The sequence below is a fragment of the Neomoorella sulfitireducens genome, from assembly GCF_024733845.1.
In the GTDB taxonomy this organism is placed as follows: domain Bacteria; phylum Bacillota; class DSM-521; order Neomoorellales; family Neomoorellaceae; genus Neomoorella; species Neomoorella sulfitireducens.
Window position 1 is genome coordinate 1 of sequence record NZ_JANRHG010000001.1, and the last position, 230,686, is coordinate 230,686.

Genomic DNA, 230,686 nt, shown 5'->3' on the forward strand with positions numbered 1-230,686 from the left:
ATGGGCGTAAGGGCTACGCAGTATTTTTCCCACCAGCATGTCCCTGGTAAAAAAGTCGCCGGTATACCTGGCTTTCCCGGTAACTTTGGCCACGGCATCCACCCGGCTTATGCTCTTTCCCACTGCCGAAGAAGCCATTTTACTCCTCCCTTTCCTGTGGAGACAATAGCACCGCCCAAACCGTCCGGGACAGGACGCCTCACCCCGGTTCCCCACCTACAGAAAACATTACCCTTGCTCCTTGTCAGCCTCCGTTCCCATGACAGCAGCAGCCTTTTCCACGGCGGTTATAATTTTGGCATACCCGGTGCAGCGGCATAAGTTGCCCGACAGGGCGACTTTAATTTCCTCCCGGGTAGGGTAGGGGTTCTGGTCCAGCAGGGCCTTGGCGCTCATGATCATACCCGGTGTGCAGAAGCCGCACTGGACGGCCCCTTCGCTGATGAAGGATTCCTGCAAGGGGTGGAGCCTGCCATCGGGCGAGGCCAGACCTTCGATAGTAAGGATCTCGGCCCCGTCGGCCTTGGCCGCCGGTATCAGGCAGGAGTCCACGGCCAGGCCATCCATGATCACTGTACAGGCGCCGCATTCCCCCTTGCCGCACCCTTCCTTGGTGCCGGTGAGGCCCAAATAATCACGCAGGAGTTCCAGCAGAGTCGTATCTGCCGAGACATCCACCTGATAAACGCGGCCGTTGATGGTAAGTTTCAACCCGGGCATTGCGCCTACCTCCCTGATATAAAAGAAACCAGCTGACGGCCTGCCTCGTAGTCGGGTGATTCCGGTCACCTGGTAGAGACCCCCGGCCCCATCGCCGGGGTTATACGAGTTTACTAAAGTTATATTCGGCAAAGATAACTTAAATCCTGCTAAAAACTTTATTTTTACGCCGGGGCATAAGTTTTGTTTTATGTTGTATCCCTGTGTTTATCATATTAGAAGGGCATATTTTCTGCCAATTACCACATTTACAGGCTCCTGTAAACGCAGGAAAAGGAAGGCCGAATGCCTTCCCCTTCCTGTTTAAAAAACTTTTTCCTGCAGAGGCAGGAGCAGCCACTTTAAGCTACCATTTCCAAGAATGCCTCAATCCGCGTTTGCAGCTGGGCCGCGTCTTTTTCGTTAAAATCACTTTCCAGGCATAATACCGGTATCCCCGCATCCCGGAGGGCTTTTTCTACCTGCCGGGCTTCCAGGGCATAAGTCTGGCAGAACTGGAGGGAATAATAAATCACCCCGTCGGCCTTTCCTTCCCTGGCCAGGCGCAGGATGTCTTCAACCCGGGACGTATTGGGAGTAAAGCAGGCACAGTTGATGTCCAGCAACCGCCGGGCCAGATCTTTTACCTGCCGTTCCAGGTTTTCGCCGTCTTCAGGTACCATCCCCGCGAAGTAACGGGTGCCGGTACATGTTTCTTCCCCGATTATCACCGCCCCTGCCGTCTCTACCAGGTGGTGCAGCTTCCAGTAAGGTAAGGGCATGGGCGTCCCGGCCACCAGGATGCGCGGCGCCCTTCTCCGGGCGACCCCTTCGCCCCAGGCAATCCTATCCTCCAGCTCATCGCAAAGGGCGTTGACTTGCGCCGTGAAACGTTCGGGATCATCAAAGAAAGCCAGCTGGGAAATTAAGAGGGCGTCTTTCCCGCTAATGGGTGCCGGGTCGGCCCGGCGGGCTTGATACAGGCGCTGCAGGGCGGCACGGCGGGCATTGGTCTTTTTGATGGCGACCTTTAGCTTACCGGCGCTGATTTTTTGCCCCGACCGATTTTCGATTTCTTCTTTTAACCGGTAAATTTCACCTTCCCAGAGGGCCAGGTCGGCGGCTTCCTTACGCTGGGGCAACTCCATTACATAAGTAGGAACATAATCATTGAGAATTTCCCAGGTCTTCTTCTTACCATCACAAGTGGTCTCACCAATAAGAAAATCGACAAGCTGAAAATAAGGGCAAATCCGTTCCAGTTTAAAGCCTACCAGGGACTTAATCAAGGGACACAGGTTACGCGGTAAAACTTGTTCCCCGGCGGGGACGGTAAACTGGGTCCCCGCGCAGAGCCCCACGCTAACACCATCAACGGCGAGGATAAGTTCTTCCGGCACAAAAACACAAAAGGTACCGGCCACCACGCGTCCGGCTTTTTTCTGCTCTAAAACTTCCTGGACCCTCCTGCCGTGGGCCTCGCCTAAAAGATTATCAAAATAGGCCATGCCCTCCGGGCGGTTCTCCTGCAGTAAAAAAACCTCGCTAAAGGCACCGGGCAACGCCCCTAAAAAAACGTCATGCCTTTCCAGGTCCAGCCCTAAAACCCGCCACATCTCCCGGTAAGCATCACTCAAAGGGATCAACTCCTCCAGGTAATTTTATACCTGGTTATTTTCGCCTTTTATCTTGATTATCCTTTATATTTTATATTCCATTTTGTTATATTGCCCAACCTTTGTCATAATAGCACTCTACAATTATTTCCCCTCTTTTTCAAGCTGCCTTTCCATCTTCTCAATATATACACTCCGGCTGGGGAAGGCTACGGAAACTCCTTCCTGCTCTAAAATCTGCATTATCCGGAAGTTTACGTCTTCCCGTATGCTTAAATATTCCTGCCAGTCGGTCGTATTGGTAAAAAAATAGAGGAGTATATCCAGGCTGCTCTCATTAAACCTCTCGAAATAAACCAATATCTTTTCTTTATTAACCCCGGGGTGCCCTTCCAGCATGGTCCTTATAGCTTGAATGCACCTCTCCAGTTTGGACCGGCTGGTGTCGTAAGTAACCCCCAGGTGAAACGTTATGCGACGTTTTCCCATCCGCGACCAGTTGGTTATAGGCTCGTTGGCCAGGGTCGCATTGGGGAGCGTGACCTGGGCATGGGCAAAGGTGCGTATTCTCGTACTGCGAAAAGTTATATCTTCCACCGTTCCTTCTACGCTGGGGGTGCTTATCCAATCTCCAATGGTAAAGGGTTTATCCAGGAAAATAACCATGCCCCCGAACATATTGGCCAGTGTATCCTTGGCGGCCAGGGAAATGGCCAGCCCACCCAGGCCCAGGCCTGTTACAAGCCCGCTGATGTTATAATTCCATTCCACAGCGATAACCATAAGGGCTATAGCGAAAACGACAAACCTTATGGCTTTGGACAAGAAGGGTACTAAAATATTGTTGATATCAAAATTCCGCCTTAGCTCCCGGCAAAACGCCGAATCAGGGCCCGCCAGGATATAGAGAGCCCAGGCAACGAGAATAACAAGGTAAGAACGAAACATTTTAAGGAACCAGAGGTGCTGGATCTGGTTAAAGGGCAGTATAGTCAAGGCCAGGTAAATCCCTAGGACGGCAATGAAGTTCTGCAACGGCCTTTCCAGGGACTTCACCATTTGATCATCCAGGTCAGCGGTCGTCCGCCTGGTTATTCTAAAGATCATGCTACACAGCTGTCTTGCAAGGACATTTCTTAAGCCAAGAAACAGCAGAAGTATGATAATTGCTGCTGCAGTGTTCCAGAAGAAGCCCTGGGGCTTAGAATATATTAGGTTTAAAAAATCGGGAATCCGCACCTTGCTCCATAACGACAGGATTTTTTCCACGCTGAAGTTTACCCCCCTGCTCTGAACGCGCGAGCTATTATCATAATAGTATTTGAATAGTATACGCCTTTCAAGTACTTTCCTTTCACGTACCGGGACGTGTCTACTCGCTAAATACTCTTCTGTCGATCGCTTTAGCTGCCGTTTATACTCCCATTCTTCTCGCTCTGGCCGTCAACGCCGGTTATGAAGATATTATGAAGAAAATATGAAGAAAGTCTGAAAGATCGCATACTCGTCTTGACACATACCCATATAGGGTAATATGCTGGGACTAGATTTATGTCTTATTCACTTCTAAGAGGAGAGATGAGGATGAATCACAGAAAGCACGGCCTACTAATGCTCCTGGGTTGTAGCCTGATGATGGTGGCCGTATTTTTCTTACTGGCTCGCGGTGCAGCTGCAAGTGGCAGCACTGCAGGTGGTAGTTGGGCATGGCTGTTATTCTTACTTTGTCCCCTGATGCACCTTTTCATGATGCGCGGTCATAATCATGGTGAATGTCAGCATGGGGAGCAAAAGGCTACCAGCAAAAATGATCAGCCCCAAGCAGGAAAAACCCAGATAGAATAAGCTAGAATAAAATAATGAACAAGAGCGGCTATGTTAAAAGCCGCTCCTGTCATTATAAGAGGCAATTTTGTGTGCACAGATATTTAGTATCTTGCATTATAGGTGCAGTCACCTCTCTTCCTCACGTCCAGGTAATCACCGGCGGCAGCGATAAGCAAGCAGCGCATATATTATCGCCCCGGCAAAAAGGACCATTCGGAAGCCGGCGGTAATGGCAACCATCATGGCGATAATCGACCCGATTACAGAAAACCAACCATTTATGCCCCAGGCTAACGGTACAAAATCCTCCCTTCCCTCCTCCCTTAAGGAACGCAGGCCGGTCGGGAATGGTAAACCCAGGGTTACGCTTAAAGGAAAAAGGGTGAAGATGGTGAGGATTGTTTTACTGGTCGCTAGAGCTGCGCCTGTCGAAAAAATCCAGGGTCCAGCAACACCGGTCAGTATAGCCAGCACGGCCACAAGAAAAGCCGGCAGCCACCTTCGCCTCATTAAAACTCTTTGAACAGCGGCCACCTGGCCGAGCAAACTACCCAGACCACCGCCGATGAGGAGGGTAGCAGCAACTACTGTAAAGGCAAGGGTTGGATGACCAAGGATCAAAACGAATTTCTGCACCAGGGCGATCTCAAGCAGCATGAAACCCACACCTAGGGCACCAAAATACAGCAGTAATGATTTTTTATTCTTCACGGTGCCGCCTGTGGCATGCTTCAGCCAGCGCCAACCCAGGTGCAAGACCAGGGCCAGGAGAATATACAGTTCGAAGGGTATGGTATTATCGACATTATAGAAAAAGGGTCGGTCATCGGTGACGACGGTTGCCGCAGTCTTGCCAATTTCCCCATAGTGCAATAATTGCTCCAACTGCAATTGCGCCTCACTAAGCCGGGCGGTGATGGCCGCCAGCTCATCCGGGGCAAATGGTGCCTTTTTAACCAGGAGAAGCGGGTAGCTAACTTCCTGGTCATGATGTTCCCCGGGTGTGCCGGCAATCAAGACTTGCCTGGCTATTTCTTCATCTGCCACACCGCTTTCCTTTAAAACAGCTATGACCGTTGCCAGCGCCTTGCTCAAATCATCAGGGCCGTGCAGGACGAACGCCAGCCGGCCGTCAGGTGTTAAATGATTTAAATATGAACGTATAGCCTCGCGGGTGTAGATATAGTTTTCGGAAAGGGCGTATCCCGTACCTTCCGCGGCCTGGGTCATGACCTTCGAGAGATAGATAACATCAAACTGTTCGCTGGTAGTATCTATAAAGGTTCTGCCATTCTGGATAAAGGTGCGTATTCCCGGCAAATCATAAATATTCCCGTTGTAATCGCTGAACTTACGTACAGCCGCTACACTGCCTGGATTAATCTCCACGGCAGTGATATCTTCACTGCCCCCCAGGCGGGCAAGGAGAATGTCAATGCCTCCTCCACTGCCAATTACTAACACGCGCCGCGGCTTTTCGGGTACAAAAGCGAGGTAGCCGGCTTCTTTTTTCAGTTGCTGGACCCCTGCCAGGTTGCCATCAAAGCGTACCATGGGAGCCGCAGCACCGCCGTCAATGAGTACCAATTTTTCGTTCGGGTCTTTAGTGGCGACTACGTCTGTTCTGGCAAAAGCATCCCACGAAGAATATTCAACAACCGGCTGCTCGCCGTTGAGTTTGAGAAGGCCGATCATCTTCGGTATGCCCCTGTAGGCGGAAAAATCCCTCGCCAGTACTTCAGGTAGGGGGGATACGGCCAGGACGGCAAGGAGGGCAACCCCGCCGAGAGCAGCCAAAACCTTTCGCCGGGAGCGCTTTTTAATAATAGCAAGGTTTAACAACAGGGAAATCAATAAGATAGCTTCGCCAAGGTAAACTGTCAACCTGATGAGGTTAACAGTGTTCAACAGCGTAACCACGCCAAAGGCAGCCAGCCCGGCGCCAACGAGATCGCCAAAATACAGCAGGTAAGAGTACTTGCTGAGTACACTGAACGAGCAAGACAAAAACCTACCGCCCAGTACGAAGGGAAGTACGGCTAAAGCAATGTAAACAAATAAATTTAGGGGTTGAAAGGGCAATTTGTAAAAAAATAACGTGAGCAGCGGCAGCGTAAACCCCAAGAAAACTACGGAACGAATTCCTATGTCCCATATTTGTTGCCCATCCGTTTGCGGAAATTCCTTCACTTTTTTATAAATATCCATGGCCCCCAGACCCAGACCGAGAATGGCCACCGAAGCAACGATGAAGACAAAATGGTAGGTCATTATCGCCGAGAATATCCGGGTTAGGATAACCTCGTACATAAAGAGAGCCCCTGAGACCACGAACACTGCCGATAAAGAAATTCCCAACCTCATAAACTTGTGCATCTTTTCTCTCCCGCTAAATTCAAGTTAAAACAGTTGAAAGCCAAGGGAGTTATCCTGGCTTCCAAATTAGGTGCAATTTCTTTTCTTAATAAATTCTTTATTATTTGAGTGAACGCCTGTTACTACAGTTTCCCTTTAAACTGGCTTCTATTCTATTCTAGCCCCCAACTGTGAAGACATCATGAAGAAAAAAAGGAGAAATTTTGAAGGGTAAAGTCCCTGGTCTTGGTATTGTAAGAGCGGCTTTACAAAAAGCCGCTCCTGCCGGGTGGGAAGGCACAACCTTAAGTAAAACTCGGTTAGAAATCAGCCAGGGCCTTGATGGCCAGCCAGGAAAGCAGGGCGCTGCCAATGGGCAGGCAATCTTCCTGGATATTAAAGCGGGGATGATGCCAGGGATAAGGAGCCTCTCCCGGGATGGCTGCCCCGAGGTTAAAATATACTGCCGGGACCTTTTCCGCATAGCGGGCAAAATCCTCGGCACCCATGGAGGGGGCCGCCAGTTCGAAAACCTTTTCCGGCCCCAGGATTTCCCCGGCTGCCCGGCGAAAAAGCTCCGTGAGCCTGGCATCGTTTATTAGCGGCGGGTAACCCCGCAGGTAATCCAGTTCAATCTCCGTCCCGCTGGCGGCCGCCACCCCGGCCAAAATCTCCCGCATAGCTTTTTCCAGCTGCTGCCTGGTAACCTGGTTTAAGGCCCGGGTAGTGCCCGTCATGGTTACCTCACCAGCAACAATATTTTCTTTCTCACCACCATTAATAGTACCGATGGTCAGCACGGCCGGCTGCACCGGATCAATGCGGCGGGCGACAATAGATTGTAAAGCCAGGATCGCCTGGGCGGCAGCGACGATGGCATCCGCGCCCAGGTGGGGTGCAGCACCGTGGCTGGTACGCCCCTTGATCCTAATAGTAAAGTTATCGGCCGACGCCATAGCAGCTCCCGGTCGGATGCCCACCGTACCTGCCGGCAGGGCTGAAGTTACATGGAGGCCAAAGATGGCCTTGACCGGTGGGTTGGCCAGGGCTCCGGCTTCAATCAGTAGACGAGCCCCGCCAGGGGGTAATTCCTCCCCCGGTTGAAAAAGGAAAACCACCGGGCCGGGGAGTTCCCGGCGGTGGGTTGCTAGCAGCTTCGCCGCCCCTAAAACGATGGCCATATGGGCATCATGGCCGCAGGCATGCATCCGGCCCGGGCAGCGGGAAGCATATTCCACCCCCGTAGCCTCCTGGAGGGGCAAGGCATCCATATCCGCCCTTAAGGCCACGGCAGGGCCTTCTTTAGCCCCGTCCAGGATACCGATAATCCCGGTACCGCCGATACCGGTCCTAACCTTCAAACCAAGTTGCTCTAACACCTCTGCCACCAGGGCGGCCGTTTCTTTTTCCTCAAAACTCAGTTCCGGGTACTGGTGCAACTGCCGCCGCCAGGCGACCAGCTGCGGTTTGAGTTTTTGCGCTTCTGCCAGGTAGTAATCCCTTTCTACCAACAGGGAGTCACCTTGATTCCTTGATTGATTTGCCTTGCCGGGTCAAATAAATGTAAAACCTGGCAGGGCATTTATATTTTTCATTATACTCCCCCGCCCATATTTAAGACAAGTTCTACTTTATCACCTTCCTGCAGGGGATAATTATACTCCTCTTTTAGCAGCAGGCGCCCGTTTACCTCAACAGCAACAGTAACAGGATCAAAATTTAGCTGTTCTACTAATTCCTTTACGTTAATACCTTTATGTACTTCTTTTTCCTGCCGGTTGAAAATAATCTTCATTGTTCCTCTCCCCTTGCAACGATTAATGAATAAATATTGGCGCCGATTTTCTTTACCTGGAGAATTTTATGGCCTTCTGCCTTCAGGCTCCGGGACACATTACTTAACGGTTCTCCTTCGGTTAATAAAACCTCCAGGATTTCCCCTGGCTGCATCTCCTCCAGGGCCAGCTTGGTTTTAACGAAGGTTATAGGGCAGCAGTCCCCGGTAATATCCAGCCGTTTAGTCGCTTTAATTTCCGCCACCGGCAGCGACCTCCTCCCGGCCGGAATAAGGGATTAATTCCCGGAACACTTCAGGTCCCAGGCGCCTGATAACATCTGCCAGGCGTTCTTGCCCCTTCCTTTTCTCTTCGTAAACTACGATTATAGAATTAATCAGGGGAACGACATCATTTTCTGGTACAAACTCAAACATTTTATACCCCAGCTGGGGATTGCGGCCCATTTTACCACCGACGTAAACTACAAAACCTGTGGTTGCCGTTACCCACGCATTGTTCGGGCAGGAAGCTATGCAGGCACCGTCGCCGTGACATTTTTTCCTATCCATACTCACCCTGTCATTCATTATTTTAATGGCACCACCGGGACAGATGGACTGGCATAACCCGCAAAGGCTGCAGCGCCCGGCCACCAGTTCCGGGTAAACAACACCCTGTAAACCGACATCATTTTCCATGGGTTTGGTACACGCGTTATAACACCCGGCTACGGCCATTTTAAATTTCACCGGGATATCACGGCCGAAGAAGGCCCGGTCCAGTTCGCCGGCAATAGCCCGGGTATCAATGACACCGTTAGGACAAATTTCCTTGCCCGGGCAAGCGACAATGGAGCGTACCCGCGGGCCGCAGGCCCCCGGAAGCAGGTTCAAGGCCTTGACCTCGGCAATCAATTCCTGGTATTGTTCCAGCCTGACCCCAGGTATTTCCACCCCCTGGCGGGTGGTTAAATGGACCTCCCCCCGGCCATATTTAGCCGCAATCCTGGCGATATTCTCCAGATCCCTAGATGTTAAATGACCGCCAATGGCCCGCAGGCGCATCAGGAAAAGATCGCGGCCTTGTTGTTTGATAAAGCCGCCCTTTTTGAGTTCATGAAAATCCAGGGCCATGATGATTTCACCTTTCGCATTTTGTCGCACAGACAAAGGTATACTCTTCCAGTTCGCGAATGCGCGGGTTGTCGCCGCAGATAGGGCAACTACCATTGCGTTCGGCCTTAACTTCCCGGAAGCGCATCTCCAGGGCATTGTAAATCAGGAGCCGGCCGGTCAGGGTATCCCCAATCCCAAGTAAAATCTTGATTACTTCCGTGGCCTGGATTGCCCCGATAAGCCCCGGCACTGTACCGATAACCCCTGCTTCCTGGCAGCTAGGTATGGCTCCCGGCGGGGGTGGGTCGGGAAAAATACAGCGGTAACAGGGCCCCTGTCCGGGTTTGATGGTCATTACGAGGCCGTCCCATTGCAGCACCCCGCCCTCGACCAGGGTCTTGCCGGTCATGACACAGGCATCGTTTAGTAAATAGCGGGTGGGAAAGTTGTCAACGCCGTCGACAATCACGTCATAATCACGGATAATGTCTAAAATATTATCTTTACCCAAACGCAAAGGGTAAGTATTAATTGTCAGGGCAGGATTTAAGGCCAGCAATGTCTCGCGGGCCGATTCTACTTTAGGCCGCCCCAGGCGTTCAGTACTGTGGAGGATCTGGCGCTGTAAATTCGATATGTCTACTACGTCACTGTCAACTATACCGATTGTACCTACACCGGCAGCCGCCAGGTAGTAAGCTGCGGGGGAACCTAGGCCGCCGGCACCAACAATCAATACCTTACCCTGTTTAAGCCTTTCCTGACCCCGGCCGCCAACGTTGCGTAAAATAATCTGCCGGCTGTAACGTTCTATTTCTTCGTTGGTTAAGGCCATTCTTAGCCCTCCAATCTGCACTTAATTTATCGGTTTTCTTTAGATTATATCAGGGAGCATCAGGGTGGTCAAGACAATTTTCTCTCTTCTCCTCGTCATCCTGTTACATACCTCCATCCCGGAACAGATGCCGGCAGGGTACAACCCTACCGAAACTAGCCTGCTGGTACGGCTTTCTTTCATTGGCTACCCTGCCGGTTAACATTGTCGCCCTTTTAAGCCGGCGTTAACCCCGAAATCGGGAAAAGTTTCTCTAAGCTTCTCCTCTTGACGCTTTAGATATAGAGGATATAATAAATATAACTAAGCCGATAAAAAAACTCAAAAAACAAATACCCCGGAAACTCTTATCGAGAGCTGGCGGAGGGACTGGCCCAATGAAGCCCGGCAACCGGCCTGTCAGAACCCAGGTACGGTGCCAATTCCTGCAGGATTTCTCCTGGCAGATGAGAGTTAAAAAAAGCTCTTCTTCTGCGAAGGGCTTTTATTTTGTCATGAGGGGAGTTTGATAAAATGCACCTGGCTACAGAGCTGGTCCAGCTGGGAGTAGGATATGATAGTAAAACAGGAGCTATCAGCACGCCTATCTACCAGTCTGCTACCTTCCGTCACCCGGCCCTTGGTCAGAGTACCGGTTTTGAGTACAGCCGGACGGGTAACCCTACCCGCCAGGTCCTGGAAGAAGGCCTGGCCGGGCTGGAGGGAGGCTGTCGCGCCCTGGCCCTTGCCTCCGGCATGGCCGCCATTACCGCCGTTCTCTGCCTTTTCCGGCCCGGCGACCACCTGTTAGTCTCTGAAGATCTATACGGCGGTACTTACAGGCTGCTCAACCAGGTAGCGGTTCCCTGGGGGCTGGAATTTTCCCTTGTAGATACTACTGACCTGGCTGCCCTGGCTGCATCAATAAGGAACAATACGAAAGGCATCTTCCTGGAGACACCTACCAACCCCTTAATGAAAATTACCGACATTGCCGCCGTGGTGGCCCTGGCCCGCCAGCGGGGCCTGCTGACTATTATGGATAATACTTTTATGACCCCTTACCTGCAGCGCCCCCTGGAATTGGGAGCGGACCTGGTGGTCCACAGCGCCACCAAATATTTAGGTGGCCACAATGATGTAGTTATGGGGATAGCGATAGCCGCCCGGGAGGATCTCGGCGAAAAACTTGCCTTTATCCAGAATACCATCGGCGCGATTCCGGGTCCCCAGGATTGCTGGCTGGTAATCCGGGGCTTGAAAACCCTGGCCGTACGCCTGGAGCGGGCCCAGGCCAGCACTTTAGAGCTGGCCCGGTGGCTAGCCGAACACCCCCTAGTGACCAGGGTTTATTATCCGGGCCTACCCGATCATCCCGGTCACGAAATATGTAAGAAACAGGCCAGCGGGTTTGGGGCCATGCTTTCCTTTGAAGTCAAGCATGCCGAACTGGTGGAGCAGATTTTACACCGCTTAAAAATTATTTCCTTTGCGGAAAGCCTGGGTGGGGTAGAAAGCCTGATCACTTTTCCGGAACGCCAGACCCATGCCGAAATCCCTGCTGAAATGCGTCTTAAACTGGGCATCAATGATCGTTTGTTACGTTTATCAGTTGGACTGGAAGATTTTAACGATCTCAAGGCCGACCTGGAACAGGCCCTGGCCTGTTAATCTGCCGGCCAGGACGAAAAAAGAAGTCCTTTTTACCCTGGGCGGCGGTTTGAAATCAACGCCAGGCAAGCAAGGACTTTAAAGAAGAGGGGTAAACAAAGTATGCAGAGAGGAACGCGACTGGTCCATCACCGCTTATCTATGGATTCTGCCACCGGGGGGGTGAGTATCCCCATCCACCAGAGCGTGGTATTTGCCCAGGAGAGTCTTGAGCAACCGGGCGAATACGAATACACCCGTTCAGGCAATCCTACCCGGCGGGCCCTGGAAGAAGCTATCGCCGATCTCGAAGGAGGTAATTACGGCTTTGCTTTCGCTTCCGGCATGGCGGCCATCACGGCAGCCTTGAGCCTCTTTTCCGCCGGCGACCACCTCCTCGTCTCCCAGGATATCTACGGCGGCACCTACCGGGCCCTGACCAGCGTCTTCAAACGCTTTGGCCTGGATATTACCTTTGTCGATACTACCGACTTGGAAACAGTAGCTGCCCAGATTCATCCCACCACGAAAGGGCTTTACCTCGAAACCCCTTCCAACCCGCTGATGAAAATTACCGACCTGGCCCGCGCCGCCGCCCTGGCCAGGGAGCACGGGCTCATAACCATAGCTGACAACACCTTTATGACGCCCTACCTGCAAAGGCCCCTGGAACTGGGAATTGACGTGGTGGTCCACAGCGCTACCAAATACCTGGGGGGCCACAGCGACTGCCTGGCCGGCCTGGCTGTCACCCGGGATGCCGGGCTGGGCCGTGAGCTGGCTTTGCTCCAGAACACCCTGGGAGCAGTGCTGGCACCCCACGAGTGCTGGCTAATCCTGCGCGGTATTAAGACCTTAAAAGTACGTCTAGCCCAGCAAGAGCAAACCGCCACGGCCCTGGCAACATGGCTGGCCGGTCACCCGCAAGTAAAGGCCGTTTATTATCCTGGCCTGGAAGGCCATCCTGGCCGGGAGGTACATTTCCGGCAGGCCCGCGGCGCCGGAGGTGTATTGTCTTTCCGCCTGGCCACACCAGAACTAGCCCGCCAGGTAATCAATAAGGTGCGCCTGCCGGTCATCGGCTCCAGCCTGGGCGCAGTAGAGAGTATTATCACCCTGCCTGCTACTATGTCCCATGGTAGCCTGCCGGAAGAATTTAAACATCGCCTGGGGATTACTCCTGATCTGGTACGCCTTTCAGTAGGGCTGGAGGATGCCGGGGATCTTAAAGCCGACCTGGAGCAGGCGTTGAAATCCCCTTGATTTAAAGCATATTAAAGTGATAAAATTGCTTTGCCATTAAATCCGTGTATTTTGATTGGAAAATTGATATTTATCCAAGGAGATGATTTTTTAATGGGGCGCATTTATGAGAGCGTCGTCGACCTCATTGGAGGAACGCCGCTAGTCAGGCTCAACCGCATTAACCGGACGACGGCGGAAGTGCTGGTGAAACTGGAACTGTTTAACCCCGGCGGCAGCGTCAAAGACCGGATTGCCCTGGCCATGATCGAAGACGCCGAAGCCAGGGGACTCCTGGATAAGGAGACGGTGATTATTGAACCGACCAGCGGCAATACGGGGATTGGTTTGGCCATGGTAGCCGCTGCCAAGGGGTATAAGCTGATCCTGACCATGCCGGAAACAATGAGCCTGGAACGCCGCAAGCTTCTTAAAGGATACGGCGCCGAACTGGTACTTACTCCGGGAGCAGAGGGGATGAAAGGTGCCATCCGCCGGGCGGAAGAACTGGCGGCCGAATATCCCAAGGCCTTTATCCCCCAGCAGTTTGAAAACCCGGCCAACCCGGCTGTCCACCGCCGCACCACGGCAGAGGAGATTTACGCCGATACCGACGGGCGGCTGGACGTCCTGGTCTGCGGTGTCGGGACCGGCGGTACCATTACCGGTGCCGGCGAGGTGTTAAAGGAGCGCATTCCTGGTATGGCCAACCTGGTGCGGGCACTGGTGGCCGGCATGGCGGCTCGCGGCCGGCACGCCCATGAAGTTATCCTGGCGGTGATGGCGGCGGCGGAGGGTAAGGCCCACCTTCCCCTCAAAGGGGAAGAACGGGTGTGGGACGTGGCCCGGCGGCTGGGGCTTCAAACAAAAGGGCGAAAGCTGGAGGAAGTAGCCCGGGAGGTGGCCCAGGTGCTGCTGGACGACCTGGGCCGGATGACCATGGGCCCCTTGCGCACCCTGGAAGCCTACGCCCCGGCGGAAAGGCTGGAGACCTGGCGAACCCTCGGCGTGCTGCCGCGTTCGGCCGCCTATGAGATCATGGAAACCCTGCACATGACCACCCTGGGCGGTACCAGTGATTGGATGTCACTGGCGGAACAGGAACTCCGCTCCGCCCTGGCATACTGCTACAGCACCCTGTTCGGCAGCTCTCTGGCCACCGAGATGCTGTTCGGCATCCCCCGGCCCAAACTGGCCACGGTGAATTACGGCATCCTGCGGGAAGACCACGTTAACATCCTGGTGCACGGCCACTCCCCCGTGATGGTGGAAAAAATCTTGGAGAAAATAGCCACCCCGGAAATCCAGGATTTGGCTAAGAGCCTGGGGGCCAAAGGCATCGTGATTGGCGGCATGTGCTGCACCGGCGACGAATTGCTGGCACGCTACGGCATCCCCACCGTAACCAATATTATGGGCCAGGAACTGGCCCTGGGCACCGGGGCGGTGGATGCGGTGGTGGTGGACATGCAATGCGTTATTCCCGGCATGAAGATCATCGCCGACTGCTTCGGCACCCAGGTGATCACCACCTGCAACTCCAACCGCATCCCCGGGGCGGTACATATTCCCTTTGACCCAAAGCGGCCGGAAACCCTGGAGGAAGATGCCCTTAAAGTCGCACGGCTGGCGGTAGAGGCTTTTGCCCGCCGGGACCGCAGTAAAGCTATCAGGGGGCATGCAGCAGCGGGTAGCCCTCGCTCGAGCATTGGCGGTGGACCCCGATGTCATCTTTATGGATGAACCGTTAGGCGCGCTGGATGCCATCACCCGCATCCAAATGCAAGAGGAACTGGTGCGTATCTGGCAGGAAAAACAAAAGACCATCGTCTTCGTCACCCACGATATTGACGAGGCGGTCTTCCTGGCGGACCGGGTCGTACTTTTTACCGCCCACCCGGGCCGGATTAAAAGCATAATCCCTGTTGATATCAGCCGGCCCCGGGATCGCAGCCGCTCAGATTTTGCTGACATCCGAGACCAGATCTTTACTACCTTCCAGATGAAACACAAGGAAGAATTGGAATACTATATCTGAACACCAGTAATGTGGTATACCGGTGCACTTAAGATTAAAGGCTCCGTCCCTGGTGGCAGAGCCTTTAACTCTTACTTTTTCATGGTAATAGTATGTCGGGGGACAAAAGTTCCACATGCCGTATCGTCGGATACAGTAATCATGTGATCCATAGCTGTCGGGCGAACCTGGATACTGGATGCCTTGCACTCGCTTCCTTCCTGGTAAAGGCAATCGTCTACCGAGCACTTGATACGGGGCACTCCTATCACCTCCTCCGCTAGAATGCCCTCTAAAGGTTAATTTATGCACAAAAATACCTGTCAGCTCTGGGAGAAAGCCGCTAAGCCAGGAAGCCTGCCGTAGTGACGGCTAATAATATACTTTCCGAAATATAAGTTAGCTCATATTTGCCGGCCCCCAGCATCTTGACATTGGCTCCGTAGTGGGGGCCATCGCTGGCGTTCATGGACATGAAGGTCCCCTCTATAACCTGCCCGTTATCCAATTTTTTCAGCTTGTATTTCACGTTCAGGTAGGAAACCCACTCGCCGACGCCAAAGCCGGTTTTGTTATCAGGGGTAGCCTTAATATCAGCCTCCAGATGGATGTCGGCTTTATCCGGCGCAAGACCTGCTACGGCTGGTTCCAAGGTTACCGGCTGGAAGTAGACAGCAGCAATTTTTAGTCCATCCACATCTTTTTCATCACCTATGGGATATTCCTGGACGCCCCTAACGTGGTCTGGATTTGCTTTACCTGCTTCAGCGCGGCTCTCGGTTTTATTCTCGCTATTCTGGACGGTGCCGGGTGTTGCTTGTTTACTACCGCATCCGGCCACAATCAGGGCCGCCACTACCAGTAGAACCATCAATAGGATGATAGGCATTTTCTTGCTTTTCATTTTGCTCCTCCCTTTGGCAGGGAGAAATTTTCCTCCCAGCCTCGTATATACCCCGCCGGCAGTGAAGTTTCACGCCACTCACGTTAAACACATAGCCATCTTGTTATTCCCTTGCCGAGAAGCTTCTGTCATTCCGCCGTTGATACATAACCCCGCCTATTGCCATCGCCAGGAGAATTATTTGTGGAAAAAGGGTCTGCCAGGTGGGGTAAATCCCCAGGAGGTCTATTGCTGGAACGCCCGGTACAGGCGTTACGCCTACAACTCCGGCTTCCTGCAGTTGTTTAACGCCATCGCCGGCAAAAACAAAAGCCAGGTAGTAAAGCAGGAGGCTGGTGCCCAGGAAGAAAGGCTTTAGAGGTATCCTTAAACTCCCGTAACGGATCAGCAGGAAGACGGCGGCCAGGGCCACGCAACCCAGGGCAAAGCCCAGCCAAATCATACCTGTGGCGCCGCCGGTGTTACTTAATAAGGCCTGGTAGAAGAGTACCGTTTCCACCCCTTCACGGTAGACGGCCAGGAAAGCAGCGGCCCCCAGGGCCAGGGTGCTGCCACTGCTCAACGAACCATGAACTTTGTCTTCAATATAACTTTGCCAGGCCCTGGCTTCGACCTTCCCTACCATCCAGTGGCTGACGGAGAAGAGGACTACTGTTGCCAGCAGCATGGTTATGCCTTCCAGGATTTCCTGGCTGGCACCGCTGACGCGGAAGACTATTTCAAAAGCTATGGCCGTCAGGAGACTGGCTAGCACAGCCAGGACGGAGCTGGAGTAGATGGTACCTACTTTGTGGCCGTTACCGGATTTGATCAGGTAGGCGGCTATGGCACCGATGATCAGGATAGCTTCAAAGCCTTCGCGGATTAAAATAAGAGAGGATGAAAGGAATATCTCAAAGGGGTTTTGTTCCGTACCGTCCAGCCGGGCAGCATCTTCCCGCAGCATCACAACCAGTTCCCCTAGGGCCCGTTCAACCTGGGCAACAGGCATCTGGTTAGTCATCATCTTTTTAATGTTGCTAAACTCATATTCCAGCACGGCAGCCCGGCGACCTGAAATGTTGGACAATATCGCCCTTTCCATGCCTTCCTTTTCAAATAAGTCAAAGTAAGCATCGTTAACCAGGCCCTTGGCCTTCTCTACATCTCCCTGCCGGTAGGCATTCAGGGATTGCTGTAAGACATCATCTATGTCCCGGGCAACTTTTTTCCATGACATTGCCGCCAGGCCCGTGCTTTGCCAGGCCAGGATAAGTATCAGTACCAGCATGGTTAGCATCAATCGGCGCATTATCCCTACCCACTTTCTGTCAAAATTCTCTACTATTGCCCCGTAGAGCCCTTAAGCCAGCCCAAAACTCCTTTTGCCGGTGCAAAGGCGGCGCCTTGGCCGTTGACAGTTATAACAGGAAAAACAATGCCGCCAGCAAAAAGAAAACGCCGGGCCATGGATTTTCAACTCGGTTGATATTGGATCTCATTCTCATTGAAAAAATATAAAGCCTGTAATAATCTATGTTAATATGGCTTCATAAAAACCTCAACCTCAAGCGCGCCCCCCTCTCATTGATAATGATTTTCATTATTTACGTTATTAATTATATTGACCACTCCTGCCAATGTCAAGCTATCCGGTAAAAACAATTTTATTTAAAGAGGCGACTTGTCGGGAGCAGGTATGATAATGGGTTACCTGAAAAGTAAATTTCTGGGCGGGAGCCGAGTATCCAGACCGGGATTAAACAAAAAACAGGCGTAAGCAGTTGCCAATACGCCTGCTAATTGGCCTGCAATATTGCTGACTTTCCTTTAAACGGGGGTGTGTATTTTCGTCCGGACTAAAAGGGCAACTGGCCCTATAATTCCCACTTAAACTCGCGTACTGGTACACCACCTAGGTTATTGATACTTAAGGTTAACTCTCTTACAGGTTCGTTGGCAGGAACTTTGAAACGGATCATGCCTTCCGGATGATGGGAATCCTGGTTAACAAATTCCCAGGTACCCTGCCCGGCATCGCGACCGTTGACCTTTAAAGACGTGTTTCCGCTAAAGTTAAATTCCATCAGGTTGCCGGCGTGAGCTGTCAAGGCTATATTAAAAACAAAGTTGGTAGCCAGGTCCTTCTCCTCCTCTGGAGTCAATTTTTGTCCACGGGCTTGCAAATATTCAGGTGTTAACCAGATAACTTCAACCCCAATACCGCCCTGGGAATCCTGGCGTTCATAAAACCTGGTATCAGAGGGCCTGCGGGGTAGCTGCGATCGGTTGCCTGGCGGCTTTTGACTCTTATCCTGGTTATTTTGTTCGGGGTTAGTTTCCGGCTGGCTTTTGGTGGCCGCTGGCTTTTCTTCTCCAGCCTCACCTGTCTGGGAATTTTCCGGGGCAGTTGTTCCACCAGTATTTGCCTGCTGCTGGGAAACCTGGGGTACATCTTTAACTTCTTTTTGGCTCTGTCCGCAGCCGGATAGGAAGACAGCTATCACGATGACGGTACTGGCAATAATTGTAAAAAACAGCCTTCTGTGCTTTTTCATTGCTTGCTCCACCTTCCTCTACCTGGCAACCGGGGGTACCGTAATTTTGGCCGCCACCCGTGATGGCCAGAGGTTATTTTTGGCGATGAGCCGTATCATGAGATAAATACCTAGCAAATTGATACTGATACCCAGCCACATAAGCGGATACCTGTACTGTTCAAAAAAGATTGCCGCCCCAGAAGCGCCAATAACAGGCAACAAATCCCCGGCGTGATGCAGGCAGCAAGCCAGCATGGAAACTGTCGAGGTACCGGTGCCCGAAGCAGCCACTGCGCCTGCACCGTCTACCCGCACCAGTTTTTGTAGTTGCCGGATATAACTAAAAATGCCTACCTGAATCCCAAACCCGGCCGCAATGGCCCCAACATAAAAGCGATCCTGGCTCAGGAGTTCAAGGCTATGTTGCCATGAACGGGAGCTGATACCAACCAGCAAGAAATAGAAAGCCACCAGGGCGAAAGCCGCTATGATCCCGGTTATTACCGCTGATTTTAGGCCCAGGTTTTTAGCTGCACTCATTCAACCGCCTCCTGTCGTGATTTTGTTGTCTCTATTGTAGCTGCTAATTGTGATATGTTTTTGATGCAAAATAGTAGATAGTATAAAAACTCCTTGCAACGGCAAAAGGAATTAACCCTGCCTTTCAAGTTAAACCCGGCCGGCGGGACCGATATGATGTGCTAAGATTTTGTAGTTTTTGTGAAGTTCCTTGACACCTGATAGCCTGATAAATATAATCGGGATAGGATACCGGTAGTGGGTAGTCAATAGCGACGAGGAGGCATCCAAAGTGGAACCAGCTAAAGCCAGGGAAGTCCTAGAACAAATTACCTCCCAACGGATTTATATTGAAGCTGGTGAACTGGATGAACTTTTGCTGAACGGGCCCTGTGCAAATATGGTCATCTTGGATATCCGTAATGCCGATGCCTTCCAAGCAGTAAGAATAAGATATTCCTGGAATCTACCCTGGGATCAGATTAGCGTCGCCATGAAATCCATTCCTCAAGACAAGACTTTGCTACTTGTCTGTAATACCGGACAGAGAGCCTCGCTGGTAGGGGCTCTGCTAACCCTGTTAGGATATAGAATTGCTATTCTTCATGGTGGTATTAGCGAGTATATCGACCTGAATGGAGCGTTTCTGGAGAGATCGCCTGTTAAAAAACTGGCTTAGGACAAAGTTGCCCCAGGGATCGCACCAGAAAGTGGGCCGGTAACCAGGTAACGGGGAGAAATATTTGGATGCCGGCAGGAAGAGGCTAAAGGAAGATGCTAAAGTTAGAGGGGTAGCGAATGCGACGGGTTCTTTTTTCTTTAGGTCCCTTGCCAATAAACACTTTCGGTTTTATGATCGCTCTGGGCGTCCTGGCAGCCGTCTTTATCATTTTACGGGAGGCCAGGCGGAAAGGTTTAAACGAAGATAAGGTCCTTGATTTTACTTTATTGGCCCTTATTTTAGGTATTATCGGCGCCCGGGTCGGCTACGTAGTTATTGCCGACCCTGTCTATTACTGGCAAAATCCATGGCAATTCTTTCACCTCCAGGCTGGCGGTCTTTCCATCCAGGGAGCGCTGATCGGAGGTATTTTAGCGGGCCTAATCTTTTGCCGGCGCCAGCGCATGCCCTTCTGGCGGTTGGCCGATATTGTAGCACCGGGACTGGCCCTGGGAATTGCTATTGGCAGGGTAGGTTGTGACGTTTTCGGCCGCCCAATGGGCAGAGCCTGGCCCTGGGGGGTTATGGTGAACGGGCAACTGCTCCATCCGGCCCAGGTTTATGAGTTTATCCTGGACTACCTCCTTTTCTTCTACCTGTGGCGGCGAAGGAAAAAGATTACCTATGAAGGCCAGCTCTTTATCCACTTTATTATCCTCTATGCTGCCATCAGGGGACTAGTAGAGTTTGTACGTTACAACCCGCTGGTGTTAGGCCCCCTGTCCGTAGCCCATGTGACCAGCCTGGTGTTTATTGCTACTGCCGCCCTGGCCGGTATGATCTTGAAGAAACGTACGGGGACGCCGGAAAACTCCGGCGCTCCCGTGGTGACTGCAACAGCCGAACTCCGGGGCCTGGTAGCAGCTATCGAAGACCGGCTTGCGGTGCAACTTTTAGTCCTGGTTTTATTGATTGGCCTGTCCCTCGCAGTCTTTTATAGCCTGGGACCATAAGATCTCCGTGCCGCAAACTATAGACAGGATAAACCAGGTTCTAGTACAATTTTATATAGCCTAACACCACGAGGGGGGATCAAAATTGACCAGGAAGCGCTGGATGCTGAGGGCAGTTGCCCATTGCAAAGAAGGTTGCTGAATTTAGTCCCGGGCATGACGTTAAACTGCCCAGTTGAAACCAAGGAGCCGGCCTTCCCCTTCCCTAAAAGAAAGGGGAAGGCTTTTATAATGTACCGGACAGGACGGCTAATCACCCCAAAAGGAAGGTGTTATTTGCAATAGATTTCAATAGACTTAATCGCCCGGGAAGTTGTAACGCCGGTCGGGAAAAACGACCAAGAAAAATTTTGTAGTTTTTGTGAAGTTCATTGACAGTATGTGGCTATCAAAATATAATCGAGGTAGAGATACCGGTGGGGGGTAGATTAAATGTTGGCCCGGCCGGCAAGACTCATTTTATCCGATATTTTATATAATCACTTACCCGGTGGTGAAAGATAATGTCTAGTGAAAAGATTGGCCCTGTCAAGGTAAGTTTCGCCATCCATGGGATGAGCTGTGCGGCCTGCGTGGCCAAAGTGGAAAAGGCTCTGAAAAATATGGCGGGTGTAGTGGACGCCCGTGTCAACCTGGTTGCCGGTAAGGCTACCGTGGAATATTTCCCGGACCAGGTCGGCGTGCCCCAGATGGCCAAGACCATCCAGGCCCTCGGCTATGAGGTACCGGAAGAGGAAGTTTTCCTGACAGTAAGGGGAATGAGTTGTGCCGCCTGCGTAGCCAAGGTGGAAAAAGCCGTTAAAGCCCTGCCCGGCGTAACTTCGGTAGTAGTGAACCTGCCCGCAGAATCGGCCAGAGTCCGGTTCTACCCCGGGGCCGTGGACAAAGGTCGCATTAAAAAGGAAATCAACGCCCTGGGGTATGAAGCTACGGAGAAACTCTCCGGCCAGGCCGCCCTGGACCAGGAGAAAGAGGCCCGGGAGAGGGAGATCCGGTTCCAGCGCCGCAATATGTGGATTGCCTGGCCCCTGGCAACCCTGGTGATGCTCGGTATGTTCCGCGATGTGTGGATTTTCCCCTACTTTGTACCAGAATGGCTGGGGAACGTGTATGTGCTGTGGGCTTTAACCACACCTGTCACCTTTATCCCCGGCTGGCAGTTTTTCGTCCACAGTTGGAACGGCCTTAAACGCGGAACTACGGATATGAACCTCCTCTATGCGACGGGTATTGGCGCAGCTTATATCATCGCCACCATCAATACCCTCTGGCCTGAGGCCGGTTTCGGGGGGCGCGGGGCCACTTTCTTCGAGTCTGCCGCCCTTTTATCCGCCTTCATCGTCCTGGGCCGTTACCTGGAAGCTATTACCCGCGGCCGTACTTCCGAAGCCATCCGCAAGCTCATGAGCCTGCAGGCCAAAACCGCCCGGGTTATCCGGGACGGCCGGGAAATGGAGATTGCTGCCGATGAAGTCGAAGTAGGGGATATTGTCGTGGTCCGTCCCGGCGAAAGCATCCCGGTGGACGGAGAAGTCATCGAAGGTTATTCGGCCGTGGACGAATCTATGATTACCGGCGAAAGTATTCCGGTAGAAAAACGTCCTGGTTCCCAGGTCGTGGGGGCGACTATCAATAAGACCGGTTCCTTCAAGTTCCGGGCTACCCGGGTCGGGAGCGAAACGGCCCTGGCCCAGATTATCAAAATGGTGGAGGAAGCCCAGGCTTCCAAAGCTCCCATTCAAAAACTGGCCGACTTTGTGGCCGGCCACTTTATCGCCGGTGTCCACGTACTGGCCCTGATCGTGTTCCTGTTCTGGTTCTTTATTGGCTATAACGCCTTTTTCTTGCCCGATAGCCGCTTTATCCTCTCGCCCTATAGCCTGGCTGAAATCGGCATCTTCGGTTTCGCCCTTCTGCTGTCGGTAACCACTTTGGTCATTTCCTGCCCCTGTGCCTTAGGTCTCGCCACCCCCAGTGCGATTATGGCCGGTACAGGTAAGGGGGCTGAAAACGGCATCCTCTTTAAGGGAGCCGATGCGGTGGAGGCGTGCAGCAAGCTGAATGCCATCGTCTTTGATAAAACGGGGACCTTGACTAAAGGCGAGCCTTCGGTCACCGATGTAATCGCCGCCCCGGGTTTTGAGAAACGCGAGGTCCTGCGGCTGGCCGCCATGGCCGAAAAACCCTCCGAGCATCCCCTGGGCGAAGCCATTGTCCGCGGCGCCAGGGAGGAAGGCTTAGGATTGGAGGAAGTACAGGACTTTGAAGCCATTCCAGGCCATGGTGTCAGAGCCACTTACCAGGGTCAGGAAATCCTTCTAGGCAACCGCCGTTTGATGCAGCAGCATAACATCTATGTGGGCGACCTGACCGCGCAGATGGAAAAACTCGAAGAACAGGGCAAAACAGCTATGCTGATGGCCGTAAACGGTAAAGCCGCCGGGATTATTGCCGTAGCCGACACCCTGAAGGAAAACGCGAAAGTCGCTATTGAACGGTTGCACAGGATGGGCATTAAGGTGGCCATGATTACCGGTGATAACCGGCGTACGGCCCAGGCTATTGCCCGTGAGCTCGGTATCAAGACCGTCCTGGCCGAGGTCCTGCCCAGGGATAAAGCCGAGGAAGTGAAAAAACTCCAGGCCCAGGGTCTTAAAGTGGCCATGGTGGGTGACGGCATTAACGACGCCCCGGCCCTGGCCCAGGCTGACGTCGGGATTGCCATCGGCTCCGGAACCGATGTGGCCAAGGAAACAGGTGACATCATCCTCATCAAAGACGATATTCGCGATGTGGTGGGAGCCCTCGAAATCGGCCGTGCCACCATGCGCAAGATCAAGCAGAACCTGGTATGGGCTTTTATCTACAATATATCGGGTATTCCCATTGCAGCCGGCCTGCTGTACCCCTTTACCGGGCTGATTGTCAGCCCCGAACTGGCGGCGTTCTTCATGGCCATTAGTTCAGTTTCGGTTACACTAAATACACTCCTTTTAAAGCGCTTCCAGCCCTCCCTCCGGAAAGATGCCGATCAGGTAGGACATCATGGGCAGCTGGCCCACCAAATGGGTTAATGAGGAGGTAAAACCGTATGCAAGATCTGGAAGCAAAAGCCGCACGGCAGGCGGCTATAATTTATACAGTGATCTCGCTGGTGCTGGCCCTGCTTTTCCTGATAATTACCTTCCTAGACGGGAAGCCATATACGGTCGTAGCCCGTATAGGTGGCATGATCTGGGTTTTCATCCTGGCTATGATTATTACCATGCCTATCATTATTCCTTACGTTAAGAAGAAAGTGCTGGGATAAAAGGTCGGCAGGATTAATTATTGCGTATTATAGCGAGGACAGGTATTCACCTGTCCTCGGATTTTAAATGGAGACTGGATTTGCTGCACACTCCCAGAACCAGGTGAATACTCCGGGACAACATTTATGAGTTAGGTTATGGCAATATTATTTTAGGGGAAAATAAGGGAAAGACAAAGCACATAACATGGGAGCAAGGGATTATGAGCTTACTGGAAACCTCTTGCAGGGCGCAGGCTATAATGAGCCGCTATTTCTGGCGCTATCTTTTTTTGAGCCTGCGTCCCAAACAGTGGACGAAAAACGCCTTTGTCTTTGCTGCCATCCTATTTTCCCGCCACCTGCTGGATGTTCCCCTCCTGGTACGCACCATCCAGGTGTTTGTTATTTATTGCCTCCTGTCCGGGGGCACTTACATAGTTAATGACCTGGTCGACCGGGAAAGGGACCGCCACCATCCCCGCAAGAAACACCGCCCCATTGCCGCCGGCCTGCTGGCCCCCCTGCCGGCGGCTGCGGCAGCCGGCATCATCCTGTTCGGCAGCCTCGCCTGGGCCTTCTATCTGAGCTGGCAGGTGGGCCTGGTAAGCCTCGCCTACACCCTCCAGACCCTGGCCTATTCCTTTTATTTAAAGCAAAAGGTTCTCATTGATGTGTTCATCGTCGCCCTGGGTTTTGTCCTACGGGTGGCGGCCGGGGCGGCGGCCATCATGGTTCCAGTCTCGGCCTGGTTGTTCATTACCGTTATCCTCCTGGCCCTTTTCCTGTCCTTATGTAAACGGCGCCATGAACTGCTCCTCCTGGACAACGCGACCGACCACCGGGGCATATTGGCTGAATATTCCATGGGACTCCTGGACCAGCTTATCGCCACCGTCACCTCGGCTACCGTTGTCGTCTATGCCATTTATACCTTTATCGGCGCCGCCCGGCCCCAGCTCATGTATACCGTACCCCTGGTCCTCTTCGGCATCTGCCGTTACCTGTACCTGACCTACCGCCGCCAGGACGGCGGCGAGCCGGAAAGCCTGGTCCTCAAAGATAAACCCCTGGCGGCCACCGTCCTCCTGTGGGTGGCCGGCTGTTTTGCCATCCTCTACTGGTAAGCAAATTTGTACGGCACCCATTATCATGCGGCGACCGGAGGTTGGGATTTTGAACTGGCCGGCTTTCCTCTGCGGCAATTTAATAGTTCTACTCACTGCTATTTTTTTGGTTCACCGCCGCGGTCTTTCCCTCGTTGAAACCATCCTTGCCGTTTTTACCCTGGCTGCGGGGCAGATCGTTTTTACCATGCTCCTGGCTGGCACCCTGATGCGCCTGACAACTGCCACTCTGTTGGTGTTCAATTTAATCCTTCTTGGTGCTGCCGTCCTGCTTAAGCGCCATTTTCCCGGTTCCAGCCGCCTTCAGCGACCGCGCCTGCAACCTGATTGGGGAAGTAACTTTTCTGCCAGGCTTTTGCTTTTTTTGGTCTTTCTGGAAACAATCTGGCTTACATTCCTGGGATACCTCTTTCCCCCTTACGCCTGGGATAGCCTTTATTATCACCTGACGGCAGTGGCTACCTGGTTCCAGGCCGGCCGGATTGTTTTAAGCCCCTATATCCTGTGGGCCAACGTTTATCCCATGAATACCGAGCTTATCTTTGCCTGGAACATACTCCTGGCCGGCAGTGACCTTCTCGTCGACCTGACCCAGCTACCCTTTGCCCTGGCCGGGAGCGGGGCCGTTTATGCCCTGGGGCGGGCCGCCGGTTTACGGCAGACCGGCAGCGCCGTAGCCGCCAGCCTATTTTTTCTAACGCCTATTGTCCTGGTCCAGAGCAAGACCTGCTATGTTGACGTCGCCTTTGCCGGCATGTTCCTGGTGGCCTTTTACTTTGCCTACCGCTATTACCAGCACCCGCGGCGCACTTATTTGCTCCTGGCCGCCCTGGCCGGCGGTCTGACTCTGGGGATAAAAGCTTCCGCCTTTCCCTATGTGGCGGTCATTTTCCTCTTCATCATCGCGGGCAACCGGGCGGCCAGTCAGGCAGGCAACCAGCCCGGCAGGCTAAGCCTGATCCTTTCCATTACTATCTTTACCGGAGCCCTGTTCGTGTGGGGCGGCTTCTGGTACCTGCGCAATTGGCTGGCCTACGGCAATCCCTTTTTCCCTTTTACGTTTAAAGTGCTTGGGTATACCCTCTGGCCTGGCCAGGGCAGCGTGAGCGACCTGGTTATGGCAAAAAACACACCTCCGGAACTGGCCGGCCTGCCCGGTTGGCAGCAGTTATTGCTGTCCTGGCAGGAAACCTACGGCCCCTACACCTTCGACCAGCGCCTGGGAGGCTTCGGCCCCCAGTGGCTCTACCTGGAAGTGCCGGCATTGTTTGTGACCATTACCCTGGCGCTGGTCCGGAGGGAGGTGCGCCTCCTGCTCCTCCTCCTGCCCTTAATCTTTCTTTTCTGGCTCCAGCCCTCCCGCTGGTGGACGCGCTATACCGTCTTTATTGTCGCCACCGGGGCTTTAAGCCTGGCTTACCTGGAGGAGAGGCTGCCCCGCTTCTGGGCAAAGCCCTTACAGGCCGCAACCCTGAGCCTGGTGCTCATCTCCCTGGCCGGCAGCTTAACCCACGGTTATTTCACCCCCGGGGTAATAGCCCGCTTCCTGGCCCTGCCGCCGGAGCAGCGTTCTTTTTTCCAGCTCACCCCCTGGGGTGATGAACTGGCCTGGGTTGACCAGGTACCTTCCGGCTCGCGCATCGCTTTTACGGAAACGGCCTTCCCCTACCTGCTTTTTGGCCCCCGCCTGGAAAACCGGCTCTACCACGTCATTGCAGTTTCAGAGGCGGACATGCTGGCCCGGCTGCAGACCTGGGACGCCCAGTATTTCTTCACAACCTCCTCCTCCCTCTATTACCGCTGGGCGCAAAATAACCCGCAGTATTTCCAACCATTTTTTGCCTGCGGCGACTATGTAACTTATAAGGTGCTTAAATAGACATAGCGGCTTCACGTATAGAAAAAATAAAACCGCCTCGCCTCCGGATTGAAGCAAGGCGGCCTCGTTACCCCGGACAAAGCCGGGATTTACCCTTTATCTCATTGTTGCCGCCAGGAGGGCCTTGATGGTGTGCAGGCGGTTTTCGGCTTCGTCGTAGATTACCGATTGAGGGCCGTCCATAACTTCTTCTGTAACTTCAACGCCCCGGTCGGCCGGCATGCAATGCATGTAAATTGCATCCTTGTTACCGAGCTTCATGCGGCGGCCGTCCATAACCCAGGTATTATATTTTTCGATGAGATCCAGGCCTTCTTCCCTGCTGCCGGTATAGGCAATGGGGCCCCAGCTCTTGGCATAAATAACATGGGCATCTTTACAGGCTTCGTCCATGTCATGGACAATATTAAATTTGACGCCGTTTTCTTCCGCGTTTTTCTTCGCCTGTTCCACAATTTCCGGTAGTAAATGGAACTCGGGCGGGTGGGCCAGGGTGACGTTCATGCCGAAACGACTCATTAAAAGGATTAAAGATTGGGGCATGGACAGGGGCCGGATATAATTGGGGGCGTAAGTCCAGCTAATGGTGAAATTGAGGCCCCGGGTGTTTTTGCCGAACTTCTCCTGGATGGTCATGATATCCGCCAGGGCCTGGGTGGGATGGTATAAATCGCACTGCATGTTGATAACGGGGATGCGGGAATGCCTGGCCAGTTCCCGGATATAGGCGTTTCCCTGTTTGTAGGTGCAGTAACGCACACCCAGGCCGTCACCAAAGCGGCTCAAAACCTCTACCGTATCCTTGGCCGTCTCACCATGGCCGATCTGGGTGGCCGAGGGCGTCAGGAAAATGGCGTGCCCGCCCAGCTGGGTCATCCCCGTTTCAAAGGCGTTGCGGGTGCGGGTGGAGTTTTCAAAAAAGAGCATATAAAAGGTTTTATCCTCGAGAAGGCGGTGTTTTTCTCCTAAAGCTTTACGCCGTTTTAGATCATAGGCAATATCCAGCACCGTATCAATTTCTTCTCTGGTCCATTCCTGCAGGGTAATCAGGTGTTTGCCGCGCAAATCGGTCTGCATATTTTTCCCCCCGTTGAATTTTTCCTTGATTATTAAATCACGCTTAATTCAATTCCACTTTTTTTAATAAAATCCTGCCGGACAGGAAAAAATTTTAAACACGGCCGGGAATAAACTGCCCCTGGCCGGCCCGGCCCAGGAAACGCCCTTGATCGTAAATAAGCCGACCCCGCAGGTAGGTTGCCTCCGGGTAACCCTGCAGGCGAAACCCCTCAAAGATAGTATAACCGGCTGCCGAATGAAGATGTGCCGCCGTAAGGACAACCTCCTTACGGGGATCGAATACTACTATGTCAGCATCGCTACCGGGCCCGAGGCTGCCCTTGCGCGGGTAAAGGCCGAAGAGGCGGGCCGGGCTGGCGGCCAGCACCCTTACCAGCTGGGGCAGGGTCAGCCGGCCGCTGCGAACGCCGAAGGAATAAAGCAGGGGTAATAGGGTTTCCGTTCCGGGTACCCCTGAGGGGGTGTTATAAAAGGCCGTACCGGCATCCTTCTGCTCCCGGCTGTAGCTGCAGTGATCGGTGGCCACCACCTGGAGGGAACCGGCGGCCAAGTACCGCCACAGCTCCTCGTTGTCGCCCGCCGTCCTCAAAGGCGGGCACATGAGGTACAGGCGGCCGTCCGGCCCGGCATACTTCTCCGCGGTCAGAAGCAGGTAATGGGGGCAAGTTTCACCGTAGACCGGCCGGCCTTCCCCGCGGGCGGCGGCAATGGCCGCCGCGCCGCCGCCGGTGGAGACGTGGACGATATATACGGGGGCCCCCGCTTCCCCGGCCAGGGCGATGACGTCCCGGATGGCCTTGACCTCCGCTGTTTCCGGGCGGCTTAAAGCATGGTAGGCCGGGTCTGTCCGGCCGGAAGCGATCAACTCTTCCTTCCTGGCGGTAACCGAATCATGATCCTCGCAGTGGACCGTTACCAGGGCCCCGAGACGGCGCGCCATTTTCAGCAGGCGACCGATGGCGTCTAGACTCAGACGCTGGTTGTAGGTGGTAAAGACCTTGAAGCTGGGAACACCCCTGGCAACGACGGCCGCCAGCTCCCCTTCGTCTTCTTCCTGGCCGGGCAGGACTACCTGATGCAGGCCGTAGTCGACGCAGGCCTGCTCCCCGGCTTCCTCCAGGCGCCTCTCCAGGGAGGCGGTAAGGGTTTCCGCCGGGCTTGCTGGTTCGGCGTAGTCGATGACGGTAGTGACGCCACCGCAGGCGGCCAGCCGCGTGCCGGTGAACCAGTCGTCGGCCGTCATGAGGTCGCCGATGGCCATCAGGTAATGGACGTGGGCGTCGATGGCTCCGGGCAGGAGATATTTGCCGGTCACGTCCCTGACCTCCGCGCCTTCCGCAGGCAGATCCGGACCAACGGCGGCAATCTTTTCGCCTTTAACGGCCACATCGGCCTGCTCCACCCGGTCGGCGGTGACGACCCACCCGCCCTTTAGCACGAGGTCCACTTTAACCCCTCCCCCAAAAGTAGAGTTAATTGGGCAATTTTAAATCTTTTAGTGCTTTATGCAGGGCTTCCAAGGAGGGCTCCACCCGGACAGGTTCGCCGGCGGCCTTGATGGCGTTGGCCACATCCTTGAGGCCGTTGCCGGTCACCAGGGCGACCACTTTTTCGCCTGGCTTAACGATCCCTTCCCGGACGGCCTTGATGAGGCCGGCCGTACCGGCCACCCCGGCAGGTTCACCGAAAACGCCGCAGGTGCGGCCCAGGACCCCCATGGCCGCCAGGATTTCTTCATCGCTGACGTTGATCATGGTCCCGCGAGAGTCCCGCACCGCCCGCAGGGCCTTTTCCGGATTACGGGGCACGCCGACGGCAATGCTGTCGGCCAGGGTATTCTCGGCCATGGGCCGTATCTTGGTTCCCTCCCGGAAGGCGCGGGTAATGGGACAGCAGCCTTCCGCCTGGACCCCCAGCATCCGCGGCAGCTTATCAATCCAGCCGGCCTTTTTCAGGTCCACCCAGGCCTTCCAGGCCCCGGCCATGGTACAACCGTCACCCACCGCCAGGACCACCCAGTCGGGCACCTCCCATTGGAGCTGTTCGGCCACCTCGAGGCAGACGGTCTTCTTGCCTTCCACCAGGTAGGGATTGATGGCGGCATTGCGGTTGTACCAGCCGTGTTCTGCAATGGCCGCCGCCGACAGGCGGAAGGCGTCTTCATAGGAACCCTGGACGCTGATAACCGTAGCCCCGAAAATCAGGAGCTGGGCCACCTTGCCCTGGGGCGCCCGGCCGGGGACGAAGATCACGGCCTTGAGTCCTACAGAAGCCGCCGCCCCTGCGAGGGAAGAAGCAGCATTGCCGGTGGAGGAGCAGGCCACCACCCTGGCCCCTTCGGCCAGGGCCCGGGCCACGGCAACGGCCGAGGGACGATCCTTTAGGGAAGCGGTAGGATTGATCCCGTCATCTTTAATATATAGCTCCCTTAAACCCAGCTCGGCCGCCAGGCGCCCGGCACGGTAGAGGGGGCTCCATCCTACCCGTAAGGGCGGCAGGGGGCCTTCCTGGTCCACCGGCAGGAAAGGACGGTAGCGCCACATGGAAGGTTCCTTGCCGGCCGCCAGGCTATCTTTGGAAATAACTTTGTTGATATAATCGTAATCGTATTCCACGTCCAGGATACCGTCAACCGGCCCGCAGGCGGGACAGGTATAAAGGCCGGGCCGGGGCTGGTAAGTCCGGCCGCAATTGATACAGCGCAACTGGCTAACGTTGCTCACGCTGGTCAGCTCCTTACAGGCTTCTCCTCGCACCCCGGTCACGGCATCGCCACGCCCGCACCGGGGGGCGTCTTATTTCCTCATATACGGTGTATCCTCCAGGGGGAGGGAAAGACGCAGTTTGCCGTCGCGGCGGTAGTAGGCGCCGGCAACGGCCGCCGCCGTGGGTATGGTCGCCAGCTCGCCGATACCCTTGGCGCCGTAGGCGTACGGGGTACCTCCCTTTTCGATCAGATGCACTTCCATCTGCGGTATCTGGTGACTGCGCAGCAGACCCAGCCTGCCCAGGGTCTGGCGGACGGGTATGCCGTCCCGTACCGGGAAGTCTTCCGTCAGGGCGTAACCCAGGCCCATGACGATGCCCCCTTCGATCTGGCCTTCCAGGTTTAAGGGATTGACGGCCCGGCCTACGTCATAGGCGGCCACCACTTTCGCCACCCGTCCCTCCTCATCCAGGATGACTACCTGGGTGGCGTAGCTGTAGCCGACGTGGGTCACGGGATGCTCCTTGTCGGAGTCAAGGGGATCGGTAACGCCGGAAAATTCCCCGGGGAAAACCCGCCCTTCCAGATCGGCCAGGGTCCGGCCTTTCAGGGCCGCCGCCAGGCCGGCCGCCGCCCGGCGGGCTGCTTCCCCCGTAAAGAGGCTCTGGCGGGAGGCTGTGGTGCAGCCGGCGTCGGGAGTAAGGGCCGTATCCGAAAGGACACAATCGATGCAGTCGGCCGGCAGGCCGGTGGTCTCGGCAACAATCTGGATAAGGACCGCCTCCAGTCCCTGGCCCATGCAGGCGGCGCCTGAATATATCTTCACCCGGCCGTCCCTTACTTCCAGCCGGGCCCGCCCCACGTCCCTGGTGCCCACCCCGAGGCCAACATTCTTAAAACCGCAGGCGATACCGGCATGGGAGCTGCTCTCAAAGGCTTCCCTGACGGCCAGCAGGGTGTCTTTCAAGCCGATATCGGGATCGACCACCTGCCTGGTGTCCAGGGTGTCGCCCGGTTCCAGGGCGTTCTGCCAGCGGATCTGCCAGGGGGAAAGGCCGACGGCATCTGCCAGGAGATTCAACTGGCTCTCTATAGCGAAGTTGGACTGGGGCACCCCGAAGCCGCGGAAAGCCCCGGCCGGGGGATTATTGGTATAAACGGCCCGGCCGCGAATGAATACATTGGGTATGCGGTAAGGACCGGTGGCGTGGGTGCAGGCCCGCTGTAACACCTGGGCTCCCAGGGAGGCATAGGCGCCGGTGTCGGCCACCAGGTCGGCCACCAGGGCCACCAGGTTGCCTTTTTCGTCACACCCGGTCTTCATGGTTATGGTCATGGCGTGGCGTTTGGGGTGACAGAGGATGCTTTCCCGCCGGGTCCAGGTCAATTTCACTGGTCGCCGGGTTGCCCAGGCCAGCAGGGCGGCGTGATGCTGGACGCTCAGGTCCTCCTTACCGCCAAAACCGCCGCCGACAAACTTGTTGACCACCCGGACTTTGTCCGGCGGCAGGTTCAGGAGGGAAACCAGTTGGGTATAGATTTCGTAAACCCCCTGGGTGCCCGTGTAAACCGTAAGGCCGCCGTTTTCCGGCACCGCCAGGGCGCTCTCCGGCTCCAGGAAGGCGTGTTCCGTAAAGGGCGTGGTATAGGTATGGGTCACCACGTGGGCGCAGGACTTTAAAGCTGCTTCGGGATCGCCTTTCTTGACCACGGTTTCGCTCAAGACATTGCCGCGCGGGTGCAGGGCCGGGGCTCCCGGCGCCATGGCCTCTTCGGGCGAAGTCAGGGGAGGCAACTCCTCATAATCCACTTTGATGCAGTTCAACGCCGTCCTTGCTTCCTGCAGGGTGCGGGCGGCTACCAGGGCCAGGGCATCACCCGCATAGCGAGTTTCCTCGCCCACGGCCACCAGGGCCGGCCAGTCGTTAAAGATGTGCCCCTGGTAGCGTTCTCCCGGTATATCCTCTGCCGTGAGGACGGCCACCACCCCGGGCTGTTCTTTAGCTGCCGTAACGTCAATGGCCTTTACCTTTGCCCGGGCGCAGGGCAGGCGGTAAACGGCGCCGTAAAGTATTCCCGGAACCTGCATATCGTCGACAAAGACGGCTTCGCCCAGGACCTTGGCCCTGACGTCGGGCCGGAAAAAGGCTTTGCCCATCCCGGCGGGCTCTCCTGCCCAGGGCTTAATTTCACCCCTGAAAACGCGGCCGGCCAGGCGCACGGCATCTATTATCTTCTGGTAACCGGTGCAGCGGCAGAGGTGGGCCTTGAAGGCCTGGCGGATTTCCCCTTCGTCCGGGTCCGGCTGCCGGTCGAGGAGGGCCTTGGCTTCCATGACCATCCCCGGCGTGCAGAAGCCGCACTGCACCGCCCCGGCCGCCGTAAAGGCAAAGGCGTAAACTTCCTTTTCCCGCGGGCTCAGGCCCTCGATGGTAATGATCTCCTGGCCGGCGGCCCTAACGGCCGGCGTCCGGCAGGCCCGGACGGCCTTGCCCCCCATGATTACGGTGCAGGAGCCGCAGGTGCCTTCACCGCAGCCGTTTTTGGCCCCCGTCAACCGCAAGTCCTCCCGTAATACTTCCAGCAAGGTGGCTTCCGGGTGAATATCAACTACCCGCACCTGGCCATTAACCTGCAATTCCAACTGCATGCCGTGTCCCCCCGTTCGTCCTGGTTTCCGGTAAAATTTCAATTGCAACCCGGGCTAGTTGCTGTTATCTACTGCAGGTGCAGGTTATTTCAACGCATTTCTTTTATTTTCGCGTTGTAATATTCAATTTTTGCGTACTCGTCATCCCAGAAGGATAGGCTCTTCATGGCTTCCAGGTATTCCCTGGTGTAGCCGAAGGGCAGCCAATCTATTTCCTTTTGCCGGTAGAGCCGTTCCTTGGCTTCCGAGCGGCGGGTATCCATAATATGATGGGTATGGGCCTTGAGGAAGATATCTTTAAACCAGCGTTCCAGGACAAAATCCTCAATTTCCAGGGTCCGCCGGGCCAGGTTCTCCAGCACCGAGGGATAGCGGTCAAAACCGTCGGTGGCAACAGTCACCACGTTATCGCCGGGGCCTAACCGCAGGTATTTGGCCATCTTGATGGCGCCCAGGACGTTGCAGATGCCGGAAGGACCGAAGTTATCGCGCAATGCCAGGGCATCGGCTTCTTTGACGCCGTTCTTCACCAGTACTTCCGTACCATCCTGGAAGACCTTCAAGCCGCGAACGGTATCTTCGTCGTGGATGAGGACAATGAAGTCCGTATTGAGGACGTTGTGGATAAGGGTGCACATCTTGTCACCGATGCCCTCGATGCGGTGCTGGCCGCGGCCCCCGTCAAACAGGGTCGAACACTCATAGGGCTCCAGGGCCGCCACTTTACATTCCGGGAAGGCCTTCTTTATCTGGTCGCCGGCAGCCAGGGTCCCCGCCGAACCGGGAGCCGAAGTAAAGCAGGCGATACGCCCGTTGCCGATACCCCGGACGGCCTCGATAGCGGCATTGCCGGTGACGTGGCGGTGGAAACGATAGTTGGGCAGCAGTTCAAACTGGGCCAGGGCATAATTTTGCGGTTCTTTTTTCAGTTCATAGGTGCGCTGCAGGGTTAAAATGACGTCAGACTCCGTACCGGGAGTGAGGTCCAGCTCGCCGCCGTACCTGCGGATGCGCTCATAACGTTCCTTGCTCATGTTGTCGGGCATGATGACCACCGCCCGGAAGCCCAGGAGCCTGCAGATATAGGCCACGCCGATGCCGAAATTGCCCGTCGAGGGCCCCAGGATGGTATGTTCACCCGGCTTGATGACGCCGTCGACGCAGCCTTCAATCAGGGTGGCGTAGGCCGGGCCTACCTTGTGGGAGCCGGAAGGGAAGCCCCGTCCCAGGAGGACGACGATATTGGCGTCCACCCCCGTCACCTCCGGGGGCAATACCATTTTCCGCACCTGGTTGTTTTCGTCTTTCCAGTTAATGTTGAACAGGTTGATGGGGTCCAGCTCGTCTTCCTTGAGGGCTTTCAGGGCCCGCTGCCTTATTGCCGGGTCAATCTGCGCCGGGTCACACATTTCCGTAAAGGTAGGGCCAAAGGGGATTTTACCCGCCATACGAATCCCTCCAGTTAAATATAATATTAATGCGCGCTAAAAATTTCACTTGCATTTATGTTAATAGTTCGACGTGGAAAAAATAAACCCTCCTTCTAAGGTAAAAAGGAGGGTTATTTTTTACCGGTTTTTCTGCTCACTGATTACAGTTGCCCGTCCCGGTCGCGGTGGGCGAGGCGAGAGGACGCGGCGGCGGCGATGGCGGCCACCAGGTCGTCGAGAAAGGTATTGACCTTTTCGTTCTTCTTGCCGTTGACCACGCCGATGATGCCCGGCTTGACCTTGTCAAGGTAACCGAAGTTGGTAAAACCTATGGAACCGTAAATGTTGACGATGCTCAGGGCCATGACTTCATCAATGCCGTAGAGGCCGTCATCAATCTTCAACATGGTAGCCAGGGGTTCGGCCAGTTGCCCCTTTTCGGCCAGTTCGTCAATGGCTATGCCGGTAAAGACGGCGTTCTGGACCTCCCGCTTTTCAAGCACCCGCTCGACGCTCTCGCGGCAGGCGGCCAGGGTAAGTTGAGGAATATATTTTTGCTGGACTTCATATACCAGTTGAGCAATATCTTCTAATGTTACCCCCCGTCGCTCCAGCCAGGCTATAACCAGTTGTTTAAGCAAGAGGGAGCTGGTATACTGATTCTCCTTGGGTTGCGCCACACTCACTGCTCCGGTCCCCTTTGCTAAGAAGTAACCTTATTCTAACACAATTTTATTTTCCGTGGAACACATCTGAAAAAATCCTTTTTTTACCTGTGTAAAATCAGGGCTCCTCTTTCTTTCATAAGGAAGAAACTCTTCAAGTTGAGTTAAATTTTTATTAAAAAGCCGCCTTATGGAAAACAACTATGCTCTCCCGCGACGGCTGCCGCCCGTATTTACCCATTTGTTGGGCACTGTTACCCCGGTAGCGGACAACGATAATCTTACTGCAAGTCAGGCCGGCCTGTTCCCCCAGGATAGCTGTCAATTCATCAACAGGGACAGCTATGCCGTAATAACGGGCATTACCAACTACGAGAGCTATCCTCCCCCCGGGGCGGCATACCCGCTTCATTTCCTGCAGGCAAAGGTAAATATCCCAGAAATAACCGCGGATCATGCGGGGAATACGCCGGTCCGTACTAATGTTTTCCAATTTAGTGACTATATTCGTAAGCTGAGGAGGCTCTTCATAATTTCTAGCCGGGCGTTCCGGTCGCGCTTCCGGATGGGAATGAAGGCTCTGGTATCGGATCTGGCGCGTATCCTCATAACTTAAAAAGTCAAACATCAATTCTATGCCATAAACCCTGGTGTAATCATGCCTGTTGGGATAAGGAGGTGAAGTGATAACGGCGGAATAAGTATCACCCGCATCGGGTAGCTGGCGCGCATCGGCCTGGTCTGCCAGCCATAAATCCTGGCGCGGCATTTTCGACTGGTGCAGGTCATCAAGCATGGCCTCCACCCGGGCAGCAAAAGCCTCCGGCAGGGAGGTAATATCCTTATCCCGGTGGACCCATTGTAACCAGCCACCGGTAGCCAGGGCCTGGCTGTATTCTGGTATAAGCGCCAGTAAAGCCAGGCGGAAAAAATCTTTCGCTTCTCTGGAACAGGTTAGACTGGCAATCTGCCCTTTAATTTTATCAAAGGCGGCCAGCATTTTTCCCGGCAGGGCTTTCTGCACCAGTTCGGGATATGATGGCAAGGGTTTTTCTGTCACTGGAAAGCGTAGTCGTTCCTGCAAGATCTGCCACTGCCGGCTTAAACTCTGCCAGTCATAACCGGCCGACTTTACATTGGTTACCATTACCGCCAGGGGCATGATATCATATCCCCGGGCGGGAACCCCCCTTTCCCGGGCCGCTAATACAGTCGTTCCCGCACCGACAAAGGGGTCTAGGATGTAATCCGATTGGTCCAGGTGCCAATCATCAATCAAGGCCTGCACAAGCTCGCTGGTAAAGCTATGGGGGAAGACAAACCAGCGGTGCACCGGCTTATTATATAAACCTCTGGGGGTTACCCACCATTTCCAATCCGTCTTATCTTCCAGGTTAAAACCAGGCATTGCTTATCTTACCCCAAATGCTCATGGCCAATGGCCTGGTAGGCCGGTATAGGAAATTCAATTTTCACCGGTTGCCGGTAGATAGGATGACTCAGTAAAAGCTCTCCCTTATCCAGGCGGGTTAAATGGGCTTTAATATCCTGGGGAATAAAACGATAAGCAGGATCGCTCAATTCAGAAGCGTCGCTGCGGCCGATAACCCTGGTGGCACAGTTGCCAATAACCTGGGGGTGAACCTCACTCATAAATTGTTCCGCGGAAATAAGAACAACTCCCAGGGACCTACCACGGGCGGCAATGTCGAGGACATATTCAATTACCGACGATTCCCCTTCACTGCGCCGGGCTGGGGCATATTTGTTTAACTCATCGACGAAAATTATAACCTTTCTAGGCAATTCGTGTCGCTCATCAATTGTAGCCTCGGCATACATACCGTAGACCTCCTTGATGATATGCCCGAAGACCAGGGATCGTTCTTCATCGGTCAGATTGGCTATATCGACCACCACGGTCTGGCCACCCTGGATCTGGCGGATTTCCTCCCCCAGATTGGCGGCGCGACGCGGCGACCTTTGTTCTACAAACAGGCCTGACTGGTGGTTGACCACCACCCGCCTTAAGATGCGGATAAAGCGCCCTACCGAAGAAGCTGCAACCTGATTGTGTTTTTGCGGGATGCCCTTATCCATCAATGGGGGGCCATTGAGCAGGTTATTCCATGTCCGGACATTTTGCCAGGCTTTCTCCCCGTTCATTATCCCTTGCTGGATCTCGCCTACCAGGGCCCCCAGGGTATCCCAGGGGTCCGGGACCCTGATCAGGAGCCCCAGGCCGGGACCGGGGTGGGACCGGTTACCGACGACGTCCTCCAGGGAATAAGCATAAATATGAAACTGATCCGGTGGTTCACCAAAGCAATTCGGCATCCCAGTAGTCTGGGTTTGCTTGCCCCAGGGAAGCAAGTAACGCACATTGGTAAAGGGTTGGGGTTGCAGGCCCAGGTAATCCCACATCTCGAGCTGTTCCGGTTTTATATCCCGGCGCGGCCTGTCGATTACCAGCAGGTCGTTTTGTTTCACGTTTAGGAGAATTACGGCGATATCTTTTGCCCCAACCGACTGCAGAATAGACTGGATCAGGAACATGGCATAGGAGGTTTTGGTAGCCAGACCAGATATGCCGGCAATATTGATGTGGGCACCTTCGGGCCCGAGGACGTAGCGCTTATCCAGGAAGACCCTGGCCCTGGTGCCGTTGGACATCTGGATAAGACCGGCGGGAATGGTGACCCTTTCCCGGTGTTCCTTTTCATATTCAAACATCTTATCGATACCCAGGGCAATATGAATGCCGGCTTCAACGGCAAAGGAAACAGGTGCCCCGTTTTGGACCGGCATATAAATCCCAGCCGGGTAACGTTTGGGTTCAACCGGATCATAGTTGGCCAGGACATTTACTTCTGCAACATTGACACCCTGGCGGGGTGTCTGGGGGGTTATTGCTGGATTGCCAAAATCGCTGGAAATATAGTTGGCGAGGTGAGAGGGAGCATCGGTGACCTGTTTGATATTGGTGACTAGGCCGAAGGTTCTCGTACCCGCCATTTGCTCCGCTTCCACAATATCAAAGGGATTTAAGATCTCATCGGTGGCCAGCCACAGGCAAAATTTTTCTGAAGAATTGGGCTCCCTCTCGGTAGCCGAGGCCTGGCCTATCACTTTGCTCTTCCCTTGCTCCGCCACGCCGTCAATTTTTGAATCTGGCATTGACAATCCCTCCCCTGTATAACTAACCGCCTCATAAGCCCTGGACATCCAGGGGCCATTTCAAGCCTGCTTTTAGCACTTCGATAGAAATAAAGCTATTCTTTATCGCTTGTTCGGCAAGGTATATGGCGTACAGGTGGGCATGCCAGCGGCTATCTTTACCGTAGGGGGCCACCTGGCGTTCGGCGATAAGAGCTCCTGATATTTCGTTAATTAACTCTGAGGGAACAGCTTCCATACCGAAATTGGGATACTCAACTTTTAATACCCCCATCAGCGGGTAATCAAGGTGCTTTTGTTCTCTAATGCGCACATACCATACCGCCATTTTCCCCGCGCGGGCGGCAAAGGCACACGTCCGGGCAGAAAAAGGCAGGTCTGCCAGCAGGTCGTAGAGGTTAACTACACGGCCGCCCCGGGCACCCGGCAGTTTGAAACGCGGCTGGCGGTTAAAAGATTTAGCAACCCCCAAAAACTGTGGCACTGTATGCCAGCGAAACAGGTCTTTACTTAAACTACCGTCAAGGACCAGCCATTGCCCTCCGGGGCGTGCCAGCGACCGTCCCAGCTCATCTTCAAGCACGGCCATAAGATGATGCGCCTTGTGGGCGGCACGGGAACGAGGTTCTTTGCCCGGTGAGGAAATCTCCGTCTCACCATCATCTTCCATCGTATCATGAAAAGCGAAAAGCGGCCCGGCGTTGTTGACAAGTTCTTCCACGCGCTCGCCAAAGGATACCGCCTGTTTATCCATCATTAGAACGATTTTATGCCGTATACCCGCCACCTTGATACGGCCGTTGTCCGTGCGGTAGACTGCCGCCGCTCCGATTTGCGCCACGTGAACGGGGCTGCGGCGGTTGCCCTCAATCACATCACCCAGGAAATAGGTGCGTGCCGAACCGTCTAAAAAGTAGCGCAGTAAATGGCGTTCCGTCCGGTATACCGGTTGCAGGCTGACGTATGGTTGCCGGTTCGGCGCTTCCAGCAGGACATCGAATATTTGCTCATCCCCGGTACGGAGACGGTCGATTACTTCTTCATGATCGGGGCGGGTAAGGTCCTCCATGGCCTGGCCAGTCGCCGGGAGTACCCGGCCTTCCTCCAGGATCACCTTTAAAGCCGGCATCAAGCCGCTAAAGGGATTGGGCATTATCAGGCCTCCTCCAGGCACCTCTGAATCTCGGCCAGTTCTTCATCTGATAGTTGCCAGATCCGGGCGGCGGCGCGATCAATCTCTGCTTCCAGGCGGCGCACTTCGGCTTCGCTACCGGCCGCGGCTGCCTGGTGGGCAGCACAGGACAGTTTGGCCAGGTTCCGGTGCAAGTCGTTGCGGGGGGAATACCTGGGAATTTTTATGTGGCGAAGAATATGAGTATCCATTTGAATCTCTACTGCATATGAAGTCACCGTCAAAAGAGTTGGGGAAGAGTTTAACATGGCACATAAGTAATAAGCTTCATCATTGGAATGCGTTTCTACCATCATGAGCTTGTGGTCAGGAATAACAGGACGTCCTGCCACTGGACCTATTACTGCAGCAGTAAATTCGGATGCCTGTTCCCGCCAGACAACTTTCCAGGGGGCGAAGGTAAACGGGCTGATATTGAACATCGACCAGTAGGGATCATTTGCTCCAAAGTAACGCCGAAAAGTGGCTCTATTCCGGAGGATGGTTTCAAATCGGGCCAGGTAAGCATGAGTCCGGGGATACTTTGAGGCCATTTCCTCCAGTGCTATACCCCGCCGCGTTGCGGGGTCCTGGGCCATGATGATATAAAGCGATGGGTTCGCCTGCCAGCGTCTCACATCCCGCCCGCGTAGCAGGGGAAAGAGTAAATCCTGTTCCACAGCCGCCTGGATACGAGGCACGTCGCGTTTAATCCCTTCAGTCACATTGGTGATCAGCACCAGTCCCCCAGGACGCTTGCCGGTAACCTCTACCCAGTAAACCCCGTTGGCTCCTCCGGTATAACTTCCCGCATGGGCGGTGTAGGAAGAACCCCCCATCACCCGGCGGAGAGCTTTAAGCGCTTTTAAACGCGCCGTAATCCACGCCGAGGTCGTATCATCTTCCTGTACCGGTTCCGCATACCACTGGTGGAAAGTGGCTTTAGCGCTGGTCACTTCCTCATAAGGGGTATCAAAACCTATACTGCTCCCCCGGCCGCTCTGCTTCTTTTTCCAGTTACTATAAGCAACGGGATATTTAACTTCCCGGCCTTTAGAAAAGATAGCTACCGCCGTCCTGTTGGTAGCACCCTCGAAGGGATTTAAATCAACCATATCCTCCACCAGTAAAGGTCCAAAGGGCGTGCCGTCGGGAAGGCGGAAGCGCCGGAAACCCTGGCCGGCGCCCGAAGTTTTAAACAGGCTTTGGGTCAGAATAAAACCAAGTTTGCCACCGCGGCGTAGGTATTTATCTACGGCAACATAGGTCATAAGCATAGCGATATCTTTTTTGCCCTTACCCAGGATCGTATCCATACCGCCATGGGGGAAGAGGCCATAGTACTCAAAAAGGGAACGTATTTCCTGGCGGTACTCGTCAGGCAGGTTTTCCCAATTAACCCAGGGGGGATTGCCAATCACGTAATCACATTGCTCCAAGAAAAGGGGAGTGAAGGCGTTTTTGATAATACGCGCCCACACACCATCCAATCCCTGCACGTGGAGAGTATAAAGCTGGCGATAAAGGGATACCAGGTCCTCCCGGGTGGCCTCCAATTCCTCCGGATCCAGCCTGGCGGCATCCGCAAACCGGGCCAGAAAAGCCTTTACACCGGTGCCTGCGGCAACAGTTTCATCTAGGACATCGGCCAAGATGTCCATCCTCTGACGCCCGGCAAGGATAGCTGGTATACGAAATACGCCCACTGAAGTCTTTAACGGATAAACATCACCATCAAATAGACCTGTCCCCCGACCGGGGGTGAGGATTGAATCCGCCTGGTAAACAGGAATAGAAATATCCCCGCGGCGAAAAGACAATAAATCACCCAACGCCAACAGGTAGTTTGTCCTGGCGGCGATTACAGCCAGTGGATTGAGATCAAAACCCACGACGTTATTAAGTATCGCTTCCAGAGTTAAGACCGGATCTTTATGGTTGCGTTCGGCCCGCTTTCGGATGTGTTTGATGAGCAGGACCAGGAAAGTACCGGAACCACAGGAAGGATCGAGGATGCGCTTATCGGAATGGCCCAGGTCAGCAGTTCCCAGGGTCATCCGGATCAGCCTTTCCGCCAGCCAGTCCGGTGTATAATATTCACCCAGGGTATGCCTGATTTCCCGGGGCAGGAGGGTATGATAAAGTTTTTTCAACAGGTCGCGCGCATTTTCCGGTGCCAGTTCCAAGGCACCAGGATCATAATCGGCTAAGCGCTGCAATAAATGGCTTACCACGCCGGCAATATTTTCATTCCAGGCTGCCAGGTACCAGCCAAAAAAATCACCTTCCAAAAAGTTGCGGATGCCGTATTCCCGGAAAAGACCACCGCGCTCCATCTCCGTCAGGGCCTGTTTCAGTTCATCTCCTGTCAGGGATGCCAGCCGGGCTAGCATATCATTTGTACCGCCGGCAAACCGCGACGCTGCCATGGTAGCGATTAACTTGATTAACAGGGCGTAGTATGTATGTATAGCAAAAATAACCTTCGCCGGGTCGACCTGATCGGGCTTCAGCCCCATGCCATTGACAAAACGGCGGAATTCACCCTTCTTTTCCAGGCCAGCCTTCCATTCCCGGTATTCAGTAACTTCACCATAAAAGAGATGCCACTGTTCATAAAGCCTGGCTACCAGAGGATGCCCTGGGTTATGGATGGCTTGGTAAAAGGCCTGGACGGCGCGTTGAGCCCGCAGGGTAAGGGGGCCAAAATCAGCCAGCAGGTTTTCCGGGACCAGGGCCGCTCCGGTAGCCAGGGAAAAGAGCAACCTCAAGAAGCGGGTGGTTGAAGCCGGGTTTACTGGGACCGGATCATCTACTGACCAGCCTTCACCGACTCGCCGGACAAAGATAAAATAATGCCCATCTAGAGCTACGCCAGCCAGGCGTTGTACATCCCGCCGTTCCCTAGCGGCAACATCGTTAATATAATCTTTAACCTGTTGGATGATGTCATTATTCCTGCGTCCCTGATTGCTGGGTTTAATCACGCCTGGCTTTTTGTACTCCAGGATCAGGCGGTTATATACAGAATCTACCCGGCCGCGGGCTACAGCAAATTCATCGCGCGGGATGATCGTCAGCCCGGCTGCAACCCCGGCTTCTTCCAGGATGCGGGTCGCCTCGCGGCGGAAATCCGACTCTGTTCTCCCCCAACTGGCTGCTGTTAGCAGTTCCCGGGCTACTACAGGCCCTAATTGAGCGGCCATTTGCTCCAGGTCCGTCACCATAGGAAATCCTCTCACCGGTTACCCGGAGATAAAGTTCCGGGTCATTCTCCTACCCAGTCTTTTTCGCTATTAAAGGCTAAATTTCCTGCTCTTAGCCGGTAATTTTATCCTTCCCTAACCGCCCCTGCAGGTGCAGGATCGCCTCCAGCACACCCCCGGCGACGGCCCGGGCTTTTTCGGAAATGGTGAAGCAGTAGTCCCGCTCACCGCGGGGATCGATATCGCCGGCCTTCATACCCGGGGTAACCTCCAGGCCGTCGTGGAGGATACCCCGCAGCACGCCGCTGATCCGCGCCGGCAGGGGCACTTCACCGACCATAGCTACTATTTCGCCGGCGGCTACCGGGTCGCCGATAACCTTGCATCCCTTGAAAATACCATCTGCCGGCGCCCTTAAAACCCTTGCCTCGGTATAGCCCATGACTTCCCCCGGGATGCCGGTATTGGGCAGGGCTTCGCCTTCCCAGATGACACGACCCAGATAATGGCCGCGTTTGGTCTCTACAACTGCATGGGCGTCCCGGCCGGCCGTGAATCCCGGTCCCAGGGCAATAACAATTGGCGCCTGGTCGATACTTGTCCCCAGGTTGGTCTTGGTCAGGATGGCATCCACGATAATTTCCGGCCTGAGGGCGGCAATAACCCGCGCCTCAGGATCCACCATCACGGCAATTTCTCCCCGCATGGTTTGCGCCAGGGCCTCCTCCGGCCCGGTAACCAGGCGGGCCGTAACTCCCTCTACAGTAGTGGCGCCGGAATAAACCGCTTCCGCAAAGGCCACGGCCCGGCGGATCACCGTAGGCCGGGGAATCTCCGTCATGATTACCAGAAAACCTGCTTGATGGAGACGGTGGGCCACACCGCTGGCCAGGTCCCCCGCCCCTTTGATGACTACCAGATGCTGCACTTTCCTGCCCCCTGAAACAAAATATGAGGCGTTACCACCATGAGCAGCGCCCACGTATACCCTATTTTCTCTCTACCCAGGCCTGGTACTGAGCAGGTGTATCTATATCCTGCACTACCCCTGGGCAGTCCACTTCTACCGCCAGCACTTCCTCCGGGTGAGCCCGGATGATCTCCCTGGCTCCCACGTCTCCCTGGCTGGCCATTATTTCCGGCCAGAAAGCGCGGTCGATAAGAACCGGGTTGCCCCGCCGTCCCCTGTAAACAGGGACAACAATCTTTTTCCTCTCCTGCAGGTAAGCGCCACACAGCCGGGTAATGACTCCCGGGGTGACTCCCGGCTGGTCGGCCAGGACAAAAAGGGCGGCCTGGCATTCCGGCCCGAGGGCGGCCAGCCCGGCCTGCAGGGAGGTACTGAGGCCGTGACGGTAGGCAGGGTTAAACGCAATATTTACCGCCAACCCCTCCAGGGCGACAGCTACCCTGTCAGCTTCATTTCCCAGGACGACTACGACATCTCCCGGCATGGCTGCCCGGGCAACAGCCGCCACCCGGAGCACCATGGGTTGGCCGTCAATAGGTACTAATTGCTTTACACTACCAAAGCGCTCCCCGGCCCCGGCAGCCAGGACAACTACCCCTACCGGTGCTGTCCTTTGTGTCGCCTGCCGCATTATAACCTGGCGCACCGGCGCCGTGGTAGCTACCGCACCCAGGATAACCCTATCAATGGAGGCGGGAAGTTGGAAGTTGGAAGTTGGGGCCCCGAAGGAACTGGCTACGCCAGTTCCTGATTTAAAGCTACCCTGGCTCCCATTGCCATCCATAGCCGGCATCTCATTAGTTACATGAACGTCTGTCCTGTTACCTCCGGCAGACGAAATGGCCGTTACATCCGTGATAAAATCGTCATTCCCGGCAGTCAGGATCGACCCGGCTATCTCCCGGCCGGCCTGCAGAGCGATATAACTTTCCGCCTGGTTTAGCAAAACCACCCACCTAGCCCCCGGCGGCACCCCTTTACGCCCCCCGCAGGGATGGACAAGGAGCCGGCCTACATCATCCGTCGTCACCGGGGAACCCCCTTCTTTTCCCAGTAACCAGGCCGCCAGTGCGGGGCGGTGGACGAAGGGGGTAGCCAGGGGGCGCTCCAGCACCGGCAGGCCGGCTACCGTAACTACCAGGGTTGTCACCGGCGGGATGACCGGCTCGTGATCTGCCGGGACCTTGAGGAGAGCACCGGCCGCTCCATCGCCCTCGAGGAGAAGGTAATCAATATCCAGGCTGGCCAGCGCGGTTACGCCTGCGGCGTCCAGACCCGTAACCTTACCCTGATCATTAACCGCCCCCCCGCAGGTTACCAAATGCTCCCTGTTGAGGCGTTCTGCTACAACGGCTACCATATGAGCCGTGTCGCCGGTAATGACCGGTTCCACCAGTTGCCGGAGCTGGCTTAAAAGCATTTTTGTGGTCGGGGCAACAACCACCCGCCGCCCCAGGGCGGCCAGTTCCCGTGCCAGGCAGATGATGGTCGAGGTTTTACCTCCTGCCCCTACGACGGTAATAATTTCTCTGTCCTGCAAGCCAAGGGCCCGGTATAAACGCATGGAAAAATCCTCGTTTTTTGCATATTGCAGCGCCAGGGGTGCCGGGTCTCCGTCATGGATACTAAAACTGGGGTGGGGTAATGGCCGAAATAAAAACCAGATCTACGTTACCGGCACTCCACAGCTTGTGGGGAATGGAGGCGTAATAGTAGATGCTGTCCCCGGCTTCCAGCCGGTAGACTTCCCCGCCGATGTCGATTTCCATAATCCCCTCGAGGACGACGATGCACTCTTCACCTGGATGGGCCAGCGGCTCATCACAGCTGGCCGCTCCCGGCTCCAGGCGGCCCATCATTACTTCCATCTTGCGGTTTAAATCCGGCGAGAGGAGTTCGTATGTCAGGTGGGACCGGGGAAAACGCAGGACTTTGCGCTGATCTCTCCGCACTACCGGGCTGTGGTCTTCATGGTTTAACAAGAAATAAAAAATTGGGATTTCCAGAGCCTCGGCAATCTTGCGTAAAGAAGTAATCGAGGGATCGGCCAGGTCCCGTTCCACCTGGCTTAAAAAACTGGAAGTAAGGCCCGTCTTTTCCGCTACATCCTTGAGGCTCATACCCCGCTCGCGGCGCAAGTTACGTATCTTCTCTCCAAGCACTCTTTACCCTCCCAGCGGCTCGAGAAATACTTCCATAATCCCGCCGCAGACCATTCCCTCGTCGGCGGCCGTGTCAGCCGTCAGATCCAGGTGATATATCTCCGGCTCACCCTTTTCCAGGACCAGGAGAGCCCGCTGGCGAATAGAAGCTTCGGCACAGCCACCGCCGATGGTGCCCAGGGTTTGCCCCCCGGCAGTAATCAACATCTGGGTCCCGGCTTCCCGGGGCGCCGAACCCTTCACCTGGATAATGGTGGCCAGGACACACGGCTCTCCCCGCTCCATTAATTTAACCGCTTCTTCAATAAGCTCACTGTTCATAGTGCCAGGCTCCCCCGCTTAAGGCAACTGAACTCAATAAGTAGTTAATTAAACATACTTAACTCTTTTTCCTTCTTTTTTAGAGAATCTTTATCCTCTTCCGTAGTTAAAAAATAACCGCCGGCTCTCAGAGAGGGCGGTAGATTCAAGCGCCGCACCGGTATACCCGGATTATTTCCGCCATGATGCTGACGGCTATTTCTGTCGGTGTTTCGGCACCGATATCCAGGCCGATGGGTGCATGGATGCGTTCCAGGAGGTCTTCACCGACACCTTCTTCCACCAGGCGCTCTTTAACTCCCCGGACGCGCCTCCGGCTGCCGATCATGCCTATGTAAGCCGCCGGGGAGGCGATTACAGCCCGCAGGCATTCGTAATCATAGCGGTGGCCCCGGGTAACGATAACAATAAAGGTGGCAGGCGTAATCTTTATATCCTGCAGGGCTGCCGTAAAGTTTTTGCAAATAATCCTGTCGGCCGTCGGGAAAAGGGCTCGATTAGCAAAGTCCGGGCGGTCGTCGATGACCGTTACCCGGTAACCGGCTAGCTTGGCCACCGCAGCAACTTGCTGGCCAACATGGCCGCCCCCCAGGACTATAATTTCCGGTCCGGGGAGGGCCGGTTCCAGGAACAGGGTCACGCTACCCCCTTCCAAGTCTATGGTTTCCAGGAGAGGCCGGCGCCCGGCCAGGACCTCCGGGGTCCTTTCAGCCACGGCGGCCTCCAGTCCTGCCGGGCCAAGGCTACCGTAACATCTACCAGTGCTCCACAGGTAACGGTCGCCGGGCGCCACCCCCGGCACGTCTCCTTCAATTTTTACTACCGTGGCTGCCACTCCCGCTTCCTGACCTTCCAGGGCCGCCAGCAAATGCCGGAAAAAACTGAGTTTATCCATAGTCGCCCTCCTTCCTCCAGAGCACCCAAACTACCGTATGACCTCTGAACGCCGCCCGGCAAAATATTTAGCTGCGCTCGTTTTAGACCTTCTTCAACTGCCAGGAGAGAAACAGACGACAGTTTTTAAGCGTCTAAATTGCCATCAAGGCAAAAGTTTACAAACTCCGCCATGGTATTGACCACGGCATGGGGCCGGGCGGCCAGGAGGCGTTCCAGGGGGATCTTGCTCCAGGTGGCGGCGACGCTGGTAACCCCCGCCGCCCTGGCCGCCAGGATGTCGTGGGGGCTGTCGCCGATCATGGCTACCCGGTCCGGGGCAAGGCGTAATAATTCCACGCCGCGCCGGACTGGCTCCGGGTCGGGCTTGTGGCTGCGCACGTCTTCCATGGTAACAACTACCGAGAAAAAATCTTCGAGGTTAAAGAGGCGCAGGCCGTAAAGGGTCGTTGCCCGCACGCGGGAAGTGACGATGCCGAGCTTCAGTCCTGCGGCCTTTAACTGCTCCAGGCCTTCTCGAACCCCCGGGCAGGGCCGCACCAGATCGTCGAAATGTTCCTCACTGAAGCGGCGGTAAATGATAATCATATCTTCAACCAGTTCGGGTTGACCGGGTACAAAGGCTCTTAATCCGTCCCGCAGGGGTATGCCAAAAAAAGGGTAAACTTCTTCCGGATTTACAATCCGGCCCAGGTATGGCTTCAGGGTATGCTGGAAGGACTTGATCACCAGTTCAGTGGTATCTACTAATGTACCGTCAAAATCAAAGAGTACGCCGGGAAACAAAGCTCCATCCTCCTTTTTTCCATACCCCGAATAGCAATACCCGCCTTCGCTTCCAACCGGCTAAATAAGGTACTACAACCGTTCTTTCAACAGCCGGTTCACCAGGCCGGGGTTAGCCTTGCCTTTCGTTGCCTTCATCACCTGGCCCACCAGGAAGCCCAGGGCCTTGTCTTTGCCGTTGCGGTAGTCCTCAACAACGCCGGGGTTGGCGGCCAGAACTTCCTCCACAATCCGGGTCAGGGCGGCCTCGTCGCTGATCTGGACCAGGCCTTTCTCTTCGACTACCTGGCGTGCTCCTTTACCAGTAGCAAACATTTCTTCCAGGACCTGCTTGGCTATTTTGCCGCTGATGGTCCCTTCCTTTTGCAGTTGCAGGAGATCGGCCAGTTCTTCCGGGGGCACGGGAGATTGCTGCGGTTCCAGGTTGCCGGCATTTAAAAGGCGCAGGAAGTCCCCCATAATCCAGTTGCTTACCGTCTTGGCGTCGGGATATAGGGCCACCACCCGGTCAAAATAGTCGGCGAGATCTCGCGAGCTGGTAATCACTCCGGCGTCGTAGGCCGGCAGGCCGTAATCTTCAATTAAACGCAGGCAGCGGGCGTCGGGCAGCTCCGGTAGTTCCCGGCGCACCCGCTCGATCCAGGCGGCGTCAATCTCTAAGGGTACCAGGTCGGGGTCGGGGAAATAGCGGTAATCCTGGGCCTCTTCCTTGGTGCGCATGACATACGTCACGCCGCGGTTTTCATCCCAGGCCATGGTAGCCTGCTCGACCCGGCCGCCGCTTTCAAGGATGGCCACCTGGCGCTCGATCTCGTACTCCAGGGCTCGCTGCAGGGAACGAAAAGAGTTCAGATTCTTTACTTCCGTCTTGGTGCCGAAGGTCCGGCTCCCCCGGGGCCGCACCGACACGTTGGCGTCGCAGCGTAACGAACCCTCCTCCATCTTGCAGTCGGATACGTCCAGGTACTGGAGGATGGTCCGCAGCTTTTCCATATAGGCCCGGGCCTCGGCCGGTGAGCGCAGGTCCGGCTCGGAAACGATCTCTAAAAGGGGTACCCCCGTCCGGTTGTAGTCCACCAGGGAGTAGCCGCCGTCGGGGCCGTCGACGTGAATCAGCTTGCCGGCGTCTTCTTCCATATGTACCCTGGTGATACCGATGACCCGTTCTATCCCGTCAACCGTTATCGTCAAATGCCCTCCCCTGGCGAGGGGCAGGTCGTACTGGGAAATCTGGTAGTTTTTCGGTAGATCCGGGTAATAATAATTCTTGCGATCAAATTTGCAGAAGGTTGCCACCTGGCAGTTCAGCGCCAGGGCCGTTTTGAGGCCGAACTCCACCACCCGGCGGTTAATAACCGGCAACACCCCGGGCAGTCCCAGGCAGACGGGGCAGACATGGGTGTTGGGTTCGCCGCCGAAGGCCGTGGTGCAGCTGCAGAAGGCCTTGGCATTGGTCTTTAGCTCAACATGAACTTCCAGGCCAATAACTGCTTCGTATTCCACTTTTAAGCCACTCCCAGCTCCGGCCGCCGCCGGTGATATTCGGTTGCTTGTTCAAAGGCGTATGCTACCCGCAAAAGGGTCGCCTCATCAAAGGCTTTACCGATCAACTGCAGGCCTACGGGGAGGCCCTGGCTGTAGCCGCAGGGTAAGGAGATAGCCGGCAGCCCGGCCATATTGACGGGGATGGTGCAAAGGTCGGACAGGTACATGGCCAGGGGATCCCCGGCCTTTTCTCCCAGGCGGAAGGCCACCGTCGGCGTAGCCGGCGTTGCCAGGATATCGTATCTAGCAAAGGCGGCTTCAAAGTCCCGGCGGATCAGTGTCCTGACCTTCAGGGCTTTCAGGTAATAAGCGTCGTAGTAGCCCGAGCTCAAGGCGTAAGTGCCCAGCATGATGCGCCGCTTGACCTCCGGACCGAAACCCTGGCTCCTGGTGTTCATATACATTTCAATAATATCCCTGCCCGGCACCCGCAGGCCAAAGCCCACGCCGTCATAACGAGCCAGGTTGGAGGAAGCCTCCGCCGGGGCTACCAGGTAGTAGGCCGGCAGGGCGTATTCCGTATGGGGCAGGGAGGTTTCTTCGCAGACGGCCCCCAATTCTTCCAGTTTGGCAATGGCCCGGCGGACGACGTTTTCCACCTCGGGTTCTATGCCGGTGCCGAAATACTCCCGCGGTATGCCTATTTTTAAACCCTTTATATCCGGCCGCAGGGCGGCGCGGTAGTCAGGTACCGGCAGGTCGGCCGAAGTGGAATCCATGGGGTCGTGGCCGGCAATGATCCCCAGGACCAGGGCGCAGTCGGTCACATCCCGGGTGATGGGTCCGATTTGATCCAGGGATGAGGCGAAGGCCACCAGGCCGTAGCGTGACACCCGGCCATAGGTCGGCTTCATACCGACTACACCGCAGAAGGCAGCCGGCTGGCGGATGGAACCCCCGGTGTCAGATCCAAGGGTGTAACAGGCCTCCCCGGCGGCCACGGCCGCTACCGAACCGCCGCTGGATCCCCCCGGTACCCTTTCCAGGTCCCAGGGATTACGGGTCGGAAAAAAGCCGGAGTTTTCCGTGGATGAACCCATGGCAAATTCGTCCATATTCAGCTTGCCCAGCATTACCGCACCGGCCTCTTTCAGGCGCCTGACCACTGTAGCGTCATAGGGCGGCACCCATCCGGCCAGCATCCGGGAAGCACAGGTTGTCCGTACTCCTTCCGTACAGAGGTTGTCCTTCAGGGCCATGGGCACGCCGGCCAGGGGCCCCGGGTCTTCCCCCCGGGCGCGGGCCGCGTCAACGGCTTTGGCCTGCTCCAAAGCTTCTGCAGCCGTGCGGGTTAGATAAGCCTGCACCCGGCCGTCTACGGCCTCAATGCGGTCGATAATGGCTTCGGTCAACTCTACCGCACTGACCTCCCGGTGCTGTAAAAGCTCGCCCAGCTCGTGGGCGGTCAAATAGTGTAAATCCATACCTAAACCTCCCGGTCTAAACTACCCGCGGTACTTTAAACTGGCCTTCACTGGCTGCCGGTGCCCCGGCCAGGGCCTTCTCCCGGGGTAGCCCGGGCCGCGCCACGTCATCGCGGAAAACATTGCGTAAAGGTAGCACGTGAGCAGTGGGCTCCACGTCCGTGGTGTCCAGGGCGTTCAATTTATCCATATATTCCAGGATGGCATTGAGCTGCCCGGTGTAGGCCGCCTTTTCCTCAGGCGAAAGTTTCAGGCGGGCCAGCAGGGCTACATGATCTACCTCAGCAGTGCTAATGGGCATACTTTAACCACCTTTCCGGTGTGCTTCTGCCTAATTATAGCAAAAGGGCCGGCTGACGGCAATGTTGAGCCGTCAGCATTGCTAAATTAATGGACATTTAGATCAAGGATGCCAAGATAAAATCCTCATCAAACGGATTAACAAAAGAAACGCCTTCCAAAGTAGAACCCGGATTAAAGTCTTCACTCAAAACAATGTTAATTTGGTTCAAGCGGGCTGTTGCCCAAATTTGGGCATCCCAATAAGATAACTGATATTCGCGAACACCCCGGGCCGCTTCAATAATAATTAAGCCTGTCAAATCAAGAACCGTCCAGGAAGCAAGGTAATTTTGGACCCGTTGATAGGCCAGTTCTACTGTTAGTGGTTGCTGTATTTTGCGGGTGACGGTCACAAAAAATTCGGCTAGTACCTGGGCACTAATGACGCCAATTCTTCTCTTTGCTAAAAACTCAAGTACCTGTAAGGCTTTTTCTTGTTTTTTGGGTTCGGAACGATCATAGGCATAGACCATTACATTTGTATCAACAAATATTTTAGCGCTCATACAGGTCTTCCCGCTTCCATGTACGCCTGCCATTAACTGGCCCTTGTTTAATCCATTGTTGGATAAACTCTCTTTCCTTATCCCAAGCTTTACTGTCTTTCTTTTGCCACTTAAAAGTATCGATATGCCTATCAATAGCCCAGCGGACTAATTCCGCTTCAGTTATCCCCATTTCCCTGGCAGTCTCTTTGAGAATTAAGTTTTGATCAGCACTTAGATATAGTTGTTTACGGATCATCCTTTTCATGCCTATCGCCCCCTTCGTAATATACATTATATTATACATTGTCATGTGGCATCAACCCGGCTTGTTGCCAACGTAGTTCCTCATTAAGGGTATTACCCGATCTTTTAAATACCATTTTGCTGCATCTCCCCGCCCCTTAACCTAACGTCCGGTAAAATGGACGCCGCCAAAAAGGAGGCCTGCGAGGAGCAACAAACGCAGGGCCTGCCAGAAGGTAATCTTCCTAAAATTGAACACTTCAGGCATGGTAATGTTCCAGAGCCACTGGAATAAGCCGGTTATAGCGAAAAACAGGAGAACTAAGAAAGGAAAAATGGCTAAAGTCCTTACCGGTACCATTTTCCGAAACCTCCAATCGTTACAGTTTAATTTTATCAACCCAACAGTCGCCTTAACCCGTCCATGTCGATTACCGGCACCCCCAGTTCCCGGGCGCGGTCGTACTTGGAACCCGGTTTTTCACCGGCCACCAGGTAATCGGTCTTTTTACTCACACTGCTTGCCATCTTGCCCCCGGCGCGGGTTATTAGCTCCTCAGCCTCCTTGCGTGTCATTCCCGGCAGGGTGCCGGTTATGACGAAGGTCCTGCCAGCCAGGGGCCCGGCCGGAGCCGCCGTCCTTGCGGCTTCCATGCGCACCCCGGCTTTTTTCAACTTCTCCAGGACGGCCAGATTCCTGGGCTCGGCAAAAAACTCCCGGATGCTCGCGGCAATGCGGGGACCTATATCGGGCAGGGAGGTCAGTTCCTCCTCTGAGGCCGCCCTCAGCTTCTCCAGGGAGCCGAAGTGGCCGGCCAGGACCCGCGCCGCCCGCTCGCCCACATGGCGAATCCCGAGGCCAAAGAGCAGGCGTTCCAGGGGCTGATCCTTGCTGGCGGCAATGGCCGCAATGAGGTTACCAGCCGACTGCTCGCCAAAGCGCTCCAGTTTTAGCAGGTCTTCCTTTTGCAGGTAATAGAGATCGGCAGCATCCCGGATGAGGCCCGCCTCCAGGAGCTGGGTAACGATGGCCGGGCCCAGGCCCTGGATGTCCATGGCTCCACGAGAGGCAAAGTGGATGATCCCTTCCTGGACCTGGGCCGGGCAGGCTAAACCCCCGGTACAGCGGTGGGCTGCTTCTCCAGGGGGGCGGGTGACTGCCGCGCCGCAGGCCGGGCACTTCTCCGGCATGGTAAAAACCTCTTCCGTCCCGGTCCGGTGTCCGGGCAGGACCTCCACCACTTCCGGAATGATGTCGCCAGCCTTCTGGATGACCACCGTATCGCCGATGCGGATGTCCTTATCCCGGATGTAGTCTTCATTATGCAGCGTAGCCCTGCTGACGGTCGTCCCCGCCAGGCGTACCGGCGTTAAGACGGCCGTCGGGGTCAGGACACCCGTCCGCCCCACCCGGAGGATAATCCCCTCCACCCGGGTCGTCGCCTGCTCGGCCGGGAATTTATAGGCCACGGCCCAGCGCGGCGCTTTGGCCGTAGCACCTAAAACGGGGTACAGGGCCAGGTCGTTAACCTTGATCACCAGGCCGTCGATTTCATAGGGCAGGGCCGCGCGGCGCTCCGGCGTCCAGGCCTTTACTTCCGCCAGCAAGGCCTGGATGTCCCGGGCCAGGAAGCGGTAAGGGTTGACGGGTAAACCAAGTTGGGCCAGGAAGTCCAGGGCTTCGGCCTGGGTAGCAACTTCGGCCCCGGCAACGCTGATCACCTGGTAGACAAAAAGGCTTAAGCTACGGCCGGCCGTTACTTTGGGGTCAAGCTGGCGCAGGGAGCCGGCCGCGGCATTGCGGGGGTTGGCAAAGAGGGGCTCGCCAGCCTCCTCCCGCCGGGCGTTCAGGCGAGCGAAGGCCCCCTTGGGCATGTAGACCTCACCCCGCACCACCAGGTGAGGCAGGGGCCGCCGCAGGCGCAAGGGAAGGACGGGGATGGTCCGCAGGTTCGCCGTTACTTCTTCTCCCACCCGGCCGTCGCCCCGGGTGGCCCCCAGGCTGAAAACCCCGTCAATATAGGTGAGGGCCACCGTCAGGCCGTCTATTTTCGGCTCGATAAGGTAGGAAACCTCACCGCCGGTTATTTCCCGCACCCGGCGGTCGAAATCCAGCAAATCGCCCTCATGGAAGGCGTCATTTAAACTTAATAAAACTTCGGGATGCCGGACGGGATTGAAGTCCTCCCGGGGCGCGCCGCCTACCCGCTGGCTGGGGGAATCCGGCGTTAGGAGTTCCGGGTAGGCCTCTTCCAGGGCTATTAATTCCTGCATCAGGGCGTCGTATTCCCGGTCGCTGATTACCGGCTGGTCGAGGACATAGTAGCGGTAGTTGTGTTCTTCGATCAGGCGCCGCAGTTCTTCAACCCTCTGCCGGGCCGCAGCCAGATCCATACTATCTCCCCTTTATACGAAAATCGCCAGGCTGATATTCATGCCCCCTGGCAACAGGAGACCCCCAGGGTTCTACACCTTCCTAACCGGAGCGTACCGGACCATAAGTTGCTTGATCCCTCTTTCGGGGAAGGCCACGCTGATAACAGTATCCTCACCTTCGCCACTGATTTTTACAACAACCCCGAGACCAAAACTATTATGCTGGACTTTATCCCCCAGTTGCCAGTCAAACTGGACCCCGCGAGCTATCCCGGTCCCGGGCCGGCCCTGCTGGCGGCCGGTGATACCGCCCCCGGAAGCTGGGAGGCCGGCCTGTCCATCCCGGTCGATTAAATCAGGCGGTATTTCCGCCAGGAAACGGGAAGGAGGGTTGCTCATGGTATTGCCGTAAAGGTTGCGGGTCCAGGCATGGGTAAGGTAGAGGACTTCCTTCGCCCTGGTCATGCCCACATAGCAGAGGCGGCGTTCTTCTTCCATCTCCTCCGGGTCCTCCAGGGAGCGAAAATGGGGGAAGACCCCTTCTTCCAGGCCCGCCAGGAAGACCACCGGGAACTCCAGGCCCTTGGCCGTATGCATGGTCATAAAGACCACTGCGTTACCGCTGCTGTAGGTGTCGCTTTCGGCCACCAGGGCCACCTGGGCCAGGAAATCGGCCAGTTCGGGCTTTTCAGTGCCCTGATCGTATCCCCTGGTAACCGTCAGGAACTCTTTCAGGTTTTCCAGCCGCGCCTGGGCTTCCGGTGTTTTTTCCCCTTCTAACTCGGCCTGATAACCGGTTTCTTGCAAAACCGCGGTAACCATGGCCGTTATTGTTAAGTTTTCCTGCTGCTGGCGCAGGTTATCCAGGAGAATGATCAATTCCCGGAGAGCCTGCCGGCCTTTAGCCGGAATACCGGGGATGGCATCTACCTGTTGCAAAGCTCTGTAAAGGCTGGCCCCATTACTCGCGGCGAAGACCTGCAAGCGGGCCAGGGAGGTTTCGCCGATGCCCCGCCGCGGGACATTGATAATCCTCAAAAGGCTGGTGGTGTCATCGGGGTTGGCTATCACGCGCAAATAGGCCAGGATGTCCTTGATCTCTTTCCGCTGGTAGAATTTCAGGCCGCCGACGATTTCATAGGGAATGCCCGCCTGGAGAAAGGCCTCTTCTAAAGCCCGCGACTGGGCATGGGTACGGTAGAGGACGGCAAAATCGCTGAAGGGCCGGCTTTCCTGGCTGTGGCGGCGGTAAATTTCAGCAGCAATATAATTACCTTCGTCGCGTTCATCGCCGGCGCTGTAGAGGTGCAGCAGTTCCCCTTCCCGCCGCCGCGTCCAGAGGCGCTTTTCCTTGCGGCCCACATTGTGCTGGATAACGGCATTGGCCGCCTTGAGGATGGGCTGGGTGGAACGGTAATTCTCTTCCAGGAGGATTACCCGGGCATTGGGAAAATCCTCTTCAAAGGCCAGGATATTGCCGATGTCGGCCCCGCGCCAGCCGTAAATGCCCTGGTCCGGGTCGCCGACGACGCAGAGGTTTTCACCATTGCCGGCCAGCAGGCGCACCAGGACATACTGGGCATGGTTGGTATCCTGGTACTCGTCCACCAGGATATGCTGCCAGCGCTGCTGGTAGTAACGCAAAATCAAGGGGTTATTCTGCCAGAGGGCTACCACCTGCATGATGAGGTCATCAAAATCCATGGCATTAGCAGCTTTAAGCCTCTCCTGGTAGCGGCGGTAGATAGTGCCCTGCTGCTGTTCTTTTATAGTTGCGCTCCAGCCGAGGTATTGTTCGGGTGTCTGCAAGGAGTTTTTAGCATTGCTGATAACATGGGCTACCGAGCGGGGCGGGAACTTTTTCTCATCCAGGTTTAATTCCTTTAAAACCTCGCGAATGACAACCTGCTGGTCGTCGGTGTCGTAAATGGTGAAATTGGGCCGGTAACCCAGCAGGTGGGCATCGCGCCTTAAAATGCGAACACAGGCCGAGTGGAAGGTACTGACCCAGAGGCCCCGGGCCGCGTTGCCTACCAGTCCCTCCAGGCGTTCCTTCATTTCCTGGGCCGCTTTATTGGTAAAGGTTACCGCCAGGATATTTTCCGGAGCCACCCCTTCCTGGATCAGCGAGGCCACCCGGTAAGTCAAAACCCTGGTTTTGCCGCTCCCGGCACCGGCCAGCACCAGGAGGGGCGCGCCGCGATGGCTGACGGCTTCTTGCTGGGGCTTGTTAAGTAAAGCCATAAAGTCTGCCAAGTTCTTCACACTCCCAAACATTACTTATATTCGCCCCGATAAGATAAAAACCTGCTTATAGCGGGGGTGTAAAGCCCGAATAACTAGCCGCCCGTTTATGATTACAGGCCGATCGATTACATTTCAGCATAGCCCTCTACCTTGAAGAAGTAGCCGGGTACCAGCAAACGTTGCCGTTAAGAGCAAGAGGGGACGGTCATTCCCAACCGTGAGGAGGCTGCATATAATGCAGGAGATACAAAATTGTGAGGTGAACAAGGTGCTTTACAAGGATCCCCCAAAATTAGCTACCCGCCTGCATCCTACCCGGGAAGATCCAATTACCATCGCCCTGGACGGACTGGCAGGAGAACAAGCGCATGACGATGGGGCGACAGTCTCTCCGCCCCTGCCGGAAACCGGGGCTGTTCCCGGCATCCTCGCTACCGGCCGGCCTTACGGCAGCAACGATATTGCCAATCCCGGCGCGCCGGAGGGGAGTAACCCAGATTCTGCCACCGCAGCCGAGCCATCCCGGCAGCACTCCCCGCCCCAAAGCCAGCCCCTGACCCTGGCCGCCCACAGCCAGGCCCTCTTCCGGGAAGCTATTTTAAACGGCAGTGTTAACCAGGTCCTGGCCGAGCTGCGGGTCTGGATCGAGAAAATCAGGGCTTTTTTGATGTATGCCGATACCGGTATCGAGACGGCCGGAAACATTGTGAACATCGCCAAAGGTACCCTGGAAAAGGAACTGGGCCTGGCTCCAGCTGCCGGTACCGCCGGCACCATTTCTATGCAGCTACCGGCTTCATCCTTAGAATTAGTGTGGAACCTCATTCGCACCCCCGAATTCCAGCAGTTTACCGGCCGGATGCTGGCCCAGGTCCTGAAAATAGGTCTCAACCCGCCCCCGCAAGGAGAAAGCTCTGGCTAGAGCCAGAGCTTTTTCCTTAATCCCTTGTATTCAACTTGAGCCAACACGCTGTCTATATCCCCCAGCCAACTCTTTGCCGCCCTGCCCTTACTGCCATCCTACCAGTCGAGCAGGCGCTTTTCTCCTTCCAGGGCGCGGATGTCCGTCACGTCCTGGGTAACCTCCACCACGCCCCGGTACCGGCCCTCAGCGTCGCGCACGGCGAAATAGCGAATATGAATGAAGCGGCCGTTCATTGTCAGCCAGAATTCAGCCTCATTCTTGGTACCGTCCCGGAATTCGGCCAGAATCTTCTCCACCACATGAACGCTGGCCGGGGGGTGGCAGTTCTGCACTTTACGGCCGATGATAGCCGGGCTGCGGGTAAAAATGCGATGCTTACCGGCGGAATAATAGCGGACCTTGTCATTCTCGTCAACAAAGGTGATATCTACAGGCAAATGGGTAAGGAGCAGGTTGACCTGTTCCGGGGTCAACCTGCCGGTAGCTAACTCGATTGCCCCTGCCGGGCCTTCTTTTTCCTGCGCATCCGGGGCGGTCCCGGCCGCCGGGCGCGGCCGCCATTCGTTCCCGGGAGCAACCAGGGCGTAGCCTATTTCCTCTTCACCCCGGCGTACCTCCACCCAGTCGGAGGGTGTAAGCTTTTCCAGGGCCATGGGAAAGAGGATGCTTTCTTCCTTATTAATCATTTCCACTATAGCTGTGAGAAGTTCGTTTCCCTGGTTGATAACAGTAGCCAGATCATCTTCATCCACGGCACGGGTTACCTTTTTCAACATAGCCCGGATGTCGTCGTGGAACTGCCACATGACCTTGGGCGGGCCGTATACTCCCCGCCGTTCCAGCAGCGGAAACAGCTGGTGCTCCTTGCGGAGGTAATGCTTGTCGATTTCCGCCAGGCGGGCCAGCTCTTTTTTAATTTCTTCCTTCCGCCGCCGGAAAACTTCCCGGCCTTCCTTATCTGCCGCCTTAATTTGCCCCAGGAGCTTCTTCAGGGCCTCCACCACGCCGCGGATGGCCTCGTTCTCCAGGCGGAAGGTGTGGACGGGGTGGCCGGGCGGGGTGGGTTCAACCTGCTGTTCGGCCAGGGATTCTTTAAACAGGGCGACGTGAACATCGCATAAGCGCTTGATCTCCTCTTCCGGCATGCCCTCGGCAATAAGCCGGCTTTCCAGGGCCGCAATTTCACCCGGGCTGACGTTACGGATCAGCCGGGCAAAGCGTTGTTTCAGCTCTTCCAGGTCCTTACCGGCATGTAAATCCCGGATAATCCCCTTTAAAATTTCCTGGCGCTCTTCCCGGGCATCCAGCAGTTCACTCACGACCATTTCTCCTTTTCGCTTATTTACTAAAATGTTTCCCTGGCCAAAGTCCGGGTTATACATCTTTGCGCTCAAAAAACCCTCTTTACTTGCACGCCAGTGCCGGCGCCGGGCACTGTTCGCATTATTTTGTTATTTTATTCCTTCCTTCGAATACGTTATTTCCGGTTTATATCTTGACTATAATTACCATCTGCACTAGGGCAAGCGGGAATTATATGAAACAATAAGGGAGGCTTCATCCCTTGTTCAATGAGGAACTAATAGCCGCAAGGCTGGGTATTATTCATAGCGCCATAAGAAGGTTGCAGCTCCTGGCGCGCATGCCACGGGAACAATTCCTGCAAGACGAAGATGCTGTGGATATTGCCGAGAACAGGTTGCGCCGGGCCCTGGAAGCATTGTTTGACCTGGGCCGCCACCTGGTGGTAAAATCAGGCCTGGGCGTCCCCCAGGACTACCGGGCGATAATCGAAAAGATGAAGAACGGGCAGATATTACCCGCAGAATTTGCCCGCCAGATTATGGGCATGGCCGGTTACCGCAATCGTCTTGTCCGTGAATACAATAAGGTGACACCGGAAGAACTTTATGAAATCCTGCAAAACCGCCTGGGGGACTTCACGCTGTTCTGTCAACATATTGTGAATTACCTGGAGAGGCGCTAACAAACCCGAACCTCCGCTTTTGTGCTTATTTTTACATTTAAATACAATTTAATCTCCTTTCCCTAATAAATGGCCCTCGCGAGCCTTTGTCAGGCAGCTTGGTGCTGTGGGTTACCCCTACGCACCTCCCTCAAACCTCGCGGGGAACGAGAAATTGCCGCGGTGGGCACCTCGCAGCCCACTAGCATGGTACGAGTTTGGCTCGGAGCTCCTTAATTTTGACATCACCCCTTAAAAATCAAGGAGGTCCATAGGGACAATTGTCACTACACCCCCTTTCTGGGGCTCTTAGTGGCTACCTGAAGGTTAAATTTTAGGTGAAAGTGGAAGGCCCAAAACTTTTTACAATTCACTCTGGTTTTGTTCGGGCTGGGTGATACTATAAATCCGCTTATCAAGAAACTGCTGGTTAACAGCCTTTATCTCTTCTAATAATTCCAGGATACGGCGGCCTCTTTTATGGGTACCCCGGGTCTGTTAATGTAAAAATAGCCTTAGGGCTGGCGGTCGCAGTCACCCGCCTTTACAAAACAAGGAGTGATTTTCTTGCGTAACAAACTTTTTCTCCTCGTGATGGTTGCCTTCGTGGTTGTCTTGCTCCTCTCCAACACGGTAGCTGTCAAGGTAGCAAAATTCGGGCCCTTCGTAATAGCGACCCGGAATTAAACCAGGTCGCTTTTTATTTAACTTATCATTGAAGGTAGCAGGTAGCATACTTAAAGAAGGGACTACCGGGCCTTTCCCGGCCTCCACATTAAAGCGGTTCCCGGCCTCCAGGAAGGATGCATTCACCAACCCGGATCCCTGTTCTTCGGGTGTTAAACCCGGAAGCCTGGTGGCCGTGCTGGTGATAGTCTTTACTACTTGCCTGCCGGGAATGTGCCTCTCCCAGGAGAGCACCAGGGCCGCCACGCCAGCAACATGGGGACAGGCCATGGAGGTACCGCTCATGGCCCTATATTTACCTCCCGGGAAGGTGGAAAGGATATCAACTCCCGGAGCAGTTACCGTGACTTCCGGACCCCGGCTGCTGAAGCGGGCCAGGTTATCTTTGTCGTTAACAGCCGAAACGGCGATAACACCGGGGTAACGGGCCGGGTACATGACGCTGTTTTCTTTCCCCTCATTGCCGGCGGCCGCCACCAGGACCATGCCGGCCTGGACACATCGACGGACGGCTTCTTCCAGGGCCTGGCTCGGCCGGGTGGTGCCGAAACTCATGTTGACGACCTGCATTTTGTTTTGCAGCGCCCAGTCCAGGCCGGCTATAATCTCGGATATATAACCGTTGCCCCGGCGGTTGAAAATCTTGACGGCATAAATCTCCGCCCGGGGGGCTACTCCTACTACCCCAAAATTATTATTGAGCGCTGCAATTATCCCGGCCACATGAGTGCCGTGGCCATTGCCATCCCCGGCCTCCCAGCCGGGAAATTTAATATTCTTGGTACCACGGATGTTAGCCTTAAGGTCGGGATGGCTGGCATCAATGCCCGTATCCAGGATGGCTACCTTCACCTTTTCTCCCGCCGCTTCCGGCCAGGCCTTCGGCGCGCCAATCCGCATCACGCCCCAGGGAATAGTCTGCCCCCGCTGCCGTAACCTCACTGCCGGCAGGGCTACTGTCTGGACCAGGAAATCGTCTTCAATCAAAAGGACATCCGGGTCTAAACCCAGCTCTGCAAAGGCCTGCCCCTTTTCCGGTATCCTTACTGCCAGGGCATGTACGAGGGGCAATTCGCGTACTACCCGCCCGCCCTTTTTCAGGATTGTTTCGTGACAATTGCTCAAGGGCCGGTGCTTGCGGAACATGATAATTTTCCGGCTGCCGTCATCATCTCTGCCCAAGGGGGTAAGGGAAACGCCGGTCATTACTGCTACACCGGCATAATAAACCAGCAAAACAGGCCACATGGTTAACCCCTCCTTTGCTCCATTCTATGTAGCGCTTCCGGAGGGGGTTCAATAAATACAAACCGGCCGGCAAAAAATTTTCCCTTTTTTATTAACCTCCAGACCCGGAATTGCATATGCTAGGTCTAGATAAGGTCCCTGCTAAGGGAAAAAGGAGGTTACTTTTATGACACAAGAATTGCTGTGGTGGTTTATCATCATCATCCCGGTCATCATTATCATCCCCATCATCTTCCTGTTCTTCTTGTTCCCGCTAAATGCCAAGTAGGAGGAATATCCAGTGAGTGGTCAAGGTTTTAACCTCTGGTGGTTGTTTATTCCTCTTATCGTGATTATTATCATTCCCATATTCCTTGTCTTCTTCATCCCTCTCAGTGCAGCCAATGCATGAGCGGGAAAACCCCGGCCCCGCCGGGGTTTTAATATAAAGGCCCCGGGGTTTTACCCCGGGGCTCTTCTTACTGGTAGGGCCGTTACCGCTCTGGGAATGCCTTCAACTTTTTTGCCAGCTGTTGAGAAACTCCTGGATATCCGGCGGCAGGGGTCGGCCGTTATTAATCTCCCCCGCCATCCCTTCAATTAGCCGGGCAAGTTGCTTCTTCATCTCCGGGCTTAAATCTTTGGTTATGTTATTTACAAAACCGGCCATATCTACCTGGCCATGCGGGAACATGGCCGCAGGGTCGATACCCGCCTGAGCCATTATTTCTTGGACGACAGCAGGGTTATCGGGCGTTATGCCCATCTCTTTAAAAACCTGTCCCAGGGATTTCCCGCTGGTAGCTGCTTCAATGACGCGCTGGCGCAGGGCATCCAGATCCGCACTCATGGGCCTCACCTCGCATAAAATTTACCCTTGATCATTATATGCCCTGCCCCCGCTTTTGGTGCCCGCCAGCCGTTATTTTCCCGCCGGTGCTATATTGGCCGCCAGGACGCCGGTGATGCGGCCGTCACCGGCGCGTACAGGAACCGCGACGGTGATGGCCACCCGGTTAGAACTCTGAGTCACATAGGGCTCGCTGGCATAGCGTTCACCCCTTACGGCCGCCTGGAACCATGGCCGGAAGGACCAGTTGCTTACTCCCGCATCCGGCCGGTTATAAATAGTTGCCCCGTCCGGTAGGGTAGCAATTAAGGTCTGGATAACAGCCGTTTCGTTGAAGGCGGCGTCAAGGAGCGGTGTCAGGGTGGCCGCTTCCATTTTCTTAACAGCAGGATCGGCGGCCAGCTTTTCCAGCACCGCATAACCCTGGTTAACAAGTTCCCGGCGCAGTTCCTGGTCCCACCCGTCCCGGGTAAAAGCGGCAGCCATGGTAAAGAAATTCTCCGCCATGGCGCTAAACCGGCGCGTATTCTCTTCCACCACCGCCATAGTGGCCTTTTGTTCCTGCGTTGCAGCCGATACCTCTTCAATGCTGGCGGCCGTTTCCTGGGCCACGGCCGCCATACGGTTGGCTGCCTCGCTTACCTCCCGCACCCTGGCCAGCTGGTTCTGGGTATGGTGGCTGATGTTGGTCATGACTTCGGCGGCCTTATTGATCGCCTGGCTTACAGCTATAAAATTCTCTTTTACCTGGGTCCCTCGTTGGAGGTTGCTCCGGACCAGTTCGACGTTTTTATCTACCTGGGCCGCCGTCTGGCGCGCCTCTTCGCTGATGGCTGCCGCCAGGGAGGTTATGTTCTGGGCGGCCGCCGCCGATTGTTCGGCCAGTTTGCGCACCTCTTCGGCTACCACGGCAAAACCGCGGCCTTGCTCACCGGCACGGGCGGCTTCAATGGCGGCATTTAAAGCCAGCAGGTTGGTCTGATCGGCAATGGCCGTAACCGCCTGGACCAGGGTATTGATTTGTTCCATTTTAGTTTCCAGCTGACGCATGCGGCCGGCCGCCTCCTGGATAGACGCGGCCCCGGCCTTGATTTCCTGGAGCAACTGCTCCAGCAACCGGCGCCCTTCCTCTTCCTTGCTCCTGACTTCCATTCCTAACTCTGTTCCCAGCCCGGCCCGGTCGCTGATATCTTCCGCCAGGCTATGTAACGTTTTGATATTTTCCGCCACCTTTTGGGCAGATCCCGCCTGCTCGTCGGCACCGCCGGCAATCTCCTGGATGGCTGAAGTCACCTCTTCCAGGTTGCGATAACTGGTTCCGGTGCTTTCCCGAAGATTTTGGGAAAAGTGAGAGAGTTCATCGGCGGTAAGCTGCATACGACCAACCAGGCGATAAAAACTATCCAGGACGGCGATTACCGGTCCCTGGAAACTCTCCCCTAACTGCGCCCCGGTCAAAGATTGTTCTGCGCGTACCGGGTCGCCTTCGCCAAGCAAATTAAGGAACTGCATTACCCGTTGCAAGGGGCGCATCCATTTTATGTAGAGATTAACCAGGATAACCAGGCTTAAAATTAAACCCAGGGCCCCCGCCACAATGGCTGGCAAAAGGAGAATCTGCCAGCTTATACCCTGCACGGCGACAAGGGCGGTACCCGCCGTTCCCGGGCCCAGTGCCAGAAATAGCAAGAGGATAAAGTAAAAAAGTTTGGTACGGAAATTGATTGCCAAATTCCTCCACCTCCCGGCATTATTCTCTATATTACCACATTTTTTTGTAATTGACTAGATAAAACCGGCCGGGCATATGAAGATCAGGCCGCCATGCAGTTGTCGCTTGCACGGCATACGCATGATGTGAATAAACTCAAGCCTCAAGCGCTGGAAACATCGCCGGGATGGTTGTTGGATGTTTTTGACGCCGGCAGGCGGCCCGCCAGCTCGGCGGCCAGTTGCTCCGGGGTCAGGTCATGATAGGCCAGTAAAACTAAAGTGTGATAATAGAGGTCGGCCATCTCGTATAAAATTTCTCCCCGGCTGTCGTTCTTTGAGGCAATGATAGTTTCCGACGCCTCTTCGCCGAGCTTTTTCAGGATCTTATCCTGCCCGTGTTCAAAAAGGTAGGAGGTGTAAGACCCTTCCGGCCGGGTAGCCTGGCGTTCTTTAATTACGCGGAAAACTTCGGCCATTATAGTCCCCAGATTCGCGGTTAGGGTTCCAGCACGCTTGCCGGCAGCCGTAAGGTTTCCTGCAGGCGACCGGGTGCCAACTTGCTTCTCGCCGGGGATATTTTGGTTATCCGGGCCGGCATCGCGGTTCGTCGGTATTTTTTCTCCTGTAGCCCCGGGTGTTCTTACCTGTAATGCTAAAGGGTGATGAAAGCAGGAAAACTCCCCTTCGTGGCAGGCCACTCCCACCTGGCGGACCAGGAAGAGCAGGGTGTCGGCGTCGCAGTCGTAGCTGGCCTTGACAATATACTGGCGGTGGCCCGAGGTGGCCCCTTTGTGCCAGAGTTCCCGGCGGCTGCGGCTGTAAAACCATGTCTCGCCGGTGGCCAGGGTGCGGGCCAGGGCCTCCCGGTTCATATAGGCCAGCATCAAAACTTGACCGCTTTCTACATCCTGGATAACGGCTGGGATTAAACCGTCTTCATTAAATCGTAATTCCCCGGGTATTGTCACTCCCATGGTCTATTCCTCCAAACGCACGGGAACGCCCCGCGCTGCCAGATAGCCCTTGACTTCAGCAATAGTATAGGTGCCGAAGTGAAAAATCGAGGCCGCCAGGACGGCGTCGGCCCTGCCGGCCGTCAAACCTTCATAGAGGTGCTCCAGGTTTCCTACGCCCCCCGAGGCGATTACCGGAATATTGACGGCGGTGCTGACGGCCGCCGTCAGTTCCAGGTCGTAGCCCGCCAGAGTGCCGTCGCAGTCCATACTGGTAAGGAGGATCTCCCCCGCTCCCAGTTCCTCCACCTGGCGGGCCCACTCCAGGGCGTCTTTTCCAGCCGGCCGGCGGCCGCCGTGGGTATAGACCTCCCAGCCACCGGCCCCGGTACGGCGGGCATCGATGGCCACCACCACGCACTGGCTGCCGAAACGCCGGGCTGCCTTTGCCACGAGTTCGGGATCCTCTACAGCGGCCGTATTCAGGGATACTTTATCGGCCCCGGCGGCCAGCATGCGGCGAATATCCTCCAGGGTGCGCAGGCCGCCTCCCACGGTAAAGGGAATAAAGACTTCCGCCGCCGTCCGCCGCACCACGTCGACCATAATCTCCCGGCCTTCGGCCGAAGCCGAGATATCCAGGAACACCAGTTCATCGGCGCCGGCACGGTCATAGGCCGCCGCCAGTTCCACCGGATCTCCGGCATCCCTTAAGTTAACAAAATTGGTACCTTTAACTACCCGCCCGTGATCCACATCCAGGCAGGGAATAATCCGCCTGGTGAGCATCTTAATCCTCCTCCCCGGCCACGACCAGGGCTTCTTCCAGGGTAAAATTGCCGTTGTAAAGGGCCCGTCCCAGGATGGCCCCTTCCACACCGTCCTTCTCCAGGTCCCGCAGGGCGCGAATGTCGTCCAGGCTGGCAATACCGCCGGAGGCGATAACCTTCAGGCCGCTCATCCTGGCCATATTCCTGGTAGCGGCCAGGTTGGGACCCCGGAGGGTACCGTCGCGGCTGATATCGGTAAAGACGGCCCGCTCTACCCCCAGGGCGGCCATGCGGCCGGCAAAGTCCAGGGCTTCTTCTTCGACCGTTGCTGCCCAGCCTTCTACGGCCACCCTTCCCTCGCGGCTGTCAATACCTACGGCTACCCGGTCGCCGTAACGTGCTACTGCCTCAGCAACTATTTCCGGATTGGTGATGGCTACCGTCCCCAGGACGACCCGGGCCGCCCCAGCAGCAAAGAGCGCTTCAAGGCTTTCCATGGTGCGGATGCCGCCCCCGACCTGGACCGGGATGCGCACCCCTTTGATTATGGCAGCGATAACCTCCATATTCCGCGGCCGACCGGCAAAGGCCCCATCCAGGTCCACCACATGGAGCCAGCGGGCCCCCCTTGCTTCCCAGCCCCGGGCAACGGCCACGGGTTCGGTAGAGTAGATAGTCTCGGCTTCCGGTCGCCCCTGGTAAAGGCGCACGCAACGTCCTTCCCTCAGGTCAATGGCAGGCAGGATCAGCACGGCTTACCAGCTCCCCAAAGTTTTTTAATACCACAAGGCCCCAGCGACTGCTCTTTTCCGGGTGGAACTGGACCCCGAAGAGATTATCCCGCTGGATACTGACGGCAAAGGTTAACCCATAATCAGTAGTACCGGTAATGATGGTTTTATCGGCCGGGTCAATATAATAAGAGTGGACAAAGTAAAAGTTCGTGGCCGTGGGAACTCCCTGAAAAAGCTCTCCAGCCTTGAGCAGTTGTACCTGGTTCCACCCCATGTGGGGAACTTTGAGCCCCGGGGGCAGGCGTTTGACTTCGCCTGATAAAAGATTTAGTCCTTCCACGGGACCACCTTCTTCACTGGTGCTGAAAAGGATCTGCAGCCCCAGGCAGATGCCCAGGAAGGGCACGCCCTTCCGCACCGCTTCCCGGATAGCTGCCACCAGGCCCCGCTCCCGCAAGTTGTTCATGGCATCGGCAAAGGCCCCTACTCCCGGGAGGATGACGCCGGGAGCAGCCAGCACCACCTCCGGATCCAGGGTTATCTCCGCCGGATAACCCAGCTTCTCCAGGGCCTTTTTAACGCTCAAAAGATTGCCCATCCCATAATCGATAATGGCTAGCGGCCGCATCCTGCTTCCTCCACAAATAACATTTCATGAGGCCAAACTTTCCTATCCCGTTCTGTATAGGATCAGTCCAGGCTACCCTTGGTAGAAGGAATCCCCTCCACCCGGGGATCACGACCGGCGGCATCCCTCATGGCCCGGCCCAGGGCTTTGAAGAGGGCCTCGGCGATATGATGGCCGTTACGACCGGCCAGCTTCCGTACGTGCAGGGTAAGGCAGCCTTGATTGACAAAGGCCCGCAGGAATTCTTCAATAAGTTCCGTTTCCAGGCTGCCAATCCGGCCCGGATCCAGGTCGAGGTTGCAGGCAAGATAGGGCCTGCCGCTAAAATCCAGCACTACCTGGACCAGAGCCTCATCCATGGGAATCAAGGCATGGCCGTAACGATTAATGCCGGCTTTATCCCCCAGGGCCTCTTTAACGGCCTGTCCCAGGCAGATCCCAATATCTTCTATGGTGTGATGATTGTCAACTTCCAGATCCCCTGCGGCCTGGATTTCCAGGTCCAGGAGCCCGTGGCGGGCCAGCTGGGCCAGTAAATGATCAAAGAAGGGGATACCGCTGCTTCCCTGCCATTTGCCACCGCCGTCCAGGTCAAGTTTAACGCGAATACTGGTTTCTGCTGTCCGGCGCTCAATCAAGGCTTTACGGCTCATCTTTAACCCCCTCCTCCAGCCGGATGCCAATGGCCCGGGCATGGGCTTCCAATCCTTCAGTCCGGGCTAAAGCCTGGATAAACCTGCCCGCCGCCTGCAGGGAAGCCGGCCCGGCAGCGATAAGACTGCTTTTCTTTATAAAAGTGGCCACGCTTAAAGGTGAATAAAACCTGGCCGTCCCTCCCGTTGGCAAAACATGGCTGGGCCCGGCCCAGTAGTCGCCCAGGGGCTCGGAGCTGTATGGCCCCAGGAAAATCGCCCCGGCATTTTCCACCCGGCCCAGCCAGGCCCAGGGATCGGTCACGTATAATTCCAGGTGCTCCGGAGCCAGGGCATTGGCCAGGTCCAGGGCGGCCTCCAGGTCGGGTACTACCACGACCGCCCCGAAGCTTACCAGGGAGCGGGCGGCTATCTCCCGCCGGGACAGGGTTTCCAGCTGGCGGGCGACTTCCTCTACCACCGCCCGGGCCAGTTTTTCTTCCGGGGTAATCAGGACCGCGCCGGCCAGGGCATCGTGTTCCGCCTGGGAAAGGAGATCGGCGGCCACCCAGTCCGGCCGGGCGCAAGTATCGGCTATGACCACGATTTCGCTGGGGCCCGCCAGCATGTCAATATCGACAACGCCGTAAACTTCTTTTTTCGCCAGGGTAACATAAATATTGCCCGGGCCAGCAATCTTATCCACAGGAGGGACTGCTTCCGTCCCGTAGGCCAGGGCGGCTACGGCCTGGGCCCCGCCCATTTTATAGATTTCCGTCACCCCTGCCTCGGCAGCCGCCACCAGGAGCAGGGGCGGCAGGGTCCCGTCCCGCCGCGGTGGCGTCGCCAGGGCAATTTCACCAACCCCGGCGACCTGCGCCGGCACGGCGGTCATTAAAACCGAAGAGGGGTAAGCCGCCGTACCCCCGGGAACGTAAAGGCCCACCCGTTTTAAGGGGCGGCAGATCTGGCCCAGGATGGTCCCGTCGCCACCCGCCTCCATCCAGGAACCCCGCAGCTCGCGGCGGTGGTAGGTGGCAATATTGTCCCGGGCCTGCCGCACGGCCTCCAGGAGTTCCGGGGTTACGGCCTCATAAGCCGCCTCAATCTCCCGGTCCGTGACCCGGAAACCGGCCTTTTTTAATTCCACTCCATCCAGCACGCGGGTGTAATGCTCTACAGCAGCCTGGCCTTCATCCCTGACCGCGGCGACGATCGCGCGTACCCGCGCAGCCACATCGGCCTGGGCCAGGAGCCGGCCGGCCCAGCGGCGCCGCACCTCTTCACCCTCAAGAACAGGTAGCAATACCGGCACCTCCTTGTGCGGCCGCCTTTAAGGCTTCTATTACCGGCCGCAAACGCTGGTAATTGATCCGGTAACTGACGCGGTTGGCAATCAAGCGGGCGGTGGAGGGAAAGATACCGGTTACTTCCACCAAATCATTTTCCTTTAACGTCCGGCCGGTGGATACGATATCCACAATCAGGTCGGCCAGTCCTACCAGGGGCGCCAGCTCAATATTGCCGTGGAGCTTGATTATTTCTACCGGTAAACCCCGTTCCCGGAAAAAAGCTGCTGCCACCCGGGGAAACTTGGTGGCCACCCGGCGGCTGCCGGTCAGCAAGGTCTCCAGGGAGTGGCCGGCTTCCTCCCAACGGCGCCGGGGCGCCGCTACTACAAAACGGCAGTAGCCGAACCCCAGGTCTACCAGTTCAAAGACATCGGCTCCGGCCTCCGCCAGGGTGTCCTTGCCGACAATCCCCAGGTCGGCGGCCCCGTGTTCTACATAGGTAGGCACGTCCGTAGGCCGGCAGATTATATAGCGCACCCCTTCGGCCGGGAAAGAAAAAACGAGCTGCCTTGTTTCAGTGGCTATGCCTTTTACGGGAAACCCGGCCTTAGCCAATAACTGAATAGCATCATCACCGAGCTTGCCTTTGGGCAGGGCCAGGGTCAGCATGGCGGTGCCCATTTAAACATCATCCTTCCCTTGCGGTTCACCGGTCCCCGTAAGCGGCTCCACCCAAACCAGGGCCAACCCCCGGGCGGCGGCCCGGTCTGCTGCTTGCCGGCGATTTTCGCTCTGTCCATCAATAATTACCGTGGTCCCCTCCCGGTGCAGTTCCCGCGCCCGCCGCAGAACCGCCGCCAGGTCCCGGCCGGCCACCAGGTAACCCTCGTCCTGCCCCGTTCCCTTTACCTCGCTCCGGGCCATGAGGATCCGTTCCAGTCCCAGAGCAAAGCCGGTGGCCGGGCAGGGATAACCAAACCGGCCCAGCAGGTCGTCATAGCGGCCACCGCCGCAGACGGGGACTCCCAGGCCCGGTACATAACCTTCAAAAACAATACCCGTATAGTAATCAAAATCCCGCAGTATACCCAAATCGATGAAGAGCCACTTTTCCAGGCCGCAGGCTGCCAGGGCCTTCCACACCCGTTCCAGTCCCGCCAGGGCGGCTATTGCCCCGCCCCGGTTAAAATTGGTCCGGGCTTCCTCAAGGGCTTCTTTACCCCCGTGTAAAGTGGCGAGGAGTTCTAAGTGCCGCTTCTTCCTTCCCTTGAGATTGTACCCGTCGATAAGACCCTCCAGGCCCACCAGATCCTTGCCGGCCAGGGCTGCTTTAATTTGGGCCACTGCTTCCCGGGGCAATTCCAGGTCCTGGAGTACCCCCTTGGTTACAGCCACCTGGCCGATGCCGATACGAAATTCCTGCAACCCGGCCTTTAACAAGGTTTCTACCGCCAGGGCAATAATCTCGGCGTCGGCCGCTTCGCCCCCGGCACCAATGAGCTCCACCCCGGCCTGGTGAAATTCCCGCAGGCGCCCGGCCCGTGGTTCCTCATAACGAAAAACACCGGCGCGGTAACACAGGCGGAGGGGCACATCCTCCCGCCTTAAAGAGGTGGCCACCAGGCGGGCTATAGGGGCCGTCATCTCCGGCCGCAGGGCGAGAACCCGCCCATCGCGGTCGATAAATTTATAGAGGCTCCCTTCCTCCCCGGCGGGAGAGCCGGCCTGGAAGGTTTCCACAAATTCAAAAGTCGGGGTCAACACTTCCCGGTAACCCCAACTCTGAAAGAAAGCCACCAGTTCTTGCTCCAGTTCCCTGAGGGCAGTTGCCTCCGGCGGCAGCAAATCCCGCACCCCCGCCGGTACCTGGAAATTCAAGTAGCCCGCCACTAACCTTCACTCCGTTACTTTACCATGTTAACATATTAACGTAATAATAACACCGGATCTCCATCCTGACAAAAACCGCCTGCCGCCGCCAGGAGCCGCCAGGTTTGATTAACCGGGTTTATAACAGCCCGGTTATCCCGGGCTTCAAATTACTCCTTTTTATCAAGGCGATCCAGGATGAGGTTGTACCCGTCGGCGCCGTAGTTTAAAAAGCGCTTGACCCGGCTGATGGTGGCTGTACTGGCGCCGGTGGCGGCGGCTATGGCCGAATAGGTAACCCCCTGGCGCAAGTAGCGGGCTACGGCCAGCCGCTGGGCCATGGCCTTTATTTCAGCGGTGGTGCACAGGTCTTCAAAAAAACGGTAGCATTCATCCAGGTTCTCAAGGGCTAAAATGGCGCGGAAGAGTTCATCAACCATGGGATCCTGCAATTTGTCCCGGCTCATCCCGTACCCTCCCCCTTAGCTCACGTGAGAGGTTGGAAGTTAGAAGTGAGCAGTCAACAGGTTCTTCTATCTATGTGATAATTAACAACTTCGTCATGTACCTGGTTTTTCCTCCACATGTAATATGTTCTTTTTTCAACCAATCAGCCTGGTCAGCCATTCTGTCACCGGCCCGAAGACCCTGGCTAAAAGTTTGCCCGGGCTGGGTACGGGTAAATTTAAAGCCAGGGCCAGGCTTAGGACCAGGCCCGTGAGCCAGACGATGCCCATAACGGCCAGTTCCCGCCAGTACTTTTTCTGCCAGATTTCCGGGGCATCCAGGTAAGCTATGACCAGGTAAGCGATGATAATTAAAACAAGCATGCCATCACACCCCTACCTGGTACTTCCCTGGGAGGCACCCTTGCCGCCTGCTTCCCGGCTTTTACCCGACGTCCTGTTGGTCATGCCCAGCCGGGTCAACTGCAGGTTAATTTTAACCTGTATTTGGGCCCGGCTGAATTCTTCATTCCAATGCTCCTGGACCTGGTGCCAGTAGCGGGGTTTGCTGCGATGCAGGACCTCGCCCAAACCGAAAATGTCCGCCTGGAGTTCCTGCTGGGCCTTGCGGACGGCAGCCAGGACGCGCTCTTCCACGGCCCTGTTGACGGCTTCCTGGATGGCCAGCAGATCTTCAGGCCGGTCGGGATCCAGGTTCATTAAGGCCTCCGCCAGCTCGCATTTACCTCCAATTTCTACATTAAAAATTAACCGGTTACCTTCAATCATGGGTTTAACCTGCGTACCCGCCCGGTGAAAAATAACTGATGCCTGGCCGTCATCCTTATCACCACCCCGGGCCGGCAGTTCTACTGTAATTACCCCTTCCTCTACTTCACCCCGTAACCAAATGAGACCCTTTGCCTCTTCTTCATCAAGCCAGCCGGCCAAGCGGTCGTCGCGGAAAGCCCCGGCGCCCCTAATGGCTACTGCCTCGGGCGGTTTCTTTTCTTCTCCTCCCTTTTGACTGCCTTCTTGGCCCCCGGTATCGCCGCCGCTTTTTACTTCCTTGCTCTCCAGTTCCGGTGTCGGCGTCATAACTACCTGGGGCAGTACGGGATTGTCCCCCGGTGCCTCCCACATGACCAGGAGATCTTTCAATTCTATCTTGAAGGTGGTCCGGTTACGCAGGATTCCGGTTAAAATCGTCCCGGTAGTTAATTCCACTCCCGGCGGCAGTTCCAGCACTTTCCGGCCTTCGCCCCGGGTAATCAATACCGGCGTCGTCAGGCGCATCTGGCGCCCCCTCGTAAAGAAATCAAGGTAAGATAACCCGCGCCCGGCCAACTCTTCCCCCAAAATCAACACCCGGTTCTGGGACCAGAGCAGGCGCCGCGGTACCATTTCCTCAAGCCGCCGGGCCGCCTGAATGAAATCACTACCTGTCGTGGAGATCACTTCCCCGGCCCTGGCCGGCTCGCCACCGCCACCTCCACCCATGGACGGGCCGCCGGCTACGGCCCGGGGAATAATGACATAAACGCTCAACCGCACCCGATCCCCGGGGGCGGCATCCAGGGCTACCGCGGATATTATTGCCAGATCTTCAATCTCGTGACGGCTCCAGCAACCGGCCAGGAAAAACGTCCCCAAGAAAAGGAAAAAGAAGGGGAGTGCCCGGCGAAACCAAGAAATCATATCCCCGTCCTCCTTTTACCCCGTAACCAGGCCACGATTAGCAATAACAGCGGTAAAAGGAGCTGCCAGACCAGGGTCCAGCCCGGTTCTACCATGAGCAGGTCATGACGGATTTCGGCTACATTCTGGTAAAGAAGATGCGAGACGGCCACACTTAACGCTCCCAGGGAAGTCACCAGGGCCCGGTATTCTTTAAGGCCGGTGACGGTGGCCAGGCCCAGGGCTACGACATATAGGTAAAGGGTTATCTTAATAAATACACCTCCTACCCATATGGCCAGAAACAGGGCTTCAATGCGTTCAAAAAACTGCCCCAGGGATACTACCCGCGCCAGGGCATAAGCGGCAAAGGTCTGGCGGGCGGACTCACAGCAACCGAATACAAAAATGGTGCCCATGGTAACCAGGGTAAGGAAAAAGGCTATCCCCAGCAACCCGCTGGTAAGGCTCGCCTTCAGGGCCCGGGGGGGATTAACGAAGGCACCATAGGTGGCAAGGATGACTACCTGGCCAAGGAAACTCCAGGCCACCAGGGTTCCCCCCAGGACCGGCCGGAAGCCGTTTTCCAGGATGGGAAGGAGGTTCCGGGGCGACATTTCAGGCGTGGCAAAGAGCAGGACGATGGCAATAAAGATCACCATCAGGGGCAGGATAAAATCCGTACACCGGGCAAGGACTTCCAGGCCGTTGCGGGCGGCATAAACGGCCACGGCCACGATAGTAATACTAAAAAACAAACCCGGTGTTTCCGGCATAACCGCCGTGACCATGAACTCGCTGAACTCGCGGATGACCACCGCATCCAGGAGAAAAAAGGCCAGGACAAAAACCATGGCCGCCATTTTTCCCGCCACAGGTCCCAAAATCAACTCGCAGTATTGGAAAAGGGTATAATGAGGAAAACGCATAGCCAGCAGATAGACAATGAGGGCCACGACTCCGGCCGCCAGGGTGGCTCCTATGACGGCCAGCCAGGCATCATTGTGTGCCCTAAGGGCCAGCAAAGACGGCAGGAAAAGGATGGCCGTAGGGAGGACGGCAAACCAGAGCAGGACCGCCGCCTGGCGAGGGCTAATATATCCTTCTTCCCGCATTTCTAAGATTTACCCTCCCCCGGCCGTGGATTGGAGCTGGCCGGCGGGGTGGGTTTCAAGCCGGCTCCCTGGCGCACCGGATCGCGATAACCAATCTGGCTGGGCCGGGAGTTCATGGCCCAGCGTGGTGTACGGACCAAAACGTCCTTAAAATCACTGAAATTCCAGGGGGTGACAGGCGCGAGGTAAGGCACCCCGAAGGAGCGCAGGGTGTTAAGGTGCACCAGGATGACCAGCAACCCCAGCATAATGCCGTAAAAGCCCAGGGTGCCGGCCAGGATGAGTATAATAAAACGCAGGAGGCGCAGGGTGATTGCCATGGCGAAGGAAGGAAGGGCAAAAGAACTGATCCCCGTCAGGGCCACGACAATAACCATGGCCGGGGAAACTAAGCCGGCGCTTACCGCCGCTTCCCCAATTACCAGAGCGCCGACGATGCTTACCGCCTGGCCGACCTGCCGTGGCAGGCGCACTCCGGCTTCCCGCAGGAGTTCGAAACTAAGTTCCATGATCAAGGCTTCTATTACAGCCGGGAAAGGTATACCTTCCCGCTGGGAAGCCAGCCTTATCAGGAGGTTGGTGGGCAACATTTCCTGGTGAAAGGTGCTGACGGCAACATAGGCCGCCGGAAGGAGCAGGGCGATGTTCAGGGCGGCAAACCGGGCCAGCCTTAAGAAACTGGAGAGATAATAGCGCTCATAGTAGTCTTCGCAGGACTGGATAAACTGGATGAAAAGGGTCGGTACGATAAGGGCAAAGGGAGTATTATCCACAAGTATCCCCACCCGGCCCTCCAGCAGGGCGGCCACCACCTTGTCCGGCCGTTCCGTATGATCGATCTGGGGAAAGGGGGAAGAGGGATTGTCTTCGATAAGTTCTTCAATGTAGGCGCTTTCCAGGATACCGTCAATTTGAATCCGCTCCAGCCGCCGGCGTACCTCCCGCAATACCATAGGATCAACCAGATCTTCAAGGTAAGTAATGACCACATTGGTCATGGTATAGCGGCCCAAACAGATAGTCTCCATTTTAAGGGAAGGGGTCTTCAGGCGCCGGCGGATCAGAGCCGTATTGGCACGCAGGCTCTCAATGAAGCTTTCCCGCGGCCCCCGCACCACGCTCTCGGCCACAGGTTCTTCTATAGCACGATGTTCCCAGGACCGGGTACTTAAGGCCAGGGCCTTGTTATAGCCTTCCAGGAGCAGGACGGTATCCCCCTCCAGGAGATGTTTAACCAGGGAGGCCATGTTGTCAACCACAGCTACATCGGTCATAGGCATGATCTTTTCCATGACCGTGGTCACATCACGGCTCCTGTCCGCCAGTTCCCGGGCCAGTTGGGGCGACCCCTGTTGCAGGGTCCTTACCAGGGTATCTTCAACAAGCTTTTTGTCGGCCAGGCCGTCAATATATATAATACCTACTTTCAGTACCTGGCCGAGATAAAAATCGCGGTGCACGACGTCGCAGCACTTAGCAAAAATTACATGCAGTTGCTCCAGATTGAGTTTGAGTTCAGCTGTGAGGCGGTATTCTTCCAGAGTCGGATAAAGCATTTTTTGCGCTTTACCCCCGCCGGACCGGCCTTTCCTATCCTGCTGTCCTGAAGGCTGCTGGCGGCGAAAAAAAGCCGCCCTTAAGGGTTTGCGGTAAGGACCGGGCAAAGTTCCTCCCTCCTTTATTCGGAAAGCCGTTCAATATCATTACTGGTTAGCTTTTACAAGGGGAGGAAACATTATACGTAAGTCTCCCCATCTCGTTTGGGCGGCAATAGTATAGATCCGGGTTTAATGAGTAAAAGGGCGAGTTTTAGCTCACCCTAACCGCAAGGACAATATTCCTGAGGGAGTTGATACTATTGGCCCCTGAGACAAAGATTTTAGTAGTTTTTTACAGCCTCTATGGTAATACGGCCAAACTTGCCCGGGCAATAGGAACCGGGGTTACGGAGGTACCCGGGTGTACTGCAATATTAAGGCGGGTCCCGGAGACGATGCCGCAGGAAACCTTAAAGCAGCTTGAGCAGTCGGCGGCTTATCAAAAAGCCCGGGAAGAGATGAAGGATATTCCCATAGCCACCCTGGATGACCTCGAAGATGTGGATGGGATAATTTTCGGCAGTCCCAGCCACTTCGGCAACGCCGCTGCCCAGTTAAAACAATTGCAAGCCTCCCTCCTCATGCTCTTTTCACCTCACAAAGACCCTCCTTGTAAGGCGGATACCCAGAAATCGGATCAAAGTTACGGGGCACAAGCATATTCACATCGGCCTGGGGCCAGCCGTGAAACACGTCGACTACCCCCGGCATGACAATATTGGTTACGCTGGCCTTAAGTTTAATTTCGCCGTGGGGTGAAGAAAGGATAACGTCGTCGCCGTCCTTGATGCCCCTAGCGGCGGCGTCCCTGGGGTTTAGGCGCACCACCGGCTCCGGCATAAATTGATTTAACCACGGCAACTCCCGCAACTTGCTGTGGGTATATATAGGTACGCGAGAACCAGTATTGAGAATCAAAGGGAATTTTTTTGCCAGCTCTGGTGTGCTTAAAGGGCTCTCCAGTGGCTCGCGGTAAACCGGCAAAGGGTCAAATTTATACTGGGCAAGAATCTGGGAGGCGACTTCCACTTTACCGCTTGGTGTCGGAAAGCCAGGCTGGCCGTCCTGGCGTAAAAGCCCCAGTTCGTACTTCCGGAATTTATTTGGTCCCTTAGGAGGGATTTCCAAGCCTTCGGGGTTCTTACGCAAGTCATCTACAGTAAGGTTTAAAGGTTTTAGCAATTCATTAAGAGCGGCTTCCTCATTACCATTCCAAAATTCTTCAGGATAGCCCAGGCGGGTTCCCAGTTCAAAAGCTATCCGCCAGTCCGGCCTGGCCTCCCCCAGGGGTTTTATAACCGGCTCGCGCAGGTATATCTTGCGCCCAAAGATGGCTAGCGGGGCCATCCGCTCGTAAGTCATGGCTGCAGGGAGGACCATATCCATAAAGTTATGGGTCCAGGGGCGGAGGTAATAGTCGACTGCCACAGAAAATTCTATCCTGGCAATGGCTTGCTGGTACTGTTTTGTCTGGGGCCACATCATGGCGTTACCGCCGAACATGACCATGGCCTTGAGCAGGCCCCTTTCGATATACTCGGGTAGTTTGTTCATCTGGATTTCATTGATGAAATGGGCCCAGACGGGAAAGTATTCCTTATCAACCCGTTTATCCCTGATCTGCGGGAAAAGATCGGTTTCCCTATTAAACGCCGGGTTGCCGGCAAAAAGATCAAAGGGAAGGGGTTCCGTAGGGATGGTTACACCGCCTTCAACATCAAAATTACCGGTAATAGCGACCAGGGTAAGTATCGCCCGGTGATTCTGGATGGCATTGGAACTGTGAACGGTCGGAGAAGCGCTGCCAATCCAGGTGGCGGGTTTGCTGGTGGCAAAGAGCCTCGCCGCTGCTTCAATTTTTTCCCTGGGAACCCAGGTAATTTTTTCAACCTTTTCCGGAGTAAACTCCTGGACATAAGCTTTTAATTCCGGAAATCCAAGGACCCACCTGTCGACAAACTCCCTGTCATAAAGCTCCTCACGGATTATAACATTCAATAAACCTAGGGCCAGGGCGCCATCGGTACCAGGCCTGAGCTGCAGGTGAATATCTGCCAGGCCGCTTACCGTTGGCGTAACCCTGGGATCAACAACGATAAATTTGGTGCCTTTCTCCTTGGCTTCATGCAATTTCCAGTGCCCGTACGGACCGGACCAGGCCGGGTTTTTACTCCAGATGAGACAGGCCTTAGTCTTGAGCGTTGGATCACTTCCCAGGGTCGCCAGGCCAAAGGTCAAAATAGAAGCCAGGGCCGTTGCCCGGAAGCAAGTCGAGCTTTCATTGCCGTAGTTGGGAGATCCAAAAGTGTACGCCAGGCGCTGTACCGCCGAGCGAGGCTCTTTCGGATCGCCCACATAAAACAAAACCTTTTCCGGACCTTCCCGCTGTTTAATTTCATTTAATTTCTTAACAATGGTGTCATAGGCCTCATCCCATGATATCCGCTGCCAACCGGGGTCCGAATCACCTTTGGGGCGGGTACGCTTAACCGGGTAAAGCAATCGCCCGGGGTCATAAAGCTCCTGCAGGCTGGCAATTCCCTTAGCGCACAGCGGCGCGTTGGGGTACTTCTCCCGGGATTCCACCCTTATTATTTTCCCCTTTTTAAGTATCGCTTTGATACCGCATTTGGGCGTTTGGTTGCACATATCGCAATAGGTGTAAGCAAAACTCTCTTGTTCGTCGCCCGCAGCAAAAGCCTCATTAGTTTGAAGTAAATTTCCGCCCTTTGTCGCCAGGGTCATCCCCGTTACGGCAGCAGTTCCTTTGATAAAAGAACGTCGCGTTAACTTAATCATTGCCTATCCCTCCCTTTCTCTTTACAAGCAAACATTCATGCTGACGGGGGGCGCTTGTCGTTTAATATTCTTTTTACCCATAATGAATGGTGAACACGAGCATACTCCAGAGAAATGCTGCCCTTGAGCATCCCTTTTAAACTTTCACGGGAATGTGGGTGTAAGATCGCTAAATAAGCATGGCCGATTAAAACGGCACCCAGCACCGTTGCTCCCAGGGAATGAACCGGCCGCGCCCAGGCAACCAATCCAGGGGAAAAACTGGCGGGAAAGAGCATCGGCCATCCTGTGGCAATCATCACCAGAAAACCGATAATGGTTAAAATTGAATTCAATTTTTGGCCGGCATTATATTTGCCCTGTTCTGGCAATACCGTCTTAAACCCGAAAAAACTGGCGGGATAAGCACGAATAAACGACCAGTCGGATTTCGTCCAGGTAAAGCACTCTTTAAGCCATTGCACCGTCGCTTTCGGCGCACCGACGGCGAGAATCAGCAAAGTCAAGAAAGTAAAGGGATAAGCCATAAAATGGTGTATTTGTTGGAAAAACTTTAACCCCTCACTCCCCAGGGCAGCCCCGAATCCCCGGAAAACAAGGGCCAGGCCTGTTAACAACAGGGCAATAAAAGAAATTGCATGGCTCCAATGCCCTAACCGCTCCGCTAGGCTAAAGCGTTCCAGACTATCAGGAAGCTTCTCGTTAACCATTTTTTCACTCTCCTTTCCTGGCCGAATTGATAACCAGGCTGCCGGCAACAGCGACAGCAGCAATACCTAATATGGTCTTGCCCACAGGGTGGACCACATCCTGCCACCAGCTGACAAAAGCGGGTTCCCGTAATTCCGGCGGCAGTTGCGCCAGATCCAATCCTTCAGGGGGTACGTAGTATATACCAGTGCCTTTAACGTTTAGTGCCTGATGTTCCTCGATGTACTTTTTGATGGCGCTGTCAGGGGCCTCAAGATCGCCAAAGATACGGGCTTTACCGGGACAATTGACTACACAAGCCGGCAGCTTCCCTTTAGTAACCCGCTGGATACAAAAAGTACATTTTTCTACTACATTAAGCCTGTGGACCCGGTATCCTTCCTCTTCGTAAGGAGTAATTTTACCATCAAAATTCGTTATATCACGCTCATTAATAATCCGCGCCCCGTACGGGCAGGCAGACAGGCAGTAGCGGCACCCGATACACTTGTCGTAATCTACCGTCACAATACCATCGTCCCTTTTGCTACTCGCCCCCGTAGGGCATACTTTAACGCAGGGGGGATTGTCGCAGTGCATACACTGGGTAGGTATGAACGTTTGGCGGGCGCCGGGATATTCGCCCCATTCAACTGTGCGTACCTGGTTCCAGTTTACTCCTGGCCGGGTTCCATTCTCCATCTTGCAACTAACTACACAGGCGTAGCAGCCGGCACACTTCTTTAAATCTAAAACCATCGCCAATCGTGCCAATTCCTTACCCTCCTCCAAAAAAGAAAATTGTCCTAACCATAATATTAAGGTTTTGTGAAAGTATACACAATAAACCATCTGGGGGAAAAATATTGCCGGGCAGTCTAGCCCGGCAGGTATCGCAGTCTATTTTTGTGGTTTATATAACTAGTCATTTTGGTCTATTGAGGCCAGCGTTAACTGGCGACGGTGGGAAACACCCAGTTTCCGGTAAATATTAATTAAATGATTATGGACAGTATGGGTTGAAATATTTAACCGCGTGGCGATTTCCTTGTTCTTTAACCCCCGGCGAACCAGGCAAAAGATCTCCCTTTCCCTTTTAGTTAGCGTATGGCTCTTCTGTAGCTGTTTTTCATCTCCAGCAGCCTTTTCTAAATCACGACTGGTAATAAGGCTGTTTATAAGCTTAATTACCATCTTGGTAACACGGGGATCGAGATAGGCTTTATTCTGGTATACGCATCTGATAGCCGTGGCTATCTCAACCCGGCCTGCCTCTTTAATTACAAATCCCTGGATGCCTGCCCTGATAGCAGAAAGTAGTATGTCTTTATCTGCAAAAGCAGTAAGGATAATTACCTGCATCTGTGGCCCAATCTCATGTAAAAGGTCCAAAAAATGCAAACTGTTTTCTTCACCCAACATTACATCTAGTAATAAAACATCCGGGTTTAGCTGTTCCACCAAAGTTAGTAATTGCGAAAAATCGCCGGCTTCGCCTACAACATTAAAATCAGGTTCGGATTCCAAAGCTGTACGTAAACCCGCGCGATAAATCGGGTGATCATCAGCCAGGGCTATTCTTATTGGGACCACAATAAACCACTTCCCATGATTCCCACAGGAGGGATTTTAACTTCTACTACGGTACCTTCACCAGGTTTACTGGTTAAGACAAAATCACCACCCAGCATCTGTGCCCTCTCTTTAATCGAAATCAGTCCTAAATGATAGCTGCCTACCTTTGTTTTGTTTATCAATTCATTAATATCAAATCCCCGTCCATTATCAGCCACATAAATCAAGAGACAGTTCCCCTCAAAAACCACTTTAACGGTTGCTTTACTGGCAGCCGCATGTTTGTTGATATTTGTTACCGCTTCCTGGACTATACGAAAAATTTCCACCTGTACTATTTCATTGATACCAGTAAAATCTGGCGCCAGTTCAATATTAAACTTAGTTCCTGATCGGGCAGCAACCTGTTCGAGGTAATTTCGTAAGGACTCTGCAAGCCCCCCTTCCATATAAGGAGCACGCAGCTCAAAAAGCATTTCTCGTAAGGAATCATAAAGATTCTGCAGGTTATTCTTTATTTTATTTAACGACTGTATTTTATCCCGTTCTTTATCCCCAGCCTTATTGGCAATAAGGGTATCAAATTCTAAAATTATACTTCCCAAGGATTGAGCTATACAATCATGTAATTCCATTGCCCAGCGTTTGGATTCTCGCTCCTGGGCCTGATGGACGTTTATCCTCAACCTGCGGCCAGGGCAAGGACAATCCTCTGCCTTTACCGGGCAGACTTTCTTTTTATTAATGCTTGGACATTTTTGTAAAAAACTGCCACCAGCCTTACCCAAGACAACCCCCCCTGTAACCAGAAATGTTGTAGGATTATGGCAAGCGGAACTATCAAGTTTAAATATATTCGTTAAGTTGTGCCTTTTTCCCTTCCATGGAGGGGGGACGGAATTAAAATACACCTGGGCCGGCCGTCCTATTATTCATTAGGGGCGCTCAACAACCGGCGCCCCTGTCGTTTCCTCTAACCCTATCATTAAAATCTTCTTTATACTTTCCCAGCCAGCTCTATGGCCACAAAATACGGATGAGCCAAACGTCCTATCTTCTGCGTAACGACGCGCCTTCCTTTCTGCATCATGGGCTCTCCTTCCGTGTCGTAACCCAGCCGGGCTTTTATTTGCTGGCGATTTGCAGGGCCCGGTAGCCGATATCGCGGCGGTAGTGCATGCCCGCAAAATTAATTGCCTTTATACCGGCATAAACGCGCTCCAGGGCGGCCCGTAAATCTTCACCCTTGGCGGTGACACATAATACCCGGCCCCCGGCCGTTACTACCTGCCCGTCCACCAGAGCGGTACCGGCGTGGAAAACCTCCACTCCTGGTGGCACTGCCTCCAGTCCCGCAATGGGGGTACCTTTAGCGTACGGGCCTGGATAACCTCCTGCCGCCAGGACCACCCCGGCTGCCGCCCCCGGGTACCAGTCAATCTTTCCGGCCAGCTCACCGTTTATGGTAGCCAGCATCAGTTCCACCAGGTCGCTTTGTAAAAGCAGCATCAACGGCTGGGTTTCCGGGTCGCCAAAGCGACAGTTAAATTCCAGGACTTTAGGCCCCTCGCGGGTGAGCATCAGCCCGGCGTAGAGGACGCCGCGGTAGGGGCAGCCGGCCGCGGCCATAGCCCGGACTGTAGGCCGGAGAATCTTTTCTTCTACCTCCCCGGCTATTTCCGGGGTATAAAAGGGGACAGGGGCGTAGGCGCCCATGCCACCGGTATTGGGGCCGGTATCGCCTTCCCCCACCCGCTTGTGGTCCTGGGATGGCAAGAGGGGTATCACCCTTTCCCCGTCGCTGATTGCCAGGACGCTGACTTCTTCCCCTTCCAGGAGTTCTTCGATGACTACTTGTTTCCCGGCCGGACCGAAGCGGCCGCCAAACATAGCCGTTACAGCTTCCCGCGCTACAGTTGTGTCCGGGGCCACCACCACCCCCTTGCCAGCCGCCAGGCCGTCGGCCTTGACGACAACCGGGCCGGGATGTTCTTCCAGGTAGGCCAGGGCCGCCGCCTGTTCCGTAAAAGCGGCATAACGGGCTGTAGGAATGCCCGCCGCTTCCATCAACTCCTTGGCAAATACCTTGCTGCCCTCCAGCCGGGCCGCTGCCCGGGAAGGCCCAAATATGGGTAGTCCTGCGGCCTGAAAGGCATCGACGATGCCGGCCACCAGGGGCGCTTCCGGGCCTACGACGGTAAGGTCAATGCCTGCCTGGCGGGCAAAGGCCAGCAGCCCCTCGATGTCTTCGGCAGCAACGGGCACACAGGTCGCCAGCCGGGCTATACCGGCGTTGCCCGGTGCGCAGTAGATTTCAGATATATGGGGGCTCTGGGCAATCTTCCACACCAGGGCGTGCTCCCGGCCGCCGCCACCGACTACCAGGACGCGCATTTAGCAGCACCTCCTTTAATGCCGGAAATGGCGGATGCCGGTAAAGACCATGGCCATACCGGCGGCATCGGCCGCTTTAATCGATTCTTCATCGCGGATGGAGCCGCCCGGCTCGATGATGGCGGTAATACCCGCCTCTGCCGCCAGGGCGACGGTATCGCTAAAGGGGAAGAAGGCATCGGAGGCGAGGACGGCCCCGCGCGCCCGGGCCCCGGCCTGCTCCAGGGCGATACGCGCCGCCCCGACCCTATTCATCTGGCCGGCCCCGACGCCTAAGGTAACGCCGTCCTTAACCACGACAATAGCGTTGGACTTGACGTGCTTCACTACCTGCCAGGCAAAGAGTAAATCTTCCATTTCCCCGTCCTCAGGTTTACGGGCGGTTACCACCTTGAGGTGTTCCGGATCGAGGATGTGGTAATCCGGTTCCTGGACCAGGAAGCCGCCGCTGACGGGCCTTACCTGGTATTCCCTAATGCGGTTGGCGGGCCTTTCTCCTGCGGCCAGCAAACGCAGATTGGGTTTCCCTTTAAGGATCTCCAGGGCCTCCGGGGTAAAATCCGGGGCGATGACGGCTTCCAGGAATATATCCGCCATTTCTCCGGCCGTAGCGGCGTCCACCGGCCGGTTGAGGGCGACTATGCCGCCGAAGGCGGAAACCGGGTCGGCCTCATAGGCTCGGCGATAGGCCTCGGGGATATTCTTCCCCCGGGCCACACCGCAGGGATTGGTGTGCTTGATGATGGCCGCCACCGGCTCCGCAAAGTCACCGACCAGGTTCCAGGCGGCATCGAGGTCCATGAGGTTGTTATAGGAGAGCTCCTTGCCCTGCAGCTGCCGGGCTCCGGCCAGGCTACCGGGGGGTACGGAGGCCAGCCGGTAGAAAGCCGCCTGCTGGTGGGGGTTTTCTCCATAACGGAGGTCCTGGACCTTCTCGCCGCTGAGGATAAAGTGAACAGGAAAAGGCTCTTCATTGCGGATAAGGCGCTGGAAATAGGCCGCCACGGCCCCATCGTAGGCAGCCGTGTGGGCGAAGGCCGCTGCCGCCAGGCGCCGCCGGGTGGCCGGGCTTAAATCTCCCTTCTCCCGCAGTTCGGCCAGCACCTCGCTGTAGCCGGCCGGGTCAACGACTACCGCCACCCGCTCGTGGTTTTTGGCCGCCGCCCGCACCATGGCCGGACCGCCGATGTCGATGTTCTCGATGGCCTCTTCCGGCGTTACCCCGGGCCGGGCAATGGTTTCCCGGAAGGGGTAGAGGTTGACCACCACCAGGTCAATGGACTTGATTCCTTGTTCCTGAAGATGGGCCATATGTTCCGGTGTCGGCCGGGCCAGAATGCCGCCGTGGATTTTGGGATGGAGGGTTTTCACGCGGCCGTCCAGGATCTCGGGAAACCCGGTGACATCCGCCACTTCGGTGACTGGCAGACCGGCTTCCCTTAGGGTACGGGCGGTGCCGCCGGTGGAAATGAGTTCCCACCCCAGCTCTACCAGCCCCCGGGCCAGTTCCACCAGGCCGGTCTTATCGGACACACTGAGAAGCGCCCTTTTCGGCATAAGTATAGCTCGCCTCCTTCAAATTTTTACTTTCACCCGTCGGCCTTGCATGGTAACCCTGCCCTCGGCCAGCCATTTTATGACTTCGGGATAAAGGCGGTGTTCTTCCACCAGGATGCGGGCCGCCAGGGTTTCCGGGGTGTCGTCGTCCTTTACCGGTACCACCGCCTGGGCGATGATGGGACCCGTATCGGTGCCGGCGTCAACAAAGTGAACGGTGCAGCCGGAAAACTTGACGCCGTATTCCCAGGCCTTGCGCTGGGCGTTGAGGCCGGGAAAGGCCGGCAGCAAAGCCGGATGGATGTTGATCACCCCATCCGGGAACTGGTCGAGAAAATCCTGGCTGAGGAGCCGCATAAAACCGGCCAGGACCACCAGCTCTACGCCCTCTTTTTTCAAGGTCGCCGCCAGGGCCTGGTCATAGGCCTGCCGCGATGGGTAATCCCGGGGCTCGAGGCAACAAGCCTTGAGCCCCCGCCGGCGGGCCAATTCCAGGGCGCGGGCTTCCGGGCGGTCGCTGATGACCACCTGGATGCGGGCGGGAACGCTGCCGCAGGCTACGGCATCGGCAATGGCCTCCATATTGCTGCCGCGGCCGGAAACCAGGATGCCGATTGGTAACGGTCTGGCCACCATTCTCTCCTCCATAGCGTTTTATTTCAGTTCCGGGACGAACTCCACTTCTCCCCGGCCAGGTATTATTTCGCCAACCACAAAAACCTTTTCACCGGCAGCCTCCAGGCTGCCCTTTACCCGGTCGGCGTCCCCGGCCTCTACCACCGCCAGCATGCCCAGGCCCATATTGAAGGTGCGGTACATCTCCGCTTCCGGCACCCTGCCGTTCTCCTGGATGAGGCGGAAAACGGGCGGTACCGGCCAGCTGCGCCAGTCCAGGCGCATGTTTAAACCTTCCGGCAGGATCCGGGGCGGGTTTTCCACCAGGCCGCCGCCGGTGATGTGAGCCAGGCCCTGGATTAAACCTTCTTTTATTAAAGGCAGTAATGATCCAACATAGATACGGGTCGGTTCCAGCAATTCTTCGCCCAGAGGCCGGCCCAGTTCCGGCACCTGCCAATCCAGGGTGTAGCCTGCGTCCGCCAGCAAAACCCGGCGGGCAAGGGAAAAGCCGTTGGAGTGCAGGCCGCTAGAGGCCAGGCCCAGGACCACCTGGCCGGGCCGGAGGCGGCTGCCGTCCAGGAGCTCCTCCCGTTCCACGATGCCGACGGCAAAGCCGGCCAGGTCGTATTCGTCCTCAGGATAAAAGCCGGGCATCTCGGCCGTCTCGCCCCCGATCAGGGCGCAGCCGGCCTGGCGGCAGCCTGCGGCCACCCCGGCGACGATTTGGGCCACCTTTTCCGGCACCATTTTTCCTACCGCCAGGTAGTCCAGGAAAAAAAGGGGTTCGGCCCCCTGGACCAGGATATCGTTGACGCACATGGCCACCGCATCGATGCCGACGGTATCGTGGCGGTCCATCAGGAAGGCTATCTTCAGCTTCGTTCCCACCCCGTCGGTACCCGCCACCAGCACCGGCTGCCGGTAACGGCCCGGTTCCAGGGCGAAGAGGCCGCCGAAGCCGCCCATATCCCCCAGGACTCCGGGGCGAAAGGTGCAGCGGACATGCTCTCGCATCAACTCTACGGCGCGGTTGCCGGCGGCTATATCCACCCCGGCGGCGGCATAGGTCAGGCCTTTACCAGCTACCATTATATATCTTCCTCCGTAAATAGGGTTTTAGCAAATGATTATTGCCGATTTGAACTGCTCACAATTTCATGGTGCACCGGTATGGCTGTCAGCCCTCCTGATGCCCCTCCAGGCTGTACTTGGTCGCCTCCTCCGGGGAAGGTACGGGGATGGGGTAGCGACCGTTGAAGCAGGCGGCGCAGAAGTTTTCAGATCCGCCGGTTACCGAGCGGAACAGTCCCTCCAGGCTTAAGTAGTAAAGGCTGTCGGCGCCAATGTACCGCCTGACGTCTTCCAGGGAATACCGGGCGGCAATAAGCTCGCCCCTGGCGCTGGTGTCGATGCCGTAATAGCAGGGGTATAAGACCGGCGGCGAGGCCGCCAGCAGGTGAACCTCCCGCACCCCGGCCTGGCGCACCATCGCTACAATACGGCGGCTGGTAGTCCCCCGGACAATGGAATCGTCAATGATTATAACCCGTTTGTCCTTAAGAATGGATTTAATAGGGTTAAGTTTGAGGCGTACGCCTAGGTCCCGCATCTCCTGGGTGGGCTGGATGAAGGTGCGACCCACGTAGCGGTTTTTCATCAGCCCTTCAATAAAGGGTAAACCCGCCGTCTCGGCGTAACCGGCGGCGGCGGCGATGCCGGAATCCGGTACCGGGATCACTACATCGGCGGCCACCCGGTACTCCCGGGCTAGATTCCGTCCCAGTTCCCGCCGTACCAGGTTGACGGCCTCGCCGTCCAGAACGCTGTCGGGCCGGGCAAAATAGACGTATTCAAAGATGCAGTGGGCGCTGTGGGACGCGCGGCGTCCCCGGACGGAGCGCACCCCCTGGCTATCTATGATGATGATTTCCCCCGGCTCAATGTCGCGGCAGAATTCGGCCCCTACGGTATCCAGGGCGCAGGATTCTGAAGCCAGCACCCAGGCCTCCCCAATTTTTCCCAGGCACAGGGGCCGGACACCAAAGGGATCGCGGACGCCGATCAGCTTTTCCTCCGTCATCACCACCAGGGAATAGGCGCCCTCCAGCTCTTCCTGGCACCGCCGCAATGCCGCCTCAATCGGCTCCTGGTTGTAACGGGCAATAAGATTGACGATGACTTCACTGTCGGTAGAAGATTGGAAAATAGAACCACCGGCACCGAGTTGTTGCCTCAGCCTGCCAGCATTCGTCAGGTTGCCGTTATGGGCAATGGCCACCATCCCCCGCAGGTAGCGGAAGACCAGGGGCTGGGCATTGACCAGGGAACTCGCCCCTGTGGTCGAATAGCGCACATGGCCGATGGCCAGGTCGCCTTTTAACGTCCGGAGGTTGTCCTGGTTAAAAACCTCCGCCACCAACCCCATACCCTTGTGGACGGCAATGTGGCTACCGTCGGCCACGGCAATCCCAGCGCTCTCCTGGCCCCGGTGCTGCAGGGCGAAGAGGCCGTAGTAGGTCAGGCGGGCCACATCCTTGCCCGGGGCGTAGACGCCGAAGATGCCGCACTCTTCATGCCAGGGCGACCGCTCCCGGGACAACCCTCTTTCCCCTACCTGGCCATCAAAGCCGGTATGCTCTCCCGCCATTGCTTCTCCATCTCCCCCAGGCCGAGATTAAATAACGTTCTGCCGTTTACCCTGACCGCCAGTTCCCGGCCGCCGGTCCGGCCGATTACTGCTGCCGGCACGCCCCTCTCCCGGGCCAGGGCCAGTACCCTGTCCCGGGCCGCCGGCGGGACCGCCAGCACAACCCGCGACTGGCTTTCGCTGAAAAGGAGGTAGTCTGGCCGGAGACTGCCGTCAAATTCGATTACGGCACCTGTCCCGCCGGCCAGGGCGCTTTCGGCCAGGGCGACGGCCAGTCCTCCTTCGGAACAATCATGGGCGGCACTGGCCAGGCCGGCGGCGATGCTCTGCCGCACCAATTCCTGGACGGCGGCTTCCCGTTCCAGGTTGAGGGCCGGCGGCCTGCCGGCGACCAGACCGTGGATCACGGCCAGGTATTCGCTGCCGCCTATCTCCGGGAAGGTTTCACCCAGAAGGATCAGGACATCACCTTCCTGGAGCCAGCCGTTAGAACAACGCTTTTCAATATCGGCGATGAGGCCCACCATCCCCACCACCGGCGTAGGATAGACGGCTTCGCCCTCGGTTTCGTTGTAAAAACTGACGTTGCCCCCCGTAACCGGCGTCTGCAGGGCTTCACAGGCCCGACTCATGCCGGCTACGGCCTGGTAGAACTGCCAGGCGACTTCCGGCTTCTCGGGGTTGCCGAAGTTCAGGCAATCGGTAAGGCCCAGGGGGCGGGCGCCTACACAGGAGAGGTTCCGCGCCGCCTCGGCCACGGCAATGGCCCCGCCCGTTTCCGGATCCAGGTAGCAATAGCGGCCGTTGCCGTCCACCGTCAGGGCCAGCCCTTTGCCGGTTCCTTTAACCCTTAAAACCGCGGCATCGCCCCCGGGCCCGGCCACCGTGTCCGTGCGGACCATGTAGTCGTACTGGCAATAAACCCATTCTTTACTGGCTATATTGGGGGACGCCAGGAGTTTCATGAGCGTTTCCCCGTAATCCGCCGGCTCCGGCAGGCGGCTCAGATCCATGTTTTGCAGTTCATCCAGGTAAGCCGGCCGGCGCCGTTCCACCTGGTAGACCGGGCACTGATCTGTTAAAGCTCGGGCCGGTACCTCCGCCACCACCCGGCTACCTTCTTTAATGCGCATGATACCGTCGCCCGTCACCCGGCCGATGACCACCGCCTCCAGGCCCCAGCGCCGGCAGATGGCCCGGACCCTTTCTTCAGCTCCCTTTTTGGGCACCAGGAGCATGCGTTCCTGGGACTCCGACAGCATGACTTCATAGGGGGTCATGCCTTCTTCCCGGCGGGGCACCAGGTCGACGTCGATTTCCATACCAGTCCCGGCCCGGGACGCCATTTCACAGGAAGAGCTGGTAATCCCGGCCGCACCCATATCCTGCATGCCGATGATTAAATCTTCTTTAATTATGTCCAGGCAGGCTTCGATGAGGAGTTTCTCCCGGAAGGGGTCGCCTACCTGGACCGATGGCCGGCGTTCCTCGGAAGCCTGGTTTAATTCCTCAGAAGCAAAGGTAGCGCCGTGGATGCCGTCGCGGCCGGTACGGGCGCCCACCAGCATGACGGCATTGCCCACCCCGGCGGCGCGGCCGCGGCGGATGTCTTTTTGCTCGATAAGGCCTACGGCCATGGCGTTGACCAGGGGATTACCGCTGTAGGAAGGCTCGAAATAGACTTCCCCGGCGACCGTGGGCAGGCCCAGGCAGTTGCCGTAAAAGGCGATCCCGGCCACCACGCCGTTCATGAGGTAACGGTTACGCGGTTCGTCCAGGGGGCCGAAACGCAGGGAGTCCAGGACGGCGATGGGCCGGGCGCCCATGGCAAAGATGTCGCGGACGATCCCCCCCACCCCGGTGGCCGCTCCCTGGAAAGGTTCAATGGCCGAAGGGTGGTTATGGCTTTCAATCTTGAACACCACCGCCTGGCCGTCGCCGATGTCGATGATGCCGGCGTTTTCCCCCGGCCCCTGGAGGACCCAGGGGGCTCTGGTGGGAAAGAGCTTTAACACCGGGCGGGAGTGTTTGTAACCGCAGTGCTCCGACCACATGACGGCAAACATGCCTACTTCCAAATAATTCGGTTCCCGGCCCAGGATCTCTTTTATCCGTTCAAATTCCTCGTCCGTAAGTCCCATCTGCCGGTAAACTTCAGGCTCCAAGGCGCTCCCTCCCCTGCCACCAGTCAATTATAGAAGCAAAAAGCTCCCTTCCGTCGGTACCGCCCAGGATACTTTCGACGCATCGTTCCGGGTGGGGCATCATGCCCAGGACGTTGCCTTCGCGGTTGATGATACCGGCGATGTTGCCCACCGAACCGTTAGGATTGGTTGCGGGCGTCACTTCTCCATTCTCATTACAGTAGCGAAAAACAACCTGCCGGTTGGTCTCAAGTTCTCTAAGGGTGGCGGCGTCGGCATAATAATTGCCTTCACCATGGGCAATGGGGATGCGGACGACCTGGCCCTCGCGAAAGCGGTTGGTAAAGGGGGTAGCGCCGTTCTCTACCTTTAAATACGTCCACTGGCAGCGGAACTGGAGGCAGTCGTTGCGCCGCATGGCCCCCGGTAGGAGGCCGGCCTCCAGGAGGATCTGGAAGCCGTTACAGATGCCCAGCACCAGGCCGCCGGACCGGGCAAAGTCAATGACGGCCGGCATAATGGGGGCAAAGCGGGCGATGGCCCCGGCCCGGAGGTAATCGCCGTAGGAAAAGCCGCCGGGCAGCACCAGGCAGTCGTAGCCGGTAACATCAGTATCGCCGTGCCAGAGGTAGTCCACCGGCTGGCCCAGGACGGACCCCAGGGCGTGGTAGACGTCCTGGTCGCAGTTGGAGCCGGGAAAGACGATAACGCCGAACTTCATGGTTGTTCCTCCGAAAATAGGATTCTACCATAAATGATGCCTTCTGGTGGGGATATATCCCCACCCTGACGCCCAGGCAAATTTTAATCGTTCCCCGGCGTGGGCGTCACCCCCTGGGCGACTCCTCCGTGGATAGGCCGGCAGGTTCTTCCAGCGTATAGCGGTACTGTTCAATCACCGGGTTGGCCAGGAGCCGCCGGCACATCTCCTCTACCTGCTGCCCGGCCTTTTCCCGGTCGTCCAGGTCCAGCTGCACTTCCAGGTATTTACCGACGCGCACCGCAGTTATCCCCTCATACCCCATGGCTTTGAGGCCGCCCATCACAGCCTCACCCTGGGGGTCGAGGACGCCGGGCTTTAAGGTAACGTAAATTTTAGCCAGGAGCATAACTATCGTCCCTCCAAATTTATTGCAACAACCTTTCCACCCGGCTTAACACTTCTTCATAGGCGTCTTCGACGCCGCCCAGGTCGCGGCGGAAACGGTCCTTGTCCAGTTTTTCCCCGCTGGTGCCGTCCCAGAAGCGGCAGGTGTCGGGGGATATTTCATCGGCCAGGAGAACAGAGCCGTGGTGCAGGCCAAACTCCAGCTTGAAGTCCACCAGGACCAGGTTGGCTGGTTGCAAGAATTCCGTCAGCAGCTCATTAACCTTCCAGGCGTAGCTTTCCATTTCTTTAATCTGGGCGTCGGTGGCCAGCTCCAGGGCGGCAATGTGGTAGTTATTAATCATGGGGTCATGGAGTTCATCGGATTTATAATAAAACTCCAGCACCGGGCGCTTGAGGGTTGTCCCTTCCTCCAGGCCCAGGCGTTTGGCCAGGCTCCCGGCGGCAATGTTCCGGGCCACCACTTCCACCGGGATGATTTCTACCGCCCGCACCAGGAGTTCCCGGGGGCCTGTTTGTTCAATAAAATGGGTGGGGATGCCCCGGCTGGAAAGCACCTGGAAAAACAGGGCTGACAGCCGGGCATTGATCTCGCCCTTGCGGGCAATGGTGCCTTTTTTCAGGCCGTCAAAGGCCGTGGCGTCGTCCTTGAATTCTACCAGGTACTGGTCGGGGTCACCCGTACGGTAGACCCGTTTGGCTTTACCTTCATAGAGCAGCTCTCCTTTAGCAGGCATGGATATTCCTCCTTATTCCAATCCCGCGCGGCGGAAGATGTAATCCACATGGCGCAGGTGGTAGTCGTAGTCAAACAGGGCCTCAATCTCTTTTGCGTCCAGGTAGCTTGTAATGTCCCTATCCTGCAAAACCAGCTCTTTAAAGGGCCGGCGGGTCTGCCAGGCCTCCATGGCGTTGCGTTGCACCCAGGTATAGGCCGTCTCCCGCAGGACGCCCTTGTTCACCAGGGCCAGGAGCAGCCGCTGGGAAAAGACCAGCCCGTGGGTGGCTTCGAGGTTACGGCGCATATTCTCCGGGTAGACGTTAAGGCCGGCTATGATTTCGGTGAATTTGACCAGCATGTATTCCAGGAGGATGGTGCTGTCGGGTATAATCACCCGCTCGACGGAGGAATGGGTGAGGTCCCGTTCATGCCAGAGGGCGACATTTTCCATGGCCGCCAGGGCATTGCCTCGTAAAACCCGGGCCAGGCCCGCCACCCGCTCGCACATGATGGGGTTGCGCTTGTGGGGCATGGCCGAGGAGCCCTTCTGTCCCCGGGCAAAGGGCTCTTCCACTTCCAGAATATCAGTCCGCTGCAGGTTGCGGATTTCCGTGGCCATTTTCTCCAGGGAACTGCCGATGATGGCCAGGGTGGCCAGGAACTGGGCGTGGCGGTCGCGCTGGATGATCTGGGTGGATACGCCGGCCGGCTGCAGGCCCAGGCGCCGGCAGACGTGTTCCTCCACCCGGGGGTTAACATTGGCAAAGGTGCCCACGGCGCCGGAAACCTTGCCAACGGAGATCATCTCCTTGGCCTGCTCAAGCCTGGTAATGTGCCGGTCTACTTCCATGACCCAGAGGGCCATTTTCAGGCCGAAGGTAGTGGGCTCGGCGTGGACGCCGTGGGTGCGGCCGATCATAATGGTGTATTTATGTTCCCGGGCCTTTTTGACCAGTTCGGCCCGCAGTTCCTGCAAATGCTTCAGGAGCAAGTCGGCGGCGTCCCGCATCTGCACCGCCAGGGCCGTATCCAGGACGTCCGAGGAGGTCATGCCCAGGTGAATATACTTGGAGGCATCGCCCACCTTTTCCGCTACGGCCGTTAGAAAGGCCAGGACATCGTGGCGGGTGGTGGCTTCAATTTCATTGATCCGCTTAATATCGAAATCGGCCTTGGCCTTGATTTCTTCCAGGGCGGCCGGCGGGATCTGGCCCAGCTCGGCCCAGGCCTCGCAGGCGTAGATCTCGATGGCCAGCCAGGTGCGGAATTTATGCTCTGGCTCCCAGATTTTACCCATTTCCGGCAGGGTATAGCGTTCAATCATTTTTTCCCCTCCCGTAGATAACCTTCGATACCTACTTGCGCCAGTTTAGCGTCCCGTACCGCCACTTCCCGGGCCAGCTCTGTTTTATAGGCCGCCAGGCGCTCCTGGAGCTGAGAATCGTGAAGGGCCAGGATCTGGGCTGCAAGGATGGCGGCATTGGCCGCCCCGTCTATGGCAACGGTGGCCACCGGGATGCCTTTAGGCATCTGTACCATGGCGTAGAGGGAGTCTACCCCACCCAGGGTCGCCGTCCTGATGGGCACGCCAATTACCGGCAGAACGGTAACGGCGGCCAGGACCCCGGCCAGGTGGGCTGCCCCGCCGGCGCCGGCGATGATGACTTTGAGCCCCCGGCCGGCGGCGTTGCGGGCGTATTCCAAGGCGGCATCCGGCGAACGATGGGCAGATAGGATTCTTACTTCGTAGGGGATCTGGAAACGCTCCAAGAAGCTTGCGGCCTGGGCCATTACCGGCAGATCGGAGTCGCTGCCCATGACAATACCCACAGTGGTCCCTGGCATTAAAGCACCACTCCTTCCTTTAATTTTAGCATTTATTTTATCAGCCTCCTTTATCCTTTTACTGCTTCTTTATTCACCATACGAAGTTAAACTAAAGAACCCAGGCAGGGGTAGGTCACGCAACACTGAAACCTACCCGCCTGGGTTTTTGTCCCTCCGGTGTAGCACCATAGGTGCCTGTACCACTCGGACCTGGCCGCGAAACTTTTTCGCACGGAACCCTGAGGTACACTTTCAGGCTGTAGCCAGGGCAATTTACGGTTGCCCGGTAGAAACTTGGGAGCCCTATTCCCCCAATTATACAGGCCTACCATATTTACCTTTCGCCCCCATAATAACAAATGGGGTAATAACTGTCAATAAGCTCTCATCAATATTATTTCCATTTTCTTTGACGTTCTCAAGTTACCTGGTAGCTGGTATTGACCTTTTAACCAGCATCCCGTAAAACTTTCCTCGGGCGGTAAAAATTACGCCGTCCAAACTTATACTTTCTTAATATTTCTCCACCACTTTTATGTTTTAATATAAAGGGGGACAAACTCCGTAATATTCTCAGGAGGTGCTTTGATGTTCCGTCGTCACAAGACAAAATTTTTACTTCTTGTCTTAGCCCTTGTCGCGATGATTGTTTTTCCCCTGGCAGCCCGGGCTATGACCTACCAGGTGCAGCCCGGCGATAGCCTGTGGCAGATTGCCCGGCGTTTTGGTACCAGCATCGCTTCTCTAAAAAGCAGCAATAATTTAAGCAGCGATATTATTTATCCGGGCCAGAACCTGTATATCCCTGATGGGGCGGCAGCAAATACCCCCGATTACTCTCCCCTGAAAAAGCAAATTGAGGACTACCTGGCCGGCCAGCAGGGAACTTACGGCGTCTACTTTAAAGACATTATTTCCGGCCAGTCCTTCGGCATCAATGCCGATACCCCGTTGCCTGCAGCCAGCACGGTCAAGCTGCCGGCCGTCCTCTTTATCAATCACCTGGTCGCCCAGGGCAAGCTGGACTGGCAGCAAAAGCTGATCTACAACAGTGCCACCGACTACCAGGGGGGTAGCGGCATCCTGCAGTTCAGCGTCAAAGACGGGGACAGGCTCACTTTAAGGACCTTAACAACCCAGGCCATTACCACCAGTGACAATATTGCCTATAATATGCTGCGCAACTTTGTCGGTAAAGGCAGTATCGCCGGTTTCATGCAGGGCCTGGGGGGACAAACCGTTTTCCCTAACGGCCAAAACTTGAGCACGGCCCGGGATATGGCCACCTACGTCCAGGCCGCCCTGGACTTCGCTAAAGTCAATCCCGACGGCCGCCGGCTCCTGGACGATATGGCCAACGGCATTTATAACGAAGGTATCCCCTTGCAAATCCCCGACGACGTTACCGTAGCCCACAAGGAAGGCTTCATCTGGGGAAGCCCGGGTGACGTAGGCGTGGTCTTTGGCTCCCGGCCCTTCATCGTCACCGTCCTATCCCAGGGTGTCGAAGATCCCGACCAGGGCTTTGCCAATATAGCGACCATCACGAAAATGATGTATGACTACCAGGAAAAACTGACCCGTAATCAGTAAAGGGTAATGATAAAAAGCCCCCGGTTGCGCTTTAAAGCGCAACCGGGGACTTTGGCTTGCTGCGCAGCCCTATATGTTCCGCGCCACCTCGTAGGCGTCCCATATAGCCCCCATAATGTTCCGGGGTTCCCGGGAGTCGCCGATAAGATAAAGGCCAGGCATCTTGCCCATCAGGGCGCGGTAAAGTCCCTGCTCGGGCGTAAACCCTGCCGCCACGACTACCGTGTCGGCAGGGAGGGTTGTTTTATGGAAGGACCTGTCAATCAGGATAACGCCCGCGTCAGTTACCTCTAGCAGGCCGGTACTGGTTCGCCATTCCACCCCTTGATACCGGAGCATCTCTATGAGCATGATGCGGTTCATATAGGGCACGGGGATGCCGGCCCGCATCAGGTCGTCCAGGATTTCAATTATCGTCACCTGCTTGCCCTGCCGGGCCAGCCAGAGGGCGGTTTCGCACCCGGCCAGCCCGCCGCCGATGATCACCACCTTATCGCCGGCCTGCTTTTTACCCAAAAGAATATCAGTTGCCGTGCCTACCTTTTCTTTGTCGATGCCGGGCACGTCGGGCATGGCCGGTTTGGAGCCGGTGGCCACCACTACCGCGTCGGGATTTTGCTCCAGGACCAGTTCCGGGGTAACTTCCCGGTTCAGGTTAATCTCGACCTGCAGTTCCCGCAGTTCGGTTTTATACCACTCCAACAGGCGCGCGTCGTCTTTTTTGAATTCCGGCACGGCGGCAGCGATGACATGGCCGCCCAGTTGATCGCTCTTTTCGTAAAGGGCCACCTGGTGTCCCCTCAGGGCGGCCACCCGGGCCGCCTCCATGCCGGCCACGCCGCCGCCGATAATCATTACCTTCCTGGCCGAACTGGCCCGCTCGATGCCATACTCTTTTTCCCGGCCGCAGGCAGGGTTCACGGCGCAGGACAGGGGCCGGCCCAGGAAGCCCCGCCCCAGGCAGCCGTCATGGCAGCCAATGCAGGGCCGGATCCTGTCAACCCGTCCCGTCATCACTTTGCTGGCCCATTCAGCATCGGTTAACAGGCCCCGGCCGATGGCTATCATGTCCGCCTTGCCTTCAACCAGGGCCTGCTCGGCCAGTTCCGGTACTTCCATCCGCCCGGCGACAAGCACCGGAACTTTGACCGCTTCTTTTAGCTTTTGGGTTAAAGGCAGGTAACAGCCGTGCTCTTGATAGAGGGGCGGGTGGGCCCAGTACCAGGCGTCATAGGAACCGGCGTCGGCGTCAAAGCCGTCGTAACCGGCTTCCTCCAGGATCCTGGCGGCCGCCAGCGCTTCTTCCACGTCGCGGCCTTTTTCGACAAAATCTTCCCCCGGCAGTCCCCCCTGGCGCCAGTCCTTGATAAAATTCTTGATGCTGAACCTGAGGAGGACGGGGAACTCTTTCCCCACCCTCTTTTTAATCTCCTGCACTATTTCGATGGGGAAAGTGAGCCTGCCCCGCAAGTCGCCGCCGTACTTATCCGTGCGGCGGTTGAACAGGGCGATGGTGAACTGGTCGAGGAGATAGCCCTCATGCATGGCATGAATCTCTACCCCGTCAAACCCGGCCTCTACGGCTATCTCGGCCGCCTCGCCGGCCCTCCGAACCAGCGTTTCGACTTCCCGGGTTGCCAGCTCCCGGCAGGTTATAGCCGGTTCCCAAAAATTAGGAATGGTTGAAGGGGCGACGGGTTCTCCCGCCAGCATGACCGGCGAGGCCACCCGGCCAAAACCCATACCCAGCTGCAGGAATATCCTGGTTCCATAGGCGTGTACCCTTTCCGTCAGCTCGCCTGCCGTGGCGATAAAGTGGGGCGGGTTTACGGATACGGTGGGAACCATCCCGGGCTTAAACGCTTCAATCTCGTTCTCAACCTTGGTCACACTGGTGATGATTAACCCGGTGCCTCCCCTGGCCCGTTCAATATAATAATCTATGGCCCGCTCTGAAAAGCAGCCGTCCGGGGTCACCAGGCCCAGGACCCCCATGGGAGCCATAGCGATTTTATTCTTTACTTCTACCTTACCTATCTTGACGGGTTCAAAAAGCCTGGCATAGGCCGCCATTAGAGCTACCTCCTGTTTTGTCCCCTATTAAGTACCTACGATAATTATTTTGCGCCAGTACCGGCCTTTTATTAGTCCTTTTTTATTCTCCCGGCTCCTTATCCCACCGCAGGCCCCGGTAAACAGGATGGCGCAGGCACCCGTCCGGCGTCTGCTCCAGGTACTCCACGGTGCAGAGAAGGCGCGGTTCCACCCAGCGGGGCCGGGTCAGGCCCGGTACGGGTTCTCCGAAGGGCGGCGGCACCGCCTTGAGTTTTTTTAGCTCCGCCAGCAACCGCCTCTCTTCCTCCCGGTCAAAGCCGGTTCCCACCTTGCCCCGGTAGACCAGCCGCCCCTGCCGGTACTCGCCCAGGATGAGGGCCCTTAAGATACGCTCACCGCTCCCGGGCTCGTACCCTACGATGATAAACTCCTCCGCGCGAGTATGCCGGAATTTGCGCCAGTGGGAGGAACGCCGTCCGGGAAGGTAGGGGCTGTCTTTGGCCTTGGCCACAACTCCCTCCAGGCCCTGCCTGGTGCAGGTCGCAAAAAAGGTAATGCCGCAGGTTTCAATAAAGCTGGAGAGGGCCAGGTTGTCCCCCGGCCGCACAGCTTCCTGGAGCAAACCTTTACGCCAGTACAGAGGCCGGAGCATGATGTTTTCGCCCCGGCAGTATAAAAGATCGAAGGCGACAAAAACGGCCGGGTTTTGCAGAGCGGCCTGCCTGATTTTCACGGGATCGGTAATTCTCCCCCGGGCCTGGAGGCGGCTGAAGGAGGGCCGGCCTTCCTCTCCCGGGATAATTATCTCCCCGTCCAGGACCGCCGGCTGCATCCCGACCCACCGGTGCAGGCCGGCCAGCTCGGGAAAAGCCGGGGTGATGTCCAGGAGGTTGCGGGACTGGAGGACGGTTTTCCGGTCCAGGTAAGCCAGGCAACGGTAACCGTCCCATTTCACCTCATAAATAAAGTCGGGGGAATCAAAGGGGCGGGCGGCCACGGCCAGCATGGGCTTGATTTGAAATACCGGAAGCCGGCCGCCATTATCCCCCCTCATGAGGTCTTGCGCCGCCGGCGCGGTTTCTTGGCTTCTTCATCCCCGGCACCGGCGGCCTTTTCCTTTTTGGCCAGTTCGATGCTGGCCTTCAGGGCCTCCATCAGATCGACCACTTTCCCTGCTGCGGGCCGCGCCGGTACCGCCACCTCTTCACCGGCGACCTTAGCTTCGATAATCTCCAGGAGGGCCTGCCGGTAGGCGTCGGTATATTTTTCCGGCTCAAACCGGGCCGCCAGGTTGTTAATCAGGGTGACGGCCATTTTGACCTCGTTTTCATGGAGCTTGACGTCAAAATTCAATTCCGGCAGTTGCTCCGCCGTCCGGACCTCCCGGGGATAAAACATGGTGTGCATTACCAGTCCCTTGCCCGCCGCCCTTATCACCGCCAGGGACTCCCTGGATCTCAACGTGACCCTTGCCACGGCGATTTTCCCTGTTGCTTCCATGGCCCGGCGCAGCAAAGCATAGGCTTTATGTCCCATTTCCGCGGGCACCAGGTAATAGGCCCTGTCATAATAAATGGGGTCGATCTCCTCCAGGTCGACGAAGTCGAGGATGTTGATGCTTCTGGTCGTCTCCCGGGGAATCCCTTCCAGGTCTTCCTCTTTAAAGATCACGTACTTGCCCTTTTCGTATTCGTAACCCCGGACGATCTCCTCCGGCGGAACCTCTACCTGGCAGGAGGGGCAGTATTTGCGATACTGGATGGGCGTCCGGCATTTACTGTGCAGGTAGTTAAGTTTTATATCACTGCTTTCGATAGCTTTATAGAGTTTTACCGGCACGTTGACCAGGCCGAAGCTTATCGCACCTTTCCATAGGGGGCGCACGACTCTCACCTCGAGGTTGTCCCCGAGCAACCCGGGGCGATCCCGCCACCGGCAACCTTTACGCCCGGGTTTTGCCTGTAGTATCTCCCCCCTGCGGGCGGGCAATGCACCGGCTAAGCCCGGGCAGGTCTGCCGGCCCGCGCCAAATAAAAATCCGGCCCCCGGCCGGTATTAGAAGATATTTTCTATTTCCACGGCAAAGCCGCTTATCACCCGCGACCTAACCGTACCCTGCTGCTCGACTTCCTGATCGAGGACAAATTTTCCTTCCTGCCGGCAAAAAACCTGCACCGATTTATTCTGGGGATCAACAATCCAGTATTCCCTGACACCCTTTTTTTCATAAACCTTGTACTTGCTCCGCAGGTCGTAATAACCCGTACTGGGGGAGAGTATCTCCACAACCAGATCCGGGGCGCCGTTGACACGTTTTTCTTCTATAATAGAGAGCCTTTCGTTGGAAATAAAAATTATGTCCGGTTGATAAGTCTCCGTGTCGTCCAGGTAGACGTCCAAAGGAGCATGCAACACAATGCCCAACCCTTTCTCCAGGACAAAGCCCGCCATTTTTAATTCCAGTTTCATAGCTACCATCTGGTGATAGGGTGTAGGCGAAGGTGTCATTACCAGTTCCCCCCCGATAAGCTGATAGGGTGACCCCTCCGGGAGGCGGCAATAATCTTCATAAGTGTACCGTTCCCGGCTCACCGCCAGTTCCGCTAGATTAACGCTCATTTTCTTGCACCTCCGTCCCTTTGGTAGCGATTTCTTCCAGGCAGGTTTTTCTTTATTTTATCTAAAAGTTACCGGTTGAGCAAGGAATTAAAAATTATACCTCAGTCAGTTCTAACAGTGGTGCTAAATCATTGGGACGCTCCAGTAGCTCCCGGTACAGGTCGCCGCATTCTTCCAGGCGGCGCCCGATAGTATGGATATTAAAATCTCCCGGAGTAATTTTTTTCGCCGCTACTTCTTCCCAGGTCAAGGGAGCAGAAACCGGGGCCCCGGGCAAAGGCCGCAAGCTGTAAGGAAAGGCCATGGCCCGCCCCCGCACGTTCTGTAGGTAATCAAGGTATACTTTGTCCCCACGCTTCTGGATAAGGTGTTCGGTGGTGGCCTTCCGGGGGTAAACCTGGACAATTAGTTGCGCCAAGAACCCCACGGCCGAGGTTACTTCACGGAAAGTCCAGCGGGGATAAAGGGGGATGAAGATGTGGAGGCCCCTGGCGCCTGAAGTTTTGGGATACCCTGTTAGCCGGAATTCCTTTAATGCCTGGTTGACCAGGAGGGCGATTTCCAGCACGTCGGCAAAGGTGGTGCCTTCCGCGGGGTCGAGGTCCATGACCGCAATATCCGGGTATTCCAGGTGGCCGGCGCTGGAAAGCCAGGCGTGCATTTCGATGCAGCCCTGGTTGGCCAGCCAGGCCAGGGTCGCCTCGTTATTGCAGAGGACGTAATTGATGGTTTTATCGCCGTCGGCGTGATAGACGGGCAGGGTCACTACCCACTCCGGGGCATAGGCAGGGCATTCTTTCTGGTAAAAGGCTTCGCCCGTTATGCCGTCGGGGTAGCGCTTGAGGACCAGGGGCCGGTGCTGCAGGTAAGGCAGGATTACCGGGGCCATGTCGACGTAATAGGCGATGAGATCAAGCTTGGTCAACCCCTCCGGCCAAAAGACTTTATCCAGGTTGGTCAACCGGAATTCCTCTCCAGGCCCTTGAAGCTGTATGCAAGGACGTCCCTGGCTCATTGTTAACCTCTGCCCCTCATTATTATCACCTTGCAGTTAGTTTCTCCCCCGCCGGTTAAAGCCCATACGCCGTTATCCAAGGGCTCGTTACCTTCTTACCTGACCTTTCACATGCCCTTTTATACACGGGCAGGGTACAGGAAAGGTAATCAACGGCCGGGCAAAATGAGCCCCCTTGTAAACAACCTCCGGGTATAGTAAGATGAAGCCAGCAACCGGTTGTGTTAACTTTGTCAATTTATTAACACCTAACTCCCGCGACGACGGGTAAAAAATCCAGGGAAGGTACCTTTATGCCGGCCTTAAAACTGCTCTCCGTCTTTGCATTGATGATGGTGCTCCTCTGGCTGCGCGTCCCGCTAGCGCCGGTAATCTTTGGGAGCTCATGCCTCCTGGCCATCCTTTACCACCTTACCTCAACCGCACTTCTGGCCACCTTTTGGCAAACCCTTACAGACCCGTCCACCATTGAATTGGAGCTTGTCCTGGTGCTGATTATGCTTTTCGAGGGTTTGCTGAAAAAGCATGGCTACCTGGAAAGGATGCTGGCCGGTTTACTTAATCTTCTTCCCAACCGCCGCCTTCTAGCGGCCACGCTGCCCGCCTTTATCGGTCTGATGCCTTCCATGGGCGGGGCATTTTTTTCCGCGCCCCTGGTCGCCCAGGCAACGGCGGATACAACCCTCTCCCCAGAAGAAAAAAGCGTTATTAATTATTATTACCGCCATATCTGGGAATACTGCCTTCCCCTTTACCCCAGCCTCTTAATCACCTCCCAGGTTTGCGAATTACCCTTAACAAAATTAATCCAGGCCCTTGCTCCTTATGGCCTGCTGGTAGCCCTGCTTGGGTGGCCTTTCCTGCGGCGTATCCCGGCAGAAAAGAACCGCCCCGGCAACGGCTCTTTACCTCGCATCAAAGAGGTGCTGCTTAACATCCTGCCTGTGCTGGTTATAGTGTTGATGGTCCTGCTCCTGCAGGTGCGGATTCTTATAGCCGTAGGGCTGGTTCTGGTAGTGCTCCTGGTGCGCCATCGCTATACCCCGCGCCAGTTCTTACATCTCTTCCGGGAAGCCGTACAGGTAAAAATTCTGGTCCTCGTCCTGGGAATTTTTTTCTTTAAACAGACGATTTTGGCAACCGGGGCTGTGGCCAGCCTTTCTTACTTCTTAGAAGCCCTGGCCGTACCAGAGTTTATCGTTTTCAGCATATTCGGCTTGCTGGTGGGCTTAATTACCGGTACGGTTTCTTATTCCATGGGCATTATTTTCCCTGTCGTGGTGGCTGCCACCGGCGGGCAGGTAAGTATGCCTCTGGCGGTATTTGTTTTTATAGCCGGATTTACCGGGGCCATGTTTACACCCATGCACCTCTGCCTGTCCCTGACGGTCGATTTCTTCCACGCCGACCTGCGGCAGGTCCTCCGGATGCTGGTGCTCCCTGAAGCAGCACTTATCGCCGTGGCCGCTACCGTATATATAATTGCTGTTTAACCGGCTGCCAGGAGTACTCAAAAACCCGCAAAAAACGCCAGCTTGTCCGGGAGAGCAGGCCGTAAAGGACGTTAAATCGTTCCAATCTTACGCGGGTTTCACCAGTTGCGGCCGATTCTGGCGTCGATGATGATCCCGGTGTACAGCCACAAGCCCCTGCCGCCGGCGACCCGGGCGAAGTTACCCGGAACATTCACCGGGACACCGGTAAAGACGGCAGCTAAGCTGGCATCCACTTTAAAGAAAAAGCGGGAACCAATGCCTCCCCCATGGCGTCAATAAATCTAGAAAAAGACAGGGAGGTATTATCCTTGCTCCAGCTTTTAAAACCAGTTAAACCCCTGACCCTGGCAGTTTTATTTTGCCTGCTGGCAGGGCTCTTTCCCGGTGTTGCCCCTGCCGGCACAGAAGGAATCCCTATTTTTGTCAACGGCCAGGAACTAAACCTGGATGAGCCGGCCATAATCCAGGACGGCCATGTCCTGGCCCCTGTCCGGGCCCTGGCTGAAGCTCTCCAGGCTACGGTAACATGGAACGAAGGGACCAGAGAGGTAATCATCACAGGGCCGCAAATGACCCTTAAGATGGTCGCCGGCAGCAGGGACGTATACAGGAATAAGGAACGGTTGTCCCTGGCCGTACCTGTCCAGATACGTAACGGCCGTGTCTTGGCTCCGGTACGCTTCCTGGCGGAATCCCTGGGCGCCGAAGTATCCTGGAATGCTATAACTCTGACGATAGCCATTACTATCCCCTCACCCCCAGTGGCAGAGCGGGTGTACGCCGCGCCTATCCCGGCCAGGTTGGCTTTCACCAGTGGAGGTATCCTTTATCTCCTGGAAGGTAGCCAGGACGGGGCCGCACCGGTACAGGTAACTAAAGAAGACACCGTGGCAACCATCCTGGGCTGGTCCCACGACGGCAGGTGGCTGGCCTACCTGTTACGGGAAAAGCAGGAAGATGAGGCCGCCAGGCCCTACCTCTGGGTGGTCAGGGCCGACGGGAGCGACGCCCTCCAGGTTGACCCGCGACCGGTGCTGGTCGATGCCGCCTGGTCACCGGTCGCCAATATCCTGGCTTACAGCACCCAGGGCCCCGGGGGAGGCTACGCCCCGGATATGAACTTGAAGCTGGCCGCCATTAAAGACGACGGCGTGCAGATTACGGCTCTGCTACCAGACGGAAGCGAAGTAGTGGAAGACTTCGCCTGGACGCCGGACGGCCAGGCCCTGGCCGTATCCCTGCCGCGCACTGAAGATCAGCCCCTGCGCATTGACCGCCTGACCCTGGCGGGCGGGCGCCATAATTTGCTTACCCTGGGTGAGGCCGGGACAGCGGTGGACGAAATTTATTTCAGCTATGCCACAGGGTTAACGTGGTCTCCCAACGGCCGCTACCTGGCTTACTACCTGCACTTCAACGCAGCATCCCTCTCCGCCGACGGTGTGCCCTTTGAGGTGCTGGACTTAGACAATCCCGGCCGTTCCCTTAATCTTGGTACCTGCCTGCCCAACCGCCGATGGCTGGCCTGGTCCCCGGACGGAAACAAATTGGCCTTCATCCACGGCAGCGGCCGGGAAGCGACGACCAACAAGCACCTGGGTATTGTCACCCTGCCGGAGGGCCAGATCGACTATTATGACCAACCCGGCCTCGTGGATAGCCAGCCCCTGTGGCTGCCCGCCCCGGACGATGGCGTTCTCATCTGCCGCGGTCTGGAAACGACAAGCCGGGAAAACCAGCAGCCCGGCGTACTGGTAAGGCATCAGCGCATCTGGCTGGCGGAAAACGGCGGCCAGGCACGCCCCCTGACCACCGGCGACCCCGGTACAGCAGACTATTATCCCTCCGTCTCCCCGGACGGGCGGGACCTCTATTTCCTGCGCCTGGAAAGCACCAACAGCTGTTCCCTGTACCGGCAGCCCCTGGACGGCGGGCCGGCGGTGGAGCTGGTACGAAACTTAGGCGGCACAGCCGGCTACTACGGCAATTACTACCCGGCCTGGATAAGCATCTATTACCCGGCTAAAAAAATAAAGGCCACCGGCAAGCTGGTGGTCGGCAACGTTGAAGGTTGTCACTTTGAACTGGAAACCGGCGAAGGCCGCCTGGTGCTTCTGCCGGAGGAAGGCTCCACGGGTGTTGCTAAAGACCTGGAAAAATACGCCGGTCAGGTGGTTATGGTTATCGGCACCCTCACCAACGAGCCTAATATTTACATGCGGGGGGCCATCATGCGGGTAAACTCGGTCATGCCGGTACAATCCCCCACCCCGGCGAATAACAACGAGGAAAACCTCGTTGCCGGCATCGACTCCTTCACTATCGCCCCACCTGACCTGGTAATCAAGGGGAAAAAACTGGCCCGGGTGGAAATCTGGGCCGTACCCACCGGGACGGGGGTAACCGAAAAGGATTATACCCTCCTCGGCCAGGCCACCAAGCAAGTTGAAACTGGCGGTCAGCAGGTCTGGACCTTTACCATCCCCCGGACAACTATCATGGCTACTGAAATTTTTGCCAGGGGTTATAACGAACAGGGGCGTGAGGCCGGCAGGATTTCCTTGCCTGTCACAGGCGTAACCGCTCTCAATGAAGCTCTGGGAACAATGGATAATTAAACCCTTATACCCGCCGGAGGCTACCGGCTAAAAACAATATGTTAACCAGTGGAAGCTAAAAGCTATAGTTCCGGTTAACCGGGGCTATAGCTTTTAGCTTAAAGACCGGACTCTTCAAACCACACCACTCTTTGAGGCCAGGGAGTTTTCTGTTAGCGGTTTGTTTAACTAAATTAAAGCCGGTGTTTCAAGTGCAGTCTTGTTAGACGGCAGGGCCGGCCGCAGGTAATATTATCCACCGCTTGACAAGTGTAATACAAAGGGTTATATTATAGTCAATTAGATATTCGTCTAAATATCCGGAAGGGTAAAGGTGAAAGGTGATGGGGTTGAATAACCTCTTTAAAGCCCTTGGCGACGGCACCCGCCGGGAAATCCTGCGCCGGCTGGCCAAGGGAGATATGGCCGCCGGGGAGATCGCCGCAGCCTTCAACCTGTCATGGCCGACTATCTCCCACCACCTCCATGTCCTAAAAGAAACGGGGCTCGTCCAGGTTGAGAAAAAGGGCCAGTACGTTATCTATTCCCTGAACACTACTGTTTTCCAGGACATTGCGGGTTGGTTGTTTGAAATGCTGGGGATAATAACGGAAAACCATCCCGACGGAAAAGGAGGCGTTAAGGATGGACAATAAATACCGCGTTAGCAAGGAAATGATCAGGCGCGACTGGCCCGCCCTGGTAGTCCTGGTGGCCATGTTCCTCGCCGGTTTCATACTTTACCCCCGCCTGCCGGAACTGGTCCCGGCCCACTGGAACATACGGGGCGAAATCGATAATTACTTCAACCGCTTCTGGGGCGCCTTCGCCCTGCCCCTGATGACCGGCGGTATTTACCTGCTCCTGCTTTTCGTCCCTTACCTTGATCCACGGCGGGAAAACTACCCCCGTTTTGACCGGGCCTACCAGATGGTACGGGTGGGAATGGTCCTCTTTATGGGAATAATTTATGCCACCACCCTGGTGGTGGCCCTGGGCGGCCCGGCCAACCTGGTCGCAAAGGTTGTACCCCTGGCGGTAGGGCTCCTCTTTATCCTCATCGGCAACTACCTGCCCCAGGCGCGTCACAATTACTTTTTCGGTGTCCGTACCCCCTGGACCCTGGCCAACGAGGAAGTATGGCGGCGCACCCACCGCTTTTCCGGTTATGCGTTTATCCTGGGCGGGATCGCCTTTATCATCGCGGCTTTCCTGCCGCCGCCGATCAACTTTATCCTGCCCATGGCTTGCATCTTTATAGCCACCGGTAGCGCTATGGTTTATTCTTTCCTGGCCTTCCGCAGGGTCTCGCGGTAGGGGCTTGCCGTGGCCGGTTAAGCCCAAGTTAATACCCCTCCCGGAGACAAAAAGAAACACTCGTTCCATGAAACGAGTGTTTTTGCTGCTGCACCGGCCGGTCTCCCCCTTTTAGCTACACTGATTTTGCTGCAGGTCGCAGGTCAACAAGGTCTCCGAGGCTTCATCAGCCATAACTACCAGGCCGTCCTCCCGAACGACGATCAGGCTGTTCTCCAGGCTTACCATGCCCACGTTGCTGCCCACGGCGTTGGCCAGGAGGACGTAACAGCGGTTCTCTACCGCCCTGGCGATGGGCAGGAGGGATGCTACTCCACATCAGCAGGTTGCCATAGGGTTATTTCTCTTACCCCGACAAATACCAGGTCATTGGAAGCCAGATTCCAACATTTATATTCCTGACAGGCCGCCAAGAGGATAGAATCATTCGTCATAAGTCCGTATTGCTGTTGCCAGGTCAACGCCTGGTAGCACAAGTCCTGGGTAAGGGGTACAATGTTGATATTCATAGCGGGAATTTTTTTTACCTGCTCAGCGTAAGTAGCGAGCCTTGTAATTATTTCCGGTTTACCCTTCAGCTTTTTGGCTAAATTTCCCGGGGTAACCAGCCCTCTGGTTACCGCTTCCAGCATCATTAAACGATGCATGGTTTCCAGCAGAATATTAGTTGTCGTAAAACCCACGATTTCTTCTCTTTCACAGCGCTCCAGGAAAGAACTGCAGTCCTCCGACACCCCGCTGAAGTGATAAATAAAAATGTTGGCATCAACGAAAATCTGGCTGCCGGCGGGCAACTCGTCAAACCTCAAAAAAGTCTTCCTCCTCCAGGATCTTTTTTACCACTTCAACCCGGGATGGTATACTGCCTCTCGTCGTCTTAACTATAGAAGTTTCTCCGTCTCCTGTTCCTTTTTTACCGTAAAGGTATTGCTCCAGCGCCTCTTCAATTATATCATTGAGATGTTTTCTTTCATTTTTTGCTACCAATTTAGCCCTGTAAAGAAGCCGGGGATTAATAGCCGTACCTACTTTTTGTCGCATATTTTTCACCCCGCTTAAATTATAAAATCCTGGCAACCGGCATGTCAAGATTACGTCTAGATAACCTCGAAAACCAGCATCAAATTTCCCGGGGGCAGGCGCGGGATACTGCCGGCCAGATACGAGGCATCCGGCTCACTGCTGGCCGGTGACGCCGGCAGGGACAAAAAGGGTACAGAAAAAGGCCACGTCCTTCTGGATAGGTGGCCCCCATGGTCCTTCAGGCCTGCAATGGGTGAGTCCCGCGCCAGTTGAGGAGGATTGGATCTGAAACGGCCTTGTTACAACATTTTAATACCGCCCTGGGCAGGGCCTCACCCTTGCATCTGGCTCCCGGATGGTTTTGCTTACTGTTCTGATGGTGTCATGGGTATTTCCGGCGCCGCCAGGGCTTCGGCGGGCAGCTCGATTTTTATGCCACTGTTATACTGGTAATCCGTGACCTTAATTTGAAAGGTAATGGTTTCCAGGGGCACGGCTTCTTCCTGGAATTTATCCGCAAAAGCAACAAGGCAGGTCAATTCTGACGCATAAGTAAGGTTATCTTCCATGCCGATGGCTTCCTCGCCCCAGAAGGAAATGGACTTCAAGACGCCGCCGGCCTGGTTCACGGCCTGTTCCATCTCCGGGGTCAACCCTCCGGGCAGGGCCTGCATCAGAGCCAGCCAGTCGTCAATCCGGCCATACAAGGCGATACGGTGAACCTTGCGCCCGTTCTCCACACCCTCGCCCAGATATCGGAAGTGGAAGTTATCCTGTAGTCCCGGCGGTAACCCCGTCGCGTTCCTGCTCTGTTCCACTAGGGTTTCCAGGTCCGGCAGGGCTCCTTGGGGCATCTTCATCCACTGGGGTTCTGCCATGCCGGGGACCTCTACATTCTGGTACAGGGTCCCATCCACCAGGTATTGTTCCATATGCATCTGTATCTGGCCGTCCGCCGGCAGGTTTTCACCAGATGTTTTCTCAGGCGGGAGGTTAAGGGTCATATCCATTTTTTGGTGCAGGCTCAGGGGATACCTAAACTCGCTCACAATATTACCGTGCATGGAAACCGCCGGCACTTCCCCGGCAACTTCCGGCCGCGGGCGTATAGTCATGACCATGCTGCCGGTAAATTTCAGGTCTTTGACCGTAGCTTGGGCCTGCCGGGCGGCCTGGACAATCTTTTCCGCCTCCGGGTCGCTGCCAAAAACCCTGGTCAAGAAAGCAACGCCCCCGTCCACCGTCAAAAGCGCGCCGGCATCCTGGCCGGGCTGCAGCAGGCCGGCCCGTACCAGCCAGGCATAGGGGGTGTAACCCCAGCTTTCCCGCTCCAGAGACCCCTTTACCTCCGGCGCGGCAACACCGTCCGGCAACCCCAGGACCCGGGATGCCATCACCGCCGCCTCCAGCAGGGTCACCGGCCGGTCGGTGTGCAGGCTACCGTCGGGGTAACCCCTGATGATCCCTTTCTCCTTCAAAGCCATTACCGCCGGGCCGTACCAGGCATCTCCCTGGGTGTCAGCCGGGTTTTCCTTCACCTGCATTCCGGCCGCCTGTGCCAGGAGGGCGGCAAAGACGCCCCGGGTGAGGATTGAATCTCCCGCCGGCGCCTCAGGAAAAACCTGCTGCAGCTCAGCGGCGGTGACCGTCCCGGCCAGGGCCGCCGGCGCCAGGGCCAGGATCAGGCCCAGGGCTAGGATAAACGCCTGAAACCACTTCTTCATTCTTTTCCTTCTCCCCTTTCGCTGTTCTTTCCCCCTGTACCTCTCATTTTTTTTAGTAATTCTCTACCCTGCCAGATTTCTCCTGCCAACCGGAGAAATTTATCCCAGGGGCCTTCCTGGAACCGGCAAAATGGTCGGGAAAAAGCAACCGGAGCGTAAATTCCTGTTGTTCCCGGCCGGGATCAAGTAAAAGCATAACTTTTTATTTTTAAATTTTTCCTTGACAGGGACTGGCTTTCCCTGGTATTCTATAGATAACAATTTAGGCATGAGTTGAGTAGAGTATTGAGCACAGCTGAGGAGAGACGAGACTGGCCGGAGTGAAGGCAATAACAGCCTGGCGGTTTTCGTCAGGCTGTTTTTTATTTATCCAGCCGTTCCGGGGCAGCAGCCCCGCCGGCAGCAATAATTCATCATCAAGGGGGAGTTATCAATGGAAGAGGTCAAAGTAACCCGGGTGGAAAAGCAGGGGCTGCAGGCCATGGACGTGGTCGTGGTGGCCGTCCTGCTGGCAGCAGGCGCGGTACTCCGGATGATCACCCCGCCCTTCTTCGGCATTACCCCCAACGTGGTCATCGGTATGTACGTCCTGGCCATCATGCTTCTTAAGCCCCGCCTGCCCCAGGTACTGGGGATCGGCCTGGTGGCAGCCGCCGTCTGCCAGCTGACCACAAAATCCCTGCTGCCCTACCTGAATTTTGCCAGCGAGCCAGTAGGAGCTATAGTTACCGCCCTTTTACTCTACCTACCCTTTGATAAAAACAGCTTCTTCAGGGTAGTGAAACCCCTGATAGTTACCTTCCTGGGTACCTTTGCCAGCGGTTTTACGTACATTACTATCTTTAAAGCCATAACTCTCTTTGCTACTTTACCCAAAAATCCAGCTTACACTTATCTTCTCATGGTAGTTATTGTTACCGGCATTTTTAACGCCGTCCTGGCCCAGGTACTCTATTTCCCCTTAAAACAACTGCTGAAAAATGTTTAACCTGATAGAGCGCAGCAGCCCGGAGGCCGGTTCATGGAACCCATTATTAAAGTAGAGAATTTTACTTTTTACTATCCCGACAGCCAGGCACCCGCCCTGGAGGGGATAAACTTAACCGTGCGGGAAGGAGAATTTTTAGGCCTGACCGGCCCTGCCGGCGCCGGCAAGACCACCCTGGCCCTGGCCCTGAATGGCATCATCCCCAATTTTCAGGGAGGCCGTATGGGTGGCAAGGTAATGGTCGCCGGTTTAGACACGGCAAAAACCCCCTGCGCCCGGCTGGCCGGGGTTATCGGCAGCGTCTTCCAGGACCCGGAAGCCCAGCTGGTGGCGGAAGTAGTCGAGGATGAGCTGGCCTTCGGCCTGGAAAACCTGGCCGTCTCCCGGGAAGAAATACAGCGACGCATTGGCGCCGCCCTGGAAATGGTGGGCATCGCCAGCCTGCGTCACCGTAGTTTACGGGAATTATCCGGCGGCCAGAAACAAAAGGTGGCCATTGCCGCTGCCGTGGCTTTAAGGCCACGGGTGCTGGTGCTGGATGAACCTACTTCCGAACTCGACCCCCAGGGGACCGTGGAAATCGTGGCCCTCCTGCAGCGGCTCAACCGGGACTATGGCATAACCATCCTGTTGATTGAACAAAAAATAAGTGTCCTCGCCCCCCGGGTCCCCCGGCTGGTCTGTCTTAACAAGGGCCGCATCGTGGCCGATGCCAGCCCGCGCCAGATCCTGGCCCAGGAGAAATTGACGACCGAACTGGGCCTGGAGGTACCCCCGGTGACAGCCCTGTTCCGGATGCTGCGCCGGGCCGGCGTCTATCAAGGCGACCTGCCCCTGGAGGTAGACGAAGGCCAACGGGAGCTGGGGCGCCTGCTTGGGAGCCGGGCGTCCAGGGCATAGCGGTACGCAGGTAAGTTATAAGATAGATGGTCCCGTTTCTTATGGAGACTCCACAGGGGTGAGCAGCTTCCCGGCCGCATTTATTTACAGCCAGGAATCTGGTACGGGCAAGGTAATACCATAGTGCAATCAGTAAATGTACCATCTTATAACTGGCTAACCTTTGCGGGCGAGTTGAGGGCAACTGCTGTGCAGGGATCATGGCGAGAGAAAAACGCTGCCAGCCGGCGGTAAAAGATACCTGAAAGCTGTCGCCATCAGTACGGGGCGGCAACCTATATTTGGAGGCGCAAAAAAAAATGATCCGGGCGGAAAATATACATTTTACTTACCCCAATGGTTTTCAGGCCCTCAAGGGCCTCTCCTTTCACATCAAGGCCGGGGAATTCGTGGCCGTTATCGGCCAGAACGGCGCCGGGAAAACCACCCTCCTCAAGCTCCTGAACGGGCTTCTTAAACCCACAGCGGGCAGGATCCTGATCGGCGGCCTGGATACGGCCCGGGCGCGGGTGGCTGAACTGGCCCGCAAGGTAGGCTTCCTTTTTCAAAACCCGGATCACCAGATCTTCCTGCCCACCGTCAGGGAAGAACTGGCCTTCGGTCCTAAGAATTTAGGTCTCAAAGGGGCGGTCCTAGAAGATAGGGTGAAGGATGCGGCTGCCGCCGTAGGCCTCACCCCTTACCTGGATTTTAACCCCCGGCAGCTCAGCAAAGGCCAGCGCCAGCGGGTGGCCCTGGCCTCCGTCCTGGCCATGCAGCCGGAAGTCCTGGTCCTGGACGAACCCACCACCGGCCAGGATTACCGCGAAGCCCTGGAAATAATGAGGCTTGTCAAGAAGCTGCACCAGCAGGGCCACACTGTACTCCTCGTCAGTCACGATATGGAAATGGTGGCCCGCTTCGCCGGCCGGGCCCTGGTCCTGGGGGAAGGGCAGCTGCTCCTGGATGGGCCCGTGGCGACAGTTTTTGCCCGGGAAGATGTCCTGGCCGCCACCGGCCTCGTACCTCCGCAGGTCATCCAGCTCGCCCGCCCTTACCAGGAACAGGGACTCCTGCGCCCCGTACTGACGGTAGAAGAATTGTATGCCGAAATTATCGCCGCTTTAAGGGGTGAGGTAGATGCCCGGCAAGTCCTTCCTGCATAAACTCAACCCCCTTACCAAAGTCGTCTGGTCCCTGGCTGTTATTACCCTGGCCTTTGTCTACCAGCAACCCCTGCCCATCTTAAGCCTCTGGGCCTCGGTCCTGGCCGTCGCCCTGATTGGCAAGGTGTTGCGGGAAATCTTGCCCGCCATCCGGGGGCTTATAATCTTTGCCGCCATCTTTTTCCTCTTTCAGGTCTTTTTAATCGACGAGGGCCAGGTTGTTTTTACCCTGGTACCCGGCACTGGCATCGGCCGCATCACCGACGTGGGGCTCAAGGCCTGCACCATGCTCGCTTTAAGGATGCTGGCCATGACATCTACCATTCCCGTTCTCCTGGCAACCACCCCGCCCAAGGATATGATTGTCGCCTTTGTGGAAAAACTGAAGGTCCCCTATGTTTATGCCCTGATGCTGGTAACCTCTTTAAGGTTTATCCCTACCCTGCAGGAAGAGTTGAGCCTGGTCATCCAGGCCCAGCGGGCCCGGGCCTACGACCTGGAAGGCCGCAATATTATCAAGCGCTTTCTGGCCCTCATCCCCCTGGCCCTCCCTCTCCTCCTCATGTCCGTCCAGCGGGCCCGGACCATGGCCATCTCCATGGAAACCCGCGCTTTTGGCGCCGGCCCCCGTACCAGCCTGCACACCTCGACCTTCCAGCTACTGGACATAGGGGTAATCTCTTCGTGCCTGCTCCTGACAGCCGTTCTGGCGGTTGTATCGCTGCATTAAGATTATCCAATCAGCCCACGGGTCTTCAACCGGTCCCGGGGGATAGGCTCAACTGGCAGTAAGGTACCACTGGTCGCAGGCCCAATCAGCCTGGCATACTGATGTCACAGGCCCCGGTTTTTGTAACCGGGGCCTGCTTTAATGCCAGCAAAAGCCCTGAAAACCGGAATTCTAGCGGTGTAAAAACGGGCGCATATGCTTTTTCCAGGTTGCAAGGTTTAATTCCCTCTATCGCCAAGTTTGAGGACCTGGCTGTTACCTGTTACAATGATACCAAGTAAACTATTTTAGTGTTATTAGTTTCCCATTAAAAGAAGCTACCTACTCTACTATCTGGGTTTGATTACTTTGTCATGGGGGGAGGATTAACCATTTGGGTAAAGGGGAACGAACCGGCCTTGGGCTGCTGGCAATCCTATTACTCATACTGGTTTTAATAACCGGGTGCCAGCCGCGGGAAAAAGAAAAACTCCTTAAAGCCAGCGGCACCATCGAAGCTACCGAAATCAAGGTAACTGCCGAAGTTGGCGGGACGCTGCAGGATTTGACTGTCAAGGAAGGTGACACAATCCCGGCCGGCAAGATCATCGGCCACCTGGACCAGGCCGCCTACCAGATCCAGGTGGATCAGGCTGCTGCTGCTGTGGCCGCAGCCCGGGCTGCTTTAGCCGAAGCCCGGGCCGGGGCCAGGTCACAGGAAATTGCCGCCGCCGAACAGGAAGTAGCCCGCCTGGATGCCCAGGTAGCTGCCGTGCAGGAACAGGTAACCCTGCTGGAAGACAATCTGCGCCGGGCCCGGGAACTCTTCCAGGCCGGCGCCCTGCCGGAACAAGAACTGGTAAACCTGGAAAGCCAGTATAACCAGGGCCAGCACCAGTTAGCAGCAGCCCGGGCCCAGTTGGAAGCAGCTAAGTCCCGGCTGGCACTGCTCCAGGCCGGGAGTACCCCGTATACCCTGGACCGCCTGGCCGCCGGGGTGCAACAGAGCGAAAAAAACCTGGCCCTGGCACAGTTGAATTTAAATAAAACTACCCTGCGCTCCCCGGCTGCCGGCCTGGTGGCCAGCGTTAATTTTGAAAAGGGGGAGCTGGTCCCCCAGGGGGCGGAAGTAGTAACCATCCTGGACCTCAATAACCTCTGGCTTAACGTCTACATCCCGGAAAACAGGCTCGGGGAAGTCCAGGTAGGCCAGCCAGTCCAGATTACGGTTGATACGTTTCCAGGCCATTCTTTTCCCGGCCGGGTGGAGTATATCGCTCCCCAGGCCGAATTCACTCCCCGCCAGGTCCAGACCACGGAAGACCGCGTTAACCTGGTTTTCCGGGTAAAAATCCTGGTAACAGGAGGGCAGGATAAGTTGCGACCGGGACTGCCTGCCGATGTTACTTTTCCAGCTCCCGTATAAGCTGTAACCAGCTTCGCCCAGCACCCAGGATGAAACAAACCCGGGCTCCCGGGAACAAAGGGGGGTAACCTGTGAACCTTCATCAACCAAACCCGCCACACCAGGTTGCCGGCGCGGTACCCGGGGAGCAGCCAGAAACAATTGCGCCTGCCTACCAGGTTGCCCCGGCAATTGTCGTCACCAACCTGAGCAAGAACTTTGGCCCCATCCAGGCCGTACGCCAGGTGAGCTTCCAGGTCCCGGCCGGCAGCATCTTTGGCCTCCTGGGACCCAACGGTTCCGGCAAGAGTACCACCATCCGCATGCTATGCGGCCTCATGCGGCCCAGTAGCGGTAGCGGCCAGGTCCTGGGCCTGGACATCGTTACCCAGGCTGAAGCCATCAAGGCCAGTATCGGCTATATGTCCCAAAAATTCAACCTCTATGAGGACCTCACCGTAGTCGAAAACCTGTATTTTTTCGGCAGTATTTACGGTCTTCGTGGCGCTGCCCTCAGCCGGCGCTGCCGGGAACTTTACGAGCGCATGCAGTTGGAGGGTTGTGAAAAACAAAGGGTAGGCACTTTGTCCGGGGGCTGGAAACAGCGGGTTGCCCTGGCCTGTGCCTTTATCCACCTGCCGCGTTTACTGGTCCTGGATGAACCTACCGCCGGTGTCGACCCGGTTTCCCGCCGTCTCTTCTGGAATCTCCTTGAAGGGCTGGCTGCCGAGGGCATCACCATCCTACTTACTACCCACTATATGGACGAGGCCGAACGCTGCCATGTTATAGCCCTCATGGACCGCGGCCGGCTCCACGCCTTCGGCCCCCCGGCCCGGCTCATGGCAGCGGCCGGCTTGCCGACCCTGGAAGATATCTTCATAGAAATGGCAGGTAAAGGGGAGGATTAACGCCAGCAGGCAGCCTCTTGATCACCTTCCAGCACATTTTATCCCATTTACAGGGAGTGATCACCACGAACGGGCAGCGGTTACTGGCCATTATCCGGAAAGAGTTTATCCACATCCGCCGGGATCCCCCCAGCCTGGTAATGGTCTTTATCATGCCGGTACTGATGTTGCTTCTCTTCGGTTATGCTGTGAACACCGATGTCAATCACATACCCCTGGCCGTTTATGACCAGGACGGCAGCCAGGCCAGCCGTTCCCTGGTAGCCAGCCTGGTAAACACCGGCTATTTCGACCTCGTCTTCCAGGCAGGCAGCGAGGAAGAAATAAAATCCCTCCTTGACAGCGGCCGTGCCCGGGCCGGCCTCATCATACCACCCGGCTATAGCCGCGATTTAAAGCGCCAGGCAACGGCTACCGCCCAGCTCCTGGTAGACGGTTCCGACCCCCTGGTGGCCCGTACCGCCTTGTCCATGGCCGAGCTAGTTAGCCAGGCCCAATCCCGGGAATTGCGCCTCGCCGTCCTGTCCAGCCAGGGGACGGCCCTGCCGCCCGGGCCGGCCATTGACCTGCGGGCACGGGCCTGGTACAACCCCGGACTGGAGAGCCTGAAATTCAATATCCCAGGTCTTATCGGGTTAATCATGCAGAATATTACCATGATGTTGACGGCCTTTGCCCTGGTGCGGGAGCGGGAACGGGGTACCCTGGAGCAATTGATGGTAACCCCGATCCGTGGCGCCGAATTAATGCTCGGCAAGCTAATCCCCTACATCGTCGTGGCCTTTATCGACATGGGCCTAGCTTTAGGAATAGGTACCCTGTGGTTTAAGGTGCCCATCGCCGGGAGTGCCATGCTGCTCCTGGCGCTGACCGTCCTCTTCCTCGTCTTCGCCCTGGGACTGGGCATCTTTTTCTCCACAATCGCCCGTACCCAGCTCCAGGCCATGCAGATGACCATGCTCTTCATCCTGCCCAGCGTCCTGTTGAGCGGTTTTATTTTCCCCCGCTCCTCCATGCCCCGGCCCATCCAGTACCTGGGCAACCTGCTGCCCCTCACCTATTTCCTTGATATCCTGCGCGGCATTATGCTCAAAGGTACGGGAATTAACTATCTATGGCAGGATGTCCAGGCCCTGGCCGGCTTCGGCGCCGCCGTTATCGCCCTGGCCGCCCTGCGCTTCCGCAAACGGGTAGATTAATTAAGGCCGTAAACAGGAGTGAGCGAACGTTGGAGACAAAAGCTAAAATCCTGGCTACCATGAAAAGGCTGGCCAGCGACAGGGGTTTCCATGCCGTTACTACCGATGAACTGGCTGCTGCCTGCGGGATAAGCAAGCGCACCCTTTACCGCTACTTTAACAGTAAAGATGAAATTGTTGAGCAAGTGCTGGATAATTTGTTGACAGAGGTAGGAACCAGGGTGCAGGAAATACTTGCCGGCCCCCTCAGCCCGCCGGCAAAGTTGCAGGCCATGGCCCGGGCCGTTGCCGAGGGAGTAAGTTTCCTGGAACCTCAAATCTTTCACGACCTGCAACGTCATTACCCTCATCTCTGGGAAAAGATTGACCGTTTCCGGGCTGAACGAATGGAAAAACTGGGGCAGGTCTACCTGGAGGGATGCCAGAAGGGATATTTTAAGGAGTTTAATGTTGAAGTGGTCATCAATTCCTTCCTGGCTGCTGTCCGCGCCATAATTAACCCGGGCTTTTTCACCAGCCATAATATATCCCTGCCACTGGCCCTGGATACCCTGGTGGAAATATTCCTCTGCGGCATCAGCAAGGTGACGCCATGTAATGAAGGACAGGAACCCGGCCGTATAATTCCACCCCTTGCGGCAAAAGTTAATTAAGGGGTGCCACAGGTTGCATAAAAAAGACCTCATTCGCAGCCTTAACTGGTTCTATACCCTGGAAATCGAGCAGGTCGATCTTTACCAGACTCAGGCACGGGCGGCAACGGATATTTACCTGCGGCAAGCGTTGACCCGAATTGCGGCAATCGAACAGGAACACGTCATCAACCTGGAGGCGGAAATAAGACGCCGCGGCGCCACCCCCACCCGTACCGGTGCCGTTATTGCCCCCCTTCTAGGGGTGGCGGCGGCGACCGTCCTCAACTGGACCAACACCCGCACCGTACTTTGGGCCAATATAACTTTAGAGGAAAAGGCCATAGCCGATTACAAGGGGTTGATCCTCAAGGTCGCCGACAAACCCCTATTTGACCTCCTCTGGCGCCACCTCATCGACGAAGACCTGCATGCCGCCTGGTACAGCAATAAATTGAAAGAGCTGGACCGCCTGGCCCTGCATAAAGAAGGGTTTACAACCCCGTCCGGCTGGCAGTAAAAAGATTGAGGTTTGAGTTACAGTAAACTCCCGCGGGGACGACATGAGGAACTTCTCCGGCAAGAAATGCTTTACCACCGCATGTGGAAGTTATAATACTAAGTACTGGAGACAGGCAGTTAACCTACCCTTTTTAATCCCTTTGGGAATATTGCTCTAAAATGCGTACCAGCTCTTTTCCGGCCCGCTCCAGGTCATCGTTAACGATCACGTGCCGGTATCTATCGATAAAGCCCATTTCCATATCCACCCGGGCCATCCTCCTGGCGATGAGCGCAGGATCTTTTTCCCGCCCGGCCAGCCGCCGCCGCAATGCTTCCATATTGGGTGGAACAATAAAAATGGGAACTACATTGCCGGGAAATCGTTCCATAACCTCGGCGCATCCCAGGACATCCATATCGGTGACGATGTCATACCCGTTCTCAAGGGCATAGACAATCGTCGGCAAATGGGTGCCGTAGTAGTCACCCGTATGAATCTGTTTCCACTCCAGGAAGGCCCCCTGGGTAATCATTCCTTCAAATTCAGCCTTGCTGACAAAAAAATACGGGAAACCCTGGACTTCCCCCGGCCGCATGGAGCGGGTGGTTATTGAGGGCAGGTAATAAATACCCTCCACCCGTCCCAGGGCATAGTTCAACAGGGTATTCTTACCCACCCCGGAAGGCCCGGAAACGACGAAAAAGATACCCTTCCTTGTTCTTTTGTCTTTACTCTGGAAATTAACTACCAGTTCTTTAAGCAATTCTCGCACCATAATGTCACCAGCAAAAAATTTTTGGCTACATTTTAACATAATGCCCCATAGGAAGCAACGTTAATTCCTAGCTCTTTACCGTTGCCGGCGGGTAAAATCGCGTACTGCCTGAACCACAGCTTTCAGGTCACGGTTGATTCCACACCTGTTATCGCCGGCCAGAATCGAACCTCCTTTCTTTACCGTTTTTCGATAACCACTCTACAGGTTAAATTTATTTTCTTCGCTCTAGTTAGAAAAACCTATCGCCATGGTGCACCCTCTGTTCAGGATTAAACTTAACTGGATGTGCAAAGCGCACAAAAGCTAACAGGATCCCCGGCTGATGATTTAAGGAGCAAAAGCAATATAAAAGCACGCCACCTTTGAAAGCGGCGTGCTTCTAATTCGAAAAAAATCAGCTTTAAACCTGCCTGCTTGCTAGGTTCATTGGCTTACCGCTTACCTACTCCCACTCTATAGTCGCCGGCGGCTTGGAGGTGATGTCGTAAACCACCCGGTTGACGTGGCGTACCTCGTTGACGATGCGGGAAGAAATGCGCTCCAGCAATTCGTAAGGCAACCGCGCCCAGTCGGCCGTCATGGCGTCGTCGCTGGTTACGGCCCGGACGACGATAGGGTAGGCATAGGTGCGCTCGTCGCCCATAACGCCCACGCTTTTCATGGAGGGCAGCACGGCAAAGGACTGCCAGATGTCCCGGTAGAGCCCGGCCCGCCGGATTTCTTCAGTTACAATGGCATCCGCCTGGCGTAAAATGGCCAGCCTTTCCGGTGTAACCTCCCCCAGGATACGGATGGCCAGGCCCGGACCCGGGAAGGGCTGGCGCCAGACGATCTCCTCGGGCAGGCCCAGTTCCTCCCCCACCCGGCGCACTTCGTCTTTAAATAAAAGCCGCAGCGGTTCGATGAGCTCCAGCTCCATATCTTCCGGCAGGCCGCCGACGTTATGATGGCTTTTAATAACGGCCGCCGTCGCGGTGCCGCTTTCGATCACATCGGGGTACAAGGTACCCTGGACCAGGAAATCCACTTTCCCCAGCTTCCTGGCCTCCTCTTCAAAGACGCGGATGAACTCGTGGCCGATAATCTTGCGCTTCTCTTCCGGATCCGTCACCCCTGCCAGTTTGGCCAGGAAACGCGCGCCGGCATCGACATAGACCAGGTTCACCTGCATTGCCCGGCCAAAGGTTTCCTGCACCTGTTCCGCTTCGCCCTGGCGCAGGAGGCCGTGATTGACAAAGACGCAGGTTAAACGGTCGCCTACGGCCCGGTGCACCAGGGCAGCGGCCACGGAAGAATCGACGCCGCCACTCAGGGCACACAGCACCCGGCCGTCACCAACCCGCTCCCGGATGGCCGCTACCTGCTCTTCGATAAAGGAGCTGACCGACCAGTCACCGCGGCAGCCGCACACCTGGAAGAGGAAGCGGCGGAGCATTTCCTGGCCCAGGGGTGTGTGCTTGACTTCCGGGTGAAACTGGACGCCGTAAAGCCGGCGCTCCGGGTCGCTCATGGCGGCCACCGGCGTGTGGGCCGAGCGGGCCGTTACCCGGAACCCCGGCGGCGGGGCACTGATATAGTCGCCGTGGCTCATCCAGCACTGCATGTTACGGGGCAAGCCGGCAAAAAGGGGGTCGTCGGTCGTTACTTCCAGCCCGGTCTTGCCGTACTCCCGCCCTGCAGCCGCTTCCACCCGCCCCCCCAGGTCATGGGCCATGAGCTGCATGCCATAACATATGCCTAAAACGGGGATCCCGCTCTCATATAGAGCCCGGTCAATGCGGGGCGCACCCGGGCTGTAGACGCTGGCCGGCCCGCCGGAAAAAACGATGCCTTTGGGCCGCCGGGCCAGGATCTCCTCCAGGGGCGTATTAAAGGGGATCATTTCCGAGTAAACCCCTGCTTCACGGATGCGCCGGGCGATCAACTGGTTGTACTGGCCGCCGAAGTCCAGCACCAGGACTATTTCCGCAGGTTGCTTGTTTTCTTGCATTTTCTATCCCTCTTTTCATTTCTGCCGGGCGTAAACTTCCGGTTTTAAAACGCAGATGTCCGGCAAATGGCGGTATTTCTGGGCATAATCGAGGCCGTATCCAACCACAAAATAATCCGGAATGGAAAAGCCGGTATAATCGACATGGACATCCACCAGCCGCCGCTCGGGCTTATCCAGGATGGTGCAGGCGCGCACACTTAAAGGCTTGCGGGCCTTTAAATTTTCCAGCAGGTATTTTAGAGTCAGGCCGGTATCAACGATGTCCTCCACAATGAGGAGGTGTTTGTCTTCCACCGGCACTTCCAGGTCCTTCAAGATGCGTACGGCACCCGAGGTGGTGGTCCCGGCACCGTAACTGGAAACGGCCATAAAATCGAGCTGCAGGGGAATGGTAATCTCCCGCACCAAATCGGCGAGGAAAATAATGGCCCCTTTGAGGATACCCACCACCAGCAGGTCCTTGCCGGCATAATCGCGGCTGATGGCCGCGCCCATTTCTTTAACCCGTTTTTTTATTTCAGCGGCGCTGACCAGGACTTCAGCAATATCATCCTGCAAAAATAATTCCTCCCCCGAAATAAAAGTACGATGTTTACAGCAGTTAAGTATAGTTGCGGCAAACTTCCCCCGCCGGCCTTTATTTAATATACCTCTTGACAGTTTACCATAACCTTGTTATTTTCGCTGTATAACGGCAAAATCCTCCCGGCCGGCCAAATTTGGCGCTGAAGGAGTGAACTCCATGTTCCCCGTCACCAGTACATTAGAAAAAAGGGCGCGCCAGGTCCTGGGGGTCGGTCCCGATGCCGGCGCCCGGGTAATAAAAAAGGCGTACCGCCGCCTGGCCCGGCAGTACCACCCCGACAGTCATTCGGATGATAAGGTTGCTGTTGAAAAGTTTCTCCTGATCACCGAGGCTTATCAATACCTTCTACGCCATAAACTGCCCGGCCGCAACTCCCTGTTAACAGCCGACCTTACCCTGGAAAATGAGGATCCGGATGAACGGTATGCTCGCTGGTGGATGGAGCATTTTGGGGAATTTTTCTAGCGCAACAGATACACCATGAGTTGCCAAGTTTAAAGGACAAAGGAAAGTAATACTTTAGCAGCGTCGGTACTTGTCTCGGAACCTTGTATATGATATTAATTATCTTATAGGGAAAAACTTAATATATGTTGAGCAGAGTTGAGGAACGCTAAGTTCGGGTTCAGACGAGACGACTCGGAGCTTTTGGGGTGAGGACCAGCTTGGGTAGAGCTGGTTTTTTTATTTATAAGAGGAGGCCAGAATAAATATGACTACGCCATTACCCATTGTAACCGAAGTCAAAGCACCTCCGGACCCGGAGGCCCTTTATGCCGCCCTCACCGGCGGCCGGGAAAACAGCTTCCTGCTGGAAAGCGCCCTTTTTAACCCCCGCTGGGGTCGCTATTCATTTTTAGGCAGCGAACCCTTCCTGGTAGTCAGGACCAGGGGCTACCAGGCCCGGCTCTCCTGGCCCGGCCAACCGGTGCAAACCCTTACCGGCAACCCCTGGGAAATCATCCGCTCCCTTATAGCCCCCTACACCCTCCCCCGGCGAGAACACCCCATTCCTTTTACCGGTGGCATCGTCGGCTACCTGGCCTATGACTTGGGCCGTTACATCGAGAAGCTGCCGTCACAGGCTGCTGATGACCTACCCTTCCCGGAGAGTTACCTGGCATTTTATAGTAACATTGTGGCCATCGATCATCACGAGGAAAGGGTTTACGTGGCTGCCAGCGGTTTCCCGGCTACTGGTCCTGCCGCCGTAAAGGAAGCCCTGGCCCGGGTAAAGGAAATAACCGCGCGCCTGCAAAAGGCAAGACCCCTGCCGCCCCCGGCGGGGGCAAATGGGACCAGAACACCCGTTAATTCCCTTTTTACTCCAGAATCCTATTACCTGGCCGTCACCAGGGCTAGGGAATATATTGCCGCCGGGGATATTTTTGAAGTAAACTTATCTCAACGTCTGCAAACAGAGCCTGCTCTAGAACCCTGGGAACTTTACCGGCGCCTGCAGCGGGTCAACCCGGCTCCCTTTGCCGCCTACCTGCCCATAAAAGAAGGCACCATCGCCAGCGCCTCGCCGGAAAGGTTTTTACGAGTGAGTCAAGGCCAGGTAGAAACGCGGCCCATTAAAGGCACCCGGCCCCGGGGCCGGACCCCGGCCGAAGATGCCGCCTTACGCCAGGAGTTATGGAAGAGTGCCAAGGACCGGGCCGAACTGGTGATGATCATCGACCTGGAAAGGAACGACCTGGGCCGGGTCTGCCAGGTAGGGTCGGTGCGGGTGCCGGAGCTTTTTGTCCTGGAAGAATACGCCACCGTTTTCCACCTGGTAAGCACCATCACCGGCACCCTGCAGCCCGGCAGGGATATGGTGGACCTGTGGCGGGCCACCTTTCCCGGAGGTTCCATAACCGGGGCACCAAAAGTACGTTCTATGGAGATTATCGAAGAACTGGAACCGGTAAGGCGCAGCGTCTATACCGGTGCCATCGGCTACCTGGGTTTTGACGGTGAAGCCGACTGGAATATCGTTATTCGTACCTTTCTCCTGGCCGGCAGCCGGGCCTATTTCCAGGTCGGCGGCGCTGTTACGGCCGATTCGGAGCCAGAGCGGGAGTACCAGGAAACCCTGGATAAGGCCCGCGGACTGATCCTGGCCCTGGGGTTATGAAACAGGAGAAAACGGCACCCGGAAGGAAACTGCCCCCGTTCTTTCAGTCCCGCGGCACCGGTCCCGGAGCCGCTCCAGCTCTTCCGCCTTGGCTGCTCATCATGACATTGGTCTTCTTCGAAAGCCAGAAAGAGTAAAAAACAGTTCACTGGTAAAAGAGCTGTTTTGGGAGGAAAAACACCCATGCCTGAAGCAATGGTCTACCTTAACGGCTTCCTCCAGACCCTGGCAGAAACGGCAATCAACCCTACAGCTCCCGGTTTCCTGTACGGGGCGGGGTTATTTGAAACAATCCGCATCGAAAAGGGCAGAGCACTTTTTCTCGCCGAACACCTTCAACGTCTTATCAGCAGTGCCCGGCGCCTGGGCTGGCCTGTACCCGAAACTTCCGGCCTCCCAGCAGCTATCCAGGCTACCATCGCCGCCAACCAGGTGACCACCGGCCGCGGTCGCCTGAACTTTTTCCAGGGCTCCCGGGACTATAACCTGATGTTTACGGCCGAGAACGGCCTGCCCTATACACCGGAAGATTACCGCAAGGGCTGCCGGGCTGTCATAGCCACCATTCGCCGCAACCAGCATTCTCCCTTAGCCGGCCTCAAGACCATGAACTACCTGGAAAACCTCCTGGCCCTGACCGAAGCCCGGAAAAAAGGTGCCCGGGAGGCCCTGCTTTTGAACCTTGACGGCAACCTGGCCGAAGGCAGCCGCAGCAACCTCTTCCTTATCCAGCAGGATACCCTCTATACTCCCGACCTGGCCAGCGGTCCCCTGCCCGGCCTGGCCCGGGCCCGGGTGCTGAAGCACGCCGCCCGCCTGGGCCTGGCAGTAAAAGAAGGGCCCTTAAAGCCTGAGGCCCTTCTGGATGCCGGGGAGGCCTTCCTGACTAACAGCCTGATGGAGATCCTTCCCCTAACATGGGTGGACGACCGGCCCATCGGCAACGGCCGGCCCGGCCCGGTGACAGCGTTACTCCAGGCCAGGTACAGGGAAGAAAAATGCTTATTTAAACAATAACGCAGGTAAAAAGGTAGCAAGCTGTGGAAATAAGACCAGTATTATTATACAAATTACCATACAGATAAAGAAAGGTAAAATTCCTTTGAACGTTGTTTCCATGGGTACATCCGGACTGACGCTATTGATTGCATAAACGTTTACCCCTACAGGAGGTGTTATCTGCCCCATTTCCATCAAAATAACTATTACGACCCCGAACCATACGGGATCAAAGCCCATGGCAAATATCGCGGGATAAATTGCTGGCAAGGTAAGTAAAATCATTGGTATAACATTCATTAGGCATCCTAAAATGATATATATTATACACATAGCTGTAAATATAAAATATCGATTAAATGGTAATCCCGTAACAACATTGGCCAGCAGGTGAGGAAGCCTGGTAGCCGCGAGGAAGTATCCTAAGATCCCTACGCCGATTAATATCATAAATAGTTTGATCGTAATCTTCGCCGTATCTTTAATCGACGTAACAATACCTTCCCAGCTCAAGCGCCGCCTTACAATGCCAATGATAAAAGCGCCCATAGCACCAATTGCGCCTCCTTCAGTCGAGCTGAAGGACCCGCTCAGGATGCCCCCCATAATGATAAGAAATAAGATTAACATGCTGGATATACCCTTAAGGGACACGAGCTTTTCTTTTAAGGAAAAAACTTCACCGGGGGGAGCCAAAGCGGGGTTGCGCCTGGCTATTATATAAATGCAGCCGATATACATTGAGGCAAGGATAATTCCCGGTATAATACCGGCGATAAAAAGTTTGCCGATGGACTCCTCAGTTATAATCGCGTAGAAAATGAAACCTATGCTCGGCGGGATCAATATGCCCAGGGTACCCCCTGCCGCCAGGCAACCGGTCGCCAGCCCGGGATGGTATTTTCTCTTTTTCATCTCCGGCAGGGCGACAGTACCCATGGTCACCGCCGTCGACATGCTGTCGCCACAGACAGCGGCAAAACCCGCACACCCCGCCACAGCCGCCATGGCCAGTCCCCCCGGCAGCCTTCCCAGCCATTTATAAGCAGCCTCAAACAATTCATCGCTTATTCCTGCATACAACGCCAGCTCTCCCATGAGGATAAACAATGGGGCTACGGCAAGAATAAAGGACGCTGTCGAAAAATAGGGTGCTATTCCCAGCATACTGAAAGCGGCAACCGCATTTCTGGTGGCCATAAGTAAACCCAAATACCCTGCTAAAGCCATGGCAAAACCGATAGGCATGCCGAGAAGCATCAGTAAGAAAAGGAATAAAGCTCCCAGGCTTCCCAAAGAAAGACCGCTGATACGGAAGGGCAGGGTTTTAATATAAAATGGTAATAAGATAATTAACACGCCCAGGGCCAGGATAACTAACAAATAAAGCCACTTACCGTCTTTAATAATCTTTTTGGCTATTTTAAGAAAATCAGTTGCCACAATTAATGTTAACAATAACGTTCCAACAGCAGCAATAACCAAAAAAATTGAGATAGGAATTCCTAAGGCCGTGCTTTTCGTCCCTATCTTTTTGATTGCCTGCAAATAGGTCTGCCAGGAGATTATGGCAAATAGGATTGTCGAGGCCAGGTAAATAAACCCGTCAATGACAGTCTGCAACCACTGGGGAAAACGGGAAACTAACAATTCAATGCGTATGTGCTCTTTTTCGGCCTGGATATAAGCAAGTCCCAGGAATACGAGTATAACCAGCATGAATTCTTCCATTTCTATTATGCCCGGCAGGGATTTTCTCAATATTAAACGGGCCAGGACGTCAAGGGTTATCGGTATGGGCATCAAGCCCGCAATAAAATAGCTGATCGTGTACAGCTTGCCCGAAAGAGCATGAAATACCTTCACGCTATTCACCCTTCTGTGTCAGTTTGTTTTTACCTTACTTAACTTAAATTATCCTCCTGGCAGGTTATTTCCCTGCAAGCAGATTAGCGGCCAACTTGACCGCTAATCTGCCATTGGGTTATATCACCTTACTATTCGCGGTATCCCCTGCCAGTCTTTTTGGCGAATTCTTCTCCCAAGCGGATCGCTTCGTTCAGGACTTCTCTTGCCTTGGTGTAACCTTTAGCTTCCATATCTTTAACCCATTTTTCATGAATCGGTTTTACGGCCTCAAACCATCTGGCTCTCTCATTCTCCGGCAGGACGTAGAATTCATGCCCGTTATCTTTGAGCCATTTAGAGTCATTGACCGCTCCCTCATCGAGGGTCTTACCGCAAAGCTGGGCCATCTTTTCACCGGTGGTCTGGTCAATAACCTTCTGGACGTCCGCCGGCAGGCCGGCAAATTTCTCTTTATTCATTACCATAAAGAACGGCCCGACGCAGACGTCTACGATGGTGTGGTATTTGGCGGCGTCACTGATCTTGTATGATTTTAACGGTGCCAGGGGGCACATCACGCCATCCGCCATGCCTCTCTGCAAAGCTAAATACGTATCTGTTGCGGACACTTCGATGGGGTTGGCGCCTAACGAACGGATGATCTCAAGTATTTTGGGCGACCAGCCGATAATCTTCATACCCTTCAAGTCTTCAAGGGTTTTAACCATCTTCTTCGTGGTATGCAGCTGATAGGTAGCACTTGTCCACTGCCAGAGCACTTTAACGCCCTCAAATTCTTTCTGCCATTCGGGGTATTTCTTATACAATTCCCACGTCACCAGGCTGCCTGCTTCGGCGCCGGGCACTATTAATGGCAGCTCCATTACTTCATTTAATGGGAATTTGCCTGGATAATAACCGCAATACGACCCGCCTATGTCCACCATGCCGCTGACAACAGAATCAAATACGTCTTTATCCGGACAGAGGGCGCCTTGATTGTAAAAATTAAATTTTACTTTACCGCCGCTCTGCTCCTCAACTGATTTCAACCAAGGTTTAAAAGCATTGACAACTGTGGGATGTGTTTCCATATAGGCACTGGCAAAGTTTAATTCCTGCACTTGGGCAGTTGAAGTACTGCTTCCCGACGACTGCTGTTGCTGCTGTTGCTTTCCCCCACCGCAACCGCCTAAAATAAGGCTCAAGCTCAGTACTGCCACCAAGATAAATACTGGCATTTTTTTCATACTACTACCCCCTTAAAATTAATTTATAAATTGTAACCACTTTCCTTTTAACCTTAAAAAATTATTTATCCAGCTCGTCACCGGCAGCAACACAAAGAGCAGTATCTCCTTGGTATGGCAAAACGCCTTCAACGACGGTTTCTTTTAAACGCTCAATCGGAGCAGCGCCAGGGACACGGAAGGTAGTTACATCAATTCGCTCAACGGGTACTTCTTTCGGAGGATCTAGCTGCGGGATCCATTCATATGGCGCCCTGTAGGCCCTGTAAATCATATTCAACCGCAGCATCTTGCCCCAGTAAGGGCTGATGTATTCCCAAACGATTTCATGTTTGGGGGTCACCTCTATAATCCTGCCCCCCGATCCTTCTGTAATTAAGGTGTTACCGTTAGGCAGCCTCTGGGCGCTGCTGATAAACGGGCTGTAGAAGCGGTTGGCATCCACTGGATGGACATACCCGGCTTCTACCGGTGTGTACTGCCAGATAATCTCCAGGGTTACCGGGTTGATCTCCAGCACGCGCGAATAATCGCGCAAGGCATTTTTTATACCTTTAGGTGCGCCCGGGTTGGGAGCCCCGTATCCGGCCCAGCCGCCGTTGTCAAACACTAGAATATTTCCTTCGCCCGGCAGACCCCGCGGGATCATATGGGCGTGGTGCTGGCCGATAATCCAGCCGAGGTGCCTCACTTCTTTTGCATTGTAATCGGGACCTAGCTTCCAGACAATTTTTCCCGTCTTCTTGTCGATAATGGCGATAATGTTTGTTTCTCGCCCGTCCCAGATTATATTGTCCGGGTGAAAACGCTCGTCGCCGGCGTCGTACCACTTGTTGGGGCCCAGGACCGACATGGAGTTGATATGCATCCAGTCGCCCATGCCGCCGCCCGAAGGGCGCATATTGGGATCCCGGCAAAGGATGTTTTTGGCTTCCTCACTAAACTCATATTCATCAAAGTGATCGCTGCATATCCATTCCCAGACGATGTCGCCTTCCCACGTGACTTCGATGATAGTATCGTCGAGCAGGAGTTTATCCGATATCTTGGGGTTCTTAAGGTTCTTGTGGCAGAGGATGAGGGTGTTCCCCCCGTCAACCCGCGGTTCCATGCCGGGCACATAGTAACCCACCGGGTTGCCCTCGCGCTGGTAATCATGATGCTGCCTGGCCATCCACTGGGGCTTCTCGCCGGGATCTTCAATATACTCGTACCTGTTGAACCTCCAGACAATGTTTCCTTCCCAGTCCACCTGTACGAGATCGATCTGATCCTGCATGCCGTAGGCGTTATTTCTTTCCCCGGTGTTTCCCATCACGTAACCGCCCGGGAGAAGCTTGTTGGGAAAGCCGTGCAGCCCCTTCCACAGCTGGACTTCGGCGCCGTTCATGTCAATTACCAGCGCTCCCAGCTCCCTGGCCTGAAAAACGGTGTAGCCGTTCCAGCATTTTTCTGGGTTATAAATGGTAACCCCTGTGGGATAAACACTCGGATAGGTCATCGTAATCCTCCTTAAATCCGGGTCATAGTACCCTTGCTTTATTACTGGCGCTCTAAATCTGCGAATACCTGAAAAGACCTTGCCGCTGTTCTGTAAGTGAAAAGCAATTTGGGATCAATTGCTTCCAATGATTTTAAACGATTATCCCCGGCCTCCCTGGGTTGGAACATTCTTATGAGGTAAGGATGTTTCTTGCTTCCTGTTACCTTTTCAATAAAGCTGGCGGTAAGGGCGATTTCTTCAGGCGTCATATAGCTAATATCTGCCGGTTCCCTATTGTGACGAATTACCGGTACGATAGTTGTCTGAAATTGGTATTCTGGAAATTGAGGTACCAGGGAAATAGTTTTTTCTATATCCTGTAGATCAACGTCTTCTCCCAAAATCCTGCTGTAAAGTTCTGGCGGGCCAAGGACATTCATAACAACATGATCCGCTAAATTCTGGTCTAATACCATCTGTAAAATATAACTGTTCCTGCCATCCGTATCCAACTTTAGTTTCATAGAATTACCTTTTAGATAGCGTAAAACTGCTAGAAAATCTTCAGCATACCCAGGATTACCAGAAGAAATGTGTATCCCGTCTACCCACTCACGATGTAGAGTACCAACACTAAAATAACCATCCAGTTTTTCTCCAGAATAAAGATAAGCTAGTACAGGACCAATCCCTTGGCGGATTATGTTCCCATCAGTAAAAATAGGGAATTCTATTCCATCAGCACCACGATATATATTCTTTCGGTTGGATGTATAAAACTGCTGGAATTCATCCTTTCCTTCTGCTTTTATATCCTTCTCCACAAAAGCAATACCTGTTTCCTTCATGAAAGCCTTAACAATCTTACAACGGGTACAGCCCGTAACTGTAAAGATTGTGTTACACAAATACCCGATCCCCCCCTAATAAAGCTTTCCTCTAAAGCCAGGGCAACATAATCTGTTTGTCCTTATTGTTATTTTAACAAGGTTGTTAACCAGGTGCTTGTAATCTAAATTACATACCCCTGAATTTTATTTTTGGAGATATAAAATTTGTTTACCTTGATCCTAAAACTTTTGCGTTCTATAATATTTTATAGGCTAAAGATAGATCTCCCAAGGGTAATATAAAAATAATTATTAAGGGAGATACATGATGGTAAGCCAAAACATGGAAGTTTTTCTTACAACTTCACCCTGGATTAATGCTGATTTTTTGAAATCAAATAATATCTCTTATGAAGAAGAGCTTGTATTTATCAAGAAAATTGGTACATTTTGTCACTACAAAAAAGATAGGATAATTATCGGGATAGGAACACGTGTTGATCGTTTTTTCTACCTGCAAGATGGCATAGTAAAATATACCCTTCTAAGTCGTGGGGGATCAGAAAAGCCGGTCTTATATGTAAGCCCCGGCTGCTTCTTTGGGGATGAGGCTTTTTTTCATGGTCAACCGGTAATTTTCAATGCTTTAGCCATGGAAGATGTAAAAGCAATATCTATCCATAAACATCACCTTAACGAGCTCTTTTCCAGACCAGGTCTCGTTTATATGCTTCTTAAATCAGTTAGCCTTAAATCCCGCATGTTAGCTAATCAGATTGAAGATCTGGCCTTCCGTAACACAACAGAAAAGTTATGCCGTCTCCTTTATTGCTTACTCCTTGACCCCAGTAGTAAGCAGAAAATAAACACCTGTATAAAGTTTACCCATCATGAACTGGCAAACCTCGCTGGAGTTCACAGGGTCACCGTTACCAATGCCATATCCCATTTAAAAGAAGAGGGTATTATCCATACCCTCCCAGATGGAACAATAGTGGTTGATAACTGGGACAAGTTAAGAAAATATGGTTTTGGGGAATAATTTCATACTGGCCACAAAAAAACCGCCTCAATAGGTTGCCCTTCCGGGCTATTTATTGGGGCGTTTTAATGTTGATGCGCTTGTTAAAATCATAGAAGTCAACTGTCATGGTGAGTTTATCCTGGGGATGCTGGCGGTGAGCGGCTTCCAGGGAAACTTTGCGGATGTAGTTGCTTCCTCGTTCGACCCACAACTGGTAGTAAGGGTCCTGCCAGTAGCTGTTAAAGAACTGGTTGTTGACCTGGGGCCGGCAGGTGAGGAGGTAGGGCCTTCCCGGCACTTTTTTCTGGCGGCCAAGAAACTTCAAATCATCCACCCGGGTAATTTTCAAAATGGACAGGGGATTGATTTCCGCCATATACTTTTCCTGCTCCAGGGGGTTGTTGCCGGGCGTAACCATCCAGCGTTTAGAGGTCGGGTCGCGAAAATAAGTGGTATCTTCGACCTGGTAGATCTCCACCGGCTGGCCGGTCATCTGGCCCTTTAAATACAGGCTACCGTCATAACCCCTCTCCCCGTCCAGGCTGCTTAAGTCTATTTTATTGCCGCCGGTTATAAGGCTTGCCTCGACGTGGAAACGGTAGCTGGTTGCCCGGTTGGTAGTATCCAGGGCCTTGACAATCAGTTCCATGGGTTCAACCTTTATTTCCCGCAGGTAATAGGAATAACACCAGACCCCCACCAGGGCCAGAACGATTACTAAGGACAGGATGAAGGGCCAGCGCAAAAATTTTTTAACCAATAAAACCACCTTCCTGCCAGCATCCCTATTTAATTGATATGGCAGGCGGGAAGGTTTATACCTGGGGATTATTGGCAACAAAAGCATGCGAGGCTATCTGTAAACGCCATACTCGGCTGTTGCCCGGTAAAGGGCGAGGACATTTTCCGGCGGCAAGCCGGCACTCAAGATACCGCCGGAGGTAGAAAAGATATATCCCCCGCCGGGCGACGCCGCCAGCAGGAGCTGCCGTGCTGCCGCCGTAATGGTTTCCGGCGTACCTGTAGCCAGGAGGTTCAAGTCGAAGTTGCCCATCAAGCACAGGCGCCCGCCGTATTCCTTCTTTATAGCGCCAATATCCATGCCGGCGCCCGGCTCCAGACCCTGGATGCCGTCCAGGGGTATTGAAGCCAGGTCGGGCAATACGGCCTGCAGGTTACCGTCGGAGTGGTAAAGGACCGGAACGCCCATGGCTTTAATGGCTTCTACCTGGCGTTGCAAAAGGGGTAAAAAGGTTTCCCGCCACAGGGCCGGGCGGATATACGTCCCCCGTTCATAAGCGATGTCGTCACCGATAATCAGGGCATGGGCCCCGGCCTGGACGCAAAGGCGGGCCAGTTCTATGTTAAAGTCGACTACCGCGGCGGCCAGCTCGGCGACGGCCCTTTTACCGGTAGCCACCGCCAGGAGAAATCCCGTAAAATCAAAAAGCTTGCCGGTGCCCTGAAAGGGCCCGTCGACAAAGGCGAAAACGAAGAAATCCGTTTCCTCCCGCCAGCGTTTTATAGGAAGGAGGTCAAAGGTACAGGCTGGAGGCAGGCGGTAACCTGCCGCCTCCCGGAGGTCGGCAATTGCAGGGGTTTCGACGGTAACAAGGCCCCCCCGCCACTGTAGCCGCCGGCCCCAGGCATCCCGGTAGCAGTCATTTCCCTCGTCCTTAAGCGGCGCCCGGGGAGTGACGGCCAGGAGGTCCATGCCCAGAAGCTCCCGGGCGGTCGCCTCCTCGATAAAACCGCCTGGTCCTTCACGGCCCAGAAGGGCGGCTGCCAGCCCTGGTTCCAGCTCAAATTCTCCCGCCGGCACCCGGTCGGGTCGTTTCCGGGCCAGGGCCGCCCGCACCCGTTCAATGTGGTTCACGGTAGCTCGCCTCCGACAGTTACGGTAACAGCAGGGATTTCATAAACACATCCTGGAAAGACGGTCGGGTCATGAGTTCGATATAGCCCACTTCGCGGGCTATTCTTTCACCCCGCCGCCTTTCGGCCATGGAAAGGAGGGCGAGCCGCGCCCCGGTGCCGGCGGCATTGCCTACCTGGCGGAAGGCGCTTAAAGGAAGTTGGGGAAACATGCCGATGGTAATGGCGCTCTCCACCTTCAGGTGGGTGCCAAAGGCCCCGGCGACCACTACTTCTTCCAGGTCATTCACCGTAAGGCCCGCTGCTTCCAAAAGGAGCAGGGTACCGCTGGCAATGGCTGCCTTGGCCAGCTGGATCTCGCCTATATCCTTCTGGGTTACCACCAGGTCGCTGGCAATGCCGGTTTCCTCTGCCGGCACCAGCAGGAATTCCGCTGGCCCGCCCCCGGCAGGCCGCCTAACCCGGGGATGGTTCAAATCCAGCCGCCCATTGGCGTTAATGACACCGGTACGGTAAAGTTCGGCTACGGCATCCAGGATGCCGGAGCCACAGATGCCCAACGGAGGCATCCCGCCGATGCTCTCCCAGTACACCTCCCGGCCGTCGTCGCTTAACCCCACGGCGGCAATGGCCCCGGTAATGGCCCGCATTCCCTGGGCGATGTGGGCACCTTCAAAGGCCGGGCCGGAAGCGCAGGAGCAGGAAAGCATCTTGCCGCCATAGCTTAATACGATCTCCGTATTGGTGCCGATGTCCAAGCCCAGGGTTACTTTCCTTGCCGCGTCGATGCGGCTGCCCAGGATCATGGCCACGTGGTCGCCGCCGACAAAGCCGGCTATCGCCGGCGTTAGATAGACGTAGGCCCCCAGGCTGAAGTTCAAACCCAGGCGCCGGGCCTTTACTTCCACCGGCGTTGTCAGGGCCGGAACATAGGGCGCCCGGGCGAGCTGCTCCACGGGCAGGTGCAACAGCAGGTGGTGCATGGCCGTGTTGCCCACGACGACGGCTTCTTCAATGTCCGCCGTGGTAACGCCGGCCCTATCGGCCAGGGTGGCGGCCAGGCGGTTCAATCCCTCAATAACCACTTCTTGAATGCGCTGGTATTCCTCTTCCCCTTCCATGGCATAGCCCAGGCGGGCCATGACATCTTCACCGTAGGCAATCTGGGGATTCATGATCCCGTCGGCGGCCAGGGTAGCCCCCGTTTCCAGATTTATAAGAAAACCGGCCACCTTGGTGGTCCCCAGGTCGACGGCCAGGCCCAGGGGCGGCGGTGCCGGCCGTCCGGTGTAAATATTGATCACTTCTTTACTGCGTACCGTCACCGTTGCGGTGCCGCCGGCCGCCATGGGTGCCGTGGCCGACGCCAGGTCAAAGTCTATTGCCGGCCGTTCCAGGCCGTAAGCGGCTTCCAGTTCCGCGGCCACCTGCTGCCAGAGGGGCCGGGGATTCTCTATGGTCGTCCGGGCCAACGGCAGGTTATACCTTTTAACCGGGACTTCCGGGACGATTTCGACGTCCAATCCCTCGACCTGGAGCTGCTGCACGCCAAGCATGGATTCCGGTGGAATTTCTACTTTCAGCGGTCCCTGGATGACCGCCTGGCAGGCCAGGCGATATCCCTGTTCCAGTTGTTCCTGTTTCAAAAACCGCTTTTCCGCCGCCGTCGGCTCAGCGGCATCGCCGGCGGCTACCCGCACCCGGCAACGGCCGCACAGGCCCCTGCCGCCGCAGGGCGCCGTCAGGCCCCCGGCTCCCAGAGACAGCCCCAGCTGCTGGGCCGCGGCTAAAATAGTCTGGCCTTTTTTAACCTGCGCCCGCCGCCCCACCGGCTGGAAATCAATCAGTACTTCCTGCAAATTTCGCACCTCCAATTTTGCGGTACACGCCGGGCGTGTACCCTTCCTGTTTTTTAAACACCTGGCCGAAATAGCGGGCGTCATGATAGCCGACGCGCTCGGCAATCGCCGCCACCGGCAGGTCGGTGTTTAGCAGCAGCTCCTTGGCCGCCCTGAGGCGCACCCTGGTGAGGTAATCGATAAAGTTCTGACCCTTTACCTGTTTGAAGAGGCGGCTGAAATAGCAGGGGCTCAAATATACCTGCTGGGCCACTTCCTCAAGGGTGAGGTCGCGGCTGAAGTTGGCTTCGATAAACCTGCCTGCCCGTTCAATAAGAACGGAATTGCGTTGTTCCCGGCTGGTCGCCACCTGATCTACCAGTTCCATCAGGCGCTCCAGGATGCGCTGCCGCATATCCGCCAGGTTATCCAGGTGCAAAAATTCGCCGCTGGCGGCCAGGGTAAGGTCGGAAACGGCTTCCGCATCGGCCCCGGCCTCCAGGGCCGCATTGGCCGCCAGGGCCACTAGCTCCAGGATTTTCATCTTCAAAAGGGAAGGGCGTTCTTCTTCCAGGGTCAGTTCCATTAAAATTCTGCCGGCCTGACGGCGGGCGAGTTCCCGATCGCCCATGCGGATGGCCTGGGCCAGCTCCTGTTCCTCCCGGTCCGGCAGGAAACGCCTGGCCCGGGAGCGGGCGGCGACATCGTCGGCATGGATAACCTGGTCACCGCCGTAAAGGAGGCGGAATTCGGCGGCGGCCGCCGCCTCGGCATATGAGCGGGCCAGACCGGTAACGCTCTCAGCCGGACGGCCGATGCCGACGGTCACCGTCACCCCCGTCTCCCGGCGTACCTGACGGCAGATGGCCTCACCCAGGCGGATGGCGTCCCGGCGGGCGTCATATTCCTTCCCCGCCCGTTCAAGGGGCAGGAGGACGGCAAATTCGTCCCCGGTGACCGGGGCCACCAGGGCTCCGGGCCAGGTAGCCGCCGCCTTTTCAATGCACTCCTTCACCCGTTGTTTTAAGAGCTGCCGTTCAATCTCCGCTCCATCCTGGGCAAAGTTGGCAAAATTATCTATATCTACCAAAAGGGCCAGCCGCGGCAGGGAAGTGACCCCCAGGAAAAGGGCGCGGCTTTCCGCCTCGCCTGCCGTTATATTGCCATTAATCAGATCCATAATAAAACCAAGGCGAATCAGGGGTTTCATTTTTTCCAGGGCCTCTTTAAGGCGGGCTGTTTCCTGCCGGCGCCGGCGGGCGGCGGATATATAGAAAGCCAGTTCATCCATGAGTTTGATGACCTCTTCCCCGTCCATCGGCTTTAATAAATATTTGGAAGCACCCAGGGATACCGCTTCCCGGGCATAGTCGAATTCACCGTAGGCGGAAACGAAAACCAGCCTGGCTTCCGGCAATAAGGCCCGGATTTCTCGGCCGGCAGCCAGGCCGTCCATACCGGGCATCCTGATGTCCAGGAAGACAATATCCGGTTTTATAACTGAGGCCAGCTCTACGGCCTCTATACCGTTTCCTGCTTCCGCCGCCACCTGGTAATGGGGACGTTCCCTGGACAGCAAAAAGCGTATGGCCTGGCGTTCCAGGGGTTCGTCATCAACGAGCAGGACCTTAATTTCCGTTGCCAAAACCGGATACGGCCTCCTTCATAAACACAAAGTTATTCTTTAGTATAGGGAAAACTGAGCTGGATGCAGGTCCCTTTTCCCGGCGTGCTGGCAACATCCAGGGCGCAGTTGCCGCCGAATTGATGCTGCAGGCGACGGTAGATATTAACAATACCCAGGCCGCTGACCTGGCCCTTGCCGCTGCCACGCACCTGCAGGCCGAAAATGGCCTTCTGGACCTCAGGGGGGATGCCAACGCCGTCGTCCTTTATTTCTATATGCACCTGCTCTCCCACCCTGCGGCCGGAAAGGGTAATTGTGCCTCCGTCCTCCTTTGGCTCCAGACCGTGGATGACGGCGTTTTCCACCAGGGGCTGCAGGATCATGCAGGGCACCCGGGCGTCTAGCACATCATCCTCTACTAGCACCTGGCTCCGGACCCGGCCCGGAAAACGCGTCTCCTGGATAAAGAGATAGTCGCGCACGGCGGCTACCTCCTCGGCCAGGGTTACCGTTTCTTTGACCTGGTAGAGGCTGTAGCGCATGAGACGGGCCAGGGCGCGTACCATTTTTTCCGTAGTTGTCGCTCCCTCAAAGAGGGCCAGGCGGGCGATGGTATTTAAAGAATTAAATAGAAAATGAGGAGTAACCTGGGACTGGAGGGCCTTGAGTTCGGCCTCCTTAAGGGCCTGCTCCAGCTGGTGCTGTCTTTTCAGGAAATGGATAAAGCTGGCGCGCTGCTCTTCCAATTCTTTATTGACCAGTAAAACGGCATTGAGCTGCATGATCTGCCCGGACACAAAGGAGAGAAGACTGCAGACGGCTTCCAGATCCTTCAGGGAAAGCACCGGTACAGCTGCCTGCAACTGCTCCGGAGCAGGATCATCTTGCAACAGGCAGTGGCCGCAGAGGACGGCTCCCACCGTGCCGTCTTCACTTGCCAGGGGATAGGATATCTCCACCAGGCCGGCATGGCAGCGATATATAAAAGCTTCCTTAAAATTACCTGCCAGGGTGGTAACATCCACGTCTTTCACCGGGATTCCCTGGAGTAAATGGCAATGCCGGGAGCATTCCAGGAACCCCCCCAAGGGGGTTAAAGGACTGCCGGCGGCATCCACCATGACCAGATGCAGACCGATCATAGAGGTAAAGGCACGTTGCAGGTCTTCCAGGGAACCCTTTCCAAAAAATAAATCCAGGGTAGCCGGCGCCAGGACCGCCCGGCGCCTCTGGCCGGCGCCGATAAGGTCTTTTATCAACTGGACGGCAGCGGTAGCATCGGGAGCGTAGCCATCGGCCCCCATTTTAGCGGCAATAGTCTCATTGAGGGGCGTACCACCTACCACCACTTTAACCTTGCTCCGCCAGCCGGCCTCCTGCAAGGCTTCAATGGTTTCACCCATAGCTCTGCGGGTAGAAGAAAGGAGGGCCGACAAGCACAGGACGTCCGGCTGGTATTTAATCACCGCTTCAACAAAGGTACTGGGGGCAACATTGACGCCCAGGTCAATTACTTCAAACCCCGACGCCTCGAGCATTATCCCGAGTAAATTCTTACCAATATCGTGGATGTCCCCCTGGACGGTACCGATTATAGCCCGCCCCACCGGCTGCACCTGGCCGGTCACCATGAAAGGCTTGAGTTCCTTCATACCAGTGTGCATGGCCCGGGCGGTAATAATCAGTTCGGTGACATAAATCTCATTGCGTTCAAACCTTTCTCCCACCACATCCATGGCGGCCACAAAGCCGTCGGATATGATGCGGGCCGGGTCTACCCCCGCGGCCAGAGCCTTTTTAACTTCTTCCCGTACCTGGGCGGCGTTACCGTTGATTACAGCCTGGACTAAATTTTCCAGGGAAAAAGACATATTTTTCCTCCTAATAAAAACGACCGTAGCAGGTAATCTCCCTGCCTGCGGCCGTTTTATGCTGGGCTTAAGCTTTAATTTTCCCGGCGCGGGCGGCGGCAATGTACTCCAGGCAATATTCATCCTGGCCGGCCAGGGCCGTGGCTGCTTTCAAAAGGCCTATCAGGAGCGTATCCAGGGGATCGAGGATAAAGGCATCCATCCCCCTCGTTAAACACATAACCATAAAGGCCCGGTTTAACAACCGGCGCTCCGGCAGGCCGAAAGAAACGTTGGAAAGGCCGCAGATGGTATGAACCTTAGGGTACTTTTCCTTTAATGCCGCCACCGCCTCTAAAGCTTCCACACCGTACCGGCTGTTAACCCCCAGGGGCTTGATCAGGGGATCGAGGTAGATATCGTCTTCCGGTATCCCGGCCTCCAGGAGTCCCGGAACCAGTTTACCGGCTACCCGCAGGCGATCTTCTACCGATTCCGGCATGCCGCCGTCATCCATGCAGAGGGCGATGACCTTGGCTTTATATTTCTGCACCAGGGGCAGGACTTCCTGCCAGCGTTCCTTCTCCGCCGTGATAGAATTAATCATGGCCTGGCCTTTATGGACCGCAAGGCCGGCCGCCAGGGCTTCAGCGCTGGGACTGTCGATACATAAGGGTACATCAACGACTTCCTGGACGCTTGTGACCAGCCAGGTCATCACTTTGTCTTCTTCGCCGATGCTTGTCCCGCAGTTGACATCAATAATGTGGGCGCCGGCCTCAACCTGCTTCCTGGCCAGTTCCTGGATGTATTCCTTATTGCGTCCGGCAATGGCCTGGGCGACGGCTTTACGGCTGGAATTTATCAGTTCACCGACAACCAGCATCCCCCGGCCTCCCTACGAAGCCAGCAGCTGGCGGGCGAGATCAACGGCGGAAGCAGCGTCGGGCGCATAACCGTCGGCGCCGATTTCATCGGCAAATTTCTGGGTAACCGGGGCGCCGCCGACCATGATCTTGATCTTATCGCGGTAAGCTGCAAGGCCCTCGACAGTCTTTTTCATCTGCATCATGGTCGAGGTTAGCAGGGCCGAAATACCGACCAGTTGCGGCTTATGCTCTTCTACTGCCTGGATAAATTTTTCTACCGGCACATCGATACCAAGGTCAACTACCTTGAACCCGGCCCCTTCCATCATCATGATGACCAGGTTCTTGCCGATGTCGTGGAGGTCGCCTTTCACCGTTCCGATGACCAGCGTCCCTTTATCCTCCAGGGCGTCACCGGCGAGCAGGGGTTTGACCACGTCCATGCCGGCATGCATGGCCCGGGCCGCCACCAGGACCTCCGGCACGTAAACTTCATTGTTCTTGAACTTGACGCCGATAATATTCATGGCGGCAATGAGGCCTTCGTTGATTATGGTGGTGGGGGCAATGCCCTCATCCAGGGCCTTCTGGGTCAGTTCCCTGACCTTGTTGGCATTACCGGCCATCAGGGCTTCCTTGAGTTCCTCCAGGACTGCCATTTCGCCTTGCCTCCTTAAAATATTAATGTTGGCTCATTTTTAAGTTTATTTTAAGATTACTTACGCTACAAGGCTAAATTCTTGCCAAAGGTTTGCTTTCTTGCCCTGGAGGAAATTGCTTTTTTACACGGTAAGCTCGCGACGATACCTCGCCCGCCCGATGCTATATAAGTCATTTCCCCGGGAATCAACACCCACAATCACCGGGAATTCTTCAACTTCCAGGCAATAGATAGCCTCCGGCCCCAGGTCTTCGTAAGCAACGACGGTGGCCTTTTTAATGTGCCGGGCCAGGAGGACCCCCGCACCACCGGTGGCCAGGAAATAGACGGCGCAGGCTTCTTGCATGGCCCGGATTACTTCCGGGCTGCGGCCGCCCTTGCCGATCATCCCCCGCAGGCCCTTTTCCCTGATGAGCAGCGGTGCATAGGCGTCCATGCGCCCGCTGGTGGTGGGGCCGGCCGAGCCGATAACTTTGCCGGGCCGGGCCGGGCAGGGGCCGACGTAATAGATAATCTGGTCGCGAAGTTCCACGGGCAGTTCGCCGCCGGCCCGGAGGGTTTCAACCATACGCTTGTGGGCCGCATCCCGGCCGGTTAAAATGGTACCGCTGATTAAAACCTGGTCCCCGGCCCGTAAACTCCGGACCGTCGCCTCATCCAGGGGCGTCTTTATCCTGAGCACAGGCCCACCTCCTACAGGATTGCGGTGGCATGCCTGGCGGCATGGCACTGCAGGTTGACGGCGACAGGCAGAGATGCGATGTGGGTGGGGTAGATTTCAATATGGACATCCAGGGCTGTTACCCTTCCCCCCAGGCCCTGAGGGCCGATGCCGGTGGCGTTGATGGCCGCCAGCAGCTCTTCTTCCAGCTCGGCAACATGGTTTATTGGTTTAACAGCGTATTTCTAACTGTCTCCTTGAGGGCACTAATAGTCTACTACAAGCTGGAAAAGAAAAGGCTCGTGGCTATCGTAATAAGGCTAACTTTATTACCATCTCTTATCTCATTGCTGGCAACCTGCCAGGTCCTTTAAATTGTTACATCTAAGTGAGGAACCTACCTTGCTTCTTTCGTAGGAAGGTATAGGACGGACAGTTGTAACAGTCAAGGTTCTTGACTTCCTGTAACGGAGACTCATCTTTGATTGCTTGTAAGTAAGCGTATGCAGCTTCAACCTTGGCGTCAGGTCCACAGAGCAGGAAGGTAGTCGCACCCCTGTTACTACCGATACCACCAAAGGCTAATGGTAAGGCTTCTATACCAAAAAGATACCTGATAGCCTCAATCTCAGTTATGACTTTCCCGGGCAGTATAATGACATCATAAGGTTCGGCATCGCACCATTCCTTAGTGACCTTTTCTTCTTTTAGGGCTTCCAGTATATCATCAACTTTACCCGGCATGGTCTTGCTAACGAGCATAGGCACAATTGAACCAACACCTCGGGCAATATAGGGGAGGGCTGTACCGATTTCCCCGCCTTCCGGACCTCCGATTAAAACAGCAACCTTCCCAGACGAATCCATGACGTTACCGCCTTTGATAAAGATATCGCCTGGTCCCATTTTCTCCAGGTATTTAATCAGGCTCTCGCTAAAATCCAAGCTGTCTTCTTTTGAGTTAAGTTGAATCATCTGTCCATGGTCAAAAACAATAAGCCGGAATTGCTCTCCCGGACCAAGGAGGCAGGGCCCCATACTTGAGATGTAGCCGCAGGCATACCTACTGCGAGGGATTGAGTTGCCAGAAAGTTCCTCTACAATATACCCACAGGTAGTACCTAAAGAAAGGATTATATAGCCCTCACTGAATGCCTTTTGCACAGCAGGGAGCCTGGAGATAGACCTGGCGATCAAGCGCTTTGAAGCCTCTGGCTTGAGGGTTATAACTTTTCTCATGGCATGGCCTCCTGATCCTGTTGATAATAAAGATCAATCCTTTTCCTACCCGTACGCTTCCAGCATCGGTCCGTTCATGTTAATTACTTTTCTAGGTTCTAAAGGACGAAACATACCAACTTTGCTGGTCTGCAGCCCCAAGGCATATAATCCTTCCGCCATTTTTACAGCGCTGGCAACACCGTCTACCACGGGGACACCCAGAGATTGCCTTAACCGTTGAGAAAAACCGGCCATACCGGCACAACCAAGGCAAATAACTTCAGCGCCGTCCTCAGCGATGGCCTTGCGGCTTTCCCTTTCAAGAACATCCTCTACTTCCGCGGCTCCCAGCCGCTCCAGATCCAAAACGGCAAGCCCGGAACTCCTGACTGAGGCACAACGTGCTTCCAGGCCAAACACCCGCACCGCTTCTTCTAACATTGGTTGCCAACGGGGTGAAGTAGTTACAATACTAAAGCGATGGCCAAGTAAACATGCCGTAAGCAGTGAAGCTTCACAAATACCGATAACCGGTTTCGCAGTTAGTTCACGGGCGGCATTGATCGCTGGATGATTGCTATAGCAGGCAATGATAAAAGCGTCATATATCTCACGAGCCCCCATAATAATCTCAAGCACTCCAGGGGTGCTCACCATCTCGTCGACATGTCCTTCAATTGATACAGGACCAGTAGAGTTGGTGACTGCTTTGATCTCTGTCGTGGAAGACTTGCAAAGCAGGGCACTTTCTTCAATGGTCCTTGTCATCTGAGCATTGGTATTGGGGTTGATGAGCATTAATTTCACAATCGCCATTCCCTTTCCAGCCATCTATAGAGATGCTAAGGGGCCGTAAAGTTCAGGCCGCCTGTCAATCATGTAAAGACATTCGCGCCGGGCTTCCTTTATTTCATCCAGATCGATAGTAGCTATTAAGATGTCTTCCTTATCCATCGGCGCCTGGGCAACATAATGGCCCCGGGGTGCCAGGACTTTGCTTTTACCGATTAAGTGCAGGTTATCTTCATAACCTACCCGGTTGCAACCGGCCACAAAGAAAAGATTATCAGTTGCCCGGGCGATACAATTGTTTTCCCAAATATCCGCGTCCTCAATGCGCCAAGCGGAAATTACCAGCATGAGTTCAGCGCCTTTAAGAGCATATAGCCGTCCCACCTCTGGGAAACCTACATCATAGCAAATGCCCGGTGCAAAAAGACCATACTCAGTTTGGTAGATAGGGAAATTATTACCTTTAGCAAAATATATCCTTTCGCCACCCCAAAGGTGGGTTTTGGCATAAGAATCAATAACCTTACCTTCAGGGCTGATGAAAGCTGCCGAGTTATATACCACACCTGGTACACCGCGTTCCTCGACAAATCCCACCATAACGTAGACACCATTCTCTTTAGCTGCTGCGGCAAAGGCCGTAATAGAAGGGCCATTAATATTTTCCGCCAGCTGGATAAACCTGGGGCCAAGAATACTAGTGTTATACCCGGTAGTAAAGAGCTCTGGTAAAATTACTACTTGAGCCCCTTTAGCTGCAGCTGCCGCAATGAGTTTTACCCCTTTCTCGACGTTGGCTTTAACATTACCGATCTCGGTATCGGCCTGAATTAGCCCCAGGGTAACTTTCCTTGGCATATATTTCACCCACTTACCTTTTATCTTGCGGATTATCTCACTTTAGAACCTAAATAGTTCCCCCTGAAAAAGTAAACTTTTTGCATCACTTAAGGGGAAATGATATTTCTGGACTGTAGACCGGGTTAATCTCCAACTGCTTTACCCATCTTGTTATACCATTGTGCCAACTTGTGGAGATTATGGCCAAGATTCCATAACCGACCCAAGTGGTGGTACCCTCATATCCCCTGAAAAGGCTACGGCGTAATCCATATTTGCGCTTCAGAAGACTAATAGTAGCCTCCCCTCCAGCGCGCCAGCGTTGGAGACGTTTGAACCAGCTCTGCGATTGATATGCTTTACGAGCTTTGCTGATTTTACCTTTCCGGGGCAAGCTGACCTGCTTTACCCCAAGTTGATGGCAACCTTTTTCGTTCCCTGAACCCCCAAAACCTCTATCGGCAGCAAGGGCACGGGGTGGATGGTTGGAAGTCTTAATATGCTCCTCCACTGCGCCAAGGAGTAAGGTGTCATCCGCGGGGTTCCCCCGCAACACCTTATAGCCGGCGATGATCTTGTGTTCCGCTTCCTGTAACAGCACCTTGTAGCCGAACTCTACCGGGACATTGGCCTTACCCTTTATGATGGGCCGGGCGTCAGGGTCAAAGATACTTACCACCCGGTCGGGAAGATGCAAATTCCCCTCCTGGACGGCTGCCGTTTGGGTTACAATCTTTTCCGTGCGGCTGATAGTTTCTTCTAACATCTGGACCAGGGCAAGGGTTTTCCCTTTAACTTGATCCCCTTGTTGCTGGAGGGTATCCTTGGCCTCCCTGACAATACTGGCAGCTTCGGTAATAACCTTCCGGGTGGTTTTAAGAATGGCGCCTGTAATTTCCCGGACTTCTTGATAGACTTCGTTACTGCGGCGTTTCAATACTTTATTGATCTCATAGATGCGTTTTTTAATAGAGCGTTGCCGGTTATGAAATGCATCTGCTATGGCTAGACCTGTTTCCTTGATCTTTTTCACGGTACGGGTGATAACCCGTACTCCATCGGCTAGAAGGCTGGCATCCGTAGGATGATGAATGTTGGCTTCGACTACAATGGTATCTACCTGGAGCTTCTTTCCCCGGATAATCTTTTTCTCCCGGGTTTCCTGAAGGAGGGCTTTATTGATTTCTTCTACCACTCCGGGGCCACAGCGTTTGGTGAGTTTAATCAAAGTTGTAGCATGGGGTGCCTTTTGGGTTAAGGGGATACGGCAGAAACGCCGCCACTTAATACTGTCATTTACCTCCTGGACTAAAACTTCATAGCCCAGGCCATAGCGGTGCTTCAGGTACATCAGGCGCAGGTAGGTTTACATAGGGATAGTTGGCCTGCCAAGGCGCGCCTCAAACCGGCTGATGAATGGAGCCATAAACCTATCGTCATCCAGGAGTTCATCCACCTTGGCCAGTTCTGGGTTTAGTTCTATCACCTCAGCTGGCAACAGGGCATCCCACAGGGTGAGTTGCGGATCTTTTAGCCTTAACATGTGCTCACCCCGCAGGAAATGGAGGCGATGTGGCGAATAATTATCATGGGAGTTCCTCCTTCTGGGTTTTCTTGTTTTCTCGTACTTACAAGATTCGATCCAGAGGATGGTAACTCCTTCTGTTTTGTTAAAAAACTATTCGGTTTCCTGAGACGCTAAAACTTTTATCCCTGGACTTTTTCAGGGGGAACTAAATAGCCTTTTTATAATTAAATTTACCGGCATGTTTCTTTTCGATCTCAGCAAAAGCTTCGTCGATAGTTAAAAAGGGTTTTTCAAATCCCAATTTCTTTCCTATTAAAGTAATCTGTGGCGGGTTAAGGTGGGTTTCCCGGAGTACGTCAAAATTAGACATAACTGTTGCCGTTGGACCGTCAATGATAATGCGGCCCTGGGTCATGACAATAACCCGGTGACAATATTCAGCCACTATATCCATATCATGGGTGACCATAATAATCGTGCGACCGGTTAAATGAATTTGTCTAACTATCTCCATAATTTGTCTTGCCTGGTTGTAATCCTGACCGGTTGTGGGTTCATCAATTACCAGGATCTCCGGTTTGGTGGCTAAGACAGATGCCAAGGCTAAACGCTGGCGCTGCCCTTTACTCAGGGAATAAGGATGGCGATCCTTAAAAGATAAAAGATCGACAGCTTCCAGGGAAGAGGTGATGGCCTCTTCCAATTCTTGGCCTTTCAGGCCAATATTTTTAGGGCCAAAGGCCACCTCTTCCCAGACCGAATCGCAAAAAATTTGATGATCGGGGTTTTGAAAGACGTGGCCAACTTTACGAGCCAATACGGCTATTTTTGTCCTGGCAGCGTCCATACCATCAACCAGGACTTGTCCTGAAGTAGCCCGTAGTAATCCGTTAAAATGCTTGCATAATGTTGTTTTACCAGCGCCATTTTGGCCGATAATAGCTAAAAACTCGCCTTTCTCGATGGTTAGGGAAACCCCTTTAAGAGCTTCTACCCCACCCGGATAAACATGGCGTAAGTCCTTGACTTCAATCATCCTTAATCATTCCCTTCGGCTAAAGAAGCTTCCCACTTCTGGTAACTGGTTATAAATTCCTCTACCGAAATGGGTACAGGATCCATTTTTGCTCCAAACCTTTGAAATAACTTATAAGATAAGGCCGTTACGCTCGGGATAAAGAAGTCTATCTTCTCGCCTTTAAGGTATTGATCCCGGTATTCAGCAAAAAATTGATGGGGTTCCCGATCGCTTAAAATTTGTCCATCACGCATATAAATAATCCTGTCGGCAATGGGGGCTATTAACTCTACCTTTTGATCAACCAGAATGATTGTTACACCTTGTTGATTAAGCTTATTGAGTACTGCATAAACTTCTTCGCTGCCCATGGGGTCCAATTCAGAGGTGGGTTCATCTAAAACAAGAATTTCGGGTCCCATGGCTAACGAACAAGCAATGGCTACCCGCTGTTTTTGCCCCCCGGAAAGGGCACTGGGGGAACGATCTTTATAATTTTGCATACCTACTACCTCAAGAGCCCAGTCGACTCGTTTGATAATCTCTTCTGGGGGAAATTTAAAGTTTTCAAGGCCAAAAGCAACGTCGCTAAAAACCGATAAGCTAAAAAGTTGAGCCTCCGGATCCTGTAATACTACTCCCACCTGCTTACAGAGATCGGCAATATGGGCTTTCTTGCTAGAAACACCCTTAACAAAAACTTCACCTGACATGTCACCGTTTACCAGGTGCGGTATCGCACCACAAAGGGCTAGGGAGAGAGTTGTTTTGCCGGCACCGGAAGGACCAGTGATGCAAATAAATTCCCCTTTTTTTATCGTAAGGTTAATCCCCTTTAGCACCGGTTCAGTTGTCATTGGATATACAAACTGTAGATCTTTAGTTTCAATAACAATTTCTTGCGTCAAACATTACACCTCCCGCGCGTTTAACAGCAATTTAGATGCGCCCGGTTACTCGAGCGATTATCATAACAATAGTCAATCCGACACTGAAAAAACATACAATATAGTCGGCAGGTCTAAATTCAACTTTACGTAAAAAAGTCCGTCCATATTTAGAAGCCGTGCTTAAGCCCCGCATTTCTAAGGCAATGGCTATATCCCCAGATTTACGGAAAGCACTCATTGTCAGGGGTAACAAAAGGGAAGGTAGGGCTATAACTTTAGACACAATACCATATTTATTTATATCAAGGCCCCGTGAAGCCTGGGCTTCATTGATTTTAGCAAACTCCTCAAAAAAGAGCGGTAAAAACCTGAGAGCAAAACCCAGCATATAAGCGTAACGGAAGGGCATGCCCCATTTTACAACTGCCGCCGTAATATCAGTGGGATGGGTTGTCATCATCAAAAGCGCGAACGACACTGCCAGGGTTAAGGCTCTTAAAGAAATTTGTAGGCCTTTAAAAAATCCTTGCGACGTTACAGCTAGAGGACCTATATTGAAAAGCAAAGAGCCTCCTGGAAATGAAATAATCTGGATAACAGTGATAAAAATGAAAAACGGCACTAAAAGTGAAATTAGACCATAGTAGTCAAGAGGGGTGATTTTGCCCACCATACCATAGAGAACCAGTACTAAAAATAATGCTCCCAGGGCCCACACATCAGTTAAAACCAGAGAAAGAATTACGGCGCATAAGGTCACAATAATTTTATTGCGGGGATCCAGCCGATGAATGGGGCTTTTCATCAGGCTGTATTCATATAGCATTTTCATGGGTTTGCCTCCTAATCAGCGGGTGGGAGTAAATTCTCTCCCACCCGCATTCTTCTAATAGTTACGCTGCCAACCTTGACCTCCTAAGTGCAATGGAAACCTTCCGGGCGATAAAGGCTGGAATAATAGCGCCTACCGCGAAGGTTAAAACAACCATAAAGGCAATCACCTTAGGCGGCATATTGAAATAAAGTAATTGGACGGGGAACATGACCATGGAATTCAACAATGTCCCGCCTGCACATATCAAAATCGTTTCCCAAAGGGACAGGTCCTCGGTTTTTTTACCGATAATATACATTACCGCGCGGGCACCAGTTACCTGAGCAAAGTTGGTAACAAACCATAAGGGGGCCAAGGGACCTGTGGCTGTTGCTACAGCAACGATGGGGTTGATTTCTTCAGCCAAAATACCACCAACCCAACCGAAGGTCAACACGCCTATTAAACCCATGGTATTAGCAACGATGATTCCGAATACCGGGAAAGCGCCGGCAAAAGCAATGGTATCAATTCTCTCGGCAACCTGCTCTAAAGCCGCCATTAAAACACCCAGCAACACACCGGTAACAATGGCTCTGGTACTGACATCCCCTACAAAGGACATTCTCTTTTGCGGAACTTCTTGCGTCTTCAACGTAACTTCTGGCATTTTTAACCCCCCTCTTATTTTTTTATTTTTTAACGGCTCAGCAAATAACCTACGACCCTCCTTTCATTAGCTGAAGCCGGTTAAAAAATCAATTTTCAAATGACCCAAGTACAATATGTTGTTTCAACATAATTCATAATTTATTTTTTCTTGGGTGTCTCTTGGGTCAATTCTCTAAATGGATGGTCTTAATGGACTAATAAAGGCACCATATCCCGGTTTGGCCTTTAATTGACCCCTGGCATATACTGTTTGGCCCCGGACCAAAGTTTGTTCAATAATTCCTTTGCCGCGCATTCCTGCAAAAGCTGATATCTTGTTTTTATAAAAAAGTTCATCAGGTGTAATTTCCCAAGAGTAATGAGGATCAACGATAACCAAATCTGCGTCAGCGCCCGGATATAAATTTCCTTTTCTGGGATATAACCCAAAGGTTATGGCTGGATTATATGAAAATACGGTTGCCAGGCACTCTGGTTTGAGGTTGCGCTTATGAACCATTTCATTAAACATAATTTGAAAGGTTGTCTGCACTCCACTAATACCTCCCCAGGCTTGCCAAATATTGCTGGCACCTATTTCTTTTTCTTCTAAGGTGCATGGGGAATGATCTGAGGCTATACAACTGATAGTACCATTAACAAGATAGCTCCACAAATTCGCAACATCCTGTCTTGAGCGTAAGGGCGGGGCGCATTTTAATAGGGGCCCCTTTTCCTTTAAGCTTTCAGCGCTAAAAACGAGGTAATGAGGACAGGTTTCAGCAGTGACCGGCAAGCCACTATCCTGGGCCTGCTTAATCCTGGCCGCTACCTCTGGATGGCTGACATGGCATATATGGACCCTAGCTCCAGTCTCCTCCATCAGCCTTAGGACGCTTTCAACAGCTAAAAGTTCAGCTGCAGGTGGCCGCGAGGCGAGAAAATCTTCAACATTACATCTATTTTCCTTTTGCGCTTTTTGTTCTTCATGGGTAAGAATTGAAGCATCCTCGCAGTGAATACCGATTATAATTCCTATTTGCGCTGCTGACTTTAAGGCCTCCCTGAGCAAACCGATAGTAACCATGGAATATTCGGGCGTGGTAGGACTCAAAAAAGCCTTGAGGGCCACTACGCCTTTTTGGTATAACCCTTCCATTTCTTCGATATTATTATCTACCAGCCCCCCCCACAAAGCATAATCAACCACTGACCTATCTTTTAGGTGGGCGATTTTAGCATCAAAGGCTGCAGCAGTTGTTACCGGAGGGATATTTTGCAGGGGCATGTCAATAACTGTAGTCACCCCGCCAGCAGCAGCACTCTGGCTCCCATGAATAAAATCCTCACGCCATTCAAACCCGGGATCATTAAAGTGGATATGACAATCTATCATTCCGGGAAAAACTAATTTTCCCGATGCATCAATTACCTCTCCAGCCTGTAGCTTTTCAGAGTCCATGGCAACCGCAACAATCTTACCTTCACGAACAGCGATAGTTCCCAAAAATGAACCGGTAGGGTTTACTAGAAGGCCACCCTTAACGACTAAATCATACATAATAATTAAGTTACAAGCTCCTTTCCTTTGCCATAATTTAATCCATATTCAATAATCTTGGCTGTTATACACTCCTCCCGTGAAACCCCTCAACCTTTGCAGGTCAGCTATTAGCACCTTCCTACTTCGGTTCTCAGCAGAGAGAATTCTACTAGCAACTTCGTTTACCTTTGCCTTCTATTCCAAATTGCTGGCTTAGTTTTTATCTCTATTTACTAAATATAACTAAGAAGCATGAGGCTTTCCTGCCCTTAAAGTTTGTAGTTTTAATTGCTAGCTCGGCTTGCGCTTTCTAAATCATTTGAAAGTAACTTAAGAACTTTAAAACCTACCTGCAATTCCAGACGTGTATTATTACAGCCAAGATCCAACCCTGTTATTTCGTGGATACGCTCGATCCGGTAGCGCATTGTTTTATAATGGACAAAAAGTCTTTCGGCAGCAACTTTTAGGTTGCCATTTGCCTCAAGGTAGGTTTCCAGGGATTTAGTTAAATCGGTGTGGTGGTTTTGATCATATTGCAGCAACTGTTTGATGGGAAAAGGGATAAAGGTTGCCAGCACCTTCCTGTCAGGGACCTGGCATAAAAGCCGAAAAAGGCCGAGTTCAGAATAGGCTGTCATACTGCCCGGACCGTTAACCATGCGCCCGAAACGGAGGGCCTCCCGGGCTTCATTATAACTTGAAGCCAGGCCGGTAATATCCTTGGCTAGCCCGCCTATACCGATAGAAAAAGTAATTTCCTTTAAATAACGCTTGGCTTCTAACCGTAAAGCCTCGCCCAGGGCCTTAACTTCTGCCAGGGCCTTATCGGCCCCGGTACTGTTTACGGGGTAGAGGGCAATAACTGTATCGCTTTTGCTGCCGACAATAATTTTCTGGTTATGGGTCCTGAAAATTTGGGCTATAGCATCAAGAAACTTTTCTTTGACTTTTTGGGCAAACCGTTCACCCTTATTTTTATTCCTTAAAATATATTCTTCGAAGGAATCGATATTGGCTACGATAACCATAAATGGCCCAGCCAAATGCCATCCCAAAAAACTGGCACGATTATATACCGTTTCTTCACTTTCAATATTTCCTTCAAGCAAGTCCATTAAAAAATCATTTTGAAACTTGCGCTCGATCTCTTCCACCGCCCGCCTCTTGGTCAACTCCAGAGCGACCACGGTGGCAGCATGTTCCAAGGCGATAAAATCTCGTTCATGCATCACCTTGCCGGTTTCCCAGACGCAAAGGTACCCATAAGTTTCTTCCTGGATTAAAATTGGAACTACGACTTCGGTACAGTCGACCTCGCCATCGGCCCCTAATAAACATAAAGGTTGCCGGTAATAATTCAATTCTTTATTTAAAGGCTGCTGCTCCCCTTCTGCCTCGTTTCCATCCTTCTCCCTGTAACCCTGGCAGGTTTGAACCATAACTTGACCGTTACGGTCTTTGATGACTACCGGATTGTCTACCAGACCTGCCAGGGCAAAAGCTAACTGCTCCAAAGTTCCTCCCCTTAAAGCTAAGCTGGTGAAATGTCTGTGGACTTCATCCGAGTACTTTAACCTGGCAGCTTGCTGGTTAACTATCTCCGATAGTACACTGGTAATTATATCTACATAGCTGACCTCCATGGGCAGTTCAATAATTGGCAAACCAAGGCTGTCGGCCAATTCCAGCATAGGTTCCGGAATGACCCCGACAAAACGCCGGGTCTTGATAGCCAGGCCGGCGGCACCCCGGCTTACCAGCTCTCGCACTAGATTCTCCTGGGCCACCTGGTCGCTGCGGATGGGGTAAAGGCTGGTTAGAACTAATTCCCCGCCTTTTAACCACTGGACTATATCTGGCGCTTCCATGATAGTTACGCCTTGAATATTGCGGTCTAGGTGCTGTAACCCAGCTACAGCACGGGCGCCAGCAAAACATTTAAGCCGCAATGCCGCATCAACTGTCATGCCCATAACGCTGCCCCTCAAAGTAAAATGACCTTTAGATATATTCATGATTTATTCTACACAGGCAGAAGATTATCCTTCTTAGATAAACATATAAGGTGCCCCATTCCTTAAAAACTGCATGCGTATATCTACCTATTTAGAAATTAACGATAAAACCGGCAACTAGCCCTTACCGCACACCAGCTTTGTACAAACTTCCAGAGCTATATATCTAATGTATTTTCTGATGTAATAATGGGTATGTCCACAAGGAAAAATCAAAAAGCCCATCGAGTAGCTTCGCCTACAAGATGGGCTCATCAAAGCTTCCAAGACACGGGCTATAATACAATATCAAACCTTATCCCCAAATCGCGAATCTGTACATCCCCATCGTATAGTGGTGCAATTGATTCGTCAGTAGTCGCTTTTCGGGTAGCCAGGACATAGCCAAAGGTTTCTTCCAAGGGAAAAATAGTACCGTGCCAGACACCACGGTGCAACACAATTGCGTTATAACTCTCTAAAAGAAATGCTTTTACTAAATCCGGCGCCGGGATAGCCTCGGGATCGGTGCAATCTGTCGCTGGTGCGACAGTGATAATTGCCGGTCCGCCAAAAAGGGGGAAGAAGCCCTGGGTTACCTTCAGGTGGCGTTCCATGGTTGAAAAAGTAAATTCTCTCCGCTTTAATATAGCATAAACAAATTCCGGTTTACCATCATCAACCTCAAAAGGTACCCTGTCAACAAACTGGGGAGGATCAGCTTTAAAGGGTGGAACGCCGGGGTCACGTAACAGTACATAACCATAAGGCTGAAATGCTTCCTTGGTCAGACGCTCGACTCTTAAGATGCGACCCATTAATTAACTATCCTCCTTTTTCCAGCTGAAAGCCTAACCCTCGGCTCTATAAGTCTACATCCCTGTTGCAATCTTTACTATAGATATAAGTAGTATTGCTCCTGCCCGCGGCATAATAGGCCTGCGGAACATAGGGGCCGAAGTAGATGAAGTCATCTTTCTTCACCGGTACCCATACATCGTCTATCAGATAAACCCCTTCACCCTGCAAAAAATATATGCCATGTTCCTGAACATGGGTTTCCACAAAGGAATGGCAGGCCCCGGGGTAGAAGGTAAGGGTATGGAAATTGAAATCAAACCCCAATTCATTGGGTAATAAATTTTTAATTCTCACATTTTCCATGCCATCATAAATTTCCTCTTGAATATCATTTAAATTGCCAACGATTACCTTGGCCTCGAAACCTTCTAATTTGCGGTATCGTTGCTTGTAAAGCAATAAACTCCAAGGTTCGCTTGTGTTATTATGCAAACCTACTGGTGTCGAAGCCGGGGCAAAGGCAAAACCATCCTTGCCGATTGAGTAATCTTTCCCGCCAATATTCACTATTCCTTCACCGCTCAAACAATAAATAAACGTTTCGATACCTTCACCGTAAAATTCATGGGTTGTACCTCCACCAGGCATCACTTCTACAGTATAAAACGCAAATTTTGCTCCCAAATCTGGTGAACAGAGAATGCTGGCCCGGCAATTGGCCAGGTTAGGTATAACGTTATTTACTCGCCCCTCAGGAGGTATCAAAGCGCACTTACCCGGTTTAATAATGGCCCGGGTAGAGAGAAGGTCCTTTGGATAGCCCATATACTCCAGGTCCCCCTTCAATATTATTGGTTTTGAGTGATAATTTCTAGCCTCACCACTCAATACCTTTGCCCACCGTAGATAATTTCACCCGCCCATCTTGCCTCAAGTTTGCCATAGTTAACCCCTCGCCATACTAAAGTCTAAAATATTTGGAAGTATTGTTGGTAAAGACATCATCTCTACCCCTTAGCCGGTCCATGGCTCTTACATTGCCACAAAAATGATAGAAAAACCATTATGTCCTGGAAATCAGGTTGCCCAGATTTAATTGCTTGTTTTGCCAAAAACCCGTTAGCTCGTTAGCTACCGATATATTTTAGCCAAGAGAGATAATTGAAGACGATTTTATTAGAACAATTGACTAAAGGAAATAACTTAAAGAAAAAGAATCCTTCAAACGTAGAAATAGTCGCAGCTAGAAAGGAGGCGATTTGGGCCAGGCAATAATTAATTAACAAGGAGGGCTGTATTTTTTCGGTCTAGCCGGGTGCTGCTGCCCAATGGCCTGGCGACTGGTAAATTATTGCAAGTTAAAAAGGTTGATGAACTTATTTTGCTGAGTAATTAGTGCGGTGAACACGAATTTAACAAAACCTGGTTAAAAGCTAAAGGAATAGGATAGCTAAGGGAGGACCAATAATGGCGTACAAGATAATTAGTACTGCATGGGATTTAGCTGAAAAGGTGGGGCTTTCAGGAAAATCGTTCCTTTCGGTATCGGAATTATCCAAGGAACAATTACTGGCTCTATTTGAGTTGGCCCGTGCGTTAGAACCGATTGGACGTTCTAGCGCCAATTTCCTAAATGGCAAGGTCATGGCCACCTTTTTTTACGAACCCAGCACACGGACGAGACTAAGTACGGAAACAGCTATGCGCCGTTTGGGTGGGTCCGTAATTACGGAAGCAACTCCGCTTCTTTCCTCTTCTGCAGCTAAGGAAGAAAGCCTACACGATACACTCCGAGTGTTATCCAAGTACGCTGATATTATCGCCCTTAGGCATTCCGATTACGACCTGGCAATGGATGCCGCTCGGACCGCGGCAGAAGTGCCCGTAATCAACTGTGGTTTCGGTAACAGGGAACACCCAACCCAGGGCCTGCTAGATATTTATACTATTTGGCGTATGTTTGGTAACTTGGAAAATGTAACCGTCCTGGTGGCGGCTGCAGATATGTCGCGCGGCCGTTCCGGTCATTCCATGGCTATGGGCTTGGCGAAATTCGGGGCTAAAATAATTTTAGCTTCCCCTAAAGATCTTCCCACTCCGCGTGAGGTTGTTGATATCTTGATTAGCAGTGGTGGACAAGTAGAAGAGGTCTTCGATTGTACCACCGATATGATGACTGATCTAATAGCCAAAGCCGATTTCGTATACCTGCCAGGCTGCCGCGTGCCAAAGGGAACTGATGCACGGGAAGAATTCAGGAAGCGCAACCAGCCCTACTATATCAGCCTGGAACAGCTTGAAAAGGCTCGGAAGAATGGGCATATGACTTACGTTATGCATAGCCTGCCAAGGTTCGCCGGCGAGTTTGATGAGAATATCGATAAAACCGAGCATGAACTTTATTTCAAGCAGGTACAATTCGGCGTGTTTGCTCGGATGGCTCTAATCCTATCGATGATTGGCGTTTAAGTTTTTTACCCCCGTTACTGGAAGCTAAGAGCCACATTATAATAAAAATAAATAAAAAGAGTAGCTCTCAATTAACTTTGAGACTAAGCCCAGCTTGTGGAGGTACTTATTAAAAACACGACAGTTCCACCTCGGCTGGGCTTTTTTAAATAATTCTCCCTGAAAAAGTCCACTTTCTGCATCGCATAAGGGGGAAAGTTCTTTTTCGGACTGTACTTGGGGTTTGTCTCTAGCCGCTTGGTATCCATCCTGTTATACCATTGTTGCCATACGATGTAGATTATAGGCCAAGATCCCATAATAAAAAACCTCAATTTACTCGAGCAGTTAGTGATTAATTGTAATTTCCATAGTAGTATGGCAAACAATGATAAAGATTACTAGATAATTTTGGCTTAGATGTCTAAAGGAGAACGACTTAACTTATAGAAAATTCTTTGTCAGAAAAAAAGGTAAAGATGAACAACAAGTAGTCCGGGATGAAAGCTAATACTAGGATTTTATTGAGGAATATGAATGAGAAGCAAAGAAAAGGGGGCTTGTACAATCTTAATCACATATACCATCAATGTCTGGCAAAAAAATTGGTACCAATGGCTATAGTGATGATGAGGAAACAGCGTGGCTGAATTAATTAATGCAAATAAGGGAGAATGAGCTTTATATGAGTAGATTGGCAGTAGTAGCTATCGGCGGCAATTCTCTAATTAAAGATAAGAATCATATAGGCCTTATGGACCAGCTAGAAACAGTCAAAGAAACCTGCTGCAATATTGCTGAAATAGTTGAAAAAGGTTGGAATGTAGCCATCACCCACGGCAACGGGCCCCAGGTAGGGTTTCTCATCCGCCGAGCAGAACTTGCGTCGCGAGAACTGCCTTTGATACCTCTGGAATTCGCCGTCGCCGACACCCAAGGCGCCATCGGATATATGATCCAGCAGTCCCTGATGAATGAATTTCAGCGGCGGGGTATCAAGAAGCAGGCCGTAACGTTGGTAACCCAGGTAGTTGTGGATAAAAACGACCCGGCCTTCCAAAAACCCACCAAACCCATCGGCAGCTTTATGACCAAAGAAGAAGCGGAGCGGCACGCAAAAGAGGACGGTTGGACGGTGGTAGAAGATGCCGGCCGCGGTTGGCGGCGGGTCGTACCCTCACCGGAGCCCCAGAGGATAGTCGAAAAAGAAGCGATCAAAGATTTAATAGCGAAGGGGTATATTGTAGTCTGTATCGGCGGCGGCGGTATCCCAGTAATCGAAAAGAGCGGCAAACTGGAAGGAATAGCTGCTGTAATCGATAAGGATTATGCCTCCTCGTTATTAGCAAGACAGATTGAAGCAGATGCCTTGGTTATTTCTACGGGAGTAAATAAAGTATCCATTAACTTCGGCAAACCAGAACAAAAGGAATTAGATAAAATGACAGTTGCCGAAGCAGAGGCCTATATGGCAGCCGGGCATTTCCCGCCTGGGAATATGGGTCCCAAGATCGAGGCTATTATAAGGTACCTGAAGAATGGAGGCAAGGAAGGTATCATTACCTCGCCGACGGAGATAGTTAATGCCATAGAGGGAAAATCCGGTACAAGGATCGTACCATAAAATCAATGGAAATAAAATCAGAAATAGAATTATATTTTTAATTAGCCTCTTGCCCCATGCATCTAAGAAAGGGGGTGTATTACCAGGAAGCGCCAAATAAAAAGAGGGTGATGTCAAACATATAATGTCTGCGCGGAATTGCACAAGTATACCCGATGAGCAAAGCCATTAGTAATGTTCTCGAAAGTAGAGGATGGTCAGGTACCTACTACAAACCCTAAGGGCAACGTAGGAGTTAGGGCGGTAGTTTTCACTAAGGAACGTAAATTTCCTAAACACAAGGATTAAACACAAGGATGGGAGGTTAAAAAATGCGCAAGAAGTGGATTTTAGCAGTTCTAACAATTTTGCTGGTAGTTGTTCTCGTAACTGCTTCAGGCTGTGGACAGAAGAGTTCAGAGAGTCAGGATGCGAGCAAGAAGATTTCCCAAAGTCAGGGGGCCGGAAAAGACACCAACGTAATTAAAATCGGAGCTATATATCCCCTTTCTGGACCGACGGCACAGGATGGCGAAAATCAGAGGAAAGCTCATGAATTGGCGGTAGAAGAAATTAATAAGGCGGGAGGCATTAAATCCCTTGGAGGGGCTAAACTGCAATTTGTCTATGCTGATAGCCAGAGTAAGCCGGAAGTTGGTATTGCAGAGGCTGAAAGATTAATTAATCAAGAAAAAGTTGTTGCGCTAATGGGTACTTATGAAAGTCATGTGGCTATGTCTGTTAGTGAAATTGCTGAAAGATATGGGATCCCCATTATTATACCTAATGCTCTAGCCGACAAACTAACTGAACGAGGATTAAAGTACACCTTTAAGACAGTAATTAAAACTTCAGATTTTGGTCGGGATACTGGAAAATTTGTTCGAGAAATTGGTGAGAAGACTGGTAAAGTTGCTAAGCGGGCAGCTATTCTTTATGGTGACTTTTTCTTTGGTCATGAGGTTGCAGAGGGTTGGATTAAGCAGCTACCCCAGATGGGTTTTGAAATTGTTGCCAATGTAGCTTATCCCGTGCCTGCCACCAATATGCAAGAGGCTCTTTTAAAAGTAAAACAAGCTAACCCGGATGTCCTCTTTGTCCTAGGCAATATTTCGGAGGCTGTTCTAACTATTAAACAATTGAAAGAGCTTAATTATTGGCCCACCTATGGCGTTGTAGGTGTTGGTGGTGGGTTTAGCAATCCTGTGTTCTTACAAAATACCGGTCAGTTAGCGGAAGGCTTATTTATAGCAAACGATTGGTTCCCTGAAATTAATCGTGCAGGTTCCAAGGAAGTTAATAAAAAGTTTAAAGACAAATATGGGATTGACATGACTGGAAACGCAAATACAACTTATGCTGCTACTTGGGTGCTTGCTGATGCTTTGGAACGGGCGGGGTCTACCGATGGGAACAAATTGCGTGAAGCCTTAGCCAACACTGATATTACAAGCGGTCCGGCTACATTTATGTACGATCGCATTAAATTTGATGAAACCGGTCAAAACATATCAGCTCAGAATGTCATTGCCCAGGTTCAGGGGGGCAAACCAATGGTTGTTTGGCCGGATAAATACAAAATTGCTGATCCCAAATGGCCGGTTCCAGGATGGGATAAGAGGTAGACTGTAAAAGTTAGCTAGATAGGGGTGTTTTAAAAGACACCCCTATCTATAGTCCTTACTAAACAATACAGGAGGTATGCCGAGAAGTGATAACGGCTCAAATATTTTGGCAGTCCTTCATAAATGGTATTCTTATGGGTGGAATATATGCTCTTGTTGCAGTAGGATTAACGTTAATTTATGGTGTAATGAACATAATGAATTTTGCCCATGGGGAGTTTTTAATGCTAGGGATGTATATTTCGTATTGGGCTTTTACTCTTCTTGGAATAGATCCTTATTTATCTGTGGTAATTGCTTTTTTAATTTTGTTTTTAATTGGTACGCTGATAGAAAAAACAATGATTGAGCCTGTTCTTAAAGGGCAACCTCTTAATCAATTGCTGTTGACAATTGGTATCTCGCTCTTTTTATCGAATATGGCTGTATTTCTCTGGAGTTCGGATAATAGAAGCCTTCAAACCACGTATTCTAATACCTCATTTAATTTGGGGAACATCGTACTTCATGAGCCTAGGCTTGTCGCTTTTTTGTTTGCGGTAGTGATTAGTATCGTTTTATATATCTTTCTACAAAAGACAAAAATAGGTAAAGGCATCCGGGCTGCTTCACAACATAAAGAGGGAGCTCTTCTGGTCGGTATTGATGTAAAAAAAAGTTATATGATCGCTTTTGGTATTGGAGTAGCCTGTGCTGGTATTGCGGGGGTTTTGTTATCACCGTTCTTTTATATCAATCCTACTGTAGGAGCAGCATTTTCTTTCACAGCTTATGTTATTGTTGTTCTAGGCACCATGGGGAACTTCGTAGGTGCTTTAATCGGTGGGCTTATTATTGGTATAGCTGAGGCTATAGGAGGAATTGTCTTCATGCCTTCGCTCAAACAGGTAATAAGCTTTGGTATTTTTATTCTTGTCCTTTTGTTTAAACCCACAGGGCTATTTGGAGGTCAACAATAGCATGATTAAAGAAAAAAAGAATACATTAACTTGGACCCAATTAGAGTTTCGACTTGCTTTAATAATCTTTGTAGCCCTGGCATGTGTCCCCTTAATAATTAAGCAGCCCTACCTTATTCACATTTTTATAATGGCACTTCTATATGCTTACGTTGCCCAGTGTTGGAACCTCTTAGGTGGAGTGGCTGGACAATTTTCCATTGGCCATATCATGTATTTCGGTGTGGGCGCGTATGCGGCGATTTTTCTTTTTACAAAAATGAGTATTAGTCCCTGGATCGGGATGGTGTTTGCAGGAATTATGGCAGCAATTCTAGGGTTGTTTGTTTCCTTCCTGGGTTTACGCTATGGGCTAAAGGGAGATTACTATGCTTTGTTTACTCTAGCCCTTTCGCAAATGCTAAAATTAATTGTTACAAACATCAAGACTTTAGGTGGAGCAATGGGAATCTATATTCCCCTGAAGGGATTCAGTCTAGTCAACATGCAATTTCGAACTAAGATAGCCTATTTCTATATTGCTCTAGTAATGGTAGTAGTTATAACTTTTATAGTTTATAGGATCATAACCACCCGTATAGGTATGTATTTTGTAGCTTTACGGGAGAATGAGAGTGCTGCAGAAGCATTAGGTGTAGATACAACTCGGTATAAAACCATAGCCACTATAATTAGTGCTGTCTTCACTGGTATGGGTGGTACTCTTTTTGCAATGTATACTATGTATATAGATCCGGAAATAACGTTTGGTCTGGGACCTAACTTTGAGTTTATTCTAATGGCTATTATCGGAGGTAAAGGTTCGTTATTGGGACCTGTTGTCGGCTCGCTTATCCTAAAGCCTTTAGCCGAGTTTACAAGGGCAATTTTTGGTGGTGGCCGACCTGGAGTTTTCTTGATGATTTATGGTGCTTTGTTAGCGACGGTCATTTTATTCCTGCCAAATGGGTTAATGGGCCTATTACAGAGATCTTATCGACAACTATCTGTATCAAAACAAAAGGTAATTAATCAGGGCATACAAGAAATAGATACAACGAGGTGATGGCAATGGCCCTCTTAGAAATAAAAAATTTAACTATGCGTTTTGGTGGTCTTTATGCTTTACGGGAGGTAAATTTGGATATCACCCGGGGAGAAATTGTAGGTTTAATTGGTCCGAACGGGGCTGGAAAGACAACCCTTTTTTCGGTACTTTCCGGTTTCTATAAACCCACTCAAGGGAAAATTTATTTTAAAGGAAAAGATATAACCGGTAAACGCCCGAGTATGATTTGTAAGGAAGGTATTACCAGGACTTTTCAGATAGTACAACCATTTCCTGGAATAAGCGTATGCGAAAATGTACAAATTCCTGCTTTTAATCGTGTAACGGGTACTAATAATGCTCGCAAGAAAGCGGAGGAAATTCTAGAATTTGTGGGATTATCTAATAAAAGAGATGCTGTTGGAAGTGAGTTAACTATTGGTGACCGCAAAAGACTTGAGATTGCTAAAGCACTGGCAACAGAACCGGAACTCTTACTTCTAGATGAAGTGATGGCTGGTCTAACTCCTGCTGAAACCGATTTTACCATCGCCTTAGTTAAAAAAATTAGAGAACGAGGTGTTACGATTTTACTTACAGAACATGTAATGAAGGTTATTATGTCCCTCGCTGATCGCATTGTTGTTCTTCATCATGGCGAGAAAATAGCTGAGGGGGATCCGTTAACTATTAGTCAAGATCCCAGAGTAATTGAAGCGTATCTAGGGGGGGCGGCAACCAGTGCTTAAGATCCAAAAACTGGAGGTTTCCTATGGGGGGATGGTCGCCCTCAGGGATGTTTCAATTCAGGTTAATGAGGGAGAGTTGTTAGCTATTGTAGGCTCAAATGGAGCTGGTAAAACTACCCTTCTCAATACTATCTCTGGGCTTGTCAAGCCTGCTAAAGGTACTATCGAGTTTATGGGTAATAGAATTGAAAGGCTAGAGCCCCCTGCAATTGTAAGGCAGGGTATAGTCCAGGTACCAGAGGGAAGAAAATTATTTCCACGAATGACTGTTCTAGAAAACCTGGAGATGGGAGCCTATGGACCCCAAGCAGCCGATAAACTTAGTGAAACTCTTGACATGGTTTTTGAATTGTTTCCTAAATTGAAGGAAAGACGCAAGCAACTTGCAGGAACACTTTCTGGCGGTGAGCAACAGATGGTTGCTATTGGGCGGGCGTTAATGTCCCGGCCTAAATTACTAATGCTTGATGAACCTACCCTCGGTTTGGCGCCAAAAATGAAGGACTTGGTATTAAAAACGGTTCTCAATATTCATAAGAAGGGAACTACAGTTGTACTTATTGAGCAGAATGTGGCTTACTCACTAAACATTTGTACCAGGGCCTATGTTTTGGAAAACGGATCCATTGTTTTAGAGGGGCAAGGCCGGGATTTACTAGGTAATGAACATGTTAAAAAGGCCTACTTAGGCTTATAATTATCCGGGTGTTGTCCATGCCCATAGGATGTAAATTGTTATTATAAATTGCCTGTAAGGAGTATGCGCATTCTGGCGCAAATCGACATTCGGCCTCGCTGACGAGATGCCAGAGGTCTTCTACGTTGGCGCGGGGATTTATTAGTTCCTTTAAATCTATGCTTTCATACAGCACCCTGGAGTATGGCGATACTTAGCCCGGCCGATTGTATATAAGTCATTACCGTGGCAGTCAATACCCACAATCACCGGGAATTCTTCAACTTCCAGGCAATAGATAGCCTCCGGCCCCAGGTCTTCGTAAGCAACGACGGTGGCCTTTTTAATGTGCCGGGCCAGGAGGACCCCCGCCCCTCCTATCGCCAGGAAATAGACGGCGCAGGCTTCTTGCATGGCCCGGATTACTTCCGGGCTGCGGCCGCCCTTGCCGATCATCCCCCGCAGGCCCTTTTCCCTGATGAGCAGCGGTGCATAGGCGTCCATGCGCCCGCTGGTGGTGGGGCCGGCCGAGCCGATAACTTTGCCGGGCCGGGCCGGGCAGGGGCCAACGTAATAGATAATCTGGTCGCGAAGTTCCACGGGCAGTTCGCCGCCGGCCCGGAGGGTTTCAACCATACGCTTGTGGGCCGCATCCCGGCCGGTTAAAATGGTACCGCTGATTAAAACCTGGTCCCCGGCCCGTAAACTCCGGGCCGTCGCCTCATCCAGGGGCGTCTTTATCCTGAACACAGGCCCACCTCCTACAGGATTGCGGTGGCATGCCTGGCGGCATGGCACTGCAGGTTGACGGCGACAGGCAGAGATGCGATGTGGGTGGGGTAGATTTCAATATGGACATCCAGGGCTGTTACCCTTCCCCCCAGGCCCTGAGGACCGATGCCGGTGGCGTTGATGGCCGCCAGCAGCTCTTCTTCCAAAGCGGCCACATGGCTTAAGGGATGGCGCTGTCCCAGGGGGCGCAGGAGGGCCTTTTTCGCTAAGTATGGGGCCTTTTCCAGGTTGCCGCCGATGCCCACGCCGGCAACAATGGGCGGGCAGGGGTTGCCGCCGGCCTCCTCCACCACCTGGAGCACATATTTCTTTATGCCTGCCACGCCGTCGGCCGGTTTGAGCATCTTTACCCCCGACATATTCTCGCTGCCGGCGCCCTTGGGTGCCACTGTAATCTTCAGGTGTTCCCCCTCAACTATCTCCGTGTGGATTATTGCCGGCGTATTGTCGCCGGTATTTTTACGCAATAAAGGATCGTCTACTACCGACTTGCGGAGGTAGCCTTCCGTATAGCCCTGCCGCACGCCGGCATTGATGGCGTCGTACAGGTTACCCGCTGTCACGTGTACTTCCTGTCCCAATTCCACAAAGACCACCGCCACCCCGGTATCCTGGCAAATGGGCTCCCCGGTTCTGGCCGCCAACCTGGCGTTCTCCTGGAGTTGTAGTAATATATCCCGCCCTAAAGGTGCTTCTTCCCTGGCCTGGGCTGCCGCCATGGCCTGCCACCAGTCCGGCCCCATTACCGAGCAGGCCTCGATGCACAGCCTGGCCACCGTTGCCGTGATTTCCCGGGCGTTGATCTCGCGCATTGCTACCGCGCCTCTTTCAATATAAAATTTCAGGTTATATTGTCGGTGAAACGGCTGAAAACCTGCGATAGGCGCATGGCCACCTGTAGATTAAGCATTTGATCAGGATTGTTGAAGTCTACACCGGTCAATTCTTTAATTTTATTCACCCGGTACAAAACGGTGTTGTAGTGGGTATAAAGTTTTTCTGCTGTTTCTTTGACATTGCAATTAGTCTCTAAAAAAGTCCCCAGGGTCTTGAACAATTCTCCTTTCTTGATACTATCGTAAGCAAGCAGCGGCCCCAGCATTTCCTGCACAAACTCTTTTAACTCGGCCATACCTGCATGCTTCAGCATCAAACCATAAACGCCCAAATTCCGGTAATAAATAATCGCCCCGGTGCCGAACAGGTACTTACCCAGTTCTAAAGCCAGCTTGGCTTCGCGGTAACTTTTTTTTATGCCTTTGATGCCTTTATAACCGCCGCCAATACCAATAGTAACCTGCCAGTAATTAAGGACGACCTTGAGTTGCTGTAACAGGCTCTTCGCACCGGTATTTTTTTCAGATAATACCATGTCAGGTTCCATAAGAAGGGTAATGCCATCCCCATTATTTACCAGAATATAATTTAACCGTTGCCGCTGGCAAAAATTTTCTATTAAAATCGCGGCTTGAGTTTTTATATCTTGCTGTTTCCTACCATCAACAATCAGATTGCCTTCTTTTTGCGCCGGTAAAACCTCCAGCAATAAGGCGACATAATCTCCTTTAAGATCCCAGCCAAAGGTCTTGCCCCGTTCCAGAAATAGTTTTTCGTCATAATCGGAAGACGCCAGCAGTTGGCTTAAAAATTCAGCCTTATATTTATTCTCCACCTGGGTTATATTATGCTGCCTTAAAATATCCAGGGCTGCTATCGAACAGACTCGCTCTACCGTTATCAGTTCCAAAAGCGAAAAACGCCGCTCCGTGATTACTACTTTTACCCACCCATACTGCTGCCCTTCAACAATAATCGGTAGGGCGACGCTATCTCCTTCCTGCCCGTTAAAGCTTAATTGTTCCCGGTAAAAATCACCGGTTTCACGTCCACTTATTTTCCTGCTAGAGTCTTGCCCCTCAAAATATCGGGCAATCTCTACAGGAACATCCAGGGGATAGATAACCCGCCGGAAATTTAAAAAGTCCTCCAGGCAAACATAGGCATCAATTAGTTCCGCCAGGGCCATAGCTATCTGATCAAGCTGGCCCCCGTTGAGGATCAGGTCGGTAAATTGTTGATGAACTCTGACACTGTGCTCTAAAAAGAAGGCCTGGCGATTAACTATCTGGGACAATACGCTTGAAATCAGTTCCGAAAAATTCACTTCCACCGGTAATTCCACCAAGGGAAAGGACAGGTTATTGGCGGCTTCAATCATATAAAGGGGAATAGTTTCAATATATCTCTGGGATTTAATGGCCAGACCTGCTGCACCCTGTCTGGCTAACTGGGGAATAAGGCTTTTCTGGGCTTCAATGTCATCTTTAATGGCATAGGCCGTGGTTAAAATAAAATCACCGGGCTTTATCCAGGGCAAAATATCCGGTACTTCCATAACATTGACATTGGTAATTACCCGGTTTAAACCTTCAGCTCCACCCAGCAAGCGGCATTTTTTAAAAACAGGCAGGTTAAGTATCTCTTCAACTTTAATCCCAAAATGCTCATTCATTACTTTTTCCCCCTCTATCCCCTCCCTTTATTTTTCGCTAAAAATATTTATGTTCCTTCCTGGCTGTTTAATTGGCAAGCATATGACGCGGGTCAAGGAGGTCACGGGCCTGTTCTTCGGGCAGTAATTTTAACTCCCTGACAATATCAATAATGCTCTTGCCGCTGGCCAGGGCTTCCTTGGCCACCCTGGTCGCCGCCTGGTAACCTATATAGGGTACCAAAGGTGTAACCAGGCTCAAGGCGCTGTTAACATAGTTTTCGCAGCGTTCCAGCCTGAACTTCATCCCTTTAACAGCTTTCAAAGCCAGGGAATTAATAGCTTCGCTGAGCATACCCAGGCTTTCAAAAAGGGCAAAGGCCAGGACCGGCTGCATAACGTTAAGCTCCAGCTGGCCGGCTGCCGCCGCCAGGCTTATAGTCAGGTCATTACCGAAAACCTTGAAACAGACCTGGTTGACAACTTCGGGAATGATGGGATTAACCTTACCTGCCATGATACTTGATCCGGCAGCCAGGGGCGGCAATTCCACTTCGGCCAATCCGGCCATGGGGCCAGAAGCCAGCAGGCGCAGATCATTGGCGATCTTTGTTAAGGTGATCGCCCCGGCCCGTAATAATCCGGCAACTTCTACGATGACATCTAAATTCTGGGTAGCATCCACCAGATCGGCGGCACGCCGCAACTGGGGAATACCGCTGGCGACCTGTAATTCTTCAATAACTATTTTCCGATAATGGGGGTGGGCGTTTAACCCGGTCCCAATAGCCGTACCACCCAGGTTGACTTCAGCCAGCAAATCAATAGCCATTTCCCCGCGCCGGGCATCGCGCCGCACGGCCTCAGCCCAGGCCTTCAGCTCATCCCCGATTTTTAAAGGAACTGCATCCTGCAGGTGGGTACGTCCTAATTTTATAGCGTCCTTATACTCTTCCGCTTTTTCCATCAAGGTACGGGCCAGCAACAAATTGGCCTCAACATAACGTTGCAGGAGCCTGATGGCGGCAATCCTGATGGCCGTAGGTATTACATCATTGGTGGATTGGCCGTAATTTACATCATCCACTGGATTTAGCTTGTCATATGTCCCGGGCCGGTAACCTAAAATCTCCAGGGCGCGATTGGCAATTACCTCGTTGGCATTCATATTAATGCCAGTGCCTGCGCCCCCCTGGATAGCTTCCCCGATAAAAAACTCATGCCACTTTCCATTGATAATTTCATCTGCCGCCCTGGCGATGGCCAGGGCCTTGCTGCGCTCGAGGCTACCCGCTTTCATATTGGCCAGGGCTGCGGCTTTTTTGACCATTGCCAGGGCTTTAATTAGTTCGGGATGCAGCTTGTAACCGCTGACGGTAAAGTTCTCTTTCGCCCGCAGGCTATGGATGCCATAATAAGCATTGTTCATAATGGTCTTTTGCCCCAGGGAATCCTCTTCAACCCGGGTAAAATCGATCTTTTCTGCCAGCATAAATGCCCTCCTCCCTTAATCCAGGAAAGCCAGGAAAAATCTCCTCGACTCCATTATAGTATATTGTGTCCTGTATACAATATACTTGCTATTTTTTTTTAATAGCGAAGGGAATTACTCCCCTCGCTATTTGGTACAACAATTTATTCATATATCTATTCTTGCTCTACCTGCATCAATGCAGCAGCCTCTTTGACGGCCTTAACAATAGAAGTGTAACCGGTACAGCGGCAGAGGTTGCCGCGAAGATATTCCCGGATTTTCTCTTCGTCGGGACAGGGATTTTCATCCAGTAAAGCCTTGGCCGTAAGCAACATACCTGAAGTACAAAAACCACATTGCACTGCTCCATGATCCAGGAAGGAGCGCTGCAACGGGTGTAGCCGGTCGTAATCCCCCAGGCCTTCTACAGTCGTGATCTCCTGGCCTTCCATAGTGACCGCCAGGATCAGGCAGGATAGCATCGCCCGCCCGTTAACCAGGACGGTACACGCGCCACACTCGCCGATGCCACAGCCGTACTTGGCTCCCATAAGACCCAGCTCGTTTCTGAGAACGTTGAGCAGGAGTTCATTAGGCTTTATATATAGCTGTCTTTCCTTGCCGTTTACCTTTAATTTAATCCACCGTCTTTCCATTCCTAAAGTGCACCCCCTGCTCGTTGCCAGGCCGCCCGCAAAGCCTCTTCGAGTATCACCCTGCTTACCTTCAGGCGATACTCCCGGGTAGAACGATTATCGGTTATCGGTTTAATCTCCGCCGCTCCGGCTCTGGCAGCTAAAGTTATCAGATCCTCGGTTAATTCTTTCCCTTCCAGCAGGCTTTCCGCTTCCCGTACCCTCATAGGTATAGGTGCCACAGAACCAAAAGCAATACGGCAACTAGTACATGTCCGACCCGAACGTTTTAAACAAACGGCAACATTAATTTTGGCGATGTCGGCAGCTACTCGTCCGAGCTTTAAGAAACTGCTGCCAGTATCAGCCTCTATTTCAGGAATTGATATTTCGAGCAGCAACTCGTTGGGGGCCAGGACTGATTTGCCGGGGCCTACAAAGTACTCTGTAATCGGGATTTCCCTAACACCTTCTTTACTGGCTATTTTTAAAGAGGCATCATACACCAGCAGTGGGGGTGCCGTATCGGCCGCCGGTGAAGCATTACCCAGGTTACCACCAATAGTACCCATATTTTTAACCGCCACAGCGGCCATGGAACGGACGGCTTCGTAAAGGGCACTATAATAACCTTTGATGGTTTCATGGCGTTCTATCTGGCTCAAGGTAGTTGTGGCACCTATCTTTAAGTTGCCGGTATCATATTGAATGTAATTTAGAGCGGCAATCTTTTTGATATAGATAATATATTCCGGCTGGACATGACCGAGTTTCATTTTTACCAGCAGGTCCGTACCACCGGCCAGGATCCTGGCTTTTTCCCTGTATTCAGCAAGCCATGCTAAAACCTGGTCAAGGTCTTGACCCTCTAAATATTGAAATTCAGCCGCCAAGATTTTTGTGTTAGTTTCCAACCTTCCCACCCCCTTCTAAAGCCTGCAAAATTTTCTCCGGCGTTATCGGCGTACGGTAAAATCTGATACCTATGGCGTTATAAATAGCATTGGCAACGGCAGACGCTACGGAATTAAGGGCCGCCTCACCAATACCCTTGGCGCCAAAGGGGCCGGTAGGCTCATAGGTGTGGGCAAAATAGACCTGAATATCGTCAATATACGGCATTTCACATGATGTGGGAATTTTGTTGTCGGTTATAAAGCCATTGCATTTTAATTTCCCTGTTGCCAGGTCGTACTCCGTTTCCTCATAAAGAGCATATCCCATCCCCCTGGATAAGGAACCGATTAGCTGCCCGGCCACCATATCGGGGTTAATCGGCGTCCCAGTATCCGAAAGAAGAATTGCCCGTGGTATTTTAACAATACCCGTCCATGTATCAACTTCTACCTCGATGAAATGAGCAACAAAACAGGGAGGGCAATTTTTTTGCCGCAAGCTATCAGTAGCCGCTATGGTACCCCAGCTATAAATTTGCGCCAGTTTGGCAACCTCGCCAATTGTAATTTGCTTTTGTTTAAAGCCCTTGACGTGAACTATGGAAACATTTTTTTCTTCTTCATAGGCTAGTTCTAAATTCTCAGGGTTCTCCTCTAAAATTCGTCCCGCAAATTCTAATAACTTGGTCTTTACTTGTTGAGCCACGTGGTATACTGCCCCACACCCGCAATAAACCCCCCGGGTAGCGTGGGTGCAGACATCGTATCCAGTTGTTTTGGTATCAACCGGGGACAGTTCCACCCTTTCATAGGGGACCTTGAGGACCTCTGCTACCACTTTTACTGCCGCTTCGCCCGTACCGCCGCCTAAATCCATTACCGGCGTCATCACGTCTACAGTGCCGTCTTCATTTATCTTGATGGTAGCGCTCGAGTAATCGATGACCTCGCCCGGTTTGGGCCCGCCGGTACCCGACGTGTGAAAGCCCCGGGCCACGCCGATTCCACGCCTGTACCTCCCTGATTTTTCATGATGCGGGCGGCGGTTAGCCCAACCGATCATTTCCGCCCCTTTGCGCAGCATTTCCTCAACGCCGCAGCTTTTAATAATCGATTTAACCGTCGGGCCCTGTCCCCAGAACTCGTCGCCTATACCAACATAGTTTTTCAGCCGGAATTCAACCGGGTCAAAACCACATTCTTCGGCAATAATATCCATGTGGGATTCTACGGCGAAATTAACCTGGGGATTACCATAACCTTGCATGGCGCAGGCAGGAACTTTATTGGTATATATCGCCCGGCCTTCATAATAGAAATCGCGCCACTTGTATAGAGATGCGTACCATCCGGCCATACATCCCAAAAGGGGATAGGCATTTATCTGGTGGGCACCAATATCAACCATAACCCGCATATCGGCAGCTACTATCGTACCGTCTTTTTTCACGCCTACTTTAAGCCTGATCCGGGCTGGAAATTTAGCATGATCGTATATATCATCCTCACGGCTGCTGACCATCTTTACCGGCCGCCTGGCCTTAAGGGCCAGGGCCACACAGATGGGGATTATCGAGTTCATCTGGATACTGGAGCCGAAAGAGCCACCAATAGCCAGCTTTTTCACGTTAACTTTGCTTAAAGGAATACCAAATATATGGCCTAAAAGCTGGCGGACATTATGGATGGTCTGTGTAGTAGCCCATACGGTAATACCACCATTGGGCTCGGGACGACATACAGCCGTCTTTGTTTCCATCTGGTGATGATATACGCGGGGTAATTCGTATTCGCGCTCCACTATATGATCCGCCTTAGCAAAACCAGCCTCAGGATCCCCAACGGTAATAATACGCTCGCAAGCTATATTATTCCTAACTTCGATTTTATCATCACCAAGATAAATTTCCTCATAGAGGGGTGCAGCTCCGGGGTCCATGGCTTTATCTAGATCCAGTACCGGGGGTAAAACCTTGTATTCAACCTTGATGGCGCGCATGGCGCGAAAAGCCAGCTCTTCCGTCTCGGCGGCAACAGCCACAATGGCTTCGCCGACATGACGGGCCCGCCGGGGCAGCACCCGCCGGTCACGATAAGTTTTTTCCGGTATGCTTACGGTACGTTCATTATAAATTACATCGGGAACATCATCCGGTGTCACTACGATAGCACCCATAGCTTCGGCCGCCGCGGTATCAATACTTAATATTTCAGCATGGGGGTACGGGCTGCGCAAGGTTACCCCGTACAGCATATTGGGTACTACAATATCGCTGGGATATACTTCCTGGCCGCATACCTTGGCAATCCCATCTTTACGCGGTAACACTTTGCCAATTACCTGGAAACTCATGCCGGCTGCCCTCCCTTAAGGTACTATCCATGTACCCGATTGTCCTTCCATGGCAGCTACTATTTCTGCCGGGGAGGTTATTAGTCCCTCACCACCATAATTCTTAAGGTAACGCAAAATAGCCGTAATTTTCGGTCCCATATTTCCTGGCGGGAAATGTCCTTCGGCCAGGTAAGCTTCGGCTTCGGCCGCTGTCATGTGGTCTATTTCTTTCTGGTCCGGCTTATTAAAATTAATGGCTACTTTATTTACACCCGTTGAAATAACAAGCCTGTCGGCACCGATTTCCGTTGCCAGTAATGAGGAGGCATAATCCTTGTCTATAACGGCAGCTATGCCCTCCAGCTGGCCTTCGTTTTCTATAACCGGAATACCGCCGCCGCCAACGCAGATGACAATATAACCCTCTTTGATTAAATCTTTTATGGCTTCACTCTCAACGATCTTTTGCGGCTCCGGGGACGGGACTACCCGCCGCCAACCCCGCCCGGCATCCTCAACTACCGTCCACCCATCCTTTTCCCTGTGATACATGGCTTCTTCTTTAGTCATAAAACTACCAATCGGTTTGGTCGGTTTCTGAAAGGCCGGATCATTCTTATCAACCACGACCTGGGTGACAACTGTCACAGCCTTTCTATTGATACCACGCCGGCGAAATTCATTCATCAGGGATTGCTGGATCATATAACCTATAGCACCCTGGGTATCGGCTACGGCAAATTCAAGGGGGATCAAGGGCAGCTCCTGCGTTGCCAGTTCTGCCCGGCGAATTAAAAAACCTACCTGGGGCCCGTTCCCGTGGGTTATGGCTACATTCCAGCCCCTGGCCACCAATTCAGCAATATTATGGCAAGTTTCTTTAACAGTTGCCAGCTGATCCATAAGGCCAATGCGATTTTTATCTTTTATCAAAGAATTGCCGCCAATGGCTATAACTGCCAATCTATCCATAGCTTATAGTTTCCCTCTCCTTCAAAAAATAAAGTAACATGCCGGTTATAATGGTTGCAGGCACCTCCCTGATTGCGTAGTTATCTCCCGGCACCGGCGGCAAAGTGCCTGCAACCGTATCAATATTATTACCACCGTTTTCCGGGGGTTACGGGTGTTTTTCCCAAACTTAACGCACGTTGCCGGTAGTTAAAGCTAACAGCGCCATCCGGATGGGAACGCCATTATGCGCCTGCCGGAAATAGGCTGCTCCTGCATAGGAGTCGACTGAAACGGCTATCTCATTAACCCTGGGCAGCGGGTGTAGGATGCTCATACCCTTTTTGGCCAGGGCAACAATTTCATCATTAACGATATAAGAATCTTTCACACTCTCATATTCTTCCTTGCTGGGGAAGCGTTCGCGCTGGATGCGCGTTACATAGAGAATATCGGCTTCGGCCGCCGCTGCTTTTAAATCCGTCGTTTCTTCTATCTTGATACCGTCTTTTTTCAGTTCGGCAGTAATCTCTTCCGGCATCTTTAGCTGCGGCGGGGAAACGAATATCATGTCGCAGCCGTAGTGTTTCAACAAATATACCAGGGAATGGACGGTACGGCCGTACTTCAGATCACCCAGCAAGGCCACCTTGAGGCCTTCCACACTGCCATGTTCCTTGATAATAGTGTAAATATCCAGCAATGCCTGGGTGGGATGCTGCCCTGTACCGTCGCCGGCGTTGATTACCGGGTGATCGGCTGCATCTGCCGCTTCCTGGGCCGCTCCTTTGATGGGACTGCGGACGACGATTACATCAACATAACCGTCAACAACTTTAATGGCATCGTGCAAGGTCTCACCCTTGGCCGTGGAAGAAGTCTGCATCTGCGGTGTTTCCGAAACCGTAATAACGTTTCCCCCCAGCCGTTGCATGGCGGCTTCAAAAGACAGGCGCGTCCGCGTGCTGGGCTCGAAGAACAATGAAGCCATAATCTTGCCGTCCATATCATACAGGCGGCGCCTGTTAACCAGGGCGTCTTCATAGTAGGCAGCCGTTTTCATGATTAGTTGCAGCTGTTCAAAGGTTAATTCCCTGGCAGATAATACGTCCTGGCCTTTCAGTAATTCCATTTCTTCTACGGTGGGCTTCTGGCTCATAAAGGTTAAATTCCTCCCATTTTTAGTATATAAATAGCCCTTTTTCATGCACGGTCGTGCTTTCCAAAGCACTGCCGCTATATTTTTCGGTTTTAAACTAAGAGCTTGCCGTCCTGCATAACTACGCGGCCCCCGAGCATGGTCATTACGGCCTTTCCTTTTAGCCACCGGCCATGCTGCGGGCAGTTCCTGCTTTTAGATGCGCCCTGGTTTGCGTCCACTTGCCATTCCAAATCAGGATCAATAACGATAACATCGGCATCCCGGCCCACCCCGAGGGTACCTTTATTTAATCCCAGGAGCTTCGCCGGGTTACAGGTCATCTTGGCAAGGGCTTCCGCTAGAGTCAGCAACCCGCTATGCACCATTTCGGTTAAAACTACACCCAGGGCGGTTTCCAGGCCGATTAACCCGAAAGGAGCCTCTCTAAAGTTGCGTTCTTTTTCAGCAATTGTATAGGGCGCATGATCAGTCGCAATTACATCAATGGTGCCGTCAACAAGCCCCTCCTTTAAAGCCTCCTGGTCCCGTTTGCTACCAAAGGGGGGCTTTATCTTGAAGCGCCCTTCCAGGGTTTGGACATCATCTTCGGTTGTATTTAGATAGTGAGGAATTACCTCTCCGGTCACGTTAATACCACGTTTTTTACCCTCGCGAATTAATTCTACGGAACGGGCGCAGCCTACATGACAGATATGCACCCTGCCCCCCGTTTCTTCTGCCAGGAGAATATCGCGCGCTACCATCACGGCTTCCGAGGTATAGGGAATGCCCTTTATCCCCAGGCGCCGGGCAACTTCACCGTCGTTAATCACCCCGTCACCTGTAATGGTCCGGTCTTCGCAATGGACTGCCAGTACTTTATTAATGGCACCGGCTATAATTAACGCCTGGCGCATTAAGCCTGAATTGGTTACCGGCTGGCCGTCATCGGAAAAAGCAACGCAGCCTGCTTCCACCAGTTCGGTAAAAGGGGCCAGCTCCTCTCCCTTCTGTCCCCTGGTAATAGCACCGTAGGGCAGGACATTGACAACCCCTTCGCGTTTACTCCTGGCCAGCACGTATTCGGCTACAACAGGATGGTCGCAAACGGGATTGGTATTGGGCATGGCGATTAAGGTTGTAAATCCTCCCCTGGCAGCAGCGCGGGTCCCGCTTTTAAAGTCTTCCCTCTCAGGGAAACCCGGATCGCGCAGGTGACAGTGAATATCAATTAACCCCGGCGCTACAACCTTGCCGGCCACATTAATAATTTCTGCATTACCCGCCTCTATATCGGACCCAATTCGGGCTATCTTTCCATCTTCAATCAGGACATCGGCCGGCCGGTCGATATCATTGCCGGGGTCAACGACCCGACCGCCTTTTAACAAAACTTTAACCATATTAATTCAATCACCCCTGCCCACTTAAATGTAATTTAAAGTAGCCAGTCAATACAAAGTTGAATTTGAGTTCAATTAATGATCTTTTTCTCTAAAAAAAACATCTAACCTTTGTATGCAAGTCATAATTCCGCAGGTTTTTTTGTGTAAACCGTTACTAGTTAGCCGGCCGCTGAAAGATAGGATTCTTTAACAACACTGTTTTCCTTCAGTTCATTTGTTGAACCCTCCAGGATTATACTACCTTTCTGTAAGACATAACCCCGCTCAACAACGGATAATGCCTTCTGGGCGTTTTGTTCTACCAGCAGGATGGCTATCTTCTTCTCTTTTTTTATCCGATCGATTACTGCAAAGACTTCATTAACCGTTGCCGGTGCCAGGCCCAGGGAGGGTTCATCCATCAATAATATCTGTGGTTCGGCCAGTAAAGCCCTGGCGATGCCCAGCATTTTCCGCTCCCCGCCACTGAGGGTCCCGGCTTTCTGGCGGAATCTTTCTTTCAACCGCGGGAAAATGGTTAACACTTCCTCAAGCCGCGGGGCAATTTTCCGTTTGTCGCTTTCATAATAGGCTCCCATCAGGAGGTTATTTTCAACGGTTAATTTAGGAAACAAGCCCTCCCGTTCCGGTACAATAGCAATGCCGGACCGGATAATTTTATAGGATGGCCAGAGATCAATCCTCTGCCCGCCAAAAAGAACTTCCCCGCTAACAGGTTTCACCATGCCAATAATGGTCTTGAGCAGAGTGGTCTTGCCAGCACCGTTGGCCCCGAGCATGCAAACGGCTTCACCCGGATTGATCTTGATGCTGACATCCATTAACATGGGTATCTGGCCGTATTTCGTACTAACCTGGCGTAGTTCCAGCATGGTCTAGCCTCCTAGATATGCAGTCCGCACTTGTTCGTCTTTACTAACCTCACTAAAAAGGCCCTCGGCAATTTTTTTGCCTGCATTTAAGACAACCACCCGGTCGGTAATACGGGCAATAACCGCCATGTCGTGCTCAATTATGATGATGCTGATCTTTCTGTTATCCTCCCTGATTTTACCAATATCCCGGATCATCTGCATTGTTTCCTCGGCATTGAGCCCGGCAGTAGGCTCATCCAGCAGCAACAATCTGGGTTCGCCCACAATAGCCCTGGCAATTTCAATACGCCGCCGGTCAATGAGGGGTATAGTAGTTACTGGATCATAGCATCTTTTTATAAGTTCCTCATTAAAATGAGCCAGTATGTGGAAACATTTTTCGATGCCTGCTTTAATCTCGGCACGACTGTATGCCGGCCGGAAAATAGCCTGCCACCAGGCGGTTTTTTGCTGGCTGTAAAGCCCCAGCAACATATTATCAAGGACAGTCAAATGCAAACATAAACGGTTAGTTTGAAAGGTACGGGCAATCCCCTTGCTGCGGATGGCATCAGGGCCGGCCCCGGTGATATCTTCCTGTTGGAAAATAATCTTGCCGCTCGTCGGTTTATAAATCCCGCTCACCAGATTAAGGAAAGTGGTCTTACCAGAACCGTTGGGACCAATTAAACCGACAATCTCATCGCCAATGATGAAATCAACCCCATCTACTGCCTTCAAGCCGCCGAAATTAATTGTCAGGGCCTCTGTCCTTAATACTTCCATATACTATTTACCTCCCGCTGTTACCGTAACATTATACCCTTCATTATTGTCCTGCTTTATCTGGTACTTGCGATTACGCTTGGGAAGTAGGCCCTGGGGGCGAGCGATTAAGATTATAATCAAAATCAAAGCATACATCAGCATACGGTAATCGGCAAAATCACGGAGTTTCTCATCGATGATCGTTAGCAAAAGTGAACCCAGGATTACACCGGCAACGTTATCCATACCACCCAAGAGGACCATGCAAATTAATACCAGGGATTTATTAAAATCAAAATCTTCATTACCGATAAAACTGGTGTAATGGGCATATAAAGCACCGGCAACACCCGCAAAAGCAGCTCCAATTGAAAAAGCCAGCAACTTAATTTTTGTTAAGTTTATCCCCTGGGTAGCCGCAACAATTTCATCCTGCTCGATAGCATTCCACGCGAGGCCGATACGAGAATTATACAAACGGGAAGCAGCCAGGGCTGCCAAACTTAATAATAAGAAAACCAGGTAAAAATAATTAGTCTGGTAGGGCAGCCGCATACCTAAAATCTCTAAAGGTCTGCGAAACGAGAAACCAAAAATCTCGTAACCGGGAATTCCGGGAATACCATTAGGACCACCAAGCCAGTCGGTATTAATAATCATCAAAGTAAAAATTACCTGCAGAGCTATAGTTACCAGGGACAAATAATAACCGCGGGTTTTAAGGGCCGGAAAACCAAAAACTATTCCTAAAAGGGCTGCCATGAAAAGACCGCATAATATCCCTACCCAAGGAGATATACCAAATTTAACAGCCAAAACTGCCGATGTATAAGCACCTGTACCATAAAAAGCTGCCGGAGCAAAATTAACCATTCCCGTACTGCCGAGCTGGAAATTAAGTCCTAGCGCGATTATACTATAAATGCCTCCCATGACGACCACGTGAAGAAGATAATTGTTGCCGCTTACTAAAAGTGGTAATAGCAGGGCAAAAATACCGGCTACGACCAATGCCTCACCTTTATGTTCTTCCATAGCCGCATAGATTTTCTCAATACCCCCGCTGCGCTCGCCCATAACAATTAACCCTAAAAAAATAGCAAGGACCAGCAGGGTTATGGGCAAAGGGCTTACCAGGGCAATATAAAGAATTAAACAAATACCCAGGCTCACTGCTATGGCCATCAGGCTCCTACTTAATTGCGCACCTGCTTTATTAATCACTTTTTTACTGCCTCCCCCAGGCCGACCTTATTAGACCTTTTCAATGGTTTTTTCGCCTATAACTCCTTCCGGCTTAAATAAAATGAAGAGGACAACCATCAGGAAGGCTGCCACGCTGGCATAAGCCGTCCCTCCGGGGACAAAAGCGCTCACGAAGACCTCAATAAAAGCAATTAGCAATCCTCCCACGATAGCGCCGTAAACGTTGCCCAGTCCCCCTACCACAGCGGCACAGAATCCTTTCAAGCCGTACATAGAGCCCATGTCAAAGCGGACAACATCATAATAAGAAGCTACCAGAAACCCCCCGATTCCTAAAATAAAGCCCCCCAGCAAAAAAGTAATCAAAACAACTTGCTGCCAGTTAATACCAACCATTATTGCCGCTTCTCTGTTCTGGGAAACAGCCTGGATAGACAATCCTATTTTAGTTTTATTGACGAACAAATAGAGAAGGGCTACCAGCAACAGGGTGGCTACGATAATAATTAAATTGCGCCAGGATATCATAGCAAAATCAGATAAGGCCCCGCCGGGAAGCAGTTGGGGGAAAGTCTGCGGGTTCCGGCCCTGGGGATAAAAAATACCAATCAGTTCCCGCAGGGCAACGCCCGAGGCTATAGTACTCAGTAAAGGCATGAGTGCGCTTTTATTTTCAAAGGGCTTTATTACCAGCCGGTAGAGGGCCAGCATTAAAACACCGGTTAAAGAAGCACCGGCAATCACGATAAGCACCGTACTTAAAAACGGTGGCAGTGCCAGGTTTAAGGCTGCATAAAGACCCACAATGCTTACAAGGGCAGTAATGGAAAAAGCGGCAAAGATGGCGACATCGCCGGCGCAAAATACCACGATATCCATTACACCGAAAAATAAGGAGAAGCCAATACCGACCAACGAATAGGTACAGCCCAGCATTATGGCATTAATAGCTTGTGACAGTACAAGGGACATTACCCCATCGCCTCCTTAAAATCCTTTACTGGCTGGCAACAAAGTCCGGGTTATTGTCACCAGCCAGTAAAGTACCACACCGTTTTAACCCTCTTTATTTGCTGCCCGGAAGTTTACGCTCACCGCTCTTATATTTCGATGAATCCCAGTCAACCCACTTGCCGTCTTCTACTACATAGATGGTGCTGGCGACATTGGTTGTCTGGCCAACCTCATTAAAGCTTGTCACGCCCAACAAGCCGTTATAGCTAATCTTGGCTATAGCGTCAACCAGCTTATTGCGGTCCGGGCCCACTTGCTTCAAAGCTTCTACAATAATGTTGGCCGCATCGTAGGCGTAGGGGCCGTAAGCGCCATACGGCTCTTTAAAGCCGGCTTTTTGATAAGCCTCTTCAAAGGCTTTGCCACCCTCGAGTTTGCTAATGCTTTTACCGGGCTTGGTGGCAATTATGCCTTCGGCGGCCTCTTTCCCTGCCGTCTCAATAAATTTATCATCAACTATGCCGGAAATGCCTACCATTAGCATGTCTTTCATACCCAGCTCTACCATTTGCCGGCGTACCAGGGCCGCCTCCATCACTACACCGCCAAAATAAATACCGTCAACATTGGCCGCTTTAATTTTACTTAAAATGGGCCGGAAATCGTTTTGTCCCACCTGGATCTCGTCAATAGAAACAACTTCCGCACCGGGATATTTCTTGACTTCATTCTTCCAGGCTTCGGTATTGCTCTTGCCATAGGTCGTCGTATCAGAAATAATCGCCCACTTCTTGCGACCCAGCTCGTTAATTACGAAATTGGCCAGGGGCAAGTTCTCCTGCTGCTGGGTCGGGCAAACGCGGGTAATATAGGGATAGTTTTCTTTACTGGTCAGTGTCGGTCTAATGGCGCCCCAGATCACCAGGGGTACGCCGGCAGATTTAAAGATGGGAATCGTTGCTTCGGCCACAGGTGAGTTCCAGTGACCGCTGGCGGCAACTACATCTTGATCGGCTACTGCTTTCTGGGCTACTGAAGCCCCGGTACCGGGATTGGAAGCGTCATCAAGATCTACTACCTCAATCTTAAAAGGCAGCTTACCGGAAGCATTAGCCTGATCGATGGCCAGTTTAAAGGCGTTCCGCGCACCCACACCCTGCATGGCATTCGGACCGGTCAGTGGCCCCAGGAAAGCAACCTTTACCGTTTTTGAATCTGTTGCTTTACTTTCTTCCTTGCCTTTACTCCCGCTGCCACAACCGGCAATTAACGTGAAAGCCAATGCCAGGAGCATAAAGACAACAAGAAACTTTATCGTTCTTCTTTTTAGCATTTGTTTTCCTCCTCTGCTTTACTTTACTTTACCTTTTACTAATTCGCCCTCTTTGTTGACTGTTTTCTCTTTTGTACCAATGTTTATTTGCTTTTAAATGCCGTTCTCACCCCTTTCCCATGGTCTACATACGTAAAGTTACTTTATTGCTTTTTTTGCATGGCAAATACTATTTTTTCCGGCGTTGCCGGTAAAGAAGTTATCCTGACGCCGACGGCATCACGAATGGCATTGAGAATCGCCGGGGCAATGGAATTGCAGGCCGGTTCACCAACGCCTTTAGCTCCATAAGGACCCAACCCCGACCCTGATTCAACTAAAATCGTCTCTACATCAGGTACATCCGCTGCTGTGGGAATCAAATACTCCGAGAACGAAGGCGTTTTCAACCTGCCCTGGTCGACCACCAGTTCTTCCATCAGGGCATAGCCCAGGCAATAGATTGCACCACCTTCAAGCTGCCCCTCGACATTAAGCACATTAAGCGCCTTGCCGACATCATAACAGGCTACTACTTTCTGGACTTCTACCACACCGGTCTCGAGATCGACGGCAACTTCAACGGCGTAAGCACCAAAAGTAAAATCAGGATGGGTTTGGCCCGTAATCAACTCCGAGGCCGGTATATCAGTAAAGGGGGCATTGAACTGGGCTTCGCAGAAGAGCTCAATACCCTCGGACGAACATTGAGCAATTACATCTTTTAAAGAAACGAAATTGCCCGGCTCAACTAAACTCACGATTTTCTCGTTTTCTATTTTCAGATACGCTTTCCTGACATTTAGCATGGTTGAGGCTTTGGTCAACAACCGTTCCTTAATTTCCCTGGCAGCCTTCAAAGTAGCATTGCCAGACATATATAATTGCCTGGTAGCTGTAGTTGTACCGGCCAAGGGAGTTAAAGCCGTATCAGAAATATAGATCTTGATTTTTTCAATTGGTATTCCTAATTCTTCCGCCACAATCTGGCAAAGAGCCTGGGCTTGGCCGCCGCCCAAGTCAGGAACGCCACAACGAATTACTGCACTGCCGTCCAGTTCCAGCTTTACATAGGAACGGGAGCTATCGTGGAGGAAAGTCAAACGACCATAGCTCATCATCCCTATGGCCAGGCCCCGGCCGATCCGGATACGTTTATCCTGGCTCTCTTTAGCAGGCCCCAGAGCCTGCCATGCCTTTTCAGCAACTTCAGGCAAAGCGACATAACGGTCGAAAGTAAATCCTGTCGCCAATGAGGCGCCCTGGCGCAAGCAGTTTTTCTGCCTGATAGTAAGGGGGTCCATCCCCAGAACGCGGGCCAGTTCATCGACCTGGGATTCATAGGCCACATTAGGCTGGATAGCACCAAACCCGCGATTAGCGCTGGTAAAAGGATTATTAGTTAAGACTGCTACACTATCAACCTTAACATTGGGGATATCATAAGGCCCGGCAGCATTAACAGTAGCATAGAGCAAAACCCAGGGCGTTAAATAAGTGTAAGCCCCGGCGTCAGCAATAAGTTCTGCTTCTAAGGCTATTATGCGCCCGTCTTTAGTAGCGCCGGTTTTGTATTTCATTAAAAACGGGTGCCGCTTGCTGTGGGCCAAAAGGGATTCTTCCCTGGTATAGGTCAATTTTACCGGTCTCCCCGTTTTCCAGACCAAGAGAGCAAGGAAACTTTCTACCGTAATATCTTCTTTCCCGCCAAAACCGCCGCCAAGCCAGGTGCCAATAACGCGCACCCTATTTTGCGGCAGCCCTAGAACTTCGGCTACGGTACGAAAATGCTCTATTACCTGGGTTGATACCCGGATGTTGATGACACCGTCTTCATCTAGCCAGGCTACTCCCGATTCAGGTTCCAGGTATGCGTGGTCTACAAAGGGAACGTGATAGGTGTTTTCAACGATTACATCAGCCGCGGCAAAGCCGGCATCGATATCTCCCTTACGGATTTTGAACCGGGATACAACATTGCTCTCGTTTTCCCCCACCGGATAAGCCCCTGGCTTCAAGGCCTCAACTGGATCAAAAACACCCGGTAAAGGTTCATAGGTAACTTCAATTAAATCAAGGGCTTCTTCAGCAATCTGCAAGCTTTCAGCCGCTACCAGGGCTACCGGCTCACCTAAAAAGCGTACTTTTTCTTCGGCAAGCACCCTGTATAACCCTTCAAACTGGGCACCAACATCAGTACTCTGGCCAAATTTAGCTCTCAGGTTATTGTTGGGTACATCTTTGGCCGTGAGGACTGCATGCACGCCCGGTAGCTGTTTAGCCCGGCTGGTATCGATAGACAGTATCCTGGCGGCCGGGTATTTGCTTCTTAACACTTTAGCATAGAGCATGCCCGGCAGGCTGAAATCATCAGCATAAACAGTTTTCCCTTTTACTTTAGCCCAGGCGTCGACTTTTGGCAGGCCTTTACCGATAACGTTCAATTCCATCCGCCCGTCCCCCCTTAAGCCCTGTCGCCAGTTCTGCTTGCTGCAACTGCAGCTATAGCGTCTACAATTTTCTTATAGCCGGTACAGCGGCAGAGGTTACCTGCAATAGCTTCTTTAATTTCCGCCCGGTCTGGTTTGGGATTGTGTTCTAGGAAATTTTTTGCCGTCAACAGCATCCCCGGCGTACAAAAACCGCATTGGACCGCACCATGGGTAGCAAAGCTTTCCTGCAAAGCCTGCATCAAAGGATCTTTTTCCAGGCCCCTGACCGTCCAAACCCGTCTATTATCGGCCTGGGCAGCCAGGACGAGACATGATTTTACTGCCCGGTCCTCTAAAATCACCGTACAGGTGCCGCAGTCACCCTTATTGCAACCGCATTTTACATCCGTGGCCCCGGCCCGGTAACGTAAAAAATCCAGCAGCGATTCTTGGGGAGAAACAGCGGCCCTGACCGGTATACCATTAACGTTAACAGTGACGGTAATTTCTCGCATTATTTCCATTATTTTTACCTCCCTTAAGCCAGTGCCGCCTCTATTGCCCGTCTGAAAAGCACCCCGGTTAAATGCTGGCGGTAATCCCGGGAGGCCCGCACGTCGCTGATGGGGTTAACCTCTGTTTTTATCAGCTCCGACGCCCTGGCAATTATTTCATCATCGATTTTTTTGCCGGCTAAATATTTTTCGGTCTCCCTGGCCCGCACCGGCGTGGGCGCCAATGCGCCCAGTGCAATACTGACCCGGGCAATGGTGTCTCCATTAAAACCAACCACCATACCAATACTGGCCAGGGAAATTGCCATGGCTTTTCTTAAACCGAACTTAATAAAGGCACTTTTCATTGCCGACGTTTTCGCAAAAGACACCGAAGTTATCAGTTCCCCGGGTTCAAGGACGCTTTTACCCGGTCCGGTAAAAAACTCATCTAGCGGGATCGCCCTTTTGCCCCTGGCCTTGCTTTCTACATTCACAGTAGCTTCAAGGGCAAGGAGAGGAACGACCCCGTCGGCCGCCGGGGAGGCATTGGCAATATTGCCGCCGATGGTCGCCCGGTTTCGAACCAGCGGATCGGCAAAACACCGGCAAGCCTGCCACAAGACACCGGCCTCCTTGGCGATTACTGCGGACTGTAATAATTCGCTTATCGTCGTCAGACTACCAATAGTTACAGTGTCTCCTGCAATTTCGATGCCTTTGAGCTCGCGCAAATGGCTGATGTCAACCAAAATACAGCCCGCGATTTTTCTCGCCCTTATATCAGGTAAAACATTGGTGCTCCCGGCCACGATCCGGCCTTTCTCTCCAGCCTCACTGAGAACCGTCAACGTTTCTTCTTTAGTTGAAGGTGAAATATAAGCAAATCCGCTCACACCCAAACCCGCCTCCTTTTTGTCAGAACCATCCGGTATCCTTGACCAGAATTGCGAAAAAAGCATTTTTTTATTTCTCTTTTGTAATGTAAATCACCTTTGTTATCATTTACAAACAATACGGCCAAAAGTTATTAAATGTCTCCTAAAAGCTCCACGCAAAACCGTAAATATTAGCTGGCCGCGATTCAAAAATAATCAGATAGAAAAGTCTGCTAAAAACTTCCAGGAGGATACAAATAAAGCCACCTATCTTATTTCTGATAGATGGCACTATATTTATAAATTTCCTTGCTACCCTTATACGCCCAGATAAGCCTCACGTATCTTATCATTATCCATTAATTCCTTGCTGGTACCCGATACTGAGATACTGCCGTTCTCAAGGACGTAGGCCCGGCTGGCTACCGAAAGGGCAAGCTCCATATCCTGTTCTACTATTAAAATTGTTATTCCCTGCTCCTGGTAGATCTTCTGAAGGGTTTCATATATTCTATCTACTATTACCGGAGCCAGACCTAGGGATAGTTCATCAATAAGAAGTAAGGTAGGGTTACCCATCAACCCTCGTCCAATGGCTACCATTTGTTGTTCGCCGCCGCTGAGGGTGCCAGCCAGTTGATTGCGTCGTTTGGCAATTTCGGGGAAGAAATTGTATACCCATTCCAGGCTCTTATTAATTTCCGCCCGGGATTTTTTTAACGCAAAAGCACCCATGCGCAAATTCTCTTCCACAGACAGGCCAAAAAATAATTGCCGGCCCTCAGGTACATGACAGATGCCTTTATGGACCAGATCCGGGGCCGTATAGCCTTTTACGGCTTCTTCGTTGAGTCTATACTCGCCGTTCCATAAAGGTAAAACACCTGATAAAACCCGGAGCACAGTTGTTTTGCCGGCCCCGTTAGAGCCAATTAAGGCTACAATTTCCCGGGGGTAAAGTTCCAGTGAAACATTCCACAAGGCCTGGGCTATCCCGTAACCTGTAGAAGCATTCTTCAGGGTTATAATAGGTTTTAACCCCGTCTTAACTACAGCCGCCATTTCACCTTGCCTCCTTATGCAACCCCTTATGCCGCCGTTTACCAAGATAAGCTTCAATTACTTTAGGATCCTGGGTTATCACTTCCGGGGGGCCCTGGGCAATTAAACTGCCGTGATGCATGACCAAAACCCGTTTGGAGAGCCCCATTACGGCCTTCATCACGTGTTCAATTACCAGGATGGTAACGCCGCGTGCATTCAACTTCCGGACCAGTTCCATCAGACGTTCAATTTCTTTTAAGTTTAAGCCGGCCATAACCTCGTCCAATAATAGTAACTTCGGTCCCATGGCCATGGCCCGGGCAAGTTCAAGGTGCTTCCTCTGGGCCAGGTTCAATTCTTCGACAGGCGCTTCAGCCCGTCTATCAAGTTCTAATAATTCCAGGGCTTCATCAACGATGTTCTTTACCGCGGAACCTTTTAAACCACGAAGGTCTGAGCGAAATAACGCGCCCATCATTACGTTCTCACGTACCGTCATCCCCTGGAACGGTTTTACGATCTGAAAAGTACGGGCAATTCCTTTATGGGCAATAGCATGGGGTTTGAGACCAGTTAAGCGGGCACCTTGAAAACGAATTTCTCCTTCATTAACTTTAATAAGGCCGGAAATTAAATTCATCATTGTTGTTTTACCGGCACCATTGGGCCCGATAAGACCCACTATCTCTCCCTCATTGACTTCAAAGGATACGTTATTTACTGCCTGCACGCCACCAAATGAGCGGCTTACATTTTTTACTTCTAGAAGAGCCATTTAACCCATCTCCTCCATAATCCTCTTACTGGCTTCCCGGGGAGGTCCTGGCCGTATTCGCCTTATTCCAGCGCAGCGTCATCTGGCGCCATAATCCCATAATTCCCGAAGGTAAGAAGAGAGTTATAACGACTATGATCAACCCTAAAACGCCCATATGAATTAGAGTGAACTGGCTCCAGATTAGCTCTGAAAGCAGCTTCAAGAAGAAGGCCCCTATTACAGGTCCAAAAATTGTTGCCGGTCCACCTAAAAGTACCATTACGAAGGCTTCTACCGAAATCATAATATCAAAAACAAAAAGTGGTTCCAGGAAGGTTAACCAGTAGGCATTCAGCGAACCGGCTATCCCGGTAATTGCCGCGCTAATACTCCAGGCTAAAACTTTGTAAAGGGTTGTATTAACCCCCATGACTTCCGCTGCTTCCGGTTCGGTTTTTATGGCCCGCAACCCGTAACCCAACCGGCTGTTGGCAATCCAGTAAGTTATGGCCACGCTAATAATTAATAAAATAAACATGCCGTAATAAAAGAATAAGCCCTGTTTAACAATATCACCGGGAAATAAAGGCAAGCTTATTCCTTTACCGCCGCCTGTAATCCCTACATAGGTTACTATTTCCATTACCGCCATATTAATACCAATTGTAGCAATGGCAAAGTAATGGCCCCGCAATCTTAAAACAGGCCACCCCAGGAGAAAAGCTACAGTTGCCGCCAGAAAGCAACTGGCAATCATGGCCGGGAAAAAAGACCATCCAAAGCGGGTCATCAAAACAGCCGTCGTGTAGGCACCGAGGCCGAAAAACACGCCGTTACCAAAAGCTGCATAACCGGCATAGCCGACAACGAGATTAAGGGCTTCGGCTAATACGGCGGACATAAAAAGTGTGGTGAGCACTCTTATCCAATAGCCGCGAATATAAAATGGCAATATGGCGAGGATTACTACAGCCGCAAGCAGGACAACAATCGATAGCGGAAAACGTCGCCTAGCCACAGCACTGTTGTTCATAAAGTTCTCCCCTTTTAACATCCCGAATTAAGCACCGTAAAATTGCTTGCCCATGAGTCCCTGGGGCCTGAATATCAATATCACTACCAGCAGGATGAAGCTCACGGCGTTCATAAGGCCGGGGGCAATATAAGAAGCAGTAAAGGCCTCTGTAATCCCCAGTATCAGACCGCCCAGCACAGCACCGGGCAAACTGCCAAATCCCCCTAAAACCGTAACGACAAATATTTTGGTCATAAAAGCTCCGCCCAGGTTGGGTGAAACGGTATAGACCATGGAAATCAAGGAACCGGCCATGCCTACCACGGCTGCTGCCAGGCTGTAAGTTAAGGCATAGATAAATTCCGTACGAATACCTACCAGGTTTGCGGCCAGCCTGTTTAAGGCCGTAGCCCTGATGGCGTTGCCCACCCGAGTTTTGTTGAGAAAAATAGTTAAGAGGCCGACGAGTAATAAAGCAGCTATAAATAAAGCCAGGCGTATATAAGGAATATTAACGCCGCCAATGTTCAAACCAGCCCCGCTATACGCCGGCGTAACCGAGCGGTAGTCTGCCGACCAGGCCACCAGCATAGCGTTCTGCAATAAAAGGTTAAGCCCGTAAGTTACTACCAGTAGCATTACAAAGCCATAGCGCAATACCCTCTTAATAATCTGGCTTTCAATTAAAAATCCCAGCCCGAACAAGATAAGTGCCGATACAGGTAAGGTGAGAAAGGGATCAATGCCCCATAATTTAAAAAGCCAGAAGGTAATGTAAGCCCCCAGCGTCAGATAAGCCCCCTGGGCCAAATCAACTATATTCATTACGCCCCAGATTAGAGAGAAGCCTACTGCCGCCAGCCCGTACAATCCTCCCAGGAGTATGCCGTTGATGATCACTTGCAAGTCCACTTTGAATAATCCCCCTTAAAGCCGCTGAATGATTTTAAACATGAGGCGGCAAAAGGCATGCCGCCTCATGTTTTTTAGCTTATCCTTCCTGCCTTATGGTTTGGGGTAAAGGGGTTTGCTCTGCTGTAATTCCTCGGGCCAGACGACTACAACCTGGCCGTTTTGAATCTGGCTCACCGCGGCACTGCTCGTACCGACGTTGACACCGCGCTCGTTAAAGCGGATGGGGCCCCAGAAGGTTTGAATGTCCAGGCTGCGCATGGCGTCGCGTACTTTATCTACTTCCAGGCTGCCGGCTTTTTCAATAGCCTTCTGCAGGATGACGCCGGCTACTGAAGCGGCGGCGCTGTAATAAGCAGGATCCTCGTTGTATTCGGCCTTATAAAGTTTGGCATAATCTTCTGCCGAGCCGAAAATATCGCCCGTCCACTTCATATTCGGGGTCCACCACTCTCCGCCCATTATGCCTTCGGCATCAGCCCCGAGGGAGTTGCGGAAGTCTGGTATGGAAGTAGCGATGGTAAAGGCCATTATGGCCGGCTTGTACCCTAAATCCTTGGCATTGCGTACCGCCAGCACGCCGTCGGCCAGGTAACCGGTTCCTAATAAAATCTGGGCACCTGCATTTTTGATGTTGGTTATCATTGAAGACAGGTCTTTCGTATCAGCCGGGTATTTGTCGTAGTATACTACCTGGAAACCATTGGCTTCGGCATATTTCTTGGCTCCTTCGGCTACCGACAAGGAGAAGAGGGCATCCGGCGAAATAATGGCAACTTTTTTCAGGTTGGGATCCAGCGTTTTGGCCAGGTCCAGGACGCCGTTCAAATAAGTCGTCGCCAGGGGCAAAACCCCGAAGAGGTTCTTATATCCCTGTTCGTAGAGAGAAGGAGCATTGGCCAGGGGTACGATGGTCAGCTTGTTGTACTTCTCGGCGATAGCCGCAGTAGCCGCCGAAATACCGCTGGAATAGGGACCCAATAAGAAGTTGACCCCTTCTTCCGTTATCATCTGTTCGGTCAACTTGGCACTGCGCTGGGCTTCCGACTGGTCGTCTTTATAAACAATTTCTACCTTGTATTTCTCGCCGTTCACATTGATGCCGCCGGCTTCGTTAACCTTTTTAACCCAGAGGTCGTAACCTTTCTTCGTCAGGTTGCCTTCCCGGGAAAGCTGGCCGGTAAAAGATAAGGAAGCCCCTATCTTGAGAACTTTTTCTCCCTTACCCTTTTCTTGACCGGTGGTGCCGCCCTTGCCCCCGCACCCCGCCAGCAGCAAGGTAATGCTCAATACAAGCGTTATTAAATAAATCAACCGCTGGTGCTTCATTTATTAATCCCTCCGATTTTTGCAAACTTGTTTCTTAATGTGATGTTAAAGACTTCTTTTGTGGTTATTTTTCCCTGCTTGCTTCCTCCACATTTTAGATTTTCCACCTTCATCCCCTCAGCTCCATTGCGTGCCCATTAAGACTTAAAACTAAATTCCCGTCCACCTCCTCTTTAAGATTCTCCCTCTCTCATCTTCTGGCCAGGCCGACGATATCGGCCAGCCTGGTAAACCCATTCTCCTCCATATAACTCTCGATACCCTCAATAATTTCCAGCATAACCTTAGGATTGGCAAAATTGGCGGTCCCTACCTGGATGGCTCTGGCGCCCGCCATGATAAACTCCAGGGCGTCGGTAGTATCGGTAATCCCACCAACGCCTATAACCGGGATGTCTACTGCACCGGCTACTTCCCACACCATTCTCAGGGCTACAGGCTTTATCGCCGGGCCGGACAGGCCGCCGAAAATGTTTCCCAGTACAGGCTGCCGCCGTCGCACATCAATAGCCATACCTGTAAGCGTATTAGCAACAGTAAGGATGTCAGCACCTGCATCTTGAGCCTGACGGGCCATTAGCTTGATATCCACCACATTGGGAGACAATTTAACGATTAACGGCCGCGAGGCTACCTTGCGGATTTGTTTTACTGCCAGGTAGAGCAGTTCGGGATTGGTACCAAAAGGAATACCATCGCCCAGGTTGGGGCAGGAAAAGTTCAATTCATAAGCGCCGATCCCGTTTTCTTCTTCCAGGCAACTTATAACCTGCGCAAAATCCTCCGGGGTTTCACCGGCCACACTAACAATTAATGCCGTATTATATTGCTTTAGGCCTGGCAAAGTATTGCGCCGGAAGGCTTCTACCCCTTCCGAGGGTATACCCACGGCGTTTAATATGCCGCAGGGGGTTTCATGGATCCGGGGCGGCGCATTACCGCTACGGGGAAAAGCTGATACGCTTTTGGTCACTATGGCCCCCAGCAAGGATGGATTAAAGGCATTGGCACCGTCACCGTAATCATAGGTGCCCGACGCCGGCATGACAGGATTTTTTAGTTTTAAACCCGGGACCAGTTCACTCGTAAGATCTAAATCCTTCACCATATCACCTCGCTGGCAGGGAAAACCGGGCCGTCCTTGCACACTCTTTTATAAGCATGGCCTTCAGGTGTACCCGGGGTTCTTACTTTGCATACACAACCTTTGCAAGAACCAATACCACAGGCCATAACTTCTTCCAGGAGAACATAAGCCCTAAAGTTATACTTTGTTTCCATTGGCAGGAGCCCTTGCGCCAGGCGCTTTGAACCGCAGGTAAAAACAGTTTTTATTTTGATTCCTTCCTTGGTAATTAGCTCTTCCAGGAGAACGGTTAACAGGCGTCCCTCATTTTCCTCCCCGTCATCTGTCGATAAAACAACCTTGCTTGAATAACGGGTAAAATCTACCACACCGGGGATCAATTCCCTCTTCCTGGCCGAAAGAAAAGTATATACTACCAGCCCCCGGTTATAAGCCGTTTCTGCTATGGCCATTAAAGGAGCTGCCCCTATACCGCGTCCAAGGAGGGCAATATTGCCGGTCTCTGGCAAATCGGCACCGTTACCGAGGGGACCAATAAGTTTTACTTCTTCACCGGGTATGCGCCGGGACATTTCCAGGGTTGCTTTTCCTCTTATTTTGTAGAGAATATGCAACTGCCCCTTGGCGGGTAAAATACGATATAAACTAAAGGGACGGGGTAAAACAATATCCCCGCGTTCCCATGCCTGTAACATTATAAACTGCCCCGGCCTTGCTTTTCGGGCTATTTCAGCCTGTTCAATAATTAGAATATTATATTCAGATCTTAATTTTCTTTGCTCTATGATTTTGCCCTTAACATACATCGATAAATCTACCCCATAAAATCAGATGTTTTCAAACTCGAACAATAAATGTCAGGCTTTATCATCATTGATTACTGCCAAATAAACCTGCCTGCTATGCTCTACATGTTTTCTCATAAGGGTTTCGGCCTTCTCTTTATCACCATCCTTGATAGCATTTAAGATACCACTATGTTCTTGCATTAGCCTGTCTCTTTTTTTATACCAGGTTATACTCTCCGTCCGCACTATATAATCCTGGTACAATCTTAATAGGCTGAGAAGGTGTTTATTATTGGAACTAGCAAAGAGAATTTCATTAAACTCCCTGTGGGCTTGTTGATATTTGCCCACCTCGTTATCATCAATAGCCACCTGCATCTCGGCAAGTATCTTTTCCAGTGCTTCAATCTCATCAGGGGAAATGTTTTCGGCCGCCAGGCGCGCGGCCATTCCCTCTAGGGCAACCATAATTGAATAAATTTCTAGCATATCTTTGGCGCCTAAATAAATAACTACAATTCCTTTCCCTAGCTCATAAGAAACCAGTCCTTCTTGCTCCAGCTTGCGAAGAGCCTCGCGCACCGGTGTCCGGCTGATTTCCAATTCCTTTGCTATTTCAGCCTCGGTAAGCCTGTCCCCTTTTTGATAACGCCCCTCTAAAATGCTCTCTTTGAGATACTGGTAAACAGTATATCTTAAAGGCCGCCTCTGGTTTTCTAGTTGGACTTGGATTTCAGCCATCCATACACATCCTTATCCACCAGTTTGGGATCCTGGATCCTAGATGGCTTTATTCTACAATCTTTTATAAAATCCTGCTAGTCCCTAAAAAAATTACAACCCCGGCAATTCATTAAAAACCATCCGGGGTATAGAGCCCAGAGATATACCTGCAACTACGTTGACCTGAAGCCGGTGACAATACTTCCAAAGGGGATTAACACTAAAAGGCCAAGGGCACCTCGAACAAGGGAAAGGGCGAGGGGCGGCATCATAGGGGTAACCACCCGGGCGACAATAATATTGCCTCCATAAAGTAAACTGGATAAAATGGCGACCCCGTAACCCGCCTGGGGGAGCACCCTTGCTCTCCCCGTAAAAGTAGATAAAATGTTGGTGCTTTGGGGTAAATTCATTGTTTGTACCTTCTCTATTTCTATAAACGTATAACTTGCCTTCTTAAGGCATAACTGTAATTTGCCTGCTACCGGGTTTGACAATGGGCAATCCTTCCCTGCACAGGGGACAGTTTTCAGGCCTGTAGGTTTCGATATCAAAAGTAATGAGGGATTGAATAGGTACGCCCAGGTCCGCACGACCGTTGCTGCGATCAACCAGGGCGCCCACACCGACCGGGATAGCCCCGTGCTGTTTTACTACCTCGATTACTTCACGGGCCGAGCCACCGGTGGTAATAACGTCTTCAACTACCAGGACCCGTTCGCCCGGTTCCAGGGTAAAGCTTCGCCGCAGGGTCATCACCCCGTTTTCACGCTCGGCAAATAACGCCCTTGTGCCTAAATGGCGGGAAATCTCATACGACATAATAATTGCTCCGATCGCCGGCCCAATGACAGTGGTAATGCCCTGACCCTGAAACTTTTCCGCCAGCTCACGGCAAAGGAGGGTATTTTCCTCCGGGTACTGCTGCACCCGGGCACACTGGAGGTAATGGGCGCTGTGTAGACCGGAAGTCAGGACAAAATGCCCTTCCCACAAAACCCCTGTACGCCTGAAGATGTTCATTATTTCGTCGCGACTTAACATAAAAGCTCTCCCCTTTTCTAAATTATATTTGGACTGCTCCGATTAGCTCCCTGATGTCGTTTAACCCTTGCTCAACAAGATAGTCCTCCAGGCCGGCAATAATTTCAATTATAGCCGTCGGGTTAACTAAACCGGCCGTTCCCACGGCAACGGCAGTAGCCCCCGCCAGCAGGAATTCAACGGCATCGCGGGAGGTCATGATGCCACCCATGCCTATTAACGGTATTTTTACCGCTTGAGCCACCTGCCAGACGGCATAAAGGGCTACAGGTTTAATGGCCGGGCCGCTCAATCCACCCACAATATTTGCCAGGGCGGGCCGGCGGGTTTTAATATCAATGGCCATGCCCCGGACGGTATTAATCAGGGAAAGGGCATCGGCGCCGGCCTCTTCAACGGCCCTGGCTATTGCCGTTATATCCGTCACATTGGGTGTTAATTTAACTATTACCGGTAAATGGGTTTGGCTTTTAACTGCTGCCGTCACCCGGGCCGCCATATCCGGTACCGTGCCAAACACGATGCCGCCCTCTTTAACGTTGGGACAGGAGATATTTACCTCCAGGGCGGCAACCCCGCCGGCAGCGCTCAAACGTTCCGCCAGTTCCGCATACTCATCAATTGTCCTGCCGGCGATATTGACAATCAGGGGTGGGGAAAACCGGCGCAGGTAGGGTAGTTTTTCGCGGATAAAGACCTCCAGTCCCGGGTTCTGCAGCCCTATTGAATTAAGGACTCCGCAGGGAGTTTCCATTAAGCGTGGCGGTGGATTACCAATAAGCGGTTGCAGGGTAATGGTTTTTACAACAATCGCGCCCAGGCGGTTTAAATCGAAAAGAGGGGCGTATTCCTCGCCAAAACCAAAGGTACCGGAGGCCGGCATAACTGGATTCTGTAAAGTTAAACCGGCGAGCTGAACTTCCAGGTTAACTCTAGATCTATTCACAGTTTGCTTCATTTTACCTGGTCTCCCCAATACACATCGGCTGCATTGAAAACAGGTCCACCCGTGCATACGTTTTCGTAATATATTTTCCCCCGGGCATCAAGAAGGGCTGTCGCACAGCCGCGACAAGCCCCTAACCCGCAGGCCATTTTTTCTTCCAAAGAAACCTCTGCCGCCATAGAATATTTCGCTGCCAGGCGGGCGAATTCAGCCAATTCGGCCCTCGGGCCGCAGGCATAACCCCGGTGATAAGTTCTTTCCTCGAGATAATGCTCCCACAATCTGGTCACCTGCCCGTGAAAACCTGCGCTGCCGTCATCTGTAGCCACGAACAGGTTAATCTTCATGGCTTTTAACGTTTCTAGCTGATATAAGCGTTCCTTATCCTGGGCGCCGTAAAAAAAGTCAACCTCATTCCCCGCTTCTAGCGCCCGCCGGGCAAGAAAAAGCAAGGGAACAATACCCAGCCCCCCTGCTACTAAAGCGACCCTTTTACCGGCCGGCAGAGTAAAACCGCGGCCAATAGGGCCTAAAATATCAATTTTATCGCCTGCCTCCCGCCCGGCCAGCCAGGCCGTCCCGCGCCCCTTAACCTGGTACAACAAAACTATTTCCCCCTTGTCGCCGACGTCGTGAATGCTTAATGGACGTCGCAACAGGGGATCCATTGTTTCTGAACAGCGAATATGGACAAACTGCCCCGGCTGCGCAGCCGCCGTAACTGCCGGGGCCTGCAGTTTTAGAAGGAAAACCTCCCGCCCCATCTGGCGCGCAGCCAGCACTTCAGCTTCCATATTTTGTATCAACACGGTCACCCTTTACGCAAAAATCTCTAATATATTCGCCATGGTTTCCGATTTTCCTGCATGAAAAAGCCTGGCGGTTAAAAAATCGCCAGGTGCTTATCTGACTTTCGCCCAGCTAATGAAAAGGCTAGGGCTATAAACTTATTATTTCTCTTTTTTCTAATTTCTACCCGGACTTAACGTACATACAGCAACCTAATTTTCCTTTAAAATCGTCAGTTCTCTGAACCCTTGCCTGCCCTTGAAGATAATTTCACCAACCGCGAATAAACCGGTGCTAGGCTGGCAAAAACTTCGGCATACAGCCGGGCATATGGTTGATAAAACTGGTGTAGCTTAATATCGACTTCATACCTCCTGCCGGTACGGGACATATGCTTCGCTACGGCTTTAAGTTCCCGGTAAATACCGGTAGCATAGCCTGCCAGGATGGCAGAACCCAGTATCCCAACTTCTTCCCGGTCCAGTTTTACATAAGGTATGCCCAGGATGTTGGCCTTCATCTGGTTCCAGAAATCACTGCGGGCACCCCCGCCGATGACCCGGACCTCTTTAAATTCAAGTTCCGGGTAAAGTTGTTTTTCGACACTCAAATAATAGCAATACTCATAGGCGATGCTTTCCATGATCGAGCGATAAAAGGTCGCCTGGTCATGGTTCCAGCTAAAGCCGATCCAGGCCCCGCGCACGTTGCTGTCGTAGGGGTAAATTCGACCCCCGAGATGGGGAACAAATAATAGTCCCTCGCTACCCGGGCTAGCGGCGGCTGCTTTTTGGTTTAAAAGATCATAAGCGCTGATGCTCTGCTGCAGCGCCTGTTCCCTGGCCCCCTGGGCGAAGGTGTCCCTGAACCACCTTAAACACAGGCCGCCACCGCCTATGTAGGCATGTGGTAACCACAGGTCTTTTGGTATCGCCCGCGGCATGATAATAGTCTTATTGGCTACATCGGGGACAAAACGATCAACGCAGCAGGACAGGATAGAAGCCGTCCCGGCGACATCCACTACCAGGCCCTTCTCCACCAGGCCGGCCCCCAGGCAACTGGCGGCATGGTCGCCTGCTCCGGCGGCTACCGGTATCCCGGCAACCAGTCCTGTATCTACGGCCGCTTTTGCCGTAACACACCCCACTATTTCCCAGGGTTCCACGATACGCGGCATCTTCTCCGGCGGCAAGTCAAATAGTTCGAGCAATTCCGGTGACCAGGCGATGTTACGGGCATCGCTGACCCCGGAAAAGTGGATGTAAGTATGATCGACAAAGGCCTCTTCCGCCTTGAGGCCGCAAATCCGGCCGGTCACGTATACCGACGGGACAATAAATTTGGCGATCCTTTTAAAGGTCTCCGGTTCTTCGTTTTTCCACCACAGCATTTTGGGGCCGTGGGCTACCGTAGGCGGCATGCCTACGGTATTGATAAAAATATCGTTATAATTTTCGCGGATCCAGTCAACGTATTCCTGGCAGCGAATATCCAGCCAGGAGTCATACCAGGTCACCGGCTGCCAGTCGTCGTCAATCCCCAGAATCCCGGCCATCTGCCCGTCAAAGGCGATGGCCGCTATATCGGCGGGGTTGATGCGGCTTTTTTCTAGTACACGGCGCACAGTTAAACATGTGGTCCGGTAAAAGTCTTCGGCCTCTTGTTCTACCCATCCGGGTTGAGGATAATGCAAAACCGATTCTTCATAAGCATCGGCAACCAGGTTGCCCTCCAGGTCAAATAACCCGGCTTTGGTACCGGTGGTGCCTATATCAATACCCATTAAATATTTCCGGCCCATTGTCCCCCTCCTATCTGCCATAGAGAGGATTATCAATAATTGTCGGGATATTGTTCCTTTCTATAACCAGTTTATAAAACCCTTTTTCTTCGATGGTACCGTAATTATGCCCGGCATCCCCGCGGTAAACACCGAAAAATACCAGCGGCTCGCTGCCAACATTGATGGTCCGGTGCGCCCAGAATGGAGGGATATATGAAATACTCCCGGGGTACATATCCAAGACTTTAAAGTCACCTTTCACTGTTTGCATCACCAATTTGCCCCGGCCTCGAAAACAAATATAGATTTCTGCCGTCCCCGGGATAGCGTGATAATGCCCCTTGGTCATAAAGTATTCATTGCCCACTTTACCCGGGTAGACGATGCTGGTGCAGTGCTGCAGGTGTCCTTCCTCTTCCGGGATGATTACGTTATAGAACTCATAAATTTTGGGGTTCTCCTTCATCATCGCTACGTAGGCGTCGTTATCATGAAAAACCCCCTGCATATCGGCAAGATAGCGGCTAATCAGGTTGCCAGGCGGGTTTAATACGCCGGTAGTAAAATCGCAGGTAGTATTAAACGGTAAAAAATCGGCCATTACCAGTTCTCCTTCCTAAAGGGTAACAGGTTGTTCTTCAAAGCTTATAGCAATCTTCTTCCCGGTATTTCCTTGTTGAAAAGCTTCCGTAATCGCTTCCAGGGGATAAATTTTACCGATCAGGCTCCCGGTTTCAACTTTTCTGGCGGCAATAAGCTCCAGTGCCCGCCGGTATTGCCTGTGGTTGGCACCGGTGGTGCCCGTTACGACGAGCTGCTTGTAGTGAATTAAATTGGTGTTGAGGGATACTATCTCCCGGCCCCGGGGTAACCCGCCAAAGAAATTGATCCGCCCGTGGACGCCAGCAATTTCCAGGGCCTGCTGCTGGACGACTGCCGCCGAGACGGCGGTAATGACAGCATTCGCCCCCTTCCCTTTTGTTTCCTCCATGACAACGGCTTTGATATCTTCTTTCTGCGGGTTGACCAGGATATCGGCCCCGTACCGCCTGCCCTCCTGCAAGCGCTCTTCAACCGGCTCGCAGAGAATAATTTTGGTTGCCCCGCCCAGCCTGGCCAGCTGGACATGCAGCAAACCTATAGGGCCAGCGCCAAAGACGACTACTGTATCTCCTGGCTTAATGGCAACTGATTCAAAACCGTTATAAACGCAGGAAAGGGGTTCGGCCAGTACTGCTTCCCGGTAAGATATCCCTTCGGGGATTTCCAGGATATTACCCTGGCGGATTGCCGGGGCTGGGATCTTCATATACTCGGCAAAGCCGCCGTCGAGGCTGATACCAAAAGCATCATAGTCTGGACAGAGCTGGTTCCAGCCCTGGACACACATATCGCAGTGGCCGCAGCCGATGTTCGGCGCGATCGCCACCCTCATGCCCGGCTTTAAGCCCTGCACCTGGCTTCCTACTGCGGCTATTTCCCCTACCACTTCGTGGCCGAGGACCCTCTTGGTACCAGGCAGGATTTTAAAATGGCCGTAATTATAGATGCGCAGGTCGGTACCGCAGATAGTGCAAACCTGCACCCGCAAAAGGGCTTCCTCCGGGCCGATGGCCGGTATTTCATCCTCCACCACTTCCAGTACATGCGGTTCCAGGTAAACTGCTTTTTTCATCTTCCTTTTTCCCCTTTGCCAAATATCCAGGTTGGCTTATTTAGTTTATTGCGCTTTCCGGCCGCCTTCCTTCCAGGGCGTCGATAAGATTCCTGGCCGCCTGCATGCCCATCATTGATACTGCTTCCTCGGTATAGGCGCCGATGTGGGGGGTTAACACCACATTGGGCAGCTTCCTTAATTCTTCATTGGCCAGGGGCTCGACACTGAAGGTATCCAAAGCCGCTCCCCTGATCCATTTCTCGCGCAATGCCTTCACCAGGGCCGTCTCATCGATTATGCCGCCCCGGGCGGTATTCACAATTATGGCACCGGCCTTCATCCGCCTTAACTCTGCTTCACCGATTAAATTGCGGGTAGCCGGCAGGAGGGGCAGGTGCACGGACACAAAGTCGGCCTCCTGCAATACTTCCGCCAGTCCGGCGTAGCGACCGCCGACCGCGGCCGCAAACTCTTCATCTCTGGCTATATCGTACAGCAGGAGCTTCGTTTCAAATCCTTTTAACCTCCTGGCCACGGCTCGCCCAATTTGACCCGTACCCAGGATGCCTATCGTCTTTTTAAACAAGGAAACGCCCATAAACTTTTTCCATTCACCTTTTCTTACGGAATGGTCGGCTGCGGCCACCTGGCGGGCCGCGCAGAGCATTAGGGCCACCGCCAGGTCTGCCACTGCTTCCGTATTTACCCCGGGAGTATTGGTAACAATAATACCTCGTTCCCGGGCTGCTTGCAGGTCGATGTTGTCGATACCCACGCCGTACTTGGAAATTACCTTTAAGCTCGGAGAACCTTCTATCACTTGCCTAGATACTTCATCAATCCCTACCAGGAGGCCGTCGGCATCAGCGGCCAGCTCGAGAAGCTCCTCCTGTTTGAAAGGGCGCCCCTGTAAGTTAAGCACTACTTTATAACCCTTTTCCCGCAACATGTCCAGGGGTCTGGTGGAAGTCGCTCCAAAGGAGCGAGGCGTAACTACTACTTTATAGCCCATACTACTTTATCCTCCCGATAAATGGGGTAAAATCGTGATTTCCGCATCAGCTTCGATAAGGATACCGGCCCAATTTTCATTGGCAACGCCACGCCCCTCAAGTAAGAGAGCCCAGGCCGGTGGCGTAAAGTTATAGTTATGCCTGGCCGTGATCGTATCTAGCACCTGTTGAAGGGATACCGGCCGGTCGAATTCCAGGACATCGCTGGCAGTATTGCTAAAGCTGGAGGCCGGGCCCAGGTAACGCACCGCTATTCGCATTTTGCTTAACCTTCCCGCAGGCAAAATTCCAGTCCCAGCTCCTGTAACCTTTCCGGCGTGGGCCTGCCTTCTTTGTCCCATCCCCGGGCGCGGTAATATTCATCAAGCATTTCATCGTACATCTCCTTGCTTAACATATGCCCCCGGGCCGGGCCTTCCGGCAGCTTCTCCTTCATGATGCGGTCCGGCAGGTAATCGTTGTCCCGCGTTACTCCCTCGCGCCCTAAAATGAGCCGCTCCAGGGTGTAAATACGTTCACCGATGGTCATCAATTCCGGCATAAAGTCATAGCCGGTAACTAGCTCAAGGACATTGCCCGTCGGCTTGTCGGTAAACCCCATGGCCGACCTTACCACGGTGCAGATCCCCAGGGAGTCGATATACGCCCGCGTATCCTGGATGACTTTGACCAGTTCCCCTTTGCCTTTTATGGCAAAGGGATCGTACTCTCCCGTCAGCAACTCGTCGCGGATGGTCCACCCGCCCACATTATGACAGGCGCCCCGGCTGGAAGTCCCGTAAGAAAGGCCTATGCCGTGGAAACCGCGCGGCTCGTAAGCGGCAAAAGGCATCCATTTGGCATGCATCATGTACGGTACTGTTGCTGGGTACTTTTGAGCCAGGTAACGAAAACCCCGCGCCAGTTCAGCCCCAAAACCCTCCATTTCACCCATACGCTTTACCATGGCCACCATAGCCTCGCCGTCGCCAAAGGGCAGCTTCATCCCCAGCTCTTTCTCCGTAAACAGGCCTAGTTCATAACATTCCATGGCATAAGCGATAATCGTACCCGTCGACATGGTGTCGAGCCCGTATTCATCGCAGAGGCTGTTGGCGGCAACAATGGCGCCGAAGTCGCTCACACCGCACTGGCCGCCAAAGGCGCCAATGGTTTCGTATTCCGGATCGCTTTTAAACCCCTTAAAAGGTCCTTCTTTTACCTCGCAGAGCTGGGCACAGGCCACCGGGCAGCGGTAACAGGCCAGGTTCTTTACTTTATAATGCTTTTCCATATATTCAGCGGTAATGGTATCTATACCGTCGAAGACACCGGTGCGGAAGTTGTAGCTCGGGTAACAGCCGAACTCATTCATTACACCTGTATACTGGGCCGTGCCGAACCGGGTATGTACCGGTTTCCCTTCCCGGGCCCTCTGTGCAGCCGTCTTGCCTAAATCATTTATCCTTTCAGCTTCGTAAACAGGTATTTTACCGCTACCATAAACTACAACCGCTTTCAAATTTTTACTGGCCATGACCCGGCCCGTGCCACCGCGGCCAAAGCTGCGCCCGTCGACCATGATGCAAGCCAGATCGGCTCCTTTAAAAGCCGCCGGTCCGATACTCATAACTGCCGCCCGGGGCTCACCGGCAAGTTCCTTTAACCTTTTTTCAACTCGGGAAGTTCTTTCTTCCCAGAGGGAGGAGGCGTCCCTGACATCAACGCTGTCGTTATTAATATAAATGAATACAGGGTTGGCGGCGCGGCCTTCAACTATCAAACCGTCGTAGCCGGCAAATTTCAGGTGGGGGCCCACCCTGCCGCTGGAGTTGGAACACAGGTAGAGGCCCGTCATGGGCGACCGGGTGGCCAGCTGGAATTTAGTAGTCGATGGAAGACTGAGTCCGGTAAGGGGGCCTGTAAAGAAAATGAGCTTGTTGTCAGGAGAAAGGGGATCTGTGTCCGGCCCGATTTCCCGGTAATAGTAATAGGCCGCCGCCCCACGCCCGCCTAAAAACAGGCGATAGATGTCTGGATCGACATTTTCTACGACTATGGAACCATTGCTCAGGTTAACTCGTAAAAGTTTACCAAGATACCCGCCTTTAAACATAAAACTTTCCTCCCGGAATAATTGCTATTACATGATATTGTCTTTACATGCGCGGCGCCTCCGTGAACATAAACTCCGGTAAAAACTGGTATTCGTCACCCTATATGCTAACCACTTTCCCTGTTATTATTGATTGGTTAGCGGCCCGCACCACTTTAAGGGCCCGTCTCCCATCCTGCAGGGTCGTCTGCGGCTGTACGCCTTTTACCAGGCACTCCACCAGGTGCCTGTCTTCCTTTAGATAGGCGTCCCGGAAGAGGCTGCGCCAGCTATCGACGACATCCTTCGCTACGCCTTTGCTCCTGGTACAGACTGTCAGGCCATGCCGGGCGATATCACCGATAAAAAGCACACCTTCGCTTCCCTGGATTTCAATCCGGGCATCATAGCCGTATTCGCTTGGACAGGAGCCGTCGATCATGCCCAGACAGCCATTAGTCATCTCAAACATCACCAGGGCGTTATCGTAGAAATCGGGAAACTCCTCTTTTAGCTCCTCTGAGCGTAAATTTTTGCCCCTGGCAAAGACCCAGGCGTATTCGGCTTCCATCAGCCAGTGGACGGAATCAAAATCATGGCTGTTGACTTCCCCTAAAACGCCGTTACTCTTCTTCACATCCCACGCCCAGCGCGACGGCAGTCCTGGCCCTTTGCCAGTAGATTTAATAATGAGCGGGCGACCGATATCACCCCTGGCAATAATCTCCTTGGCCCGGCGGAAATTTTCATCATAGCGCCGCATGAAACCCATGACAAAGGGCACCCCGGCAGCGGTAACCGCCTCCTGCATGGCTTCCGCCTCGTCGGGAGTTAGCGCCAGGGGCTTCTCGCACAGGATAGCCTTTTTAGCGGCAGCAGCCGCCACCACCAGGTCTTTATGGGCAAAGGTCGGCGCCGCGACGACCACGGCATCGATGCTGGCGTCCTGCAATAAATCTTCAATATTATAATAGCCCTTGGTCCCCAGTTCGCTGGCTACCGCATCGACACGTTCTCTGTCGGCATCGTACACCCCCGCCAGGCGCGCTTCAGGTACATGCTCCGCAAAGTTACGCGCATGGACCATACCAGCGCGCCCAACGCCAAGGACTGCTACACCTACAACGTCTACTTTCCTCATATTGTTTCTCCCCTTTATCTAAAATTAAAATTTAGCTAGCGTCTCACCATATACTCTTTTTATCTCCTGAGTTCGCTTTCTATTGCTTTTAAACGTTCAATTGACAGGCGGGCATAATCATCCCTTAAGGGCATAAAACGTTTAATACGAGCCGCGATATACGGATCGGGTACAGGCGGGAGAGGCTCAAGACTTAATGTCCGTTGATAATCAATGTCCAGGAGGGCTTGAATTATAGCATGAAAATCTATATGGCCTTCTCCTACTGCCGTGCGGTTACTATCAGCGACATGAACATTCACCAGATCTTTCCCTGCCAATCTTATGGCATCAGCAGGATTCTGTTCCTCAATATTCATATGAAACGTGTCCAGGTGAATTTTTACTGCAGGCGAACCAATCTCGCGTTTCATTCTTATAGCCTGCTCACAGGTGTTAACTAAAAATGATTCGTAACGATTAATCGGTTCAATGGCTAAAAATACCCCATGCTTCTCCGCATAAACTGCCGCCTTACCGATGGAATCTACTGCCCATTTCCATTCGTTATCATACGCTCTAAGCCAATCTTCCTCTTCGCGGGGGTTGCCAACGGGCTGGGTTTTAGCCACGGCGGCCGGAACAACAATAATAACTCTCGCCTCAAGTTCACTGGCAAAATCACAGCAGCTTTTAAGGTATTGTACTGCCCGCGTCCTGACCTCTGGATCAGGATTACTGAGATCACGCTCACTGGTAGGCCAGGGGTACATGCCGGCAATCGATAACACTTTCAGGTTATACTTCTGGCACAAAGAGAGAACTTCCTTGACGTCATATTCTGCCGGTTCTCCCATTAACTCCACGCCATCGTAGCCGTAACGGCTCAACCGCTCAAATGTTGCCTGTAATTCCTCTTCACCATAAATCCAGTTGCTGATGCTGTACTTAAAGGGCATTAGCCTGCACCTCCTTAGTTGCTTTAATTGCCCCACCGCCGCCGGCGCCATTGATCAAATACGACTACGCCAATTATGACTAGACCCAGGATAACTTGCTGCCAGAAGGCTGAAATGTTGAGTAAATCCAAGCCGTTTGTTAATACGCCCATGGTAATAACACCAAGAAGCGTACCACCGATGCTGCCTTCGCCGCCAAAAAGGTTTGTCCCGCCGATAATAACTGCGGCGATGGCAGTCAACTCCATACCGGTTCCCATCAAGGCATTGGCTGAATTAAGGCGCCCTACCATAAAAATGCTTGCTATACCTGCGCATAAACCTGAAAAGCAATAGACCAAAACCCTGGTCTTTATTAAATTTATTCCTGACACGCGGGCGGCTTCTTGATTTCCACCCATAGCTAACGCGGCTCTTCCGAAGGTGGTTTTATTTAATAAAAACCATCCTACTAGCGCCACCAGGAGCGCTCCTATGGCAGCCACCGGTATCCCCATGATATCTCCGCTTCCTAACCAAACAATTGTACTAGGAATTCCAGATATAGGGAGACCATCGGTAACTATCAGCGCTAAGCCTTTTAAGGTAGACAAAGCGCCCAGTGTGACAATAAAATCAGGAATCCTTGCTTTCGATATAATATATCCGTTTATAAGTCCTGCCAGGGTTCCTGTAAATAAGGCAAGAAGTATACCAAGAGGAACACCAACGTGATATTCAACTAGTGCTACGGCCATTACCGAACCTGCCAGTGCCATAGCAGATCCAACTGATAAGTCAATCCCGGCCAGGATGATGACCAGCGTTTCTCCAATGGCTAATATGGCATTTATCGAAGACTGCCTGGCAATGTTAATAAAGTTATTTAGATGAAAGAAGTTTGGATTGGCAATGCTCAAATATGCCACCAGGATTAACAGGGCAAAAAAAGCCGTCCCTTTACTAAAAATCTCTGCCAATATATTTTCTTTCTTTTTGGCAGGCGTAGCTGTTCCTGAAGTAACATCAATTAACCCTTTCATGCAACTGAACCTCCCAATGCAGCTCGGAGAATTGCTTCTTGTGAAGCATTTTCCCTGACAAATTCAGCACATACTCGGCCGGAGCGCATAACAATTATTCGATCTGACATCCCCAGGAGCTCAGGAATTTCTGATGAAACCATAACTACCGCCGCTCCATTTGTTGTCAGGTTGTTAATTAAACGATAAACCTCAACTTTAGCACCCACATCTATGCCTCTTGTCGGCTCATCCATTAAGAAGATATTTGCTTGACTGCACAGCCATTTTCCCAGGGCCACCTTTTGTTGGTTACCCCCGCTGAAGGTCTTTAGCGCTCTAGATAGTTCCGGTGGTTCAATTTTTAATTCCTTAATTAATGTCGCGGCTTCACTCGTTTCTTTGTATTTATTTACAACCCCAAAACTGCTGTATTTATCCAGGCTTGCCAGCGTCAAATTTTTTTCCACCGAAAGTTGTAGAGCCAGGCTGTTTTTGCGATCTTTTGTTATGAGGGCTATCCCGGAACGTATCGCATCAACAGGGCTTCCCGGCTTAAATTCCTTACCGTTGAGGTATATTCTGCCCTTATCAATACGCCTGAGCCCAAAGATAGCTTCTAGCAGTTCTGTCCTTCCGGATCCTATTAAACCTGCTATACCTAAAACCTCGCCCTTTTTAACCTCAAAAGTAACGTCTTGTACCTCTTTGCCTGATTGCAGCTCTTCAACCCGCAATACCGCCCCGCCTTTTGCAACCTCTTCCTTGGGAAATTGTTCTTCCAGAGTGCGGCCTATCATCATATTTATAAGAGTTTGTTCATCAACTTCGCCGACGGTTTTGGTATCAATTACTTTACCATCCCTTAGAACGCTCACTTCATCACCTATCATCGGAATTTCTTCCAGACGGTGGGATATATATATAAAAGATACTCCCTCTTTTTTTAAGGCTTTAATAGCAGTAAACAATTTTTCCCTTTCATTATTTGTAAGTGCCGATGTCGGCTCATCTAAAATCACCAGCCGCACATCACGGGAAATCGCCCGCGCTATCTCCACTAATTGTTGTTGCCCAACATTCAGGTTTCTTACTTTCTGATCAAGTTTTATTTCGTCGGCACCTAGTCGTACCAGAACATCCCTGGCCCGCTTCCGGGCATTTTCCCAATCAACAATAAAAGATTTGCCTTTTTGGGGTAAATTACCCAGACAAATATTTTCAAAGACCGACAGGCTTGGCACCAGGGTAAGTTCTTGATATACCATTCCTATGCCAAGGTTTAAGGCATCCATGGGACTGGATAGCTCAATTTTTTTACCTCTTATGAAAATCTCACCTGAGTCCGGTTTTATAACCCCGGCTAAAATTTTCATTAAAGTAGACTTGCCGGCACCGTTTTCTCCTAAAATAACATGGACGCTGCCTTCTTTTATGCTAAGACTGACATTATCCAGGGCCTGCGTCGCAAAAAATCTTTTACTTATATTTTTTAGCTCAACAAATAACGACTTCACAATTTAAAAATTCTCCCTCCTTAAGCATTCTTTAAATCTCTAAAAGCAACTTTAATAACCTCACAGTTTGGGAGTAGGAGCGTGAGTGAAAACTTACTCCTACTCCCTTTTTGCACTTAAAAAGTTTACTTGCTCAGGGCTTTAGCATCATCAACTATTTTATTCCAGTCAATAGGCTCCAGCTTGGGATTCGGATAGAACATATCGGCGTTGTCCTTATATTCTGTTCTTGGGCGAACATCAAAGATTTCAGGTATTTGTAATCCCAATTTCAACATTGCAGCAAATTTGGTTCCATACCATCCCCATTCAGGAAAACCGTGCCAGGTCTCGGCGACAATAGTTCCTTTCCGTATCTCATCTACAGATTCCGGGGTACCATCGTTGCTAAATACAGCCACCTGGTCTTGCCTGTTGGCTGCCTGGACTGCGTTCTTAGCTCCAAGAGCCATTTCTGCGCATTCTGCCCAAATTACATCCACATCTTTATAGTTCTGTAGTATATTTTCCGCAGCCTTTACTGCTTTTTCGCGGTTCCAATCCGCGGGTAAAACGGTAAGTATCTTTACACCCGGGAACTTGCTAATCACATCGCGAAATCCTTTGGTGCGCGCGTTGGAGAAAAAGTCACCCGCTACACCTTCGATTATCGCCACATTGCCTTTTATACTATTGGTATCTACTTTGCTATAGAGATCTTTCCACCAAGCTTCATCCAGGTAAGTTTCTGGCGAGACTGTTACTTTTTCTCCTTCACCTAAAACTCCCGGCCCGCCCAGGTAATCAAGGACGGCATATGCACTAACCCGGGCAGCTTGTTCATTATCAAATCCGATATAAGACGCTACTTCTATGCCCTCGATGGGTTCAAGAAGGTTAACAACTATTACTGGTATTTTTGCATCATTGGCTTTCTTTATCACAGGTTTTATAGGTTCAACATCTATAGGCGAAACTACAATCGCATCTACTTTTCTCTGGATAAAGTTTTCAAGAATAGCCACTTGGTTGGCATACTCTGTATGAGCACTTGGAGCACGAGTGATTATTTCAATGTTAAGTCCTACCTTTTCTTTTGCGTCCTTGGCAGCACTTTCTAAATAATCCTGAGCTGTTTTAAAAACACCTGTAATATCCGGCGGGGCCCATCCGATAACTATTTTTTCTGGTAGTTTAAACTCACTCCCTTGTGCTGTACCTTGAGGGGTTTCCTGCTGCTTGGCACATCCTCCGGCCCATATCACTAATGCTATTAACAATAACAATACTAAAATGATATGGGTTCTTTTCTTAAACATGATTTCATACCTCCTTTTACCTTTTTCTCCCTACAATTTGTTTTTTCTTACAAAAAATCGCAAAACCTGTTCCACCCCACCTCCAACCGGAAGGATTTACTCTTTTTTACCCCCAGCGAATTAAAAGATTTTTGCGTTTGTCAAATTCGCCGTCGGGGGTTGAGTATCTTTAAGCAAGAAGTGTGTAAAAACATTCCTCTCGACATTATGCCTTAATATCATATTGTGCTTACATCTCAATATTTAAAATTATACCGCAGCATCATTACATTATTGCGCAGTATACCCACCATCTACTGATAATATTGCACCCGTTGCATATGCTATTTCTTCACTTGCCAGGAAAAGAATGGCCATGGCCTGCTCTTCTGGAGTTCCCAATCTTTTCATCGGGCGCACCTGCTCAAGATTCATTTTTGCTCCTGCCGGATCTTTTTCTTTGCGGATAGACGCTTCAACGAGAGGAGTCGCGCTTGTTCCGGGGCATAAACAGTTAACTCTAATTATGGGGGCATGGTCAACTGCCATGCTGCGGGTCAAGCCTATCAGGCCAGCTTTGGATACATTATAAGCAACCTGACCTTTAATCCCCACTAACCCGGCTTCAGAAGACACATTAATAATCACACCCCCTCCCTGTTTCTCCATAACAGGAATAACTTCCCTTGAGCAAAGATAAGCTCCTTTAAGATTTACTGCCATAATCTTATCCCAAACATCCACAGGTGTTTCAACAGCATTTCCTTGGTAATAAATCCCGGCATTGTTTACCAGTACATCTATACGCCCGCATTTTTCAAGGACCGCCTTAAACAATGCCTCAACCTGCTCTTTTTCGGCGATATCTGCGATGAAATAGCAAGCCTCTCCACCTTTTTCTTTTATTAGCCCTACTGTCTCCTGAGCATTTTTTTCATTCAAATCGGCTATAACAACCTTTGCTCCATGCTCGGCAAAAAGCAATGATGCTGCCCGCCCAATGCCCAGTCCACCTCCTGTAATCAACACAACCTTATTGAGGTAGTTGAAATTCATAAAAATTACCCCCCTTAAATTGGAAATAAATGCATAATCCTTTTCTGATGATCAGAAAATTGGTACAATACCTGTAATATCATGTATAACCGTATACTTTGAAACATCTATATCCTTTATAATTAAAGCTCCAGTTAAAACGCCTACCGCCATATAAACTCCCGCATTTATCCCCATTTGTATATCTAGAAGGGAATCCCCCACCATTACGCATTGTTCGGTTGTTAAACCCAGTCGCTCACATATAAGGTATATGAGATCGGGAGCAGGTTTGCCCCTCGTGACTTCATCACGGCAAGCATAAGCATGTATGTAAGGAGCCAGGCCGGCGTAATCCATTAACGCGCGGGTACGTTCCATATCATCATTTGTAGCAACTGCAATCTTGAACCCGGCTGCAAAAAGACTTTTTAGAGTTTGCCGGGCCCCATGTATCGGCAGGGCTTGGCTTGCCATCCCCATTTCCTTATCGCATAACTCAAAAGCCAGATAAGCTTTTTCCACACCTGTGTCCCAGGGGATGCCTCTATACACAAAAAGCATGGTGGCCACAGCTGCCGCTGTTTGCTCCCGCGACCCGACTACAATGGGACTCCGCCGGATAATCCCCCCTTCATGAAGGCCCATAGTTTTTTCTAAGAGCCGGGCCATTTCATTATCAAACCCTATTTCCCTTTGTAAAATCTTTACCCTGACTTTTATTAAATTCGGCCAAATCTTAAAAGAGTCAATCAGTGTACCGTCTTTATCAAAGATTACTCCCTCGCACTCGATTCTCTTGCTGCCACATCTCAGTGCTGGCATAAGCTCTCCTTATTACCTTATTAAATCAATAGTAAACTGGCTCCTGTCGCCGCGGTAACGAGCGATAGAAAATTCTACCGCCCGGTTGTACTGGTCCCAGGCGACAGTTCTTGAAAGCTGGATAGGCGCCCCTACTTCTATTTCTAGCAATTTGGCGTATTCTTCCGTGGCCGCTATTGCCTCCAGGATACGCCGGGCCCTGGAAATGTGAATACTGTACTGCGCCTCTAATGTTTTATACAAGGACTGGTTATTCAGGTCCTGCTGCATAAGAGTAGGACAATACTTCTGGGGTAAAAAGGTGGTTACCACTACAATAGGCTCATCATTGACAAACCTTAACCTTTCTAATTGAAAAACAGGTTCCTCGATGGCCAGGGATAAATGGGCGGCGACACTTTTGGTGGCGGGTACAACCTGTAAGGACAATACCCTGGTGGTGCCTTTTAAACCCTTTTGTTCCATCTCTTCTGTAAAGCTTACCAGCTTTTGCATGAAATCCTGTTGGATTTTCGGCACCGAAATAAAGGTGCCTTTCCCTTTGACGCGATGGAGCAAGCCCTCTCTCACCAATTCATTAAGGGCCTGGCGCACCGTCGGCCTGCTGACGCCGAATTTCTCGCACAATTCATTTTCCGAAGGAAAGGAATCTCCCGGTTGATATTCCCCTTCTTCGATCTGCTGGCGAAAAAGCTGCATCAGCTGGTAGTAGAGGGGTATGCGGGGGTCCATGTTTAAACCCTGAGGTACAGGCATTAATTTCCCTGCCTTTAATACTAAAATTAAACCGGAGCAACTTACAATGATCTCAGGTTGTGTTTACATCTTCTATATTCTACATTCTTTTTGCGATTCCTCCTGGCAGCAAAAATTTTTTCTCTCAAGATGATGTATTTACATGTTGACATTAGTATGTGTATTCGTTATGCTTATATAAGCATAACTAAGAGAGGAGGACCAACCTTGTCAAGGCATAATGCTTTTATGTTGATTAACGGCGAGCTCATTTACGAGAGTTGCAGCAAGAAGCAAAAATCAATCATCAACCCCGCCACCCTGGAAACCATCGGTACCTTGCCCGAAGCGGGTGATGCTGAGATCCAGGCCGCCATTAACGCCGCCGGTAAAGCCTACCGGGAGTGGTCGCATATCAGCCCAGCTCGAAGGGGGGAAATGCTACATAAGGCTGCTAATGAAGTGAGGGCTAATATTGAAGCCATTGCCCGGCTTTTAACCTTAGAACAAGGCAAACCCCTGGCTGAAGCCCTGGGAGAAATAAAGGCCGCCGCTGAAGCGCTGGATTATTATGCCGAAGAGGGGCAGCGGGTTTTGGGTGAAATATTGCCTACCAATAAAAGTGACACCAGGAGCCTGGTAATCAGGCAGCCCCTGGGTGTGGTGGCAGCCTTTGTGCCGTGGAACTATCCTGTCTCGCTGGCCGCCTGGAAAATAGCCCCGGCCCTGGCGGCCGGCAATACCATAATCGTCAAGCCTGCCAGCAATACTCCCCTGGCTACCTGCGAATTTGTCCGGCTGGTAAACAGCTGCCTGGAACCAGGCGGCGTAATCAATCTCTTACTGGGTTCCGGCACCAGGATCGGTCCGGCCTTCATATCCAGTCCCGTGGTGCAGAAAATAACCCTTACCGGTTCTACGGAAACCGGCAAACAAATAATGAGCCTGGCGGCCCCTTACCTCAAAAAGATTTCCCTGGAGTTAGGAGGCAACTGCCCCATTATTGTGTGCCGGGACGCCGACCTGGAAGCTGCCGCCCAGGGGACGGTCTACCGCTCTTTCCGTAATATGGGGCAAATTTGCAATGCCATTAACCGGGTATATGTAGACCGAGCCGTTGCCGATACCTTCCTTGAAAAGGTGCTTGCTAGAGTAAGCAAAATGACCATCGGCGATGGGTTGCGCAACCCGGATGTGGATCTAGGTCCCATGGCTACATCAGAGGGTTTAGAAAAAACCCTGGCTCACCTCCAGGATGCTGTCAAGAAGGGGGCTACGGTGGTATATGGCGGCAAGCGACCGGAGAAGGCCGGGCCAGGCTACTTCTTTATGCCTACGGTGTTGACCAATGTAAACCATCAAATGCTGGTTATGACCGAGGAGACTTTTGGTCCCCTGGCTCCCGTAATGAGTTTTTCCGATTTAGAAGAAGCTGTTACTCTTGCCAATGACAGCCCTTACGGCCTTGTAGCATACGTCTACACAAGTAACCTCAAGACGGCTTTTGCCCTGTCTGAACGCCTGCAATTCGGTACGGTGGGGATTAATAATGTAACCGGCGGTGAGGTGGCTTTCCCCTACGGCGGCTGGAAGGAAAGCGGCCTGGGGGTGGAATTGTCTCATCACGGCCTCAATGAATACCTGGCTTTAAAGCATATCCGCATGACGTTACTATAAACATACTGTTATATCAAATTAAGAAGCCCCCCTATGCGCATGGCAGAACGGGGCTTCTTTATAACCTAAAGCGGCTGTAATCAATCTTACGCCTGCCCGCACTCATTGGCCTCGCCCTTTAAGATGGCCAGGCCGTGGGGCAAGGCCGGCAGTATGGCCGCCAGGTTTTCCCGCACTCCTTTGGGGCTACCGGGCAGGTTGACGATCAGAGACTTCCCCCGGATGCCGGCTATGGCCCGGGAGAGCATGGCCTGGGGGGTGATCTTCAAGCTGGCGGCCCGCATGGCCTCCGGCAACCCCGGAACTTCCTTTTCGATTACATCACGGGTGGCCTCCGGGGTCACATCCCGGGGGCTAAAGCCGGTGCCCCCGGTGGTGAGAACGAGATCGGCCCCCACCACGTCGCAAAACTCTCGCAACTTTGCGGCTAGAATTTGACGCTCATCAGGAACAACCTCATAGGCCACCACTTCGCCTAGCCCCGCCACCATTTCTCGGATAACGGCCGCGCTCTTATCCTCCCGTTCGCCCCGGGAACCCTTATCGCTGGCCGTAAGTATTGCTATCCGGATCACGAGGCTACCACCTCGATAGGATCGCCCACCTGGACCGGGCCGCCCTCCAGGACGGCCACAAAAATTCCCTCGCGGGGCATGACGCAGTCGCCGGCTTGCCGGTAAATGGCGCAGCGGCTGTGGCACTCCTTGCCGATCTGGGTCACCTCTGCCAGGACCCGGTCGCCGATTCTCAATTTCGTACCGACCGGCAGGGATACCAGGTCAATACCCTCCGTCGTCAGGTTTTCGGCGAAGTCGCCGGGGCCGACTTTCAGGCCTTTGGCCTGCATTTTGACAATACTTTCCATGGCCAGCAGGCTGACCTGGCGATGCCAGGGACCGGCATGGGCGTCGCCCTCCAGGCCGTGGTTGGCAATGAGCATGCCGCGGCCGATATTCTTTTTGCGCTCGCCCTTATTGGCCGAGGTGCAGACGGCTACGATGCGTCCCATGGTTTCTCACCTTCCCGCAAGAAGCGGCCGCTGCGGCCACCCGATTTTTCGACTAACCTGATGTTATCGATAACCATGCCCCGCTCGACGGCTTTGCACATGTCGTAAATGGTCAGGGCGGCTACGCTGACTGCCGTCAGGGCTTCCATTTCCACGCCGGTCTGCCCGGTGGTTTTCACCCGCGCTTCGATTTCCAGGGCTCCCGTTTCCCGGTCAGGACGGAAGTCGACGCTCACCGCGCTGATGGACAAGGGGTGGCAGAGGGGGATTAACAACCCCGTTTCTTTGGCGGCCATAATCCCGGCCACCCGGGCCACGGCCAGGACATCGCCCTTGGGCACCTGCCCCTCCAGGATGAGATCCAGGGTGTTTTTGCTCATCAGCACCCGTCCACGAGCAACGGCCACCCGCCCGGTAACGGCCTTAGCGCCGACGTCGACCATGCGGGCGGCGCCTTTATCATCAAGGTGTGTAAGGGCATTGGGCATAGTAATAGCTCCTTGTAAAGTTTTTTAAGTGGATCAGCCGCCGATCTGGGACATGACCCGGGTTTGGCGCCAGCCGGTTTCCATGTGGTGTTCGGCCGGCTTCAAGCTGACGGCCCGGGCAAAGATGGCCGCCAGTTCCGCCTCAGATGCCCCGGCGCGCAAAGGCCCTTTGACGTCTATTTCCCCGTCCCAGTAAAGGCAGGGCCGCAGCTTCCCGTCGGCCGTCAGGCGCAGGCGGTTACAGCGGTGACAGAAGTGACTGGACATGGCGCTGATAAAGCCGATACTGCCCTGGCCGCCGGCGACTTTAAAGTTAACTGCAGGACCGTTGGTCGCCAGGTCTGCTAAAGGTTCCAGGTGATAGACCCGCTCGACCCGGCTTTTAATCTCGTCCATGGGCACATAACCGCCGGCAGAAGCAGCAGCCGCGCCGATGGGCATCAGCTCTATAAAACGGATGTGCAGGGGTTCTTCTATAGCCAGCCGGGCAAAGTCCAGGATCTCGTCATCGTTAAAGCCCCTGGTGACGACAACATTAATTTTTACCGGTGTTAAGCCTGCAGCCAGGGCAACGCGGATGCCCTGCCAGACGCTGTTGAGGTTGCCCCGGCGGGTAATATAGCGGTAGCGTTCCTTTTTCAGCGTATCCAGGCTGATATTTACCCGGCTCAAGCCCGCTTCCTTGAGGGCCCCGGCCAGGCTGCCCAGGAAGATGCCGTTAGTGGTGAGAGAAACCTCTTTGATGGCCGGAAGTTTAGCCAGCTCCCGCACCAGGGTTACTACGTTTTTCCTCACCAGGGGCTCGCCCCCGGTGAGACGGATGCGGTTAATCCCGGTACTGCCGGCCGCCCGCGCCAGGGTGACAATCTCTTCCAGCCGGAGGATGTCCTCGTGGCTCTTTAATGGCACGCCGGTGGCCGGCATGCAGTAGCGGCAACGGAGGTTGCAGCGATCGGTGATGGCAATGCGCAGGTAATTTATCTGGCGGCAAAAATTATCTTCCACCGGTCTCCCTCTTTTCTCCGGTAAACGGTATCTTGGCCATACCGCCACACCACGGCCACAGGTAAAAGTTATTCCTCCTGGCCCTGGCTGCTTGAAGTTCCTCCCTCAAGGGTTTCCAGTGGTCGCAGGAGATATACCGTCACTTCCTGGCCGGCGGCAAAACCCTCGGCCAGGCGGGGGACCACCACGATGCCGTCGGCGCGAGCCAGGGCCATGATGGTGGCGGCACCACGGGAAGTGGGGAAGGCCACCAGCCTGTCCCCCCCCTTCTCCAGGCGGACGCGGACGAATTCCTCCCGGCCCAGGGGGGAGTAGATTTTACGGCCCAGGACGGCCCGGACCCGCTCCCGCCGGGGCGGTTTCAATCCCTGGCGGTAATAGATAACCGGCCGGGCGAAAAGTTCCGCGCACAGGGCGGCGGATACGGGGTAGCCGGGAACGCCGATCACCGGCTTACCTGCGACTACACCCAGGATTACCGGCTTCCCGGGCCGGGTGGCTACCCCGTGGGTCAACACCTGCCCTAGCTCGGCCACCAGGCCGGCGGTATAGTCATCCCGCCCGGCCGAGGAGCCGGCATTGATGAGAACCAGGTCGTTTTCCGCTACGGCCTGCAGCAGGCGTTCCTGCAAAAGCCGGTAATCATCGGGGGTTATGGGATAAACCCGGGGGTCTCCCCCCCAGAGGGTAACCTGCCCGGCCAGCATGGTGCCGTTGGACTCCAGGATTTGGCCGGGAGCCGGGCTGGGGTTGGGCGGCACCAGCTCCGTTCCCGTGGGCAGGATGGCTACCCGCGGCCGCGGCCGGACTGCTACCCGGAGGACCCCGGCCGATAGCATTCCCCCCAGATCATAAGGAGTTAGGACATGGCCGGCAGGCACTAGCAGCTCACCGGCCGTGATATCCTCGCCCACCGGCCGGATATTCTGGCCGGGCACGGCCGGTCGCCTGATAACGGCAACACCCTTATCTTTAAAGGCTACTTCTTCAACCATGATAACGGCGTCAAAACCTTCCGGTATGGGATCGCCGGTATCAACCGTCACCGCCTCGCGACCAAGGGCCAGTTCCAGGGGGCTACCCTCGCCGGCAGTGAAGGTTGCTTCCGCCCGTACGGCTATCCCGTCCATGGCCGCTGCCGGGTAGTGAGGCGAGGAGATGGCGGCATAGACCGGCGCCGCCGTCACCCGGCCCAGGGCTCTGGTGACGTCTATTTCTTCAGCCGGTAATTCCACGAGGTAGCCGTTGGCCCTTAAGGTTCGCAGGAATTCCTCCCGGGCCTCCTGCCAGGGCCGGCTGGTGACAAATACCTTACGTGCCAATAACCAACCCTTCTTTCCCGGGCATAATCCACGTTAGTTCGTCTTCACGACTTTATCCGCGTGCGCCCTGCTTTTACGCACCGGTGTCCGGGACCCGGCAACACACCGCATTCTGGACAATATCCCGGCTAAAACAATTTAACCTCTACCTGTGCCCCCGCCTCCAAGCCCTCTTCCTCCAGGGGAACGGTTATCAGGCCATCGGCCTGGACCATGGATGAGATCATACTCGATCCTCCCGGTACCGGTACGGCCAGGAACCCACCCGGGCCTGCTTCCAGGCGGACGCGGATATAGTCCTCCCGGCCGGGGGTGGAAGTAATTGTCCGGCTTAACCTCGCCGCCACCGTTCCCTTCCCCAAGAAATGGTCGTAGCCCCCGTAGCGTAACAGGGGTTCGATTAAGATCCTGAAAACAACCATGGCCGAAACGGGATGGCCAGGCAGGCCCAGGATCATCTTATCGCCGGCCACTGCCGCAACGGTGGGCTTGCCCGGGCGGACGGCTACACCATGAAAGAGGAGGCCCGGCTGTCCCAGGCCGGCCAGGACCTGGACGGTCAAATCGCGGGTACCTACGGAGCTGCCGCCAGAAAGAAGTACCATATGGTTTTCCGACATTGCCTGCCTAACCCTGGCGGTGAGGGCCTCCAGATCATCGGGGGCAATACCGTAGAGGGTGACCTCGGCGCCGCACTGACCGGCAAGCCCGGCCAGGGTGTAGGAATTAATATCTCTAACCTGGCCGGGTGCAGGTTCGGCATCGGGAGGGACGATTTCATTACCGGTAGCCAGGATGCCTACCCGCCAGGGTTCATATACAGTTGCCTGCGTAACTCCCAGGCTGGCCAGGATCCCCAGGTCCTGGGGGCGTAAAGTACGGCCGGCTGGAAGGACCCTGGTGCCGGCGCGGGCATCGGCACCACGGCGCACCAGATCCTGCCCCGGGGCGACGGGTTTAAAAACAGCTACCCTGCCCTCAGCAAGAATTTCAGTATTTTCTACCATTACTACCGCATCAGCACCCGCAGGGATCATGCTCCCGGTAGCTACGGCCACAGCCTGGCCGGGGCCGACGGTGACCTTCGCCGGCTGACCCATAGCTACCTCTCCTACCAGGTGTAGAATTACCGGTTCCCTTTCCCCGGCCCCGAAGGTATCAACTGCCCGCACGGCATAACCGTCCATGGTAGCCCGGGTAAAACCCGGAACGTCGTCCTGCGCCACCACCGGCCGGGCCAGCTCGCGCCCCAGGGCAGCAAGCAAGGGTAAAACCACTTCCTGCCGTCCCGGCAGGGGCCAGTAGCGGGAAAGCAATCTCCGCGCTTCAGCCAGCGTTACCACCCGAAAGAGTTCCATTCCTATCCCCCTGCTACTCAAAACACCCGAGCTGGCACTGGATAATCTTTATCTTTAGATCATCGGCGGCCTGTCCCACCTCACGCATGGGAACCTGCAAGCGACGGGCCACTTCCTGGGCAACCGCACAGGGCAGCCTGCCGCCATGATTAGCCGCGGCTTCTTTTACTGCTACCTGGATGGCTTCCCGGTCAACCACATGAGCACCTCCCTCCTGCATTCTCCTGTACCCTTAATCTAAAATATAAGGCACCCGGAAGGGGGTGCCTGAAGTTACTAAAAACTCCTTTCCCATTCCGGGAGGCAGGCAGGTTTCCCCGCCTACCCCGTCGCTGCCTGGCAAACAGGCAGGAGGCCAGTAACCATAGCTTTAACACCTTAGGTCCACTGGCTCGGAGATATATTATGCGGTTATGTCTATTGTAGCATAACCAGAAGCAGGAAGCAAGCGGTAATTATGATTTTATCTTTTTCCCACCAGGGCGCAAAGCCTCTCAATGGCGTAGTAGGCTTCCGCTCCGGTTACTATTCCCCGGGGATCGCTTCCCGTCTTTTCCACGGGCAGGAGGCTCCAGGCCCCGGCCCGGGCTACGGCTACCGCCGGGTCTAAAACTGCTGCGTCCTCGCCCAGGTAGGTGAGGAGGAGGCGGGCGGCATTGCCCCGGGTCAAGGGTTCCCGTTCAAGAAAGGGCTGTAAAGCAGCCGCCTTGGCGGCAACCAGGTCGCCCCGGCCGGCTGCCCATTTTAAGGCATTAGCCGTCATATAGTAAAAACTCGCCTGGTTGACCGGGGCTTCCAGTTTCCAGTCGTTATTATAACCGGCGACAATCAACCCCCAGCGATTGACGAACTGCAGGCCGGCAAAGGCCCAGTGTTCGGCAAAGGGATTCTTGATTTTGTAGTCTTTCAGGTTGGCACCGGCTTTAACCAGGAGGTCCTGAATGGCTTTAATGTCTTCGAGGCCGGCCGCCAGTTCCCGGAAATTCTTATTTGCCTTCAAAGAGTAAGCGGCCGCCACCCCGGCGGCGTCGCCGGTAGCCATGCCTACAGGCACTACCCGGGCGCTGCCGGCGGCCAGGTGGGTATAACCGGCCGAGCGCCCTACCACCAGGAGGTTATCCACTTCCCGGGGCACCAGGGAACGGAAAGGAATGCTGTAGACTTCCGGCCGGCCGTAAACGTAACCCTTATCCTGGGGTGAAGTAGCCTGGACATCCACCGGGTAGGAGCCCAGGGCGATGGCGTCGGGGAAATAGCGGTTAAAAAGGACATCACTCAGGTCCAGCTGGTAAAGGGCCTTGATGTGGCGGGTTTCCCGGACGTAAAGTTCCGGCGCCGTTCCTAAAAGTATGGCGCCGGCAAAACCGGGCAACCGGGAGCGCAGGAAAGCTGTAATAGCGGGAAGTTCCTCCCGTGCCAATTGCATGGCCTCAGCTTTGGCAGCCTCGCTCAGGCCGTCAACACCAAAGATCTGCAGGGCGTTAATGAGGATGGTGCCGTCATCCTGGCGGCCGATATTCAAGCCCCGCAGTCGCAGGCGCGGGGTGGAAGGCTGGTAGGCCGAGCCAATGTCGGCAAAGCCCCAGGCGGCCCGGTCGGAGATCTTGGTGTCTTTGAACTGGCCTGCATTGACGGCCTGCTTCAGGGCCGCCCAGTCGATTCCCCCCAGGTGAAAGACCAGGGTCACGGCCTGGCGCCGTTGTTTGTCGCCCATATCCTCGGCACCAATCGTATAAGGGACCCCGGCCGCGGCGGCAACGTCGGCATCCTGGGTGGCATCGATGATCCGGCCGGCGTAGAGGGATACGTCCCGGCCGTCCCTTACGGCCCTGATACCAATTAACTTACTGCCTTCCAGGATGGGCTCCTTAAAGGCAGTATTCAGGCTTAAAGCCAGGTTGGGATAGCGCTCCACCATTTCCAGGAAAACTTTTTTGGCAACGGCGACATCAAAAACGTTACCTCCCACCTGGCGGTAAAAATCAAGAAAAGTGCCGCAGGTTAACAGTTCGTATTTCGGCCCGTAATTCATATCAATAAAGTTCAGCCAGCCGTAAGTAAAAAGGCCGCCCAGGCCGTCGCGCTTTTCTACCAGCAGTACCCTGGCTCCCTGGCGGGCTGCCGAAATGGCCGCGGCCACACCTTCCGGCTGCCCTCCTACCACCAAAACGTCGTACCTCGCCCCTTCAACAGGCGGCGGTGCCGGGGATAAAGTTGCCGGATCAGGTTCCTGATGAGCAACTGCCTGCCCTGACCGCCACACCGTTAGATAATACAGGGCTTCCTCAAGAACAGTCGTCCGCTCCTGCCATAGATACAATCCTGCCAGGGCTACTGCCAGTATTGCCACGCTTAAAACAAGACATAGTCCCTGTTTACTTTGCATCCACGTATTTTCCCACCATTTTTATCCTTTACCCAGGCATCACTGCCCGAACCGATAGCAGGTATCCCATAGGAACTCCTCAAGGGTCGCTGTCTCTGGGGCGAAGGATCCGGGTTGTAGCGTCACTTGCCGTCCACCCGGGAAAACCCTGCTGCGAGCCTCATAGTTCTATAATTTCCACATCTGTAATAACCACATCCACCGGCCGATCATGGGCCTCGGGATAAACGTCGGGGACAACCTGCTCGGCAAAGGCCAGGGCAACGGCCTTAGTTCCGGGCCTTAAAGTGGCCAGGAACCGATCATAATAGCCGGCGCCGTAACCCAGGCGGTTGCCGGCCCTGTCAAAGGCCACCCCGGGCACGATGGCTAGGTCGATTAGTCCGGGGTCCAGGGGGCGCAGGCATTCCGGCCGGGGTTCCAGGATCCCCCAGGTACCGGGTTGCAAGTCGCCGGGGAAAGCAAAGATTTCCGAAGCGATGAGGCGCCTCCCCTCCCGCACACATAACGGCACGGCTACCCGCTTCCCCCCGGCCAGAGCTGTTTTTATCAGCTCAGGGGTGGCCACCTCACTGCCAAAGGAAACGTAACTCATTATGACGCCTGCCTGTTGCCAGACAGGTAACCCCTGGAGTTTATTAAGTATAATCCTGCTTTTGGCTTCCCTAAGCGCTGCTGCCAGGGAATTTCTCCTGGCAATAATCTCCCGTCTTAACTGTTTTTTCAAGGTGCACCCCCGGCCCGGCAAAGTGTCACAAACATATTTGACATAAAGGCACCCGATTCCTTCCCCGGCTTTTACAAAACCGGCTCATTCATAGGAACAGGGTCCTACAGCCTCTATCCACAACCTTTCCACATATTAATCCCTTGAAAATCAAGGCCTCCGGCCATTTATCCACATAAAACGGAACCCCCCCGACCATGATGATTGTAAATCTATCCACAGCAAGGGAAGCCTTAATTTTGAGTTAGTCACAGGTTTATGCACATTATCCACAGTAAGAAATCATCCACAAAAACAGCCGTTCAGGTCCCAAAAAAGTCCCGGCACGGCCCGGGAGCCTGTTAATAAAGTGGTAAATCAGGGATAGCGTTTAAGTCCAGGGGGGCAAAATCCCGGCGCTGGTACTGGTAGTAAGCGGCGCAAGCGATCATGGCGGCATTGTCGGTACACAAATCAGGTGCCGGGAAAAAGACGGGCAAGCCCGCCTCCCGGGCTACTGCCGCCAGCTCCCGGCGCAAGACGCCGTTGGCCGCCACACCGCCGGCGAGGAGGATGGAGCGGGCCGCAAAACGCCTTGCTGCCTGGATAGCTTTGGCCACCAGGACCTCTACCACCGCCGCCTGGAAACTGGCAGCTACATCGGCGCCATTAACCTCCATCCCGGCCTGGCGGGCATGATGGAGGTAGTTGATTACCGCCGATTTCAAACCGCTGAAACTGAAGTCCAGGCTGTCTTCTTCCAGCCAGGCCCGGGGGAAACTTATAGCCCGGGGATTACCTTCCCGGGCCAGCTTTTCTAATTCAGGTCCGCCGGGATAAGGGAGGCCCAGCACCCGGGCCACTTTATCAAAGGCCTCCCCGGCGGCATCATCCCGGGTAGCTCCCAGGATGCGCCGGCGGGTATGGCTTTCCAGGTAAACCAGGCTGGTATGGCCGCCGGATACCACCAGGCAAACGGCCGGGAGGGGTAACCGGGGATACTGCAAAAAACCGGCATAGATATGGCCCAGCAGGTGGTGGACGCCGATGAGGGGTTTATCCAGGGCATAAGCCAGGCTTTTGGCATAGGCCAGGCCCACCAGCAAGGCTCCCACCAGGCCGGGCCCGTACGTAACCGCCACAGCATCCAGGTCGGTAAAGGACAATCCTGCGGCGTGCAGGGCTTCATCCACCACCGGGACGATGTTTTCCATATGATGCCGGGAGGCTATCTCTGGCACTACCCCGCCAAAGCGGCGGTGGGCAGCGATCTGGGAAGCGACAATATTGGACCGTAGCTCAGTACCGTTAATAACGACGGCTGCCGCCGTCTCGTCACAGGAAGTTTCGATGGCCAGAATAGTGGTCGCCGGTTCCACTGCCATTCTCCTTAAAAAAGTGTTTCCACATTATAATGGCGTCTTCACGGTTGTCGTTATAATAACCCTTACGGATCCCGGCGCGGCCAAAGCCCAGGCGTTCATAAAGGCGCTGGGCCGGCCGGTTGGAAACCCGTACCTCCAGGGTCATCCGGTCGGCGCCCAGGCGGATAGCTTCCTGCATCAGGACCTTGAGAAGTAATTCCCCCAAACGCCGGCCGCGGTAGCGGGGATGAACGGCCACATTGGTAACGTGGGCTTCCTCAAGGATAATCCACATCCCCGCATAGCCGATTACCTTTCCTCCGGCCAGTGCTACATAATAATAGGCGAAATTATTATTATATATCTCATTTAAAAAAGAATGACGCGTCCACGGGGTAGGAAAGGAAGCCCTTTCGATGGCCAGCACCCCGTCCAGGTATTCACCCGTCATGGGCAGGATTTGCACTTCGACTCGTCCTGCCTCTCCGCCGGTGACGGGCGGAGGTAAAGTGGCTTTAATTGGAAAAGGTCGTCTTCCTGCCCGCCCAGGAGGCGTTCCCGGCCCAGCCTGGCTATCTGCGCCGCCCGCGGCAGGATGCTGGTGGAGGGAAGAAAGCGGGCCCTGGAGCCCAGCTGCTGCCAGGCTTCCCGGTAAGGGTCCACGCCATCCCCTAAAAAATAGACCGGCCCGGTGTACGATTTTAAGGATGCGACCAGCGAGTGAGGATCCCCGGCCTGATATGGTGTTAAACGGCATAACTTTCCCTCCTGCCAGCGGTAAAGGGCCGTATATACCTCCTGGCGGCGCGCGTAGAGTACCGGGCAGACCAGCCCCGGTACTTCCCAGGCGTTCCACGCCAGGCCGTCCAGGGTGGGAACACCGGCCACCGGTTTTTGCGCCGCATGGGCCAGGCCTTTGACTGTGGCCAGGCCGATTCGTAAACCTGTAAAGGATCCCGGTCCCAGGGCCACGGCCAGGCCATCAAGATCGGCCGGTTTTACCCCGGCTTCACGGAGCAGGGCCGCGATCATGGGTAGCAGGCGCTGGGAGTGGTTTTTGCGGGTATTGAAAAACATTTCGGCTACCAGCCGGTCACCGTCCATCAAAGCTACCCCGGCAACCTGGGTGGCACTGTCAAGGCCCAGAACAAGCAATTTTTATCAACTCCTCCAGGATACGGTCGTAACGTTCACCCCTGGCCTTCAGGATGGCGCGGCGTCCTGATCGAGGGTCATATTCCAGGCAAACCTCCAGATACTCCGGGGGTAAGAGTTCCCCTAGGCGTTCCCCCCATTCGATCACCGTCACACCCCGGCCATACAAATACTCTTCCAGTCCCAGCTCCACGGCAGCCCCCGGGTCATCCAGACGGTAAATATCAATATGGTAAAAGGGCAGGCGGCCCTGGTGTTCCTGGATCAGGGTGAAAGTGGGGCTTGTAACCCTTCCGGTCACTCCCAGGCCCCGGGCCAGGCCCTGGGCCAGGGTGGTCTTGCCGGCCCCCAGTTCGCCGGTGAGGATAACAACATCCCCGGGTCCTAAAAGCCGGCCCAGAATCCGGCCTAGTTCCCCGGTGGCCCCGGCATCCTTTAACCATTTTTGCACCTTGGTCACCGTTCATTCATTCCTGTATCAATTTCCAACCGTTGTTTCTAAAAAATCAAGGGACAGCTGTTCCGTGTTCAGGGAGCGGTAAACGTCCCGCAGGCTTTTAAAATCCTCCCACACCGGCCGCTTTTTGGCGGCATCCCTGAGAAGGGCTGCCGGGTGAAAGGTTGGCAGGTAACGGATTCCGTCCCGGGCAATCCAATGGCCCCGCAACCGGGTAATGCTGGCCCCCGGGGCAATTAAAGCTCGGGTGGCAACTGCTCCCAGGCAGACGATAATTTGGGGCTGAATGAGTTTAATCTGGGCCTCCAGGATGGGCCGGCAGGCCTGCACTTCGGCGGGAACAGGCTGGCGGTTACCAGGAGGCCGGCATTTAACAACATTGGTTATATATAATTCTTCCCGTTTAAAGCCGGCTGCAACCAGGATGCGGTCGAGCAATTCCCCCGCCGGTCCCACAAAAGGGCGCCCCAGTTCGTCTTCCCGGGCGCCGGGGCCCTCTCCCACCAGCATTAAACCGGCCCGCGGGTTACCTTCTCCAAAAACCACCTGCCTGGCACCCTGCCTTAAACCACATCCCCGGCAGGCCAAGGCCTTCCGGCGGAGGGTTTCCAGATCCATAATAATCACCCACAAGGATACTTCTACCTTTACAACGATATTCCTGCCGGAAATTGTACTTGCCCCGGTCGGCCTCCACGTCAGTACATAATTTGATGCCCTATTGCCGGGACTGCCTTACAGCAGCCAGCAATTCCCTGGCTGCTGCAGCAACGTCCGGTGCCCCGATCACCGCCGAAAGGACGGCAATACCATCGGCCCCGGCTGCAATAACTTCGGCGGCGTTATCGTTATTGATGCCGCCTATGGCGATAACGGGTATAGTGACTGCGGCCCGGATAGCCTTTAACCCCGCCAGGCCGATAGGTTCGCCGGCATCCCCTTTACTACTGGTAGCATAGATACTGCCGACGCCCAGATAATCAGCGCCGTCGGCAACGGCCTGCCTGGCCTCGGTCACCGTTCCCGTTGATACCCCCAGGATTTTCCCCGAACCAAGGAGCTCACGGGCTACCCTGGCCGGTAAATCCTCCTGGCCGATATGGACGCCGTCGGCCTCTACTGCCAGGACTACATCAAGGCGATCGTTAATGATAAAGGTAGCTCCCGCAGCGCGGGTAAGTTTCCGGATCTCCCGGCCCAGCTCTACCAATTCTCGGGCCGGCAGGTCTTTCTCCCGCAACTGGATGGCCGTCGCCCCGCCGGCCAGGGCCTCGCGTACCAGTTCCAGGGTTGGCCGGCCCCCTCCCAGTTTAGTTGTAATAATAACGTACAAATCCCATGAAGCCATCGTATTGTCCACCTCCAAAAATTATAAAAGCCACCTGCCGTGGTATACAGGCGGCTTTTATACTTCGTTATCATTGAGCCGCTTTCCTGCCTGCAGGTTCTTCGCCAGGCAAAGCGACCTTGACTTTAGCCTTTAATTCGTCCAGGTCAAAGGGTTTGTAGATAAAGTCTGTGGCTCCTAGGCGCCATACTTCGGCCACAGCCATCCCATCAAAATAAGCCGACATAATAATAACCGCTGTTCGCGGTGCTATGGCCTTGATTCGCGGTAAGGCTTCCAGGCCGCCCATGACGGGCATCCTGACATCCATCACTACCACATCCGGTTGCCAGCGTTCCACCTGGCGCAGGGCCTCTCTCCCGTTAACTGCCGTTGCCACCTGATAGCCTTCTTCCTGGAAAGCAAGCTGTAATAAGGCGCGCACACCCCGCTGGTCATCAACGATTAGTATTCTTGGCACGACAAAACATCCTCCGGCATTATCTCAAAAAGCAGCTGTACAAAGTTACCACCGGTGTTTATTCGACACGCAGTGACCAATTCCTTGCAACTAAGGTAAAAATATATTAAAAAAAGACGGCTCTACATCACCGCCACGTCAGAAGCAGGTCATGGCTAATTACCGGTTAACTTGGAGATAGGCCGCGCACCAGGCTACAGCTAACTCCCTTCCTTGGCGCAGCCACAATTTATCCTGCTACTTCCCTGCTATTTTCCTTCCTACAAGTCATATCTCTATCAAACCCAGGCTGATCTCTATGGCGCGGTTGACCTTTTCCAGGGTTTCTTCGTCAAGGACGGCTATCTTCTGTTTGAGGCGGCTTTTGTCAATAGTGCGGATTTGTTCCAGGAGGATAACCGAATCCCGCTCCAGGCCGCTCCTGGCAGCGCTGATTTCCACGTGGGTGGGTAATTTTGCCTTGGCGATCTGGGACGTTATAGCGGCAACAATCGTGGTAGGACTGTACTGATTGCCGATGTCATTCTGGATGATGAGCACCGGCCTGGTTCCTCCTTGTTCGGAACCGACAACCGGATTCAGATGGGCATAAAAGACGTCTCCACGCCGAACCAGCATTTTATTTACACTCCGCCAGTCTGCTGTCGTAGTATTTCTGGGCTTCATTCTCTATATCATAGTGTTCCACAGCAAGGGACAGGTTGATTGACGCCATTTCCTGGTAGCCCCGCTTCATTTGCTCCCGTATATTGCGGCGTTTACGTTCCGTTATATATAATTTCATGGCTTCGCGGATAAATTCACTCCTATTTCGCCTTTCCAGGGTCGCCAGGCCGTCGACCTCGGCCAGGAGGCTTTCCGGTAAACTGATCATGATCCGTTTAACACCCGGCAAGAAAAGGCACCTCCTCTGGGAAGTACAACTTTAGAACGCCCTGAGCAGGATACATTCTATAAACACTTTATATTGCCGTCATGATATAACCAATTATAGCGGTAAAGGATTACCAGTGCAAGGGCGGTAGGAAATCATTTTAATAACCATTTTTTAACTTTTGGTTTATATACCCGTGGTACCCTCCCGGAAATCATGCAGAGAATTTCGTAGTTTATCGTCCCCATCCACCCGGCTACCTCTTCCACGGATAAGATCTCCTTTCCCTGGCGGCCGAAAAGGACAACTTCATCACCAACGCGGGCTTCCGGTATAGCCGTTACGTCTATCATGCACTGATCCATACACACCCGGCCGACAACCGGTGCCCGGCGGCCCCGGATTAATATTTGCGCCCGGTTGGAAAGAAGGCGCGAGTAGCCGTCGGCGTAACCTATCGGTAAAGTAGCTATCCTGGCAGGAGCAGGGGTACAATAAGTGCAACCATAACTGATAAAAGCCCCTGCCGGCACATCCTTCACCAGGACGATCCGGGTCTTCAAAGTCATGGCCGGGTGCAAGTCCAGGCGCTCCTTCCGGACCTCCGGCGAAGGATAGTGACCATAAAGGATAATCCCCGCCCGCACCAGGTTGAAATGGGTTTCCGGCAGGTCGATTATGGCGCCGCTATTGGCGGCATGGCGCCAGGGGAAGGTCAGGCCCTGCTGTTCCAGGTCGGCAATTACTTTCTGAAACAGGTCCAGTTGCCGCCTGGTATAGGTTTTATCGGCCGCATCGGACGCGGCAAAATGGGTGAAGATACCTTCCAGCCGGACGTGTGGCAACCTGGCCATGGCCAGGACCTCCGCAACGGCCCGGTCAGGCAAAAAACCCAACCGTCCCATGCCGGTATCAATTTTTAAGTGCAGCCGCGCCCTGGTCCCGGCGGCAGCAGCGGCAGCATCTAAGACCCGGGCCTGTTCCAGGCTAAAGACCGTCTGGGACAGGTCCGCGGCCACCACCCGGCCGGCATCTTCGGGCGGGGTATAGCCTAAAATAAGAACGGGGGCTGTAATCCCCTCTTCCCGTAAAACCATAGCCTCATCAAGGGTAGCTACTCCCAGCCACGTGACACCGTTCGCCAGGGCCGTCCTGGCTACGGGCACGGCCCCGTGCCCGTAAGCGTTGGCTTTGACAACAGCCATAACCTCAGTTTGGGGGGGCAGTATTTTTTTAATGGCGCGGACGTTGTGGGCAATCGCGGCTAAATCAATCTCGGCCCAAACTGGCCGTGGCAATAGATTTCACCTCCGGATAAAAAATGGCGGCAACGGCAGCTGTTCCATGCCATTTCCTTCTAGGTGGCTGCCTCTAGCTTGCGAAAAGCCGCCGGCAGGAAGTTAATGAGTTCTCCTGCCATAAGGGCATGCTGGCCTACCCGGGTCTGGGCTTCGTCCCCTGCCGCCCCGTGCAAGAAGGCCCCAAGGGCTGCAGCAACCCCCGGCTCCAGGCCCTGGGCAATCAAGCCGGCAATAATCCCCGTCAGGACATCGCCGCTGCCGGCGGTAGCCATACCGGGATTTCCCGTAGGATTGATGTAGGCCTGCCCGTCAGGCCAGGCGATAATAGTGCGGGCGCCCTTAAGAAGGAGGATTGCACGCCATTCCCGGGCATACTTCCTGGCCATTTCCAGGCGATCTTCCTGGACCTTGGCCGCCGTTGTCCCTGCCAGGCGCGCCATCTCCCCCGGATGGGGCGTCAGGACCAGGGGACCGTGATCGCCGGCGAGGATGCCGGTATCTGTTGCCAGGGCGTTGAGGGCATCGGCATCGACCACCGCCGGAATTTTAAGGAGGGGCAGCAGTTCCTTTACCAGTTCCGCTGTTGCCGGGTCCCGGGAAAGACCCGGTCCCAGGGCCAGGACGTCACACGTAGCCAGGCGATCCAGAATGGGTTTCAGGGCCTCCCGGCTTAAGTATCCGCCCGGTGTTTCCGGCAGGGGACAGGTCATAACTTCCGTAGTCTTCATTTCCAGGATCCAGTGTACGCCCCGGGGTACGGCCGCCGTTACCAGGCCAGCCCCGGCCCTTAAAGCTGCCGTAGCCGCCAGGGTAATAGCCCCGGTCAAGCCCGGTGCCCCTCCTACGGCCAGGACGTGACCATACACGCCCTTATGGCCCCCGGCATCCCGCCGTGGCAGGTGAGAGCGGCACCATGACGCCGTCAGCAGATGCAGGTTAAAACGCTGGCTGTCAATGAGTTTCCGCGGAATGCCTATGTCGGCCACTTCCAGGCGACCGGCATAGCTTGCCCCCGGCTCAACGGCCAGGCCCAGTTTGGGCAAAGCAAAGGTTACAGTCCAGGTAGCCTGGATGCAGGGACCAAATACCCGCCCGGTATCTGCTTCCAGCCCGGAGGGTATGTCTACAGCTATAGTCTCCCGGTGGGCTTTATTAATCATGGTAATGACCGCTGCCGGAAGTCCCAGGGCCGCCCCTTTGAAACCGGTACCAAAAATGGCATCAACCACCAGATCGGCATAAAGAAGGGCGATGTCCGCCCGCTGGAGATGGCTTTCCCCCAGGATCGGGTAGAGCTTGCCGCCCATCTTCTGGTAAATCTCCAGGTTGGTACGGGCGTCCCCCCGCAGGTCCTCCGGCCGGGCGAGGAGGAAGACCTTGACTTCCGCTTCCTGGTTTAACAGGTGACGGGCGACCACCAGGCCGTCGCCACCGTTATTGCCTTTACCACAGAAAATTAATACCCGGCGGTTCTTCGTACGGTCTTGAAAATGGCGCCGGATGGATTCGACCACCCTTAAACCCGCATTTTCCATGAGAACAATACTGGGCACCAGGTACTCGCTGGATGCCAGGCGGTCCAGCTGTCCCATTTCCGCGGCTGTTACCAGGTACATACCTCATCCGTCCTCCGAAAATATAGTTCTACAAAAACGATGCTTTCCGGCGGGGATATATCCTTCCACCGCGAAAGGTACTGCGCGCCGGCAGGACTACTCTCCCAAAGCCATGGCTACTGCCGTGGCATAAGCCCGGCAATGGGAGAGGCTGACGGTTATAGTGCCGGCTCCCACCTCGCGGGCCAGTTCCCCGGCCCGGCCATAGAGCACGACCTTTGGCCGCCCGCCATCCTCCCGGACAATCTCAATATCCCGGAAGGAACAGCTACCCAATCCCACCCCCAGGGCCTTCATTACCGCCTCCTTGGCGGCAAAGCGGGCAGCCAGGGAGGCACCGGGACGATGCCGGCGCAGGCAGTATTCCTGTTCCGCCGGCGTAAATAACCTGTTCATTAAACGCGGGTGGCGCTTTAAAGCCCTTTCCAGGCGTTCTATTTCAATGATGTCAATACCAAGGCTCGCCATAACCCCATCCTTGCCATGTTAATCACCTTTTAATCCCCTTTGCTTTATTCGGCAACAATGGCAAAAAACCTCCCTGGCCTTAAAAAGTACCTTAACGGGCGCGAAATGCACCGGGGCAATTTGTACCCCTTGGCCTACCGTTAAATCCGGCCAAACGACCTTTGGCGTCGAAAGCCTTTATTTTTCTCCTTCTCCTGATTAAGATAAAAGCACAGGAAAGGAGTGAGAACCATGAGTAAAGACGCCAGGACCATTGAAGCGCTGCTGAAGGAAAACCGTACTTTTCCTCCGCCGCCTTCCTTTGTAGCTGCGGCCAACGTCAAGGATACCGCTTTATATAAAGAAGGCGAAGATATAGAGCATTTCTGGGCCGGAGAAGCCGCCCGGCTCCACTGGTTCCGGCCCTGGGACAGGGTGCTGGAGTGGGAATATCCCCTGGCCTGGTGGTTCAACGGCGGTACCCTCAACGTATCATACAACTGCCTGGACCGGCACCTGGAAACCTGGCGCCGCAATAAGGCAGCCCTTATCTGGGAAGGAGAACCGGGGGACGCAGTGGTACTTACTTACCGCGACCTGTACCGGGAAGTCAACAAGTTTGCCGCCGTTCTCCGATCGCTGGGGGTTAAGCGCAATGACCGGGTCACCATATATCTACCTATGATCCCGGAACTACCCATCGCCATGCTCGCCTGCACCCGCATCGGCGCCGTTCACAACGTGGTCTTTGGCGGTTTCAGTGCCGCCGCCCTGCAGGACCGCATTAATGATGTCGGCGCCAGGGTCCTGATCACCGCCGACGGCGGCTTCCGTAAAGGAAAAATAGTTGCCTTAAAGGAAAATGCCGATACGGCCCTGGCCGCAACACCTTCTGTTGAAAAAGTTATCGTCACCAAGCGTACAGGGCAGGCAATAAATATGCAACCGGGCCGGGACCTCTGGTGGCACGAACTCATGGCTGCCGCTCCCCTCTATACCCCACCGGAACACATGGAAGCTGAAGATCCCCTCTTCATCCTTCATACCAGCGGCACCACCGGCAAACCCAAGGGAGTAGTCCACACTACGGCCGGATACCTTGTCGGCGTTGCCACTACCTCCCATTACGTATTCGACCTCAAGGACGAAGACGTCTACTGGTGTACTGCCGACATCGGCTGGATTACCGGCCACAGTTACGTGGTCTACGGCCCCCTGGCCAACGGGGCCACCGTTCTCATGTATGAGGGCAGCCCCGACTACCCCAGGCCGGACCGCTACTGGCAGATTATTGAGAAATACGGGGTTACCGTTTTTTATACCGCACCGACGGCCATCCGCTCCTTTATGCGTTACGGCCCGTCCTACCCGGCCCGGTACGATCTCTCTTCCTTGAGGTTGCTGGGGACGGTCGGCGAGCCCATTAATCCCGAGGCCTGGATGTGGTACTACAACTATATCGGCCACCGCCGCTGCCCCATTGTCGATACCTGGTGGCAGACAGAAACGGGCATGATTCTAATTACCCCCCTGCCGGGTTTGACTCCCTTAAAACCCGGATCGGCCTGCCAGCCCTTCCCGGGAGTGGAAGCAGCGGTTGTCGACGATCGCGGCGAACCGGTACCACCGGGCAAAGGCGGCTACCTGGTTATTAAAAAACCCTGGCCGGCCATGATGCGCACCATTTTCAACGACCCCGAACGCTATGTCAACCAGTACTGGAACCGCATCCCCGGCTATTACTTTACCGGTGACGGCGCCCGCGTGGACGAAGACGGGTACTTCTGGCTCCTGGGTCGCGTCGATGACGTCATTAATGTCTCCGGCCACCGTATCGGCACCATGGAAGTAGAAAGCGCCCTGGTGGATCACCCCGGAGTTGCCGAAGCGGCCGTCATCAGCCGGAAAGATGATATCAAGGGGCAGGCCATAGTGGCCTTCGTCACGGTTAAAGACGGCATTGAAGCCACACCCGACCTTGCCAGGGAACTGAAGGAACATGTAGTACAAAAGATCGGCGCCCTGGCCAGGCCGGAGGCCATTTACTTTACTGCCGAGTTACCAAAAACCAGGAGCGGGAAGATTATGCGCCGCCTCCTCAGGGATATTGCCGAAGGCCGCGCCCTGGGGGACACCTCCACCCTGGCCGACCCGGCAACAGTAGCCAGGCTGAAAGCCGTTTACGCCGAGGAGGCCTGATTAAGAGAACAAAAGCAGGAAAACAGGAATAAGTGAAAGCCTCTCAGTTGCTATAAGGAGGGAGTACCCGTAAGCAATGGGTTCTCCCTTTTATATTTTTTAAGAAAGCAAAGCAATAGTTGTCCCTGATTGACAAAGGAGCCCATTCGTTGTAGCATGAAAGTAACAACAGTCAGTACACGCTTTCTTAATTTTTTGTCACTTGGGCGGAGGAAATATGACTTATAAATTATACCTACTTTTTACATCTTTGACCCTGCTGGAAACAATAGCAGCAGTCATCTTTTTTCACACCTCACCCTTAATCACCGCCTTTATTTTTGGGGCTATTAATGCATTGGGAGCGGGAGTTATTAGAGCTTTGCAGGGGCCCCCGTGCTCATTAACCCAGTCCCCGGTGGAACAAGAGGAAGAAAAGGATCCCACAGAGGGTATTTTTGCTTCAACCTTGCAGATTGCCCATGAAACCCTGCCGGTATTGCGGGGGGGGTTAAATGAAGCTACGGCCGCCAAAACAGCGGAGATAATCCAGAATATCACCGAAGTTCCGGCCATCGCCATAACCAATCGGGAAAACGTCCTGACGTTCCTGGGGGTGGGATGCGACCAGCACCGAGCCGGCGACAGGATTTTAACGGAAGCCACCAAAGAAGTAATCGCTACGGGCAAATTGAAGGTTGTCCATACCCCCCAAGGGCTTTGCTGCCCGCGGTATAATATGGGCTGTAACTGCCCTTTGAAAGCTGCTGTGATCGTTCCTTTAAAATGCCGGGAAGAAATAGTAGGGGCTTTAAAACTCTACCAGACCAGGGAAGGAGTTTTTCCACCCCTCATCATCCGCCTGGCCATCGGTCTGGCCGATCTTTTGAGCCTGCAGATCGAACTGGCCGAGTTGGACCGCCAGCGCCAGCTCCTGACCGAAGCCCGGCTGGAGGCATTGAACGCCCAGATTAATCCTCACTTCTTCTTTAATACCTTAAATACCATTATAAGCTTTAGCCGTACCGACCCGGAGCGGGCCCGCCGCCTGTTGATCCGCCTGGCCAGCCTCTTCCGCCAGACCCTGAACCGCCGCGGTAGCCTTACTACTTTACGCGCAGAGCTGGAATGTGTCCGTACCTACCTGGTCCTGGAGAAGGCCCGCTTCGGCAGCAAATTCCGTTATCTCCAGGACGTTCCGGTGGATTTACTGGACTATCATATACCGGTTCTCAGCCTGCAACCCCTGGTGGAAAACGCCATCAACCACGGCCTCCTTCCTAAAGAAGGCCCCGGGATAATCAAAATTACCGGGCGTCTGGTGGGCAACGAGCTCCATTTAACCATCACCGATGACGGGGTCGGTATTCCAGCGGAAAAGCTGCCCCTGGTTTTCCAGCCGGGTTACGGTTCGGGTAACGGGGTCGGTTTAAGCAACGTCAACCTGCGCTTCCAGAACCTTTACGGCCCGGATTACGGTTTGCGCCTGGAAAGCAGCGGCAACGGCACGACTGTTTTCCTGCGGGTGCCCGTCATCCGGACGGCAATCGTAAAAGACGCCACGGCAAAGGAGTTGCTGCTCAATGAAGCTTAAAGCCCTGATTGTCGATGACGAATACCCGGCGCGTCAGGAACTGCGCTTTATGCTCCAGGAGTTTAAAGACGTAGAAGTGGTGGGTGAAGCCACCAACGCCCGGGAGGCTT

At 53.4% G+C, this 230,686-nt stretch carries 215 protein-coding genes, 4 pseudogenes and 4 riboswitches (1 of these 223 cut by a window edge); of the genes and pseudogenes, 45 read left to right on the forward strand and 174 right to left on the reverse strand.

The genetic code is table 11. From position 1 onward, the window contains the following. Positions 1 to 228: 228 nt before the first annotated feature. The 3 genes from NWF31_RS00005 to NWF31_RS00015 form a co-directional block, all read right to left on the reverse strand. The gene (locus NWF31_RS00005; RefSeq protein WP_258358450.1) at positions 229 to 720 is read right to left on the reverse strand and encodes a (2Fe-2S)-binding protein; all 492 of its coding nucleotides are present in this window, start codon (positions 718 to 720) and stop codon (positions 229 to 231) included. A gap of 28 nt (positions 721 to 748) precedes the next feature. Further along, positions 749 to 848: riboswitch (purine riboswitch) on the reverse strand. A 213-nt stretch (positions 849 to 1,061) separates the two neighbouring features. Continuing rightward, positions 1,062 to 2,315, reverse strand: coding sequence for a double-cubane-cluster-containing anaerobic reductase (locus NWF31_RS00010; protein WP_422880228.1), 1,254 nt, complete (start codon positions 2,313 to 2,315; stop codon positions 1,062 to 1,064). 144 nt (positions 2,316 to 2,459) lie between these two features. After that, the gene (locus tag NWF31_RS00015; protein WP_258358452.1) at positions 2,460 to 3,584 is read right to left on the reverse strand and encodes a mechanosensitive ion channel family protein; all 1,125 of its coding nucleotides are present in this window, start codon (positions 3,582 to 3,584) and stop codon (positions 2,460 to 2,462) included. A 315-nt stretch (positions 3,585 to 3,899) separates the two neighbouring features. Between NWF31_RS00015 and NWF31_RS00020 the strand changes: the two genes are divergently transcribed. Then, complete coding sequence (locus NWF31_RS00020; protein ID WP_258358453.1) at positions 3,900 to 4,160, forward strand: DUF2933 domain-containing protein; 261 nt, start codon at positions 3,900 to 3,902, stop codon at positions 4,158 to 4,160. Between the two features lie 135 nt (positions 4,161 to 4,295). On the opposite strand, the gene NWF31_RS00025 is transcribed toward NWF31_RS00020, so the two are convergent. The 6 genes from NWF31_RS00025 to NWF31_RS00050 all read right to left on the reverse strand — a co-directional run bounded on the left by NWF31_RS00025 (position 4,296) and on the right by NWF31_RS00050 (position 10,225). Further along, positions 4,296 to 6,452: a spermidine synthase family protein gene (locus NWF31_RS00025; protein WP_258358454.1), complete on the reverse strand. Its 2,157-nt coding sequence runs from the start codon at positions 6,450 to 6,452 to the stop codon at positions 4,296 to 4,298. Between the two features lie 365 nt (positions 6,453 to 6,817). Then, positions 6,818 to 8,008 carry a M20 metallopeptidase family protein gene (locus tag NWF31_RS00030; RefSeq protein ID WP_258358455.1) on the reverse strand — a complete coding sequence of 397 codons (1,191 nt, stop codon included), beginning with the start codon at positions 8,006 to 8,008 and terminating at the stop codon, positions 6,818 to 6,820. 83 nt (positions 8,009 to 8,091) lie between these two features. Continuing rightward, complete coding sequence (gene thiS / locus NWF31_RS00035; protein WP_258358456.1) at positions 8,092 to 8,292, reverse strand: sulfur carrier protein ThiS; 201 nt, start codon at positions 8,290 to 8,292, stop codon at positions 8,092 to 8,094. Continuing rightward, the gene (locus tag NWF31_RS00040) at positions 8,289 to 8,537 is read right to left on the reverse strand and encodes a sulfurtransferase TusA family protein (RefSeq protein ID WP_258358457.1); all 249 of its coding nucleotides are present in this window, start codon (positions 8,535 to 8,537) and stop codon (positions 8,289 to 8,291) included. The genes thiS and NWF31_RS00040 overlap by 4 nt, the downstream gene beginning before the upstream one ends. Further along, entirely contained in the window at positions 8,524 to 9,438 is a 915-nt protein-coding gene (locus NWF31_RS00045; protein WP_258358967.1) for a 4Fe-4S binding protein, read from the reverse strand. Before NWF31_RS00045 ends, NWF31_RS00040 begins: the two co-directional genes overlap by 14 nt. Continuing rightward, positions 9,416 to 10,225, reverse strand: coding sequence for a HesA/MoeB/ThiF family protein (locus NWF31_RS00050; RefSeq protein WP_258358458.1), 810 nt, complete (start codon positions 10,223 to 10,225; stop codon positions 9,416 to 9,418). Before NWF31_RS00050 ends, NWF31_RS00045 begins: the two co-directional genes overlap by 23 nt. A gap of 64 nt (positions 10,226 to 10,289) precedes the next feature. Between NWF31_RS00050 and NWF31_RS00055 the strand changes: the two genes are divergently transcribed. The 5 genes and pseudogenes from NWF31_RS00055 to NWF31_RS14465 all read left to right on the forward strand — a co-directional run. Further along, positions 10,290 to 10,427: a hypothetical protein gene (locus NWF31_RS00055; RefSeq protein ID WP_258358459.1), complete on the forward strand. Its 138-nt coding sequence runs from the start codon at positions 10,290 to 10,292 to the stop codon at positions 10,425 to 10,427. A gap of 142 nt (positions 10,428 to 10,569) precedes the next feature. After that, a riboswitch (SAM riboswitch) is annotated at positions 10,570 to 10,678 on the forward strand. A gap of 60 nt (positions 10,679 to 10,738) precedes the next feature. Further along, positions 10,739 to 11,875 (forward strand): trans-sulfuration enzyme family protein, encoded by a 1,137-nt coding sequence (locus NWF31_RS00060; protein ID WP_258358460.1) that lies wholly within the window; start codon positions 10,739 to 10,741, stop codon positions 11,873 to 11,875. A 102-nt stretch (positions 11,876 to 11,977) separates the two neighbouring features. Next, positions 11,978 to 13,117: a trans-sulfuration enzyme family protein gene (locus NWF31_RS00065; RefSeq protein WP_258358461.1), complete on the forward strand. Its 1,140-nt coding sequence runs from the start codon at positions 11,978 to 11,980 to the stop codon at positions 13,115 to 13,117. Positions 13,118 to 13,210: 93 nt separating this feature from the next. Beyond that, on the forward strand, positions 13,211 to 14,839 hold the full coding sequence (locus NWF31_RS00070) for a pyridoxal-phosphate dependent enzyme (RefSeq protein ID WP_258358462.1): 1,629 nt from the start codon (positions 13,211 to 13,213) through the stop codon (positions 14,837 to 14,839). Beyond that, positions 14,760 to 15,134: pseudogene (locus NWF31_RS14465) on the forward strand (ABC transporter ATP-binding protein); the annotation flags it as partial. The gene NWF31_RS00070 and the pseudogene NWF31_RS14465, both read left to right, overlap by 80 nt. Positions 15,135 to 15,205: 71 nt before the next feature. On the opposite strand, the gene NWF31_RS00080 reads toward NWF31_RS14465, so the two are convergent. The 5 genes from NWF31_RS00080 to NWF31_RS00100 all read right to left on the reverse strand — a co-directional run bounded on the left by NWF31_RS00080 (position 15,206) and on the right by NWF31_RS00100 (position 19,076). Further along, positions 15,206 to 15,376: a DUF1540 domain-containing protein gene (locus tag NWF31_RS00080; protein ID WP_141262799.1), complete on the reverse strand. Its 171-nt coding sequence runs from the start codon at positions 15,374 to 15,376 to the stop codon at positions 15,206 to 15,208. Positions 15,377 to 15,456: 80 nt separating this feature from the next. After that, positions 15,457 to 16,017 (reverse strand): iron transporter, encoded by a 561-nt coding sequence (locus NWF31_RS00085; RefSeq protein ID WP_258358463.1) that lies wholly within the window; start codon positions 16,015 to 16,017, stop codon positions 15,457 to 15,459. Between the two features lie 103 nt (positions 16,018 to 16,120). After that, positions 16,121 to 17,308, reverse strand: a complete 1,188-nt coding sequence (locus NWF31_RS00090) for an FTR1 family iron permease (protein WP_258358464.1) — start codon at positions 17,306 to 17,308, stop codon at positions 16,121 to 16,123. A gap of 565 nt (positions 17,309 to 17,873) precedes the next feature. Further along, on the reverse strand, positions 17,874 to 18,554 hold the full coding sequence (locus NWF31_RS00095) for a hypothetical protein (RefSeq protein ID WP_258358465.1): 681 nt from the start codon (positions 18,552 to 18,554) through the stop codon (positions 17,874 to 17,876). Between the two features lie 18 nt (positions 18,555 to 18,572). After that, positions 18,573 to 19,076, reverse strand: a complete 504-nt coding sequence (locus NWF31_RS00100) for a hypothetical protein (protein ID WP_258358466.1) — start codon at positions 19,074 to 19,076, stop codon at positions 18,573 to 18,575. Positions 19,077 to 19,347: 271 nt separating this feature from the next. On the opposite strand from NWF31_RS00100, the gene NWF31_RS00105 reads away from it, so the two are divergent. The 6 genes from NWF31_RS00105 (at position 19,348) to NWF31_RS00130 (ending at position 27,024) form a co-directional block, all read left to right on the forward strand. Further along, positions 19,348 to 19,734 carry a rhodanese-like domain-containing protein gene (locus NWF31_RS00105; RefSeq protein WP_258358467.1) on the forward strand — a complete coding sequence of 129 codons (387 nt, stop codon included), beginning with the start codon at positions 19,348 to 19,350 and terminating at the stop codon, positions 19,732 to 19,734. Between the two features lie 119 nt (positions 19,735 to 19,853). Further along, positions 19,854 to 20,729, forward strand: coding sequence for a prolipoprotein diacylglyceryl transferase (gene lgt / locus NWF31_RS00110; RefSeq protein ID WP_258358468.1), 876 nt, complete (start codon positions 19,854 to 19,856; stop codon positions 20,727 to 20,729). A 503-nt stretch (positions 20,730 to 21,232) separates the two neighbouring features. Next, positions 21,233 to 23,803 carry a heavy metal translocating P-type ATPase gene (locus NWF31_RS00115; RefSeq protein WP_258358469.1) on the forward strand — a complete coding sequence of 857 codons (2,571 nt, stop codon included), beginning with the start codon at positions 21,233 to 21,235 and terminating at the stop codon, positions 23,801 to 23,803. Between the two features lie 17 nt (positions 23,804 to 23,820). Further along, on the forward strand, positions 23,821 to 24,039 hold the full coding sequence (locus tag NWF31_RS00120) for a hypothetical protein (RefSeq protein WP_258358470.1): 219 nt from the start codon (positions 23,821 to 23,823) through the stop codon (positions 24,037 to 24,039). A 203-nt stretch (positions 24,040 to 24,242) separates the two neighbouring features. Beyond that, positions 24,243 to 25,145 (forward strand): decaprenyl-phosphate phosphoribosyltransferase, encoded by a 903-nt coding sequence (locus NWF31_RS00125; RefSeq protein ID WP_258358471.1) that lies wholly within the window; start codon positions 24,243 to 24,245, stop codon positions 25,143 to 25,145. A 49-nt stretch (positions 25,146 to 25,194) separates the two neighbouring features. After that, positions 25,195 to 27,024, forward strand: a complete 1,830-nt coding sequence (locus NWF31_RS00130; protein ID WP_258358472.1) for a hypothetical protein — start codon at positions 25,195 to 25,197, stop codon at positions 27,022 to 27,024. A gap of 96 nt (positions 27,025 to 27,120) precedes the next feature. Here the strand turns inward: NWF31_RS00130 and argF are convergent, their stop codons facing one another. The 24 genes from argF to pcrA form a co-directional block, all read right to left on the reverse strand. After that, the gene (gene argF, locus NWF31_RS00135; RefSeq protein WP_258358473.1) at positions 27,121 to 28,101 is read right to left on the reverse strand and encodes an ornithine carbamoyltransferase; all 981 of its coding nucleotides are present in this window, start codon (positions 28,099 to 28,101) and stop codon (positions 27,121 to 27,123) included. 94 nt (positions 28,102 to 28,195) lie between these two features. Then, positions 28,196 to 29,551 (reverse strand): dihydropyrimidinase, encoded by a 1,356-nt coding sequence (gene hydA / locus NWF31_RS00140; RefSeq protein ID WP_258358474.1) that lies wholly within the window; start codon positions 29,549 to 29,551, stop codon positions 28,196 to 28,198. Between the two features lie 25 nt (positions 29,552 to 29,576). Next, complete coding sequence (locus NWF31_RS00145) at positions 29,577 to 30,827, reverse strand: threonine synthase (RefSeq protein WP_258358475.1); 1,251 nt, start codon at positions 30,825 to 30,827, stop codon at positions 29,577 to 29,579. Positions 30,828 to 30,899: 72 nt separating this feature from the next. After that, on the reverse strand, positions 30,900 to 33,461 hold the full coding sequence (gene xdh, locus NWF31_RS00150; protein WP_258358476.1) for a selenium-dependent xanthine dehydrogenase: 2,562 nt from the start codon (positions 33,459 to 33,461) through the stop codon (positions 30,900 to 30,902). 89 nt (positions 33,462 to 33,550) lie between these two features. Further along, positions 33,551 to 34,909: a PLP-dependent cysteine synthase family protein gene (locus NWF31_RS00155; protein WP_258358477.1), complete on the reverse strand. Its 1,359-nt coding sequence runs from the start codon at positions 34,907 to 34,909 to the stop codon at positions 33,551 to 33,553. Positions 34,910 to 35,052: 143 nt separating this feature from the next. Beyond that, positions 35,053 to 35,532, reverse strand: a complete 480-nt coding sequence (locus tag NWF31_RS00160) for a phosphatidylglycerophosphatase A family protein (protein ID WP_277998721.1) — start codon at positions 35,530 to 35,532, stop codon at positions 35,053 to 35,055. A gap of 199 nt (positions 35,533 to 35,731) precedes the next feature. Next, the gene (locus NWF31_RS00165; protein WP_258358479.1) at positions 35,732 to 36,964 is read right to left on the reverse strand and encodes a site-specific DNA-methyltransferase; all 1,233 of its coding nucleotides are present in this window, start codon (positions 36,962 to 36,964) and stop codon (positions 35,732 to 35,734) included. An 8-nt stretch (positions 36,965 to 36,972) separates the two neighbouring features. Continuing rightward, positions 36,973 to 38,733 (reverse strand): ATP-binding protein, encoded by a 1,761-nt coding sequence (locus NWF31_RS00170; RefSeq protein WP_258358480.1) that lies wholly within the window; start codon positions 38,731 to 38,733, stop codon positions 36,973 to 36,975. A 31-nt stretch (positions 38,734 to 38,764) separates the two neighbouring features. After that, positions 38,765 to 39,886 carry a hypothetical protein gene (locus tag NWF31_RS00175; RefSeq protein ID WP_258358481.1) on the reverse strand — a complete coding sequence of 374 codons (1,122 nt, stop codon included), beginning with the start codon at positions 39,884 to 39,886 and terminating at the stop codon, positions 38,765 to 38,767. Positions 39,887 to 39,888: 2 nt separating this feature from the next. Further along, on the reverse strand, positions 39,889 to 43,131 hold the full coding sequence (locus tag NWF31_RS00180; RefSeq protein ID WP_258358482.1) for an N-6 DNA methylase: 3,243 nt from the start codon (positions 43,129 to 43,131) through the stop codon (positions 39,889 to 39,891). Between the two features lie 91 nt (positions 43,132 to 43,222). Then, entirely contained in the window at positions 43,223 to 44,038 is an 816-nt protein-coding gene (gene yqeB, locus NWF31_RS00185) for a selenium-dependent molybdenum cofactor biosynthesis protein YqeB (protein ID WP_258358483.1), read from the reverse strand. 61 nt (positions 44,039 to 44,099) lie between these two features. Next, positions 44,100 to 45,644 carry a selenium cofactor biosynthesis protein YqeC gene (gene yqeC, locus NWF31_RS00190; RefSeq protein ID WP_258358484.1) on the reverse strand — a complete coding sequence of 515 codons (1,545 nt, stop codon included), beginning with the start codon at positions 45,642 to 45,644 and terminating at the stop codon, positions 44,100 to 44,102. 61 nt (positions 45,645 to 45,705) lie between these two features. After that, the gene (locus NWF31_RS14715) at positions 45,706 to 46,242 is read right to left on the reverse strand and encodes a cupin domain-containing protein (protein ID WP_258358485.1); all 537 of its coding nucleotides are present in this window, start codon (positions 46,240 to 46,242) and stop codon (positions 45,706 to 45,708) included. Positions 46,243 to 46,245: 3 nt separating this feature from the next. Further along, positions 46,246 to 46,563: an XdhC family protein gene (locus tag NWF31_RS00200; RefSeq protein ID WP_258358486.1), complete on the reverse strand. Its 318-nt coding sequence runs from the start codon at positions 46,561 to 46,563 to the stop codon at positions 46,246 to 46,248. A 145-nt stretch (positions 46,564 to 46,708) separates the two neighbouring features. Continuing rightward, positions 46,709 to 47,458, reverse strand: a complete 750-nt coding sequence (locus NWF31_RS00205; RefSeq protein WP_258358487.1) for an XdhC family protein — start codon at positions 47,456 to 47,458, stop codon at positions 46,709 to 46,711. A gap of 125 nt (positions 47,459 to 47,583) precedes the next feature. Next, positions 47,584 to 48,243, reverse strand: a complete 660-nt coding sequence (locus tag NWF31_RS00210; protein WP_258358488.1) for an HAD family hydrolase — start codon at positions 48,241 to 48,243, stop codon at positions 47,584 to 47,586. 72 nt (positions 48,244 to 48,315) lie between these two features. Next, entirely contained in the window at positions 48,316 to 49,746 is a 1,431-nt protein-coding gene (gene gatB, locus NWF31_RS00215; protein ID WP_258358489.1) for an Asp-tRNA(Asn)/Glu-tRNA(Gln) amidotransferase subunit GatB, read from the reverse strand. Between the two features lie 2 nt (positions 49,747 to 49,748). Then, positions 49,749 to 51,212, reverse strand: a complete 1,464-nt coding sequence (gene gatA, locus NWF31_RS00220) for an Asp-tRNA(Asn)/Glu-tRNA(Gln) amidotransferase subunit GatA (RefSeq protein ID WP_258358490.1) — start codon at positions 51,210 to 51,212, stop codon at positions 49,749 to 49,751. Positions 51,213 to 51,228: 16 nt separating this feature from the next. After that, entirely contained in the window at positions 51,229 to 51,513 is a 285-nt protein-coding gene (gene gatC, locus NWF31_RS00225; protein WP_258358491.1) for an Asp-tRNA(Asn)/Glu-tRNA(Gln) amidotransferase subunit GatC, read from the reverse strand. Positions 51,514 to 51,610: 97 nt separating this feature from the next. Then, entirely contained in the window at positions 51,611 to 52,060 is a 450-nt protein-coding gene (locus tag NWF31_RS00230) for a PIN domain-containing protein (protein ID WP_258358492.1), read from the reverse strand. Further along, positions 52,050 to 52,307, reverse strand: coding sequence for a hypothetical protein (locus NWF31_RS00235; protein WP_258358493.1), 258 nt, complete (start codon positions 52,305 to 52,307; stop codon positions 52,050 to 52,052). The genes NWF31_RS00230 and NWF31_RS00235 overlap by 11 nt, the downstream gene beginning before the upstream one ends. A 141-nt stretch (positions 52,308 to 52,448) precedes the next feature. Continuing rightward, complete coding sequence (locus tag NWF31_RS00240) at positions 52,449 to 52,646, reverse strand: hypothetical protein (protein WP_258358494.1); 198 nt, start codon at positions 52,644 to 52,646, stop codon at positions 52,449 to 52,451. A 35-nt stretch (positions 52,647 to 52,681) separates the two neighbouring features. Next, positions 52,682 to 54,679: an NAD-dependent DNA ligase LigA gene (gene ligA / locus NWF31_RS00245; protein WP_258358495.1), complete on the reverse strand. Its 1,998-nt coding sequence runs from the start codon at positions 54,677 to 54,679 to the stop codon at positions 52,682 to 52,684. A 72-nt stretch (positions 54,680 to 54,751) separates the two neighbouring features. Beyond that, positions 54,752 to 56,938 carry a DNA helicase PcrA gene (pcrA, locus tag NWF31_RS00250; RefSeq protein WP_422880221.1) on the reverse strand — a complete coding sequence of 729 codons (2,187 nt, stop codon included), beginning with the start codon at positions 56,936 to 56,938 and terminating at the stop codon, positions 54,752 to 54,754. 205 nt (positions 56,939 to 57,143) lie between these two features. Here pcrA and NWF31_RS00255 point away from each other — a divergent pair, with 205 nt between their 5' ends. Next, positions 57,144 to 57,830, forward strand: coding sequence for a hypothetical protein (locus NWF31_RS00255; protein ID WP_258358496.1), 687 nt, complete (start codon positions 57,144 to 57,146; stop codon positions 57,828 to 57,830). A gap of 98 nt (positions 57,831 to 57,928) precedes the next feature. On the opposite strand, the gene NWF31_RS00260 is transcribed toward NWF31_RS00255, so the two are convergent. Next, positions 57,929 to 59,227, reverse strand: coding sequence for a DUF438 domain-containing protein (locus NWF31_RS00260; RefSeq protein WP_258358497.1), 1,299 nt, complete (start codon positions 59,225 to 59,227; stop codon positions 57,929 to 57,931). A gap of 170 nt (positions 59,228 to 59,397) precedes the next feature. On the opposite strand from NWF31_RS00260, the gene hepT reads away from it, so the two are divergent. After that, on the forward strand, positions 59,398 to 59,820 hold the full coding sequence (hepT, locus tag NWF31_RS00265) for a type VII toxin-antitoxin system HepT family RNase toxin (RefSeq protein ID WP_258358498.1): 423 nt from the start codon (positions 59,398 to 59,400) through the stop codon (positions 59,818 to 59,820). A gap of 513 nt (positions 59,821 to 60,333) precedes the next feature. Here hepT and NWF31_RS00270 read toward each other — a convergent pair. The 16 genes from NWF31_RS00270 to NWF31_RS00345 all read right to left on the reverse strand — a co-directional run bounded on the left by NWF31_RS00270 (position 60,334) and on the right by NWF31_RS00345 (position 76,056). After that, positions 60,334 to 61,734: a S8 family peptidase gene (locus NWF31_RS00270; protein WP_258358499.1), complete on the reverse strand. Its 1,401-nt coding sequence runs from the start codon at positions 61,732 to 61,734 to the stop codon at positions 60,334 to 60,336. A 493-nt stretch (positions 61,735 to 62,227) separates the two neighbouring features. Then, positions 62,228 to 62,563 carry a hypothetical protein gene (locus NWF31_RS00275; protein ID WP_258358500.1) on the reverse strand — a complete coding sequence of 112 codons (336 nt, stop codon included), beginning with the start codon at positions 62,561 to 62,563 and terminating at the stop codon, positions 62,228 to 62,230. Positions 62,564 to 62,635: 72 nt separating this feature from the next. Beyond that, positions 62,636 to 64,294 carry a methyl-accepting chemotaxis protein gene (locus NWF31_RS00280; RefSeq protein WP_258358501.1) on the reverse strand — a complete coding sequence of 553 codons (1,659 nt, stop codon included), beginning with the start codon at positions 64,292 to 64,294 and terminating at the stop codon, positions 62,636 to 62,638. A 143-nt stretch (positions 64,295 to 64,437) separates the two neighbouring features. Further along, positions 64,438 to 65,250 (reverse strand): phosphoribosyl-AMP cyclohydrolase, encoded by an 813-nt coding sequence (gene hisI, locus NWF31_RS00285; RefSeq protein ID WP_258358502.1) that lies wholly within the window; start codon positions 65,248 to 65,250, stop codon positions 64,438 to 64,440. A gap of 3 nt (positions 65,251 to 65,253) precedes the next feature. After that, complete coding sequence (hisF, locus tag NWF31_RS00290; RefSeq protein WP_258358503.1) at positions 65,254 to 66,018, reverse strand: imidazole glycerol phosphate synthase subunit HisF; 765 nt, start codon at positions 66,016 to 66,018, stop codon at positions 65,254 to 65,256. 1 nt (position 66,019) lies between these two features. After that, positions 66,020 to 66,751 (reverse strand): 1-(5-phosphoribosyl)-5-[(5-phosphoribosylamino)methylideneamino]imidazole-4-carboxamide isomerase, encoded by a 732-nt coding sequence (gene hisA / locus NWF31_RS00295; RefSeq protein ID WP_258358504.1) that lies wholly within the window; start codon positions 66,749 to 66,751, stop codon positions 66,020 to 66,022. Beyond that, on the reverse strand, positions 66,729 to 67,361 hold the full coding sequence (gene hisH, locus NWF31_RS00300; protein WP_258358505.1) for an imidazole glycerol phosphate synthase subunit HisH: 633 nt from the start codon (positions 67,359 to 67,361) through the stop codon (positions 66,729 to 66,731). The genes hisA and hisH overlap by 23 nt, the downstream gene beginning before the upstream one ends. Before the next feature lie 62 nt (positions 67,362 to 67,423). Next, positions 67,424 to 68,014 (reverse strand): imidazoleglycerol-phosphate dehydratase HisB, encoded by a 591-nt coding sequence (gene hisB / locus NWF31_RS00305; protein WP_258358506.1) that lies wholly within the window; start codon positions 68,012 to 68,014, stop codon positions 67,424 to 67,426. After that, positions 68,004 to 69,299 (reverse strand): histidinol dehydrogenase, encoded by a 1,296-nt coding sequence (gene hisD, locus NWF31_RS00310; RefSeq protein WP_258358507.1) that lies wholly within the window; start codon positions 69,297 to 69,299, stop codon positions 68,004 to 68,006. The genes hisB and hisD overlap by 11 nt, the downstream gene beginning before the upstream one ends. Beyond that, the gene (hisG, locus tag NWF31_RS00315; RefSeq protein WP_258358508.1) at positions 69,283 to 69,966 is read right to left on the reverse strand and encodes an ATP phosphoribosyltransferase; all 684 of its coding nucleotides are present in this window, start codon (positions 69,964 to 69,966) and stop codon (positions 69,283 to 69,285) included. Before hisG ends, hisD begins: the two co-directional genes overlap by 17 nt. Then, positions 69,967 to 71,175: an ATP phosphoribosyltransferase regulatory subunit gene (hisZ, locus tag NWF31_RS00320; protein ID WP_258358509.1), complete on the reverse strand. Its 1,209-nt coding sequence runs from the start codon at positions 71,173 to 71,175 to the stop codon at positions 69,967 to 69,969. Between the two features lie 149 nt (positions 71,176 to 71,324). Further along, the gene (locus NWF31_RS00325; protein ID WP_106006184.1) at positions 71,325 to 71,621 is read right to left on the reverse strand and encodes a YerC/YecD family TrpR-related protein; all 297 of its coding nucleotides are present in this window, start codon (positions 71,619 to 71,621) and stop codon (positions 71,325 to 71,327) included. A gap of 135 nt (positions 71,622 to 71,756) precedes the next feature. Then, entirely contained in the window at positions 71,757 to 71,984 is a 228-nt protein-coding gene (locus NWF31_RS00330; protein WP_258358510.1) for a hypothetical protein, read from the reverse strand. 12 nt (positions 71,985 to 71,996) lie between these two features. Continuing rightward, a complete protein-coding gene (locus NWF31_RS00335; RefSeq protein WP_258358511.1) occupies positions 71,997 to 73,298 on the reverse strand; it encodes a Ger(x)C family spore germination protein in 1,302 nt (433 codons plus the stop codon). Continuing rightward, positions 73,295 to 74,392 (reverse strand): GerAB/ArcD/ProY family transporter, encoded by a 1,098-nt coding sequence (locus NWF31_RS00340; RefSeq protein ID WP_258358512.1) that lies wholly within the window; start codon positions 74,390 to 74,392, stop codon positions 73,295 to 73,297. Before NWF31_RS00340 ends, NWF31_RS00335 begins: the two co-directional genes overlap by 4 nt. A 2-nt stretch (positions 74,393 to 74,394) precedes the next feature. Beyond that, positions 74,395 to 76,056 (reverse strand): spore germination protein, encoded by a 1,662-nt coding sequence (locus NWF31_RS00345; RefSeq protein ID WP_258358513.1) that lies wholly within the window; start codon positions 76,054 to 76,056, stop codon positions 74,395 to 74,397. Positions 76,057 to 76,250: 194 nt separating this feature from the next. On the opposite strand from NWF31_RS00345, the pseudogene NWF31_RS14860 reads away from it, so the two are divergent. After that, positions 76,251 to 76,544 (forward strand): annotated as a pseudogene (locus NWF31_RS14860) (NADPH-dependent FMN reductase family protein); the annotation flags it as partial. A 25-nt stretch (positions 76,545 to 76,569) separates the two neighbouring features. On the opposite strand, the gene NWF31_RS00350 reads toward NWF31_RS14860, so the two are convergent. The 16 genes from NWF31_RS00350 to purE all read right to left on the reverse strand — a co-directional run bounded on the left by NWF31_RS00350 (position 76,570) and on the right by purE (position 94,088). Then, on the reverse strand, positions 76,570 to 78,789 hold the full coding sequence (locus NWF31_RS00350) for a molybdopterin-containing oxidoreductase family protein (RefSeq protein WP_258358514.1): 2,220 nt from the start codon (positions 78,787 to 78,789) through the stop codon (positions 76,570 to 76,572). 35 nt (positions 78,790 to 78,824) lie between these two features. Then, positions 78,825 to 79,562 (reverse strand): formate dehydrogenase subunit gamma, encoded by a 738-nt coding sequence (locus NWF31_RS00355; RefSeq protein WP_258358515.1) that lies wholly within the window; start codon positions 79,560 to 79,562, stop codon positions 78,825 to 78,827. Next, positions 79,504 to 80,253 carry a 4Fe-4S dicluster domain-containing protein gene (locus NWF31_RS00360; protein ID WP_258358516.1) on the reverse strand — a complete coding sequence of 250 codons (750 nt, stop codon included), beginning with the start codon at positions 80,251 to 80,253 and terminating at the stop codon, positions 79,504 to 79,506. The genes NWF31_RS00355 and NWF31_RS00360 overlap by 59 nt, the downstream gene beginning before the upstream one ends. Positions 80,254 to 80,400: 147 nt before the next feature. Then, a complete protein-coding gene (locus NWF31_RS00365) occupies positions 80,401 to 81,072 on the reverse strand; it encodes a response regulator transcription factor (RefSeq protein WP_258358517.1) in 672 nt (223 codons plus the stop codon). Then, positions 81,060 to 81,842 (reverse strand): sensor histidine kinase, encoded by a 783-nt coding sequence (locus tag NWF31_RS00370; RefSeq protein WP_258358518.1) that lies wholly within the window; start codon positions 81,840 to 81,842, stop codon positions 81,060 to 81,062. Before NWF31_RS00370 ends, NWF31_RS00365 begins: the two co-directional genes overlap by 13 nt. 337 nt (positions 81,843 to 82,179) lie before the next feature. Beyond that, entirely contained in the window at positions 82,180 to 83,448 is a 1,269-nt protein-coding gene (purD, locus tag NWF31_RS00375) for a phosphoribosylamine--glycine ligase (RefSeq protein WP_258358519.1), read from the reverse strand. A 15-nt stretch (positions 83,449 to 83,463) separates the two neighbouring features. Then, complete coding sequence (gene purH, locus NWF31_RS00380; protein WP_258358520.1) at positions 83,464 to 85,005, reverse strand: bifunctional phosphoribosylaminoimidazolecarboxamide formyltransferase/IMP cyclohydrolase; 1,542 nt, start codon at positions 85,003 to 85,005, stop codon at positions 83,464 to 83,466. An 18-nt stretch (positions 85,006 to 85,023) separates the two neighbouring features. Beyond that, positions 85,024 to 85,641: a phosphoribosylglycinamide formyltransferase gene (gene purN, locus NWF31_RS00385; RefSeq protein ID WP_258358521.1), complete on the reverse strand. Its 618-nt coding sequence runs from the start codon at positions 85,639 to 85,641 to the stop codon at positions 85,024 to 85,026. Between the two features lie 18 nt (positions 85,642 to 85,659). Beyond that, complete coding sequence (gene purM, locus NWF31_RS00390; RefSeq protein WP_277998694.1) at positions 85,660 to 86,712, reverse strand: phosphoribosylformylglycinamidine cyclo-ligase; 1,053 nt, start codon at positions 86,710 to 86,712, stop codon at positions 85,660 to 85,662. Between the two features lie 88 nt (positions 86,713 to 86,800). Beyond that, the gene (purF, locus tag NWF31_RS00395; protein WP_258358522.1) at positions 86,801 to 88,270 is read right to left on the reverse strand and encodes an amidophosphoribosyltransferase; all 1,470 of its coding nucleotides are present in this window, start codon (positions 88,268 to 88,270) and stop codon (positions 86,801 to 86,803) included. Further along, a complete protein-coding gene (gene purL / locus NWF31_RS00400; RefSeq protein ID WP_277998695.1) occupies positions 88,234 to 90,435 on the reverse strand; it encodes a phosphoribosylformylglycinamidine synthase subunit PurL in 2,202 nt (733 codons plus the stop codon). Before purL ends, purF begins: the two co-directional genes overlap by 37 nt. Then, the gene (gene purQ, locus NWF31_RS00405) at positions 90,425 to 91,135 is read right to left on the reverse strand and encodes a phosphoribosylformylglycinamidine synthase subunit PurQ (RefSeq protein ID WP_258358523.1); all 711 of its coding nucleotides are present in this window, start codon (positions 91,133 to 91,135) and stop codon (positions 90,425 to 90,427) included. The genes purL and purQ overlap by 11 nt, the downstream gene beginning before the upstream one ends. A 106-nt stretch (positions 91,136 to 91,241) precedes the next feature. Continuing rightward, a complete protein-coding gene (gene purS, locus NWF31_RS00410) occupies positions 91,242 to 91,523 on the reverse strand; it encodes a phosphoribosylformylglycinamidine synthase subunit PurS (protein WP_258358524.1) in 282 nt (93 codons plus the stop codon). 19 nt (positions 91,524 to 91,542) lie between these two features. Beyond that, complete coding sequence (purC, locus tag NWF31_RS00415; RefSeq protein WP_258358525.1) at positions 91,543 to 92,259, reverse strand: phosphoribosylaminoimidazolesuccinocarboxamide synthase; 717 nt, start codon at positions 92,257 to 92,259, stop codon at positions 91,543 to 91,545. A gap of 12 nt (positions 92,260 to 92,271) precedes the next feature. Beyond that, positions 92,272 to 93,567, reverse strand: a complete 1,296-nt coding sequence (purB, locus tag NWF31_RS00420; protein ID WP_258358526.1) for an adenylosuccinate lyase — start codon at positions 93,565 to 93,567, stop codon at positions 92,272 to 92,274. Then, positions 93,564 to 94,088, reverse strand: a complete 525-nt coding sequence (gene purE / locus NWF31_RS00425) for a 5-(carboxyamino)imidazole ribonucleotide mutase (protein ID WP_258358527.1) — start codon at positions 94,086 to 94,088, stop codon at positions 93,564 to 93,566. The genes purB and purE overlap by 4 nt, the downstream gene beginning before the upstream one ends. A 222-nt stretch (positions 94,089 to 94,310) precedes the next feature. Beyond that, positions 94,311 to 94,413, reverse strand: a riboswitch (purine riboswitch). Between the two features lie 245 nt (positions 94,414 to 94,658). On the opposite strand from purE, the gene NWF31_RS00430 reads away from it, so the two are divergent. Beyond that, positions 94,659 to 95,663 carry a serine hydrolase gene (locus NWF31_RS00430; RefSeq protein ID WP_258358528.1) on the forward strand — a complete coding sequence of 335 codons (1,005 nt, stop codon included), beginning with the start codon at positions 94,659 to 94,661 and terminating at the stop codon, positions 95,661 to 95,663. A gap of 69 nt (positions 95,664 to 95,732) precedes the next feature. Here the strand turns inward: NWF31_RS00430 and NWF31_RS00435 are convergent, their stop codons facing one another. The 5 genes from NWF31_RS00435 to ligD (NWF31_RS00455) form a co-directional block, all read right to left on the reverse strand. Continuing rightward, a complete protein-coding gene (locus NWF31_RS00435; RefSeq protein ID WP_258358529.1) occupies positions 95,733 to 97,736 on the reverse strand; it encodes an oxidoreductase in 2,004 nt (667 codons plus the stop codon). Positions 97,737 to 97,818: 82 nt separating this feature from the next. Further along, positions 97,819 to 98,772: a non-homologous end-joining DNA ligase gene (gene ligD, locus NWF31_RS00440; RefSeq protein WP_258358530.1), complete on the reverse strand. Its 954-nt coding sequence runs from the start codon at positions 98,770 to 98,772 to the stop codon at positions 97,819 to 97,821. Further along, complete coding sequence (gene ku, locus NWF31_RS00445) at positions 98,769 to 99,602, reverse strand: non-homologous end joining protein Ku (RefSeq protein ID WP_258358531.1); 834 nt, start codon at positions 99,600 to 99,602, stop codon at positions 98,769 to 98,771. Before ku ends, ligD (NWF31_RS00440) begins: the two co-directional genes overlap by 4 nt. Positions 99,603 to 99,773: 171 nt before the next feature. Continuing rightward, entirely contained in the window at positions 99,774 to 100,337 is a 564-nt protein-coding gene (locus tag NWF31_RS00450) for a Uma2 family endonuclease (RefSeq protein ID WP_258358532.1), read from the reverse strand. Positions 100,338 to 100,431: 94 nt separating this feature from the next. Continuing rightward, complete coding sequence (gene ligD / locus NWF31_RS00455; protein ID WP_258358533.1) at positions 100,432 to 101,298, reverse strand: non-homologous end-joining DNA ligase; 867 nt, start codon at positions 101,296 to 101,298, stop codon at positions 100,432 to 100,434. A 347-nt stretch (positions 101,299 to 101,645) separates the two neighbouring features. On the opposite strand from ligD (NWF31_RS00455), the gene NWF31_RS00460 reads away from it, so the two are divergent. Then, on the forward strand, positions 101,646 to 102,845 hold the full coding sequence (locus NWF31_RS00460; protein ID WP_258358534.1) for a DUF401 family protein: 1,200 nt from the start codon (positions 101,646 to 101,648) through the stop codon (positions 102,843 to 102,845). Positions 102,846 to 102,943: 98 nt separating this feature from the next. Here NWF31_RS00460 and NWF31_RS00465 read toward each other — a convergent pair whose 3' ends face one another. Then, positions 102,944 to 103,081 carry a hypothetical protein gene (locus tag NWF31_RS00465; RefSeq protein ID WP_258358535.1) on the reverse strand — a complete coding sequence of 46 codons (138 nt, stop codon included), beginning with the start codon at positions 103,079 to 103,081 and terminating at the stop codon, positions 102,944 to 102,946. Positions 103,082 to 103,156: 75 nt separating this feature from the next. On the opposite strand from NWF31_RS00465, the gene NWF31_RS00470 reads away from it, so the two are divergent. The 3 genes from NWF31_RS00470 to NWF31_RS00480 all read left to right on the forward strand — a co-directional run bounded on the left by NWF31_RS00470 (position 103,157) and on the right by NWF31_RS00480 (position 106,762). Then, complete coding sequence (locus tag NWF31_RS00470) at positions 103,157 to 105,466, forward strand: stalk domain-containing protein (RefSeq protein ID WP_258358536.1); 2,310 nt, start codon at positions 103,157 to 103,159, stop codon at positions 105,464 to 105,466. A gap of 329 nt (positions 105,467 to 105,795) precedes the next feature. Continuing rightward, on the forward strand, positions 105,796 to 106,101 hold the full coding sequence (locus NWF31_RS00475) for an autorepressor SdpR family transcription factor (protein WP_258358971.1): 306 nt from the start codon (positions 105,796 to 105,798) through the stop codon (positions 106,099 to 106,101). Then, positions 106,091 to 106,762: an SdpI family protein gene (locus tag NWF31_RS00480; protein WP_258358537.1), complete on the forward strand. Its 672-nt coding sequence runs from the start codon at positions 106,091 to 106,093 to the stop codon at positions 106,760 to 106,762. Before NWF31_RS00475 ends, NWF31_RS00480 begins: the two co-directional genes overlap by 11 nt. Positions 106,763 to 106,873: 111 nt before the next feature. On the opposite strand, the gene NWF31_RS00485 is transcribed toward NWF31_RS00480, so the two are convergent. The 4 genes from NWF31_RS00485 to NWF31_RS00500 form a co-directional block, all read right to left on the reverse strand. Then, the gene (locus tag NWF31_RS00485; protein WP_277998727.1) at positions 106,874 to 107,062 is read right to left on the reverse strand and encodes a nitrilase-related carbon-nitrogen hydrolase; all 189 of its coding nucleotides are present in this window, start codon (positions 107,060 to 107,062) and stop codon (positions 106,874 to 106,876) included. 8 nt (positions 107,063 to 107,070) lie between these two features. Beyond that, the gene (locus tag NWF31_RS00490; RefSeq protein ID WP_258358538.1) at positions 107,071 to 107,571 is read right to left on the reverse strand and encodes a type II toxin-antitoxin system VapC family toxin; all 501 of its coding nucleotides are present in this window, start codon (positions 107,569 to 107,571) and stop codon (positions 107,071 to 107,073) included. Then, the gene (locus NWF31_RS00495; RefSeq protein WP_258358539.1) at positions 107,561 to 107,803 is read right to left on the reverse strand and encodes a hypothetical protein; all 243 of its coding nucleotides are present in this window, start codon (positions 107,801 to 107,803) and stop codon (positions 107,561 to 107,563) included. The genes NWF31_RS00490 and NWF31_RS00495 overlap by 11 nt, the downstream gene beginning before the upstream one ends. 347 nt (positions 107,804 to 108,150) lie before the next feature. Further along, entirely contained in the window at positions 108,151 to 109,509 is a 1,359-nt protein-coding gene (locus tag NWF31_RS00500) for an S-layer homology domain-containing protein (protein ID WP_258358540.1), read from the reverse strand. Between the two features lie 433 nt (positions 109,510 to 109,942). Here NWF31_RS00500 and NWF31_RS00505 point away from each other — a divergent pair, with 433 nt between their 5' ends. The 9 genes from NWF31_RS00505 (at position 109,943) to NWF31_RS00545 (ending at position 117,918) form a co-directional block, all read left to right on the forward strand. Then, a complete protein-coding gene (locus NWF31_RS00505) occupies positions 109,943 to 110,497 on the forward strand; it encodes a tryptophan transporter (protein ID WP_258358541.1) in 555 nt (184 codons plus the stop codon). A 33-nt stretch (positions 110,498 to 110,530) separates the two neighbouring features. Continuing rightward, positions 110,531 to 111,397, forward strand: coding sequence for an energy-coupling factor ABC transporter ATP-binding protein (locus NWF31_RS00510; protein WP_258358542.1), 867 nt, complete (start codon positions 110,531 to 110,533; stop codon positions 111,395 to 111,397). A 299-nt stretch (positions 111,398 to 111,696) separates the two neighbouring features. Next, complete coding sequence (locus NWF31_RS00515; RefSeq protein ID WP_258358543.1) at positions 111,697 to 112,542, forward strand: energy-coupling factor ABC transporter ATP-binding protein; 846 nt, start codon at positions 111,697 to 111,699, stop codon at positions 112,540 to 112,542. Continuing rightward, positions 112,517 to 113,272, forward strand: a complete 756-nt coding sequence (locus tag NWF31_RS00520; protein ID WP_258358544.1) for an energy-coupling factor transporter transmembrane component T family protein — start codon at positions 112,517 to 112,519, stop codon at positions 113,270 to 113,272. Before NWF31_RS00515 ends, NWF31_RS00520 begins: the two co-directional genes overlap by 26 nt. 373 nt (positions 113,273 to 113,645) lie before the next feature. Continuing rightward, entirely contained in the window at positions 113,646 to 114,677 is a 1,032-nt protein-coding gene (locus NWF31_RS00525) for an HlyD family secretion protein (protein ID WP_258358545.1), read from the forward strand. Between the two features lie 140 nt (positions 114,678 to 114,817). Beyond that, positions 114,818 to 115,567, forward strand: a complete 750-nt coding sequence (locus NWF31_RS00530) for an ABC transporter ATP-binding protein (protein ID WP_422880229.1) — start codon at positions 114,818 to 114,820, stop codon at positions 115,565 to 115,567. 17 nt (positions 115,568 to 115,584) lie between these two features. After that, positions 115,585 to 116,766, forward strand: a complete 1,182-nt coding sequence (locus tag NWF31_RS00535) for an ABC transporter permease (RefSeq protein WP_258358547.1) — start codon at positions 115,585 to 115,587, stop codon at positions 116,764 to 116,766. A gap of 29 nt (positions 116,767 to 116,795) precedes the next feature. Continuing rightward, positions 116,796 to 117,419 carry a TetR/AcrR family transcriptional regulator gene (locus tag NWF31_RS00540; RefSeq protein WP_258358548.1) on the forward strand — a complete coding sequence of 208 codons (624 nt, stop codon included), beginning with the start codon at positions 116,796 to 116,798 and terminating at the stop codon, positions 117,417 to 117,419. Positions 117,420 to 117,432: 13 nt separating this feature from the next. Beyond that, complete coding sequence (locus NWF31_RS00545; protein WP_258358549.1) at positions 117,433 to 117,918, forward strand: ferritin-like domain-containing protein; 486 nt, start codon at positions 117,433 to 117,435, stop codon at positions 117,916 to 117,918. A gap of 133 nt (positions 117,919 to 118,051) precedes the next feature. Here NWF31_RS00545 and gmk read toward each other — a convergent pair whose 3' ends face one another. The 3 genes from gmk to hpt form a co-directional block, all read right to left on the reverse strand. Beyond that, positions 118,052 to 118,678 carry a guanylate kinase gene (gmk, locus tag NWF31_RS00550; RefSeq protein ID WP_258358550.1) on the reverse strand — a complete coding sequence of 209 codons (627 nt, stop codon included), beginning with the start codon at positions 118,676 to 118,678 and terminating at the stop codon, positions 118,052 to 118,054. Between the two features lie 445 nt (positions 118,679 to 119,123). After that, positions 119,124 to 120,671, reverse strand: a complete 1,548-nt coding sequence (guaA, locus tag NWF31_RS00555; protein WP_258358551.1) for a glutamine-hydrolyzing GMP synthase — start codon at positions 120,669 to 120,671, stop codon at positions 119,124 to 119,126. A 15-nt stretch (positions 120,672 to 120,686) separates the two neighbouring features. Beyond that, positions 120,687 to 121,232 carry a hypoxanthine phosphoribosyltransferase gene (hpt, locus tag NWF31_RS00560; protein WP_258358552.1) on the reverse strand — a complete coding sequence of 182 codons (546 nt, stop codon included), beginning with the start codon at positions 121,230 to 121,232 and terminating at the stop codon, positions 120,687 to 120,689. Between the two features lie 184 nt (positions 121,233 to 121,416). Between hpt and NWF31_RS14480 the strand changes: the two genes are divergently transcribed. The 3 genes from NWF31_RS14480 to NWF31_RS00575 all read left to right on the forward strand — a co-directional run bounded on the left by NWF31_RS14480 (position 121,417) and on the right by NWF31_RS00575 (position 124,399). Beyond that, positions 121,417 to 121,725, forward strand: a complete 309-nt coding sequence (locus NWF31_RS14480) for a J domain-containing protein (RefSeq protein WP_277998698.1) — start codon at positions 121,417 to 121,419, stop codon at positions 121,723 to 121,725. Between the two features lie 247 nt (positions 121,726 to 121,972). Next, positions 121,973 to 123,382 (forward strand): aminodeoxychorismate synthase component I, encoded by a 1,410-nt coding sequence (gene pabB / locus NWF31_RS00570; RefSeq protein ID WP_258358553.1) that lies wholly within the window; start codon positions 121,973 to 121,975, stop codon positions 123,380 to 123,382. 183 nt (positions 123,383 to 123,565) lie between these two features. Beyond that, a complete protein-coding gene (locus NWF31_RS00575; protein ID WP_258358554.1) occupies positions 123,566 to 124,399 on the forward strand; it encodes an aminotransferase class IV in 834 nt (277 codons plus the stop codon). Here the strand turns inward: NWF31_RS00575 and NWF31_RS00580 are convergent. The 4 genes from NWF31_RS00580 to NWF31_RS00595 form a co-directional block, all read right to left on the reverse strand. Next, on the reverse strand, positions 124,385 to 126,247 hold the full coding sequence (locus NWF31_RS00580; RefSeq protein ID WP_258358555.1) for a TRAP transporter large permease: 1,863 nt from the start codon (positions 126,245 to 126,247) through the stop codon (positions 124,385 to 124,387). The two genes, NWF31_RS00575 and NWF31_RS00580, sit on opposite strands and share 15 nt — an antisense overlap. 131 nt (positions 126,248 to 126,378) lie before the next feature. After that, entirely contained in the window at positions 126,379 to 127,479 is a 1,101-nt protein-coding gene (locus tag NWF31_RS00585; RefSeq protein ID WP_258358556.1) for a TRAP transporter substrate-binding protein, read from the reverse strand. A 61-nt stretch (positions 127,480 to 127,540) separates the two neighbouring features. Continuing rightward, positions 127,541 to 128,980 carry an aryl-sulfate sulfotransferase gene (locus tag NWF31_RS00590; protein ID WP_258358557.1) on the reverse strand — a complete coding sequence of 480 codons (1,440 nt, stop codon included), beginning with the start codon at positions 128,978 to 128,980 and terminating at the stop codon, positions 127,541 to 127,543. Positions 128,981 to 129,021: 41 nt separating this feature from the next. Then, on the reverse strand, positions 129,022 to 129,870 hold the full coding sequence (locus tag NWF31_RS00595) for a thioredoxin domain-containing protein (RefSeq protein ID WP_258358558.1): 849 nt from the start codon (positions 129,868 to 129,870) through the stop codon (positions 129,022 to 129,024). Between the two features lie 250 nt (positions 129,871 to 130,120). Here NWF31_RS00595 and NWF31_RS00600 point away from each other — a divergent pair, with 250 nt between their 5' ends. Further along, entirely contained in the window at positions 130,121 to 130,834 is a 714-nt protein-coding gene (locus tag NWF31_RS00600) for a Crp/Fnr family transcriptional regulator (RefSeq protein WP_258358559.1), read from the forward strand. A 52-nt stretch (positions 130,835 to 130,886) separates the two neighbouring features. On the opposite strand, the gene NWF31_RS00605 is transcribed toward NWF31_RS00600, so the two are convergent. The 9 genes and pseudogenes from NWF31_RS00605 to NWF31_RS00645 form a co-directional block, all read right to left on the reverse strand. Further along, positions 130,887 to 131,576 (reverse strand): LolA-like protein, encoded by a 690-nt coding sequence (locus NWF31_RS00605; RefSeq protein ID WP_258358560.1) that lies wholly within the window; start codon positions 131,574 to 131,576, stop codon positions 130,887 to 130,889. A gap of 93 nt (positions 131,577 to 131,669) precedes the next feature. Then, positions 131,670 to 132,692, reverse strand: coding sequence for a uroporphyrinogen decarboxylase family protein (locus NWF31_RS00610; protein WP_258358561.1), 1,023 nt, complete (start codon positions 132,690 to 132,692; stop codon positions 131,670 to 131,672). Positions 132,693 to 132,711: 19 nt separating this feature from the next. Then, positions 132,712 to 134,559: an ASKHA domain-containing protein gene (locus NWF31_RS00615; protein WP_422880222.1), complete on the reverse strand. Its 1,848-nt coding sequence runs from the start codon at positions 134,557 to 134,559 to the stop codon at positions 132,712 to 132,714. Beyond that, positions 134,531 to 136,174 (reverse strand): response regulator, encoded by a 1,644-nt coding sequence (locus NWF31_RS00620; RefSeq protein ID WP_258358563.1) that lies wholly within the window; start codon positions 136,172 to 136,174, stop codon positions 134,531 to 134,533. Before NWF31_RS00620 ends, NWF31_RS00615 begins: the two co-directional genes overlap by 29 nt. Before the next feature lie 32 nt (positions 136,175 to 136,206). Then, positions 136,207 to 138,027 (reverse strand): histidine kinase, encoded by a 1,821-nt coding sequence (locus tag NWF31_RS00625; RefSeq protein ID WP_258358564.1) that lies wholly within the window; start codon positions 138,025 to 138,027, stop codon positions 136,207 to 136,209. 67 nt (positions 138,028 to 138,094) lie between these two features. Then, entirely contained in the window at positions 138,095 to 138,892 is a 798-nt protein-coding gene (locus NWF31_RS00630) for a methyltetrahydrofolate cobalamin methyltransferase (RefSeq protein ID WP_258358565.1), read from the reverse strand. Between the two features lie 12 nt (positions 138,893 to 138,904). After that, entirely contained in the window at positions 138,905 to 139,534 is a 630-nt protein-coding gene (locus tag NWF31_RS00635; RefSeq protein WP_258358566.1) for a corrinoid protein, read from the reverse strand. Between the two features lie 123 nt (positions 139,535 to 139,657). Continuing rightward, positions 139,658 to 140,218: a Fe-S-containing hydro-lyase gene (locus tag NWF31_RS00640; protein WP_258358567.1), complete on the reverse strand. Its 561-nt coding sequence runs from the start codon at positions 140,216 to 140,218 to the stop codon at positions 139,658 to 139,660. Between the two features lie 11 nt (positions 140,219 to 140,229). Further along, positions 140,230 to 140,415 (reverse strand): annotated as a pseudogene (locus NWF31_RS00645) (fumarate hydratase); the annotation flags it as partial. Positions 140,416 to 140,438: 23 nt separating this feature from the next. Here NWF31_RS00645 and NWF31_RS00650 point away from each other — a divergent pair. Next, entirely contained in the window at positions 140,439 to 140,585 is a 147-nt protein-coding gene (locus tag NWF31_RS00650) for a transposase (protein WP_422880230.1), read from the forward strand. Here the strand turns inward: NWF31_RS00650 and NWF31_RS00655 are convergent. From NWF31_RS00655 to allE, 12 genes and pseudogenes are all read right to left on the reverse strand, one after another. Next, positions 140,582 to 141,436: a hypothetical protein gene (locus tag NWF31_RS00655; RefSeq protein WP_258358568.1), complete on the reverse strand. Its 855-nt coding sequence runs from the start codon at positions 141,434 to 141,436 to the stop codon at positions 140,582 to 140,584. The two genes, NWF31_RS00650 and NWF31_RS00655, sit on opposite strands and share 4 nt — an antisense overlap. A gap of 45 nt (positions 141,437 to 141,481) precedes the next feature. Further along, the gene (locus NWF31_RS00660) at positions 141,482 to 142,234 is read right to left on the reverse strand and encodes an aspartate/glutamate racemase family protein (RefSeq protein WP_258358569.1); all 753 of its coding nucleotides are present in this window, start codon (positions 142,232 to 142,234) and stop codon (positions 141,482 to 141,484) included. A 15-nt stretch (positions 142,235 to 142,249) separates the two neighbouring features. Further along, the gene (locus tag NWF31_RS00665; protein WP_258358570.1) at positions 142,250 to 143,068 is read right to left on the reverse strand and encodes a nitrilase-related carbon-nitrogen hydrolase; all 819 of its coding nucleotides are present in this window, start codon (positions 143,066 to 143,068) and stop codon (positions 142,250 to 142,252) included. A gap of 125 nt (positions 143,069 to 143,193) precedes the next feature. Next, positions 143,194 to 144,593 (reverse strand): annotated as a pseudogene (locus NWF31_RS00670) (ISNCY family transposase). A gap of 190 nt (positions 144,594 to 144,783) precedes the next feature. After that, the gene (locus NWF31_RS00675) at positions 144,784 to 145,614 is read right to left on the reverse strand and encodes an energy-coupling factor ABC transporter ATP-binding protein (protein ID WP_258358571.1); all 831 of its coding nucleotides are present in this window, start codon (positions 145,612 to 145,614) and stop codon (positions 144,784 to 144,786) included. A gap of 2 nt (positions 145,615 to 145,616) precedes the next feature. After that, positions 145,617 to 146,504 (reverse strand): energy-coupling factor ABC transporter ATP-binding protein, encoded by an 888-nt coding sequence (locus NWF31_RS00680; protein WP_258358572.1) that lies wholly within the window; start codon positions 146,502 to 146,504, stop codon positions 145,617 to 145,619. A gap of 31 nt (positions 146,505 to 146,535) precedes the next feature. After that, complete coding sequence (locus tag NWF31_RS00685) at positions 146,536 to 147,318, reverse strand: energy-coupling factor transporter transmembrane component T family protein (protein WP_258358573.1); 783 nt, start codon at positions 147,316 to 147,318, stop codon at positions 146,536 to 146,538. Between the two features lie 61 nt (positions 147,319 to 147,379). Then, the gene (locus NWF31_RS00690; RefSeq protein ID WP_258358574.1) at positions 147,380 to 147,970 is read right to left on the reverse strand and encodes a hypothetical protein; all 591 of its coding nucleotides are present in this window, start codon (positions 147,968 to 147,970) and stop codon (positions 147,380 to 147,382) included. 174 nt (positions 147,971 to 148,144) lie between these two features. After that, positions 148,145 to 149,512: an allantoinase AllB gene (allB, locus tag NWF31_RS00695; protein ID WP_258358575.1), complete on the reverse strand. Its 1,368-nt coding sequence runs from the start codon at positions 149,510 to 149,512 to the stop codon at positions 148,145 to 148,147. A gap of 266 nt (positions 149,513 to 149,778) precedes the next feature. Further along, positions 149,779 to 151,470: a PucR family transcriptional regulator gene (locus tag NWF31_RS00700; protein WP_258358576.1), complete on the reverse strand. Its 1,692-nt coding sequence runs from the start codon at positions 151,468 to 151,470 to the stop codon at positions 149,779 to 149,781. A 317-nt stretch (positions 151,471 to 151,787) separates the two neighbouring features. Beyond that, on the reverse strand, positions 151,788 to 152,309 hold the full coding sequence (locus NWF31_RS00705; protein ID WP_258358577.1) for an ureidoglycolate lyase: 522 nt from the start codon (positions 152,307 to 152,309) through the stop codon (positions 151,788 to 151,790). Positions 152,310 to 152,355: 46 nt separating this feature from the next. Beyond that, the gene (allE, locus tag NWF31_RS00710) at positions 152,356 to 153,117 is read right to left on the reverse strand and encodes a (S)-ureidoglycine aminohydrolase (protein ID WP_258358578.1); all 762 of its coding nucleotides are present in this window, start codon (positions 153,115 to 153,117) and stop codon (positions 152,356 to 152,358) included. Positions 153,118 to 153,759: 642 nt separating this feature from the next. Here allE and NWF31_RS00715 point away from each other — a divergent pair. The 7 genes from NWF31_RS00715 to NWF31_RS00745 all read left to right on the forward strand — a co-directional run bounded on the left by NWF31_RS00715 (position 153,760) and on the right by NWF31_RS00745 (position 161,400). Further along, complete coding sequence (locus tag NWF31_RS00715; protein ID WP_258358579.1) at positions 153,760 to 154,761, forward strand: aspartate/ornithine carbamoyltransferase family protein; 1,002 nt, start codon at positions 153,760 to 153,762, stop codon at positions 154,759 to 154,761. A 664-nt stretch (positions 154,762 to 155,425) separates the two neighbouring features. Then, positions 155,426 to 156,364 carry a carbamate kinase gene (gene arcC, locus NWF31_RS00720; protein WP_258358580.1) on the forward strand — a complete coding sequence of 313 codons (939 nt, stop codon included), beginning with the start codon at positions 155,426 to 155,428 and terminating at the stop codon, positions 156,362 to 156,364. A gap of 311 nt (positions 156,365 to 156,675) precedes the next feature. Further along, entirely contained in the window at positions 156,676 to 157,968 is a 1,293-nt protein-coding gene (locus NWF31_RS00725; protein ID WP_258358581.1) for an ABC transporter substrate-binding protein, read from the forward strand. Between the two features lie 86 nt (positions 157,969 to 158,054). Beyond that, entirely contained in the window at positions 158,055 to 158,927 is an 873-nt protein-coding gene (locus NWF31_RS00730) for a branched-chain amino acid ABC transporter permease (protein ID WP_258358582.1), read from the forward strand. A 1-nt stretch (position 158,928) separates the two neighbouring features. Next, a complete protein-coding gene (locus tag NWF31_RS00735; RefSeq protein ID WP_258358583.1) occupies positions 158,929 to 159,972 on the forward strand; it encodes a branched-chain amino acid ABC transporter permease in 1,044 nt (347 codons plus the stop codon). 5 nt (positions 159,973 to 159,977) lie between these two features. Further along, positions 159,978 to 160,703 (forward strand): ABC transporter ATP-binding protein, encoded by a 726-nt coding sequence (locus NWF31_RS00740; RefSeq protein ID WP_258358584.1) that lies wholly within the window; start codon positions 159,978 to 159,980, stop codon positions 160,701 to 160,703. After that, a complete protein-coding gene (locus NWF31_RS00745; RefSeq protein ID WP_258358585.1) occupies positions 160,696 to 161,400 on the forward strand; it encodes an ABC transporter ATP-binding protein in 705 nt (234 codons plus the stop codon). The genes NWF31_RS00740 and NWF31_RS00745 overlap by 8 nt, the downstream gene beginning before the upstream one ends. A 156-nt stretch (positions 161,401 to 161,556) precedes the next feature. Here NWF31_RS00745 and NWF31_RS00750 read toward each other — a convergent pair whose 3' ends face one another. From NWF31_RS00750 to NWF31_RS00965, 44 genes are all read right to left on the reverse strand, one after another. Next, the gene (locus NWF31_RS00750; protein WP_258358586.1) at positions 161,557 to 162,129 is read right to left on the reverse strand and encodes a Fe-S-containing hydro-lyase; all 573 of its coding nucleotides are present in this window, start codon (positions 162,127 to 162,129) and stop codon (positions 161,557 to 161,559) included. Positions 162,130 to 162,140: 11 nt separating this feature from the next. Then, the gene (locus NWF31_RS00755; RefSeq protein ID WP_258358587.1) at positions 162,141 to 162,983 is read right to left on the reverse strand and encodes a fumarate hydratase; all 843 of its coding nucleotides are present in this window, start codon (positions 162,981 to 162,983) and stop codon (positions 162,141 to 162,143) included. A 29-nt stretch (positions 162,984 to 163,012) separates the two neighbouring features. After that, complete coding sequence (locus tag NWF31_RS00760) at positions 163,013 to 164,683, reverse strand: PucR family transcriptional regulator (RefSeq protein ID WP_258358588.1); 1,671 nt, start codon at positions 164,681 to 164,683, stop codon at positions 163,013 to 163,015. Positions 164,684 to 164,750: 67 nt separating this feature from the next. Beyond that, a complete protein-coding gene (locus NWF31_RS00765; RefSeq protein ID WP_258358589.1) occupies positions 164,751 to 166,154 on the reverse strand; it encodes an aspartate ammonia-lyase in 1,404 nt (467 codons plus the stop codon). A gap of 155 nt (positions 166,155 to 166,309) precedes the next feature. Next, positions 166,310 to 166,792, reverse strand: coding sequence for a (2Fe-2S)-binding protein (locus NWF31_RS00770; RefSeq protein WP_258358590.1), 483 nt, complete (start codon positions 166,790 to 166,792; stop codon positions 166,310 to 166,312). A 2-nt stretch (positions 166,793 to 166,794) separates the two neighbouring features. Beyond that, the gene (locus tag NWF31_RS00775) at positions 166,795 to 167,685 is read right to left on the reverse strand and encodes an FAD binding domain-containing protein (RefSeq protein WP_258358591.1); all 891 of its coding nucleotides are present in this window, start codon (positions 167,683 to 167,685) and stop codon (positions 166,795 to 166,797) included. Further along, positions 167,675 to 170,020, reverse strand: a complete 2,346-nt coding sequence (locus tag NWF31_RS00780) for a xanthine dehydrogenase family protein molybdopterin-binding subunit (protein ID WP_258358592.1) — start codon at positions 170,018 to 170,020, stop codon at positions 167,675 to 167,677. Before NWF31_RS00780 ends, NWF31_RS00775 begins: the two co-directional genes overlap by 11 nt. A gap of 15 nt (positions 170,021 to 170,035) precedes the next feature. Continuing rightward, complete coding sequence (gene arcC / locus NWF31_RS00785) at positions 170,036 to 170,974, reverse strand: carbamate kinase (protein WP_258358593.1); 939 nt, start codon at positions 170,972 to 170,974, stop codon at positions 170,036 to 170,038. A gap of 169 nt (positions 170,975 to 171,143) precedes the next feature. After that, entirely contained in the window at positions 171,144 to 172,112 is a 969-nt protein-coding gene (gene pyrB / locus NWF31_RS00790; RefSeq protein ID WP_258358594.1) for an aspartate carbamoyltransferase, read from the reverse strand. A gap of 92 nt (positions 172,113 to 172,204) precedes the next feature. Continuing rightward, on the reverse strand, positions 172,205 to 173,497 hold the full coding sequence (locus NWF31_RS00795) for a dihydroorotase (RefSeq protein WP_258358595.1): 1,293 nt from the start codon (positions 173,495 to 173,497) through the stop codon (positions 172,205 to 172,207). Between the two features lie 161 nt (positions 173,498 to 173,658). Then, positions 173,659 to 174,372, reverse strand: a complete 714-nt coding sequence (locus NWF31_RS00800; protein ID WP_258358596.1) for an ABC transporter ATP-binding protein — start codon at positions 174,370 to 174,372, stop codon at positions 173,659 to 173,661. A 3-nt stretch (positions 174,373 to 174,375) separates the two neighbouring features. Beyond that, positions 174,376 to 175,140 carry an ABC transporter ATP-binding protein gene (locus tag NWF31_RS00805; RefSeq protein ID WP_258358597.1) on the reverse strand — a complete coding sequence of 255 codons (765 nt, stop codon included), beginning with the start codon at positions 175,138 to 175,140 and terminating at the stop codon, positions 174,376 to 174,378. Between the two features lie 3 nt (positions 175,141 to 175,143). Beyond that, positions 175,144 to 176,346 (reverse strand): branched-chain amino acid ABC transporter permease, encoded by a 1,203-nt coding sequence (locus NWF31_RS00810; protein ID WP_258358598.1) that lies wholly within the window; start codon positions 176,344 to 176,346, stop codon positions 175,144 to 175,146. A 30-nt stretch (positions 176,347 to 176,376) separates the two neighbouring features. Beyond that, positions 176,377 to 177,300, reverse strand: a complete 924-nt coding sequence (locus tag NWF31_RS00815; protein WP_258358599.1) for a branched-chain amino acid ABC transporter permease — start codon at positions 177,298 to 177,300, stop codon at positions 176,377 to 176,379. Between the two features lie 94 nt (positions 177,301 to 177,394). Further along, entirely contained in the window at positions 177,395 to 178,615 is a 1,221-nt protein-coding gene (locus NWF31_RS00820; RefSeq protein WP_258358600.1) for a branched-chain amino acid ABC transporter substrate-binding protein, read from the reverse strand. Positions 178,616 to 178,758: 143 nt separating this feature from the next. Then, positions 178,759 to 181,044, reverse strand: coding sequence for a xanthine dehydrogenase family protein molybdopterin-binding subunit (locus tag NWF31_RS00825; protein WP_258358601.1), 2,286 nt, complete (start codon positions 181,042 to 181,044; stop codon positions 178,759 to 178,761). A 14-nt stretch (positions 181,045 to 181,058) separates the two neighbouring features. Beyond that, positions 181,059 to 181,550, reverse strand: a complete 492-nt coding sequence (locus NWF31_RS00830) for a (2Fe-2S)-binding protein (protein WP_258358602.1) — start codon at positions 181,548 to 181,550, stop codon at positions 181,059 to 181,061. A gap of 14 nt (positions 181,551 to 181,564) precedes the next feature. Next, a complete protein-coding gene (locus NWF31_RS00835) occupies positions 181,565 to 182,416 on the reverse strand; it encodes an FAD binding domain-containing protein (protein WP_258358603.1) in 852 nt (283 codons plus the stop codon). Positions 182,417 to 182,716: 300 nt separating this feature from the next. Then, entirely contained in the window at positions 182,717 to 183,460 is a 744-nt protein-coding gene (locus NWF31_RS00840) for an ABC transporter ATP-binding protein (protein WP_258358604.1), read from the reverse strand. 1 nt (position 183,461) lies between these two features. Next, positions 183,462 to 184,217, reverse strand: coding sequence for an ABC transporter ATP-binding protein (locus tag NWF31_RS00845; protein WP_258358605.1), 756 nt, complete (start codon positions 184,215 to 184,217; stop codon positions 183,462 to 183,464). Positions 184,218 to 184,242: 25 nt separating this feature from the next. Beyond that, on the reverse strand, positions 184,243 to 185,232 hold the full coding sequence (locus tag NWF31_RS00850) for a branched-chain amino acid ABC transporter permease (protein ID WP_258358606.1): 990 nt from the start codon (positions 185,230 to 185,232) through the stop codon (positions 184,243 to 184,245). Positions 185,233 to 185,259: 27 nt separating this feature from the next. Continuing rightward, entirely contained in the window at positions 185,260 to 186,126 is an 867-nt protein-coding gene (locus NWF31_RS00855) for a branched-chain amino acid ABC transporter permease (RefSeq protein ID WP_258358607.1), read from the reverse strand. A gap of 93 nt (positions 186,127 to 186,219) precedes the next feature. Beyond that, positions 186,220 to 187,455, reverse strand: coding sequence for an amino acid ABC transporter substrate-binding protein (locus NWF31_RS00860; protein ID WP_258358608.1), 1,236 nt, complete (start codon positions 187,453 to 187,455; stop codon positions 186,220 to 186,222). 190 nt (positions 187,456 to 187,645) lie between these two features. After that, complete coding sequence (locus tag NWF31_RS00865; protein ID WP_277998700.1) at positions 187,646 to 188,563, reverse strand: dihydroorotate dehydrogenase; 918 nt, start codon at positions 188,561 to 188,563, stop codon at positions 187,646 to 187,648. Further along, positions 188,557 to 189,237: an iron-sulfur cluster-binding protein gene (locus NWF31_RS00870; protein ID WP_258358610.1), complete on the reverse strand. Its 681-nt coding sequence runs from the start codon at positions 189,235 to 189,237 to the stop codon at positions 188,557 to 188,559. The genes NWF31_RS00865 and NWF31_RS00870 overlap by 7 nt, the downstream gene beginning before the upstream one ends. Positions 189,238 to 189,399: 162 nt before the next feature. Further along, on the reverse strand, positions 189,400 to 190,071 hold the full coding sequence (locus NWF31_RS00875) for a GntR family transcriptional regulator (protein ID WP_258358611.1): 672 nt from the start codon (positions 190,069 to 190,071) through the stop codon (positions 189,400 to 189,402). A 155-nt stretch (positions 190,072 to 190,226) separates the two neighbouring features. Next, the gene (locus NWF31_RS00880; protein ID WP_258358612.1) at positions 190,227 to 190,466 is read right to left on the reverse strand and encodes a hypothetical protein; all 240 of its coding nucleotides are present in this window, start codon (positions 190,464 to 190,466) and stop codon (positions 190,227 to 190,229) included. Between the two features lie 43 nt (positions 190,467 to 190,509). Next, positions 190,510 to 191,097, reverse strand: a complete 588-nt coding sequence (gene pyrE / locus NWF31_RS00885; protein ID WP_258358613.1) for an orotate phosphoribosyltransferase — start codon at positions 191,095 to 191,097, stop codon at positions 190,510 to 190,512. Positions 191,098 to 191,119: 22 nt separating this feature from the next. Next, positions 191,120 to 192,055 (reverse strand): dihydroorotate dehydrogenase, encoded by a 936-nt coding sequence (locus NWF31_RS00890; protein ID WP_258358614.1) that lies wholly within the window; start codon positions 192,053 to 192,055, stop codon positions 191,120 to 191,122. Continuing rightward, positions 192,052 to 192,849 carry a dihydroorotate dehydrogenase electron transfer subunit gene (locus NWF31_RS00895; protein ID WP_258358615.1) on the reverse strand — a complete coding sequence of 266 codons (798 nt, stop codon included), beginning with the start codon at positions 192,847 to 192,849 and terminating at the stop codon, positions 192,052 to 192,054. The genes NWF31_RS00890 and NWF31_RS00895 overlap by 4 nt, the downstream gene beginning before the upstream one ends. Positions 192,850 to 193,064: 215 nt before the next feature. Next, positions 193,065 to 194,636: an FGGY-family carbohydrate kinase gene (locus NWF31_RS00900; RefSeq protein WP_258358616.1), complete on the reverse strand. Its 1,572-nt coding sequence runs from the start codon at positions 194,634 to 194,636 to the stop codon at positions 193,065 to 193,067. Positions 194,637 to 194,646: 10 nt separating this feature from the next. After that, positions 194,647 to 195,219: a glucose-6-phosphate isomerase family protein gene (locus NWF31_RS00905; protein ID WP_258358617.1), complete on the reverse strand. Its 573-nt coding sequence runs from the start codon at positions 195,217 to 195,219 to the stop codon at positions 194,647 to 194,649. Positions 195,220 to 195,234: 15 nt separating this feature from the next. Continuing rightward, positions 195,235 to 196,293, reverse strand: a complete 1,059-nt coding sequence (locus tag NWF31_RS00910; RefSeq protein WP_258358618.1) for a zinc-dependent dehydrogenase — start codon at positions 196,291 to 196,293, stop codon at positions 195,235 to 195,237. Positions 196,294 to 196,333: 40 nt separating this feature from the next. Then, positions 196,334 to 197,287, reverse strand: a complete 954-nt coding sequence (locus NWF31_RS00915) for a phosphoglycerate dehydrogenase (RefSeq protein ID WP_258358619.1) — start codon at positions 197,285 to 197,287, stop codon at positions 196,334 to 196,336. A gap of 6 nt (positions 197,288 to 197,293) precedes the next feature. Beyond that, positions 197,294 to 197,548 (reverse strand): MoaD/ThiS family protein, encoded by a 255-nt coding sequence (locus tag NWF31_RS00920; protein ID WP_258358620.1) that lies wholly within the window; start codon positions 197,546 to 197,548, stop codon positions 197,294 to 197,296. Between the two features lie 5 nt (positions 197,549 to 197,553). Continuing rightward, positions 197,554 to 199,383 (reverse strand): aldehyde ferredoxin oxidoreductase family protein, encoded by a 1,830-nt coding sequence (locus tag NWF31_RS00925; RefSeq protein ID WP_258358621.1) that lies wholly within the window; start codon positions 199,381 to 199,383, stop codon positions 197,554 to 197,556. A 100-nt stretch (positions 199,384 to 199,483) separates the two neighbouring features. Beyond that, complete coding sequence (locus tag NWF31_RS00930; protein ID WP_258358622.1) at positions 199,484 to 200,503, reverse strand: Gfo/Idh/MocA family protein; 1,020 nt, start codon at positions 200,501 to 200,503, stop codon at positions 199,484 to 199,486. Between the two features lie 59 nt (positions 200,504 to 200,562). Further along, the gene (locus NWF31_RS00935) at positions 200,563 to 201,441 is read right to left on the reverse strand and encodes a sugar phosphate isomerase/epimerase family protein (RefSeq protein ID WP_258358623.1); all 879 of its coding nucleotides are present in this window, start codon (positions 201,439 to 201,441) and stop codon (positions 200,563 to 200,565) included. Between the two features lie 23 nt (positions 201,442 to 201,464). After that, a complete protein-coding gene (locus tag NWF31_RS00940) occupies positions 201,465 to 202,463 on the reverse strand; it encodes an ABC transporter permease (RefSeq protein WP_258358624.1) in 999 nt (332 codons plus the stop codon). Then, positions 202,460 to 203,959 carry a sugar ABC transporter ATP-binding protein gene (locus NWF31_RS00945; protein ID WP_258358625.1) on the reverse strand — a complete coding sequence of 500 codons (1,500 nt, stop codon included), beginning with the start codon at positions 203,957 to 203,959 and terminating at the stop codon, positions 202,460 to 202,462. The genes NWF31_RS00940 and NWF31_RS00945 overlap by 4 nt, the downstream gene beginning before the upstream one ends. A 125-nt stretch (positions 203,960 to 204,084) precedes the next feature. Continuing rightward, positions 204,085 to 205,257 (reverse strand): sugar ABC transporter substrate-binding protein, encoded by a 1,173-nt coding sequence (locus tag NWF31_RS00950; RefSeq protein WP_258358626.1) that lies wholly within the window; start codon positions 205,255 to 205,257, stop codon positions 204,085 to 204,087. Positions 205,258 to 205,527: 270 nt separating this feature from the next. Further along, positions 205,528 to 206,292, reverse strand: coding sequence for an SDR family NAD(P)-dependent oxidoreductase (locus tag NWF31_RS00955; RefSeq protein ID WP_258358627.1), 765 nt, complete (start codon positions 206,290 to 206,292; stop codon positions 205,528 to 205,530). A gap of 51 nt (positions 206,293 to 206,343) precedes the next feature. Next, complete coding sequence (locus NWF31_RS00960) at positions 206,344 to 207,096, reverse strand: HAD family hydrolase (RefSeq protein WP_258358628.1); 753 nt, start codon at positions 207,094 to 207,096, stop codon at positions 206,344 to 206,346. Between the two features lie 12 nt (positions 207,097 to 207,108). Continuing rightward, a complete protein-coding gene (locus tag NWF31_RS00965; RefSeq protein WP_258358629.1) occupies positions 207,109 to 207,852 on the reverse strand; it encodes a GntR family transcriptional regulator in 744 nt (247 codons plus the stop codon). Positions 207,853 to 208,059: 207 nt separating this feature from the next. On the opposite strand from NWF31_RS00965, the gene NWF31_RS00970 reads away from it, so the two are divergent. Then, entirely contained in the window at positions 208,060 to 209,508 is a 1,449-nt protein-coding gene (locus tag NWF31_RS00970) for an NAD-dependent succinate-semialdehyde dehydrogenase (RefSeq protein WP_258358630.1), read from the forward strand. An 86-nt stretch (positions 209,509 to 209,594) separates the two neighbouring features. On the opposite strand, the gene NWF31_RS00975 is transcribed toward NWF31_RS00970, so the two are convergent. The 21 genes from NWF31_RS00975 to NWF31_RS01075 form a co-directional block, all read right to left on the reverse strand. After that, positions 209,595 to 210,083, reverse strand: a complete 489-nt coding sequence (locus NWF31_RS00975; RefSeq protein ID WP_258358631.1) for a MogA/MoaB family molybdenum cofactor biosynthesis protein — start codon at positions 210,081 to 210,083, stop codon at positions 209,595 to 209,597. Further along, complete coding sequence (locus NWF31_RS00980; RefSeq protein ID WP_258358632.1) at positions 210,080 to 210,517, reverse strand: MOSC domain-containing protein; 438 nt, start codon at positions 210,515 to 210,517, stop codon at positions 210,080 to 210,082. Before NWF31_RS00980 ends, NWF31_RS00975 begins: the two co-directional genes overlap by 4 nt. Beyond that, entirely contained in the window at positions 210,502 to 211,005 is a 504-nt protein-coding gene (gene moaC, locus NWF31_RS00985; RefSeq protein WP_258358633.1) for a cyclic pyranopterin monophosphate synthase MoaC, read from the reverse strand. The genes NWF31_RS00980 and moaC overlap by 16 nt, the downstream gene beginning before the upstream one ends. A 33-nt stretch (positions 211,006 to 211,038) precedes the next feature. Further along, entirely contained in the window at positions 211,039 to 212,010 is a 972-nt protein-coding gene (gene moaA, locus NWF31_RS00990; protein ID WP_258358634.1) for a GTP 3',8-cyclase MoaA, read from the reverse strand. Between the two features lie 68 nt (positions 212,011 to 212,078). Continuing rightward, entirely contained in the window at positions 212,079 to 213,332 is a 1,254-nt protein-coding gene (locus NWF31_RS00995) for a molybdopterin-binding protein (RefSeq protein ID WP_258358635.1), read from the reverse strand. A 128-nt stretch (positions 213,333 to 213,460) separates the two neighbouring features. Further along, positions 213,461 to 214,690: a molybdopterin molybdotransferase MoeA gene (locus tag NWF31_RS01000; RefSeq protein WP_258358636.1), complete on the reverse strand. Its 1,230-nt coding sequence runs from the start codon at positions 214,688 to 214,690 to the stop codon at positions 213,461 to 213,463. A 13-nt stretch (positions 214,691 to 214,703) separates the two neighbouring features. After that, complete coding sequence (locus tag NWF31_RS01005) at positions 214,704 to 214,889, reverse strand: hypothetical protein (protein ID WP_258358637.1); 186 nt, start codon at positions 214,887 to 214,889, stop codon at positions 214,704 to 214,706. A 68-nt stretch (positions 214,890 to 214,957) separates the two neighbouring features. Then, positions 214,958 to 215,100: riboswitch (molybdenum cofactor riboswitch) on the reverse strand. Between the two features lie 53 nt (positions 215,101 to 215,153). Continuing rightward, positions 215,154 to 217,076 carry an FAD-dependent oxidoreductase gene (locus tag NWF31_RS01010; protein ID WP_258358638.1) on the reverse strand — a complete coding sequence of 641 codons (1,923 nt, stop codon included), beginning with the start codon at positions 217,074 to 217,076 and terminating at the stop codon, positions 215,154 to 215,156. 160 nt (positions 217,077 to 217,236) lie between these two features. Further along, positions 217,237 to 217,803 (reverse strand): 5-formyltetrahydrofolate cyclo-ligase, encoded by a 567-nt coding sequence (locus NWF31_RS01015; protein ID WP_258358639.1) that lies wholly within the window; start codon positions 217,801 to 217,803, stop codon positions 217,237 to 217,239. A gap of 341 nt (positions 217,804 to 218,144) precedes the next feature. Further along, positions 218,145 to 219,161 (reverse strand): tRNA (adenosine(37)-N6)-threonylcarbamoyltransferase complex transferase subunit TsaD, encoded by a 1,017-nt coding sequence (gene tsaD / locus NWF31_RS01020; protein ID WP_422880223.1) that lies wholly within the window; start codon positions 219,159 to 219,161, stop codon positions 218,145 to 218,147. Continuing rightward, positions 219,118 to 219,597 (reverse strand): ribosomal protein S18-alanine N-acetyltransferase, encoded by a 480-nt coding sequence (gene rimI, locus NWF31_RS01025; protein ID WP_277998737.1) that lies wholly within the window; start codon positions 219,595 to 219,597, stop codon positions 219,118 to 219,120. Before rimI ends, tsaD begins: the two co-directional genes overlap by 44 nt. Continuing rightward, the gene (gene tsaB / locus NWF31_RS01030) at positions 219,594 to 220,301 is read right to left on the reverse strand and encodes a tRNA (adenosine(37)-N6)-threonylcarbamoyltransferase complex dimerization subunit type 1 TsaB (RefSeq protein ID WP_258358642.1); all 708 of its coding nucleotides are present in this window, start codon (positions 220,299 to 220,301) and stop codon (positions 219,594 to 219,596) included. Before tsaB ends, rimI begins: the two co-directional genes overlap by 4 nt. After that, on the reverse strand, positions 220,282 to 220,761 hold the full coding sequence (gene tsaE / locus NWF31_RS01035; RefSeq protein WP_258358643.1) for a tRNA (adenosine(37)-N6)-threonylcarbamoyltransferase complex ATPase subunit type 1 TsaE: 480 nt from the start codon (positions 220,759 to 220,761) through the stop codon (positions 220,282 to 220,284). The genes tsaB and tsaE overlap by 20 nt, the downstream gene beginning before the upstream one ends. An 18-nt stretch (positions 220,762 to 220,779) precedes the next feature. Further along, positions 220,780 to 221,385 (reverse strand): uracil-DNA glycosylase, encoded by a 606-nt coding sequence (locus NWF31_RS01040; RefSeq protein ID WP_258358973.1) that lies wholly within the window; start codon positions 221,383 to 221,385, stop codon positions 220,780 to 220,782. A 91-nt stretch (positions 221,386 to 221,476) separates the two neighbouring features. Further along, positions 221,477 to 222,106 (reverse strand): thiamine phosphate synthase, encoded by a 630-nt coding sequence (gene thiE / locus NWF31_RS01045; protein WP_258358644.1) that lies wholly within the window; start codon positions 222,104 to 222,106, stop codon positions 221,477 to 221,479. A 70-nt stretch (positions 222,107 to 222,176) separates the two neighbouring features. Further along, positions 222,177 to 222,566 carry a response regulator gene (locus NWF31_RS01050; protein ID WP_258358645.1) on the reverse strand — a complete coding sequence of 130 codons (390 nt, stop codon included), beginning with the start codon at positions 222,564 to 222,566 and terminating at the stop codon, positions 222,177 to 222,179. Positions 222,567 to 222,833: 267 nt separating this feature from the next. Beyond that, entirely contained in the window at positions 222,834 to 223,184 is a 351-nt protein-coding gene (locus NWF31_RS01055; RefSeq protein WP_258358646.1) for a type II toxin-antitoxin system PemK/MazF family toxin, read from the reverse strand. 1 nt (position 223,185) lies between these two features. Beyond that, positions 223,186 to 223,461: a CopG family ribbon-helix-helix protein gene (locus NWF31_RS01060; RefSeq protein WP_277998702.1), complete on the reverse strand. Its 276-nt coding sequence runs from the start codon at positions 223,459 to 223,461 to the stop codon at positions 223,186 to 223,188. Positions 223,462 to 223,595: 134 nt separating this feature from the next. After that, positions 223,596 to 224,738 (reverse strand): alanine racemase, encoded by a 1,143-nt coding sequence (gene alr / locus NWF31_RS01065; protein ID WP_258358647.1) that lies wholly within the window; start codon positions 224,736 to 224,738, stop codon positions 223,596 to 223,598. Positions 224,739 to 224,797: 59 nt separating this feature from the next. Further along, a complete protein-coding gene (locus tag NWF31_RS01070) occupies positions 224,798 to 226,357 on the reverse strand; it encodes an NAD(P)H-hydrate dehydratase (RefSeq protein ID WP_258358648.1) in 1,560 nt (519 codons plus the stop codon). A gap of 96 nt (positions 226,358 to 226,453) precedes the next feature. After that, positions 226,454 to 226,825 carry a holo-ACP synthase gene (locus NWF31_RS01075; RefSeq protein ID WP_258358649.1) on the reverse strand — a complete coding sequence of 124 codons (372 nt, stop codon included), beginning with the start codon at positions 226,823 to 226,825 and terminating at the stop codon, positions 226,454 to 226,456. Positions 226,826 to 227,056: 231 nt separating this feature from the next. Here NWF31_RS01075 and acs point away from each other — a divergent pair, with 231 nt between their 5' ends. From acs to NWF31_RS01090, 3 genes are all read left to right on the forward strand, one after another. Then, on the forward strand, positions 227,057 to 229,003 hold the full coding sequence (gene acs, locus NWF31_RS01080; RefSeq protein ID WP_258358650.1) for an acetate--CoA ligase: 1,947 nt from the start codon (positions 227,057 to 227,059) through the stop codon (positions 229,001 to 229,003). A 217-nt stretch (positions 229,004 to 229,220) separates the two neighbouring features. Further along, entirely contained in the window at positions 229,221 to 230,576 is a 1,356-nt protein-coding gene (locus tag NWF31_RS01085; RefSeq protein ID WP_258358651.1) for a histidine kinase, read from the forward strand. Continuing rightward, a protein-coding gene (locus NWF31_RS01090) for a LytR/AlgR family response regulator transcription factor (RefSeq protein ID WP_258358652.1) crosses the window boundary here: on the forward strand, positions 230,566 to 230,686 show its 5' portion. The gene runs 641 nt beyond the window's last position; only the first 121 of its 762 coding nucleotides appear in the window; its start codon is at positions 230,566 to 230,568; the stop codon falls past the right edge of the window. The genes NWF31_RS01085 and NWF31_RS01090 overlap by 11 nt, the downstream gene beginning before the upstream one ends.

What these genes read in the sequence shown, in the direction of transcription:
- NWF31_RS00005 (WP_258358450.1), bottom strand. Translation starts at nt 720, where the DNA reads ATGCCCGGGTTGAAACTTACCATCAACGGCCGCGTTTATCAGGTGGAT.
- NWF31_RS00010 (WP_422880228.1), bottom strand. Translation starts at nt 2,315, where the DNA reads ATGTGGCGGGTTTTAGGGCTGGACCTGGAAAGGCATGACGTTTTTTTA.
- NWF31_RS00020 (WP_258358453.1), top strand. Translation starts at nt 3,900, where the DNA reads ATGAATCACAGAAAGCACGGCCTACTAATGCTCCTGGGTTGTAGCCTG.
- NWF31_RS00025 (WP_258358454.1), bottom strand. Translation starts at nt 6,452, where the DNA reads ATGTACGAGGTTATCCTAACCCGGATATTCTCGGCGATAATGACCTAC.
- thiS (WP_258358456.1), bottom strand. Translation starts at nt 8,292, where the DNA reads ATGAAGATTATTTTCAACCGGCAGGAAAAAGAAGTACATAAAGGTATT.
- NWF31_RS00050 (WP_258358458.1), bottom strand. Translation starts at nt 10,225, where the DNA reads ATGGCCTTAACCAACGAAGAAATAGAACGTTACAGCCGGCAGATTATT.
- NWF31_RS00060 (WP_258358460.1), top strand. Translation starts at nt 10,739, where the DNA reads ATGCACCTGGCTACAGAGCTGGTCCAGCTGGGAGTAGGATATGATAGT.
- NWF31_RS00065 (WP_258358461.1), top strand. Translation starts at nt 11,978, where the DNA reads ATGCAGAGAGGAACGCGACTGGTCCATCACCGCTTATCTATGGATTCT.
- NWF31_RS00070 (WP_258358462.1), top strand. Translation starts at nt 13,211, where the DNA reads ATGGGGCGCATTTATGAGAGCGTCGTCGACCTCATTGGAGGAACGCCG.
- NWF31_RS00085 (WP_258358463.1), bottom strand. Translation starts at nt 16,017, where the DNA reads ATGAAAAGCAAGAAAATGCCTATCATCCTATTGATGGTTCTACTGGTA.
- NWF31_RS00090 (WP_258358464.1), bottom strand. Translation starts at nt 17,308, where the DNA reads ATGCGCCGATTGATGCTAACCATGCTGGTACTGATACTTATCCTGGCC.
- NWF31_RS00095 (WP_258358465.1), bottom strand. Translation starts at nt 18,554, where the DNA reads ATGAAAAAGCACAGAAGGCTGTTTTTTACAATTATTGCCAGTACCGTC.
- NWF31_RS00100 (WP_258358466.1), bottom strand. Translation starts at nt 19,076, where the DNA reads ATGAGTGCAGCTAAAAACCTGGGCCTAAAATCAGCGGTAATAACCGGG.
- lgt (WP_258358468.1), top strand. Translation starts at nt 19,854, where the DNA reads ATGCGACGGGTTCTTTTTTCTTTAGGTCCCTTGCCAATAAACACTTTC.
- NWF31_RS00115 (WP_258358469.1), top strand. Translation starts at nt 21,233, where the DNA reads ATGTCTAGTGAAAAGATTGGCCCTGTCAAGGTAAGTTTCGCCATCCAT.
- NWF31_RS00120 (WP_258358470.1), top strand. Translation starts at nt 23,821, where the DNA reads ATGCAAGATCTGGAAGCAAAAGCCGCACGGCAGGCGGCTATAATTTAT.
- NWF31_RS00125 (WP_258358471.1), top strand. Translation starts at nt 24,243, where the DNA reads ATGAGCTTACTGGAAACCTCTTGCAGGGCGCAGGCTATAATGAGCCGC.
- argF (WP_258358473.1), bottom strand. Translation starts at nt 28,101, where the DNA reads ATGCAGACCGATTTGCGCGGCAAACACCTGATTACCCTGCAGGAATGG.
- xdh (WP_258358476.1), bottom strand. Translation starts at nt 33,461, where the DNA reads ATGCAGTTGGAATTGCAGGTTAATGGCCAGGTGCGGGTAGTTGATATT.
- NWF31_RS00155 (WP_258358477.1), bottom strand. Translation starts at nt 34,909, where the DNA reads ATGGCGGGTAAAATCCCCTTTGGCCCTACCTTTACGGAAATGTGTGAC.
- NWF31_RS00165 (WP_258358479.1), bottom strand. Translation starts at nt 36,964, where the DNA reads ATGCCTGGTTTTAACCTGGAAGATAAGACGGATTGGAAATGGTGGGTA.
- NWF31_RS00170 (WP_258358480.1), bottom strand. Translation starts at nt 38,733, where the DNA reads ATGCCAGATTCAAAAATTGACGGCGTGGCGGAGCAAGGGAAGAGCAAA.
- NWF31_RS00175 (WP_258358481.1), bottom strand. Translation starts at nt 39,886, where the DNA reads ATGCCCAATCCCTTTAGCGGCTTGATGCCGGCTTTAAAGGTGATCCTG.
- NWF31_RS00180 (WP_258358482.1), bottom strand. Translation starts at nt 43,131, where the DNA reads ATGGTGACGGACCTGGAGCAAATGGCCGCTCAATTAGGGCCTGTAGTA.
- yqeC (WP_258358484.1), bottom strand. Translation starts at nt 45,644, where the DNA reads ATGCGTTTATACCGGGCCCTTGGCTTGCAGGACAGAGAAATTATTACC.
- NWF31_RS00200 (WP_258358486.1), bottom strand. Translation starts at nt 46,563, where the DNA reads ATGAACAGTGAGCTTATTGAAGAAGCGGTTAAATTAATGGAGCGGGGA.
- NWF31_RS00205 (WP_258358487.1), bottom strand. Translation starts at nt 47,458, where the DNA reads ATGGATAAACTCAGTTTTTTCCGGCATTTGCTGGCGGCCCTGGAAGGT.
- gatA (WP_258358490.1), bottom strand. Translation starts at nt 51,212, where the DNA reads ATGGATTTACACTATTTGACCGCCCACGAGCTGGGCGAGCTTTTACAG.
- gatC (WP_258358491.1), bottom strand. Translation starts at nt 51,513, where the DNA reads ATGCCCATTAGCACTGCTGAGGTAGATCATGTAGCCCTGCTGGCCCGC.
- NWF31_RS00230 (WP_258358492.1), bottom strand. Translation starts at nt 52,060, where the DNA reads ATGAGCGCTAAAATATTTGTTGATACAAATGTAATGGTCTATGCCTAT.
- NWF31_RS00235 (WP_258358493.1), bottom strand. Translation starts at nt 52,307, where the DNA reads ATGAAAAGGATGATCCGTAAACAACTATATCTAAGTGCTGATCAAAAC.
- NWF31_RS00240 (WP_258358494.1), bottom strand. Translation starts at nt 52,646, where the DNA reads ATGGTACCGGTAAGGACTTTAGCCATTTTTCCTTTCTTAGTTCTCCTG.
- ligA (WP_258358495.1), bottom strand. Translation starts at nt 54,679, where the DNA reads ATGGATCTGGCTGCGGCCCGGCAGAGGGTTGAAGAACTGCGGCGCCTG.
- pcrA (WP_422880221.1), bottom strand. Translation starts at nt 56,938, where the DNA reads ATGTTTGGGAGTGTGAAGAACTTGGCAGACTTTATGGCTTTACTTAAC.
- NWF31_RS00255 (WP_258358496.1), top strand. Translation starts at nt 57,144, where the DNA reads ATGCAGGAGATACAAAATTGTGAGGTGAACAAGGTGCTTTACAAGGAT.
- NWF31_RS00270 (WP_258358499.1), bottom strand. Translation starts at nt 61,734, where the DNA reads ATGTGGCCTGTTTTGCTGGTTTATTATGCCGGTGTAGCAGTAATGACC.
- NWF31_RS00275 (WP_258358500.1), bottom strand. Translation starts at nt 62,563, where the DNA reads ATGAGTGCGGATCTGGATGCCCTGCGCCAGCGCGTCATTGAAGCAGCT.
- hisI (WP_258358502.1), bottom strand. Translation starts at nt 65,250, where the DNA reads ATGGGAGTGACAATACCCGGGGAATTACGATTTAATGAAGACGGTTTA.
- hisF (WP_258358503.1), bottom strand. Translation starts at nt 66,018, where the DNA reads ATGCTCACCAGGCGGATTATTCCCTGCCTGGATGTGGATCACGGGCGG.
- hisH (WP_258358505.1), bottom strand. Translation starts at nt 67,361, where the DNA reads ATGCGGCCGCTAGCCATTATCGATTATGGGATGGGCAATCTTTTGAGC.
- hisB (WP_258358506.1), bottom strand. Translation starts at nt 68,014, where the DNA reads ATGAGCCGTAAAGCCTTGATTGAGCGCCGGACAGCAGAAACCAGTATT.
- hisG (WP_258358508.1), bottom strand. Translation starts at nt 69,966, where the DNA reads ATGGGCACCGCCATGCTGACCCTGGCCCTGCCCAAAGGCAAGCTCGGT.
- NWF31_RS00325 (WP_106006184.1), bottom strand. Translation starts at nt 71,621, where the DNA reads ATGAGCCGGGACAAATTGCAGGATCCCATGGTTGATGAACTCTTCCGC.
- NWF31_RS00330 (WP_258358510.1), bottom strand. Translation starts at nt 71,984, where the DNA reads ATGCTTGTTTTAATTATCATCGCTTACCTGGTCATAGCTTACCTGGAT.
- NWF31_RS00335 (WP_258358511.1), bottom strand. Translation starts at nt 73,298, where the DNA reads ATGATTTCTTGGTTTCGCCGGGCACTCCCCTTCTTTTTCCTTTTCTTG.
- NWF31_RS00340 (WP_258358512.1), bottom strand. Translation starts at nt 74,392, where the DNA reads ATGCGGGAAGAAGGATATATTAGCCCTCGCCAGGCGGCGGTCCTGCTC.
- NWF31_RS00350 (WP_258358514.1), bottom strand. Translation starts at nt 78,789, where the DNA reads ATGATTAAGTTAACGCGACGTTCTTTTATCAAAGGAACTGCTGCCGTA.
- purD (WP_258358519.1), bottom strand. Translation starts at nt 83,448, where the DNA reads ATGCGCGTCCTGGTAGTCGGTGGCGGCGGCCGGGAGCACGCCCTGGTG.
- purH (WP_258358520.1), bottom strand. Translation starts at nt 85,005, where the DNA reads ATGCCGAAAAGGGCGCTTCTCAGTGTGTCCGATAAGACCGGCCTGGTG.
- purN (WP_258358521.1), bottom strand. Translation starts at nt 85,641, where the DNA reads ATGGTGGCCAGACCGTTACCAATCGGCATCCTGGTTTCCGGCCGCGGC.
- purM (WP_277998694.1), bottom strand. Translation starts at nt 86,712, where the DNA reads ATGGTAGCTGGTAAAGGCCTGACCTATGCCGCCGCCGGGGTGGATATA.
- purF (WP_258358522.1), bottom strand. Translation starts at nt 88,270, where the DNA reads ATGGCGGGAGAGCATACCGGCTTTGATGGCCAGGTAGGGGAAAGAGGG.
- purQ (WP_258358523.1), bottom strand. Translation starts at nt 91,135, where the DNA reads ATGAAGTTCGGCGTTATCGTCTTTCCCGGCTCCAACTGCGACCAGGAC.
- purS (WP_258358524.1), bottom strand. Translation starts at nt 91,523, where the DNA reads ATGCTCCTGGCTAAAATTTACGTTACCTTAAAGCCCGGCGTCCTCGAC.
- purC (WP_258358525.1), bottom strand. Translation starts at nt 92,259, where the DNA reads ATGCCTGCTAAAGGAGAGCTGCTCTATGAAGGTAAAGCCAAACGGGTC.
- purB (WP_258358526.1), bottom strand. Translation starts at nt 93,567, where the DNA reads ATGATTGAACGCTATACCCTGCCGGAAATGGGTAAAATCTGGGAGCCA.
- purE (WP_258358527.1), bottom strand. Translation starts at nt 94,088, where the DNA reads ATGCCAGGGACCACTGTGGGTATTGTCATGGGCAGCGACTCCGATCTG.
- NWF31_RS00430 (WP_258358528.1), top strand. Translation starts at nt 94,659, where the DNA reads ATGTTCCGTCGTCACAAGACAAAATTTTTACTTCTTGTCTTAGCCCTT.
- NWF31_RS00435 (WP_258358529.1), bottom strand. Translation starts at nt 97,736, where the DNA reads ATGGCGGCCTATGCCAGGCTTTTTGAACCCGTCAAGATAGGTAAGGTA.
- ligD (WP_258358530.1), bottom strand. Translation starts at nt 98,772, where the DNA reads ATGAGGGGGGATAATGGCGGCCGGCTTCCGGTATTTCAAATCAAGCCC.
- NWF31_RS00450 (WP_258358532.1), bottom strand. Translation starts at nt 100,337, where the DNA reads ATGAGCGTTAATCTAGCGGAACTGGCGGTGAGCCGGGAACGGTACACT.
- NWF31_RS00460 (WP_258358534.1), top strand. Translation starts at nt 101,646, where the DNA reads ATGCCGGCCTTAAAACTGCTCTCCGTCTTTGCATTGATGATGGTGCTC.
- NWF31_RS00480 (WP_258358537.1), top strand. Translation starts at nt 106,091, where the DNA reads ATGGACAATAAATACCGCGTTAGCAAGGAAATGATCAGGCGCGACTGG.
- NWF31_RS00495 (WP_258358539.1), bottom strand. Translation starts at nt 107,803, where the DNA reads ATGCGACAAAAAGTAGGTACGGCTATTAATCCCCGGCTTCTTTACAGG.
- NWF31_RS00500 (WP_258358540.1), bottom strand. Translation starts at nt 109,509, where the DNA reads ATGAAGAAGTGGTTTCAGGCGTTTATCCTAGCCCTGGGCCTGATCCTG.
- NWF31_RS00505 (WP_258358541.1), top strand. Translation starts at nt 109,943, where the DNA reads ATGGAAGAGGTCAAAGTAACCCGGGTGGAAAAGCAGGGGCTGCAGGCC.
- NWF31_RS00510 (WP_258358542.1), top strand. Translation starts at nt 110,531, where the DNA reads ATGGAACCCATTATTAAAGTAGAGAATTTTACTTTTTACTATCCCGAC.
- NWF31_RS00515 (WP_258358543.1), top strand. Translation starts at nt 111,697, where the DNA reads ATGATCCGGGCGGAAAATATACATTTTACTTACCCCAATGGTTTTCAG.
- NWF31_RS00520 (WP_258358544.1), top strand. Translation starts at nt 112,517, where the DNA reads ATGCCCGGCAAGTCCTTCCTGCATAAACTCAACCCCCTTACCAAAGTC.
- gmk (WP_258358550.1), bottom strand. Translation starts at nt 118,678, where the DNA reads ATGGTGCGAGAATTGCTTAAAGAACTGGTAGTTAATTTCCAGAGTAAA.
- guaA (WP_258358551.1), bottom strand. Translation starts at nt 120,671, where the DNA reads ATGCAAGAAAACAAGCAACCTGCGGAAATAGTCCTGGTGCTGGACTTC.
- NWF31_RS14480 (WP_277998698.1), top strand. Translation starts at nt 121,417, where the DNA reads ATGTTCCCCGTCACCAGTACATTAGAAAAAAGGGCGCGCCAGGTCCTG.
- pabB (WP_258358553.1), top strand. Translation starts at nt 121,973, where the DNA reads ATGACTACGCCATTACCCATTGTAACCGAAGTCAAAGCACCTCCGGAC.
- NWF31_RS00575 (WP_258358554.1), top strand. Translation starts at nt 123,566, where the DNA reads ATGCCTGAAGCAATGGTCTACCTTAACGGCTTCCTCCAGACCCTGGCA.
- NWF31_RS00585 (WP_258358556.1), bottom strand. Translation starts at nt 127,479, where the DNA reads ATGAAAAAAATGCCAGTATTTATCTTGGTGGCAGTACTGAGCTTGAGC.
- NWF31_RS00590 (WP_258358557.1), bottom strand. Translation starts at nt 128,980, where the DNA reads ATGACCTATCCGAGTGTTTATCCCACAGGGGTTACCATTTATAACCCA.
- NWF31_RS00600 (WP_258358559.1), top strand. Translation starts at nt 130,121, where the DNA reads ATGGTAAGCCAAAACATGGAAGTTTTTCTTACAACTTCACCCTGGATT.
- NWF31_RS00625 (WP_258358564.1), bottom strand. Translation starts at nt 138,027, where the DNA reads ATGTCTTTTTCCCTGGAAAATTTAGTCCAGGCTGTAATCAACGGTAAC.
- NWF31_RS00630 (WP_258358565.1), bottom strand. Translation starts at nt 138,892, where the DNA reads ATGCTGGTTGTCGGTGAACTGATAAATTCCAGCCGTAAAGCCGTCGCC.
- NWF31_RS00635 (WP_258358566.1), bottom strand. Translation starts at nt 139,534, where the DNA reads ATGGCAGTCCTGGAGGAACTCAAGGAAGCCCTGATGGCCGGTAATGCC.
- NWF31_RS00655 (WP_258358568.1), bottom strand. Translation starts at nt 141,436, where the DNA reads ATGAGAAAAGTTATAACCCTCAAGCCAGAGGCTTCAAAGCGCTTGATC.
- NWF31_RS00660 (WP_258358569.1), bottom strand. Translation starts at nt 142,234, where the DNA reads ATGGCGATTGTGAAATTAATGCTCATCAACCCCAATACCAATGCTCAG.
- NWF31_RS00665 (WP_258358570.1), bottom strand. Translation starts at nt 143,068, where the DNA reads ATGCCAAGGAAAGTTACCCTGGGGCTAATTCAGGCCGATACCGAGATC.
- NWF31_RS00675 (WP_258358571.1), bottom strand. Translation starts at nt 145,614, where the DNA reads ATGATTGAAGTCAAGGACTTACGCCATGTTTATCCGGGTGGGGTAGAA.
- NWF31_RS00685 (WP_258358573.1), bottom strand. Translation starts at nt 147,318, where the DNA reads ATGAAAATGCTATATGAATACAGCCTGATGAAAAGCCCCATTCATCGG.
- NWF31_RS00690 (WP_258358574.1), bottom strand. Translation starts at nt 147,970, where the DNA reads ATGCCAGAAGTTACGTTGAAGACGCAAGAAGTTCCGCAAAAGAGAATG.
- allB (WP_258358575.1), bottom strand. Translation starts at nt 149,512, where the DNA reads ATGTATGATTTAGTCGTTAAGGGTGGCCTTCTAGTAAACCCTACCGGT.
- NWF31_RS00700 (WP_258358576.1), bottom strand. Translation starts at nt 151,470, where the DNA reads ATGGGCATGACAGTTGATGCGGCATTGCGGCTTAAATGTTTTGCTGGC.
- NWF31_RS00705 (WP_258358577.1), bottom strand. Translation starts at nt 152,309, where the DNA reads ATGGGTCGCATCTTAAGAGTCGAGCGTCTGACCAAGGAAGCATTTCAG.
- allE (WP_258358578.1), bottom strand. Translation starts at nt 153,117, where the DNA reads ATGGGCTATCCAAAGGACCTTCTCTCTACCCGGGCCATTATTAAACCG.
- NWF31_RS00715 (WP_258358579.1), top strand. Translation starts at nt 153,760, where the DNA reads ATGGCGTACAAGATAATTAGTACTGCATGGGATTTAGCTGAAAAGGTG.
- arcC (WP_258358580.1), top strand. Translation starts at nt 155,426, where the DNA reads ATGAGTAGATTGGCAGTAGTAGCTATCGGCGGCAATTCTCTAATTAAA.
- NWF31_RS00725 (WP_258358581.1), top strand. Translation starts at nt 156,676, where the DNA reads ATGCGCAAGAAGTGGATTTTAGCAGTTCTAACAATTTTGCTGGTAGTT.
- NWF31_RS00735 (WP_258358583.1), top strand. Translation starts at nt 158,929, where the DNA reads ATGATTAAAGAAAAAAAGAATACATTAACTTGGACCCAATTAGAGTTT.
- NWF31_RS00740 (WP_258358584.1), top strand. Translation starts at nt 159,978, where the DNA reads ATGGCCCTCTTAGAAATAAAAAATTTAACTATGCGTTTTGGTGGTCTT.
- NWF31_RS00755 (WP_258358587.1), bottom strand. Translation starts at nt 162,983, where the DNA reads ATGCGCGAGATCAACGCCCGGGAAATCACGGCAACGGTGGCCAGGCTG.
- NWF31_RS00760 (WP_258358588.1), bottom strand. Translation starts at nt 164,683, where the DNA reads ATGAATGAGCATTTTGGGATTAAAGTTGAAGAGATACTTAACCTGCCT.
- NWF31_RS00765 (WP_258358589.1), bottom strand. Translation starts at nt 166,154, where the DNA reads ATGCTGGCAGAAAAGATCGATTTTACCCGGGTTGAAGAGGATTCCCTG.
- NWF31_RS00770 (WP_258358590.1), bottom strand. Translation starts at nt 166,792, where the DNA reads ATGGAAAGACGGTGGATTAAATTAAAGGTAAACGGCAAGGAAAGACAG.
- NWF31_RS00780 (WP_258358592.1), bottom strand. Translation starts at nt 170,020, where the DNA reads ATGAGTTTCCAGGTAATTGGCAAAGTGTTACCGCGTAAAGATGGGATT.
- arcC (WP_258358593.1), bottom strand. Translation starts at nt 170,974, where the DNA reads ATGGATAGATTGGCAGTTATAGCCATTGGCGGCAATTCTTTGATAAAA.
- pyrB (WP_258358594.1), bottom strand. Translation starts at nt 172,112, where the DNA reads ATGAGCCAGAAGCCCACCGTAGAAGAAATGGAATTACTGAAAGGCCAG.
- NWF31_RS00795 (WP_258358595.1), bottom strand. Translation starts at nt 173,497, where the DNA reads ATGGTTAAAGTTTTGTTAAAAGGCGGTCGGGTCGTTGACCCCGGCAAT.
- NWF31_RS00800 (WP_258358596.1), bottom strand. Translation starts at nt 174,372, where the DNA reads ATGCTGGAACTACGCCAGGTTAGTACGAAATACGGCCAGATACCCATG.
- NWF31_RS00805 (WP_258358597.1), bottom strand. Translation starts at nt 175,140, where the DNA reads ATGGAAGTATTAAGGACAGAGGCCCTGACAATTAATTTCGGCGGCTTG.
- NWF31_RS00815 (WP_258358599.1), bottom strand. Translation starts at nt 177,300, where the DNA reads ATGTCCCTTGTACTGTCACAAGCTATTAATGCCATAATGCTGGGCTGT.
- NWF31_RS00820 (WP_258358600.1), bottom strand. Translation starts at nt 178,615, where the DNA reads ATGCTAAAAAGAAGAACGATAAAGTTTCTTGTTGTCTTTATGCTCCTG.
- NWF31_RS00825 (WP_258358601.1), bottom strand. Translation starts at nt 181,044, where the DNA reads ATGGAATTGAACGTTATCGGTAAAGGCCTGCCAAAAGTCGACGCCTGG.
- NWF31_RS00830 (WP_258358602.1), bottom strand. Translation starts at nt 181,550, where the DNA reads ATGGAAATAATGCGAGAAATTACCGTCACTGTTAACGTTAATGGTATA.
- NWF31_RS00840 (WP_258358604.1), bottom strand. Translation starts at nt 183,460, where the DNA reads ATGGCGGCTGTAGTTAAGACGGGGTTAAAACCTATTATAACCCTGAAG.
- NWF31_RS00845 (WP_258358605.1), bottom strand. Translation starts at nt 184,217, where the DNA reads ATGGCTCTTCTAGAAGTAAAAAATGTAAGCCGCTCATTTGGTGGCGTG.
- NWF31_RS00850 (WP_258358606.1), bottom strand. Translation starts at nt 185,232, where the DNA reads ATGAACAACAGTGCTGTGGCTAGGCGACGTTTTCCGCTATCGATTGTT.
- NWF31_RS00860 (WP_258358608.1), bottom strand. Translation starts at nt 187,455, where the DNA reads ATGAAGCACCAGCGGTTGATTTATTTAATAACGCTTGTATTGAGCATT.
- NWF31_RS00865 (WP_277998700.1), bottom strand. Translation starts at nt 188,563, where the DNA reads ATGGTGAAGGATTTAGATCTTACGAGTGAACTGGTCCCGGGTTTAAAA.
- NWF31_RS00870 (WP_258358610.1), bottom strand. Translation starts at nt 189,237, where the DNA reads ATGTTACAGGCATGGGAACGCGGGGATATTGTTTTACCCCGTCCCTTT.
- NWF31_RS00875 (WP_258358611.1), bottom strand. Translation starts at nt 190,071, where the DNA reads ATGGCTGAAATCCAAGTCCAACTAGAAAACCAGAGGCGGCCTTTAAGA.
- NWF31_RS00880 (WP_258358612.1), bottom strand. Translation starts at nt 190,466, where the DNA reads ATGAATTTACCCCAAAGCACCAACATTTTATCTACTTTTACGGGGAGA.
- pyrE (WP_258358613.1), bottom strand. Translation starts at nt 191,097, where the DNA reads ATGTTAAGTCGCGACGAAATAATGAACATCTTCAGGCGTACAGGGGTT.
- NWF31_RS00890 (WP_258358614.1), bottom strand. Translation starts at nt 192,055, where the DNA reads ATGAAGCAAACTGTGAATAGATCTAGAGTTAACCTGGAAGTTCAGCTC.
- NWF31_RS00900 (WP_258358616.1), bottom strand. Translation starts at nt 194,636, where the DNA reads ATGGGCCGGAAATATTTAATGGGTATTGATATAGGCACCACCGGTACC.
- NWF31_RS00905 (WP_258358617.1), bottom strand. Translation starts at nt 195,219, where the DNA reads ATGGCCGATTTTTTACCGTTTAATACTACCTGCGATTTTACTACCGGC.
- NWF31_RS00910 (WP_258358618.1), bottom strand. Translation starts at nt 196,293, where the DNA reads ATGAAAAAAGCAGTTTACCTGGAACCGCATGTACTGGAAGTGGTGGAG.
- NWF31_RS00915 (WP_258358619.1), bottom strand. Translation starts at nt 197,287, where the DNA reads ATGGGCTATAAAGTAGTAGTTACGCCTCGCTCCTTTGGAGCGACTTCC.
- NWF31_RS00920 (WP_258358620.1), bottom strand. Translation starts at nt 197,548, where the DNA reads ATGCGAATAGCGGTGCGTTACCTGGGCCCGGCCTCCAGCTTTAGCAAT.
- NWF31_RS00925 (WP_258358621.1), bottom strand. Translation starts at nt 199,383, where the DNA reads ATGTTTAAAGGCGGGTATCTTGGTAAACTTTTACGAGTTAACCTGAGC.
- NWF31_RS00930 (WP_258358622.1), bottom strand. Translation starts at nt 200,503, where the DNA reads ATGAGGAAAGTAGACGTTGTAGGTGTAGCAGTCCTTGGCGTTGGGCGC.
- NWF31_RS00935 (WP_258358623.1), bottom strand. Translation starts at nt 201,441, where the DNA reads ATGCCCTTTAAGTACAGCATCAGCAACTGGATTTATGGTGAAGAGGAA.
- NWF31_RS00940 (WP_258358624.1), bottom strand. Translation starts at nt 202,463, where the DNA reads ATGAAAGGGTTAATTGATGTTACTTCAGGAACAGCTACGCCTGCCAAA.
- NWF31_RS00950 (WP_258358626.1), bottom strand. Translation starts at nt 205,257, where the DNA reads ATGTTTAAGAAAAGAACCCATATCATTTTAGTATTGTTATTGTTAATA.
- NWF31_RS00955 (WP_258358627.1), bottom strand. Translation starts at nt 206,292, where the DNA reads ATGAATTTCAACTACCTCAATAAGGTTGTGTTGATTACAGGAGGTGGA.
- NWF31_RS00960 (WP_258358628.1), bottom strand. Translation starts at nt 207,096, where the DNA reads ATGCCAGCACTGAGATGTGGCAGCAAGAGAATCGAGTGCGAGGGAGTA.
- NWF31_RS00965 (WP_258358629.1), bottom strand. Translation starts at nt 207,852, where the DNA reads ATGCCTGTACCTCAGGGTTTAAACATGGACCCCCGCATACCCCTCTAC.
- NWF31_RS00980 (WP_258358632.1), bottom strand. Translation starts at nt 210,517, where the DNA reads ATGGGACGCATCGTAGCCGTCTGCACCTCGGCCAATAAGGGCGAGCGC.
- moaC (WP_258358633.1), bottom strand. Translation starts at nt 211,005, where the DNA reads ATGCCCAATGCCCTTACACACCTTGATGATAAAGGCGCCGCCCGCATG.
- NWF31_RS01000 (WP_258358636.1), bottom strand. Translation starts at nt 214,690, where the DNA reads ATGGAACTCTTTCGGGTGGTAACGCTGGCTGAAGCGCGGAGATTGCTT.
- NWF31_RS01010 (WP_258358638.1), bottom strand. Translation starts at nt 217,076, where the DNA reads ATGCAAAGTAAACAGGGACTATGTCTTGTTTTAAGCGTGGCAATACTG.
- rimI (WP_277998737.1), bottom strand. Translation starts at nt 219,597, where the DNA reads ATGACGGGTGAATACCTGGACGGGGTGCTGGCCATCGAAAGGGCTTCC.
- thiE (WP_258358644.1), bottom strand. Translation starts at nt 222,106, where the DNA reads ATGGCTTCATGGGATTTGTACGTTATTATTACAACTAAACTGGGAGGG.
- NWF31_RS01055 (WP_258358646.1), bottom strand. Translation starts at nt 223,184, where the DNA reads ATGCTGGTTCGGCGTGGAGACGTCTTTTATGCCCATCTGAATCCGGTT.
- NWF31_RS01070 (WP_258358648.1), bottom strand. Translation starts at nt 226,357, where the DNA reads ATGTACCTGGTAACAGCCGCGGAAATGGGACAGCTGGACCGCCTGGCA.
- NWF31_RS01075 (WP_258358649.1), bottom strand. Translation starts at nt 226,825, where the DNA reads ATGGCGAGCCTTGGTATTGACATCATTGAAATAGAACGCCTGGAAAGG.
- acs (WP_258358650.1), top strand. Translation starts at nt 227,057, where the DNA reads ATGAGTAAAGACGCCAGGACCATTGAAGCGCTGCTGAAGGAAAACCGT.
- NWF31_RS01085 (WP_258358651.1), top strand. Translation starts at nt 229,221, where the DNA reads ATGACTTATAAATTATACCTACTTTTTACATCTTTGACCCTGCTGGAA.